The sequence below is a fragment of the Prosthecobacter debontii genome (genome assembly GCF_900167535.1).
Lineage (GTDB): Bacteria > Verrucomicrobiota > Verrucomicrobiia > Verrucomicrobiales > Verrucomicrobiaceae > Prosthecobacter > Prosthecobacter debontii.
In genome coordinates, this window is sequence record NZ_FUYE01000004.1 from 164,709 (window position 1) to 395,394 (window position 230,686).

The 230,686-nt window shown below is 55.5% G+C and carries 205 protein-coding genes, 2 tRNA genes, 3 pseudogenes and 1 riboswitch; of the genes and pseudogenes, 92 read left to right on the forward strand and 118 right to left on the reverse strand.

Annotated elements, in window-relative coordinates:
* Positions 1-329: 329 nt before the first annotated feature.
* The 15 genes from B5D61_RS07340 to B5D61_RS07410 form a co-directional block, all read right to left on the reverse strand.
* The gene (locus B5D61_RS07340; RefSeq protein WP_078812687.1) at positions 330-812 is read right to left on the reverse strand and encodes a M15 family metallopeptidase; all 483 of its coding nucleotides are present in this window, start codon (positions 810-812) and stop codon (positions 330-332) included.
* Positions 809-1,231 (reverse strand): DUF3307 domain-containing protein, encoded by a 423-nt coding sequence (locus B5D61_RS07345; RefSeq protein ID WP_078812688.1) that lies wholly within the window; start codon positions 1,229-1,231, stop codon positions 809-811. The genes B5D61_RS07340 and B5D61_RS07345 overlap by 4 nt, the downstream gene beginning before the upstream one ends.
* A 15-nt stretch (positions 1,232-1,246) precedes the next feature.
* Entirely contained in the window at positions 1,247-1,519 is a 273-nt protein-coding gene (locus B5D61_RS07350) for a hypothetical protein (RefSeq protein WP_078812689.1), read from the reverse strand.
* A 21-nt stretch (positions 1,520-1,540) separates the two neighbouring features.
* Positions 1,541-1,852, reverse strand: coding sequence for a hypothetical protein (locus B5D61_RS07355; RefSeq protein ID WP_078812690.1), 312 nt, complete (start codon positions 1,850-1,852; stop codon positions 1,541-1,543).
* Entirely contained in the window at positions 1,849-2,247 is a 399-nt protein-coding gene (locus B5D61_RS07360; RefSeq protein WP_078812691.1) for a hypothetical protein, read from the reverse strand. The genes B5D61_RS07355 and B5D61_RS07360 overlap by 4 nt, the downstream gene beginning before the upstream one ends.
* Positions 2,244-3,299, reverse strand: a complete 1,056-nt coding sequence (locus tag B5D61_RS07365) for a collagen-like triple helix repeat-containing protein (RefSeq protein ID WP_078812692.1) — start codon at positions 3,297-3,299, stop codon at positions 2,244-2,246. The genes B5D61_RS07360 and B5D61_RS07365 overlap by 4 nt, the downstream gene beginning before the upstream one ends.
* Positions 3,299-4,039: a fibronectin type III domain-containing protein gene (locus B5D61_RS07370; protein ID WP_078812693.1), complete on the reverse strand. Its 741-nt coding sequence runs from the start codon at positions 4,037-4,039 to the stop codon at positions 3,299-3,301. Before B5D61_RS07370 ends, B5D61_RS07365 begins: the two co-directional genes overlap by 1 nt.
* Positions 4,039-4,962: a hypothetical protein gene (locus B5D61_RS07375; RefSeq protein ID WP_078812694.1), complete on the reverse strand. Its 924-nt coding sequence runs from the start codon at positions 4,960-4,962 to the stop codon at positions 4,039-4,041. Before B5D61_RS07375 ends, B5D61_RS07370 begins: the two co-directional genes overlap by 1 nt.
* Positions 4,962-5,417 carry a hypothetical protein gene (locus B5D61_RS07380; RefSeq protein WP_078812695.1) on the reverse strand — a complete coding sequence of 152 codons (456 nt, stop codon included), beginning with the start codon at positions 5,415-5,417 and terminating at the stop codon, positions 4,962-4,964. Before B5D61_RS07380 ends, B5D61_RS07375 begins: the two co-directional genes overlap by 1 nt.
* A complete protein-coding gene (locus tag B5D61_RS07385) occupies positions 5,414-5,656 on the reverse strand; it encodes a Bbp19 family protein (protein ID WP_078812696.1) in 243 nt (80 codons plus the stop codon). Before B5D61_RS07385 ends, B5D61_RS07380 begins: the two co-directional genes overlap by 4 nt.
* Complete coding sequence (locus tag B5D61_RS07390) at positions 5,656-7,347, reverse strand: portal protein (protein WP_078812697.1); 1,692 nt, start codon at positions 7,345-7,347, stop codon at positions 5,656-5,658. The genes B5D61_RS07385 and B5D61_RS07390 overlap by 1 nt, the downstream gene beginning before the upstream one ends.
* Positions 7,344-7,646, reverse strand: a complete 303-nt coding sequence (locus tag B5D61_RS07395; protein WP_078812698.1) for a hypothetical protein — start codon at positions 7,644-7,646, stop codon at positions 7,344-7,346. Before B5D61_RS07395 ends, B5D61_RS07390 begins: the two co-directional genes overlap by 4 nt.
* A 1-nt stretch (position 7,647) precedes the next feature.
* Positions 7,648-7,827 carry a hypothetical protein gene (locus B5D61_RS07400; RefSeq protein WP_176159278.1) on the reverse strand — a complete coding sequence of 60 codons (180 nt, stop codon included), beginning with the start codon at positions 7,825-7,827 and terminating at the stop codon, positions 7,648-7,650.
* 120 nt (positions 7,828-7,947) lie between these two features.
* Entirely contained in the window at positions 7,948-8,295 is a 348-nt protein-coding gene (locus B5D61_RS07405) for a hypothetical protein (RefSeq protein ID WP_078812700.1), read from the reverse strand.
* Positions 8,296-8,337: 42 nt separating this feature from the next.
* Positions 8,338-9,258: a hypothetical protein gene (locus B5D61_RS07410; RefSeq protein WP_078812701.1), complete on the reverse strand. Its 921-nt coding sequence runs from the start codon at positions 9,256-9,258 to the stop codon at positions 8,338-8,340.
* 321 nt (positions 9,259-9,579) lie between these two features.
* Here B5D61_RS07410 and B5D61_RS26170 point away from each other — a divergent pair, with 321 nt between their 5' ends.
* Positions 9,580-9,879, forward strand: coding sequence for a glycoside hydrolase family protein (locus B5D61_RS26170; RefSeq protein ID WP_078812702.1), 300 nt, complete (start codon positions 9,580-9,582; stop codon positions 9,877-9,879).
* On the opposite strand, the gene B5D61_RS07420 is transcribed toward B5D61_RS26170, so the two are convergent.
* The 18 genes from B5D61_RS07420 to B5D61_RS07505 form a co-directional block, all read right to left on the reverse strand.
* Complete coding sequence (locus B5D61_RS07420; protein ID WP_078812703.1) at positions 9,876-18,098, reverse strand: hypothetical protein; 8,223 nt, start codon at positions 18,096-18,098, stop codon at positions 9,876-9,878. The genes B5D61_RS26170 and B5D61_RS07420 overlap by 4 nt on opposite strands.
* A complete protein-coding gene (locus B5D61_RS07425) occupies positions 18,088-19,935 on the reverse strand; it encodes a hypothetical protein (protein WP_078812704.1) in 1,848 nt (615 codons plus the stop codon). Before B5D61_RS07425 ends, B5D61_RS07420 begins: the two co-directional genes overlap by 11 nt.
* Before the next feature lies 1 nt (position 19,936).
* Entirely contained in the window at positions 19,937-20,659 is a 723-nt protein-coding gene (locus B5D61_RS07430; protein ID WP_078812705.1) for a hypothetical protein, read from the reverse strand.
* A gap of 1 nt (position 20,660) precedes the next feature.
* On the reverse strand, positions 20,661-21,656 hold the full coding sequence (locus tag B5D61_RS07435) for a sulfotransferase family protein (protein WP_078812706.1): 996 nt from the start codon (positions 21,654-21,656) through the stop codon (positions 20,661-20,663).
* On the reverse strand, positions 21,646-25,020 hold the full coding sequence (locus tag B5D61_RS07440; RefSeq protein WP_078812707.1) for a phage tail protein: 3,375 nt from the start codon (positions 25,018-25,020) through the stop codon (positions 21,646-21,648). The genes B5D61_RS07435 and B5D61_RS07440 overlap by 11 nt, the downstream gene beginning before the upstream one ends.
* A gap of 2 nt (positions 25,021-25,022) precedes the next feature.
* On the reverse strand, positions 25,023-25,850 hold the full coding sequence (locus tag B5D61_RS07445) for a phage connector family protein (RefSeq protein ID WP_078812708.1): 828 nt from the start codon (positions 25,848-25,850) through the stop codon (positions 25,023-25,025).
* A gap of 76 nt (positions 25,851-25,926) precedes the next feature.
* Positions 25,927-26,415 carry a hypothetical protein gene (locus B5D61_RS07450; RefSeq protein WP_078812709.1) on the reverse strand — a complete coding sequence of 163 codons (489 nt, stop codon included), beginning with the start codon at positions 26,413-26,415 and terminating at the stop codon, positions 25,927-25,929.
* A 43-nt stretch (positions 26,416-26,458) separates the two neighbouring features.
* Complete coding sequence (locus B5D61_RS07455; RefSeq protein WP_078812710.1) at positions 26,459-27,319, reverse strand: phage capsid protein; 861 nt, start codon at positions 27,317-27,319, stop codon at positions 26,459-26,461.
* 146 nt (positions 27,320-27,465) lie between these two features.
* Positions 27,466-29,061: a hypothetical protein gene (locus B5D61_RS07460; RefSeq protein WP_078812711.1), complete on the reverse strand. Its 1,596-nt coding sequence runs from the start codon at positions 29,059-29,061 to the stop codon at positions 27,466-27,468.
* Positions 29,058-29,360: a hypothetical protein gene (locus B5D61_RS25620; protein ID WP_139373121.1), complete on the reverse strand. Its 303-nt coding sequence runs from the start codon at positions 29,358-29,360 to the stop codon at positions 29,058-29,060. Before B5D61_RS25620 ends, B5D61_RS07460 begins: the two co-directional genes overlap by 4 nt.
* 828 nt (positions 29,361-30,188) lie before the next feature.
* Positions 30,189-31,058: a hypothetical protein gene (locus B5D61_RS07470; protein WP_078812713.1), complete on the reverse strand. Its 870-nt coding sequence runs from the start codon at positions 31,056-31,058 to the stop codon at positions 30,189-30,191.
* A gap of 29 nt (positions 31,059-31,087) precedes the next feature.
* Entirely contained in the window at positions 31,088-32,557 is a 1,470-nt protein-coding gene (locus B5D61_RS07475) for a DnaB-like helicase C-terminal domain-containing protein (protein WP_078812714.1), read from the reverse strand.
* Positions 32,554-33,381: a hypothetical protein gene (locus tag B5D61_RS07480; RefSeq protein WP_078812715.1), complete on the reverse strand. Its 828-nt coding sequence runs from the start codon at positions 33,379-33,381 to the stop codon at positions 32,554-32,556. The genes B5D61_RS07475 and B5D61_RS07480 overlap by 4 nt, the downstream gene beginning before the upstream one ends.
* Positions 33,382-33,422: 41 nt before the next feature.
* Complete coding sequence (locus B5D61_RS07485; RefSeq protein WP_078812716.1) at positions 33,423-33,776, reverse strand: hypothetical protein; 354 nt, start codon at positions 33,774-33,776, stop codon at positions 33,423-33,425.
* Positions 33,773-34,237, reverse strand: coding sequence for a hypothetical protein (locus tag B5D61_RS07490; protein WP_078812717.1), 465 nt, complete (start codon positions 34,235-34,237; stop codon positions 33,773-33,775). The genes B5D61_RS07485 and B5D61_RS07490 overlap by 4 nt, the downstream gene beginning before the upstream one ends.
* Positions 34,234-34,851 carry a hypothetical protein gene (locus tag B5D61_RS07495; protein ID WP_139373122.1) on the reverse strand — a complete coding sequence of 206 codons (618 nt, stop codon included), beginning with the start codon at positions 34,849-34,851 and terminating at the stop codon, positions 34,234-34,236. The genes B5D61_RS07490 and B5D61_RS07495 overlap by 4 nt, the downstream gene beginning before the upstream one ends.
* Positions 34,852-35,017: 166 nt before the next feature.
* Positions 35,018-35,305 (reverse strand): hypothetical protein, encoded by a 288-nt coding sequence (locus B5D61_RS07500; RefSeq protein WP_078812719.1) that lies wholly within the window; start codon positions 35,303-35,305, stop codon positions 35,018-35,020.
* On the reverse strand, positions 35,302-35,487 hold the full coding sequence (locus B5D61_RS07505) for a hypothetical protein (protein WP_078812720.1): 186 nt from the start codon (positions 35,485-35,487) through the stop codon (positions 35,302-35,304). The genes B5D61_RS07500 and B5D61_RS07505 overlap by 4 nt, the downstream gene beginning before the upstream one ends.
* A gap of 130 nt (positions 35,488-35,617) precedes the next feature.
* Here B5D61_RS07505 and B5D61_RS07510 point away from each other — a divergent pair, with 130 nt between their 5' ends.
* Positions 35,618-35,950 carry a hypothetical protein gene (locus tag B5D61_RS07510; RefSeq protein ID WP_078812721.1) on the forward strand — a complete coding sequence of 111 codons (333 nt, stop codon included), beginning with the start codon at positions 35,618-35,620 and terminating at the stop codon, positions 35,948-35,950.
* 515 nt (positions 35,951-36,465) lie between these two features.
* On the opposite strand, the gene B5D61_RS07515 is transcribed toward B5D61_RS07510, so the two are convergent.
* A complete protein-coding gene (locus tag B5D61_RS07515; RefSeq protein ID WP_078812722.1) occupies positions 36,466-37,671 on the reverse strand; it encodes a tyrosine-type recombinase/integrase in 1,206 nt (401 codons plus the stop codon).
* Between the two features lie 712 nt (positions 37,672-38,383).
* Here B5D61_RS07515 and B5D61_RS07520 point away from each other — a divergent pair.
* From B5D61_RS07520 to B5D61_RS07545, 7 genes are all read left to right on the forward strand, one after another.
* On the forward strand, positions 38,384-38,785 hold the full coding sequence (locus B5D61_RS07520; protein WP_078812723.1) for a hypothetical protein: 402 nt from the start codon (positions 38,384-38,386) through the stop codon (positions 38,783-38,785).
* Positions 38,786-38,933: 148 nt separating this feature from the next.
* Positions 38,934-39,290, forward strand: coding sequence for a hypothetical protein (locus B5D61_RS07525; RefSeq protein ID WP_078812724.1), 357 nt, complete (start codon positions 38,934-38,936; stop codon positions 39,288-39,290).
* Between the two features lie 792 nt (positions 39,291-40,082).
* Positions 40,083-40,262, forward strand: coding sequence for a hypothetical protein (locus tag B5D61_RS26175; protein ID WP_176159279.1), 180 nt, complete (start codon positions 40,083-40,085; stop codon positions 40,260-40,262).
* 293 nt (positions 40,263-40,555) lie between these two features.
* Positions 40,556-40,690 carry a hypothetical protein gene (locus tag B5D61_RS26975; protein ID WP_281251753.1) on the forward strand — a complete coding sequence of 45 codons (135 nt, stop codon included), beginning with the start codon at positions 40,556-40,558 and terminating at the stop codon, positions 40,688-40,690.
* A gap of 351 nt (positions 40,691-41,041) precedes the next feature.
* Positions 41,042-41,686, forward strand: coding sequence for a carbonate dehydratase (gene can / locus B5D61_RS07535; RefSeq protein WP_078812725.1), 645 nt, complete (start codon positions 41,042-41,044; stop codon positions 41,684-41,686).
* A gap of 186 nt (positions 41,687-41,872) precedes the next feature.
* Positions 41,873-43,594, forward strand: a complete 1,722-nt coding sequence (locus B5D61_RS07540) for an SGNH/GDSL hydrolase family protein (protein WP_217698937.1) — start codon at positions 41,873-41,875, stop codon at positions 43,592-43,594.
* Positions 43,595-43,645: 51 nt separating this feature from the next.
* Positions 43,646-44,632, forward strand: a complete 987-nt coding sequence (locus tag B5D61_RS07545; protein ID WP_078812727.1) for a phytoene/squalene synthase family protein — start codon at positions 43,646-43,648, stop codon at positions 44,630-44,632.
* A 19-nt stretch (positions 44,633-44,651) separates the two neighbouring features.
* Here B5D61_RS07545 and panD read toward each other — a convergent pair whose 3' ends face one another.
* On the reverse strand, positions 44,652-45,002 hold the full coding sequence (gene panD, locus B5D61_RS07550) for an aspartate 1-decarboxylase (RefSeq protein ID WP_078812728.1): 351 nt from the start codon (positions 45,000-45,002) through the stop codon (positions 44,652-44,654).
* Between the two features lie 70 nt (positions 45,003-45,072).
* Between panD and B5D61_RS07555 the strand changes: the two genes are divergently transcribed.
* The 3 genes from B5D61_RS07555 to B5D61_RS07565 all read left to right on the forward strand — a co-directional run bounded on the left by B5D61_RS07555 (position 45,073) and on the right by B5D61_RS07565 (position 47,707).
* The gene (locus B5D61_RS07555) at positions 45,073-46,383 is read left to right on the forward strand and encodes a polysaccharide deacetylase family protein (RefSeq protein ID WP_078812729.1); all 1,311 of its coding nucleotides are present in this window, start codon (positions 45,073-45,075) and stop codon (positions 46,381-46,383) included.
* Positions 46,384-46,473: 90 nt separating this feature from the next.
* Positions 46,474-46,719, forward strand: a complete 246-nt coding sequence (locus tag B5D61_RS07560) for a hypothetical protein (protein WP_078812730.1) — start codon at positions 46,474-46,476, stop codon at positions 46,717-46,719.
* Positions 46,720-46,789: 70 nt separating this feature from the next.
* Positions 46,790-47,707, forward strand: coding sequence for a LysR family transcriptional regulator (locus tag B5D61_RS07565; RefSeq protein ID WP_078812731.1), 918 nt, complete (start codon positions 46,790-46,792; stop codon positions 47,705-47,707).
* Positions 47,708-47,770: 63 nt separating this feature from the next.
* Here the strand turns inward: B5D61_RS07565 and B5D61_RS07570 are convergent, their stop codons facing one another.
* Positions 47,771-54,736 carry an autotransporter-associated beta strand repeat-containing protein gene (locus tag B5D61_RS07570; RefSeq protein WP_176159281.1) on the reverse strand — a complete coding sequence of 2,322 codons (6,966 nt, stop codon included), beginning with the start codon at positions 54,734-54,736 and terminating at the stop codon, positions 47,771-47,773.
* 243 nt (positions 54,737-54,979) lie between these two features.
* Here B5D61_RS07570 and B5D61_RS07575 point away from each other — a divergent pair, with 243 nt between their 5' ends.
* Positions 54,980-55,939, forward strand: coding sequence for an endonuclease/exonuclease/phosphatase family protein (locus B5D61_RS07575; RefSeq protein WP_176159282.1), 960 nt, complete (start codon positions 54,980-54,982; stop codon positions 55,937-55,939).
* A gap of 13 nt (positions 55,940-55,952) precedes the next feature.
* On the opposite strand, the gene B5D61_RS07580 is transcribed toward B5D61_RS07575, so the two are convergent.
* Positions 55,953-56,648 (reverse strand): SdpI family protein, encoded by a 696-nt coding sequence (locus B5D61_RS07580; RefSeq protein ID WP_078812734.1) that lies wholly within the window; start codon positions 56,646-56,648, stop codon positions 55,953-55,955.
* Positions 56,645-56,965 (reverse strand): autorepressor SdpR family transcription factor, encoded by a 321-nt coding sequence (locus B5D61_RS07585; protein WP_078812735.1) that lies wholly within the window; start codon positions 56,963-56,965, stop codon positions 56,645-56,647. The genes B5D61_RS07580 and B5D61_RS07585 overlap by 4 nt, the downstream gene beginning before the upstream one ends.
* Positions 56,966-57,063: 98 nt before the next feature.
* Between B5D61_RS07585 and B5D61_RS25625 the strand changes: the two genes are divergently transcribed.
* Positions 57,064-58,227, forward strand: coding sequence for a tetratricopeptide repeat protein (locus B5D61_RS25625; RefSeq protein ID WP_139373123.1), 1,164 nt, complete (start codon positions 57,064-57,066; stop codon positions 58,225-58,227).
* Positions 58,228-58,261: 34 nt separating this feature from the next.
* On the opposite strand, the gene B5D61_RS07590 is transcribed toward B5D61_RS25625, so the two are convergent.
* On the reverse strand, positions 58,262-59,035 hold the full coding sequence (locus tag B5D61_RS07590) for an ABC transporter permease (protein ID WP_078812736.1): 774 nt from the start codon (positions 59,033-59,035) through the stop codon (positions 58,262-58,264).
* Between the two features lie 122 nt (positions 59,036-59,157).
* Between B5D61_RS07590 and B5D61_RS07595 the strand changes: the two genes are divergently transcribed.
* Complete coding sequence (locus tag B5D61_RS07595; protein ID WP_078812737.1) at positions 59,158-60,162, forward strand: hypothetical protein; 1,005 nt, start codon at positions 59,158-59,160, stop codon at positions 60,160-60,162.
* Between the two features lie 5 nt (positions 60,163-60,167).
* Here the strand turns inward: B5D61_RS07595 and B5D61_RS07600 are convergent, their stop codons facing one another.
* The 3 genes from B5D61_RS07600 to tmk form a co-directional block, all read right to left on the reverse strand.
* On the reverse strand, positions 60,168-61,193 hold the full coding sequence (locus B5D61_RS07600; RefSeq protein ID WP_176159283.1) for a substrate-binding domain-containing protein: 1,026 nt from the start codon (positions 61,191-61,193) through the stop codon (positions 60,168-60,170).
* 110 nt (positions 61,194-61,303) lie between these two features.
* Positions 61,304-62,299, reverse strand: a complete 996-nt coding sequence (locus B5D61_RS07605) for a hypothetical protein (RefSeq protein WP_078812739.1) — start codon at positions 62,297-62,299, stop codon at positions 61,304-61,306.
* On the reverse strand, positions 62,289-62,933 hold the full coding sequence (gene tmk / locus B5D61_RS07610) for a dTMP kinase (protein ID WP_078812740.1): 645 nt from the start codon (positions 62,931-62,933) through the stop codon (positions 62,289-62,291). Before tmk ends, B5D61_RS07605 begins: the two co-directional genes overlap by 11 nt.
* 122 nt (positions 62,934-63,055) lie before the next feature.
* Here tmk and hisI point away from each other — a divergent pair, with 122 nt between their 5' ends.
* Complete coding sequence (gene hisI, locus B5D61_RS07615) at positions 63,056-63,478, forward strand: phosphoribosyl-AMP cyclohydrolase (RefSeq protein WP_078812741.1); 423 nt, start codon at positions 63,056-63,058, stop codon at positions 63,476-63,478.
* Between the two features lie 15 nt (positions 63,479-63,493).
* On the opposite strand, the gene B5D61_RS07620 is transcribed toward hisI, so the two are convergent.
* Entirely contained in the window at positions 63,494-64,288 is a 795-nt protein-coding gene (locus B5D61_RS07620; protein WP_139373124.1) for an energy transducer TonB, read from the reverse strand.
* A 38-nt stretch (positions 64,289-64,326) separates the two neighbouring features.
* Positions 64,327-64,770: an energy transducer TonB gene (locus B5D61_RS07625; RefSeq protein WP_078812743.1), complete on the reverse strand. Its 444-nt coding sequence runs from the start codon at positions 64,768-64,770 to the stop codon at positions 64,327-64,329.
* A gap of 144 nt (positions 64,771-64,914) precedes the next feature.
* Between B5D61_RS07625 and sucD the strand changes: the two genes are divergently transcribed.
* Entirely contained in the window at positions 64,915-65,820 is a 906-nt protein-coding gene (gene sucD, locus B5D61_RS07630) for a succinate--CoA ligase subunit alpha (protein ID WP_078812942.1), read from the forward strand.
* Between the two features lie 181 nt (positions 65,821-66,001).
* On the opposite strand, the gene B5D61_RS07635 is transcribed toward sucD, so the two are convergent.
* Positions 66,002-66,078 (reverse strand) — tRNA-Pro (locus B5D61_RS07635).
* 238 nt (positions 66,079-66,316) lie between these two features.
* Between B5D61_RS07635 and B5D61_RS07640 the strand changes: the two genes are divergently transcribed.
* Positions 66,317-67,438 carry an AI-2E family transporter gene (locus B5D61_RS07640; protein WP_217698938.1) on the forward strand — a complete coding sequence of 374 codons (1,122 nt, stop codon included), beginning with the start codon at positions 66,317-66,319 and terminating at the stop codon, positions 67,436-67,438.
* A 31-nt stretch (positions 67,439-67,469) separates the two neighbouring features.
* Here B5D61_RS07640 and B5D61_RS07645 read toward each other — a convergent pair whose 3' ends face one another.
* From B5D61_RS07645 to B5D61_RS07655, 3 genes are all read right to left on the reverse strand, one after another.
* Complete coding sequence (locus B5D61_RS07645; RefSeq protein ID WP_176159284.1) at positions 67,470-68,048, reverse strand: sulfocyanin-like copper-binding protein; 579 nt, start codon at positions 68,046-68,048, stop codon at positions 67,470-67,472.
* Between the two features lie 91 nt (positions 68,049-68,139).
* Positions 68,140-69,510: a PQQ-dependent sugar dehydrogenase gene (locus tag B5D61_RS07650; protein WP_078812746.1), complete on the reverse strand. Its 1,371-nt coding sequence runs from the start codon at positions 69,508-69,510 to the stop codon at positions 68,140-68,142.
* A gap of 153 nt (positions 69,511-69,663) precedes the next feature.
* Positions 69,664-71,301 (reverse strand): UxaA family hydrolase, encoded by a 1,638-nt coding sequence (locus tag B5D61_RS07655; protein ID WP_078812747.1) that lies wholly within the window; start codon positions 71,299-71,301, stop codon positions 69,664-69,666.
* 102 nt (positions 71,302-71,403) lie between these two features.
* On the opposite strand from B5D61_RS07655, the gene B5D61_RS07660 reads away from it, so the two are divergent.
* Positions 71,404-72,375, forward strand: a complete 972-nt coding sequence (locus tag B5D61_RS07660; protein ID WP_217698939.1) for a rhomboid family intramembrane serine protease — start codon at positions 71,404-71,406, stop codon at positions 72,373-72,375.
* A 44-nt stretch (positions 72,376-72,419) separates the two neighbouring features.
* On the opposite strand, the gene menB is transcribed toward B5D61_RS07660, so the two are convergent.
* Both menB and B5D61_RS07670 read right to left on the reverse strand, forming a co-directional pair.
* Positions 72,420-73,232 carry a 1,4-dihydroxy-2-naphthoyl-CoA synthase gene (menB, locus tag B5D61_RS07665; protein ID WP_078812749.1) on the reverse strand — a complete coding sequence of 271 codons (813 nt, stop codon included), beginning with the start codon at positions 73,230-73,232 and terminating at the stop codon, positions 72,420-72,422.
* A 47-nt stretch (positions 73,233-73,279) separates the two neighbouring features.
* Positions 73,280-74,200, reverse strand: a complete 921-nt coding sequence (locus B5D61_RS07670; protein ID WP_078812750.1) for a PfkB family carbohydrate kinase — start codon at positions 74,198-74,200, stop codon at positions 73,280-73,282.
* A gap of 133 nt (positions 74,201-74,333) precedes the next feature.
* Here B5D61_RS07670 and B5D61_RS07675 point away from each other — a divergent pair, with 133 nt between their 5' ends.
* Together B5D61_RS07675 and B5D61_RS07680 are read left to right on the forward strand one after the other, a co-directional pair.
* Complete coding sequence (locus B5D61_RS07675; RefSeq protein WP_078812751.1) at positions 74,334-75,584, forward strand: OmpA family protein; 1,251 nt, start codon at positions 74,334-74,336, stop codon at positions 75,582-75,584.
* Between the two features lie 14 nt (positions 75,585-75,598).
* Positions 75,599-76,657, forward strand: a complete 1,059-nt coding sequence (locus B5D61_RS07680) for a hypothetical protein (RefSeq protein WP_139373125.1) — start codon at positions 75,599-75,601, stop codon at positions 76,655-76,657.
* An 18-nt stretch (positions 76,658-76,675) separates the two neighbouring features.
* Here the strand turns inward: B5D61_RS07680 and B5D61_RS26180 are convergent, their stop codons facing one another.
* Positions 76,676-76,852: a hypothetical protein gene (locus B5D61_RS26180; RefSeq protein WP_176159286.1), complete on the reverse strand. Its 177-nt coding sequence runs from the start codon at positions 76,850-76,852 to the stop codon at positions 76,676-76,678.
* Between the two features lie 416 nt (positions 76,853-77,268).
* On the reverse strand, positions 77,269-78,699 hold the full coding sequence (locus B5D61_RS07690; RefSeq protein ID WP_078812754.1) for an ATP-binding protein: 1,431 nt from the start codon (positions 78,697-78,699) through the stop codon (positions 77,269-77,271).
* A gap of 183 nt (positions 78,700-78,882) precedes the next feature.
* On the opposite strand from B5D61_RS07690, the gene menA reads away from it, so the two are divergent.
* From menA to B5D61_RS07705, 3 genes are all read left to right on the forward strand, one after another.
* Positions 78,883-79,950, forward strand: coding sequence for a 1,4-dihydroxy-2-naphthoate octaprenyltransferase (gene menA / locus B5D61_RS07695; protein WP_078812755.1), 1,068 nt, complete (start codon positions 78,883-78,885; stop codon positions 79,948-79,950).
* Positions 79,951-80,046: 96 nt separating this feature from the next.
* The gene (locus B5D61_RS07700) at positions 80,047-81,018 is read left to right on the forward strand and encodes a hypothetical protein (protein ID WP_078812756.1); all 972 of its coding nucleotides are present in this window, start codon (positions 80,047-80,049) and stop codon (positions 81,016-81,018) included.
* On the forward strand, positions 81,015-82,151 hold the full coding sequence (locus B5D61_RS07705) for an AMP-binding protein (RefSeq protein WP_078812757.1): 1,137 nt from the start codon (positions 81,015-81,017) through the stop codon (positions 82,149-82,151). The genes B5D61_RS07700 and B5D61_RS07705 overlap by 4 nt, the downstream gene beginning before the upstream one ends.
* Positions 82,152-82,157: 6 nt before the next feature.
* On the opposite strand, the gene B5D61_RS07710 is transcribed toward B5D61_RS07705, so the two are convergent.
* The 5 genes from B5D61_RS07710 to B5D61_RS07730 form a co-directional block, all read right to left on the reverse strand.
* Positions 82,158-83,282 (reverse strand): hypothetical protein, encoded by a 1,125-nt coding sequence (locus B5D61_RS07710; RefSeq protein WP_139373126.1) that lies wholly within the window; start codon positions 83,280-83,282, stop codon positions 82,158-82,160.
* A 158-nt stretch (positions 83,283-83,440) separates the two neighbouring features.
* Positions 83,441-84,169: a hypothetical protein gene (locus B5D61_RS07715; RefSeq protein WP_078812759.1), complete on the reverse strand. Its 729-nt coding sequence runs from the start codon at positions 84,167-84,169 to the stop codon at positions 83,441-83,443.
* Positions 84,170-84,439: 270 nt separating this feature from the next.
* Positions 84,440-85,420 (reverse strand): AAA family ATPase, encoded by a 981-nt coding sequence (locus tag B5D61_RS07720; RefSeq protein WP_139373127.1) that lies wholly within the window; start codon positions 85,418-85,420, stop codon positions 84,440-84,442.
* 40 nt (positions 85,421-85,460) lie between these two features.
* The gene (locus B5D61_RS07725) at positions 85,461-87,365 is read right to left on the reverse strand and encodes a hypothetical protein (protein ID WP_078812761.1); all 1,905 of its coding nucleotides are present in this window, start codon (positions 87,363-87,365) and stop codon (positions 85,461-85,463) included.
* 86 nt (positions 87,366-87,451) lie between these two features.
* On the reverse strand, positions 87,452-87,904 hold the full coding sequence (locus B5D61_RS07730; protein ID WP_078812762.1) for a DUF5069 domain-containing protein: 453 nt from the start codon (positions 87,902-87,904) through the stop codon (positions 87,452-87,454).
* A gap of 110 nt (positions 87,905-88,014) precedes the next feature.
* On the opposite strand from B5D61_RS07730, the gene B5D61_RS07735 reads away from it, so the two are divergent.
* The gene (locus tag B5D61_RS07735) at positions 88,015-89,067 is read left to right on the forward strand and encodes a sodium:calcium antiporter (protein WP_078812763.1); all 1,053 of its coding nucleotides are present in this window, start codon (positions 88,015-88,017) and stop codon (positions 89,065-89,067) included.
* A gap of 77 nt (positions 89,068-89,144) precedes the next feature.
* Here B5D61_RS07735 and B5D61_RS07740 read toward each other — a convergent pair whose 3' ends face one another.
* The 5 genes from B5D61_RS07740 to B5D61_RS07755 form a co-directional block, all read right to left on the reverse strand.
* Entirely contained in the window at positions 89,145-90,008 is an 864-nt protein-coding gene (locus tag B5D61_RS07740; RefSeq protein ID WP_078812764.1) for an arylamine N-acetyltransferase, read from the reverse strand.
* A gap of 118 nt (positions 90,009-90,126) precedes the next feature.
* Positions 90,127-90,369: a hypothetical protein gene (locus tag B5D61_RS07745; protein ID WP_078812765.1), complete on the reverse strand. Its 243-nt coding sequence runs from the start codon at positions 90,367-90,369 to the stop codon at positions 90,127-90,129.
* Between the two features lie 124 nt (positions 90,370-90,493).
* A complete protein-coding gene (locus B5D61_RS26980; protein ID WP_281251754.1) occupies positions 90,494-90,625 on the reverse strand; it encodes a hypothetical protein in 132 nt (43 codons plus the stop codon).
* Between the two features lie 79 nt (positions 90,626-90,704).
* On the reverse strand, positions 90,705-91,601 hold the full coding sequence (locus B5D61_RS07750; protein WP_078812766.1) for a hypothetical protein: 897 nt from the start codon (positions 91,599-91,601) through the stop codon (positions 90,705-90,707).
* Positions 91,602-91,637: 36 nt separating this feature from the next.
* Positions 91,638-92,453, reverse strand: coding sequence for a M15 family metallopeptidase (locus tag B5D61_RS07755; protein WP_078812767.1), 816 nt, complete (start codon positions 92,451-92,453; stop codon positions 91,638-91,640).
* Between the two features lie 797 nt (positions 92,454-93,250).
* Between B5D61_RS07755 and B5D61_RS07760 the strand changes: the two genes are divergently transcribed.
* Both B5D61_RS07760 and B5D61_RS07765 read left to right on the forward strand, forming a co-directional pair.
* Complete coding sequence (locus B5D61_RS07760) at positions 93,251-93,709, forward strand: 2'-5' RNA ligase family protein (protein ID WP_078812768.1); 459 nt, start codon at positions 93,251-93,253, stop codon at positions 93,707-93,709.
* A 758-nt stretch (positions 93,710-94,467) separates the two neighbouring features.
* On the forward strand, positions 94,468-96,636 hold the full coding sequence (locus B5D61_RS07765) for a WG repeat-containing protein (RefSeq protein ID WP_078812769.1): 2,169 nt from the start codon (positions 94,468-94,470) through the stop codon (positions 96,634-96,636).
* Between the two features lie 379 nt (positions 96,637-97,015).
* Here B5D61_RS07765 and B5D61_RS07770 read toward each other — a convergent pair whose 3' ends face one another.
* The 7 genes and pseudogenes from B5D61_RS07770 to thiC all read right to left on the reverse strand — a co-directional run bounded on the left by B5D61_RS07770 (position 97,016) and on the right by thiC (position 101,408).
* Positions 97,016-97,222, reverse strand: a complete 207-nt coding sequence (locus B5D61_RS07770; protein WP_078812770.1) for a type II toxin-antitoxin system HicB family antitoxin — start codon at positions 97,220-97,222, stop codon at positions 97,016-97,018.
* Positions 97,223-97,571: 349 nt separating this feature from the next.
* Positions 97,572-97,778: a hypothetical protein gene (locus tag B5D61_RS07775; protein ID WP_078812771.1), complete on the reverse strand. Its 207-nt coding sequence runs from the start codon at positions 97,776-97,778 to the stop codon at positions 97,572-97,574.
* Positions 97,779-98,203: 425 nt separating this feature from the next.
* Positions 98,204-98,368 carry a hypothetical protein gene (locus B5D61_RS26190; protein ID WP_176159288.1) on the reverse strand — a complete coding sequence of 55 codons (165 nt, stop codon included), beginning with the start codon at positions 98,366-98,368 and terminating at the stop codon, positions 98,204-98,206.
* A 63-nt stretch (positions 98,369-98,431) separates the two neighbouring features.
* Positions 98,432-98,636 (reverse strand): annotated as a pseudogene (locus B5D61_RS07785) (type II toxin-antitoxin system HicB family antitoxin).
* 20 nt (positions 98,637-98,656) lie between these two features.
* Complete coding sequence (locus B5D61_RS07790) at positions 98,657-98,887, reverse strand: hypothetical protein (RefSeq protein WP_078812773.1); 231 nt, start codon at positions 98,885-98,887, stop codon at positions 98,657-98,659.
* Positions 98,884-99,423 carry a C2 domain-containing protein gene (locus B5D61_RS07795; protein WP_078812774.1) on the reverse strand — a complete coding sequence of 180 codons (540 nt, stop codon included), beginning with the start codon at positions 99,421-99,423 and terminating at the stop codon, positions 98,884-98,886. The genes B5D61_RS07790 and B5D61_RS07795 overlap by 4 nt, the downstream gene beginning before the upstream one ends.
* Positions 99,424-99,440: 17 nt before the next feature.
* Positions 99,441-101,408: a phosphomethylpyrimidine synthase ThiC gene (thiC, locus tag B5D61_RS07800; RefSeq protein WP_078812775.1), complete on the reverse strand. Its 1,968-nt coding sequence runs from the start codon at positions 101,406-101,408 to the stop codon at positions 99,441-99,443.
* A 221-nt stretch (positions 101,409-101,629) separates the two neighbouring features.
* Positions 101,630-101,739, reverse strand: a riboswitch (TPP riboswitch).
* A gap of 126 nt (positions 101,740-101,865) precedes the next feature.
* On the opposite strand from thiC, the gene B5D61_RS07805 reads away from it, so the two are divergent.
* On the forward strand, positions 101,866-103,248 hold the full coding sequence (locus tag B5D61_RS07805; protein WP_078812776.1) for a vanadium-dependent haloperoxidase: 1,383 nt from the start codon (positions 101,866-101,868) through the stop codon (positions 103,246-103,248).
* 35 nt (positions 103,249-103,283) lie between these two features.
* Here B5D61_RS07805 and B5D61_RS07810 read toward each other — a convergent pair whose 3' ends face one another.
* Positions 103,284-104,147, reverse strand: coding sequence for a DMT family transporter (locus B5D61_RS07810; protein WP_078812777.1), 864 nt, complete (start codon positions 104,145-104,147; stop codon positions 103,284-103,286).
* Between the two features lie 9 nt (positions 104,148-104,156).
* The gene (gene rpe / locus B5D61_RS07815) at positions 104,157-104,831 is read right to left on the reverse strand and encodes a ribulose-phosphate 3-epimerase (RefSeq protein WP_078812778.1); all 675 of its coding nucleotides are present in this window, start codon (positions 104,829-104,831) and stop codon (positions 104,157-104,159) included.
* A gap of 130 nt (positions 104,832-104,961) precedes the next feature.
* Between rpe and B5D61_RS07820 the strand changes: the two genes are divergently transcribed.
* The 6 genes from B5D61_RS07820 to B5D61_RS07850 all read left to right on the forward strand — a co-directional run bounded on the left by B5D61_RS07820 (position 104,962) and on the right by B5D61_RS07850 (position 111,590).
* A complete protein-coding gene (locus B5D61_RS07820; RefSeq protein WP_176159289.1) occupies positions 104,962-105,897 on the forward strand; it encodes a TraB/GumN family protein in 936 nt (311 codons plus the stop codon).
* A gap of 94 nt (positions 105,898-105,991) precedes the next feature.
* The gene (locus tag B5D61_RS07825) at positions 105,992-106,963 is read left to right on the forward strand and encodes an SDR family NAD(P)-dependent oxidoreductase (protein ID WP_078812780.1); all 972 of its coding nucleotides are present in this window, start codon (positions 105,992-105,994) and stop codon (positions 106,961-106,963) included.
* Positions 106,964-106,976: 13 nt separating this feature from the next.
* A complete protein-coding gene (gene purN, locus B5D61_RS26800) occupies positions 106,977-108,059 on the forward strand; it encodes a phosphoribosylglycinamide formyltransferase (protein ID WP_245846504.1) in 1,083 nt (360 codons plus the stop codon).
* 120 nt (positions 108,060-108,179) lie between these two features.
* Positions 108,180-109,643, forward strand: a complete 1,464-nt coding sequence (locus B5D61_RS07840; RefSeq protein ID WP_078812781.1) for a sulfatase family protein — start codon at positions 108,180-108,182, stop codon at positions 109,641-109,643.
* Positions 109,644-109,683: 40 nt separating this feature from the next.
* Complete coding sequence (gene rsmD, locus B5D61_RS07845; RefSeq protein WP_078812782.1) at positions 109,684-110,244, forward strand: 16S rRNA (guanine(966)-N(2))-methyltransferase RsmD; 561 nt, start codon at positions 109,684-109,686, stop codon at positions 110,242-110,244.
* 38 nt (positions 110,245-110,282) lie between these two features.
* Positions 110,283-111,590, forward strand: coding sequence for a 3-deoxy-D-manno-octulosonic acid transferase (locus B5D61_RS07850; protein ID WP_217698941.1), 1,308 nt, complete (start codon positions 110,283-110,285; stop codon positions 111,588-111,590).
* Between the two features lie 23 nt (positions 111,591-111,613).
* Here the strand turns inward: B5D61_RS07850 and trmD are convergent, their stop codons facing one another.
* The 4 genes from trmD to B5D61_RS07870 form a co-directional block, all read right to left on the reverse strand.
* Positions 111,614-112,291 carry a tRNA (guanosine(37)-N1)-methyltransferase TrmD gene (trmD, locus tag B5D61_RS07855; protein WP_078812944.1) on the reverse strand — a complete coding sequence of 226 codons (678 nt, stop codon included), beginning with the start codon at positions 112,289-112,291 and terminating at the stop codon, positions 111,614-111,616.
* Between the two features lie 199 nt (positions 112,292-112,490).
* The gene (locus B5D61_RS07860) at positions 112,491-113,192 is read right to left on the reverse strand and encodes a response regulator (RefSeq protein ID WP_078812784.1); all 702 of its coding nucleotides are present in this window, start codon (positions 113,190-113,192) and stop codon (positions 112,491-112,493) included.
* Positions 113,193-113,203: 11 nt separating this feature from the next.
* Positions 113,204-114,958: a PAS domain-containing sensor histidine kinase gene (locus B5D61_RS07865; protein WP_078812785.1), complete on the reverse strand. Its 1,755-nt coding sequence runs from the start codon at positions 114,956-114,958 to the stop codon at positions 113,204-113,206.
* A complete protein-coding gene (locus tag B5D61_RS07870) occupies positions 114,955-115,947 on the reverse strand; it encodes an ABC transporter substrate-binding protein (RefSeq protein ID WP_078812786.1) in 993 nt (330 codons plus the stop codon). Before B5D61_RS07870 ends, B5D61_RS07865 begins: the two co-directional genes overlap by 4 nt.
* Before the next feature lie 145 nt (positions 115,948-116,092).
* Here B5D61_RS07870 and mutM point away from each other — a divergent pair, with 145 nt between their 5' ends.
* Entirely contained in the window at positions 116,093-116,905 is an 813-nt protein-coding gene (gene mutM, locus B5D61_RS07875) for a bifunctional DNA-formamidopyrimidine glycosylase/DNA-(apurinic or apyrimidinic site) lyase (protein WP_078812787.1), read from the forward strand.
* Positions 116,906-116,914: 9 nt separating this feature from the next.
* Here mutM and B5D61_RS07880 read toward each other — a convergent pair whose 3' ends face one another.
* The 4 genes from B5D61_RS07880 to B5D61_RS07895 all read right to left on the reverse strand — a co-directional run bounded on the left by B5D61_RS07880 (position 116,915) and on the right by B5D61_RS07895 (position 120,260).
* Positions 116,915-117,646, reverse strand: coding sequence for a segregation and condensation protein A (locus tag B5D61_RS07880; protein ID WP_078812788.1), 732 nt, complete (start codon positions 117,644-117,646; stop codon positions 116,915-116,917).
* Positions 117,647-117,691: 45 nt separating this feature from the next.
* On the reverse strand, positions 117,692-118,003 hold the full coding sequence (locus B5D61_RS25630) for a hypothetical protein (protein ID WP_139373128.1): 312 nt from the start codon (positions 118,001-118,003) through the stop codon (positions 117,692-117,694).
* A 313-nt stretch (positions 118,004-118,316) separates the two neighbouring features.
* The gene (locus B5D61_RS07890; protein ID WP_176159290.1) at positions 118,317-119,165 is read right to left on the reverse strand and encodes a L,D-transpeptidase family protein; all 849 of its coding nucleotides are present in this window, start codon (positions 119,163-119,165) and stop codon (positions 118,317-118,319) included.
* A 72-nt stretch (positions 119,166-119,237) separates the two neighbouring features.
* Positions 119,238-120,260 carry a LacI family DNA-binding transcriptional regulator gene (locus B5D61_RS07895; RefSeq protein ID WP_281251756.1) on the reverse strand — a complete coding sequence of 341 codons (1,023 nt, stop codon included), beginning with the start codon at positions 120,258-120,260 and terminating at the stop codon, positions 119,238-119,240.
* A gap of 133 nt (positions 120,261-120,393) precedes the next feature.
* Between B5D61_RS07895 and lspA the strand changes: the two genes are divergently transcribed.
* Both lspA and B5D61_RS07905 read left to right on the forward strand, forming a co-directional pair.
* Positions 120,394-120,888, forward strand: coding sequence for a signal peptidase II (gene lspA, locus B5D61_RS07900; RefSeq protein ID WP_078812792.1), 495 nt, complete (start codon positions 120,394-120,396; stop codon positions 120,886-120,888).
* A 616-nt stretch (positions 120,889-121,504) separates the two neighbouring features.
* Positions 121,505-122,206, forward strand: coding sequence for a hypothetical protein (locus tag B5D61_RS07905; RefSeq protein WP_078812793.1), 702 nt, complete (start codon positions 121,505-121,507; stop codon positions 122,204-122,206).
* Positions 122,207-123,035: 829 nt separating this feature from the next.
* On the opposite strand, the gene B5D61_RS07910 is transcribed toward B5D61_RS07905, so the two are convergent.
* The 7 genes from B5D61_RS07910 to B5D61_RS07940 all read right to left on the reverse strand — a co-directional run bounded on the left by B5D61_RS07910 (position 123,036) and on the right by B5D61_RS07940 (position 130,637).
* Positions 123,036-125,909 (reverse strand): hybrid sensor histidine kinase/response regulator, encoded by a 2,874-nt coding sequence (locus tag B5D61_RS07910; protein WP_078812794.1) that lies wholly within the window; start codon positions 125,907-125,909, stop codon positions 123,036-123,038.
* Complete coding sequence (locus B5D61_RS07915) at positions 125,906-126,340, reverse strand: response regulator (protein WP_078812795.1); 435 nt, start codon at positions 126,338-126,340, stop codon at positions 125,906-125,908. The genes B5D61_RS07910 and B5D61_RS07915 overlap by 4 nt, the downstream gene beginning before the upstream one ends.
* Before the next feature lie 42 nt (positions 126,341-126,382).
* Positions 126,383-128,551, reverse strand: coding sequence for a GspE/PulE family protein (locus B5D61_RS07920; RefSeq protein WP_078812796.1), 2,169 nt, complete (start codon positions 128,549-128,551; stop codon positions 126,383-126,385).
* Positions 128,552-128,566: 15 nt separating this feature from the next.
* Entirely contained in the window at positions 128,567-129,100 is a 534-nt protein-coding gene (locus B5D61_RS07925) for a prepilin-type N-terminal cleavage/methylation domain-containing protein (RefSeq protein WP_078812797.1), read from the reverse strand.
* A 19-nt stretch (positions 129,101-129,119) separates the two neighbouring features.
* Positions 129,120-129,551: a type IV pilin protein gene (locus tag B5D61_RS07930; RefSeq protein ID WP_078812798.1), complete on the reverse strand. Its 432-nt coding sequence runs from the start codon at positions 129,549-129,551 to the stop codon at positions 129,120-129,122.
* Positions 129,552-129,577: 26 nt separating this feature from the next.
* Positions 129,578-130,084 (reverse strand): type II secretion system protein, encoded by a 507-nt coding sequence (locus B5D61_RS07935; RefSeq protein ID WP_139373130.1) that lies wholly within the window; start codon positions 130,082-130,084, stop codon positions 129,578-129,580.
* A 145-nt stretch (positions 130,085-130,229) separates the two neighbouring features.
* The gene (locus tag B5D61_RS07940) at positions 130,230-130,637 is read right to left on the reverse strand and encodes a type II secretion system protein (RefSeq protein ID WP_078812800.1); all 408 of its coding nucleotides are present in this window, start codon (positions 130,635-130,637) and stop codon (positions 130,230-130,232) included.
* A 289-nt stretch (positions 130,638-130,926) separates the two neighbouring features.
* On the opposite strand from B5D61_RS07940, the gene B5D61_RS07945 reads away from it, so the two are divergent.
* From B5D61_RS07945 to B5D61_RS07970, 6 genes are all read left to right on the forward strand, one after another.
* Entirely contained in the window at positions 130,927-132,210 is a 1,284-nt protein-coding gene (locus tag B5D61_RS07945) for a Gfo/Idh/MocA family protein (protein ID WP_078812801.1), read from the forward strand.
* A 120-nt stretch (positions 132,211-132,330) separates the two neighbouring features.
* Positions 132,331-134,505: a TonB-dependent receptor gene (locus B5D61_RS07950; protein WP_176159292.1), complete on the forward strand. Its 2,175-nt coding sequence runs from the start codon at positions 132,331-132,333 to the stop codon at positions 134,503-134,505.
* Between the two features lie 178 nt (positions 134,506-134,683).
* Positions 134,684-135,043, forward strand: a complete 360-nt coding sequence (locus B5D61_RS07955) for a PDZ domain-containing protein (RefSeq protein ID WP_078812803.1) — start codon at positions 134,684-134,686, stop codon at positions 135,041-135,043.
* A 37-nt stretch (positions 135,044-135,080) separates the two neighbouring features.
* Entirely contained in the window at positions 135,081-135,956 is an 876-nt protein-coding gene (locus tag B5D61_RS07960) for a Fe-S cluster protein (RefSeq protein ID WP_078812804.1), read from the forward strand.
* Positions 135,957-136,017: 61 nt separating this feature from the next.
* Positions 136,018-136,629: an SET domain-containing protein gene (locus B5D61_RS07965; RefSeq protein WP_078812805.1), complete on the forward strand. Its 612-nt coding sequence runs from the start codon at positions 136,018-136,020 to the stop codon at positions 136,627-136,629.
* Between the two features lie 83 nt (positions 136,630-136,712).
* Positions 136,713-136,802 (forward strand) — tRNA-Ser (locus B5D61_RS07970).
* A 112-nt stretch (positions 136,803-136,914) separates the two neighbouring features.
* On the opposite strand, the gene B5D61_RS26620 is transcribed toward B5D61_RS07970, so the two are convergent.
* From B5D61_RS26620 to B5D61_RS07995, 4 genes are all read right to left on the reverse strand, one after another.
* Positions 136,915-137,913, reverse strand: coding sequence for an SRPBCC domain-containing protein (locus B5D61_RS26620; protein ID WP_217698942.1), 999 nt, complete (start codon positions 137,911-137,913; stop codon positions 136,915-136,917).
* A 10-nt stretch (positions 137,914-137,923) separates the two neighbouring features.
* A complete protein-coding gene (locus B5D61_RS07985) occupies positions 137,924-138,289 on the reverse strand; it encodes an ArsR/SmtB family transcription factor (protein ID WP_078812806.1) in 366 nt (121 codons plus the stop codon).
* A gap of 82 nt (positions 138,290-138,371) precedes the next feature.
* On the reverse strand, positions 138,372-141,026 hold the full coding sequence (locus B5D61_RS07990; protein WP_078812807.1) for a DUF1588 domain-containing protein: 2,655 nt from the start codon (positions 141,024-141,026) through the stop codon (positions 138,372-138,374).
* A complete protein-coding gene (locus B5D61_RS07995; protein ID WP_078812808.1) occupies positions 141,026-142,351 on the reverse strand; it encodes a DUF1552 domain-containing protein in 1,326 nt (441 codons plus the stop codon). The genes B5D61_RS07990 and B5D61_RS07995 overlap by 1 nt, the downstream gene beginning before the upstream one ends.
* Before the next feature lie 422 nt (positions 142,352-142,773).
* Here B5D61_RS07995 and B5D61_RS08000 point away from each other — a divergent pair, with 422 nt between their 5' ends.
* The 6 genes from B5D61_RS08000 (at position 142,774) to B5D61_RS08025 (ending at position 149,189) form a co-directional block, all read left to right on the forward strand.
* Entirely contained in the window at positions 142,774-143,256 is a 483-nt protein-coding gene (locus B5D61_RS08000; RefSeq protein WP_078812809.1) for a hypothetical protein, read from the forward strand.
* A gap of 120 nt (positions 143,257-143,376) precedes the next feature.
* Positions 143,377-144,048 carry a TetR/AcrR family transcriptional regulator gene (locus tag B5D61_RS08005; protein ID WP_176159293.1) on the forward strand — a complete coding sequence of 224 codons (672 nt, stop codon included), beginning with the start codon at positions 143,377-143,379 and terminating at the stop codon, positions 144,046-144,048.
* 88 nt (positions 144,049-144,136) lie between these two features.
* Entirely contained in the window at positions 144,137-145,051 is a 915-nt protein-coding gene (locus tag B5D61_RS08010) for a dihydrodipicolinate synthase family protein (protein ID WP_078812811.1), read from the forward strand.
* A 48-nt stretch (positions 145,052-145,099) separates the two neighbouring features.
* Positions 145,100-146,248 carry a sialidase family protein gene (locus tag B5D61_RS08015; protein ID WP_078812812.1) on the forward strand — a complete coding sequence of 383 codons (1,149 nt, stop codon included), beginning with the start codon at positions 145,100-145,102 and terminating at the stop codon, positions 146,246-146,248.
* Positions 146,249-146,473: 225 nt separating this feature from the next.
* On the forward strand, positions 146,474-147,355 hold the full coding sequence (locus B5D61_RS08020; RefSeq protein WP_176159294.1) for a polysaccharide deacetylase family protein: 882 nt from the start codon (positions 146,474-146,476) through the stop codon (positions 147,353-147,355).
* A gap of 106 nt (positions 147,356-147,461) precedes the next feature.
* The gene (locus B5D61_RS08025; RefSeq protein ID WP_078812814.1) at positions 147,462-149,189 is read left to right on the forward strand and encodes a dynamin family protein; all 1,728 of its coding nucleotides are present in this window, start codon (positions 147,462-147,464) and stop codon (positions 149,187-149,189) included.
* Positions 149,190-149,236: 47 nt separating this feature from the next.
* On the opposite strand, the gene B5D61_RS08030 is transcribed toward B5D61_RS08025, so the two are convergent.
* The 4 genes and pseudogenes from B5D61_RS08030 to B5D61_RS08040 form a co-directional block, all read right to left on the reverse strand.
* Positions 149,237-150,619 (reverse strand): metallophosphoesterase family protein, encoded by a 1,383-nt coding sequence (locus B5D61_RS08030; RefSeq protein WP_078812815.1) that lies wholly within the window; start codon positions 150,617-150,619, stop codon positions 149,237-149,239.
* Positions 150,620-150,625: 6 nt separating this feature from the next.
* The gene (locus B5D61_RS08035; protein WP_078812816.1) at positions 150,626-152,053 is read right to left on the reverse strand and encodes a sulfatase-like hydrolase/transferase; all 1,428 of its coding nucleotides are present in this window, start codon (positions 152,051-152,053) and stop codon (positions 150,626-150,628) included.
* A gap of 38 nt (positions 152,054-152,091) precedes the next feature.
* On the reverse strand, positions 152,092-152,802 hold the full coding sequence (locus tag B5D61_RS27065) for a hypothetical protein (RefSeq protein WP_342753361.1): 711 nt from the start codon (positions 152,800-152,802) through the stop codon (positions 152,092-152,094).
* Positions 152,803-152,814: 12 nt separating this feature from the next.
* Positions 152,815-154,779, reverse strand: a pseudogene (locus B5D61_RS08040) (YHYH protein); the annotation flags it as partial.
* A gap of 116 nt (positions 154,780-154,895) precedes the next feature.
* Between B5D61_RS08040 and B5D61_RS08045 the strand changes: the two are divergent.
* From B5D61_RS08045 to B5D61_RS08065, 5 genes are all read left to right on the forward strand, one after another.
* Positions 154,896-155,594: a response regulator transcription factor gene (locus B5D61_RS08045; RefSeq protein WP_078812818.1), complete on the forward strand. Its 699-nt coding sequence runs from the start codon at positions 154,896-154,898 to the stop codon at positions 155,592-155,594.
* The gene (locus B5D61_RS08050; RefSeq protein WP_078812819.1) at positions 155,591-157,015 is read left to right on the forward strand and encodes a sensor histidine kinase; all 1,425 of its coding nucleotides are present in this window, start codon (positions 155,591-155,593) and stop codon (positions 157,013-157,015) included. Before B5D61_RS08045 ends, B5D61_RS08050 begins: the two co-directional genes overlap by 4 nt.
* A 154-nt stretch (positions 157,016-157,169) precedes the next feature.
* Complete coding sequence (locus B5D61_RS08055) at positions 157,170-157,838, forward strand: hypothetical protein (protein ID WP_139373132.1); 669 nt, start codon at positions 157,170-157,172, stop codon at positions 157,836-157,838.
* Between the two features lie 63 nt (positions 157,839-157,901).
* On the forward strand, positions 157,902-158,693 hold the full coding sequence (locus B5D61_RS08060; protein WP_078812821.1) for a hypothetical protein: 792 nt from the start codon (positions 157,902-157,904) through the stop codon (positions 158,691-158,693).
* A 132-nt stretch (positions 158,694-158,825) separates the two neighbouring features.
* The gene (locus B5D61_RS08065; protein ID WP_078812822.1) at positions 158,826-160,112 is read left to right on the forward strand and encodes an O-acetylhomoserine aminocarboxypropyltransferase/cysteine synthase family protein; all 1,287 of its coding nucleotides are present in this window, start codon (positions 158,826-158,828) and stop codon (positions 160,110-160,112) included.
* A 70-nt stretch (positions 160,113-160,182) separates the two neighbouring features.
* Here the strand turns inward: B5D61_RS08065 and bamJ are convergent, their stop codons facing one another.
* Positions 160,183-160,704: a BamJ family beta-barrel-assembly machinery protein gene (bamJ, locus tag B5D61_RS08070; protein WP_078812823.1), complete on the reverse strand. Its 522-nt coding sequence runs from the start codon at positions 160,702-160,704 to the stop codon at positions 160,183-160,185.
* A gap of 248 nt (positions 160,705-160,952) precedes the next feature.
* Here bamJ and katG point away from each other — a divergent pair, with 248 nt between their 5' ends.
* Positions 160,953-163,244 (forward strand): catalase/peroxidase HPI, encoded by a 2,292-nt coding sequence (gene katG, locus B5D61_RS08075; RefSeq protein ID WP_078812824.1) that lies wholly within the window; start codon positions 160,953-160,955, stop codon positions 163,242-163,244.
* A 139-nt stretch (positions 163,245-163,383) separates the two neighbouring features.
* Here katG and B5D61_RS08080 read toward each other — a convergent pair whose 3' ends face one another.
* The 3 genes from B5D61_RS08080 to B5D61_RS08090 all read right to left on the reverse strand — a co-directional run bounded on the left by B5D61_RS08080 (position 163,384) and on the right by B5D61_RS08090 (position 167,450).
* On the reverse strand, positions 163,384-163,959 hold the full coding sequence (locus B5D61_RS08080) for a hypothetical protein (protein WP_078812825.1): 576 nt from the start codon (positions 163,957-163,959) through the stop codon (positions 163,384-163,386).
* A 245-nt stretch (positions 163,960-164,204) separates the two neighbouring features.
* Positions 164,205-165,587, reverse strand: a complete 1,383-nt coding sequence (locus B5D61_RS08085) for a DUF1552 domain-containing protein (protein ID WP_078812826.1) — start codon at positions 165,585-165,587, stop codon at positions 164,205-164,207.
* Positions 165,588-165,602: 15 nt separating this feature from the next.
* Positions 165,603-167,450: a DUF1592 domain-containing protein gene (locus B5D61_RS08090; RefSeq protein ID WP_245846505.1), complete on the reverse strand. Its 1,848-nt coding sequence runs from the start codon at positions 167,448-167,450 to the stop codon at positions 165,603-165,605.
* Between the two features lie 229 nt (positions 167,451-167,679).
* Here B5D61_RS08090 and B5D61_RS08095 point away from each other — a divergent pair, with 229 nt between their 5' ends.
* Complete coding sequence (locus tag B5D61_RS08095) at positions 167,680-168,135, forward strand: hypothetical protein (protein WP_078812828.1); 456 nt, start codon at positions 167,680-167,682, stop codon at positions 168,133-168,135.
* A 93-nt stretch (positions 168,136-168,228) separates the two neighbouring features.
* On the opposite strand, the gene B5D61_RS08100 is transcribed toward B5D61_RS08095, so the two are convergent.
* Both B5D61_RS08100 and B5D61_RS08105 read right to left on the reverse strand, forming a co-directional pair.
* The gene (locus B5D61_RS08100) at positions 168,229-168,612 is read right to left on the reverse strand and encodes a YciI family protein (protein ID WP_078812829.1); all 384 of its coding nucleotides are present in this window, start codon (positions 168,610-168,612) and stop codon (positions 168,229-168,231) included.
* Between the two features lie 123 nt (positions 168,613-168,735).
* The gene (locus tag B5D61_RS08105; protein ID WP_139373134.1) at positions 168,736-169,995 is read right to left on the reverse strand and encodes an RNA polymerase sigma factor; all 1,260 of its coding nucleotides are present in this window, start codon (positions 169,993-169,995) and stop codon (positions 168,736-168,738) included.
* 91 nt (positions 169,996-170,086) lie between these two features.
* Here B5D61_RS08105 and B5D61_RS08110 point away from each other — a divergent pair, with 91 nt between their 5' ends.
* Positions 170,087-170,545, forward strand: a complete 459-nt coding sequence (locus B5D61_RS08110; RefSeq protein ID WP_078812830.1) for an SRPBCC family protein — start codon at positions 170,087-170,089, stop codon at positions 170,543-170,545.
* Between the two features lie 114 nt (positions 170,546-170,659).
* Here B5D61_RS08110 and B5D61_RS08115 read toward each other — a convergent pair whose 3' ends face one another.
* Positions 170,660-171,397, reverse strand: a complete 738-nt coding sequence (locus B5D61_RS08115) for a hypothetical protein (protein WP_078812831.1) — start codon at positions 171,395-171,397, stop codon at positions 170,660-170,662.
* Between the two features lie 189 nt (positions 171,398-171,586).
* Between B5D61_RS08115 and B5D61_RS08120 the strand changes: the two genes are divergently transcribed.
* The gene (locus tag B5D61_RS08120) at positions 171,587-171,991 is read left to right on the forward strand and encodes a P-loop NTPase family protein (RefSeq protein ID WP_139373135.1); all 405 of its coding nucleotides are present in this window, start codon (positions 171,587-171,589) and stop codon (positions 171,989-171,991) included.
* A gap of 23 nt (positions 171,992-172,014) precedes the next feature.
* On the opposite strand, the gene B5D61_RS08125 is transcribed toward B5D61_RS08120, so the two are convergent.
* The 6 genes from B5D61_RS08125 to B5D61_RS08150 all read right to left on the reverse strand — a co-directional run bounded on the left by B5D61_RS08125 (position 172,015) and on the right by B5D61_RS08150 (position 180,542).
* The gene (locus B5D61_RS08125) at positions 172,015-173,541 is read right to left on the reverse strand and encodes an efflux transporter outer membrane subunit (RefSeq protein WP_078812833.1); all 1,527 of its coding nucleotides are present in this window, start codon (positions 173,539-173,541) and stop codon (positions 172,015-172,017) included.
* A gap of 45 nt (positions 173,542-173,586) precedes the next feature.
* Positions 173,587-176,796: an efflux RND transporter permease subunit gene (locus tag B5D61_RS08130; protein WP_078812834.1), complete on the reverse strand. Its 3,210-nt coding sequence runs from the start codon at positions 176,794-176,796 to the stop codon at positions 173,587-173,589.
* A gap of 124 nt (positions 176,797-176,920) precedes the next feature.
* Entirely contained in the window at positions 176,921-178,066 is a 1,146-nt protein-coding gene (locus tag B5D61_RS08135; protein ID WP_078812835.1) for an efflux RND transporter periplasmic adaptor subunit, read from the reverse strand.
* A gap of 38 nt (positions 178,067-178,104) precedes the next feature.
* Positions 178,105-178,761 carry a TetR/AcrR family transcriptional regulator gene (locus B5D61_RS08140; protein WP_078812836.1) on the reverse strand — a complete coding sequence of 219 codons (657 nt, stop codon included), beginning with the start codon at positions 178,759-178,761 and terminating at the stop codon, positions 178,105-178,107.
* 31 nt (positions 178,762-178,792) lie between these two features.
* Positions 178,793-180,076: an MFS transporter gene (locus B5D61_RS08145; RefSeq protein WP_078812837.1), complete on the reverse strand. Its 1,284-nt coding sequence runs from the start codon at positions 180,074-180,076 to the stop codon at positions 178,793-178,795.
* Between the two features lie 52 nt (positions 180,077-180,128).
* Positions 180,129-180,542 carry a ketosteroid isomerase-related protein gene (locus B5D61_RS08150; protein WP_078812947.1) on the reverse strand — a complete coding sequence of 138 codons (414 nt, stop codon included), beginning with the start codon at positions 180,540-180,542 and terminating at the stop codon, positions 180,129-180,131.
* 98 nt (positions 180,543-180,640) lie between these two features.
* Between B5D61_RS08150 and B5D61_RS08155 the strand changes: the two genes are divergently transcribed.
* The 6 genes from B5D61_RS08155 (at position 180,641) to B5D61_RS08180 (ending at position 185,324) form a co-directional block, all read left to right on the forward strand.
* Positions 180,641-180,946: a DUF3817 domain-containing protein gene (locus B5D61_RS08155; RefSeq protein ID WP_078812838.1), complete on the forward strand. Its 306-nt coding sequence runs from the start codon at positions 180,641-180,643 to the stop codon at positions 180,944-180,946.
* 61 nt (positions 180,947-181,007) lie between these two features.
* On the forward strand, positions 181,008-181,667 hold the full coding sequence (locus B5D61_RS08160) for a hypothetical protein (RefSeq protein WP_139373136.1): 660 nt from the start codon (positions 181,008-181,010) through the stop codon (positions 181,665-181,667).
* Positions 181,664-181,966, forward strand: a complete 303-nt coding sequence (locus tag B5D61_RS08165; RefSeq protein WP_078812840.1) for a transcriptional regulator — start codon at positions 181,664-181,666, stop codon at positions 181,964-181,966. The genes B5D61_RS08160 and B5D61_RS08165 overlap by 4 nt, the downstream gene beginning before the upstream one ends.
* 93 nt (positions 181,967-182,059) lie before the next feature.
* Positions 182,060-182,902, forward strand: coding sequence for a 4-hydroxy-3-methylbut-2-enyl diphosphate reductase (gene ispH, locus B5D61_RS08170; RefSeq protein ID WP_078812841.1), 843 nt, complete (start codon positions 182,060-182,062; stop codon positions 182,900-182,902).
* A gap of 51 nt (positions 182,903-182,953) precedes the next feature.
* Positions 182,954-183,760, forward strand: coding sequence for a ferritin-like domain-containing protein (locus tag B5D61_RS08175; protein ID WP_078812842.1), 807 nt, complete (start codon positions 182,954-182,956; stop codon positions 183,758-183,760).
* Positions 183,761-183,902: 142 nt separating this feature from the next.
* Positions 183,903-185,324 (forward strand): carbohydrate porin, encoded by a 1,422-nt coding sequence (locus B5D61_RS08180; RefSeq protein WP_078812843.1) that lies wholly within the window; start codon positions 183,903-183,905, stop codon positions 185,322-185,324.
* A 135-nt stretch (positions 185,325-185,459) separates the two neighbouring features.
* Here the strand turns inward: B5D61_RS08180 and B5D61_RS08185 are convergent, their stop codons facing one another.
* The 4 genes from B5D61_RS08185 to B5D61_RS08200 form a co-directional block, all read right to left on the reverse strand.
* Positions 185,460-186,572, reverse strand: a complete 1,113-nt coding sequence (locus B5D61_RS08185; protein WP_078812844.1) for a DUF2156 domain-containing protein — start codon at positions 186,570-186,572, stop codon at positions 185,460-185,462.
* A gap of 42 nt (positions 186,573-186,614) precedes the next feature.
* The gene (locus B5D61_RS08190; protein ID WP_176159295.1) at positions 186,615-187,439 is read right to left on the reverse strand and encodes an alpha/beta hydrolase; all 825 of its coding nucleotides are present in this window, start codon (positions 187,437-187,439) and stop codon (positions 186,615-186,617) included.
* A 224-nt stretch (positions 187,440-187,663) separates the two neighbouring features.
* Entirely contained in the window at positions 187,664-188,014 is a 351-nt protein-coding gene (locus B5D61_RS08195) for a diacylglycerol kinase family protein (RefSeq protein WP_078812846.1), read from the reverse strand.
* 8 nt (positions 188,015-188,022) lie between these two features.
* Complete coding sequence (locus B5D61_RS08200) at positions 188,023-189,030, reverse strand: hypothetical protein (protein WP_078812847.1); 1,008 nt, start codon at positions 189,028-189,030, stop codon at positions 188,023-188,025.
* Between the two features lie 186 nt (positions 189,031-189,216).
* Between B5D61_RS08200 and B5D61_RS08205 the strand changes: the two genes are divergently transcribed.
* The 5 genes from B5D61_RS08205 (at position 189,217) to B5D61_RS08225 (ending at position 195,579) form a co-directional block, all read left to right on the forward strand.
* Complete coding sequence (locus B5D61_RS08205; RefSeq protein WP_078812848.1) at positions 189,217-190,182, forward strand: type I phosphomannose isomerase catalytic subunit; 966 nt, start codon at positions 189,217-189,219, stop codon at positions 190,180-190,182.
* Between the two features lie 77 nt (positions 190,183-190,259).
* Positions 190,260-191,582, forward strand: a complete 1,323-nt coding sequence (locus tag B5D61_RS08210) for a tetratricopeptide repeat protein (protein ID WP_176159296.1) — start codon at positions 190,260-190,262, stop codon at positions 191,580-191,582.
* A 41-nt stretch (positions 191,583-191,623) separates the two neighbouring features.
* The gene (gene lptE / locus B5D61_RS08215) at positions 191,624-192,136 is read left to right on the forward strand and encodes an LPS assembly lipoprotein LptE (protein ID WP_139373137.1); all 513 of its coding nucleotides are present in this window, start codon (positions 191,624-191,626) and stop codon (positions 192,134-192,136) included.
* Complete coding sequence (gene rsmI, locus B5D61_RS08220; RefSeq protein ID WP_078812851.1) at positions 192,136-192,951, forward strand: 16S rRNA (cytidine(1402)-2'-O)-methyltransferase; 816 nt, start codon at positions 192,136-192,138, stop codon at positions 192,949-192,951. Before lptE ends, rsmI begins: the two co-directional genes overlap by 1 nt.
* Positions 192,952-193,113: 162 nt before the next feature.
* A complete protein-coding gene (locus B5D61_RS08225) occupies positions 193,114-195,579 on the forward strand; it encodes a glycogen/starch/alpha-glucan phosphorylase (RefSeq protein ID WP_078812852.1) in 2,466 nt (821 codons plus the stop codon).
* Positions 195,580-195,692: 113 nt separating this feature from the next.
* On the opposite strand, the gene B5D61_RS08230 is transcribed toward B5D61_RS08225, so the two are convergent.
* Positions 195,693-199,232 (reverse strand): pyruvate carboxylase, encoded by a 3,540-nt coding sequence (locus B5D61_RS08230; protein WP_176159297.1) that lies wholly within the window; start codon positions 199,230-199,232, stop codon positions 195,693-195,695.
* 279 nt (positions 199,233-199,511) lie between these two features.
* Between B5D61_RS08230 and B5D61_RS08235 the strand changes: the two genes are divergently transcribed.
* The 3 genes from B5D61_RS08235 (at position 199,512) to B5D61_RS08245 (ending at position 202,413) form a co-directional block, all read left to right on the forward strand.
* Positions 199,512-200,303 carry a PIG-L deacetylase family protein gene (locus tag B5D61_RS08235; protein ID WP_078812853.1) on the forward strand — a complete coding sequence of 264 codons (792 nt, stop codon included), beginning with the start codon at positions 199,512-199,514 and terminating at the stop codon, positions 200,301-200,303.
* Positions 200,304-200,424: 121 nt separating this feature from the next.
* A complete protein-coding gene (locus B5D61_RS08240) occupies positions 200,425-201,399 on the forward strand; it encodes a hypothetical protein (protein WP_078812854.1) in 975 nt (324 codons plus the stop codon).
* A gap of 219 nt (positions 201,400-201,618) precedes the next feature.
* A complete protein-coding gene (locus B5D61_RS08245; RefSeq protein ID WP_078812855.1) occupies positions 201,619-202,413 on the forward strand; it encodes a sugar isomerase domain-containing protein in 795 nt (264 codons plus the stop codon).
* Between the two features lie 67 nt (positions 202,414-202,480).
* On the opposite strand, the gene B5D61_RS08250 is transcribed toward B5D61_RS08245, so the two are convergent.
* The gene (locus B5D61_RS08250) at positions 202,481-203,797 is read right to left on the reverse strand and encodes an MFS transporter (RefSeq protein ID WP_078812856.1); all 1,317 of its coding nucleotides are present in this window, start codon (positions 203,795-203,797) and stop codon (positions 202,481-202,483) included.
* Between the two features lie 190 nt (positions 203,798-203,987).
* On the opposite strand from B5D61_RS08250, the gene B5D61_RS08255 reads away from it, so the two are divergent.
* On the forward strand, positions 203,988-205,253 hold the full coding sequence (locus B5D61_RS08255; protein ID WP_078812857.1) for an MFS transporter: 1,266 nt from the start codon (positions 203,988-203,990) through the stop codon (positions 205,251-205,253).
* A 332-nt stretch (positions 205,254-205,585) separates the two neighbouring features.
* Complete coding sequence (locus tag B5D61_RS08260) at positions 205,586-207,070, forward strand: SulP family inorganic anion transporter (RefSeq protein ID WP_078812949.1); 1,485 nt, start codon at positions 205,586-205,588, stop codon at positions 207,068-207,070.
* An 89-nt stretch (positions 207,071-207,159) separates the two neighbouring features.
* Here B5D61_RS08260 and B5D61_RS08265 read toward each other — a convergent pair whose 3' ends face one another.
* Positions 207,160-208,506 carry a sodium:proton antiporter gene (locus B5D61_RS08265; protein ID WP_078812858.1) on the reverse strand — a complete coding sequence of 449 codons (1,347 nt, stop codon included), beginning with the start codon at positions 208,504-208,506 and terminating at the stop codon, positions 207,160-207,162.
* 155 nt (positions 208,507-208,661) lie between these two features.
* Here B5D61_RS08265 and B5D61_RS08270 point away from each other — a divergent pair, with 155 nt between their 5' ends.
* Together B5D61_RS08270 and B5D61_RS08275 are read left to right on the forward strand one after the other, a co-directional pair.
* On the forward strand, positions 208,662-209,345 hold the full coding sequence (locus B5D61_RS08270; RefSeq protein WP_078812859.1) for an ABC transporter ATP-binding protein: 684 nt from the start codon (positions 208,662-208,664) through the stop codon (positions 209,343-209,345).
* 4 nt (positions 209,346-209,349) lie between these two features.
* Positions 209,350-210,282, forward strand: a complete 933-nt coding sequence (locus tag B5D61_RS08275) for an alpha/beta hydrolase (RefSeq protein ID WP_078812860.1) — start codon at positions 209,350-209,352, stop codon at positions 210,280-210,282.
* Positions 210,283-210,921: 639 nt separating this feature from the next.
* Here the strand turns inward: B5D61_RS08275 and B5D61_RS26200 are convergent.
* A complete protein-coding gene (locus tag B5D61_RS26200; RefSeq protein ID WP_176159298.1) occupies positions 210,922-211,149 on the reverse strand; it encodes a fibronectin type III domain-containing protein in 228 nt (75 codons plus the stop codon).
* A 233-nt stretch (positions 211,150-211,382) separates the two neighbouring features.
* Here B5D61_RS26200 and B5D61_RS08280 point away from each other — a divergent pair, with 233 nt between their 5' ends.
* The 10 genes from B5D61_RS08280 (at position 211,383) to B5D61_RS08325 (ending at position 221,487) form a co-directional block, all read left to right on the forward strand.
* Complete coding sequence (locus tag B5D61_RS08280; protein ID WP_078812861.1) at positions 211,383-211,856, forward strand: N-6 DNA methylase; 474 nt, start codon at positions 211,383-211,385, stop codon at positions 211,854-211,856.
* Positions 211,853-212,671 (forward strand): 5'-methylthioadenosine/S-adenosylhomocysteine nucleosidase family protein, encoded by an 819-nt coding sequence (locus B5D61_RS08285; RefSeq protein WP_078812862.1) that lies wholly within the window; start codon positions 211,853-211,855, stop codon positions 212,669-212,671. Before B5D61_RS08280 ends, B5D61_RS08285 begins: the two co-directional genes overlap by 4 nt.
* A gap of 5 nt (positions 212,672-212,676) precedes the next feature.
* Positions 212,677-214,296 (forward strand): hypothetical protein, encoded by a 1,620-nt coding sequence (locus B5D61_RS08290; RefSeq protein WP_078812863.1) that lies wholly within the window; start codon positions 212,677-212,679, stop codon positions 214,294-214,296.
* Complete coding sequence (locus tag B5D61_RS08295) at positions 214,293-215,498, forward strand: restriction endonuclease subunit S (protein ID WP_078812864.1); 1,206 nt, start codon at positions 214,293-214,295, stop codon at positions 215,496-215,498. Before B5D61_RS08290 ends, B5D61_RS08295 begins: the two co-directional genes overlap by 4 nt.
* Positions 215,499-215,532: 34 nt before the next feature.
* The gene (locus tag B5D61_RS08300) at positions 215,533-216,444 is read left to right on the forward strand and encodes a coiled-coil domain-containing protein (RefSeq protein ID WP_078812865.1); all 912 of its coding nucleotides are present in this window, start codon (positions 215,533-215,535) and stop codon (positions 216,442-216,444) included.
* A gap of 39 nt (positions 216,445-216,483) precedes the next feature.
* Positions 216,484-217,494 (forward strand): hypothetical protein, encoded by a 1,011-nt coding sequence (locus tag B5D61_RS08310; protein ID WP_139373139.1) that lies wholly within the window; start codon positions 216,484-216,486, stop codon positions 217,492-217,494.
* A gap of 11 nt (positions 217,495-217,505) precedes the next feature.
* Positions 217,506-217,649, forward strand: coding sequence for a hypothetical protein (locus B5D61_RS26205; RefSeq protein ID WP_176159299.1), 144 nt, complete (start codon positions 217,506-217,508; stop codon positions 217,647-217,649).
* 12 nt (positions 217,650-217,661) lie between these two features.
* The gene (locus B5D61_RS08315) at positions 217,662-219,530 is read left to right on the forward strand and encodes an HD domain-containing protein (protein WP_078812868.1); all 1,869 of its coding nucleotides are present in this window, start codon (positions 217,662-217,664) and stop codon (positions 219,528-219,530) included.
* A gap of 116 nt (positions 219,531-219,646) precedes the next feature.
* Positions 219,647-221,206, forward strand: coding sequence for a TIR domain-containing protein (locus tag B5D61_RS08320; protein ID WP_078812869.1), 1,560 nt, complete (start codon positions 219,647-219,649; stop codon positions 221,204-221,206).
* Positions 221,207-221,208: 2 nt separating this feature from the next.
* On the forward strand, positions 221,209-221,487 hold the full coding sequence (locus B5D61_RS08325) for a hypothetical protein (protein ID WP_078812870.1): 279 nt from the start codon (positions 221,209-221,211) through the stop codon (positions 221,485-221,487).
* A gap of 210 nt (positions 221,488-221,697) precedes the next feature.
* On the opposite strand, the pseudogene B5D61_RS08330 reads toward B5D61_RS08325, so the two are convergent.
* Positions 221,698-222,521, reverse strand: a pseudogene (locus B5D61_RS08330) (DDE-type integrase/transposase/recombinase); the annotation flags it as partial.
* Between the two features lie 79 nt (positions 222,522-222,600).
* Between B5D61_RS08330 and B5D61_RS26985 the strand changes: the two are divergent.
* Positions 222,601-222,735 carry a hypothetical protein gene (locus B5D61_RS26985; RefSeq protein WP_281251760.1) on the forward strand — a complete coding sequence of 45 codons (135 nt, stop codon included), beginning with the start codon at positions 222,601-222,603 and terminating at the stop codon, positions 222,733-222,735.
* 181 nt (positions 222,736-222,916) lie between these two features.
* On the opposite strand, the gene B5D61_RS08340 is transcribed toward B5D61_RS26985, so the two are convergent.
* Positions 222,917-223,708: an SDR family oxidoreductase gene (locus B5D61_RS08340; RefSeq protein ID WP_078812872.1), complete on the reverse strand. Its 792-nt coding sequence runs from the start codon at positions 223,706-223,708 to the stop codon at positions 222,917-222,919.
* A 73-nt stretch (positions 223,709-223,781) separates the two neighbouring features.
* Here B5D61_RS08340 and B5D61_RS08345 point away from each other — a divergent pair, with 73 nt between their 5' ends.
* The 4 genes from B5D61_RS08345 to B5D61_RS08365 all read left to right on the forward strand — a co-directional run bounded on the left by B5D61_RS08345 (position 223,782) and on the right by B5D61_RS08365 (position 228,823).
* On the forward strand, positions 223,782-224,717 hold the full coding sequence (locus B5D61_RS08345; RefSeq protein ID WP_078812873.1) for a LysR family transcriptional regulator: 936 nt from the start codon (positions 223,782-223,784) through the stop codon (positions 224,715-224,717).
* 491 nt (positions 224,718-225,208) lie between these two features.
* Complete coding sequence (thrS, locus tag B5D61_RS08355) at positions 225,209-227,167, forward strand: threonine--tRNA ligase (protein ID WP_078812875.1); 1,959 nt, start codon at positions 225,209-225,211, stop codon at positions 227,165-227,167.
* A 74-nt stretch (positions 227,168-227,241) separates the two neighbouring features.
* Positions 227,242-227,736, forward strand: coding sequence for a low molecular weight protein-tyrosine-phosphatase (locus B5D61_RS08360; RefSeq protein WP_078812876.1), 495 nt, complete (start codon positions 227,242-227,244; stop codon positions 227,734-227,736).
* Between the two features lie 46 nt (positions 227,737-227,782).
* Positions 227,783-228,823: a sugar ABC transporter substrate-binding protein gene (locus B5D61_RS08365; RefSeq protein ID WP_078812877.1), complete on the forward strand. Its 1,041-nt coding sequence runs from the start codon at positions 227,783-227,785 to the stop codon at positions 228,821-228,823.
* A 36-nt stretch (positions 228,824-228,859) separates the two neighbouring features.
* Here B5D61_RS08365 and B5D61_RS08370 read toward each other — a convergent pair whose 3' ends face one another.
* Positions 228,860-229,669: a cysteine peptidase family C39 domain-containing protein gene (locus tag B5D61_RS08370; RefSeq protein WP_078812878.1), complete on the reverse strand. Its 810-nt coding sequence runs from the start codon at positions 229,667-229,669 to the stop codon at positions 228,860-228,862.
* 208 nt (positions 229,670-229,877) lie between these two features.
* On the opposite strand from B5D61_RS08370, the gene B5D61_RS08375 reads away from it, so the two are divergent.
* The gene (locus tag B5D61_RS08375) at positions 229,878-230,552 is read left to right on the forward strand and encodes a response regulator (RefSeq protein ID WP_078812879.1); all 675 of its coding nucleotides are present in this window, start codon (positions 229,878-229,880) and stop codon (positions 230,550-230,552) included.
* The last annotated feature ends 134 nt before the right edge of the window (positions 230,553-230,686 follow it).

Below are 230,686 nucleotides of genomic sequence, written 5' to 3' on the forward strand. Positions count from 1 at the left end.
TACCGGAGTGAGGGAGGATTGGAGGCCATCGTAATCCGTTGATTTACAACGATACCGGAATTGCGGTATCGTTGCATCAAAGGCCAGGATGGCCTAGAGGATACGTTGATTGTCAATGCGTTATGAGAGCTTTTATGAAAGACACACGTTAGACACACTGCTCATTCATTGAATCACGCAAAAAGGAACTTGTCGGTATTTATCGGTATGTTCTTGGGACGATCTACTGAATTGTCACGAGTTAGTAGATCACAAGTTTTCACGGTGAGATGCCGTAAATCACAGGAATCTGGAGATCGTCACAAATCTTCAGCAGTGGAGGCCGATTATCAAAACAGCAGCTTCTGCACGTCCTGGCCGTTCCGTTCCATCTGCGACCGAGCTTGAGCCAGGGTGAGACCGAAGGTGATTTGGAAGTGCGGCCCTTCAGGAAAGCTCTTCCACGTGCCAGCCCAATCAATGCCTTGAGCAGCCGCCAGCTTGCCGAGTTCTTGATACAGCTTATCTGCGAGGCGGGGGTTCTCTGAATCTATGTATTGACCGTCTTTGAAAAGACCCAGGTCAATGGCGAGACCGTAGTTGTGCCATGAGCTTCCTGGCTTCGCTTTTGTGACGATGTTGCCGGGCCGCGTGCGGCCTTGTGCGTAGAGCTCAGCTTGCTTGGCCCAGCTTCGCAGGCCAGAGATGACTTCCACTTTAACGCCATGAGCGGCCATCGCTTCTTGAGCGGCAGTAACGAAGGGTTCCAGCTTCGCCCGCGCTTTTGCATTCAGTCCGGCGAGGTTTTCGAGAGTGCGTTTGGTGAAGTTCATAGCCAGCGGATGGACGCGTAGTTGATTGCCAAATGCAGAGTATTATCTGCTGCGATAAGCAGCCAGACTGCGAGCCAGGGAGGTGCGTCTTTGTGGTAGCCCGTGCCAGAGCAATCACACCAATGGAGCTTATCCATGGCCGTGCGCCTAACCTCAGTGCTATACCACCACAGACAGCCAGCTGGACTGAAGATGATATTTTTCAAATAGACCACGAACCGGGCCACATGGTAGCGGTCTATCAGCAGATGCGTTGAAAAGATCACAAGCCAAGCAGGCAGTGAAGCAATGAGGGCGAAAGGCAGTGAATAGACCAACGCGTGACAAAAGGCAGCCCAAGTGGACTTCGTTTTGTTCTGCGCCATCCAGTCTGACTGAGTGACGTAATCGCCAAAGAGGTGAAGAATTAACTGTATCATAAGATAGGGTGGTTATCAGAATCCCAAGAGTGAGAGGCCGACATCCAGCCAAGATGTTTCCTTGGCAGGCTCAACAGACTCAGCCTCTTTGGCCGATGTCACAGGCTCGCGTTTGTATCGCTGGTCAAGGTAGGCGCTGGAAGCATCGAGCGAGACTTGGCCCCATTGACCCGCAGAAAGGCCTGCGAAAGTCTTGGTGCCGTCGGCCCGTGTCGCGCAGGACATGAGAGCACAGGACAGAGTGAAGATGAGGAGGAGACGAGCTAGGATTGTGATCGTGATTTTCATGCTGTTGTTTGGGTTCGTTGTTTATCTGGAAAGGCGGTGAGCCGATGCCGCATCACGGCGAAGCTCATCAATGCTTTGAGAGAGGCGATGCAGAGTCACGGTCATCTCGGAGTCCACCCGTGCCCGTTGCTCAAGGATCGTCATGAGCTGGCGTGTCTGGGTGGCGTGATCGTCATAGACCCGCATCAATGCCCAGGAGCAGGCAGCGGCCAGCAGGATACCAGAGCCAAAGCGCCCAACCGCCCAGATGAGCAGACCGCGCCAGGATTTGGGCACATAGACGGCATTCGGTGTGTCCTGTTGCGCGAAGTTGTGGATTTGAGTCGTGCTCATAGTTGGGAGGCTTCGATGAAGGCTTGGTCGATTTGTTCCGGCTCTGTGAGTCCGATGATGGCAGCCATTTGTATGGTTAGAGGATGATGTCGTTCCGTGGTTTCGGAGTCATTGAAATGCACTAAGGCAGAGTGCTTTTCAGTCGGATCCGTAATGTTGGCGTTGATCCAGGATTTGATGGCCAGAACACGTGCCGCGCCTAACCAGAGATTCCGCTGGCGACGTGTGATGGATTGAGGGACAAGAACCGCTGACAACCTGAAAATCTCCTGCGCACGTTTGTCCAAAACGTCGATCCTCTCTTCTTCTGTGAGAGTGTAGAGAATACCGCTTCGCAGCTCCTGTAGCTCAGGATGCTGTTGAGCTAAGTCAGCTCTGATTTCTTCCAGCGTCATGATTTTTTAAGTCCGTATAGACGGATGATGATGTTGGCTATGTTCCCCGTGGAGAACGCAAACTTGATACCACTCATGTCCGTGGTGTTATTGAGCGATCCGCTGATGTGGCCGTGCAACAATTGAGCGACCGCAGAGTCAGGGTAGGAGAAGTGACCTTTGAACGTCTTCTGGCCCGCTGAATGGGGGTAGATGTCCAGACTGTATAAAGCATAGCCAGCATTTGCGAACTGTGATGCCACGTTCAGCGGAGAGCCGCTTGTGGAGTTTGCGCCTCCGGCACCATACCCCGTCGTGCCATACGAATAGAGCAGACCCGTGTAGTAGGCCGTTCCTGTGACATCGACTCCAGCGTTTCTCCAGATCAGCCTTAGCTGGGTGCCATTCGAAGCAGCTTGCAACTCTTCAATCTCAACTCTGTAGCGCGAATAAATGGAGCTGTTGAAATATCCATCCAAAGCAACCGATGCCACTGAGGAAGCACTCTGAGATGTGATCAGCTCCCATGCTCCGCCGCCACCCCCACCGCCGCCATCGGCTCCAGCTTGACCGCGGATATCTACGCCGTCTGCGATGTCACCCGACAGTCCGCTGGACGTAATGTAGCCAGTCGCGGGCTTATCACCGCTACCACCTACCCAATCGTAAAGATTTAAGACTCGGCGCTCCCCATCGCTAGCGATAGAAATTCGGGGGGACCAACCGTTTAAACCGTCGGCTCCTGGAGCTCCAGGCGATCCATTCTCACCATTTTCTCCGTTAGCTCCGGGCGCTCCAGGTTCTCCATCTATACCATCCACGCCGTTGGTGCCTTTCGCGACAAGCTGGAGCCAATCGGCACCTGCGCCTGGCTCTTCAGTGGTAGCTGACACACACAGCCACAGTGAGCCTGCATGCGTCACAACCGCATTGAGTTCATAGGATCCCGCAGTCCACGCTGAAGGAATGCCCGCGGTGGACCACATACCCAAGTCCATGGCACTACGCATCTCCTCTTTCGTGGCGGAAGCCATGAAAGCATCAATGTCGGTGGATGTAATTAAGTCTGACATTAGGCTGCAAATCTCAAATAGGTGCTCGTTCCGTCAGGTCTTAGATAGCGGCTGACGCCATCAGGACGGCGGTAGGTGTCACCCTCGCCGCTTTCAGACTCCCCCGGCAAAGTCACCCCGGCAGGATCACTCCACGGCCCCTCCCCAAATCCGTTGGTTCCTCTCACCCGGAACTCATAGAACCCACCGCTTAGCCCAGCATCATATTCATAGTAGTTGACTGTGAGGCCAGACGCCAAGCTTGACCAGCCGCCTCCATCCGACTGTGCCTCGATATCATACGCAGTCGCTCCAATGACTGATGTCCAAGTAATGAGGGCTACGTAGCTCAGGTATTCAGATTCTATCGAGACCCCTGGAGCCGCCATTGGCACTGGCAGCGTAACCGCTTCAGGCTCTGACCCAGGGCCTTGTCCGGCATCATTGGCAGGCACCACACGGATGAGGTATTCGCCATCAGAGAACGAGCCGAGCGACATCTCGCTACTCAAGCCTGTTGTTTCACCGAAGTAATCCCAGGTATCCCCTGCGTCGTCAGAGGTCTCAATCACATAAATAAAGCCAGGACTACCAGCCTTGTTGCTGGCGGACCATGTGACAAAAAGCTCCTTGGACAGTTCATTCCCAGTGACGCTTTGGATAACAGGCTGCACAGTCGGCGGCGTAAGAATCCCAGGCGCAACCGCCACCGCCCACTTGCGTGAGATCGGCAGCTTAGGGATGGATGGCGACAGGAGCATTACTGCGCGGATTGAAGAGCCTGCAAGAGTTGGTGATACTGCTGCTGAGCAGCGGCTTGGCGCTCTGGCCCAAATTCACCGCGATACTCACGCGAGATCACGGACGTGGATTTGGGATCCACGATGTCATTGGCGCGCGCGCGGGCCGATGTGGAGAGCGAAGGTTGCTCACCTGTCACCAGCTTGTCTTCACTGACCAGCTTAGCCATCTTGGCGAAGGCCTCGACAGCCCGGGCATTGGTGAAGATCGGATCTGTGTGGGGATCTAAGCCCACCATCTTAGCCATCTGTGCAGCCACGGTGATGTTGGCTTGATAGTCCTTACCCCAGGTTTGTTGGAGCTTCAGACCTTCAGCTTTCAGCATCTCGGCTTCATCGCCCTTGCTAGCCTGAAGGGTATCCATCAGAGAGGTGCCGTAGAAACTCAGGATCTCTTTCACCGCAGCGGGCGGCAGGTGATGCTTATGCGCGAGCGCCAGGAACTTAGCCTCGGCATCCGCATTCCACATCTCATCAGGCAGGCCTTCAGGCTTGAGGTTCTTGGCTTCACCACGGTAGCCCTCTGGTTTCTCAGGAGCGCCCACAACCTTACGCCAGTTGGCGATGTCTTCAGGCTTTGCACCTTCCCCCGGCATCTCCAGCTTTTTGCCAACAAGAGCCTTGGTTGACACATACGCATTGGCGAGGTCCGGCAGGCTTTGGATGGTCGCGAGGCTGCTGTTGCCTTTGAGTCCATCGCCAAGCTTATCCTGCCAGCCTTGATTCAGTGTGCCGTCTTCCTTGGCCCATGACCAGGACTCGCCACCACCAGCGGGAGGTTGCTGCTGCTGTTGCTGACCTTCGCCGAGGAGAGTAGCGGCACCCGCGCCACCACCCGCGCCATCACCTTCAGGAGCGAAAAGAAAAGGAAGTCGGGATTTCATTACGCTTCACCCTCCTTCTTCCCGAGTTTCACCCAACCAGCGTGGGCAATATGGAAATCCTGAGAGGTGCCATCCAGAGCCTTGATCTCATCGACGGTTACGCCCAGGCGTTCAGCCAACTTACCCGCTTGGATGTTGCCTTCAGCCAGCACGTTCAGCACGCGCTCAAGCAGAGTGGGCGAGCCGTTATCGCCTTTATCTTCACCCTCCTTCTTCCCGAGTTCATCGCCATCAGGCTTGGTGAATGTGACAGGCGGGGTGGATGTCTGGCCATCCCGTGCATCCGCGATAGCTCGCAGCAGATCCGATGGAATCTCACGCGGAATGATACAGTTTTCAGCAGGCACGAAATGGCCCACATCCGCAACGAAGAAGGGCTTGGGGTTGTGGCCTGTGATCACAAGGTAACCTGGTGCAGGTTCCTCGATCTTGATGGTGGGATGATCGTAGTTCATGGATATTGGATTCCAGCGAGTTTTGCGCCGAGCCGGACGGCGGTTTGGAGTTCAGTTGTCACTGACCTTTGGCCGTCTTTGATGGCTGCCTTGAGTGAATCAGGACTGGCGAAATCGAAGCGCATGCCATCCGGTGGGAACTTCGCGAGTAGATCCTCCAGCACGCGCTTACCGTCCTCATCGCCGAGGAAGACACGTGCATAGCACTTGGCCAGCTCATCTTGTTTTTGATCACTCATCAGGCGACAGTCATGACTTGTTCGAGTTGCTTACCCACGGGAGAGTCTGAGGGGATTTTCCCCACCTTGGCGGCAGCATCGGCAGCGGCTGCAGCTTGCATCATCTGCTGTTGTTGCGCGGCCTGATCAGCGCGTTCTTGCCGTGTCTTTTTCACGTCGGCTTCAGGCACTAGGCAATCCGCATCCATGCCATCGGCGAGCGCGGCTTGGCGCTCAGCCCTGTCCAGGTCGAAGTTATCCAGAACATGGGGAGCCACTTGAACCAATGCCGTCAAACGCTCCACTGTTCGGGCATAACCAATGGATGGGAGCGAGGCAAGAGCCAGAGCGATTCGTGAGGAATACCGCACCTTGGGCGGTGAGATGAACGCTTGAGTCTCATTGACGGGGATCAGCAGAGACTGTGGTGGCGTCCCAAGTTGACCACCCCGCAGGATGATTCCAAAGATGCGCTCAAGCAGAGGGTTAAAAAGCTCGGTGGTTAGGCGGCTGAAGGTGGGGCTGAACTGAATCAGCTTCTCCTGACTCCGCTCAGCCACCTCACGCGCCGTCATCTGCTTGGTGAGCTGGGCAAACATTTGAAAGAGGTCCACATGGAAGGCCTCCTTGATGGCCCGCTGGCGCTCTTGGATGCGCTGTAGGCCGATGTCATAGCGCCCCTGGGTCATCCACTCCTTGGGTAGATGTGATACCAAATCCTTGGAGAAGTAAGTCACGCCCATGGCGTTACCGTCGATCTCACCTTCTAACTCCTCGGGAGCCAGCACCGGGGGGAAAGCCATCTTCTCCGCCAAGGCATCCATCATCTGCTGAAGGAAGTTGAGCTGGCGTGCTTCAGGTAATGCTGAAAAGCCAGGAGCCCAACCATACAGCCAGCCCGTGGCGCTGCCCCACTCCAGATAGCGAGACACAAAGACAGGCATCTCTTCATAACCGGATACCTTGCACACATGGTAGCCGTCTTTTTCGAAATAGACAGAAGCGATAGGCATGTTCTTATCGTCGATCTTTGCCTTGTCACGCTCAGCGTCTGCACGCGGGTAGATGGCATGGATGTATTCATGCCGCTCGTGAGCTTTTGCCCCGCCCTTTTCAGCCAGCTCTCGCACCTTCTTGCTCACCTTATCCTCACCAAACTTTTGAATGGCTTGCCGTGCAGTCAGCTTAAAGCAGCGCATCACCGTATCCACAGTGCCCTCGTCATCTTCATCGAGGACAAAGGAGCCCACGGGCCACACTTGGGCGTTCAGCGTCTTCTTCTTCCCCGGCTCGACATACAGGCAAGCCGTGCCAAAGCCGCCACGATCTAAGTAGAACTCGTGAACAGCGGTGTAGAAGTTGGAGTTGGCTAACTCCTCGCGGGCCGCCGAGGTGGACTTTGCAAGCCAACGCTTGGCCTCATCATCAGAGGCGCGAGGCTCAAAGGCAAACCATGGCGTTTCCATGGGAGACATCCACGCAAGCTGCCCATTCGCCAAGGTCATATTGGACTGCACCGCCGTGATATCGAAGAGCACGTCATTGCTCGAAGTGCTTGGGCTTGAGACATTGCCATTCAAGCCGGGCGAGCGGCGCGGCATGATGTATTTCGCGATCTCATCCCACAGGGTTTCCCAAGGGGCACGTAAAGCCTTGAGCGCCTCATAACGCTCAAGAAGCTTCTTTCCAAGCTCTGGTTGTTCGCCTGTCATCCGAGCAGTGTTTTAGCCCCTCCAATCTTGGCCCCTGTTTCTCCGGCAAAGATGGTGGATCGTGCTGGCGCTGTGCGTTTCAGGGATTGCCTTCGTGCTTCAATGGAAGCCTGTTCTTGATCCTGTGAGGATTGAGTGATTGCTGGGTTCAACTTTGGTAAAGGCTTAGGCGCTTCTGGAGTCGGCATCAGGCGCTGGCGTTCCATGTCAGCGAGTTGTTGATTCACCAGATTGAGCTGAGCCTTTTCCAGCTTGATTTGCGTCGGGGACGGCCCCTTAGGTTCAGGAGGGCTTCCCATATCATTCGGCCTCCGCGTGAAGAGTTACTTGCGTGTTGGATTCATCAACCCGGCGCACTTGGATCTCTTGAGCATTGGTCACCTTGCACATCCAGGCCTGCCCATCCTTGAGCAGTAGCACACGGCTTGCTGTATCCTCGCCAGCACGTTTCAGATGCACATCTGCACCTGAGTTATTCAAGATCGAAAGGCTGCCGCATCGGTAAGATGGGAACGCGGTCCACTGCGAGCCATCGGCGGCTGTCTGGACAGATAGAAAGTTAGGGCCGATCTCCATATAAGCCCCTCTGTTGACCTCGCTTTAAAAACTCAAGCGCTTTTTCACAGCCTCCATGGAATAGAACTTCACTGAGGGGCGGCCCTTCCAGTAGCGCTGCCATCCAATCAGGGGCAGCTCATATGGAAACAGGTGCATGAGCGATCCCAAATCCCCAGCCGCCAGCCAGATCCACCACGCATCACACTCCTCACGCGGGAAGACATGCCAGGGATCAATGATCTCAGCAGGCGCGGTGGAACATACTGGCCGTGCCATTACAAAACCTGCGGGGGTGGAATGCACGTAGCCGTGCAGCAGATGCGCCTCCAGATGTCGCCGGAAATCAGCCACATCATCGTAGAGTTGTGCGGCGAGTTCGACGGGTGTCATTGGACTAAATATCGCCCTTCAGCCATCAATGGCCAAGCCTAACTATTCCGGCTGGTTTTCTTTATGGAGAACTTTCCTCAGATGATAACGAATTGGCACAATATCGCCAGACTTGAGCTTCTTCTCTTCGACTTCGATCTGTGCCCAGAATAGTTTCCCCCAAGGGACTTCCGTGGCCTGAACTGTTTCATCCAAGATGAGAGGAAACCTCTTTTCATTGATCTCTGGAACGATGGCTGCCCATCCGTTTTTCGTACTGTCTAAATCCGTCGCACGAACAATGATCTGGCGTTTCTGAAGCTTTCTTTCCTGCTCTGGCTCCTGAACTTTCTCATACTTTGTCGGAACAACAGCGAGCACTTCTTTTGGAATCACAATAGCTTCCTCATCGCCAATTTGGATTGAACCAGTGGATTCATTACCATCTGGATGCAGCACCTTGATGATGTCCTTCTTGAGTTCCTCTTTGTTTTTCGTCGCTCTAATAATGACTTCCTTAAGCTCTTCAGGCTTCATGTTCACCTGCGGAGCCCAATTGTTAAAGCTGTTTTCAAAATGAATGTGAATAGTGTCTTTTGTTTCGTCCTTCGGCTTGAACAACTCATAGGCTCCCCACAGGACGGTGGCCCCAATGAAGATTCCCAAATATGTTTTCAGATTAGCCATATCTTTCAGACCTAAAGCTTTACGAAACGCTTCAATATTCTTCTCCATTTCCCGCCCTTTGCCAAAAAACAGTCGGACGACATAACAGTCCTTATAACTCCCAAGCTCAATGTTCTCGATAATCAGCTCAGCATCTTTTAGTGTGATGTTCGCGCTTGCTGCCAAGGCCTTTGCCGCATTTCGAACAATACCGTCTAGGCCTAAAAGGGAATCAGCGAGCATTGTGGCTGTGACTGGTCCTTCAGCTGCATAATAGAAATATTGCTTGGCATCGATGTAATTGGCGGGAGCGGTCATCGCCCTATTTAGGGCGAACCTTTTCTTCATGCATAGTAAAATATGCAATTAAGATGGTGTTCCTAAGAGTAGTGGTATGACTGTTGTTTGTTCATGCGAACATGATGGTGATTGACGCGTGAAGTTTCAACTTCGTTTTGCAAGGGAATCTCTCTGCATTGCAGAACTACCGTTGTGCCAAGCGGAAGTCTAAATTGAGCCGAATCCGGCAGACTTGCACAAGCCGTTGATCCTGAACGATTCTTTAATTGACTGGAATCGGCGGTTTATAACACAACCCCTGCCAAATACTCCCATTGACACCCGTGCTACACTTCCGGCATGAAATTGCTGGCACCTCTGCTAGGCGCTCTTCTTGGCGCGATTGTTACGCAACTCCTTGTCGATCTTTTCGGTATAAGAGTTGATGCAATCCTTGATCACAATGTTGAAGTCATTGCTGGAGATCGGTATTATCTTTTCTCTCTAGGGATGTTGGCTGGTGCGATACTCGCAAGTTGCTGGTGGAGAGCCCGACACAAGAAAGCTGAAGCCAAACTGCCATGGAATCAGAAGCGCCAAGGAGGGCCGATCCTCCCAGGCGCTTCACCTGAATTCCTAAAGCGGCACGGTGGGGCTTAATCCCGATCTTTCCCGCCAAGGTTGTCAGCCCAATCTAGAACTTGGTCCACAACGTTTGCCGCGCCCCCAAGCCAGCCCAATGACTGGCCTGTTGGATGGAGAGCGGATACAGCAGCCACGACATTGAGGGCGGCCTTCGTCGCATTGATTCCCTTCTCGATAGGCTCCTGTTCATTCTCTTTGAACGCGCTTCGGGTTGTGCTGATCGTCTTTGAAATCAGTTCACCGATAGGATTCGATGGATCACTGTCCCATGATGGTTGTCCCGTGGCTGCAGAGAGTATCCCATTGACCGCGCCGGACAGCAGAGGCACGCCGGACAAAGGCCCCATCAGCATGGCCTTGACGTAACGAGCAGGCCCCCAACTCTCCGCATCAAACAGCTCGTCATCATCATCATTCCGCCAATCCGCGATCATGTTGGTGATTGTCTGAAGCATCAAGGGAGCGACCACATGAGAAATCAACATGACTCGCCAATCAGCCTTCGTGCCCTTGCCCTTCACGATCCTGCCAAGAGATAGGCCATAGATGGCAGCCTTCTGGCGTGCTTCACTGGCAAACATGAAAAGCCAGCGCTGATTCGGATTGGCAGCAGCCTTCGCTTCGTAAAGGCTTCGGTCCATCAGTTCAACTGGCTGGGCTGTGCGTGCTACCATGGCCTCAGTCTTCTTCATGGCCTCAGATCGTGCCATGGTTTCATTTAAGCCTGACTTCCGTGCTTCGTTCAAAACGTAGTCGTGATAGATAGCCGCCGAAGCCGCAGTGAAGAAAGCATCTGTACTGCCCAGTTTATCCATGCCCTGCTGAAGAGCCCAACGCGGCCACCGTGTCAGCTTCCCGGGGTGTTCACCCATCATGCCGGCCATTACCTGCCGCAACTCCGGAGAGGCCCCGGCCTCCACCCGCCTGCGGATGATGTCACTTCGAAGCATGTCGCCGAACTCCAGCTTGCCGGACATGAGGCGCTTGAACCCTTTGGCATAGGCCAGAGCTGGCATTTCATACGAGGCTCCGAGGACGGCGAGGCTCTGCTTTGCCATGGTGCCGACGTTCCAGGCCAGGGCTCCAATAGAGACGACATTCTGAAGGCGAGAACTGAACTTCTCCAGATTGCCCAGGGCTGCACTCCGGCGAATACCATCATTCTCGAATACTGTGATCCAGGTTTGCAAGGCAGTTAAAGCCGCCTCGCCACCCTTCTCTTTAACCGATGCTCTTACCTCAGGCGAGAGCGTCACATTCCGAGCCTCCCGCACAAACTCAGCGAAGGCCTTGAAGTGCTCCATGGTGCCCTCATGCTGCCAATAGGTAACCAATGCATCAGCTAGGCGTGGTGGCGCACGGTGAACCCGCCGCGTCTTGATAGCTGATGGGGATAGCCCACCGATACCCATGGAACCAAAGCCACCTTCAGGCGTCATATCCATCCCGGGTAGCATTCCCTCGAAGGTGCCGGGGGAATAACGATCAATCTGCGGCAGAGGGGCGCCAAACATCCGCTGAAACACAGCATTGATGGAAGCATAACCGTCGCGGTATTGCACCGCCAGCCAATCACGGATGGCCTTGGCTTCATTGGTCAGCTTGCCTTCAATCTCATCAATGACTTCAGGTGTCCAGCCGTGATAAGTCAGAGTCTCCTGGTAGTTCCGTTGGCGTGCCAGCATGGTCAAATTGACCGCTTGGAGCTGTGACAGCGGAACCGCCGTTGGAGTGCCTGGAGACAGCCGAGTGATTTCCAAGCTCTCGACCTGGTTCTTATCCGGCTTGGCGTCGTTTTCCTCAATCAGTATTTCCAGCTCCATCGCCTCGATGTCCGAGAATCCGAGAGCCTTCGCTTGATCTGGATCTGCCACCACTCGCAAGGCGATTTCCATTGGCACCTTCACCTTTGATTCCTTTCGGCCCGCCATATGGCTAACCGTCATGGCCGCCGATGAATCCACCTGGGAGTGATCCCATAGCGCTTCCTGGATCTCGCCCCATGATTTGCCTTTCCAAATGTCCATCATTGCGGACTGCCATGCCTGCCGCTTCGCTCGAATGGCATCCGTGCGCTGATAGGTGGATGCACGCGCCCAAGCAACTAAGCGGTTTCCTACTTCGGAATCAGGGCCGAAAAGGCTGTGAACCAACTGCTCGAAGCTGATAAGCTCATACCCCCAGCCGCCCGCCTCGCGGTTCAGCGTTTTCTCGTCGGCAATACCCTTCTGCAATTCTGCAATTCCACCACCTTTACCAGTATCGGATTTCAAGGAGATGGATGAAGCCTGCCAGTCGAGACGCCGCGTTTCATTGAGGAGTCGCCAAGCATTTTTGCCGTCTTTTACAACACTGGAAAGCCACTCTGCCGCAGAGTTGAGAGCCGCTGCATTCTGCTTATCCATGCCGCCAAACAACTCCAGCACCTGCGAACGTTCGGCGAGGTCTGCAAGATTGGCGGTCGGCTCTAAAGCGGCATCGCCGATCTTCTTCCGCTCCCCGTCCATCTCGGCCTCTGGCACCTTGGAGTAAGCTTCTGCCATGGCAGCCAGCCTATGAGCTTCGGGCGTCATGTTGCCCTTTGGCTTCTTACCTGCCTTCATGTCAGGCCGCGCTCTTTCGAAGAGTCCTTTGATTTGCTCCCTCAGTTCCTTTTGCAGGTGCTTTTCAAGAAGGATATCCAAACGTTCCACACGCCGCTGAATCTCTTCCAGCCTGCTTTTCTCAGAGCCGAGTTGAGCCAGCCGCACAAAACCCCCAACCTTCCCGCGAACTTCAGGTGGAAGCACAGAAAGCATGGCATCCAGGGTTTGCATGTCCCGCACAAGTGAAGCCCGCGGGCTCCAATCCTTGGCCTGCATGGCTCCCTGTTCGTCACGCCAAGCCTGTGCTTCTTCCCGAGCCTGTTCAATGGCTCGCGCTTCGACTGCGCGCACATCAGCCGCGGCCTTTTCGAAATCAGCGACATTGCTGCGGTGGGCTTTAATGACACCATCCAAGGCCCTCCAAAGAGCATCGGTGGAAGGCTCTGTAATCAATCCCTGCTCATAGAGATTTTGAGCCATCACATCTGGCATGATGCCAGCGCCGGAGACATACCATGAAGGCGGGACCCACACAGCGCCATCGTAGTCGCCGCCGATGTCCTTACCTTTCTGAAGAGCAGTCGATTTGGACATGAGGCGCCCGTGATCGTGCAGCATGGCAAACACGAGCGGATGCTTCTCAAGGGTATCTAGTCCCGCATGGTAAAGCGCTAAAGCTTCAGGTGATAGCGTCAGCATCCCGGCGTCTGTCAGTTCAACCCGGCGCAAGGCCTGCCTGACTGCCTGCTCATCGTCCAAGCTTTTGGGGCTGCGCTTCTCCACGATTGGCCGGATGCGATCACCCTTCCATGTCCATCTCTCTGTTTCCCAGCGTTCGCGCAAAGCCTGAAGACGTTGCTTGGCTTCCAGTCCAATCTTACGCCGGGCATCGGGATCTTTGGCAAGGTGCTTATCAATGCGGTCCTGCACCTCTGCGAGACGAGCGCCGGAGGAAAGGCTGAAAGCACTCTTCCGGCCCTGACCGCTGGCCTCTTGGACTTTGGCAAGGTCGGCAGGTGATGTGACTTCTAAGATCCAGTCGATGGGATGAAGTTCACCTTGCGTATCCACCAGAGCGTTACCTTCGGTGTTCACGTCCCGAATTGTCACCCCAAGAATGGGATGCACCCAGGAACCTTCATATTCGAAGTAGCCCTTTGATTTCAGGTAACCCGCAGCCACGCCCGGCCCTGGTTCATCGCCAATAATAAACGGCTGGGAAATAACTGTCCGGTATTCGTCATCGCCAGGGAGTTTCACAACGCCCTCAATGGTGACCTCATCACCAAGACGACGGTTAGAGAGTGCCCACCGCTGGATGTAACGCCCGGCATCATCGGCGTAGAAGCCGTGCATTCCTGGCTTGGTCAGCTTCACCATGCGCTGACTGTCCTCATTAAGGTAAGCGATGTGTTCACCGCCTGCCTTCACATCCACTTGCTCTGCTGTCAGGCCTGAGAAACTGGCTGGGTCAATTTCCCGCCCATTTTCACGTGCCCACGCCACGAATCGGGAATGACTGATGACGCCTCTCCCAGACTTCCCACGTTGTTTCTCATCTGTGCTCGAGCGCGACTCAACTGCTCCGGCGTCCACTTCGGAGAGTTTGAGGAAGATGCTGGCTGGATTTCTGACTTCATCGCTCGTTAGGCTATCATTTAGGTTACCGCTGTCAAGCAAGCGGAGGCTGGGGGGCATGGGCGACAAACTGAAGCTCGCCCCCTTTAAGGCATCTTCCAACATCACCCGCTCCATGAGAGCCTTGGCAAAGTCAGATCTTGAGAAGTCGTAATCCTCGGCTACCTCGCCCTCATCCACGCCACCTCCACGGGCTTTCATCTGCTGAATATAGGCCTGATACTCATCTTCAGCCCCCGGCATCGCGAACAGCTTTTCGGTCGCAGCTTTGGCGCGGAGCTTCTCTGCCTTCTTCCCGGCTTTCATGGGGTTCTTTTCAATCTCCTCTTGTGGAATGCCGTGCTGCCAGACCTTCATATCCGCCACGAGCTGACGGCCCATCTCTGTAGCGCGGAGAGAGAATGACATCCCACTGTCCACACGACGCCCATTCTCTTCGAGGATCTTCACCAAAGATTCGTCAAAAATGACGTAGTTGGAAGTGCCGTCTTTTTCCCCTCGGCTCATGCCGTCGAGGTAGCGGATACCGGGAATGCCCGCCGTTAAGAGACGCTGTGAAACTTCTTGGGCGGTCTCGCCTGGGAAGAAATTGTAAGCGTCCAGCCAGCGCTTAGCCATGATGTCTGGCAGCAACCGTGTCAGTCGTTTGGAGGCCAGATGCGGTTCAATAACCGAAAGTAGAGCGGCTTGAACCTGTGGAGATTGTTTGTTCAGCGGCTTACCGAAATCCAGAAACTCGGATGCATCCGGGAGGAGTTCGACGGTGTAGATATTTGGAGGAACGCCTGTTTGCCGAGTAAATTGTTGATCGTAAAAGCCGCCGCGGCCCGATACGGCTGGGTTCTCAGCAAAATACAATCCCCATCCGTAAACTTGAGCGCCTTCCCCAGAGCCGATTTTGGCCATTGAAAAACGATCAACTTTATTGGGAGAAGCGTGAAAAGCACGAATGCTGAACGACATCGGGCCGATCATCTGCGCGCCGTCTGGCATCACAGTAACCTTGCCCTCGCCCATTGGCTCTGCCCGGCCAAAGACGCTCTCGCGCACTTGGAGATATGAGGCGTCGCGAAGAGAAAAAGCCATTCCGCTCTCAATCTCCTCAGCAGTCGGCATCCTGGCTGTCATGCTGTCCTGGTCTGCGATGGCCTCAAGCTCTGCGGCCAACTCACGATCATATTTCACCTGTTCCTCAATGCCGAGCAGCTTGTTGACATAGCTTTCCCAATCTTCACCCAGCTTTCCGGCATCCTTCGCCTGCTTCAGTGTGCGCACTGTGCCCATGACGCCGCGCAGCCAAGCCCCAACCGCGCGCAAGAATGCACGAATCTTGGAAAAGGCGCGCGCGTCTTGAGCGTTGGCAGCATTGAGAATCGCCGCATCCAGAGCACGGGTAATACTCCCAGCTCGTAGGCCTGTGCGGCGTCCATTGCGATCACGTTCCAGAACATCGCGGACGGCCAATTCAACCAGCGTTTCCCGCACCTCCACAGCGTCCCCGTTCCCGCTGGCGATCTTGTGAACACGCTCATACAGTGCCTTCTCATCCGCTCCTTTTGCCCGGCGTGGGTCGAGAACTGGAACCAAAGCGCGCGCGGCTCTCTGGCTCATGTCCATATCCAACACACCTGTCTGCATACCCGTCCGCCATGTGGCTTCAAGCTGCTCATGCAGGAAGGTCATCACCTGCGGTGCCGCGCTCTGGTTGATTTGTAGGCGCTGGACAACGCCTTGAACCGCTTCCCCAACTCGATCCACGAACACTTCATTGATTCCGTTCACCAGGACATCGATCTCAGCGTTCCCGCTGGCAGCAGCTTCCAGAGCCGCTTCAGCTCGCAGGTTCGCCAAGCTGGCAGCATCGGTGATTTCACGGGTGATTTGTCCACCTCGCTGGAACCGAATGCTATTCCCATCCGATAACGCCACTTCACCAGTGAAGGTTGTGCTTCGGTCGGTATTGATAGGCGCAGATGCATGCCAGTCATCCACCACCGACACGAGCGCTTCAGCCTCCTCTTGTGTGGCCACTTGCTTTAACCCTTCGCGGATTCGGCGAGCGGCTTCGGCACTGTCCACATTGATTGTGGTGCCATCACCCTGGCGCACTTGCCAGCCTTGCCCGGTGCGGAAAACGTCAATGGTATATGCCGAGGCTTCAGCTTGTGCGGCTGCTTCCTGTTGCTGTTGCAACGCCTGGATTTCGCCTTGAAGTTGGAGCCTCTGCAGTCGCTCTTCTTTCGTCTGGCTGTCCCAGGTTTCACGCATCATGGAAATGCGGCGTTGCCCGTCAGGTTCGGCGGCAATCTGCACAGCGGCATCTTCACCAAACACACGCGCCAGTTCTGCTTTATCGCGGGTTAGTGCATCCACTTTGGCTTGTCCAATCTCACGACGTGAGGAGATGCCCGCCCCCAGCAAGGCCAACGGCAGAGAAATCAAAGCCACTTCAGGCAGCGCCTCTTTTTTCCAAGTCTGCCACTCTTCAGAAAAGGACTGTGAACGTGCTGGCACGGCATCAAAAGCCGAGAGTATTGATTGCACCGCTGGAGCCGCCATGTCTTGCAATGCTTCCTCGCCGATCTCGATAGGAGCGCGGCCAAGCGATTGCATGAGCCACTGCGTAACCCATTTGCTCCCCGGCTTCGCGCCAACAGACGCCAAAGCATGAGAGACGCCAGGGACTTTACCCAGGAACTCACTGGCAGATTCAACAGCGGCGGAGAAAACGCCAATGGACAAAGCCGCCGATTCAGCGCCGACACCTGTCCAGCCGTTATCATCAAAATCCCCCACAGCGTCAGCTCCATAGCTGGACGCCAAGAGCACGCGTCCCGCTGGATGGACAGAAGCCACCATAGTAGGGCTCGACTCCATAAGTCCGAATAGAGTCGTATCAATGAAGTCTCTTGGCTCAGCTGGATCAATGATACCTCTGGCAATTGCTCGCAGATCCCTTTCGACTCGAACCCTGGCGCGGATGTAATTTGCATCCTCGGTATTACCCACCACATCAGCAATGGTTGCACCTGCGCTTTGGGTGCCTTCAAAAGCACCATCCACGACATTTGAAATCCCTCTTCCAGCGCTTTCCCCCGCCTTCTGCAACCATCCAAGAATGCCGCTCTTGTCGTCTTTGGGTGCTCGCTTTGCCAACTCGATAATGAGGTGTTTCGCATGGCGGTAGGCTTTAGGATCATTGGCGGCGAGCCCGGCCAAATACCGCTCAGGATGCAACCATGTCGCGGCATTCGTTTCCTGTGTGTCGGCAGTGCCCATTTGCTGCTGCAACATCTTCACAGCGTTCCTGATGGTTGGGCCGTTGTCCCCCATCTCAGACTCTACCTTTTCACGCGTTTTATTCCAGGCTTCCCAATAATCACCCTCCCGGCTGGAGTCATAACCCGGATGCTTGCGAGCGGCTTCTAACCACCTTTGGAAACTGTTCTTGTCTTCAGTCTTGCCTCTGGAGCTGCGACGTTCTCCCATGAGTGCGGCCGTATAGGCTGTGCCAATCAGCCCGTCACTTTCCCCCGCGCCAAAAACAAGCTCATGTGCAGACTTTTCCTTCGCCACTTCCACCTTGGCTTTTTCAAAGAACAGCTTGTTGTCCAGGTGCACGGCTTCATTCCAGTGCCGATAGCCATAATCAAGCGAGTAGCGGTCATATCCATCGCGGATCTCTTGCACTGGTCGCTGATAACGACGCGCCAGAAATGCAACATTCGCCTCTCGAAGGCGCATTGCTTCCGATGAACCGGGCACTGCACGTTCAGCCATCTCAAAGAGTCCATTTTCCTTATTAAGAACCGTCGGATCTTCAAAGATAGACCACAACCGCGTGCGTTCTTGCTTCTCGCGTTCGACAACCGATGGCCATAGCGGTTTTCCGGCGTTCGCTTGTTGATCCCGGTAGCCCGCTAGGAACTTGGCAAGTCGAGGCTTGAGCGTTTCGTCTGCCTCGTCAAATCGGTCGAACACTTCGCGCGCGTCTCCTTCTTTAATAACCATATGACTTAATTTTGTCTTCAAGGTTTACTGCCTTTTCTCTAGCTCCTGGCGCTGGCAACAGGGGGTTAGTCGGTTGAGAGTCGATGTCTTGAGGGGAGATGGTAGCCCCGTTTTCTAACATGATTTGAAACATGCGTTGCCGGGCATCCTCAGGCGTCCACTCCTTGTTCTTCGGCATCTTGGCTTCCTTTTCGAGCTGCTTGATGGCGGCTTCCAGCTTGTCTTTGCTCGCGGCTTTGGCGAGAGGGTCCACCTCTTTCACCACCACCGGGTTGCCATCGTTTTCCTTCACTTCGGCACCGCCTTTATCTGGCCAGAGTAGATCGATGCCGAACAGGCTTTGCGTCTCGGTTTCTGTTTTACCGATCTTCTGCGGATCTCTCACCACGTTCACGCCATCAACTTGGACAGGCTTGTTCACTTCCGCGAAAGCGTTCCCCTCAAAAGCAAGGCGAGTCGCCTCAGCGATGGCCGGGCCAGTAATAGCCGCTTCACCCGTGCCGCCCTGCGCATCCTTCAGGCGTTGCATCACCTTGTCGCGGTAGGCGGTGGGTAAGCTCTCTGCTGCCAGTTCAATGCGTGCAGCCGCGATCATATCCTTATCCATATCGCCCGATGACTGAAAGCCACCAGCGGCAGCCGAAAGCACAAGGAAGCGCTCTTCATAGTTCACCTTACCTTGCTTGGCCTTGATGCTGTCTTCGATCATTGCACGATGCCATGGCGTTGCCTGCTTGAGGTTGATTCCCAGACCGTCCACAGTGGCGCTCCCGATCTTATCGGCGGGCAGCAGGTCAATCGCGCGCTTGGCCGCGATCACTTCGTCTTGCGCGGCAGCTTCGCGGGCGACGCGCATCTTGGAAAGCTCATTGGCTCGCTGAGCTGGGTTGAGATTGGGAAACTTCCACGGATCCTCAAGGTCAGTAACTCCCTTGGTAGGGTCAGTATCAGCAAGGAACGATACAGCTCGAAGATCCTCACCCACGGCATGCCGATACTGGATATCAGTGAGAGCATTCTTGCGAGCTGCCTCGAACTTGGGCTGTGTGATGTCGGTGGGGACTTGCGCGTTCTGCCAAAGCTTCCTCGCCCCGTTGACATCCTGCATAGCCAGGAGCCTGTCAGACTCGGCTCGAAGCTGCTCAAGCTGCACGGATGTTGCCTGCACCTGCCCATCCATCCGGTGAGCTTCGGCTTCCGGCAGGGCCAGATAACCACCTGAGACAGCCTCGTTTAGTGTGGCATCACCTTCGCCGCGATTGCCTTTGATGTAGGCTGTATTGGCGCGGTTTAGATAGGACTGCTTAGCGAGCCCGAATGTCTGTTTTGTCGCGGCTAAATCCGTGCCGCTGACAAACTGCTTCTGCCACACATCACCGATCAGCTTCAGGTCTGCTTTGGCGGCCTCACTCATCTCCTTCATGCCAAGGTAAGGCTTGAGCGTCTCCTGGGCCCGGCGCTGAGCTTCAGAGGTCCATGATTCCGGAGCATTGGGATTCTGAGCCTGCCAGGCTTTGAAGTCGATGGCGGCCTGATCCATGGCTGATTGAGCCGTGTTGATCAGCCGTTTATCGGTGGCCTCTTGCTTCTTGATAGCCAGCGTCATTCCCAGGCTGCCCGTCTGTGTCAAAGCCCGCCCCACGCTGCCAAGTGCTTCATAAGGTGCAGCCATGGCTTGCGGGTCCATCAGCGGCATCTTGGACGCCTCATTGAAGCGCAACATCGCTTGCTGCACGTTGCGGCTGTCCATGGTCGGTCTGCGCTCCCGATCAAAGATCGTAGCAGGAGCATCCGCCAAGGGAGCTGTGGACGGTGGGAGAATGGGAACGAGGGGCATATTAGCTTGAAGCGACGGTCATTCCTGTCGAGCCAAGGCTGGAAATCAGAGTGCTCGCGGCTTGATAGTTTGCGGCTTGCTTGGCTGCACGGCCTGTTAGGCGGGTAATCTCAGCTCGGCGCATGCCGGAGTTGTATTCAGCTTGTCCAGTGAAGGCAGTAAGCGCGGCCTGTGTCAGTCCTAGATTGCGGTCCATCGTGGCACCCTGCAAAGCCAGTTCACCGCCAAGACGCTCCATATCAGCCTCACTGAATAAAGTCCGGCGCTTCTGCTCATTGGCAAGGTGCTGCTCATCGCGATCCTGTTGGATCTTCGTCGCGGTTTCTGCGAGCAGGTCCAAGGGCGTGCCGCTGGCCTCAAGAACGCCGCTGTCAGCCAAGGCAACTCGCTGTTCGGCCTGCATGGCCGCAAACTCCTGCCGTCGCTTGTCCAAATTCGCCCGGTTGATTGCGTCTTGCTGGAGATTTTGTTGTTCGAGCTGTTCAGCGTTGCGCTTGCGAGCGTTCGCCTCGCTTTGCCTGAGCTTGAAATTCACATCAGCTTCTGCAGCCTGCATCTGCGACTGTGCATTGAGCACATTCAGATTGTTGGCCGCCTGCCGCTCCTGCTCTTTGGCGTTAGCGTTGGCAATGGCTGCTTGAGTCTTACCAGATTGATAAGAGCCGTAGGCGGAGACAGCCGCGCCGACAACGGCAACAATTGCAGAAACAACGAGTGAAGCCATATCAGAGAGTGAGGATCATAGGTTTCCGTTCTGTCAGCATTGGCTTGAACCCCATGCGAACAAGGAAGCGAGCTAGCCCCTGCGGAGCCAAAACCTTGAAAGTGGTGAAAGTCGCCTCCGGTTCGTGGCCCTTCCCGGCGACAGCCACGAGGCAGGAAACCGCATAAATGAGCGCCCGGCGGGCATCCTTCACCGATAAGCCAGGACGTGTCACAGGGAAAGTCAGCTCAGCCACAGACACACCAAAGCTCTCGTAGCACCACAGAGCAGCAGCGGGTTCTCCATTGAGCTTCACTATCACTCCAAGCGGGGGGAGCGATGCCTCATGGAATGCAGACCCTGAATGCATACGCCACCAGTAGGACACCATTTCAAAGTCCTGGCGATCATACATCACAGCTTCAAGGCCCGTCACATCGCAGATGTCAGCGGCCCTAACCCTCTGACTTGGAGGGGCAAGCGCCCGAGGAGAATCCATCATCCCCTCAATGGCAATGTGCGATGTCACCCGCATTCGCTGCCAGTGGGATAGAGCGGACGGTGAAGGAATCGCGCCGCCACAATGCGCCACCAACTCAGAAATCAGAGCATTGTCGGTTAGATCGGCGAACTCCAAGAACATAGCGTTTGGATTTCCTCTCAACAGATCCCGGGTCATGGAGAAGGCCAACATGCAAGACGCCCACCCCTCCTTTAGGCTTTGCTCCAGTTCAGGGGGCGAGGCCGCAATAAGATCTCGTAGCGCGTCTTCACCGTTTCGGGATACCACCACGAACCGCGCATCCGGCCATTGCTCCAGCAGTCGGGCCGTCCAATAGATCAAGGTTGGGTCAGCATCTCCCGGCACCTCGCGATTCTGGGCATAGTCCTCAAATGAGGCAAAGCCACGCATGCCCTCGTGATAACATGGACGACCACACATGCTCAGCACGGTGGAAAGCCATGCGGTGCGGGTGCGGGGGAGTCCAAGGATAAAGAAGGGCTGTTCAGTCTCCATAAAGGTCGAGTTTGAGAAGCATGCTGCCAATGGTTAGCGGCAAGAGTGTGGAGGTTTTCACCAAGGCGTCTGTCCCAGGACGGGCAGAGGATTCAACCGGGGCGTCCAAGTCCCCGGTATAAAGCGAGCTATCGGAGTAAGGTAGATCTTCGAAGGTGCTGGATGGATGCTCGGCCACCTTACCGCCCTGGCTCTGATGCACATAGAGGCCGATGCGCGACACGCGCCAGAGCATGCCTTGAGCTGAGCCCTTTTGTGACTGCAACTCGAAGCGGCAAGGCTGCAAGGTGCTGGTGAATGGCAGGCCCACCACCACCACAGATGCTGGAGAAGACAGCGTCAAAGCGCCGCCAGATACCACCTGATCACTCAACTGGATGCCATCGGCCAAGATACTTACCGTCTTGCCGTTCAAATGGTCCAGGCCAGTGATAGATGTTGTTGGCTCGCCGTCATACCGCACGGCGGAGTCTGCAAAGATCATGCGTTGATGGTCGGTGAAGTCGCGAGCAAAGACGCGAGGGTCTAGCCGCTCGATGGTGCGGATGCTGCCGCGTTTCACCGCCAGCCAGACTTCATCGGCCACGGTGCCATAGATCACCGCGACGGATTCCACCTCGCCATCCGTCTCATGCACGTGCCAGCCAAAGACATTTTGCTCAACTTCCAAAGTCATCCCCAGGAGCTTACCGCTATTGGTCACCGCCCAGAGGATGGAGTTAGGGTTGCTACCAAAGGCCAGTTGTTTGATCCCATCCAAGGAGATGTGTTCTGCCAGCACCGTCATATCCGCTGTCGTCCACGGCTCGTTGTTGGAGCGTTGGGAAATGCGCCGGACCTTGCGGCCTCCGCGCTGCACAAACACCACCACCTCATTAGCCATGATGGCCGCCACTGAAGAGCTGCCAAATCGGCTCTGGCGCTGGAAGTCAAAGTTGGTTGGCGTGATGGCCTTGCCCTGGCCCGATACTGTCCATTCATCCCCGCCGGTGCCGATGACCATATCGGCCCCCTGGGAGATCATCCACTGGATAGGGTTCAACTCATCGGCCAGCGGAGTCCAGGAGGCAGAACCATCATCCAGAGATGTCCGGCGAAAGTTCTCAATGTCGCCGCTCACACTGCCCCAGATGCGCATTGGAGCCTTAGCCGTGCCTGCAAACCACAGGCGGTTCTGGTGCATGGCAACTGCACTTGGAAATCCTTGATACTGACTCCATGCGCCCTCAGTCCACACGTAAGTTGGGCCTGTCGAAAGCAATGGCGTGATGACATCACATGCGGCATTCACACTCAGCCCTTCCGGTGTCAGGGTGCCGATGCCAGTAATCTTTACCAGCCCATTCATGCGTGCATCCGATGCCTCAAGCAGGAAGCGAGGAGCGGCAGCCGTCGAAGTCTCTGAGGATGTTCCGGCAATGATCCGCAACCGCAAGGTTTCGTCTCCGTCAGTCTGGCCTGAGGCTGAGATATTGCGGTCCATCTTGGAACGCCAGGAGCGCACGAAGTCCCAGCCTCCGGCAGCATTCAGACGTTCAAGATAGAGAGTGCTGTCCCACGAGCCATAGGTGAACACTTCCCAGCCACCATTGATGCGCAATCCCGAGGTATTGGCCCCCGAGATCGTGGTGTTAGCATCCACGCCATCATGAAGGAACACATCATCCCATGAGCCACCCACCACAGTCATGGTAAGATTGACCGCATGCGCACCGGTGCCTGGCTTGCGAGCGGTCACGGTTACATCGGTGCCTGAAACGGTCGCGGTAACATCGGCATGAGCCGCAGTGCTGCCAAAGTAAGCCGTGCCCGCTCCTGCGCCTGCATTGATCGCGGCGGCGAGGTTGGAAGCACTGACCCCCGCATTGGCTCCAATGTCCACGTGACCAGCCAGCGTAGGCGTTGCCACAAAGGTGTAGGTGCGGCTGCCAATCGTGACAGTTGCATTGGCTGTGGGATTGGTGGGGATACTCAGCACACCCGTAGCCGCCACCGGGGCAGAAGTGGACACGATCTCGACAAAGGCATTCTCGCGGCGGTGAGTCAGCTGCCAGTAAGATCCTACATGACCCGGACGGAAAAGAGGTCGATTTGCCGTGAGCTCCCGACCTGAGCCAGCAGTTTCGTTGTCGATCTGAATTGAGGTCTGGAAAGGACTGGGGTTATTGAGAGCCTCAATGCGAGCGATGTCTTGCCCCGCTGGCAATGTGTAATCAAAGCTGTTTGTCACCCACCGGAATTCTGTTTCCACAGCCAGCACATCCGTGACTTGGATGTTATGACTGATGGTCGGGTCAAATGTCGCATACTCTGACCATGCGCCAGACCCTGGCGTTTCCCGGTATTCAAGGGCCATGCGTGTAGCTCCAGGTGCGTTCAGTTGCAATGAATCCAGCCCAGGAGCTTGATAGTTGAGAGTATATCGAAACGATCCGGCAGGGATAGTGACAGGCTCGGGAGCCGCACCTGTAGCAATCGGATAATCCGACAAATACATACGGGCAGGATTATTGCCCATACGAAACGAGCCCTCAAAGTAAGGCCCTTGGTAGTGGAAAGCGAAAGTTTGCGTAGCGCTCTCCCCTGGCGGAGATGGGGTAACGACCGGGATGGGGTGAATGGTAGGCAATGATCCATACCAAGTCACATCAACGATAGGCCTCCATCGATATGGACCAGGAGGCACGCCACCTCCATTAACGATGAACAACCGAGTAACCACCAAGCGTTTCATTTCCCCGTCGTTAGGGGGCGGCGTGCCCACGATTGTGACTGTGGGATCAATACCACTACTGGGGATGAAAGTCTTCTGCCTCCAAGCGTAGGGCCGCCAGTCATAATCGCTGACGATATCGAAGTTATCTGGCAATGCTTGATCCCCTGGATTCTCGTCCAACAACGGAGGAAATCGCCAGTCGATCACCTGGATGCGCCAGTCATTATCCGAATACCGGATCAGCTTGCGAGGCTCATAACCTGGATGCGTGAGATAGACCACATCGTTGACTTGGCACATCTGCACATCAGGAAGGTCATCCGCCCCGTAAGGCAAGAATACAGGCTGAAGCAGAGATACCAGCGCCCCATTCTGCCACACTCGCAAACCGAACTCGGAAAGCTCCAGCATGGCAACTGTCGAAGAGCTGAACTGGAAGGAACGCAGATTGGATGGCGTGTCATTGCTGGCAGCCATGCCAATGAACTCCATGCCAGGGCGTCGGAAGGTTGGGCCGTGGGCATGGATCACAAAGTTGCGAAGCTGCCGACAGCCAGAGGCAACTTTCTCCACACCGAAGCGGGAGCCCATAAGCTGGCTGATTTCGCCCGCATTAAAGCTGGGGATATGAATGTGCGCGGTGGACATGATTAGGGACGGAACGGCCCACCATGACGGCGAGCACGCAGGGCTAAGGAGTTGAAGGGGAGCAGGCCTTTGCGGCGACGGCCTTCATTGGCATCCACACGACGGGCCAGTGGTGCCGTTACATTTTGGTAGGCTGTCAGCAGGTCGCTCGTCTTGTTCGTAGTGCCTCGAATGGTTTCAGAAAGAGCCACCGCCAGCTTGAGGGCGAAGGCTTGAGCAAAGAGAGAATCAGTCAGTGCCTCGTCAGATTCGAGATCACGGATGTAAACAAGCCGAAGCGTCGAAGCATTCGTGAGCAGCTTGCGACCCTCGACAACCCACTCTTCAGAGATCCAGTCGCCAGCCTCGGAATCATTCACCTCCAGCACGCGCAGGCAGTCCTCAGGCAAATCAAATTGATAGGACCAACCGAATTTCGGAACCTTCACAAATTCCCCATCTTCAGTCAAACCTGTCTCGGTAAAAACCGCCTCATCCAGGATAAAGGCGGTGCTGTCCGCCACCGTGACCGACCACGATCCATTCAGACCTTTTTGGGACGTGTTGTTACGAATGTGGATGCGATCTCCTGTGGCTAAGCCATGAGGTGAGCCTTGATCCACTTGGATGCCGCCACTGTCATCACTGAAGCCATCCAAGTCCATCCACACGAGGCTGGCATTGTGGCGTTTCACCGCAAAGTTCCAACGGTGAGAACGAAGCACCTCTTTAAGCACAGGCTCATAATGCAGATCACAAGCCCGAGCTGATGCGTTGGCATCCCCGATAGCTGCAATCCTTGCCTGCCCTAGATGGGCAAGTGCCACATTGCAGAGTTCGAGCTGTGTCATGGCCTGGAAAGAAAAAGCGCGGCCCCTTTGGCGGGAGAGCCGCAAAACCCGTTTTCCACACTCCGACCAAGGAGCGTTAGCGACCGCGCTTGTAAGCGAGGACGAAGATCACGTTCACGCCCGCCGTGGGGGATGTGGAGGTCACCACGGTGGCGAACACCTCGGCATTGCCACTGCCCGAGTCAGGGACCAGCGGCGTTTGAGCCAACCACGCGGGCATGGTATGAGCGGCGGCACAGAACTCCACCTTACCCGCGGTCGTCAGCGCCACGCCGTCGCCCCAGCCATCGGGATTGTCTGCTGTGCCCACATCAACCGTAAAGGCGGTGCCAGGATCGGCGTCACAGATGATGCTGGAGAGGTGAGGCAGCGGGATCACATCCTTGGGCAGGACACACAGTTTGATGATATCAGCAGCCGCTTCGTCCGTGCCACCCGTGAGAGTGTAAGGGATGATTGCAAACTCGACATCACCGCTGGCGATGTTTGGGGGAGCCAGACGGGAGGTATTGGCGCGGTCCTTTTTCTGGAGCGCGAAAATGGGGGTTTCGAAGGTGACAGGCATAATCTTGGATGCTTAAAGGGTTCAGGAACTCAGGGGTTCAGGGTTATTCCGTGCACTCGATCACCACCACACCCTCGTCATAGACGCGAGTAGCGCCGAGATCGTATTTGGAGCGGATCTGGACCGACTCAGAGAGGTCATGGCGGATAGCCATATTGGAAGACATCGCGCCCTTGGTTCGCTTGATGGAGCCTTTCACCCAGGCAACGCAAGTGCGAGTCGTGCTTACCTTACGCAGCTTGGTGGACTTGATGAACTTGAAGCCCATGAAGGTGTCAATCTGACCAGACACCAGAGCTTTCACGCTGTTGTAGTCCGCCGACTTCACCTCAGTGGTGTTCAGCAGGTTGGTAAGCTGCTTGGGAGACACCACCATCACACGAGGAGCACCGTCTTCCAGCTCGCCGTCTTCAATGATCTCGTTGGCTTGGATCAACTTGGCCAGGGTAAGGCCAGTGCTGCCGTGCACAATCACCTGAGAGGAAGGCAGGCTGAATGGAGTTGTGCCCAGTTCACCCGTCATCACCGGATCAATCGCCGCCGTCCATGCAATGATGTCCTTATCGCGGTTGTAGGCGTTGCCGTGGCTGATGACATAATCACTGGTGGGAAGAACCAGCTTGCCAAGGTTTTTGGCGTCGGTGTCGTCCACGAGGTTAGTCACAGAGAAGTTCCGGCGTTGTGCCCAACGGTTGTCAGAGTTCGGATTCGAGATCTGCGTGGGCTGGTTACGCTCTGTGCGCTCGGAGCTTTCTTGGGCACCGAGGCGGTCGTAGCGTTTACGTTCGCCAGAGAAGTCTTCATCGATCACGAAGTCATCGAGTCGGGCTTTGGTCTGCTGGCACCGATGAATCCAGTTCGTGCTGAACTCAGTGGTAAAATGTGCGGGAATATGATCAGGCATAAAGGAGAGAATTGAAGTGAATCAAGGTTCTCGGGCGGCTCGGTAGTCAGCGTGAGCTGGCCTCGCTTAACGAGTAGTCCGCCGCTTGCGGTAGTCCTTTCGGGCCTCTGCGACTTAAGACCCTCTGTTGATCTCGCTGAAAAAGTTCAAGCGGAAATTCTGCGCGGCTTCATTCCCTTGCGCTGGCGTCTCTCACCATACTCCCCTGGCCTTGGCTCAGCGGCTGAAGAGAACTTGAACAGTCCCGCCCGGTGAGCTTCGGCCATGTGTCGGAGTGCATCGGCTGGGTGGCTTGCCCAGTCATGCACAGGCTCTGCCTTCGTGAGAGCTCCCGCGCCCTCCTTGTGCTGGCGATAGGCGGCGAGTGCTTCTAGTCCCTTCTCGACGGCGGGAGTGTTCCGCCAGGAGATGCTCGGCATCATCTCAATCGCGTGATTGATCCCGATCCACACCGATGCCGTTCGTGGCACACACACAAGGTTAGACAGTCCAGCCGTCCGCAGCTCCGAGGCAAAGTTAGAGCCGCTTCGTTCTGTCTGAAGTGCATCGTGTGGCAGGTAGTGCTTACCAAGGTTGTAGCCCTTAGCCAGGAGCATGGCGACAAGCTCAGTTAGCGTTCCTTCGAAGCCCGCGACATAATCAATGATGCGGATCTCACGCCCGACCACCTGCCAAAACCAAATGGCTGTATGACGTGGGGAGCCAAGATCCCAAGACGTATTCACCAAGGCATCTCCAGCCACAGGCATGGAGCAGATACGGCCCTCAGTCCGAGCCCGATCCAGAGAGGGTGCGTAGATGGCACCTTCAATCGGCGCTCTCCAGCACTCATCAAGAAAGGTGGGGTTCTCGCGCATCATAAAGATGCCCTGCGTCCGTCTCTCCTGTGCCCACCACCGCCGCTGCTCGTCGCTCAGGTGGATTCCATCACGTTCCAGCCGCTCTTGAATGTCATGGAAATACTTGAGGCTTTGCGCGTCATGGGAGGCATGAGGGGCCACGTTGCGCGGATCTTGCCACCAGGGGGAGAAATCAACCTGCCAGTCATCGGCAGTGCCTTTCAACGTCGGCTCAATGAGCTCGTAAACCTTGCCACCCTTACCACCCTTCCAGGTCGTCTCTCCAACTATCACACCGTGGCGAGCCGATGGCAGCGCTCCTGTTACGATTTCCTCGGCCCGCTTCGGATCATCGAACTGAATAACCGCCACCTCAGACAGCCAGAGGAAATCATTGGAGCCACCACGGGCCTTTGTGCCAGCATAGAAGGTGGATGGTGCGCTCTGTTCTGGATCTTCCGCATCAATTGTGAGCTCGGAGTCGTTATCCTTCAGCTTTCGCAAAGGCATGATCTCCAGCGCGGCGTTGACCGCCACCTTCACAATGCCAGTCATCTTCTTGGTGGCATCCTCACCTGTCTGATCGATCAGCGTCGCGGTGAAGCTTTGGCGGAAACAGAGACAGTCAGCAATGAAGACACCAATGGTGGTGGACCAGCCCAAGCGCCGAGCCTTGAGCTTCATCTTCTTCTGAACCTTCTGCCAGCCCGGTGACTTCGCTTTCACGGCGTCCACTGCGTCGATAAGCTCACGCAGGAGAACCTGTTGTTCGGGCCGTGGTTCAAAAGGGATTACACCCCGACCATCCGCAGTCTTGATCTTGTAGAGCTTGCCTGATGTGAGCCGCCAGAAAGGATCTTCCAGCAGAGCCAATTCACCCACGGTTAATGCGTCGGCTGTCATTTTCGTAGGCGCTTGAGCAGTTCAGCCATGGCATCATTGCCCTTCGCCTCACTGCCCTCTCCGGCGAGATCGTTGTCAATCTTAATCATCGCAGCCTTAGATGGGAACAAAGCAACAGGCCCCATCTTCGTCATCACCAGCTCACAGTCTGGATTGTCCATCCTGGCATCAGATGGCTTAGCTCGACATATACGGGCAGCCATAAGCCTCTTCTCAAGGATCGAGAGCACCGTTCCCTCTGCTCTCTCCTTGGCTTTCTCGTCAACCTGAGACTTAATCCAGGCAATCCTGAGGGCCACCTGAGGAGATCGAGCGAGCGCAGGCCCTTCCGTCTCAATGGTCGCTGCAGAAGCTTTGTTACTCGCGATGCACTGCCGATAAGCCTCAGCAGCGGACACTTCTCCTTGGGCTAAGAGCAGCGCAAACCGCTCATGCTTGGGATTGGATAGAGGCTGGCTTCCGTCGGTCACACATCACGAGGCTAACCACCTGAGGGAAAGTCAAGGCTTACCTAGCAAAGGTCGTCTAGTCCTAAATCTGTCACCATCTATCCTCTTTCCTCCAGCTAGCCACATGCTTGGGATCGATATCTTTTCCCATCGTTTACCGTTCCAAGCTTGATCTCCAGCGAGAGGAAGTTCATCTTTTTCCAGCTCTCGCCACGGCGATGGATGAGCAGGCATGTCGTTAGAGTTGTCAGTATTTTGCATGTGCATTTCTGTCTCGCAGCAACACGGGGTTATAGGGGTATCCGCAAACCCTGAGTCAAGCTGAATCCTTCGCTAGCTCAGGGAATCCGAGTTTCTTTGCCGCCCCCTTGCACCGTGTGCATCGTCTCGTCTCTTCGGCTGGGTGCCACATGGAGCCAAGCGGAATGCGGGCGCTGCAAAGGGCGACGCCGTCAGGTCCGACCAAGTGAGCCCAGTCATGGTGCAGACTGCGCATCCATTGGGGCGGGGTAGGTTTAGCCTCTTCAACTGCAACACTTTTTGCAACGCCCTTAGCTGCCCGAAACCTCCATGATCTAAGGGTTGCGGGCTTAATTCCGAAGCGAGTAGCAACCTTAGAAAGCGCAACGCTCGGATTGCGTTTAATGTATCGCAAGCAGCGGGTTTTGAGGGGTAAGCTCATGCCGCCATCTTCTCTTGAGGTTTCACTGAAGGGGTGATGAATGCGACGGCATCCCGGTCCTTTGGCTCTTTCGGCTCGTCAAAGTCAGAGAGTCCAAGGTGATCAAGAACCCCGTCTGTGAGCTTGTGAATCAAACGCTGCTGTGATTCGTCCAGATCGGACACGGTTTTCCTTGTGAGGCAACGCGCGAAGTATTCAGCGAGGTTGCAGCGTGACACGGTATTGCATCGAAAGCTCAAATCATGGGCAATGGCACGCCGGACAGCAGACACGGCCAAAAGCTCAGCTTGGGGAAGCGAGTGGCCAAGTAACCGGGAAAGGTCATAAGCCTGTCGGTGAATAGCCAATATGTCACTGTCCTCAAGACGAGGAGCGCGGGTGACTTCAGGGATTGCCGCCTGCCAAGCTGCCCGGGCCGCTCTAGCGGCGTCTGTAGTGTATCGGCCTGCGGAGTCCTGATAAAGCAGCCCGCGGCCCTCAGAACGCCACCAGCACTCAAATGCTTGGCGGTGATTAGCGGTCACAGGCGTTCCAGACTTTGGCTTTATCTGCATCGGAGCGTCTTGCTTCTGGCGGAGGGCACGTTTGGGGGAGAAGAGAGGCTGCCCCTTCCGGCGTCCCCAGCGGACAAATAGGGCAACGGTCCCTTCATCCATGTGAACCACCAGGGGCGCAGTGTCGCCAGGGCCTCCAGGGTTTTCCTTGGCCCATGCTTGCGCGAACTCATAGAGGATCTGGCAGAGTTCGGCATTCGTGGAATCCATGCATTCAGAAAGCTGGGTCATGTTGCGCTCTTTAGCGTAGCTGTGGGGCTCGCCCGCCTGCATCCAGGCTTTCACTGTCTTGTTGATCGTGCTCGTTTTCATTGGTCGCGTGTGGGTGTGGGAAATTGATTTTATGATTCTTCAGTTCGGTGGTTATCCAACTCGGCTATGAAGAAGCGTGCCCCGTCAAAGGCGCAGTCGATCACATCTCCAGCCGCAAAGCCGCGAGCCAGTTGCACGATGAGCTTTCGTCGATTCCTGATGATCTCATCTTGGGTGTCCATTTCTGAGGAACTGGATCCGAATTTGACTGTGCCTCTCCTTTTCTCAGCTCGGACATGGACAAGCTTCAGCCACGCTTCGCAATCCATCCCCAGAGCCTTCGATTCTCGCACTGCTCCATCTTCGTTTTCCTGGGCAACTACAAGGCAGGCAATGCCAAGTGTTTTGGTTGCATCACTAAGGCATCCTGAGATGTGAGCGAGCTCACGCTCCCGGTTCCCATGGCTGGCGCGAGTTCGAAGTTTGCCGATCAAATCCACAACAAACAGAACTGTTCCAGACCTTGCCTCTAGGCGCATGTCGGCTACCACATCCTCAACATACTTTCCCGCTGCGTTGTCAATGATGATGAAATCTCCAATGCTATTCTTCAAAGCCGTGATCGCGCGGGAATACTCGTTTTGTTGCTTCCTGTTCACGAATCCATGACGCTCCACCGTGCCGTCAAACTCGGAACTCTCAGAGGCCAGGAAGCGCCCAGCATAGGACACACGCTGAACCTCGTTTGTGTAGATCTTGGCCTTGAAGCCACGTCGGGCGGCATGCTTCACAATTTGGCCAGCCAGCACTGATTTGCCGGATTTGGTAGGTCCAGTTACGAGCCAGTATTCATTCAACCCAATACCACCAGCACGGCGGTCAAGTGTTGGGAAGCCTGTAGGAATGAGCGTTTCTATCCCGGCATCCTTCTTTTGCTGAAGCTCCATCATGTGATCAATATGCTCACTGAGGCATTCTCGAAGAGTTGCCGAGCTCCCCGTATCGAACTTCACCCCATCAAGGGACATCTGCACAATGTTCTGGCAGTCGGTTAACGTTCCTGCTACTTCGCTCTCCATCCTGTCCGTCAGATGCCGGAACATAAGCCGGACCGCGAGAAGGTGACCATGAATCCCTTTACGGAGTGTCCACCGGTCGTGGATCATTTTCAAATACCGGTCGAAGTAGGCAGGGATGACCAAACTACATGCAATTATCGTCGCTTGGCCTTGCCTCACTAGCCCCCTTTCGATCTTCCCTTGATCATTAAGGCGGATATTCAGAGCTACCGATTCCAACGGGATACCCTCTTGATCCATCGTCAGGAGTTCTTCAAAGATCGTGCGTGTCTCGCAATGATAGAAAGCCTCTGGCTGAAGCTTTGCCCTCGCCTCCATGATGCGGTCAGGATCTTGGAAGATGCAGGACAAAAGGCCTTCTTCAGCTTCCTGGCTATTCGGCATGCTCTCGGCAGCGTTTGAAAAGCTAGCAAGAAGTTCCTCAGCGGTAGGGGTTTCATCACGGCGACGGCCGTAACGGCTGCTCTGTTCAGTGATCACTGCCTTGGCCTCCTGTTTTGAGCGCTGCGATGTTCAGAGACGATGCCTGAGTAATTGGCGCAAAAACCCCTGAGAGTTGCAGCCTGCTTAACAGCCCAGGCGGCACGCTGATTGTTGTCAATCTCGCTCCAGCACCACTGTATTCCCGCCATCAGTTCATCAACCGTGAGAGTTGTGGTTTTGAGCAATGTGGCCACTGCTACTCCATCGGCAACCTTGAACGGGTATTTGTCCTGAAAGTGTAGTTCCCATGCTTCAGTGAATGCCCGGATGAACTCATGGTGACGAGCATCTTTAGGCGATCCCGGTTTCCCTTTGGGTTCCTTGCCCCCACCCGACGAGCCTCCTTTTGGAGCCGTCGGTATGTTATCCGAAGATGAAGATGAAGATGAAGATGAAGGGGTTAGGATTTGCTTATCCTGGGTGGTTTGCTTTTGCTTAACCAAAAGCGGGTTTCCGCCCTTCTTTCCTGCATTTTGCCTCACTTTTCGCAGTTCCTCGTCATTGACCATTCTCTTGTTAAAAATGGCTCCATCGCTTTCCCTGCGCTTTGCTACACCATAGGTTACCAGTTTGGTTAAATGGTTGGTTAGGATTTGCTTATCCAAACCGAGTAGACGCGCCAAGGCATCTTCAGGCATAACTTGCCCATTGAGCAGGAGCACGCCGCGTTCTTCTGACTCATGCATGAGGCAGAGAATTTCAAACCACACGCCCCTAGTTTCATAATCGAGAGACTGAACAGCGGGATCTTTCCGCCAGTCTGCTGGATAGAACTGTAGAGATGGTAACTTACCAGAGTTCTTTTTTGGGCGCTCTTTCATTATGCATTCCAGTGTCCGCGCTTTCGAATTGCGGTTTTACATCAACCCTCTCTTGATTCCTCGCTGGGCTTAGAATCCCCTTCAGCGATCATTCGCTTTAGGTTGGCCAATGCTCCATCATCTAAAGGCCTCTCTGCATATCCAGGCTCCTTTCCTTCTGGAGAGGGCAGGAAGAGCTCCTGTTTGATTCCTTGCTGGATTGCTGCGCTTAACTGGATTGCCTCTGAAAGCGTAAAGGTCATTTCAGAGCGTCGATTACTCCCACCCTTGCGGATCGTGAGAACTCCACCCTTACAAAGCACCAACATGCCCGGGATTGCTTGAACGGGCGGAACTTCAGGTATATTGAGAAGGATGCTTGATTCTGGCTCAAGGTCTATAATAGGGTTTTTCATGCGGCCTCCTTGGTGAGAGTTTCAAGGTCTTTGATGATGATTTGCATGACGACTTCGGCGGGATCTTTCAGGCTGTTATCAGCAGCCATTTTCATCAATTTCTCATGCATTCGTTTATTCACGAAAATGATGATCCCCTCGGCGTCTTGAGAGACACTGAAGCCAATTCCGCTCTTACCCTTGAACCGAGGCCAGAGAACCACTCTGATAAACCGCTCAGTGGTTAATGGGTGATACTGATCTAACCTCTGCTGGCCGTGTTCAGTCAGGACAAAGTTTAGATCCTTGGCAACGGTGTCATAGATGAACCTGTCGGCATATACACAGCTCATGCGAGCTTCTTCACTAAGCTCCTTGAATCGTTTCTTGGAGACCGTCACATGGATGTGACCGCTTTTTTCGGCCCGGATGGTAGCGACACCTGATTTAACCTGAATGAACAGGCTTTGAATACGGATCATGCTGCCACCTCCTCAGTCTGGTTGAGGGCTTCATCTTCAGCTTTCCATTCGGCAACGATTTGCTTCAGAGCTTCAACGCTGGCTTCTTCATCGTCCAAGTCCCAGCCTTCAGTTAGATAACCGAAATCGCCAGACATGAAGTCCTCGATAATCTTTTCAACGGCTACCTCGGCTAAGCCATGACCTGGAAGCAAATCCAGAACGGTATCAAGCTGGAGAGCTCGCGCCTCGATGAAAGGGTTCAGAAATAAAGGCCGCTTTCCGAACGACTCGATGAACTGACGCCACGGTTTTGCGGCGTGGACAATGTAAGGATCTGAGGATGAACCCTCGAGCATGTCGAGAGTCTTCAAAAAGTGATCGCGAATCTTGTCGTGACCTTTGCGGATATCCTTGGCGGGTGGTGTGGTGTTGTTACTCATGGTGGTGTATGGGAAAGGGCCCGCCGACGGACCTCCTGACTTGTTTCGAGCCGTGCCTGTTTCCAGCAGTGCAGCCCGTGGCGGGTTGTGTTTCAGAGCCAGCGCGTTGAAGCAGCGAACGGGCAGGCGAGCCGGATCAATGGCCATTGCCACCACCGGAAAGTTGAAGCTGAACAATGGGCGTATTCCCACGTCAGACGTTTGGTTTGGTGCTGGCAAAGCCAGACCTCAGATTGACCCATTCGGCAACAGATGCGGAATGAGTGGAAAGCATTGCTATCAAGAAAGGCAATGAAGGCCGCAGCTTGCCAGATGGTGAAGGTCAGGAGGACACAGGTGAGGAGAAAAAGAACCGTGCTCATAGTGATACTTTTTGTTTGGCCTTCTGGCGTTTGATTTTGTCCTGTGCTTTGAGGGTGGACTGGCAGCGAGTGAGCTCGGCCTCCAGTTGCTCTGCCGTCATTGGGGTTTTGGCGGACTTATTGACCCAGTCCAAGAGTTGCGTGAAATAGACCTTCGTGACTGGCCCCTTGTCTGCATTGACCTGCACCGTGGGAAGGCCATCCTTGATGACGGTGGGCATTGCATCCTCAGTCTTGCCCAAGAAGCGAGCCACAAGCCGAAGTGACAGAGGGCCGGAGATCATGCCGCTTCCTCCGCAGGTTTTGAGGTTGGACTCTTGTTAGGCTCATCATCACTTGTGAGCGGTTCATCATCGCCTAGAGCGATAGCAATCAACTGCTGTCCGGCAGTGCGATGGCGCTTCTTAGCTCGAAATTTAAGACGAGTATGAATGTTGGGTGGCAGTTTGATGACGACTTGTTTCATATGCTCTCGGGTGGACTCCCACCACGCTTGGTTTATCCGGTGGGAGTCCACCCATGTCAATTCTTTTTCATCTTTTTTCACCTTTTTTAATTTGCAAGGTGGGTGTCCACCCGCGACGCTACGGCCAGTTATGCCTAACCAACGAAGCAAGGATAAAGTGAAAGTGAACGTCTGGATGACAGACACACAGAAGAAGCAGCTTGAACAAAAGGCTGCTGATTTAGGCTTTCCCAGTTTGACTGAGTTTCTTCAAGCCGTGGCAAACGGCACTGTGAAAGTCAGCCTCAAGATCGCGCTCCTGTGCTGCCTGATCGCGAAGCTCACACAAAGCCCCACGAGCTGGAGCAGCGCGGAAGTCTATGCTGAGGCTGTCGGCACTGGCCTAACGTGGTTCGGCACGGGAGCCGCTTACGTTTTGTCTGGCCTTTTTGAAGTGGGCAGCACAATTCTTGCCTCCCTGTGATATGAAAACCGAGGATGTGCTTCCGCCCGAATTGATCGATCAACTCAGAGACTTTGGGTTCATCGCGTTCATGTGAACAGCATTGACATTTTTTAATGGAGGTCAAGTTGCAGGCGGTTATGCCGATAATCAGGCCTGAGAACAGAATAGGGAGGGTCATGATTATGTTTCATCGTTGGCGTGGCGTCATTTTCATACCACAGGGACAATAAAAAGCCCGGCCAGTGGTGGAGCACTTGGCCGGGCTTCATGCAGCGGGAACTGAGAGAGCCAGATGACTCAGGCTCCACCCAAAGTTCTTCTGCGGTGAGTAGATACTGACTCCCCAAACCTTATTCCACAAGGATAAAACGATGCTTACCCCTAACTGGTTACACTCGTATATGTGACCAGAAATCGAACAGGTAACGAACAGGAAATAAAGCGGAAATAGTCGGCATTAATCGGCATAAACCGAACATTTTCTGAAACTGGAATGATACCAAAGTGATATGTAAACACTTTTTTTGTGACGGCTAAGCGGCCACCGCAAACCACGCCTTGCCGTCTTCTCTCCGCAGCGGGCGGCGGTAGTGCTTCTTGATGATCGTCTCAGAGTTACCTGTCCATTCGGCCACTTGCCCCTTGCTGACGCCGTTCGCGATCTGATAGGAGATGTAACTGTGCCGCATCACATCGACTTCCCACTTGGTGATGATCTTCGCAGCCCTCGCCAGCTTGCTGATTTTATGTTGTGGATTAGGCGGGCAGCATAGACCCTTCGCATCTTTCCAGGGTTCAAGAAGCTTTCTCGCCAGTGGGCACATAGGGACGAACCTTTGATCCGGCGTCTTCTCTGCTACAGTATCATCGATGTGCAGATAGCCCCGCTTCCAATCAAACAGCTCCCAGCGAACACGCTCAATCTCGGTCGGGCGGGGACCAAACCAACAGCCGATAATCAGATACGGCCGTAGCGTCTCAGGTAGGATAGCTAGGATTGCCCGTGCTACCTCAGAAGTCCAGATCTTGGGATTGGTCCGCACCTCCAGCCTCTCGATAGATGCCGCTGCATGAGGCTCCCCGGGGGCCAGCATCTTCTGTTCGGGTTCCTGGCACCAGTTCAGGAAAGCTTTCCACGTTTTCACGCGGTTATTGAAGGTGTTTCGAGATGGCGACTCATCTCCTTTCACCGGTCTAGCGATCCATTGCTGAAGCACTGGCTTGGTGATTTCCTCCAGCATTACACCGGTGTGAGAAGCATCAAAGGCGGCGAGCTCCTGCCGGGGAGCTTTGGAACTGAACTTCGACATCCCTGGTGTATTGAAGGTTTGGAGATATGAGTCCTTAGCGGTCGCAAATGTCACCTGCACCAAGTCTGCGGCACCACTGGCAAGGAAGTGCTGAACCGCCCTTGGGATACTCGCTCCCTTGAGGCGTGTTTGGCAATCCTCCATCTCACGCAGCCATGCGAAAGCCGGACGATTTCCCGCCAGCTTTCGGACCAGCTCAAGCACCTGAGAATCCTCGATCGTGACAACCCGCCCGCCCTGTTTGCCGGAGATTTCACGCGCCTTTTCTTTCGCCACTTCTACAGCTTCCTTTTCCGTCTGTGCGGTGGTCTGGCGTGGCCTCCTTGCCTCTCTCCAATAGATCACCCATCGGCCATCATTACGGGGGCGGACGAGCACCGTGACACCGCCGTATTTAACCTTCTGCGTTCTGCTTTGTCCCTTTGCCATGACACAACATGACACACGGAATTCATGCACAAAAGAACATATTTATCGGTATTACCGGAGTGAGGGAGGATTGGAGGCCATCGTAATCCGTTGATTTACAACGATACCGGAATTGCGGTATCGTTGCATCAAAGGCCAGGATGGCCTCACACCTTGTCACCCACCCATTCTATCAAAAGACAGCGCAGGCCGAGCGACCGGAGCGCGAGTATGGCGGAGCCTACTTGCCCAGCTTTCCCAGGACGACGAAGTCCAGGAAAAGGTGGGGTAGTCTTGGCTCTCGCAGAGGCCTTGGCCGTCCGACATCGAAGACGAAACAAGTACAGTGCCTCGTCACCTCGCTTCGTTCAGCCTACACCCGCTCCGGTCGGGCGACTGCTCGGGCCGTGGGGAAGAGGGCGAGAGTCGAAGACTTCTTTTTCGCTAGCATCACGGCGTGTTGGGACAACGTCCTACCGCCACGGACAGACTTGAGTTTTATTTTTAGCCTTGCCTCCGTGAATCCCTGTGAGGTGTAATGCCTCCATGAATGAGTCCCCCCCTCAGACACGAACTGGCTGGTGTTGGTGGCATTGGCTTGTGTCAGGCACTGTGCTGATTTTGCTGATCGTTACTCTGATAGGAGGCCACCTCCAATGAGGCCTTCCGTCGTTTGTTTCAGGAAGGCTTGGTTCGAGATGAAACCATCTTTGGCTGTCCGAGATCAGGTTTCATGCCGGACAAAAATCTCGGCACAGCGCCCGACTATGATCAGGCACTGCTTCCTGGAGAAAATCACTGGATGATGGTTGCTGGCCTAAGCTCGACCTCGCCATCCTACTACCCCGTCGTCCTGGAAAATTCAGCTCAAGCCAGTTGGCCTCCTACTTGGACTGATTCAACGTGGTGGGGAAACCTCCTTGGGACAAAACGGGAGAGAGGAATGGCTTGGAAAGATCAAACGGTGATCATTGCCTACAATGACGCTTCCGTGGGGACGGTGAAGCTGGAACAAAAAGGGGAGTATTTGCATCTGCCTGCCGACATCCTCGCGCCCGAGGGTAAGGAGCCCTTACCACCCATGAAAATACTCGATATCGAAGTGGAGCGAAATAAGGCACCCCATGCGCAGTGACGGATGAGTGAACGCACTCTTTAGACTCCTTGAGACCGATGAAAAAAATCAAAAGACCCGGCTGCTTGATCGCCGTGGCCATCGTCGGCGGGATTTCCCTATGGCTAGGGGTGGCATATTCAATCTGTTATACCTGGCCTATGGGAATATGAACTTGGAACCCGCCATTGTCTCTTACATGAAAGCCAATCAAGATCGCTGGCCTTCGTCCTGGGAGGATCTGCACCGCTACTATCGAGATATGCACTTCCAAATTCACACCACATGGTTCATTCGCAGGTACTTCACCGTGGCTTGGGATATCGACCCTTTTGCCGTGGCGGAGCAGACTCCAGAGGCGCGTAGCAACCACCTGCTGTTAAATGTTAAGGATGACCTCTGCACGGTCGTTTACAGGCACCATCTGGAAGGCCCCGGTGGCGGTCAGCGGCGTTGGGTCCTTCCTTCCATGATCGAGGACTACGTCCGAGAACGGAAAGGTCTGCCACCTCGCAAGCGGTGGTGAATTTACAAAGAGACGGTCCTTGGTAGGGACGAGCTGCGTCTCGTCCGTGACTTCGGGGGCGAAGGAGGCGCGGAGCTAAAGCGGTGTGAATCGGCCTAACAAAATCCATCACCGTCCCGCCATCTCCGCTTTCAGAAAAGTCGGACCCGGCGCAGCGGTTCCCCACCAACCCAATCAAAAGACAGCGCAGGCCGAGCGACTGGAGCGCGAGTATGGCGGAGCCTACTCGCCTGACCTTCCCAGGACGGAGGCGACCTTGAAAGGTGGAGTGCTCTAGACGGTCGCAGAGGCCTTGGCCATCCGACATCGAAGGCCGGCAAGTGGCGAGTAGCGTCCGCTTCGCTCAGCATACACGCGCTCCGGTCGGGCGACTGTGAGTGCCGATGGATAGGAGCGAGAGTCATAGACCTCTTTGCACCTACCTCGGCGGTGCGTTGGGACAACGCTCTCTACCTAAGGATGGCCTTACGCCTTGAAGACACGCGGCAGCGACGTGGTCCGCACACGCCGTGTGCGGGATACCGCGTCGAAGTCTGAACGAGGCGTGATCCCCCTCTGATCCTGGAAGTCTCCCAGACTCGACGGCATCCTCCCTGACCATCCCTCTGCACGACCTCTTCGGTTTACAGTCTCGTCTGGCCTGCCGAACGGCTTTCCGCACGCCAACGCGAAGAAAGATCCGACTTACTTATTGGCTCCGGTCGAACTCGTCGGAAGCTTCAAGCTCGCGAATATCAACCCAACCCTGCTGGAAGCCTTGCTGCATAAGTTTTTTCAGCCGCCAGATTGGACATGGAACTGAAAGATCGTTTCGGCGGTCAGGTGGAACCCCGGAAATGGTATCTGGTGCCGCTGAACGGGATTGAGGAAACCATTGAGAAAATCCGTGCAGGGACCTTGGCTGATTATTACTATGATCCCTGGCAGTGCCCAAATCGTCCGAATGAGACCGAAAGGCTCGAAAGCGCGTGACTGGTGGCCAATCAATGAAGAAGCCGGACTGGTAAAAGAATGTGCGTTGCGCTTTGGCGGCGGGAAGTTGGAGAAAGAACTGACTCCTGCCGGGGAACAGGTGCAGGCTTATCCGAAACTTGGAGAGCTGAGAAAACGCTCTATGACCGATCCTTTCACATCGTGGACGATGTGAAGCAGAATATGGGTATATCTTCTTTGCCCTCCAGCGAGCAGGGAAATGGCTGGAGTGGCTAGAGCCGCAAGATGAGCTGCTGTATGTCTGCCTCTTTATCCATCTGCATGATGTGGAGGTGCCGCGCGGCTATGAGAAGCCCGAATACGTGCGAGCCTATGAGGCGAATCGAGAGCGTGCCGCCGCCCTGGCGCGCCGCCTGCGCCCGCGGGTGGAGAAGGAGATCCAGGCCTGGGAGCGGCGAAAGTCATAGGTCCAACGAGAGCCGGACAAAGCGGATGCTTCCATAAATGAACAAGGGGAGGCCCAGGAGCATGCCGAATATTCCAAAAAAGCAAAAACTAATCCCAAATACAAGGCAAACCAATGATGTCGTCCTAGCCATAATTTTTATCGCACAATGTAATTCGTCTGTAATGCGCCGCAATCTGGATTCAAAATGATCTGGTCGGCTGGCTTCCAGTCTTGAAAGAAATCGACTCAAGAGTCTTCTTTTAGAGTAGGACAACCTTCCTATTTCCTCGGCCTTGGGTTTCAACTTGTCGAAGAGGAAGGCTTCGTGGATAAGGTGTGGCGTTTTACCCTTCTTCCTTCATTCATCCCCATGCCCGAAATCCAAGAACTCTTCGAAAACAATCGCAACTGGTCCAAGCGCATCCGTGAGCAAGATCCGGAGTTTTTTAAGAAGCTGTCGCTGCAGCAGACGCCGGAGTTTTTGTGGATCGGCTGCTCGGACAGTCGGGTGCCGGCCAATGAGATCGTGGATCTGCTGCCGGGGGAGCTGTTTGTGCATCGGAACGTGGCGAATGTGGTGGTGCACACGGATCTGAATTGCCTGTCGGTGCTGCAATTCGCGGTGGACATCCTGAAGGTGAAGCATGTGATGGTGGTGGGTCACTATGGCTGCGGCGGGGTGCGGGCGGCGCTGCGCGGGGATCGCGTGGGGCTGGCGGATAACTGGCTGCGGCATGTGCAGGATGTGCGGGACAAGCATCGCACGCGTCTGAGCGGTCTGCCGAACGAAGAAGAAACGGTGAATCGCCTGTGCGAGCTGAACGTGATCGAGCAGGTGGTGAATCTGGGCCAGACGACAGTGGTGCAGGATGCGTGGGAGCGGGGGCAGCCGCTGTCCATCCATAGCTGGGTTTACGGTCTGAAAGACGGTCTGGTGAAGGACCTGGGCGCGACGGTGAAGGCGGCCGATGAGATGGCGGAGATCCCGTATCAAGCGATGGAGCGTCTGGGCTGAGTCCAGGCGGGCTTGAAAGGAGCGCAGGCACTCTTGCCCGCCATCCTCTCGGGCGAATGATCTCCAGCAGATTCAGGGAGGCCAGCGGATTGGAATCAATCGGTCATCGGTGGGCTTTCTTGAATCTGCGGGAAGTTGCCCTCATGATGACGATGGGTGTGTTTTCGTGATGGGTTGAGGCAACTCATGTCGTATTGGCTTGTCTCCATGCGTGCCTTTCTTCTCTCTCTTTTTTGTCTTTGCTGGCTGCCGCTGACTGCGGCCTTACCTCAGGCGGAACGGATTCTTTTCCTGGGCGATAGCATCACCTATGGGGGCACCTATGTGCAGATCATCGAGGCGGCGCTGGTGGCGCAGCATCCGGAGAAGAAATACGAGGTCTTCAATCTCGGGCTATCCAGCGAGACGGTGTCGGGTCTATCCGAAGAAGGTCATGCGAACGGGCAGTTTCCACGGCCAGATCTGCATGAGCGGTTAGACCGAATTTTGAGCCAGGTGAAACCGCAACTCGTGATTGCCTGCTACGGCATGAACGATGGCATTTACTACCCACTGAGCCCGGAGCGGATGGAGGCGTATCAGAAGGGGATGCTGAAGCTGCGGGAAAAGGTGGCGGCTATCGGTGCGCCGATCCTTCACCTGACACCCGCGGTGTTTGATCCGGTGCCGATTCATGAAAAGGTGTTGCCTGCGGGTCTGAAGGACTATCCGAAACCCTATGCGGGTTATGATGAGGTGCTGACGGCCTATTCCCAATGGTTGCTGGATCAGCGGGCGCAGGGCTGGACGGTGCTGGATGTGCACGGGGCGATGACGGCGGCGCTGGCGGAAGCCCGCAAGGCGGACGCGCAGTTTACTTTTTCCAAAGACGGCATTCACCCGAATGCGGCGGGTCATGCGGTGATGGCGGGGCCTTTGCTGAAAGAGTGGGGGTTGAAAGTGACCACCGATGGCATGCCGGATCATCCGCAAGGGGCGGCCATCTTTGCCCTCGTCCAGAAGAAGCAGAATCTGCTGCGCGATGCTTGGCTGAGCCAAACGGGCCACAAGCGCCCCGGCGTGAAACCCGGCTTGCCGTTAGAGGAGGCCGAAAAACAAGCGGCTGAGCTGGACGCGCAGACGCGGCAACTGGCGATTTCTGAGAAGCCTGTTGCGACGCAACAAGCCAACTTTGCTGGCACGACCTCGGATTGGAATGGCTATGTGAAATACGACTTCGAGGTGGATGGGAAAGCGGTGCTCGTGGTCACCCCGAAACAAGCGGCCCCCGGCAAGCCTTGGGTCTGGCATGGGGAGTTCTTTGGTCACAAACCGGCCCCGGATATCGCACTGCTGGGGAAGGGCTATCACATCGCCTACATGAAGGTGCAAGACATGCTGGGTTCACCCGGAGCGGTAAAGCATTGGAATGCTTTTTATCAGGAACTGACGACGAAGTATGGCTTGTCCGAAAAGCCTTCCTTGGTGGGGCTGAGTCGAGGTGGTTTGTATTGCTACAACTGGGCGGAAGCGAATGCGGATCAGGTCTCCTGCATCTATGCCGATGCACCGGTGTGTGATTTCAAAAGCTGGCCCGGAGGCAAGGGGAAGGGTAAGGGAGACCCCAAGAACTGGGAGCGTGTCTTGAAGCTCTGGAACTTCAAAGACGACGCCGAAGCGCTCGCGGCGAAGGTGAACCCGATCGATCATCTGGAGCCACTGGCCAAGCAGGGGGTGCCTTTGCTGCATGTCTATGGCGATGCGGATGATGTGGTGCCCTGGGATGAAAACACCGGGGTGGTCGCCGAGCGTTACAAGGCTCTGGGTGGCAGCATCACCCTGATTGCCAAACCCGGCGTGGGGCATCACCCCCATGGCTTAGACGATAGCTCGCCGATTGTTGATTTCATTGTGAAGCACACACGCTGACCTGAGTTTGTGCTGGAGAGAGTGGGCGCCTGCACGTATCGGAGAGATCTCATGTCGGATGAATCGCATCATGAGCGAGAGCTGGGAGGCCAGTTGCTGGCTTCGGTTTCTCGCTCCTTCTATCTTACGCTCAAGGCCCTCCCAAAAGAACTGCGGGAGCCGATCTCCTTGGCCTATCTGTTGGCAAGAACCGCCGATACCATTGCCGATACAGCGGCTGTTCCTGCCGAGGTGCGACTGCAATGTCTCGAAGACTATCAGGGCCTCGTTGAAGGCGATACCGCCAAGCAACGCGATCTCACGGAAAGCTTGCAGCAGAAGTTTGCTCCGCTCCAGGAAGATGAGTCCGAAAAGCGACTGATGGAACGCTTTGCCGATGGGCTGGCCTGGCTCAGCACCATGCAAGGGGCCGCGCTCGTGGCGATCCGGCAGGTCCTGCACCACATCATTCGGGGGCAAATGCTGGATATCCGGCGTTTCCCGGGAGATGGCCAGGTGCGTGCGCTGAACAATGCGGAAGAGCTGGATGAATACACCTGGCTGGTCGCCGGTTGTGTGGGTGAGTTTTGGACCGAGATGTGTGCGACCGAGAAGCCGGGATCACTAGCTCCCCAGGTCTCGGTGGAGCAGATGAAAGCCTGGGGCGCCGGTTTTGGCAAAGGCCTTCAGTTGATCAATATCCTGCGAGACGTGGGCGAGGATCTGGAAGATGGCCGCTGCTACCTCCCTGGTGGTTTACAAGGGGATGCGGTCTTGGAAGCGGAATGGTCGCAGTGGTCGGTGGTCTGTCAGGATCACCTGGAATCGGGCCTGAGCTATGTGCAGCACGTGGCCGATGGTAAACTGCGGTATGCGACGGCGCTCCCGCTTCTGCTGGGGATTCGCACTGTGGCCAAGATGAAGCAGGCCACCTGGGCCGAGATCAAAGCGGGCATCAAGATTAGCCGACTGGATGTGGCCAAGATCCTGGCTGAAGCCGCCATCGCCTGCCGGAATCCCGCCAGCCTGGAGAAGCTCTATCGACGGTTAGGGAAGTAAGAGGGGCTTACCCACGACCTCAGACCACCGTGGTATTGACGATCTCGTTGCGCTCGTTCATGAGCAAGCGCTTCGGGGTAATGGGCTGGTCGGACAGACCAAAAGCCATGATGGTGACGATTTGGCCCTGATTGATCAGGTGGGCGGCGGCTCCATTGACGATGATTTGCCCAGAACCGCGTGGGGCAGGGATCACATAGGTTTCCAAGCGGTTACCGCTCGTGACACTGGTCACGAGCACCTTTTCGCCATTCCAAATGTCGGCGGCCTCCATCAAGTCCTCAGGTATGGTGATGCTCCCCTCGTAATGAATGTTGGAGTCAGTGACGGTGGCGCGGTGGATCTTGGATTTGAGCTGAATACGAAGCACGGTGTTAGTGTGCTTACGGGATGCGTTGCGTCAAGGTTGCATTCCCGTTCTCCTGTATGTAACTCTGGGTATGCGTCTCTTTACGCTCACCCTTTCTCTTTTAGTTTTTTTGGGACTCCCGGCCTGCAAGCGGATCGAGTCCAAGCTGGATCGCCTAGCTCGGGCGGCCGGCATCACTCAAGCGCCTGCTGAATCTGCGCCTAAAGCGACAGAACAGCCTCTGACGCCGGAGCAGGTGGCGATGGAAAAACGCCTGCAGGACAACTCGGTTTATGAGGTCCCCAAGGAAGAAGACATAACGCCCAAGTCCGAGGCCTTTGAACTGAATAAGTCCGCAGTCGTTTCTATTCTCGGCTATCATGACTTTCGTGATCGAGGCGGCAGCCCCATGATCATTGCCGCCGGGAAGTTTCGGGACCAAATGAAGGCCATCAAGGAGTCAGGGATTCCTGTTATCCCCCTGAGTGATGTGTTAGCTTGGCGGAAAGGTTTAAAAAATATTCCCGAAGAATCCATTGTGATCACCATGGATGATGGTTGGCAGGGGGTCTATACCTATGCGTATCCGGTCTTGAAAGAGTATGGTTTTCCATTTACTGTTTATGTCTATAAGAAGTATGTTAATATAGGCGGACGTAGTCTAAGTTGGAGCCAGATTAAGGAGATGATGCAAAATGGCTGCGAGATAGGTAGCCACAGTGTCTCTCATGAAAGCTTCCGTGCGAAGAAAGGAAGAAGCGATGCCGAGCATGCGCAATGGGTGCTTGCTGAACTGAAAGACTCCAAGGATTTCATTGAAAAGAACCTTGGGGTTCCATGCACCAGCTTCGCCTATCCCTTCGGCGTTTTTGATGATGCTCTGGCTGAAACGGGACTTCAGGTAGGCTATGAAACGCTGGTGACGGTCAACAGTCAGAAAGTCAATTGGGATACTCCTTTGAGTAAGATGGGCCGTTTTATCATTCATGGGGAAAGCGATACGAACTTCAAGCTGGCCACCAGTTTTCGAGGGCGAGGTGATGTCACTTCCAATCACTTCCTGAAGGCAGACGCCAAAGATGAAGCTGGAAGGAAGCTTTTGGAGATGAGTCCTGCCCCAAATGAAGTCATCACCGAAAGACGCCCGACCATTCGTGTGAACCTGCAACATGTAGGCACCGTGGAGGCGGACAGTGTGAGGTTACGTGTCTCCGGGTTAGGGAGCGTGTCAGCGCAATATGATCCTACCACGATGCAGGTGACTTACCAATTACCGTATCGACTGCGTCGTGAAGACTGCTCGGTGACCCTTAGTTTTAAACGTGCTGCAGGGCAGCCGGATGAGGTGGTAACTTGGAGATTCAAAGTCAATTTAGAAGCTAGCTATCTGCCTCAATCATAATTTGAAGGTTGCGGTATAACCTTTGATTGACAAGAAAGATGAATAGCCAGAGTATTGGCAGAGTTCCCTAACTCAACCAACAACCTAATCATGCCAAAATCTCTTCCTTCTGTTGATCAGCTCACACGAGCTCTTGAAGTCACACGTCAGATTGAAAAACTTCAGGCCGAACTCAACAGCATCCTCGGTGGTAATTACAAGTCAGTCGGCAAGTTGCCCAAAGCTGAAAAGCAGGGCCGCAAAAAGCGTGAAATGTCTCCTGAAGCTAAGGAGAAGATTGCTGCCGCTCAACGCCTTCGCTGGGCTCGCCAGAAGAAAGCCGAGAAGAAGGGCTAATTTCAGCCGGATGGTTTAAAGCCATTCATTTGCCTCGTGCAGGCTTTCAGCTTATGCCGTAGATCCTTATATGGATCTACGGCATTTGCGCTATTTTCAGGCAGTTGCGGAGGAACTCAGTTTCTCCCGCGCTTCCAGACGGCTCTATATTGCGCAGCCTGCCTTGTCGCGTGCCGTCCAGGAATTAGAGCATGAGTTAGGCATCAGGTTGATCGAACGCGATCGAAGAACCGTCGCTTTGACCCCCGCCGGGACTGTTCTCCTGCATGAAACGGCGCTTTTGCTGGAAAGGTTCGAGGAGTCCATTCGTCGGGTCCGGCGCACCGCATTAGGTGAAGAGGGGGAATTGCGTCTGGGTTATATTGGGCCTCCGACTCAACGGTTCCTGGGGCGATTGCTTCACGATTTCCGCCATCGTTATCCCAACGTTTCCGTCCATTTAGAAGAGCGCACCCCTGAGCGAGTCTGGGAAATGGTGGCGAAAGGAAGGCTGTCTGTCGCACTCACTCGACCCCTACCGGGGCAAGGAGGGAGAGCGCTGGAGACGCTGTTACTGCGAAATGAGCCTTTAGGTATTGTGGTGCCAAAGCATCATCGCTTGATGCAGGAAGAAGCGGTGACCTGGGAAATGCTGGCTCAAGAATCACTCATTGTTCTGGCTCGCCGAGAAGGCGTCGGGTTGCACGATGAAATTCTCGCGGCCTGTCGTGCGGCGGGCTTCACGCCGAAGATTGCTTACAGTCCCAGTTTGATGGGCACCGTGCTCAGTTATGTCGAGGCAGGGGCTGGGGTGGGAATTGCGACTGATAGCGTAGCTGCATCGTCAATGCCTTCGGCTTTGCGGTTCCTCCCCGTTACGCCTGAGAAGACAGTGCCTCTGGTCTTAGTGTGGAATCCGGAAGACGATTCACCTACCGTTCAGGCATTTCGAGGACTTGTTTCGGAGTGGTTGAGTGGCGGCAAGCTTTGGCAGACGATGTCTGATTGAGTCAATCTTTGATGAAGCGGCTCCAGATGCAGGAGCCGCTTCACCCAATCCTCACTGATGAAGTCATTTCTTACTGCGGCGGCGGCGCACCACCATCGCCGTCAAAGCTGCCAACAGGAATAAACAGCGACTCGGCTCCGGCACGACGACGACGGTTACAGAAATCGTGCCGTTGGTGAGGAACTGACTGACATCCCAGATGCGGGACAGACTGCTCAGATCAGGCAAGTCAAACTGGGCACTGTTATCGCCACTTCCATCGCGGAAATTTGCGCCCACATCGAAACTCCCACTGAGGGCTCCCATCCAATCCAGTAGATCAAACGTTGCGCCATCGGCGAAGGTGGTATTGAAAGCCTCCCCCGTGAGTGAAGTGCTCACCACCAGTCGCCCGTCAAGAGTCAAGCCGTTAAGACCGCTCACCACAATTTGATCGTAGCTGGATGTCCCTTGGATTTGAAGCTGGCCAGTGCCGTTGGTTGTCAGATTGAGGCTGTTGAGAGTCAGGGTTCCTGTGCTCAATCCACCTGAATCTCCTGGGCGAATGAAGCCTTGTGTGATGGTCGTCGAGCCATTGACAATGCCCGTGCCTGCGAGAGCCGCAGTGGCACCGTTAACGCTCACAGCGCTACTGCCAGAGGTGCTGCCGACTCCAGCTAGGCCCACCTGTAGCGTGCCTGCGGTGATGCTGGTGCTGCCGGTATAGGTATTCGTCGAAGCGAGAGTTTGAACCCCTGAGCCCACCTTCACCAGAGAGAGTGCTCCACCGCCAGATCCGTCTTGAATTCGTCCGCTAAAAATCGTGGAGGTGCTGTCGCCACCCACCGTTAAGATAGCTGCTGTCGCGCTGGCATTCTCAACGACCCCAGACTCCGAACCGGCTAGAGAGCCAAGCGCAATGTTGCGGCCTGAAGTGCGTAACGTCGCATTAACCGTGGTCGCGGAATTCACACCGAAAGCACTCGTGCTGCCCGCGATCAAAGTGCCAGCCTGAACAATCGTCGGGCCCGTGTAGCTGTTGGCACCGCTCAGCGTCAAATTCCCTGTGCCGACTTTCGTGATACCGCCGGATGTGTTGGTGCCGAGCGTTACGGTTCCAAAGGTAACGCCAGAACCACCTCCTCCGATCAACGAAACCGTGGGTGTGCCCGTGTAGTCGGTGCCTGCATTGGTGATGGTGATGCTGGCGATCTTATAGGTTCCGTTGCCGGTGCCGTCATCGACCATATTGGCCACAGCGGTTGCGCCACTGCCATTGCCGCTGATGGAAATGTAAGGGGCACCAACATAGCCACTGCCACCGTTTGTTACTTCAACGGTCACTACGCCATTTCCAGTTGGTGCGGCCAAGTTCTGCCCAATCGTGAGGTTTTGATTGCTGGTGTCGAAGGTTGCACCGCCAGCATAGATGTTGGCTTGGCTCAGGCCCGTCAGGAAGGTGCTACCGCTGGCACTGGTTGCGGCTTTGAGGGTGCCTCCGTTGAAATTAAGGATACTCAATCCGGTAGAGCTGCCTTTTTGAATTTGGCGGGTTGAGTAAATGCCACCGTTAAGATTCAAGATGCCTGTGTCGTCCACGCCTTGTGCCAAAATGGTGTTGCCATTGATCGTCACTTGTGATGTGCCCGCGACAGTTTGCTCTCCTCGCAGTCCTCCCGAGTTGGTCGTGCGGTTGTTATAACCGATTCGATGACTGAGGGCTGTGATGCTTCCCCCTGTGAAATAGGCGACGCCTCGTGCAGAGGATATTCCATCCGAACCATTGCCGCCGACTTCAAGTCCGTTGCCGATGCTGATGGTGATGGAACCTCCTGACTGATAAAACACACCCGTCGATCCCGTGGCTCCACCGCCCATTCGGAAGCGAAATGATGTCGTGCCGGTATCGGTGAGCGACCCTCCGTTCATTTGATAGAAGCCATAGGATGGGGAGGTCGTGCTATTGCCCAAATTGATCGGGCCAACGAGGGTGAGGTTACCGCCGTTTTGATAGAAGGCCCCAGAGCTTCCACTTGCTGTGCCGATCAAAAGTCCTGACGTCGAAGAGGCGTTGATGGTGGAATCTGGTCCCATCACGAGAATGCCTTTTGAATTGGTCGCATTGGCGACGCTGATGGAGGTTGCTCCCGTGGCACTGCCGGAAACATTCAACGTGCCGCTTGTTACGATCAAGGAACCGATAAAGGTGTTTGCTCCAGATAGATTGAGTTGACCCGTGCCGCTTTTGGTTAGGCCGAAAGAGCCGCTGATATTTCCGCCCACGGTAAGAGCATTGGCACTGTTATTCGTCCATGTTTGGGAGGCTCCCAGGATGATGTTAGCATTCAATGTGACTGCTCCTGCACCTGAGTTAACGACAATCCCCGTAGCGTCTGCGATGGTAAGCGCGTTACCATCCGCATTCAGGGTGATTCCAGCCGAGTCGTTCACGACAAGGTTTCTGACTGACATAGGAGCTCCTAGAATCATTGAGCTTTGTTGAGTCGCTCCTGTGCTGGAGAAGGTCACTGTAGCCCCGGCTCCTGGAGTCAACGCGGTGGCTCCTGTGCCGTTGGAATTGGTGACCCAATTACTGGCTGTGCCGTTGGAGAGCGCCCAAACATTGTTGCCAACGTCGAGTCCCCCCTTCCAGAACACGCTCGTCAGTGCAGTTGCACTCGCCACGTTGACACTGATCGTTGTATCGGTGGCGTTAAAGTTGCTAACGGTGAAGTTGGTCGCGTTGTAGAGCTTGCCCAGGCTGTAGGTAGCACCTCCCGAGGTGAGGCCTCCAGCAGCGGTCAGGAGATTATGGGTGCCTGCACTAACGGAGCCCCCTCGAATGCCGAAGATATCGACGGTAATCGCGCCACTCGCCGTAGCTGGGCTTGAACTCTGAATGACTGATTGACTGAGGGTGCCTGCGACAGCGGTGCCTAAGGTACTGCCGCCATTCAAAGTTAGGCTTCCAGTGCCCAGATTCAAGGAACCTGCCGCCGTAGGCTGATAAGCAAAAATGGCCCCCGAAGCGATGTTCAGTCCGCTATTGGAACCTAAAGCTGAGGTCGAAGTCGCAATTAGCGTGCCCCCATTCACCTGGGTGCCGCCTGTGAAGCTGTTCGTTCCGGATAGAGTCACAACACCTGATGTGGATTTAACAATACCCGCCGAGCCTCCCAGTCGGCCGGAGACGGTGCCTGCCTGGAGATTGAACGTTGAGGTGCTAGTCAGGACTCCGGTGCTGCTGGTGATGCTGCCACCGGTGAGGGTGACTCCAGCGACGGTTTGATTGAAGCCTTGTAGAGACAACACGCCGCTGCTGACGCTGATCTGACTGGCTGTATTGACCTGATTGGCTTGAAGCCAAGTTGCTGTGCCACCTGCCACAATGAGATTACCTGCGATAGATGGCGCGCCAGTTGCATTCAACTGGAGGACGCCTTCGGCTACGGTGGTGCTACCGGTGTAACTGTTGCTACCTGAGTAGATCAGAATGCCTGTGCCTGTTTTGGTGAGGCTGCCCGCTCCGCTGAGAATGACGGTGTCCTGAATCGTGGCCGTTTGAGAGCCACTCACATTCCAGGTGTGAGTGCCTGAGGTGTTGCCCGTGTTATTGAGCACGATATTCAAACCACCGGTTAGGCCATTGATAGCGCTGACTCCACTGACCGTTTGATTGGCTCCGGCAATGTTACTGATGGTTCCATCCACCCAATTGAAGTTGATCGTTGCCGCATTGGCGCCCGCGCCTGAGCCGACGGCACCACGCTGGATGGTGGTGGCATTCAGCGTGCCGCTGTAGAGATTGAACGTGCTATTGATGGTCTGTGCCGTCGTTGTGGCCGCCTTATCCGCCAAGGTCAGCGTGCCGACCGTGATGGTGCCGCCATGGAGGCTCAAAGTCGCGATGGAATTACCGGATGAGTTGGCTCCTGTCACGGCTGCCTGTCGGCCGAGAATGATCGTGGTGGCGTCCAAAAGACCGCCTCCCATGATGAAGCTGGCGGTGGTGATTTTTCCGGTCGTTCCGTCCCGGGAATTGACGCCAATGCTGAGAGTGCTGACCAAGGCATCCAGTGTGCTGTTGACAGTGCCACCCGAAGTCAGATCCACGGTGCCCATGGAATCGGTGACGCCACTATTCACTGGAGCCACGGAGATCGATGCGCGACCCACGCCATCCGTAGCGCGGATTTTCAGTGTTGGGTTAAGGGTCGTTGTGTCGAAGTCCAGAACACCCGTGGTCTTGCTGACACCCACCACAATCGTCGAGGCATTGATCGTGTTGGTTTGCCCCAAATGAAGGGTTCCGCGGTTGAGCGAGTTAACCCCTGTGCTGAAACCACCGATATTGACACTGGATGCCGTGATGGTGTTGTTTTGTGCGAGCGTGAGCGTGGCGGCGCCAATCGTGCTGGCTTGAGTGAAATCGGTCAGACCACCGACGTTAAAGGTGCCCGTGCTGCGGTTGTAAACGAAGTTCGTCAACCCACTCATCGTGACCGTTTGAGTATTGGATGCGGATGTCGCATTGCCGCCACCCACCTGGAAATTACTGCCGTTGACCGTCAGTGTTCCACCTGCCCCCGTGATGGTATTGACGCTGGTGGTGCCAGTGGTTTGGAAATTCAGCGCGGACAGCGTCTGGCTGGTGTTGCCGATATCGAGCGTGGAGTTGTTTGTGCCGCTGAATGAGACGGCTCCGGTTGATAACAGTCGGTTGTCTCCGCCACGCAATGCCAGCGTGCCGCCCGTAACAAGGGTGTTTCCTGCGTAGGTGTTGGCTCCAGAAAGCTCGAGTGTGCCAGTGCCCAACTTCACCAATCCCAGTGGGTTCTGCTGATTGTTGGTATCTCTGATCTCCGAACCGTAACTGAAAACACCCCCTGTGGCGTTGGTGGTATCAAAGCCCAAGAAGGAACCTGCCTGGAAGCCGCCCGTGGCACTGCCTAGTGATTTAATGATATCGATGTGCGAGGCTTCGAATTCACCTGCACCACCGACGTTGAAGGCTGCGGTGGCTCCGGCTTGAACAGTGATGTTGTCGCTCGTCCAAGCCGAGGTCGCACCGGCATACAGAGAACTGACTTGGCCGAAAAGAACGGTGCCAGCACTAATGGTTGTGCTGCCAGAATAAGAATTGGCTCCTAGCAATGCCAATGTTCCTGTGCCTGTTTTGGTGAGGCTTCCCGCACCACTCAGAGTCACGGTGTTTCTTACCGTTGCAGTTTGGGTGTCACTGACGTTCCATGTGTGAGTGCCCGAGGTATTCCCCGTTGTATTGAGCACAATGTTCAAGCCGCCCGTTAGGCCGTTGACAGCGGTGCCTCCATCGACGGTTTGATTCGAGCCTGTGATGTTGCTGATCGTGCCATCCACCCAGTTGAAATTGATTGTGGCCACATCGGCGCCAACACCCGTGCCAGCCGTTCCACGTTGAATGGTGGTCGCATTAAGTCGGCCGCTGTAGAGGTTGAAAGTGCTGTTGATGGCCTGAGCCGTCGCCGAAGCTCTCTTGTCAGCGAGCGTAAAGGTGCCTGCCGTGATGGTGCCGCCATGCAAGCTCAGAGTGGCATTGGCGACACCGGAAGAATTGCCCGCTGTTATAGAACTCTGCTGGCCTAGGATGATCGTGGTCGCGTCCAAGGTGCCGCCCCCCATGATGAAGATGCCCGTTGATGTTTTGCCAGGGGCACTATTACGGACGTTCAGTCCGATCGTGAGTGTGCTGACCAGAGCATCCAGTGTACTATTCACGGTGCCACCTGAAGTTAAATCCATGGTTCCAAAAGAATCCGTGATGCCGCTATCCACCGTGGAAACCAAAATGGAAGCGCGCCCGGTGCCATCGGTACCACGGATTTTCAGGGTTGGGTCCACCAGATTTTGGAAATCGACGATCCCGGTCGTTTTATTCACCCCGACAACAATGGTCGAGGCATTGATCGTATTGGTTTGGCCCAGATGAACCGTGCCGGTATTGAGTGAACTGAGTCCGGTGCTCACCCCACCGACGTTAAAGCTTGCTGCGGTGATCGTGCTAGTTTGGGCGAGTGAGAGGACTCCGTTGCCCGTGGTGCTCGCTTGTCCGAAGTTTGTGGCACCGCCTACGGTGAAGCTGCCACCACTGCGATTATAAACAAACGCGCCAAGGCCGCTCATATCCACGGTTTGAGCATTGGATGTCGCTGTCGAGTCACCTCCGCCCACCTGAATGTTGCCGCCAGTGACAGTGAGTGTTCCACTGCCTACAATCGTGTTAACACTGGTTAGACCCGTGGTTGCAAAGGTGAGCCCGGCCAAGCTCTGATTGGTGGATCCAATGTCAAAGCGGCTGCTAGCGTTCCCCGCGAATGTCACACTACTCGTTGTTGCTAGACGATTGTCACCACCGCTTAAGGTCAGGGTTCCCTCAGTGATGCTGGTTCCACCCGTATAGGTATTGGTGCCGGTGAGAGTCCACCTGCCAGCACCACTTTTGACCAAAGCTAAAGCGGAGGCTCCACCATTGCTGATGCTCTGGCTGATCGTGTTGGCTCCCGCATTGCCGCCAGCCAGATTCAGCGTCATTGTTCCAGAGGTCGTGCCACTTGAGATGCCGCCTGCGATCTCGAGTGTCGTTGTGAGGGCTGGACTGTCGTTTTGAATCGTGAAACTACCTGCCGTGGAAGCTGACTCGGGAGACAGTACGAGCGGAGCCTGAATGATAAACGCCTGCCCAGTGGTCGATAAAGTGGATGACAGCGAGATTGATCCCGCATGACCCATCGTTAGGGTATTGCCGCCCAGGGCTCCCAGTGTGAAGCTAGTCGCACCTGTATCCAAGAGGACACTCCCTACCGTGGCATTGGCAGATAGGCTGACATTACCAGCCATTCCGATGTTAAAGACAGCCGTATCGAGAATACCCGGCACCGAACTCGGATTCCAATTCGCTCCAGCATTGAAGTCACCGCCAGCCGGATTTTGCCAGAGCAACGAATCCGCTACTGCATTTGATATTGCCGTTAGGCAAAGGTATAAGGGCAGCGCTCTGAACAAGAAGCGCATTTGCGAAGAAAACGCAAATTTGTGCAGCTGGATATGTTGCATGTAAAAGGGGGGGAATGATACAGGCTGCGGCACTGCGATCTCTCAGCAAATACCGCAATTAAAATCAAAGTTTCTCACATAGTCAGTATTAGGGGCGACTCCAGCTAAAAAACACCTGGATTTGCTCGATTATCGGCGCACGGTTCAATGAAAAGTGTCTGCAGACTTCACAATACGGGTGAAATAGGTTTGACTAAATGTATGGCTAAACCGCGCTCTTTCCTGGCCGCTTCGGTTCGTTTCGAAGGTGTGTTCGATGTCGTGCTTTTGTTAGGCCTCAGTGGTGCTTGGTTGGGACTGTTGGGTCGTTTTCATTGGGCGTTGGATTTGCTCAGCCACTTTCGCTGGCAGTATTTGTGCTTGTGCTTGGGGCTCGTCGCTTGGGCTCTTTTTCGGAGGCGTCAGGTGCTGCTGGTGGTGGCTATGAGCACACTGCTGCTGAACGGATGGCTTATCGGGAGCCTTGCTTTGCAGACAAGTCAGTATCGTGTCCCCCAAGGGGATAGATTGCGAGTGGTGAGCCTCAATGTTCTGACCTCGAATTCCAACAAGGAAGATGTTCTTGAATACTTACGCCAAAAGAAGCCTGATGTGATCTTTCTCATGGAGGTGGATGCGGGTTGGACTCAGGCGCTACAAGCGTTGAGGTCTGATTATCCCCATGGTTTAGTGAGAGATCAGACCGACAACTTTGGCGTGGCGCTTTTGAGCCGTGTACCTCTCAGGGATGTTCAGCTTTTCATCACTCATGGGTCAGACATGCCTTCGATTCATGCTTCGTTGAATTATGAGGGGCGTGATCTCATCATCCTGGGCACACATCCGCTACCACCGATGAATGGGGGAATGGCACGCAGTCGGGATGCGCAGCTGCGCGGGGTCGCTGACTGGGTCAGACAATCTCCGGTGCCCGTGCTGGTGATGGGAGATCTGAATGCCACCCCGTGGTCGCACGGGATGAGAGTTCTACGAGCGGGTAACTCTCTGGCTTACCGTTGCCCTGACCCGGCATGGCAACCGACGTGGAATCCCAACACGCCATTCGCTGTGCCCATTGATCATGCTCTCTGCACACCGCCTTTGATCATCGCAAGTCGGAAGATCGGGCCCGATGTGGGGTCTGATCATCGGCCTCAAGAGCTGGAGATCACCTGGGAGTGAATGTGGTGAAGGGTCAAGTCAGCGATAACCTCTTCTTTTCCTGATGGGCTTCATACCCCGCAAAGGCGATGGGGACGACCACGAGAAAAAACATCCAGATATAAGTGAGCTCCTGGTGGAGAGTGGCTGTGGGTAGAATCCAGCCCAAGGCCGCGACGATCAGGCTGCTGCTGGTCCAGACCCATCCTGCGAGGCGATGCGTCTGCCGCCAGACATGCTCGGACTTCAGCGTCCAAGGAATGCGGATGCCAACGTATTTGTTAGGCTTGAGTTTACCGAAGAAATTCCCCATGAAGGCCAATAGCAAGGCGGTGAGGGTCACGACCCACCTGCCCACATCGGGGCGATGGCCGAGGGCTGCGGTGATTTGAATGATGGTGATCGCAGCCAACATCAGACTGATGCCGAGACGAATGAGGCGTGTGGCTTTGCCATGGGATGAAAGTTCTCCATCGGAAGAACGGTGGCGCTGGCGGTCACGGCTCTCGAGCCAGAAAATGAGAGCAAAGGTGATGAGCATGGCTCCGGGCATTACCAGGAGTCCCCAAGTTTTAGACGCATGCCAATTGACTTGGCCTTGTAGATTCCACTGCATGGGCACGCGATCCGTCGCATAGGGCATGGCTATGAAGGCCGCCGCGATGGGGATGATGAGCAGCAAAAGCTGAAGCCATTCTTCGCGGAGGAAATGATGAAGCTTGGTTTTCATGAGTTGGATGTGCGGGGTGAGAGTCTTTTGATCGCAGCGGCTTTCTTGGCTGCGACTCGAGGCGTTTCGACAAGCGTGCGCAGCCAGACCATCACATCTTCCACCACGCTGGTATTGAGATGGTAACGGCGGAATTGGCCTTGGCGCTCTTCTTCGATCAGTTCGGCCTGACGAAGTAGATCCAAGTGATGCGAAACCGTTGGCTTGCCCACTTCGCAGGCCTCGGCGATTTCGCCCGCTGTCAGCGAGCCTCGTTTGAGCAACTCAAGAATCTGACGCCGCGTGGGGTCGTTCAGGGCTTTGAAAAGCTGGTTCATGGTTTGATAATTCGATAATTATCGAAATAATGCAAGCCGATTTTTACCTTAAAAAGATGTTGGTTGATTCGATGAAAATGAAGACACTTTAGCTTCACATGTCGGATTCCAACTCTACAAACCCATTTAAAGACTCAAGGATTCCGTCTGTCACAATTTTAGAGCATTTAATCACTGCAAGGCAGTGGGAACAGCTTTTGGCAAAGGCTTCAGAAAGACTTGCATACGATGGATTTGATCTGCCGGGACATCGAGCGTCAGCTTTGGCCTTGCTGAATCTTTATCGAGCTGGGGATGCATACAATCATGTTTGTCTCCTATTGAGTTTAAATCCAGATTATGATTATCATCATTTGTTAGCTGCTCAAGTTGCTAGTCAGCAAATGAAATGGAGTGTCGCTAGAAGACATCTTGCCGAGGCACTTGCTTTAAATGTCGAAAATATAGATGCGCACCGCCTCATGGCAGGAGTCTTGGTGTTGTTGGGAGAAACACAGCAGGCATTAATTCATGCGGATATAGCCCTCCAGTTAGATGCGGGCAATGTTCACTCATGGAGCACTCGTGAAATGGTTATCGAGTCTCAGACAGCCCATTTAAAACATTGGCAAGAGAGGTTCCATGTTCTTGGATGTGGTTTGGCAATTAATCCGATTGATCCGTTTTTACAATGGCGGGTAGGCAGGATCTTGTTATCACTTGAAAAGAATGCCGCTGCCGAAAAATGGTTTGGGCGTGCATTATCGCAAGATCCCTGCAACCCTCTATTTATAAGCGATTGGAGAGACTCGGTTGAAAGAAGGAATTTTATCTGCCGATGTCTGTCTTATCCATGGCGGCAGGGACGAGTCTTTTGTGGCCTGTTTGAGAGATTTAAATCACAACCCGATACCTTAGGACCTCAAATACTGGCTTTCCAGTCTTGGTTTATTGTCCTCATTTGGTGGGTTTTCTCTTGGTTTTTGATTGCTCCTATTGGTTGGTTCTGGCGTTATTTTATGTTAATTCATCCATCGTTCGATGTGAGCTGGCAACCACGTCGATGGTTGCGCCAACAAGCGACATTCGTTCGCGTGCTTTTGATGACTATCACATTGGCCATCTTGGGGGGAGGTCTATACTACTCAACACCTGTTGAGTGCTTCAATGCCTGGATTACCTTGAGTTTGATTCATTTAGGCAGCACAGCCTTTGTGACGATGCTTTTTGTCGGAGCAAGATGGCTGACATCTCCGAGTCCTCCGAAAAGTTGGTTAGAATAGGTGTGAAGGATTTGCTTTGAATGGTGTTACGTCGTTAAATCCTCTCGCCTGTCGCACGGACGATGACGAGAACGATGATGGCCATGAGGATCATCAGGAGGCTGATGGTGACGGCAGTTTCCAAATTGCCGGCACTGAGTTCCAGCCAGATGGTCGTGGGAAGGACTTCGGTTTTAAAGCGAGTGGTGCCGGCAAAGACCAAGATGGGGCCAAACTCCCCCAAGCTACGTGCCCAGGCAATGCAGAAGGCGGCGATGAGGCCGCGTCTTGCGCTGGGAAGGCCGATCTGCCAAAAGGCTTGAAAGCGCGTGGCCCCCAGGGTGAGGGCCACCTCTTCCGGCCTGGGAGAAAGATGATCGAAGGTGCTGCGCACGGTGCGGATGGCAAAGGCTGCCGCGACGACGAATTGCGCCAGGATGACGCCTGCGATGGTATAGGTGAATGGGAGTACGGTTTCGATGGCTTTCCCGAGTTGCGTCTGAAAAAAGATCAGCAGGCACAAGCCGACCACCATGGGCGGGAGGACGATGGGGATATCCAGAGCCGCATCCACCCAGGTCTTGGCTGGGAAGGTGCGGCGAGACATCAGATAGCCGATGGGAATGGCGACGAACGAGGCCATGACGGCCGCCGTGGTGGAGGTGACCAAACTCAGCCCGATGGAATAGCGGATCTCTGGTTTCGCCAATGTGGTAATCCATGTCTGCGAGTCGCTGTAGCTGGCACTGGCCCCGATGAGCAGGAGCCAGAAAAGGAGGTAAGCTGCGGCCATGAAAGTTAAGCAGAACCAGAAGGTGCGAGAAGACATGAGAAGGGGGCTGGAGACTGTAATGGCCTCCGGTTCCGGGCACAATGTCCGAGAATCTCTGGATGGGGAATTGAATGTCCCTTGCCCGCTCTGGCATCTGATTCTAGTTTATCTAGTAACTGATGATCCTTTGCCTCGAATCCTCCCTCCTTGGGGGCCATCTCTCCAATGAAGTGCCCGGTCTAGTCACGGGCATGCTGCATGTGGCGGGATGCAGTCAACCTTTGAGGATCGAACTCGTGGGCAATTTTTTGCGAGATATCGCGGGATGCCGGGTGGATCTGCACAACCCTTTGCCCCACGGCAACCTGGAAGATGTTTCGTGGCTGGCTCCTCTACAGCATGGGTTCTGTGGAGTCATGACAGCATCTTATCGAGTGGCCAAAATGCCGCGCAGACGTGTGGCGGGCGAGACTCTTCTGCCTGAGCCTGCCGGGCTCAAGAATCTGCTGTTCATGGAATGGTTCAATCAGCAGGGGCAGCGTATTTTGATCCAGTCCTGGCATCTCCAAATGCGGGTGAGTGCTCCGGCATGGAAGATGAGTGAGCAGGAGGAAGCGACCCTGTTACGGCAGTCTCGTGCACGTCGGAAGCACTTCTTGCTCAATCAGCGGAATGAGGCGGATCGAGCCAATGCTCTGCATGCTCCAGGCATGGCCGACCCGTTTGAGCCGCATGATCTCAGTTCAGTCAATCCGTTCACGACTCTGGAGAATGCTCAGCCGAATGCGGAGATGCAGTCTGGGGAAAAATCGAGTTCATCCAGTCCGGCTAAGCGCTCGACAGCATTGGCTCAGGAACTGCGTCGGTTTGAACAGTTGCTCGTCTTCAATGAAGATGTGAGGACGCGTCCAGCCGTGATGCATCTGCTCTCGACCGTCGCTGACTTGACGGCGCATCTCGTGCACGTTCTGAAGCAGTTTTCTGACGAAAAGAATGCGCAGTGGCAGTTCTTGGTGGTGGATTTGGAGCAGTCGCTTCCCCTGTTTGCAGCCGCCTTGAACGCCACGGATAAAATGGTGCTGCACGCGACCCCTGGAACGGATTTGGAATGGCTGGCGATGGTTCAGGCCAGTCTGCTGAACATTGAATTGCGCATGCGCGAGCTTCTGAGCCTGCTGCGTTGAGAGGATTAAGCGGGAGGTGCTTTTCCCAGAGTAGCGCCACGGATAAAGTCAGGCATTAGTCGCGGTGTTTCATGAGTCAGAGGCCCATTTTTGCCGCCAGAAATGATCAGGCGATGCAGCTTGCGTGCAAAGGCCTCCGCACTGCGGCGGTAGCGAGTTGGTTCGGGGTAAAGATGCTGGAGGAAGGGTTCATCATCGCGGCTGACCAAGGAGATTTGAGCGGGAAGACGCACCCCATGCTGGAGCAGCCAAGTCTGGGCTGTGGCGAAGTGGTCTGCTCTGAGGATGAACCAACCCGTTGGGAGAGGTCGGGCTTCCAGGCTTTGGCGTAAGACGGCCACCACACCATCTGGCGTTTCGTTATGATAAGCGAGGCTGACGGTGGCGGGCCCGGCACCCTCCTGAAATCCGGTGATGCTTTCTTCATCGCCTGCCAGAGCTGTTCGAGACCCCACGACGAGCAGATGCCGGTGTCCCAAGGCCACAAACCTGGATGCGGCATGGCGGGAGACGGCGCGATAGTCCGTATCCACTTGGGGCAGGGAAACTCCGGCATAGCGGGACCCGGCTAAAATGGTGGGCAAGCGGCGTGTTTCAAACCAGCGCTGCATGGCCAGAGTGGAGCGGTGGAGGACCCAGACGACTCCAGGGTGTTTGGCCGCCAGGGCCTCTAGAGCCGTGCTTGGAGAGCGGCGGTAGGCTGCTGATTCCACTTCTGTCAAAAGCTGCCAGCCGATGCCCTCAAGGCTGCGACGTAAGGCCTCCATCCAGAGGAGTGTTGTGGATGAGAGGGCATGAAATGGAACGGCCAAGAGTAGCACTGCCGTTTGCCGAGCAGCCTCGGTGGGGGCGATTTTTCCTGTGACTTCGCGCCTTTTGCCCGCACGTGTGGTGAGCCATCCTTCAAGCTCAAGCAGGGCCAGTGCTGAGCGGATGGTGTTACGCCCTACTTGCAATTGCTTGGCCAATTCCAGTTCTCCAGGGAGAGTCTGGGGCCAGGTGCCGAGCTGGATTTGCTCTCTCAGGAACATGGCGGCCTCCAGAGCTCTAGGCGATCTGGGAGGTAATGCATGGGAGGCGCTGGGTGGCATAATACGGCTGCGAAATTGACCCCCGACTTCCCCTGGAAGACGGCAGGGAACTATCGGCCAAAAGCCTGAATGAAACCGACCTCGAGAGCCAGGCTTTCATTCACATTGGTGTGGAGGTAGGACTCCAGTTTGCGCAGGGTCTGGAGTCTGCGCATCGTCTCTCCAGGTTCCCACCGCTGGGCAAGCACGGCTGTAGCTCGGGCCTGTTCGGGCAGATCCAAATTTTCTGCTCCTACCTGGTGGCGGGCGACGTCCCCCATCCAAGCCAGAAGAAGATCCATCAGGGCATCACGTTCCTGGAGGTAGCTGGCTTCGATTTGTGCGGTGATCTGCTCCTCACGCTGTTTCAGCCACGTGCCATCCGTGGTCTGTTTATAGTGGTCCTGTTCTTTTTCGAATTCCTCTTCCTGCTCGTCTTTGATGTCGTCGTGCAGTTCTTCCAGGATGGCTTGGAAATCCGCTTTCAAAGCAAAAGCGGCGGAGATGCTGCCACTGTTTCCTGCGGTAAGCTTTTCCAAGACGGCCAAGAGTTTTTCCTCGTGATCGCTGAACTGCCGAACCCCTGAAGGCGGCATGAGAGAGATCTGAATGACCCGGGACCGAATCGTGGGTAGGAGCTGTCCTGGCTGGGGGGTCAGTAGCAGCAGAAGTGTTCGTGGTGGAGGTTCCTCCAGCGTCTTGAGGAAGGCATTCTGCGCCTGCTCGTTCATGCGGTCAGCATCCACAATGACACCCAGCTTATAGCCGCCAGGGCCCGTGGTGCGATGAATCATCCTCTCCAGATAGCGGACCGTGCCGACTTCATCTCCGGCCTTGCCGATGGTGATGCGGCGGGATTTGCTCTCCGGGCGCAGAATGATGGCACCCTCCTGAGACCAATCGTCCAGATTGTCATGATGGGCCGCAGTGACCAGGCTCATCATTTGCGCCGCAAATCCTTCGCAATTGGCAGCGCGCGGCCCTGTGATCAGATAGGCATGGGCAAGGCGCCCGAGCTTCTGCGCACGAGTGATCAGGGAGAGAGCGTGGTCAGACTTAAAGGGCATGGCGGCTACGGGATTGGACCTGAGTCCAGACCTCTTCGTGAATCATTTCCGGTGAGCGTGCGGCGTCCACTAAAAGGATGCGCTGAGGATCTTCTGCGGCCAGTTTGAGATAGCCCGCACGGACCTTTTCAAAGAATGCTAAGGGCTGGCTTTCCATCCGATCCAGGGGACGGCCTGAGGCTTGAATACGCTGCCGGGCCAACGCGGGGTCCATATCCAAAACGAGGGTCAAATGGGGCAGGGTGCCTCCGGTGGCAAAGGCATTGATGGCCCGCACACTCTCCAGCGGGAGCCCCCGAGCCATGCCCTGATAGACCGTTGTGGAGTCCAAAAAGCGATCCAGAATCACGACCGCGCCCGCCTCGAGTAAGGGCCTGATTTTTTCCCTGACAATCTGCGCACGGCTGGCGGCAAAGAGGAGAAGCTCCGCCTCAGATGACATGCCTTCTCCAGCCTTCGCATGCTGGAGGAGGTGGCGAATCTCCTCACCCACTGCCGTGCCACCGGGCTCACGAAGCACTTCCACTTGGCTTCCTGCCCGCTCCAGCCGCTCTCTGAGCAGTCGGATCTGAGTGGACTTACCGCAGCCTTCAGAGCCCTCAAAGGAGAGAAAAAAACCGGCGGAAGAAGTCATGTGTGTTGGAGGAAAGAACGGAGAAAGGAAGGTGGTGAGGTTTTTTTAGCGTGGGGAAACCTGATGTCGAACAAAAGCGTTTCGATTTTCGGATTGTATCGTATTTCTCCCACCCCAATCTAATGATACCCACTCCACCTTTTGAATTCGCGGCTCGTGATTCGAAGCAGACCATCGAAGAAGGTCTGGCCTTCGCTCCTAAATTTGATGAGAACGGTCTCATCGTGGCCATGGCGGTGGATGCTCATACCGACGAGGCCCTGATGCTGGCTTACATGAATGAGGAATCCCTGCGTTTGACTTTGGAGAAAGGACAAGCTGTGTATTGGAGCCGCAGCCGTAAGGAGATTTGGCACAAAGGAGCGACCAGCGGAGAATTCCAGGAAGTCGTCGAGATCCGCACCGACTGCGATCAGGATGCCCTGGTTCTGCGCGTCATCCAACACGGTGGGGGATGCTGCCACACCAAGCGCAACAACTGCTTCTATCGCAAGCTCGTGGTACCTAAAAACGGTGGCCTCGTGAAACTGGCGATGGTGGAGTAAACACAACGCAATCGGCTATTCATCCGAATAGCCGTGAGTGATAAATTTGAACGGCATACCTGTTGGGCATGCGTGCGGTTTCCCGTTCAGCGTCGCGGGTTTATATTCGCCGCTGAGGATGGCGTTGGAAATCGTTTCGCGAAACTCTGCGGGTACGTCACCGAAAATGTGAATGTTTTCGGGACGTCCTTTAGCATTAATAATGAAAGTTGTGAATACTATTCCCGTCTTTGTCGGATCAGGGTGTTTGATATTGCTGGGCGCTTTAGCCAATTTAGGCCGCACTAGCTTTTCTCCCCTGCGTTCCTTCATCTCGATTTCATCAATGAGTTCCGGAAAGCTGCTTCGAATAAGCCAGTGACGGAAATCGAAAATAAGACCTTGTTGGCTTTTAGCCGCATTGACTGCCTCGGGATTGGCAGATTCGGCAAAAGAGATTTTCACCTGCATCGGAAATTCCGTTGGGCACCCCGCGATACTGCCAGGCTTGAATTTCCACTGACTGAGCGCCCGCTCAATGGATGCTACATAGGTTTTTGGAGCAGTTCCAATCACCTTTATCTCACTGACTTGGCCAGAACGATCCACCCGCATGACGGCCCAAACGCTGCCCGAAGCTGGGAGGACGGGATACTCAGGTTTGGGTGAATAAACAAGCTGGGGGTAAAGGACTTGGTCTCCCGCTTTGACGTGAGCCTGAACTGTTCGGTCGAGGAGAGGAAATGCTTGGCGTTTAGGTGTTGGAGCGGAGCAACTGGCGATTCCCAAAAATACGGTTAAAAAGCTACAGAACTGAAGAGATGGGTGCATGAGCGGGAGTTGGCTGGGCGAGGGCCTCTAATGGAACCTCAGCGTATGACAAAACGAATCGGAAATTTGATGCACGAGGTGTGTGGTTTTCCCCGAAGGAGGGCCGGTTTGAAAACCCAGTGACGTAGGGCCTTCTCAATAGCGGGACGAAACTCTTCTGAGCCTTCGCCATAAATAGCAATCCCCTCTGCTGTTCCTTGCTCATTAATAATAGCCAAGACATTCACTGTCACAGAGGTGTGCTTGTTCTTTGCGTGGGGTCTTTTCAAAAACGACTCAGGCATGCGTGGGGTCACCGTTTTTATAATTCTGGGATCTTGAGTCGGTATTCCCTGTTTCTGGTAACTCTGCCACTCAGCGTAGGCGCGAGTATATGTGTTGTCGACGCCTTGAGGCATCTTGAGCGCAGAATTGGTTGTGCACCCTACGAGCATCGAAAGAATGATAAAAGCTGGGAAAAGCAATGTGATGGAGGTCGTCATAAGGGTGACGTTGCCTAAAACAGAAACGGAGCCTGTCAAAACCACAGCCTATTTTATTCAGGACCTCTCCTTGACGCTGCGGCTCGTGTTTCTATGATGATGCGCCCAAGCCTGGGCTCTTCTGTTTTACGCCCCCTCTACATCATGGCCATTCTCGTTGATACTGACACCCGCATCCTTGTTCAAGGCATCACGGGGGACTTCGGTTCCCGCCACGCCAAGGCTTCTCTCGACTACGGAACCCAGTTGGTGGCCGGTGTGACCCCAGGGAAGGGGGGACAATCCTTCGACCATGGCAGCCATAAGGTGCCCGTGTTCGATACGGTGTCTCAGGCTGCTAAAGAAACCGGTGCAACGGTCAGTGTGATTTTCGTGCCTCCTCCCTTCGCCGCAGACGCCATCCTCGAAGGGGTGGACGCTGGTCTGGATCTGGTGGTCGCCATTACCGAAGGCATTCCCGTCAATGACATGATCAAGGTCAAGGCTGCGATGAAAGGCAGCAAGACCCGTCTCATCGGTCCGAACTGCCCAGGTTTGGTCACTCCAGGCCTCGGCGAAAAATCCCACGGTGGCTGCCGTATCGGCATTGCTCCAGGCTACATCCACAAGCGTGGCAATGTAGGCGTGGTGAGCCGTTCCGGCACCCTCACCTATGAGGCCGTGTGGCAGTTGACCACTCGCGGCTACGGCCAGAGCACCTGCGTCGGCATCGGTGGTGACCCTGTGAATGGCACCAACCATCTGGACATTCTGAAGATGTTCAATGAAGACCCCGAAACTGAAGCGATCATCATGATCGGGGAGATCGGTGGTAACGCCGAAGTGGAAGCCGGGCGTTGGGCCAAAGACAACTGCAAGAAACCTATCGCTGCCTTCATTGCGGGTGCTACAGCCCCTCCTGGACGCCGCATGGGCCACGCTGGTGCGATCATCGGCGGTGCCGAAGACACCGCTGAGGCTAAGAAACGTATCCTCAGTGAGTGTGGTATTTCTGTGGCCGATTCTCCTGCTGATATGGCTGCAGCGCTGCTTAAGGTCTGGGGCAAATAAGAGCCTCCATTTTCAGACGATGTAAATAAAAGCCGCCTCATAACAGAGGCGGCTTTTTTGTGACTGCGGATTTGCGCACTTTGAATTATTGTTGGTTAATCCGCGCGTGTAAGGCAAAAAACTGGTAGTTTCAGACAACTTAGTCATGTCTGAAAACATTCAAGACTTAGGAGTCTTGAAGTGGTCGGGCCGGCGAGATTCGAACTCACGACCTCTTGCACCCCATGCAAGCGTTCTACCAGGCTGAACTACGGCCCGACCTTTTAGCGGAGCCTCTGCGGCTCGGCTGGGGACGTGGATACTGGAGTTGAGCGATGGATTTTGCAACTGAGATGTTTGAGATCAGTGAAGAATCTTCACTTTTTTTTCAAAGCTGCTGGTGTTGTTTTAGGGGGTGTTTCTCCTTGAGAAAGTGGTGGTCTTCAGGAATACGTTTAGCATGACGATACTGCCGGAGCCGGATAGGCGTGTTGATTGGGGGCCTAAAGGCTCGCAGATGATTCTCACGTTGGCGTGTGTCGTGGTCGTTCTGACCGGGATGAAGGCGGCAGCAGGGGTTCTAGTGCCGATGGTCTATGCCTTTTTCCTGGCAGTGCTCAGTTTTCCTTTATTGCGTTGGCTCACGCGGCACAAGGTGCCAGGGCCGATTGCCTTGGGCATTACTTTGCTGATGAACTTGGGCGTGTTGGCAGGGCTGATCACGCTGGCCGTTCGCTTGCTCATCAGCTTCAATTCAGATCTGCCTCGTTACCTGAGAGGTGTTCAGCGAAATCTGACGGATTTCGGCGTCTGGTTAGATGAAAATGGGATCGTGGGCGCGAAGGACACCATCAATAGTCTTTTTGATTGGAACACGATCATTGGTTACGCAACACAGCAGGATGTGATGTCTCGCATCGGTTCCATGCTGGGCAGCACCTTTGGCACACTAGCGACCGTGTTTGCAGGACTGGTGATGATTTTAATCCTGATGATGTTCATCCTCATAGAAGCCACGGGCACACAGAGGCGGTTGGCTGCTGTCAGAACGTCAGGAGGGCCTGATTTCAGTGGTCTATTGCGCAGTGTGTCGGACATCCAGAAATACTTGGGTATCAAGACTCTCATCAGTGCTCTCACTGGCCTGTTGGCAGGGGCATGGTGCTGGTTTTTCGATCTTCAGTATCCGCTTTTGTGGGCCATTCTGGCGTTTGTTTTCAACTACATTCCCGCCGTTGGAAGCACGGCTGCCAGTATTCCAGCCATCGTGGAAGCCCTGGTTCAGCACGGCGGCGGTGCGGCCATCGGTATCGCCATCGGTTATGGAGGCATCAACTTCGCTCTCGATAACTTTGTGCAACCGACTTTGCTGGGGAACCGCTTCGGCATTTCGGCCTTGGTCGTGGTGTTATCCGTGATCTTTTGGGGGTGGCTTTGGGGGCCACTTGGGATGTTCTTGGCGGTGCCTCTGACGATGGTGATGAAGGTGCTCCTGGATAACAGTGAGGAGTTTCGCTGGATCTCGGTCGCGATGTCGCAGAAAAAAATGCGCCGCGGAGAGGTGGAGATGGTGGGTTACGATCTCGATGAGAATGAGATCGTCGGCGGGGGAGCCAGCACGGAAAAACCCGGACACTGAAGCGTGTGCCCGGGTTAAATCGGCACCGGTGCTATTTTACCTCTTTGGCGGGTTGATCTCCCAATTGTAAGGTGGGCACTTGAGCTTCTTCACTGACCATGAAGCTAATCCAATGGCCAGCTACCGCGTGGGCAGGAAACCCGCAAGCCAAGGCAAACTCCCCAGCTTCATCGGGCGTGAAACTGAAGTCAGCTTTGCCCATGGTCATTCCAGTCAGATGCTTCGGAGTCGCTCCTCCTTCAAAGTAGGGTTCAGCGATTTGAAGTTTCTTGGTATCGGCCTGCTCGATGATGATGGCGCTATGCGGGATCGGGCTAGGGTTAATGAAGGTCACGTCCACCTTCCAACCGACAGGTACCGTGAGGACAGCTTTGCCGTGGGAGTAGCCATTGAAATTCATGCCGTAGTTGGCGGCGTTGAAAGTGGCGACCAAGGTGACTTTGACACTTTTGGGGGTGTCTCCGGACTTCAGAAGATCCTCGGCGGTGATGCCCGCAAAGAGTTCTTTTTTTAATCCCGGAATCTCCGTGCTGTGTTCGTGGCCGGGCGGAGTCTGAGACCAACCGCATGAGATGACGCTCAGAAGGAAGAGGAGGGTAAGGCGAAGCATGATAAGAATGACAACCGCTGCCTGAATGCGGCGGTTGCCAAGGGGTTGAGGCTTGGGTCGAATCGAAGACGTGAGTTGAATCAAAGGTGGACTATTTACCTGCGACAGGAGCCGTGACGGCATCCTGAGCCACCTTGCTGGTCGGAACGATTTTCCAGACGGCTCCACGCTCGCTCGTGTAAGGGTCCACGGGGCCACCATAATTGGCAGTGGCATGAGTAAGGTAGATGCTGCCATCCGGTCCGATGCCGCTCCCGGTGGGGCGAAGGCCATCGGCGAGGTCGAGCAGTTCCTGCATCTGCCAAGCACCATTCACCTGTTTCATGCCCCAGACCTTGCCACTGCCCCAGTCAGCCGCGAAGTAAACGCCGTCCAGCTCTGGATATTCGGTGCCGCGATAAACACCCAGGTTGATGACACAGATCCCTTGATCCACGTGGCTGTATTCCGCAATCGGTAGTACTCCCACTTGGGGATACTTTTCAGGATCCACGGCGGTTTCAGAGCCATCGGGGTTCTTCTTTAGGATCATGGGGAAGGGGTGACTCCCGCACATGAATTTCCAGCCGTAGTTTTCGCCCCCCTTACTGCTGGCGGGCTGCATGTTGATTTCTTCCCAGTGATTTTGGCCGATGTCCGCAATGTAAAGGTCCCCAGTTTTAGAGTCGAAGCTGAAGGTCCATGGATTGCGCAGGCCGTAAGACCAGATTTCGGGTTTGGCTCGCGGATGCACTTTGGAGAAGGCTTCCTCGCTGACTCCGAAGAGGGTCATTTGCTGCAGAGGCGTGATGAATGGGTTGTCCTTCGGGATGCCATAGGCGCGGTCGGCGCTGCTTTGATTCACGTCGATGCGCAGCATCTTGCCTAACCACGTATGTAAATCCTGGCCGGCATTGATCACATCACCCTCCCAGCCGCCATCGCCCACACCGATGTAAAGATACCCGTCTGGGCCGAAGGCGATCTGGCCTCCATGATGATTGCAGTAGGGGAAATCGATCTGCATGAGCACCTTCGCGCTTTCGGGATCGAGGCGGTCCGGGTTGCTTTTAGAGACCGTGTATTCGGTGATCATGGTGGCCCCGTTGAACCACAGGTCTGCATAGGCGACATAGACTTTTCCGTTCGTCTTGAAGTCTGGATGGAAGGCCATGCTGAACATGCCTAACTCCAGGAACGAAGAGATGGTCTTGTCTTTCAGGTCGAGAAAAGGACGCTTCAGCTTCTTGCCATCTTTGATGACTTGAATGAGGCCGGGCCGTTCAATCACAAACACCCGGCCACTGCCATCGTTCGGGGCGGCGACGCTGACAGGATCCACCAGATCATCGGCGACTTTGACAAGGCTGATGGCAATCTCACCCGGTAGCTTTCCTCCGGGCTGGACGGGTTGGGTTTCAGCAGCGGAGGAAACTCCAGTCGTCAGGGCGAGCAGAGCCAGCAAGGTAGGTTTCAGTTTCATGGTTGGTTGCGTTGAAAAAACCGATCAAATCAACGCCTCAAGGCTAAGGAAGTGCCCCGGCTGAAACAAGCCTGAAATGGCTTTGCTTGGATGCTCCATGCAAGCGAGCGGAAAGTGATTTAAGAGTGGATGCGGGACAGGGATTTGGTGAGCCTATAGAGACACACCGCGTTTCCAGGGCAGAAAATCATCTTGGCCGAGCCGGATGGCTTGGGGCACATAGTCACCACTGGCGGTTGCGAGACAAAGATCCAGGAGGGATTCTCCCATGGACGCGACACTTTGAGTTCCAGTGATCACGGCGCCGGTATCGAAGTCGAGAATGTCCGCCATCCGCTGCATGAGAGCCGTGTGGGTGGCCACCTTCAGTGTGGGGCAGATGGGGTTGCCGGTAGGGGTGCCTAGTCCGGTGGAAAAAAGCATGAGTGTGCAGCCCCCACCCGCCAGGGCAGTGGTGGATTCCACATCGTTCCCCGGAGTGCAATACAGAGTTAGGCCACCGTGACGACGAATAGGTTCTCCATAATCGAGCACATCCACAATCGGGGCCGTGCCGCCTTTTTTGGCCGCACCAGCCGACTTCATGGCATCGGTGATCAGGCCATCCCGGATGTTGCCTGGAGAGGGATTGGCATCGAAGCCCGAACCACAGGCCCGCGCAGCGTCTTCATAACGCCGCATGAGATCTAAAAAACGGTCCGCCAACTCTGGAGAGAGACAGCGGTCGCAGAGATTTTGCTCCACGCCAGAGAGTTCAGGAAATTCAGACAAAACCGGGGCTCCTCCCAAGGCCGCCAGTAGATCCGCGGTATGACCGATGACAGGATTCGCTGAGATGCCGGAAAACCCGTCGGACCCACCACACTCCACACCCAGGATCAAGTCAGAGATCGGACATGTAGTGCGACCGCCTTGTTCATGCGCCTGGGCGATGCCGTGAAAAGTGGCCCGAATGGCCTCGGTCAGCATCGCCTGCTCAGAGGCCCATTTTTGCTGTTCAAAGATGAGCAATGGCTTGGAGTGCTGGGGATAGAGACGGCTGAGTTCAGCTTCTAGAAGACTCACTTGAGCGTGCTGGCATCCCAGGCTGAGCACCGTAGCGCCGGCAACATTGGGATGAGCGATGTAACCGGCCAGCAAACGGCAGAGGGCGATGGCATCCTGTCGGGTGCCGCCACAGCCCAGCCCATGCTCCAGAAACTTGATGCCGGAGATGTTAGAAAAAAGCGGGGTGGGAACAGGGAGTGCTTCGAGAGGGAGGCCCGTGTTTTCGGCAAGCCGACCACACTGATGGGCCTGCACGAGTTCCTGCGCATAGCGCTCGTAGGCAGATGTTTGCGCATAACCGAGCGCCCGAGTCAGCGCCTCTCGCATGAACGCCACGTTGCGGTTTTCACAAAACACCAAAGGAATCACCAGCCAGTGATTCGCCGTGCCAGCAGGTCCATGCGCACGCCGAAATCCTTGAAAAGTGCGACCTTGCCACCGGCTGACGTCTGGGGGTGTCCAGAGGAGATCGGCTTGCTTGCCTGTGCAGGGGGCCGCGTGATGTTGAAGATTGCCTGTGCGGATGAGACCTCCTGCAGGGATCGCCTGGGTGGCCCGGCCTACGGTTACCCCATACATCGTGGCCAAGTGCCCTGAGGGGAAGTCCTGCGAGGCAAACTTGTGCTTTGCCGGAATCGCCTCCGGTAAGGTCCAGGTCCGGCCCTCCAAATGCACAATTTGCCCCGCTGATAGATCCTGAAGGGCGACGATGAGGTCATCAGCGGGATGGACGCGGAGGATCATATGGAATATTGTGGGTGGGTTGTCAGTTATGAGTTTGGCGCACGTATGTGTGCTGTTCCAGATTTTCTGTTCGCTCAGTTCACCGCCTCGTTTCTTTACCTCATGTCCATCTACGACCGCGACTACATGCGCTCTGGACCTCCACCTTTTGGGGAGTGGATCCGTGAGAGAACCGCATTCCAGTGGTTGTTTGCCCTGAATGTGATGGTCTTCGTTCTCCAATGGGGATTTGATTTCGCCTGGGTGCGCGATGCCCTCACTCAAGCCCCCCTGCGCCCAGCCGGGGGCATCAGCGTGGATGAATTGGCCGATGGACATTTTTGGACTCCCTTCACCCACCTGTTCGTGCATGCCGGTTGGTGGCCGTTTTTGGGCAACATGCTGCTGCTGTGGTTTGCCGGGCGGCGAGTGCAGGCCCTATACAGTGGCCGCAGCCTCGTCTTCCTCTACTGCATTGCCGGGTTGCTGGGTGCGGCCGTTCAGCTTGCCGTCTCCGCCTACGCGTTGAAAAATACCGGCTCACTGTTGATGGGGGCTTCCGCTTCTGTCTTGGGGCTGGTCCTGGCTTATGCCGTGGCGATGCCGGAGGAGGAAGTACCTCTGCTGGTGATCAGCCAGCGTGCCTTTGCCCGTCTGCTCATGGCCGTCAATGCGGGTGTGGCCGTGCTTCTCCTTACCGGGCACTTGCCCGAATGGGCTCAACTGACGGACTCCAACTGCTTTGCTCATCTAGGTGGTGGCTTGGCCGGTTGGTACTATGCCCGTTCATTGGGTTATGGCCGCGCGCAGAGACCGCGTCCGTATCTGGAATTCCGCGAGCGTGAAACCGTCACCGGCTCATCTCTCCGCCGTCGCCCACAGATGGCCCGCACCCGTCCGGCGGCTCGCCGCCCCGATGTGGATGTCGATCTGGAAGCCGTGCGCCGAGAGAACCCGCAGAACGATCCGCTGGTGGACCTGATGAAGGATGAAGTCGATCCCATCCTCGACAAGATCAACGACCACGGCATGGGCAGCCTCACCGAAGACGAACGCCGCACCTTAGAGAGGGCGAGTCGGCGGTTTACCAAATAAAACACCCCAGGTTTTTTAAACCTGGGGTGTTTGATGTCTTGGTCTTAAGGCAGGCGTGGGAACTTGCTGAAGTCGGGTTTCCGCTTCTCGACGAAGGCGTTTTTACCTTCTTTGGCTTCCTCACTCATGTAGTAGAGCAGGGTCGCATTGCCCGCGAGGTCAAGCAGACCCATCTGGCCATCGCAATCGGCATTGAGGGAGGCCTTGAGGCAGCGCAGCGCCAACGGGCTGTGCTGGAGCATCTCACGGCACCATTGGAGAGTTTCTTCCTCCAGTTTTTCCAGCGGGACGACGGTATTCACCAAGCCCATTTCCAGGGCCTGCTGGGCATCGTATTGACGGCAGAGATACCAGATCTCCCGGGCTTTTTTCTGCCCCACGATGCGGGCTAGATAACTGGAGCCGAGGCCGCCATCGAAGCTGCCGACCTTGGGGCCGGTCTGACCGAAACGAGCGTTTTCGGCGGCGATGGTGAGATCGCAGACGACATGCAGCACGTGACCACCCCCGATGGCGTAACCCGCGACCATGGCGACGACGGGCTTGGGCAGGGTGCGGATTTTGCGCTGCACATCCAGGATGTTCAGGCGCGGCACACCATCATCACCGACGTATCCGGCATTGCCACGGACCTTTTGGTCACCCCCGGAGCAGAAAGCCAAAGGCCCTTCGCCACAGAGAATGATGACGCCGACCTCAGGATCTTCATGCAGGATGTCCAGGGCGATGAGCATCTCCTTCACCGTCTGCGGTCGGAAGGCATTGCGCACTTCCGGGCGATTGATGGTGAGCTTGCCGATGCCGTCGGCGGTCTTTTCAAGCTTGATGTCTTGGAAGGTCTGAATGGTGGTCCACATGGTCGGTGAGCGATGGTTTGGGCAAAAGCAAACGACTGCCAGCTTCGTTAGGCGACGAAGCTGGTGTAGCGCTGAAGCTCGCTGAGACGGCTGGCCACATCATCTTTCGTGACTTTCTGCAGCTTGTGAGTGCTGAAGGCTTCACAGGTGTAGCTGGCGGTCACGCTGCCATGGACCACGGCCTGACGCAGGTCTTCAAAGGAGGGGGTGGTTTTTCCTTGGGAGGAAAGCCAGCCAGCCATGCCGCCGAGGAAGCTGTCGCCAGCGCCTGTCGGGTCGAAGACGGAATCCAGGGGATAAGCGGAGCAGGAGAAGAACTGGTCAGGTGTTTCGCCGAAGAGATAGCTGCCGTGCTCGCCGCGTTTCACGACGACGAAGCGGGGGCCTTTGGCCTGGAGCTTACGTCCGGCTTCGACGAGGTTGGTGGTGCGGGCAAATTCCTTGGCTTCGCCGTCATTGATCACCAGGAGATCGATCTTTTTCAGCACATCGTGCAGGCGCTCATTGGCGATGCTGATCCATAGATCCATCGTGTCTGCCACCACGAAGCTAGCGCCAGTGCATTGCTCCAGCGTCTGGAGTTGGTTGTCCGGGCTCATGTTGGCCAGGACGGCGATTTTGGCTTCAGCGGCGGACGCTGGCACTTTAGGAGCCCAGCTTTCCAGGACGTTGATCCCCACCGCATGGGTGGTTCGGTTGTTCATGTCTTCGTGGTATTCCCCTGTCCAGGTGAAGGAGGCACCGCTGCTACGTTCCAGACCATCCAGCTGAATGCCTTTGCTGCCGAGGAGATTCAAGTGGGCCTCAGGGAAGTCATGTCCGATGACACCCACGATGTGCACGGGCTGGGTGAAAATGCTGGCGGCCAGGGCAGCGTAGGAGGCGGAACCACCGAGCAGATTATCCTGAGAATCCTGAGGCGTTTTGACGTTATCCAGGGCGACGGTTCCGGCGATGATGACTGACATGGGATAATTGAGCGTGTGGAATAGTTCTTGCAGCAGGAGCCCGGATTTTCATAGGTGATCCAGGTCCCAGGGCGGCGGAGTATCCGTTGGCCCTCTCTGGTGTCAATCGTTCATCCCGTTGCTTTCCTCTTCCATGCGTTTTTCGATCTGTCTCATCGCGTTGGCCTTGCTGCCGATGATGATCATCGCTCACGGATGGTTTTATGCGGAAAAGCAGCAGCCAGGCTTGCAAGCTGCCGCACTGGAGGTGTTGCAGACGCATGGCATCAAGGCCGCCGTCGCGGATCTTCGTTATCTGGATCTGCGCATCGCAGGCAATGCTCCCGATGCCACCTCTCTGGAAGCGGCTGAGCAGGCCTTGGCGGTCTTCGGGCCGCTGCGTCTCACGCGAAGCGATTTGGTCATTCCCGCTGCTTTACATACGCAGCTGCAGGGAGCCACCCTGACGATTTCGGGTTGGCTTCCCAAGGACGCACGTATCCAGCATGTCACCCAATTGTTGAACAAGCTTCGGCCGGACCTCACCATCCAGACGGAGGAGGTGAAGTCGCATCCTCGAGTGTTCTGGCCCGAAGGGGAAAAAGCTCCGCTGACCGTGGAGAGCCGCTTACTCGCCCCGCTCGTGGGAAATCTTCGGGTCACTCCGTGGCTTGATCTTCGCCGCGATGCTCAAGGGCTGCATGCGGCAGGGGGGCTACCCGCCACGGGCCTGCGAGGTCAGTTGATGAAGCTGTTGGAGCCTCTCCAGGCTGAGCAACTCCTGGAGAGCACCCACACGATGCCCGCCACCTTCACACAGGATCAGGATGTGATCCCGTTACTTGAGGCTTTTTTTGCGGAACCTGGGCCTCGACACATTCGCTTTGAAGAGGGTGACGGCCCGTTGTTGGAAGGCTCGGCGACACGCCAGTTGGAGGCTCAATGGCTCGCGCTCTTGCGTCCGGTCACCGGTGGCAAACGGGTTCGCTCCCACCTGACATTTTATCCCTCCGTTTTTCATTTGCCGGGGCGCAAGCTGATCTCACCTCTCCCGGCTAAAGTAGCTTCTGAGTTGGCTGAAACACTCCAAGAGACGCCGATATCCTTTTCTACAGGTAGCGCGACCCTGAGCGCCACGGAGCAAGCCCGCCTCGCGGCCCTCACTCCCGCGCTCCTGGCCGCCGGACCTGCGGTGAAGTTGGTCATCGGCGGTCACCTTGACCCAGGCTCCGCTTCTGCTCGGGATCAATCTCTGGCTCTCGCCCGTGCTCGGCAGGTGCTGTCCTTCCTGGTCGAACAAGGCCTGCCAACCAGTGACGTTCTGACCGTCGCCTTTGACTCCGTTCCTCCGGGCTCACCTGGCGCTCTGGCGGCCCCCCACACCGTGGAGATTTTGCTTCGTTGACCTACGCTTTCCTCATGAAATTTGAGATTACATCCCTGGAGACTGAGCCGCTGGTCTATTTTCTCCTTCACAGCGCCATCTTTGTCACAGCGGTGTCATTTATCTTCTTTTTGTTAGGCCTATGGTTCGGGGCCCTGACCTGGGGACGGTATAAGAAAAAGAACCGGATGCAGCAGGAGGAGATGCGTGGTCTGCGTGAAGAAGTGGCAGGATTGAAGCGCAAACTCACGGAGCAAGTCATCCGTCCAGCCACCGGGCCCCTGGGAGAATCGCCGCCAGCTTTGCTCACCGAAGTCCTGCCCAAACCTTCGGAGATTTTTCCGGAGAGGGCGGCCAACTCCACACCCGAACTCACGCCCAAGACAGCATCTGCGCCAGCGCTGACTCTGCCTCCTAGCGCGGGCTCTGCCAAAGCGCCGACTGCCCCCCCACCCGAGGCGACGAAGCCCGCACCTGCAGGGGCTGAGCCGGAGAGTGAAACGACACCTCTACCCTTACCTCTGATCCCTGAGTTGGCCCCGATTCCTGGCATTACCCACCACACGCCGGAGCAGGTGGCGGAACTCCTCAGCCCGCGTGAACCAAAGTCCCCAGATCCTGCGCCTCCACGTGTCACGCGTGAGCTGCCTGAGCCTAATGACGTGGAGCCTTTTTCCTTCCTTTTATCAGATAGCCAGGAAGGGGATTTTCTAGGCTCATCGATGGAACCCGAAGAGCCCCTTGAGGCGGAGGTCGCTCCGCTTTCACCTCTCCACGCCATCGCTCACGCCGAGCCCCCGGCGGAGTCTGTCGAGGCCGTGGCTCCGCCTTCCGTCACCATCCTTCCCGAGGTCGATGCTTCGCTCGGCTTGGTTTATCGTCAGAGCCCTGCCGTGGTGGAGGATCTCACGCGTGTGCGGGGGATTTCACCGGCTCTGCAAAAGCGACTGCAAGAACTGGGCATCTACCGGCTCCAGCAAATCGCGGGATGGAGCCCAGCGCACATCCGAGAGTTCTCACGCCGTCTTGCTTTTAAAGATCGCATCGAGCGTGAACGTTGGGTCGAACAGGCCCGGCGGTTGATGGATGGGTGAGAATTGGATGGGGTATCGTTACCCAATAACCATTCGAAGGAGGCCCAAGAACGAAGCACCATAGGCTGCGACGAGAACCCAGAAGAGAAAGGGATGCTCATGCTGATGCACAAAGCCCTGGATGAATAAGACCGTGCCTTCACGAATCGCATGAATGATCAACCATCCAATGATGGCCAGGAAGGGAATGGCCAAACAATGCGCCGGACTCGACGGAGGACTTTCCGATAATTGCAGACTAGTGACAACCAGGATGGCTCCAATGATACCAATGATCCACGATACACAAAGACTGGCTTTTGATCGTGGAGGCTCGACTACACTATAAATTGAAACTTTCATCCAAAGGCGATCCCCGTGGTGAGATGCAAAAGCCGCTACAATGAAGCTGATTCCAACCACAGCGGAGACCAGGCCTCCGTCAGCAAACAAGCCTGCTCGGGATAAACGTGAAGCCAGCAACCATCCAACGGCGAAACCCACGATGACACCAAAGATCAAATGCAATCCCCAAGCTATCCAATCGGCCTTGAGTGCTGGTGGATGCTTGTCACGCTGCTTGTTAGACATGAGCGTGACCTCGTATCGATTGAGGGTGCCTCGACTCCTTCTTACCGCTCGCGTGATGAAGGTGCGTTGAGGAATTTTTTCACCTCATTGAAGATCCCATCGGGAGCGACCTGTTGAGCATGATCGCGCACGCCTTCGAACCAACTGTTCATGGTCGGTGCGTGACTGCGGGCGACGTTCAGCAGCAGTTCCATGGTGATGGGCACGGGCTGGCCGGTGTGAATGGCGGCCGACAGGGCCAACTCGGCGGCCCGATCAAACACCCATTTCAGATCTGCGCCGGAGAAGCCGCCTGTGGCATCCACCAGGGTCGGGACGTCGAGGTTGGAAATCGGTTTATCCTTGGCGAGGAGACTGATGATCTGGGTGCGCGCGAGGGCATCGGGCGGCTGCACGAAGATGGCTTGATCGAACCGACCTGGACGACGAAACGCCGGGTCTAGAGCCCAAGGCTGATTGGTGGCACCAATGACCAGCACGCGCTGATTTTCCCGCAGACCATCCAGTTCATGGAGAAACTGATTCACCAGATTGCGGAGCTGGCTCTCGCGCACATTGCGGCGATCCTGAGCCAGGGAGTCCAGATCATCGAACACCAATACGCAGGGAGCATTGGCCCGCGCGGTTTCGAAGATCTGATGCAGGTTACGCTCGGTGCTGCCGAAGTAGGGGTCGAAGATCTCATGCAGGCCGACAGAGAGGTAGTTGCAAGGAACTTCTCCCGCGACAGCGCGCAGCACGAGGGTCTTGCCGCAGCCTGGAGGGCCATAGATGAGGATACCGCCACCGGTGCGGCGGCCATAGGCCTTGTAGAGATCGGGATACTGAAGAGGGTAGATGATCTTCAGGCGAATCTCTTCCTTCAGCTCATCCATGCCGCCAACGTCGGCAAACGTGGTTTCAAAGCGATTCGGGTCACCTGGGGTAAAGAAGGTCTCAGGCCGCCAATCGTAGGGAGGCTCTTCCAGGGCGTCGTCGTAAAACTCCTGGGAAGCTTCACCCTCATCCAGGCCGTCATTGGGCATGCTCGGCTCTGCCTGGGTCGGGGTGGCCGGGGAGGTCCGGCGGGCATCCCTGGCGGTGCGGCCGAGTTCACGCTCGAGAGCAGGATCGCTCATGGTGCCGTCGATTTGCGCGGCGAGGTCGAAGTGTTCGATCGCTCGTGCCCGGTCATTTTCACTGAGATAAACACGGCTCAGCAGTAGGTGTGCGGAGGCATCGTCGGGCTCCTGGAGTAAGACACGCTCCGCCCGCACGGCGGCACCGGAGGTATCTCCCTCCATGAATAGGACGCGAGCGATGCCGAGCTGGGCGTCGGTATGATCAGGATCCAGCGCCAACACGCGCTCAAAAGCGATGCGTGCATCCTCGAGTTGCAGCATCTCCAAGCTGGCACGGCCGTAGAGCAGGAGAAGGGAAAGGTTATCGGGCGACTGCTCAAGAGCGTCACGGATGGCCTGAAGAGAAGACATAGCCTATGGGGGAAAGTGGAAGGGCCGGGGCCGCACTCACACCCCATGAAATAAAACCGGCTGGCGTGGGATGCGAGAGATTTCTTTCAGATAGACACGACTTCCACGTTCAGGGTTGAAAACCCGTCTCATCTGGCCCTTCATGCACGCTTACCCCGAATCCTCCGTTCCTCCCGCATCACCATGATTTTTGACTGGATCGCCGCCGCCCGCCCCAAGACTCTCGGTGCCGCTATCGCGCCGGTGGTGGTTGGCTCCGTTTTGGGCTGGAAAATCGGCGGGCAGTGGAGTGGGTGGCTGCTTTTTTGCACCCTGGGCAGCACCATCGCCCTCCAGGTGGCCACGAATTGGTTCAACGATGCCCTGGATTTCAAGAAGGGGGCCGATACCCAGGCGCGCATCGGTCCGCGTCGAGTCACGGCCTCGGGTGCGATCTCAGGTGGTCGGGTCATGGGGGCCGCCTGGTTCATGCTGGTTGTGGCGGCCCTCCTTTCGATCCCGCTCATTCAGGCTCGTGGCATGGCCATTGTGGCGATTGGGATTCCTTCCCTTTACTTCTGCTACGGCTACACCGGGGGCCCCATGCCTCTGGCTTATCGGGGGCTCGGCGAGCTGTTCGTGATTTTGTTTTTTGGTTTCGTGGCCGTGTTAGGTTCAGCCTTTGTGCAGTCGGGCGAGTGGCTGGAGGGCGGTCTTGTGGCGGGTTTTCAGATCGGGTGTCTCTCCACGGTTTTGATCGCCATCAATAACCTGCGGGATCAGGCGGAGGATCGCACCACGGGGAAACGAACCCTGGCCGTGCGTTTCGGCGTCACCTTTGCCCGACTGGAGATCACCTTTCTCATCCTGGCGGCGCATGCGGCAGGGGTGTATTGGTGGCAGCACGACTTCCCCAGCGCCTTCACCACGCCCCTGGCGGTCGTGCCGGTGGGGCTCTTTTTGATCCTGCGTATCTGGACTCACGCGCCCGGGCCGAGCTACAATCGCCTTCTGGCACTCAGCGGCATGCAACTGCTCTTGTTCGCCGGATTGTTTTGCTGGGGCGTATCTAGGGTGAGTTTTAATACTGGGGAAGGGCTCGTTGAGTCAGAACGGAGGTCAGGGCAAGGCGCGAGCGCCGTGCCTATATCCTCTGCGATCTTGGCCCAGCGAAGCAACGCCGCCATGGCCTTCGTTCTGACTCAACCCGGAGGGCCCGTGAGTAAGGTGCCGAATAGCTGTGTTGAACGCCTTGGAGCTATGTCACCATAGCCCCATCGGCGTTCGCCTTGCTCTTCAACACCTTCTCACGGGCGAGCCTCTCCCCAGTATTAAAACTCACCCAAGGACAGACCTGACCTCACTTTGATGGCCGACCAGACCATTTACATCTACGAGTATCTGCTGCGCAGTGGTGTGGCGCTGAATTCAGCCTCGCATCGTCGGGTTTTCCCGGGGGCCTTGATCCGGGTTGGGGCAGGGTATGGCTGTGTGCATCCCTGGCCGGAGTTTGGGGATGCGCCGATTGAGGAGCAACTGCGTCTGCTGGCTCAGGGAGAAACGACACCCGTCACGGAGATGGCGCTGCGCTGTGCCGCCGTGGATGGCGCGGCCCGCGAAGCTGGAGTCAGCCTCTTTGCCGGGCTGGAGATTCCCCGCAGCCATTACTCCTGGAGCTTTGCTCGGGATACACAGCCGCAGTTTGAAAAGCTTCTCGAGGAGGGGTGGCCTGCGCTTAAAGCCAAGGGCTATGCGAACTACGGGGAAACCACGCGCTTTTTGGAAAACTGCGCGCGCCTGTCCGATAATCCCGATCTCCGCTTCCGAGTGGATTTTAACGGCTGTCTCGATGCCCAGGCCTTCCAGAGTTTCATCGAGTTCATGCCCGTGCGTGTGTATCGGCAGTTGGATCTCGTGGAGGACCCCTTTCCGTATGAGGCTCAGGCCTGGGTGCACTGTCGCCAGCGTTGGGGCGTGAAGCTGGCTTTGGATAAAGGCTGGCGCGCTGGCACTGCGGGCTTTGACGCCGTCGTGGTCAAGCCTGCTCGGCGAGATTGGCGCATCGTGGCTGAGACGCACCCGACCAGCCCTCTCATCCTGACCTCGGCCATGGATCATGCCCTCGGCCAGATGTTTGCAGCTTATGAAGCGGCCGTCGCACGCCGAGAGCTCGGAGATCGTATCGGCCTCTGTGGCCTTAGCACGCAGCATCTGTTTGAGCCGGATGCTTTCTTCGAACGCATCCGAGTGCGAGGTGGCTGGATGACTCCGGATCTATCGGGAGGCGGCCTCGGCTTTGGCGAGGTGTTGGAAAAACTCCCCTGGAGGCCTTTGGCATGACTCCGCTCCAGATCGATTGGCACAGCGCTGAGAATCACCTCGCGGTGAATCCTCTCCAGCCCGACGGAACCGCAGGCTTGGCCGACTTTCTTACGGCCCAGGGCCTCAGCCATCTGTGTCTTTTTCAAACCTCCGGCAGTGAAGGCTTACCGAAGTGGGTGGCCTTACCGAAAGAGGCCTTTCTCATCTCAGGCCGTGCCGTGAATGAGCACTTTGAGGTCACCGCCCAGGATCATTGGCTGATCGCTTTGCCCCTGCATCATGTGGGTGGTTTCTCCATTCTCGCACGGGCTCACCTCAGTGGCAGCCGTTATACCCAGGCGCAGGGGCGCTGGCAGCCGGCAGAGTTCACGGCCATGTGTTGGGAAAACGGCATCACCCTCGCCTCACTCGTGCCGACTCAGGTGCATGATCTCGTGCAGGCACGCCTGACCTGTCCTGACCCTCTCCGTGCCGTCATTGTCGGCGGTGGCGGCATGAGCCAGGCCCTGGCCGATGCGGCGGTGGAGCTCGGCTGGCGGGTGTTTCAAAGCTACGGCATGACCGAAGCCGCCTCTCAGATCGCCACACAGCCCTACAACCCCTTCGGTGCGGTCTTCGATGTCAAATCACTCCAGGTGCTGCCTCATTGGCGGCTCCACACCGATGCCGAGGGCGTGCTCACCGTCAGCGGACCTGCCTTAGCCCGAGGCTATGTAACCCGTGCCACCTCTGGCTCCTGGACCTGGCGGCCCATGCCCGAGGAGGGGCTGAAGACCCGCGACCACGTCCGCCTCTGGACTCACGGCACACGCTCCTTTCTTCAGTTCGTGGGCCGTGAATCGGGCTTCCTCAAGATCCTCGGTGAATTGATCCACCTCGCCCCCCTCCAGGAGCAGATGGAAAACCTCGCCCGCCAGCTCGGCTGGAGTCGTTTACCCGTTCTGCTCGCGCAGCCCGATCCCCGGGCCGAGACTCGCCTCGTTCTCGTTTGCGAGGCAGGCAGCGGAGACCCCGCACCCCTCCTGGCACGCTTCCACGAGGCCTCGCCTCCCTGGCTACGCGTTAGCGAAGCCATTCGCCTCGACCACATCCCCCGCAGTGATCTGGGGAAGGTCCAGATGGAAGAGCTGCGGGAGCTTGTTCTTCGATAAAACCCATTACGAAGTGCTGGTTTCGGCACGCTTCTCGTGTTCGGCTGCCATCGCGGCTTTCTCCGCAGCGAGTGTGGCGATCGCCGCAGCACGGCGGGCACGTTCTTTGGTTTCCTGTTCAGCTCGGGCTTGTGCAGCCGCGGCTTCACGTCGGGCTTTGGCGGCTTCTTCCGCTTGGCGGGCAGCCTCTTTCTCGGCGTCCTGGCGGGCCTTCAGTGCTGCGGCGGCCGCTTTGACCGCTTCCAATTCCAGTCGAGCCTGTTCCTTCGCGGCTTCTTTAGCGGCCTCTCGTTCAGCAGCCGCTTGAGCTTTTTCTGCGGCGAGACGGGCTTTCTCGGCGGCCTTCTCGGCAGCGGCTTGTTCGCGAGCGAGTTTCGCAGCTTCCTTCTCAGCCGCGAGTCGGGCTTTCTCCGCTGCTTTTTCAGCGGCCTCTTGCTCACGGGCAACCTTAGCCGCTTCTTTTTCGGCAGCGATTCGTGCCTTTTCAGCGGCTTTTTGAGCGGCTTCTTGTTCTCTAGCTTCCTTTTCAGCCTCCCTGGCGGCAGTCTTTTCTGCGAGTGCTTGTTCGCGAGCAAGCTTGGCGGCTTCTTTCTCGGCCGCGAGACGTGCCTTCGCAGCTTCTTTTTCGGCTAGGGCTTGGGCATGCGCCGCGATAGCGGCTTCCTTGGCGGCGGCCTTCTCGGCGAGAGCCTGTTCACGAGCAAGCTTAGCGGCTTCTTTTTCCGCGGCAATACGGGCCTTTTCAGCTTCCTTTTGAGCAAGGGCCTGCTCACGAGCGGCGATGGCGGCTTGCTTGGCGGCAGCCTTCTCCGCGAGAGCCTGTTCGCGAGCGAGCTTCGCGGCTTCTTTTTCTGCGGCGATGCGTGCTTTTTCAGCCTCTTTTTCCGCCAGGGCTTGTTCCCGAGCGAGGATGGCAGCTTCCTTGACGGCCACTTCAGCCGCAAACTTGGCCTCTTGAGCTGCAGAGAGTGCGGTGGCCAACTCGTTGAGCTGCCGGGCCAGATCTGCCGCTGTCTCCGTTAGAGCTGGGACGGCCTCGGCGAGCACGCGGGGCTGGATGTCGAGCGATTCCAGCTTCGCAGCGGTGTCGCGGAGTAGGGAAGTGAATTTGAGGTCGAGTTTCGTGGTCATCAGGGTTGGCTGAAACAGGACAACCATGAATGGAGATGCTTCGTCATCTGTAAAGTCCCTTTGCTGGTCAAATGAACTTCGCGTCATCCCACAGCTAGGGAGATGACGCGAAGTTGCAGGGAAAAGCTGGGATGAATTCTCCCGTCGGGGAATGAAAGCTATTTCACCGGCTCTGCGCTCCAGACCTTGAGGTCATCGAAGAAACCGTCCTTGCCCATGCAGCCGAATTCCACCTTGGACTTTGTCGGGTGGGCGAGGCCGGGAGATTGCATGAAAGCCACCGCCTTGCCATCTACCGAGGCGCGCATGCTGTCTCCTACCGTTTCCAGCATGAAGGTGTGCCAAGTGTTGGGATCGAGGCTCAGCGGGAAGGCCACGTTTTTCCGGCCTTTGGGCGTGGGCGGTTCACCGGTGGCCCCTTCGGGGCGCGCCTCGGCCAGCCCTTTCTGGTCCACCAGCGTGATCTTATCCGCCGCGATCCGTGCCATGCAGATGTGCCCGTAGTGCGAGCCGTTGAACTTCCGGTCGTCATATTCCGCTGTGACGGACTGGGCGTCGCCGAGCTTGAAGCGAAACTCGATTACGCTGTCCTTCGTCGGGATGTCGTTACCGATCACCGCTTGATGGCCTTTTACTGCGGGTTTGCCGTCCTTTGCGGGGGTATCGTAGCGCATCTGCGTGCCTTTCAGCGCGCCGTTCTCCAGGGAAAAAGTCGGCACCACGATGACCCAGGGCTTGCCCAACGCCGTCCGCTCAAAGTCATCGGAGAAAAGTAGGTCCTTCTTCTGGGCGATCGGGTTGGCGGGAATGGCTGGAAGCTTGGGGGCATCGGCAGCGAAAGCGGAAGCCACCGCAAGGACAAAGGAGGCGAGTAAGCGCAGGTTCATGGCAGGGCAGGAACGCCCCACCTTTTCTCATCCTTCAGCCAACCTCGACAAAGTTCGAGCAGGGATAAAAAGTGACGCTGGAGGTTTGATTGCTGTCATTTTTCAGCATGCATTGCTCATCATCGGCCTTTTTGGAGACCTCGGCAGTATTGGGTGACGGTGCTCGGACGTTTTCTTTAATGAACACTACAGCGCTGCCCTTTGAAGAGGCGGAGCGGTAGTCTCTACGGATCCTCGTTGAATCTTGGTTTGAATGCGCCTGCAATCGCTTCACGCCGCCATCTGCGCGGGAGTCTTCACCTGATCGAGCACTTTGGTGATGAGGTCGTCCACCTTGATCTGTTGGGCTTCGCCTTCGAAGTTGAGGATGATGCGGTGACGCAGGGCGACATGGGCGATGGCGCGGATGTCATCGGTGGAGACGGCGGTGGCTCCATGGACGGCGGCCCAGATGCGGGCTCCGCGGATGAGGCTCTGCAGGCCGCGCGGGCTGGCTCCGTAGGAGACGAAGCGCTGGATCTCAGGCAAGACGCCAGGAGTCTCGGGATGGGTGCCGAGGATGAGTTGAGAGGCGTAGCGGGCCACGGGATCCGCCACGGGCAGCTCGGCCAGATCACGTTGGAGCTTCATGAGCTCAGGACCATGCAGGAGGGTTTTCAGTTCTGGTTCCTTAAAGCCGGTGGTGCGGCGGGAGATCTCCACCAGGGAATCCAGGTCGGGGAAGGGGACCTTGATTTTGAACATGAAGCGGTCGAGCTGAGCTTCGGGGAGCGGATAGGTGCCTTCCATCTCCATGGGGTTTTGGGTGGCGAGCACATAGAAGGGCTCCGGCAGGGAATGGCGTTCGCCGCCGGTGGTGACGGAGCGCTCCTGCATCACCTCCAGCAGCGCCGCTTGGGTCTTGGGCGTAGCGCGGTTGATCTCATCGACAAGGAGCAGGTTTTTGAAGACGGGGCCTTTTTCAAAGAACATCATGCGACGCCCCTGATCGTTTTCATTGACGATGTGGGTGCCGAGGATATCGGCGGGCATCAGGTCGGGAGTGCATTGCACGCGTCCAGGCTCCAGACCGATGACCTGCGACAGGGTGCGGACGAGGAAGGTTTTACCCAACCCGGGCACGCCCTCCAGCAGGACGTGACCTCCTGAAAAGATCGCCACAAGCACATCGGTCAGCAGGGCATCATAACCGACGATGGACTTTTGCAGTTCGGTCTTGAGGTCTTGGAAGAGCTTGGGGAAATCAGACATGGTGGGAGAGGCGAGGAAAGGACGAAGGAAAGAGAGGGTGTCAGGGCTGCTGCGGGGAAGTGGGCGCCTGCTCGAAGCGACGGCGGAGTTCGTTGAAGTAGCGGCGGACCTGGGCACGGCGGCTCGGTGGCAGGGCGGCGTCATCCAGGGCTTCTTCTTCGGCTTGGATGAATTCGACAGCGGTTTGGGTGGCACTGCGATTGGCGTTCTCATGGCGAGCGGCACCCTCGATGGCCCGAACGCTGGATTGTCCGTCCGTGTTGGATTGAGCATTCACCACGCTGCTATTGCCTGTGTCCTGCTTGGCGGTGGGATCGGCGTTCAGCTCGGCTTTGCCCATACCGGGGTCGCGACCGCCGGGCATGCTGATGGCAAACTGCGGTGCATCCGGGGAAGACTCGCCAGGAGGTGCCCCCACGATGATGGACTCCGGTGGTTGATCGCCGGGCTTCTGACCAGGGATGGGTGCCAGTAGCATGGGCGGACCTTGGGGTTGACCCTGTCCGCTCTGCCCAGGTTGGGGCTGACCCATTTGGCCCATCTGCATCTGCTGCATTTGTCCCTGACCCTGGCTGGGGTTTTGCCCCGGTTGCATGGACTGCATGTTCTGGTTTTGGCCGGGGTTCATCTGGCCTAGCCCGGGTGGTTGCAGGGCCTGCTGCCCCTGACCTGTCTGGTTTTGCCCCACCTGCGGGATGTTTTGGCCCGCTGTTCCGCCGTTTTGTTCGGCGGCAGCGTTCATTTCCTGCATGCCTCCGGCGTCGTTTTGTCCGGCGATCTTGCTGCCGGCATCACGGAGTTGCTGGGCCAGTTTCTCCAGTTCTTCGCGGGCTTTTTCCCGCAGGGCCATGTCCCGCAGTTTGTCGGCCAGCTTTTGAAACTCCTGCCCGGCTTCGGCGGCATGACCACTCTTCATCTGACTGCCTGCCCGCAAAACATGTTGGCCGACCAGACGCTGGTTATCTTCCTTCTCCGCTGCCTTTTCGATCTCTTGGAGGGTTTCATCCAGTCTCTCACGCGTGTTGTCGGTGAGCTGCGGAGACTGGATTTGCTCAGCGAGCTTATCCGCAGCGCGGGCTGATTGCGCGGCATTCTTCGAGGCCACGGCGTCGCCCAGATCGGCCGTATCGGCATGGCTGCGTAGGCTCTGGATCATCTTGTCAGAGGCCCAGGCGTCTTTATTGAGCCCCAGTCGCTCGGCGAGTTTTTCGGCTTCACGAGCCCGCTTTTCCAGGTCCGACATCACCTCGCGTGCATCCTGGCCTTGGCTGTTCTCCAGACTGGCGGCGGTGGTCTTGAGGTTCTCTTTCAGCTTCTCCAGCTCGGCCTTTTCGCTCTCCTCCAGTCCGGCGAGGTTTTTCTTTTCCCAGTCGGTCTTGGCTAGCTTTTCAGCCTCGGCTTTCGCGGCAGCTTGCATGGTCTCATCCAGCGGCATGGCGTCATCGGTTGGATGAAGGCCGCCGAGGCTGACGAGGATCATCAAAAGCACGAGGGGCAGCTCCAGCCAGCGTTTGAAAACGATCACGGGCAGGTCTTGAGCCAGTGTTTTCAGGGCTTCAGGCAAACGGTCGCGCTGCTGTTGGAGGTGGGCGTCCTCCAGCGTCGTGCGGGCATCGCGATGCTCAAACCACCACGCGGTAGCAAAGGCTTCGCGGCGCCCTGCCTGCGCATCCCAAAAAGCCAAAGCACTGTAGGCACCTGGCAGCTTCCAGGCGGCCCAGCCTGCCGAGCCGAGGAGCCAAGCGATGAAAAAGAAGATGCCCCAAGAAACGCCGCTGCTGGAGCCGGAAATTAAGACCGCGAGAATCAACAAGCCCAGCGCCACACTGACAGCCATGACTCCTTGAGCGAGAGCTCGGAGCCAACGTCGCAGCCACACCCGCCGCCGGACCTGCAAGGCCACGGGCGCAAAGCTGAGAGGTGAGGTCGGAGAATCCACAGGCATGGCAGCAGTCCCTAGATAACGGTGCAGACCCCACAACCTCCAGCAGGAATTGTGGCAGGTGATGAGAAAGTGTGGGAATCAATGACTCAGAGAGTCAGACGCCCCTCATCCACATCGATGAACTCGAACATGGTCTGGACTGCCCCTGCCGGTAGCCCGATCTCGGCCAAGCGGTCGTTGAGACGTTGCGTGCCAGCATCCCGCCAGCCGCGTTTCATCATGAAGGCATTCCAGATTTCGATCTCGTCTTCGGAAGGTCGGCGCCCATGGGTGTAGGCCCATTCCAGCAGCTCTTCATCCGTTTTGCCTCCTCGCAGTGTTTCAGCCTCCAGCGCTGCGTAGTCGAGGTTTAAAAAGCGGCAGCAGCGCCAGTCAAAGCTGCCTGGGTCCATACCGCGCCGGGCGCACCATTCCTCGGGCAAGGTGCCTGCGGCTGCGAGGCGAACCTTATCCAGCATCCGTCCGAAATAAACGAGGCCAGAGACGGTATGCGAGGGACTGCGGAGGCCAGGAATGAGCGTGGGGTAGAGCGCTGACATGGGAGAAACAAGGGAACCAATGAAAGAACGCTTTCGACTCCTTCTAAGATCCAAGTTTTAGCCAGTCCTTCTTGCTCATTGGAAACTTTCACGCTTGGATTCCGAGGGTCATGTTTGAGTCACTTGCTCTCCCTTGGTTGGTCTCGATGTTCGCCGCGTCGGCGGTTTGCGTGTGGGTGGCGGGGATCCATTTGTCCCGAGCCACAGATGTCTTGTCGGTTCGTTGGGGGATGGGAGAAGCCCTAGGGGGAATGATCTTGCTGGCGATCGTGACGAATCTCCCCGAGATTGCCATCGTCGCCAGCGGCGCTGCGCGTGGTGAGATCTCGGTGGCTGTGGGCAATATCCTCGGCGGGATTGCGATTCAAACGGTGGTCTTGGTCATCCTCGATATCGCGTTAGGGAAAAGCGGTCCCTTGACCCACCGGGCGGCTTCCTTGTCGCTGGTGCTCGAAGCCGCTCTGGTGATTGCGGTGCTGTCCGTCACCGTGATTGGCAGTCAGTTACCTGACACATTGATTGGGTGTCGGGTGACGCCGCAGGGACTCCTCATCGCCGTCCTCTGGATGGTCGGTCTCGGGATCATCGGGCGTTCGCGGGGCAGCTTGCCCTGGCAGTTAAAACTGGGGCCGGAAGACCTTAAGGCAGCGGCGGATTCGCGAGCCGAGGGCTCTGCGGAAAAGCTCAGCACAGCCTCCATCTCGCGCAGTGTGGCGATCTTTGTCGTGGGAGCGGTAATCACCTTGATCTGTGGCGTGCTTTTGGAAAGCACGGGCGATGCCATTGCCACCCATATCGGCATGGATGGCATCCTCTTTGGCGCGACGGTCTTGGCTGCGGCCACGTCGCTTCCTGAGGTTTCGACAGGGCTGGCCTCCATCAAGCTGAAGGACGATGAAATGGCCGTGAGTGATATCTTCGGCGGCAATGCTTTTTTGCCGGTGCTCTTTTTGTTAGGCACTCTCATCTCTGGCCAAGCCATCCTTCCTCATGCCGATAAGTTTGACCTCTACCTCACAGGTCTGGGCATGCTGCTGACCACAGTGTATCTTGTGGGCCTGATTTTCCGATCTCCCAAGCGCATCGCCGGGATGGGGCGGGATTCGTTGCTGGTGCTCGTGCTCTATGTGATCGGGATGGTGGGCCTGCTCTGCATGGCCTGAGGTCTGATAATGGGAAGGATTCGGTGTTAGGGCACCAAGAATCCATCTCGGTGCCTCTATTCATCGAGTACACGTCTTCAGGACTCAGCCGCTGCGGCGGTATGGCTGCCTGGAGGGGGAGGTGTCGGACGGTCGGCGGGCATTTGATTCACCAGTTCTTCGCTCATGCCAAAGTCCTCCAGCAGGATGCGGCGGCGTTCGGCATCATCCACCTCACGGATTTCGATGCTGCCATCTCCATGCAGGGTGACCGCGTTGCCAAAAGCGAGGCCAATGACCTCATCCCCTCGATTGGTCCGCGCATTGACCTGATAATTGAAAGGACTCCATCCCCGTGTGTCCTCATACCGATCACGATATTCCTCATGCTCGGCGCCAAAACGATCAAAGCGGCATTCAAACCCTGTGGGTTGATGCAAGGGCCGCCAGTTGACATACCAATAGCCATCTTGGGTCTGCGCCTGGATGCCCCACGCAGGATGCGAGACCTCACTGGCCCCACTTTCCGTCAGGAGAATCGGTTCACCGCAGAGGATGGCCGTATCGACGAGGTAGTAGGCCTCTCCGACACGCACCCGCACCGACCCGTGATTCGGTGGCAAATGCGGGGCTGCGAGCATGGTGGCGATGCAGCGCTCCGCCTCGAAACCTAGGTCGCGGAGCAAACAATACAGCGCGTTCGATCCCGCCCAGCAGGTGCCCCCAGCGCGATGCTTCAGCCAACCTTCCAGATAGTCTTCCCCGCCGGACCCGGGTAGGGGACCTCGCTTGGGCTGCTGCAGATTCACCAGCTTCCGCACATTATCGAACGGCACCCGCTGGCACCACACCTGATAAAGGCGCGTCAGCCCTTCCAGCGAAACGGCCGGAGGTGAAGAAAAGCCCAGAGCCGCCAGAACACGTTCCTTGAGATTTTCGGGTAAAAGAGAGGTTGAGGACATTCACATTCTTTGGATGGAACCGAATCCGAATTCAAGGGGCGACCGCGCCGCCTTCGGGGATGGCCTAGAGCGTGTAGGGTGCTTAACAACGATATAGCTCCTCTGCGGATTGTCGGACCTAGCGCGAGAGGAGTGCGGCCACTTTGTCCGCCGTCTTCAACGGGCGGCGCAGATGTTCGAAGAGATTTTCCTCGCCAGCGGGTCCGGCGAAACGCTCCAGCCAGACCTCCCGGCGTGGTACGTCCACGAGCGCGTGGAAGTGATTGTCCATGACGCAGTCGGTGACCAGCCTCACGCCGGAGAAATTCGCCAACCGCCACAGCAGACGCTTGAGGCTTCCTTTGGATGAACGCCTCCGCATTCCCCCTTCGGGTCATGCTGCGCATGATCGATCTCGCTCCGCTCGGTTCGACGTCATCAAAGAAAGAAGACCTCCCCACCGCAGGTGCGCGACATAACATGGTAGGTGTCGCTTTCGAAAGCCCCTAGCCGCCGACGCGCCGCCGCCCACCGGACCAGGACCGCGCGGCAGGATAAGGCGCTGTCCTGGCATTGATGCCGAGAAGCTGTTGCTCAAGCGGATCGGCTTGAGGATCAAGAGTTCGGGCGGTTTTCATGAGACCTGATTACGGTGTGAAAGGCAGGGGTGCACCATTGTATGCCTGGCATCTTTTTCTGATCCAGCGGTGTAATTTGCTAATTTGAGGGTGGGTAACCGGTCCGAGTCAGCAGATCCTCATCATCGACATCTTTTTGAGATTCCGAGTAGACGCTGTGAAACCAACTGACGTCATGCCCGAGACGTCTTGCGAGTTCGTAGCCTGACTGGAGCTTTTGCTCACTACGCAGTAGGGCATAGGCAGCACCTTTCTTGCCCCGCACGGTAGCGATATTGGACTTCTTCGCCCGAACATCTGCAAGCACCAGAGCACGCCATTGCAGCCACCGTTCACTTTCGGGAGTCTGAGCTAAGGTCTCTACATAAGGCAGAAGAGTCTTGGAAAACTGGCCCTCGCCGCGTGAAAACGCGGTGAATGACCAAAGCACGCTCCAATTGCTGTCGAGTGTTGCCGGCTGCACAGCGGCCAGCAAGGTCTTCGCCGTTGCCTGATCATAGCCAGACGACTTTAACTTTGATAGCAGAGCTGCATTCATTTTGTCCCGATGCAAACGCAGATTGGCAATCCCCACGGCGATCTGGTCCTTCAGTTCATGCTTCCATGCCCCAGTCTCCATGGTCGCTGGGCGACCCAGCATCGAACGCACAAGGTCGCCATTGGCAAGAACGACCCAGTTGTTGTTGTCGGCCTCAGGATCGGGGTTGGGGGCAGGTTTATTTGAAGGGCCAGCTTCTACTTGATACAGACCGATCTCATGGAAGCTATTTCCTGCATCCGCCGTGTCCTCATCAACGCGCATCGTGAACGCGGTAAAGCCGTGGAAGGCTTCGGGAGGAACACCCGGATAAGCAATCGAACCGAAGGCTTCGGTTGCTGAACCGATGACAGCATCCTCAAGACGATTTTTGATCATCTTGAATTTTTCATCGGCGTAGAGACGCGGTTTTGCGTCGGGATAGGTGCGGCTGGACATGGTTGGAAGGTGGCTTTGAAGATTGCCACATAGGAGTCAAACCCATTTACCCCACTCAAAGTGCATACCATCAGGCCTATTTTGGAAATGCCCGCCCCAGAAGAAACCATACTGGTTGGCAATTTGCACCAGCTCCCGGACGGAGCCTTTTTTCCCCACGCGGGCAGGGATTTGCCCCAGTTTGTTCCACTCGTAGTTGATATCGAACGCTGTGCCCCAGGCGTGGTTGCTGAGGGCATCGCGGTTCTTGTCTTTGACATTTTGAGGAGTCGCCTTGTTGCGAATAAAACGGGAATTAAAAGCCCCCTCCCAGGTCAACACGCGGTCCAGCAAAGAGGCTTCGCCCCACGCCTTCCACAGGGCAAGAAATGGATCTTTGATCTTGCGATGAATTCTAGCTCGCGCCTTGGTCTTCTTCAGCGCAGTGGCAAGTTCCGGCACCTCCACGACGATGAGGTTGTCACTTTCCCAACTGCCGAGGATCTCGATATGTTCGTAGTCTTTCGGCTCCGGCTTGTGTTTGAAGTCAAACCACCCGAACTCTGCGTCACGCTTTTCGGCGTTGGTCGGACCAAAGTCCGTGGGGCGCGGCGGCCAATTGACGGAGGTCTGTGCGGTCGACAAGTCCGTGCTGATCTTGAATCCCAGCACCGCAGCCACCGCATAGGTATCGTTATCTACCACTCCAGTGTCGTTCAATTTGTTCTTCTTCTGGAAGGCAATCGTAGCTGCCTCTGTGTCCTTGCCGAACTTGCCATCGGCACCCTTGGGGTCAAACCCCTGGCCCACAAGGAAGTTCTGCCAAACTTCAACGGCATCGCTCTTATCCCCTCTGCGCAATACGGGTAACATAGTAGAAAGTAGTTAAGTGTTGATCTGTTGTTTATCGATTGTCTACAGCTTTTTTGCAAACATGTTAGTGGTGAAAATTTCTCAGATGGACCAAGCAGGGTTCATGCCTTGACCTAAATAATAATTAGGCCCCCTTATCGGATCAGAGAGAGAGGAAGAATTGGCGCAAAGTGAATTTGATGCGCATATCACAGTCCCGTTTACCAACCGATCCCATTCAGCTGTAATACTAACAGCAGTTCTCCAAAGAAAAGAAAAAGAGAAGTCTGTCTGAGTCTTCCTATTTACAAGCCGGGATTGAAACGTGACTACCCACACGCCTGTCCTATGATTTCAGCAGCTGACGTATCGCTCTGAAGAAGGTGTCCACACTCTGTCCACCGGAATGGCAAATTCGCGGTTCTCCCCGGTTTTGCGGTAAATGCCATGGCCATGCGAGACATTTTGCCATTTTCCTTCCCATGCCAATCCTCCAGATTGATGAACTCGGGCACTCGCGTCCGACTTCGAAGGAGCGAAGCGACGCCTCCACCTCGCAGACTATCGACGTCCATTCCCGATCCCGCCGCCTCTGCCCACAGACAAATCGGACCCGGCGCAGTAGGTCCTACCAGTTGGATTCGCGTCCTCGTTGGTGTTGCATGGCCAAAGGATATTTAGCTGGAAGCGGCAGCGATGCTCCGATTTTGAAGGCCCAACGACAACCAATCCTCGTCCCACTACCTCGTTTACAAAGTGAAGCCTCAAGGGGCGTCGAAGAAGACTTGTCCAAAATTCTGATGTGAGTATCTCCAGTTATGAGTCGCTCAAATCTCGACTATGCCTACTTCATCGCTTTGCTGCCAGATGCTGCGGCGAAACAACAAATCCACGAACACTATGAGAAACTGGGGCTTAATCTTCGATTGCGCCCCGATGACGTGTTTCATATCACCTTGAATGATCTGGGGGACAGGCAGCCTTTCGAACTGCCTTTGCACATCACAGAAACTGTGGATCGTGCCTGTCGTCATGCGGCCGCAGCTACAGCGCCTTTCCATGTCGCTCTCGACCGAGTTTTGAGTTTCAAACACAACCGGGCTCTTGCTCTTATGCCTAAGCTGGCACCGAACTCAGAGTTGAAGGCATTTCGTCGCACCTTGCGTTTGAAACTGCTCGATCACGGCGTGTCCACTCCCTCGAGTTTCAATCCTCATCTGACCCTGCTCTATGGCGACCATAGGCTGGACAAGTCAATCTCACCCTCCATCTCTTAGCAGGTCGAGGAATTTGTCCTCGTTCGCTCTCATCAGGGTAAGACGCACCACGATCACCTTCAGCGCTGGAAACTCCAAGGCTCCCCAGGTTCCCCACTCGTCCAATCTGAACTTTTTTAGCTTGCCTTGATGTTTTGTGCCAAACCCAAAGGTTTCGGGTTTCCTCCCTCGGGAACCTTTTCCAGGCCTGGATGTTTTCGGGAAAACTCTAAAGGATTTTTTGAAAACCCGAAGGTTTCATTTCCGATCTCGAGGGTTTTTCTCGGACTCCTTCAGGATTCGGCCAGATCCTCATGAAATTCAGACCACTCCAGCGAGTTTGGAGTCCAGGTCTTCAAGCTCTGGAAAAAGCCTTCCAGAGCTAGCTAAAACTTGCCGTGTGACGTGGAATCTCTGGATGCGTTGGTAGGCACCCGCTGCGCCGCATCCGACTTCCAAGGACCGACAGCGACGCCTCAGGATTCTGTAGGCCTAACGACGCTCTTCACTGTCCACCAGACCAAGAACGCGTGGCAGGGTAAGGAGCCGTTTTGGCTTTGATGCCGAGGAGCTATAGCTCAAGCGGATCGGCTTGGGGATCAAGGGTTCGGGAGATTTTCATGGGACGAGACTATGGCAGAGAACGTGCGGATGGGATGCAAGCACTGTTTGCCTGGCATCTTTTCTTTTTTTAACATGGATAATCCAAGCTAAAGCATTGCATTGCTGTTTTGTCTTAATACTATTCAAAAATCTCACCTGTCTTTTCGGCCCAAATTATGAAGCTCATCTTTGGACTCGCGTTCATCTGCACTACAATATTTGCAGTTTCGACTGAAACTCCGGTTGTCGTCCGTGACGAGTATCAACAACTTTACGGAGCTTTGACTCCAAACGGATTCATTGGGAATCGGTCTTGGAATTCAATGGGTCGTTTTAGTGAGGGAGTCTGTGCGGTGGCGGAGGAGTTCGGCGGTCCTTGGGGTATCATCGACCAAACTGGAAAATTGGTTATACAGCTCGTGTTTGACAAGATTGGCGAGTGTAAAGAGGGACTGATCCCGGTCGAGAAAGGAAACCTTCGGAGCTATCTAAAAGCAGACGGCAGTGTGGGTATCGAATTCAAAGACGAAGTGGAGGAGATTCGTTCATTCAGCGCTGGGCGTGCGGCAGTTAAGAAATCCGGCCTTTTTGGCTACATAGGTCGCGATGGAAATTTTGTAATTCCACCATCGTACGAGGAGGCTCGGCCCTTCTCGGTAGATAATAATCTCGCTGCCGTCAAAATTAATGGCCGCTGGGGGTGGGTGGATTCGAAAGGAGAGCTTATCATCTTGCCGCAGTGGTCCAACGTCGGTGACTTTAATGGTGGCTGTGCGCCGGCTCAGAAGGAAAAAGATGGCGCTTGGGGATATATAGACGTTAAGGGAAACCCTGTGATCGAGGCAAGATACGCTGAAGCAGCTAACTTTAAAGATGGATATGCGGATGTGAATTTTCAAGGAAAGTGGTGCCTCATTAACACCAGAGGGGAACTCGAATCCGGTATTCAAGCAGACGAGGTTTGGGGGCCTGTGCAAGGATTGTCGAAATTTCGAATTGAGAATTCTCGTATCGGTGATCACTATGGCCTAGCGCACCCTGATGGAACGGTGATTTTGGCCGCTAGGTGGAGACAGATATTACTCGATCGGTCATCATATGTAGCCATCCAATCCGACACAGGGCACGAAGGGTTTGCGAACGGCATGTTCGCTATTGTGACTAAAAACGGCGATGCTTCACGGTTTTACAGCATGCCTGAGGAGATCTATCCATCCACGAATCCACCGATGAAAAGCAATCGATCGGGTCCGATAATTGGAATCGCAACAGGTCTGAAAAGTAATTTTGTGTTGACAGCCCACAAGGGCGGCGTCGGAGACTTATGGAAGTGGGAATCTGGCGGACTGAAGGCAATTCGCACATTTGAACGTGCCGGGCGAGATATCATTGGTCATCTCGGGGGAGTCGATGATGGCGTGACAAGCTGCATATTGAGCCCAAACGGTGATATTGCTGTCTTTGGCAGACGTGACGGATATGTGCTCTATGATACCGCTACAGGTCACAAGATAAATCAGACCCGAGGAGGAGGGGAAAGCTTTTCGTTCTCCCCATCTGGAAAGATGTTCTTAATGGACGACGAGCTGTATGAAACAAATTCCGGGCAACGGGTGGCAACCCTCAAGCTGATGGGGGAGGCGCAGGATGTTCAGTGGGTGAAAGACGATGAACTTTGGGTGGTAACTTGGACGACAGTTGACGAAATGGTTCTGAATGCTGCAGGCATAGAAAAGATGGAGAGGTTACCATCACACCTTGCTCACTATGATCTAAGAGCGTTAAACACTGAAGATCCTAATAACCTGTTCCCTGAGATTGAACCTGATCGATATCGTGAACTAAAACCAGGTGCTTGTTCGATCAGGATATCGCCGGGGAAAACACGAATTGGAGTCGCTTATCACAACCCTGCAATGATAACGATACATTCATGTGTAGATCTCAGTCGAGGCTCGAAGCTCGATATGAGCGATGCTGTGAATAGTGAGAAGTGGAAGACGCGGAGCGACATCTTTGAAGACTATTCTACAGAGGACGGGGCCTATCTAGGAAAGCCCACATTGGCTTGGATGAACGATAGCACCATTGCGTGTTCTGGTTTATGGGAGGTCAAAGACGGTAGCGTCTGGACATCTCTCATTCGGCTTTGGCATGATGCGGAGCTGGAAGGTTCCGGTGAAGGGGGGTGGTTTCTACGGGACCTGCCAATTGCTGACGGACCCATAGCACGCATTTCTTCCCTTGGGGAAGGTTTGCTGATATACTCCAATAGCAATGGTAAAGTGGGTTGTGTGGGGAAAGGGATCGACGGTCGGTTCTACTCCAAACTCCTCGGCGATTAGCGTCTTTATTTACTTTTGGAACTGATGAGCAATCTACCAGTGGCGTGAAATCCATGCAAAGATGCCAGACATGAATTGTAATGCTCCCCTCAAAGTTGGACAAGAGCCAGTGTTGATCAGGCGGCTTGTTGGTGGGGCGGGTTGCATAGGGTTAGGTAGGTTTGGCGTGGGGTGTTGTATTTGATGGCGGAATGGGTGCGCTGGGTGTTGTAGTGTTCGATTTATCTGGCGATGACCGCCTTTGCGGAGGCAGGTGCTGGCGAAGGATGGCGAGGGCCTCCTCGGTGAGCTCTTGTTCGGTCTCGACAGCGGCGCTCAGGGGATTTGCGCTACTCCCTCGCTGGGATCAGGAAGCCCGTTGGGTTTCGACTCAGCTCCGTCAGGCATAGGCGAGTTTGCCTTTGGGCTCTGGGATGGGACGGCCTAGAGAGCGGGCGGTTTCGATCCATTCTTGAATGACCGTCTGCGCATTGGCGACTGCTTCCTCATAAGTTGCACCATCGGCCATGCAGCCGGGGAGTTCAGGAACTTCAACGACAAAGGATTCGTCCGCCTTACTCCAATCGATGATGAGTTCGTAGCGCATGTCAGTCGATCTCGATTTGGTATTTGAGGATCAGGTCAGCTGCGTGAGTTGATAACACGAAGCTGGCGAATGACAAAAAATCATTCGTTAGGCGTAGTTGCCCAAGCTCCTCACCCCAGCCCTTTCGCTTCGCGGCTACGCAGCCTCAGGGAGGAGAGGGAGGAGAGGGAGGATATTGTTTGGCTCGCCACATTCAGACGACGGGTTCAGTTCGCCGTCGTATAAACCTCCGCCCCGCTCTCCACAAATTCCTTCGATTTCTCATCCATGCCGGCTTTGAGGACTTCGTCTTCGGTCATGCCGTTTTTGGCGGTCCCGCAGTGTGGGACGGACAGTGTGAAGCACTTCATCACTTGCTCGGATACTTCGCCGCCTCTTCGAACAAGGAGTTGACTGAGTCGCCAGTGAAAAGTCGATCCCGGTCCTGGGTGTAATCGCCTTTGCCGATCTGCCAGACGGAGAGAAGGCGGGCCACCTTATGCGGAGGCAGGTGCTGGCGGAGGATGGCGAGGGCCTCCTCGGTGAGCTCTTGTTCGGTCTCGACAGTGGCGCTCATTGGATTTGCTTGAAGTAGGATACCACGAAGTCGGCCGGGTTCAATAGAGTGATTGGGCCCCGGTAACGTTTCTGAAAACGGTCGTCACACGTCAAAAGAAAGTCGCAGCCGGAAGCCTCGGCTGCTGCGGCGTGCGGGAATCCATGGGACCAACATGCAAGGCCTCCAGCGCCAGGGCACGCGATTTGACATCTTGACTGAGCGGCACATGAACCTTCGCCAAATCCAGGCATTGTTGCACCCACAACCGCCTGGACTCCCACGGATTGCGGGCCGTTTCAAGGTCGTGAAAGGGGGAGCGAACCATTTCCACCTGACCGGTTTCAACTAGCTGGAGAATCACACAAAGCGCATGAGTCTCCAGCCAAATGCGGGGCTGGCCCTGATCGGCAGAGGGTGCAGACGTCCGCGTAGATCCGCATGGATTAGGCAGGTTGATACACCTCAGCCCCGCTCTCCACAAACTCCTTGGATTTCTCATCCATCCCAGCTTTGAGAGCTTCGTCGTCGGTCATGCCGTTTTCGGCGGTCCCGCAGCGTGGGACGGACGTGTCGGTGATTTTGATGGAGCAGGAGTGAGGGCTGCACATGGATCGAGGAATAGCCTTTTGTTTTAAGAAAGGCAATTCCTACATTCATAAAAACCCATGCCCTCAAGCATAGGCGAGTTTGCCGCTGGTCTCGGGGATGGAGCGTCCGAGTGACCGAGCAGTCCATTCACTCCTGAATGACGATCAGCGCATTGGCGACTGCTTCCTCATACGTTGCGCCATCAGCCATGCAGCCGGGAAGTTCGGGGACTTCAACGACAAAGGATTCGTCCGCCTTACTCCAATCGATGATGAGTTCGTAGCGCATGTCAGTTCTATCAAGTGGGCTTAGACGGATTGTGTCATAAGCTTCGGCTGTGCAAGGGTGGCGTCACCATAAAACCTCTGGTATAGAAGACGGCGCTGATCGGCAGTGCTGGTGCCTGCTGGAAATGAGGCCATTACCATACGGCGAGCGGCTTCGTGCATGCGGACGCCAATGAGGAAACGCTCGGTCCCGCTTTTGGCCATGAGACGGGCGTGAACGAGGGCGGTGATCTCGGGTGAGGTGTCGGTCATGACTGCATCTCTTGCCAGAGGTCGGTGAGGCCGAGGGCGTCAGTCCAGTACTGAATGTAAGTCATGTCGCAACCGGTGGAGAGGAGATTGCGGACGTCGCCCAACTGCTGGTTGGAAAGGGAATCGCGTGCCCAGTCGAGCTTGGAGATAATCAGGTCCTCCTTGCTGACGATCCATGTGGCAAAATCTTCGATGGTGATGCGGTGGCGACGCTCGAATTCGGCGAGGCGATACGCGCTGTCTTTGCGGACGATGAAGTCCACTTTGATCACGCTGTCCTCATGAAGGAGGTTGAACATGAACCGACGGGCGATGGCATCGCGGACGGACTCCAAGGAAACGTGATAGTCCGGGGCAAAGCTGTGCTCGATGAGCGCGGCATCGGTGGGTGCAAGAGCAACCACGATGTCGATGTCGCGGGTCATGCGCGGCAAGGCATAGTAGTTCATCGCCATGGACCCGGTCAGCATGAACTCGATGCCCGCCGACTCCAGACGCCGGGAGACATCGCGGACAATATCGAGTTCGTTCCACATGGTGACTCAATGTGGGTTTAGACGGCGGTCGTGTACACCTCCGCCCCGCTCTCCACAAACTCCTTCGATTTCTCATCCATCCCGGCTTTGAGGGCTTCGTCTTCGGTCAGGTTGTTTTCGGCGGCGTATTTGCGGACGTCCTCGGTGATCTTCATGGAGCAGAAGTGAGGGCCGCACATGGAGCAGAAGTGGGCGGACTTGGCGCCGTCCTGAGGGAGGGTTTCATCGTGGAACTCGCGGGCCGTGACGGGGTCGAGGGAGAGATTGAACTGGTCTTCCCAGCGGAATTCGAAGCGGGCCTTGGACAGGGCGTTGTCGCGGTATTGGGCGCCGGGGTGGCCTTTGGCGAGGTCGGCGGCGTGGGCGGCGAGCTTGTAGGTGATGACGCCGGCTTTGACGTCGTCTTTGTTCGGCAGGCCGAGGTGCTCCTTGGGCGTGACGTAGCAGAGCATGGCGCAGCCATACCAGCCGATCATGGCGGCTCCGATGCCGGAGGTGATGTGGTCGTAACCGGGGGCGATGTCGGTGGTGAGGGGGCCAAGGGTGTAGAAGGGGGCCTCGTGGCACCACTCGAGCTGCTTGGCCATGTTTTCCTCGATCATGTGCATGGGGACGTGGCCGGGGCCTTCGTTCATGACCTGGACGCCTTTGGCCCAGGCGCGCTGGGTGAGCTCGCCCTGGACTTCGAGTTCTCCGAACTGGGCCTTGTCGTTGGCATCAGCAATGGAGCCGGGGCGGAGGCCGTCGCCGATGGAGAAGGAGACGTCATAGGCGGCCATGATGTCGCAGATGTCGTCCCAGTGGGTGTAGAGGAAGTTTTCCTTGTGATGGGCGAGGCACCACTTGGCCATGATGGAGCCGCCGCGGGAGACGATGCCGGTCATGCGGGAGGCGGTGAGGGGAACGAAGCGGAGGAGGACACCGGCGTGGATGGTGAAGTAGTCCACCCCCTGCTCGGCCTGCTCGATGAGGGTGTCGCGGAAGAGCTCCCAGGTGAGGTCCTCGGCCTTGCCGTTCACTTTTTCCAGGGCCTGGTAGATGGGCACGGTGCCGATGGGCACGGGGGAGTTCCGCAGGATCCACTCGCGGGTGGCGTGGATGTTTTTGCCGGTGGAGAGATCCATGACGGTGTCGCCGCCCCACTTGGTGGCCCAGCGCATTTTTTCGACTTCTTCCTCAATGGAGGAGGCGACGGCGCTGTTGCCGATGTTGGCATTGATTTTCACCAGGAAATTACGCCCGATGATCATGGGCTCGAGCTCGGGGTGATTGATATTGGCCGGGATGATGGCGCGGCCGGCGGCGACTTCCTCGCGGACGAATTCGGCGGTGATTTCATTCGGGATGCGCTGCGGGAAGCGGCCGAAGATGCCGGGGGTGTAGGCGGTCTGGGCCTGGGCGGAGCCGACGTGCTGTTTGTCCAGGCGGTTGCGCAGGATGTCGTCCTTGAGATCGGCGATCTGGGCGCGGCGCATGTTTTCGCGGATGGCGATGAACTCCATCTCCGGAGTGATGATGCCCTGGCGTGCGTAGTGGAGCTGGGTGACGGGGGTGCCTTTACTGGCCTTCAGAGGGCGGCGCTGAGCATTGATGGGAGCCTTCAATGGGCTGAGCAGGCCTTCGCGCTTCAGGGCGGCATATTCGGCGTGCTGGTCGGAGAGGTAGCCGTTGTCGCGGGCCTGGACGGTGCGGCCATCGTATTCCTCGACATCGCCACGGCCTTCGATCCAGGTTTTACGCAGAGCCGGCAGGCCGGTCTCGACGGTGCCGGTGTAGTCGGGGTCACCCCAAGGGCCGGAGGTGTCATAGACACGGACGGGGGCGTTTTCCTCCATCTGACCGTTGAAGCTCTTCGTGGGGCTCAGCTTGATCTCACGCATGGGGACGCGGATGTCTTTGTGGATCTGCCCCTCGACATAGACGCGGGTGGAGGCAGGGAGCTGGTCGCTGGAGTGGGCTTCGAAGGAGTCTTTAGAGGCGATCATGAGGGGGAAGGGGAAGTTGAGGGCTCGCAAGCGAGCGTTGAGCGGTGGCTGAGCTGTTGTTAAGCGGTGGTTTTGAGATAGGAAGACCGAGTCAACGGTCAAGGTCGGTCAAGGAGGTGGGCCGAGGGGTAGGCAGGACTTTGTCGCCGATGAATGGAGAATTAAGGAGAGTGAAGATGATCATGCTGTGCGGTGCGGACTTCCTTGGGCAGGCACTGATTTTCCCCCTCCGAGCGACTCCCTTCGACGGCATGACCCGCAATCAGGTTCGGAGGGTTCCCCGCGCTAGCGAGATCTCAGCCCCTGCGGTGGGACGCCCCTGTCGTAACAAGGGCTGATATACGGGAAGGGGGGCGGTTTCGTCAAAACGTTTCATCAACTTGTCGGAGGATAGGTTATGGTAATTCTAATTAGTGCTTGAAATAAAATCATTTTGAGAGCAAAATTATTTATCTTTATGAACAAGCTGTCTCGCCGCTTTCTGCGTTCCTGCCTCTGGGCGGGTCTGGCGGCGGTGTGGACGGGCAGCCCGACTGTCAAAGCGGATGTCATCAGCGAGTGGAACGCCATCACCCTGGACGCCATCAAGTCGGAATCCCTGACGGCCCCGGAGGCGAGCCGAGTCCTGGCCATGCTGAATACCGCGATGTACAATGCGGTGGAGGGGATCGCAGGCGATCACTACGTCTTCACGAGTGCCGGCTACTCGGGGCCCTCGGCGACGGCGGCTGATGGCGCGATGATGGAGGCGGCAGCGGCAGCGGCGGCGCACACGTTTTTGCAGTCGTTGTATGATGGCAACATGGGGCTGCAGATGCAGTTTGCGTCCTTATACTCCTCGCAGATTTCCGGTATGGCCAACAATCAGGCCCGCAGTGACGGCATCAGTTTTGGCAATGTGGTGGGTACGGACATCGTGAACTGGCGCACGGGTGATGGGTCTGGTAGTGCCTCTGACAGCGGGCTTTACACACCGGTCGGCACGGTGGGGCACTGGATGCCGACACCTCCTGAGACGGGCTCTCTGCCGGGCTGGGGCAATGTGAATACCTTTGGCATCAGCGGCACGGCGGGGTTTACCAGCACGTTGCCGACTGGAACGGTCGAGAGCTACATTCAATCGGCCCAATACACGGCGGATTACAATCAGGTGAAGGACCTCGGATCCAGCAGCAGTGGCTCGCGCACGGTGGATCAACTGGAGGCGGCTTACTTTTGGTCAGGCCGCGCGGGCACGACGACGACGGCGGGACTCTGGAATACCGTGGCCCAAACGGTGGCGGCGAGTGAGGGGCTGAGCCTCCAGGACTCGGCACGGCTGTTCGCCGCCCTGAATGTGGCGATGGCGGATGCCTCCATTGTCACGTGGCAAACCAAGTACGATACCGACTTTTGGAGCCCGCTCCAGGCGATCGTGAATGGCGAATTTGACGGCAACGCCTCCACCCTGGGTGATGATGTGTGGGCTGCGCTGCTGGCGGAACTGAATGCCCCGGCTTATTTCTCCGATGTGAGCGCGATCAGTGCGGCGGCTGCGCAGGTGCTGGCGGCGTTCTTGGGGGATAACGTTGCCTTCAGTCTGGACAGTGACTATGACGGCGACGGGATCGTGGATGACACCCGTTTCTACAATTCCTTTAGCGAAGCGGCAGATGAGGCGGGCTTGAGCCAGATCTGGGGTGGGGTGAGCTACGGCTTCAGCCATACCGATGGAGCGACGGCAGGTGCGGCGGTGGCGGATGAGGTGATGCTGAATAACTTCGCTCCGGTGCCAGAGCCCTCGGGCATGCTGCTGGTGCTTCTAGGCGGGACTTTGCTTTTGGTTAGGCGGAAGCGGTGAGAGGGAGAAGAGGCAATTGGGGGAATGCTCTCAGATTAGCGTTTTTCCACCCAGCGCTTCAGCCAAGGCACGATCAAGACGCTGCCGATGATGATTCCGGCACCGAGATAAAATCCGCCACTCATGTGCTCCTGGGTGCCGAAGATGATCACCGCCAGGATGATGCCATAGACGGGTTCCAGATTATAGACGACATTGATGGTGAAGATGGACATGGATTTGAGCACCTCCATGTAACCTGCATACGCTCCGACGGTGCAGGCTGAGGAAAGTAGGAGGAGCCAAAGCCAGTCGGAAGGAGACGGTGAGGTCAACCCGGCAGATGAGGTCAGCAGCCATGCCAAAGTGGTGACCGCCAGAGCACCGAGCATCTGGTGACAGCCCATGACGGACCAGTGCCAGCGGGTGACGAGTTGCTTGTTGGAAACGGCAAAGAGTGCGGCGAGCAAAGCGGAGGTGATGCCGACGGTGAAGCCTAACCAATAACGCAGTTCCACCTCGTAGATCATCCAGACGGCCCCCATGATGATGAGGCCGACGAGGAGTTCCAACGGACGCCAACGGCGGGTGCCATCCACAAAGGGCTCGATGAGGCTACACCACAGCATGGCGGTGGGGAGGGCGGCGAGACTGACGCTGGCCGTGGCCAGCCTTGCGGAGGCAAAAAAGAGAACCCAGTGCAAGCCGAGAATGGCCCCCACAGCTTGCATTTTCAGCATGTCTGCGCGGGGGACGTGAAGCGTGCGCTGAAGCCAGCGGGCCATCACTGCGAACCCGGCGGCAGATAGAGCCGTCCGCCATAAGACCACCTCCACAGGCGGGAGTGTGATCAATTTGCCCAGGATGGCGGTGAACCCCCAGGCAAGGATAACAAGGTGAAGGATGAAGTAGGCGCGCAAGCAGTGTGGTCAGCTAACGCACTGTGTCAGTCCAGCCATGGCGGCGGCTGTATCTTCTCGCCCGTAAAAGGACGTGCCGCAGACGAAGGCGTTGGCTCCATGGGCTTTGGCGATAGGGGCGGTGTGTATGTAGATACCGCCATCCACCTCCAGATTGTACTTCAGGCCATGGGCATCACGGTAGTCGCGAGCGGCGGCCAGTTTCGGCATGGTTTCTTTTTCCATGAAAGGCTGGCCGCCAAAACCTGGAACCACGGTCATGATCAGCAAGAGATCAATCTCCTGGGCATAGGGAATTGCGGCTTCAAAAGGGGTGTCTGGATGCAAGGCAAGACCGGCATGCTTACCTGCAGCACGGATGCGGCGCAGGGTCTCCACCACGGAGGTGTCGTAGCGAGCTTCGACATGGATGGTGATGTTATCGGCACCGGCTTGTAGAAAGCGCTCCAGATAATGATCTGGGCGGTGGATCATAAGGTGCACATCCAGATACATGGACGTGCACTTGCGTACGGTCTGCACCATTTGTGGGCCGAAGGAGATGTTGTCCACGAAGGCACCATCCATCACATCCAGATGCAGAACCTCCACACCCACGTCTTCCGCCCGTTTAACCTCGGCAGCGACTTTAGACCAATCGGCAGCGAGGAGGGAGGGGAGGATGTAAGGCGTGGTATGTGTCATGGTTTCGATGAGGTGACTGGTTAGGAGTTTATCGCTCCTGAGCAACCGGGAAGTGCATGAAAAGACGGATCGGAATCAGGAATCGCACATCGGAGTTGCCAGGGAGTGTTCCACAGTGTTTGAATCCGGCGTGCCCACCTTTTGCCGGTTCCTAGCCTCTCTGCTTCTGATTGTACTCACTGCCTGTGGGGAGCATTCGCAACCCCGGACGCCGGATACGCCGGTGTCGTCGGCAGAGCAGGCTGGCAGCGTCTGGGTGGTGGATGATCCGAAGACCGGAGGGCGGCTTTTCCTGTGTGGAACCATTCACATTTTGCGTGAGGAAGACTACCCCCTCTCACCGGCCTATGAAGCGGCCTATGCCAATTCGGATCGGGTGATCTTTGAGCTGCCGCCAGGAGCCGGGGAGGGGAATTCATTGACCCGTCGGATGCGTGAACTGGGGATGCTGCCATCGGATTCCTCGTTGGAGGCATCCATCCCACAGGAGACTTGGGAACGGATCAAAACGTGGGCTAAGACCCGTGGTGTCGATGTCTCCGCGTTAAATCGTTTCCGGCCCTGGTTTGTCTCTCTCATCATCACCTCCACGGAATATGCCGCGCTTGGGGCCAAGCCACAGATGGGGGTGGATCACTACTTTGAAGCGAGAGCCCGGGAAGACAAAAAACCTGGGGAGGGTTTGGAGAGCGTGGAGTTTCAGTTGCAACTTTTTGCCAAACTGACGCCCGATCAGCAGCGAGAAATGCTGGACCAGACATTGGGTGAAATTAGCACGTTGCCTCAGGAGTATGACGAGATGATTGTTGCCTGGAAACGGGGGGAACTCGAGCCTTTGCGTGAGATGCTTTTTCGTGAAGCGGCGAAGTTTCCAGATCTGATGGATATGTTCCTCTTCGACCGAAATCTCGCCTGGATGCCTCGGCTGGAGCAAATGCTTCAGAAAGGCGAAAAAGTCATGGTCCTGGTCGGGACAGGGCACTTTGCGGCGGAAAAGGGACTGCTGAAGCTCTTTGAAGAGCGCGGTTACACCGTGCGGCACTATCGGGATGTGGAAAACCTGTGATGGGAGAGTTACCTTCAGGGGCGAAAAACAAGCCAGAGGTTGCAAAGAGAGCGGCTCTGTCAGACTGTGACGTTCTCGTTTTTCCCAACCCTGCATGAAGATCCTCGTTACCGGCGGTGCCGGATTCATTGGTTCCCACACTGTTGAGCGTCTGCTTCAAGATGGTCAGCATGAGGTGTCCATCTTGGATAGTTTTAATGACTATTACAATCCCGCCATCAAACGAGCCAACGTGCGTCATTTTGGGGATCGGGTGAAAGTCTGGGAAGGGGAGCTGACGGACAAGGTCCTGATCCAGCGTGCCTTTGAGGAAGGGCAATTCGATGCGGTGATCCACCTCGCGGCTCGAGCCGGAGTGCGGCCTTCCATCGAACAACCTGAACTCTACATCTCCACGAACATCAACGGCACGTTCAATCTGCTCGAAGCGGCGCGCCGCATTGGCTGCCGTCACTTCGTTTCAGCCTCCAGTTCCTCCGTGTATGGGGTGAATAAAAAGGTGCCTTTCAGTGAGGAAGATCCGATTCTGCAGACGATCAGCCCCTACGCCATGACGAAGATGGCGGGTGAGCAGATGTGCTCGAATTTCAGTCACCTCTACGGCATTAAGACCGTGTCTCTGCGGTTCTTCACGGTCTATGGTCCGCGTCAGCGTCCTGACTTGGCCATTTCCAAATTCACTCGCTTGATCGAGGAAGGGAAGCCGATTGATAAATTCGGTGAGGGACACACCGCACGCGATTACACCTTCATCAGCGACATCGTGGATGGGATCATCGGAGCCTTGAATTACCGGTCGGGTCCGATCTGTGATATCTTCAATCTTGGCGGCTCGCAAACGGTGACGCTGAATGATCTGATCGCGACCATCGAGCAAGCCTTGGGTAAAAAAGCCGTGATCAATCAATTGCCGGAGCAGCCCGGGGATGTGCCTCTGACCTCGGCGGATGTGAGCAAGGCCAAGGAACTGCTGAATTTCCGTCCGACCACCACCATCGCTCAAGGGGTGCCGACCTACGTTGAGTGGTTCCGCCAGATGCGTGCAGAAGGAGTCGTTGTTTCCTAAAATATTGTTAGGCATGACGGCCGATCCTTACACCCCCATGACACCGGAGCAGGTCCGCCTGCTGCGGGATCGACTCCACACCCAGGGGAAGAAACTCGTCTTCACCAATGGTGTCTTTGATATCCTGCATGCCGGGCATGTGCGTTATCTCAATGAGGCGCGTGCTCTTGGAGATGCGATGGTGATTGCACTGAATTCAGATGCATCCGTGCGGGAGTTGAAAGGGCCGACGCGGCCCGTCAATCACGAAAACGACCGTGCCGAGGTCCTGGCCGCCTTGCGAGCTGTCGATGCTGTCGTGGTCTTTGGAGATAAGCGTGCCACGGCTTTGATTGAGACCATTCAGCCTCATATCTACGCCAAAGGTGGAGATTACACCGTGGACTCTCTGAATCCCGAGGAGCGCGCAGCTCTCGACTCTGTGGGGGCTGAAATTCATATTCTGCCACTGGTGCCAGGCCGCTCCACCACCAGCACCATTCAGCGAATGACGTCGGATGCATCAAAAGGCCGTTTGCGCCTCGGTGTCCTCGGTTCAGGCGAAGGCTCTAATTTTCGCGCTATCCTGGCGGCGATCACTTCCGGCCAACTCGAAGCCGATGTGGCGGTGGCCATTTCCGATGTGGCGGATTCTAAGTTTTTACAGACCGCTAGGTCGGCTGGTATTCCCGCGATTCATGTCGATCCTGGTTCGCATCCTAAACGCTTCGGTGAAGCTGCGCAGAAAGAGGTCGCTGATCACCTCCAACGTGCTCGGGTGGATGTGGTGGTGTTGATCGGTTTCATGCGTATTCTCAAGGAGCCGACCTTAAGCCAGTATTCAGGGCGCATCGTTAACGTGCATCCATCTCTACTACCGAAGCATAAAGGCGCAAATGCCCCACAACTCGCCATCGAGGCCGAAGATTGTGAATCGGGTTGCACCGTTCATCTCGTCACCGCCGAGATCGATGCTGGGCGAATTCTAGCGCAAGCCTCTGTGCCGATTCTGCCGGGAGATACTCCCGAGATCCTTCATTCCCGAATCAAAGAGCAAGAACATCGGCTGCTCCCGCGCGTGCTATCGGAGTGGAAGAAGCATGTTTCGGCCATTTGATAATGTGGTCGAAGGTGGACGATTTTAGCTAATCTTAGGGCCTCTCAGCGACTGCTATCCCGCAGAGATGTGAAAGTCGGATGTAACAAGCCCACCTCAGCATCGTTTCCAGCGGCACATATGATGAGGTGCGTTTTACTCTTGGTGTTGGGGCTCGTGTGTCAGTTAGGGCAGGCTGCAGGGCCTAACTTGGTTTGGATCATTGCCGATGACATGTCGCCGGACACTGGGGCTTACGGTGCCGTGGGGGTGAAGACGCCGAACCTGGACCGTCTCGCCCACGAGGGGCGGCGTTATACCCGAGCCTATGCCTCGGCTCCGGTGTGCAGTTCTTCGCGGTCCGCCTTCATCCTGGGTTGTTATCAGACCACGACCGGACTCCAGGCCCATGATGTGGAGAATCCGCAACCCTTAGCAACTCCCTACAAGCCCATCCCGACCCTGCTGCGTGAGGCGGGCTGGTTTGTCACCAATGCCGTGGCACCCGGCAGTAAGAAGAAGGTGCCCAAGACCCATTACAACTTCGCTCACGATCCCAAGGTGCTCTTCGATGGCAATGACTGGACGCAGCGTAAGCCGGAGCAGCCCTTCTTTGCTCAATTCCAAATCTCCGAGCCTCACCGGCCATTCCCCATCCCCGAGAGCTACGATGAAGAGGCTCTGCGTAAGATTCAGCTGCCACCCAACTACCCAGATCACCCCCTGACACGCCGTGACTGGTATGCCTATCAACGCAGCGTGGAGGTGGTGGACCAGCGGGTGGGAGCTATCCTCGATCAACTGGAGAAAGCGGGCGAACTGGAAAACACCATCGTCATGTTCTTCGCCGATCATGGTCGCCCGATGCCCTGGGGCAAGCAATGGCTCAGTGTCGAAGGTCTTCAGGTGCCCTTGCTCATTCGCGGTCCCGGACTCGGGGCTGGAGAGGTGGAGGAGCGGCTCGTCAGTCTCATTGACCTTGCTCCCTCCATGCTGGAACTCGCTGGCCTGCCCATTCCTGAATGGATGCAGGGCCGCCCTCTGCTGAAGAACAGCTTTCCGGATCGCACCGTCATCTTCGCGGCGAGAGATCGCTGTGGTGATGCGGAGGACCGCATCCGCGCGGTCATTACTCCTGGCCAACTCTTCGTCAAAAACTTCCATCCCGAGCTGCCTTACCTGAATTGGTCTGGCTACAAAGAGGCCAGCTATCCCGGCATGCCCCTCATCCGCGAGCTGAAGAAGATCGGTGCTCTCTCTCCGATGCAGGCCCGCTACACGCGGGAGAGGCGCGAGCCCCTGGAGCTCTACGATCTGGAGGCCGATCCTACCGGTCTGGTCAATGTGGTCAAAGACCCCCAGCAGAGCCAGCGCCTCGCCCATCTCCAGGCGGACCTGGACGCGTGGGTCACCACGAGCGGAGATCGCGGTGCGCTGCCCGACCCACCGACCGAGCCTTCTCTGGAGCAGATCAAGCACGATAAAAAGCAGGACTACCTGCGCACCTGGGCCAAGCGCGGATTCAAGGACGAGCCTAGCGATGCCCAGCGCCTCACCTGGTGGCTGCACCAGTATGGGCTCCCAGAAAAGGAGCCTCTGAACTGACCTAGCTCGACAAACCCATGGTGCCTGTCTAGCTTGGCCCATGCGGCTCATCTCAGGCAGTGCCGGGGGCATTCCCCTGGAAGTTCCGAAAAGCGTCACCCGTCCCACTCAGGACCGGGTAAAGCAGGCTATCTTCAACATGCTGGGTGAGCTCGTCCCAGAGGCCACCGTATTGGATGTCTTCGCCGGGTCTGGAGCTCTGGGACTGGAGTGTCTCAGCCGTGGAGCTGCCAGTGCCACCTTCATTGAGCAGGATCGCGGTGCCTGTGAGGTCATCCGCAAGAACATCGCCAAGACAAGACTGGAAGGTGCCACCCTTCGCCAGGGGGACGTCTTCAAGCTTCTCCCTCAGCTCGTTACCCAAGGGGCCACGTTCGATCTCATCCTGGCCGATCCTCCCTATGCTCATCGTCCGGGTGAGGAGGACATCGCTCGCAAGCTTGCCCTGGAGCCCGCTTTGCAAACTCTCCTCGTCCCTGGCGGCAGTCTGGTGCTGGAGTGCATGGTCACACGCCAGCCTGCCACGGATTGGGGCTGCTGGGAACTCGTGCGCGACCGTGAATATGGCAGCACGCGCATCCTCTGGCTGAGAAAGCGGTAGCTTCCCGGCAGAGTGATGGCATGGAAACCCGCTCCCGAATGTCCCTGACCCTCAGTCTCCTCATCTACAATCTGCTCCTCCCCGTGGGTCTGCTTTTCATGCTGCCCGGGGCCATCCGTAAAATGCGCCAGCGCGGGGGGCGCTGGAGTGATCTCTGGCAGCGCTTCGGTTTCCTCTCGGCGGAGCATCAGCGTCTTATCGCCATCCTGCCGCCGGGAACCTCCCGCCTCTGGATGCACGCGGTCAGCGTCGGGGAGGTCGGCATCGCGACCAAGCTCATCACCGCCATGCTCCGCCAGCAGCCTGGGCTGGGCATCGTCCTCACCACCACCACCCCGACTGGCTACGCTCTAGCGACTGAGTTTGCGCAACGTCAATCGGGCCGTCTCGTCGTTCTTTACTCCCCGCTGGATCTTCCAGGCGTCGGACGTCGTTTCATTCAGGCCCTCGCCCCCTCTCAGATCGTCCTCGTGGAGGCGGAGGTTTGGCCGAATCTCGTCGCCACCGCCCGCCGCCAGAGCATCCCGGTTTCCCTCGTCAATGCCCGCCTCTCGGCGCGCTCCGAGCGTCGCTTCCAGCAGCTCGGCTTTTTGATCAAACCTGTCTTCTCTATGCTCCATCAGGTGCTCGTCCAGGAGCCGGAGGATGTCGCCCGTTGGACCGCTCTGGCCGTGCCTGCCGAGCGCATCCACCACACCGGCAGCATCAAGTTCGATCCCCAGGGCGCTGCCGCTGATCCCGCCCAGGTGCAGACCCTCCAGGGCATTCTTCAAACCGCAGGCATCCGGGCCGATCAACCGGTGCTCCTCCTGGCCAGCACCCATCCAGGCGAGGAAGCCCTGCTCGCCCAGATGACCCAACGCCTGCGCCAGAGTCACCCTTGCCTCGCCCTCCTCATCGTGCCTCGCCATGTCGAGCGTGCCGCCGCTTTGGTGGAGGAACTGGCCAGTCTTGGCATCCCCGTCCAGCGCCGCAGCCAGATTACCGGTCCCTGCTCCACCCTCCTTATCGACACCACCGGCGAGCTTCGTGCTTGGCAGGAACTCGCCACTCTCGTGGTCGTCGGCAAAAGCTTCCTCGCCACGGGCGGGCAAAACCCCGCCGAGGCTGTCATGGCACGTAAACCCGTGCTCTTCGGCCCTCACATGGAGAACTTTCAGGCCCTTATCGAGCTTCTGCTCGCCCAGGAAGGAGCCGTCCAGGTGCCCGACATCAGCATGCTGGAGCAATCCCTGGATCACCTCCTCCTCACCCCTGCCGAGTGCGCTCGCCTCGGAGTCAACGGCCACGCTGCCCTAGCCCGGCACGAGGGTGCCACCCTGAAGACTGTGCAGCATCTGCTGTGACTGATCTTGGGAGTATTTTCCTTTCAGGAGCCTCCAAATAGATCTGGGCGTATTTTCTTCGTTCGTTCGATTGCTTGGTGGTGACGCCACTCGGCGATCTTGGCGTGATTACCGCTCAGAAGGACATCCGGCACACGTAAGCCTTGGAATTCAGCGGGTTTTGTATAATGGGGTGCTTCAAGAAGACCGACAGAGCCGAAAGACTCTTCCACTGCACTCAGGTCATCGCCCAGGACTCCGGGCAGCAAGCGCACGATCGCATCCATCACCACGACTGCAGCGATGGCTCCATTCGTCAGCACATAGTCGCCCAGGCTCAACTCCTCATCCACCCAATGATCGACAACCCTCTGGTCGATCCCCTCGTAGTGGCCCGAAAGAAATATCAGATGCTTTTCGCCTGCTAATCGTTGTGCATCGGATTGTTTGAACGGCTTGCCGGCAGGAGACATTAAGATCACGCGGCTGGTCTCGGTATGTACTTTTTCCAAAGCAGCAAATAGCGGTTCCGGTCTCAAAAGCATGCCTTGCCCACCTCCGTAAGGAGTGTCATCGACCTGTTTATGCCTACCCAGTCCATGATCACGCAGATCATAAACACCCAACGAGATCGCCCCCTTTTCTTGGGCTCGCCCCATGATGCTGGTGCTCATTGGCACGGTGATAAGTTCTGGGAAAAGAGTGATGATGTCTAAACGCACCCTGAAGCTATGGCTTGGAGCCAAGGGGTGCGCAAGTTGGGAGCCGCACATCAACCCAGCCTGAGGCCCGTAGAGCGCATTCTCCCGATGCCAGGCCTTTTCCTCTCGGAACATTAAGAAAGCTCGGTTCTTGGCGTGGTCTTCTAACTCCTCTTCCAATCGCTCTATTCAGAGTATTGTCTAAAAATTCAGTTGGAGGTCACGCTTGAGCCACCGCACGGCGAGATTCGATCCATCGAATGGCGAATCGAACCACAGCAGAACCATCTTCCATCTTCAACTTTGTTCGGATATTGGAACGATGCACGTCCACGGTCTTTGTACTGATATGAAGAGCGTCAGCGACTTGATGAGTGCTTTTGCCTTCACCAATCAGTTGGAAGACTTCAAACTCACGATCCGTGAGGACTTCCAAGCCGTCGTCACTATCGCGGCGAGGGCCATTGGTATAAACCTTGATCATCTGTTCTGACATCGCTTCACTGAGCCAAGTGCCGCCGTCTGCGATCCGGTGGAGGGCTCGCTCATAGATGTCGTGAGAGACATTTTTCATGACATAGCCTTTTGCACCTGCCTTCAGAGCTCGAAGAGCATAATAAGTCTCGTCATGCATTGACATCATCAGGATGGGCAATTCGGGATACAAGGCATGAATATCTTTGACCACTTCAATGCCGTTTCGATCCGGGAGTGTGATATCCATGATGAGAATATCGGGTCGCTCGTTCTCAAGCTGCAGCATGGCATCTCGTGCATCTTCGGATGTCCAGCAGCAATCGAAGTCGGGAAGGCTATCGATGAAGACTTTCATGCCTCCACGCATCATGGTGTGGTCGTCCACAATCGCAACGCGTCGGGGTTTATGAAGCGGGGCATCGGAGGGAGATTGAGCGTAAGCCATAAATGGTTAGGTTAGCTTGGGATATTCTCTTGAAGAGGGATTTCACAGATGGCCAAGGTGCCATGGGCCTGAGGGAGCGGGCGAAAGATCAACGTAGCCTCAAGGGCATCCACTCTCTGCTGTACTAAGTATAGACCCATTCCGGGCGATTTTGGTTCAGATCGAGGTTCGAAGCTGATACCATCATGTGAGATCTCCAAGTGCAGGCTATCTTCCATTTGAGCCAAACTGATCTCAATCCACGTTCCATGAGAATGTTTAGCCGCATTGGTGGAGAGTTCTTGAGCGATGCGATAGATCTGTGCAGCCGTCTCAGGAGCGATCAGACCTTCGACGGGATCACAAGAAGCCGTGCAGCGCAGTCCGAAAGCTCGCGCAAGGAACGCAGCCAACTCATTCAAGGCTTGCGGTAAGGCTTCTGAACCGACGGCAACGGGGGCAAGGCCTTTGGCAAAACGACGAGCGATATCTGTGGCTTCCGCCAGTTCATGTTCCAGGTCTCCAGCCAGCTTGGCTTGAGGTAATGAGGCGCGCGTTAAAATGCTTTGTAATACTCCGGTCTTCAGGTGAGCCGCAGCGAGGCGTTGACAGACATCATCATGAAGGTCTTGGCCAATGCGGCGGCGTTCTTGTTCGGCAATTTCAATCAATTGGCGTTCCAGTCGTTTGCGTTCAGTGATGTCGATCATGACTCCCATGACTTGGAGATCTCCATACGGCTCATTGGGTTTGCGGATTGAGAAACAACGACAATTCATCCATCGCACTGTTTCTGAATATTCGATGCGGATTTCCAGGTCCACCTCACCCGCTTGATGTCTGAGCCTCCGAAGCGTGTTGAGCACCTTGCGACGATCTTCTTTTATGACTCCATGCAGCCATTCCCAACGCTGATGAGCGAGTCTGGCCGAGCTTCGGCCCCAAAGCCGTTCATAGGATGGATTGACATAAATGGCTTCTCCTTTTCGCGCAGGAGCCACCCAAAAGACGTCACGCATGCTCGCTGCAATGTGGCGGAATCGTTGCTCTGTAGCACGCAGCCTCTTGACTGCTTCCATAAAGCTCTGAGACACTTTGGTCAGTTCGTCTGAACCTTTGATCGTATCCTCATCGTCTTGATCCCAGCCGATTTTCTGAGCTTGTTCGATAATGTGCGAAACACGATCTGTGACTGTAATATGAAGGATGGACCACAATAACAGGCATCCCCCAAAGAGGGCGCAGGCCTCTGCAACCGAGTCGTAAAAAACCTGTTCGCGAGCGGCTTCCATGGCACTCCCAAGGTCGTACTCGAGGATGACAGTTCCTTTCGTCATACCGCCATCCACATCCCAAAAAGGGTAAGCAGCGATCATGCGGCGACCCTCTTCGATCTCTTCAATGCGCCCCTCCATTTTCTTGCGAATTTTTTCAAGCATGGATGCCGCTGCCGCAACGGGGGTTTGGCTTAAATGCAAGCCTCTCCATTGTTGTTCAGCGGCATGTCGAACGATGTCATTGCCATCACAGATCACCGCGTGGAGGAGGTTAGGATCGACCGAGGTATAACCAATCACAAGATCGGCCGATTGAGGGAGGTGACGTCGTAAAAAATGTTGAGCGAGGCCTGACAGGCGAGAGCCCTCGCTGTAAGCATTCAAACGCATCTGTGAGCGCTTGGTTGAAACATCCCGAAAGTATTGGCGGGTAACACTGATGGTGATGATGAAGATGCCAAACGCAAACACCAGTGCGGATAGGCGGAACTGGAGCGTGCTGAATCTCATGGTTCCGAACCTCCTTTCACAAAGTTTGCGTCCAGCAATCCCTGAAGCGGAACATCTTCATCCAGGAGACCCTGAGCTTTCATAAACGTGGCCGTCTTGCTAAGTGCAGATTCCAGGCTTTCCGAACCTGGCGTCAGGAGGCGTATGTTTGCTTCTCGGCTGATATCGACGATGCGGTTGACGACCCGTTGAAATTCAATCCTGTTAAGACGCTCCCGCCGTAACACTGCGGCCATGGCAGTTTCGGGCTTGCCTGAGCGTAGCACAGGCAAGGTGGCAAAATGTATTTTAATCAGGCTTCGAAGTTCTGCCTGCCGATCCGTGGTGAGGTCCTGTCTGACAACGAGTACCCGATAGAGATCCGCAGGGATTTGCTCGGAATCGGTTAAAACATGAGCACCTTTTTTCAGTAAGCGTTCCCGAATAGGATCATTGGTAACTAGGGCATCGAGCTCTTTTTGCTCGAAGGCATTTTCTGCTTCAGCCAAGTTCAGTGGAACAAGTGTGACGTCTGATGTGGTTAGGCCGACACTGTGCAATGCTTTGGCTAAAAAATATTCCCCTGAGGCACGCAGTTCCACTCCCACACGTTTTCCACGGATATCGGTCAGCTTGGTCAAGTCGGGGAGTGAGACAATGGCATCGCCTCCTTGTGGGAGGCCTAAAACGAGGATGGCTTTGATGGCATGGCCGCCGGATCGGAGCCGCAGCATTTCATCCAACGTCATCACCGCACCGTCCACCACGCGGTTTTCAAAGGCCATCATCGTGGCGGATGTCCAAGAGAGTTCGACAAAGTTGAAGCGTGAGTCGAGGAAGCCGCCTTGTTCCCGTGCTAAGGTCAGTGTTTCCATGCCTGGCCACACACCGACAGCCAAAGTAAAGGGTCGATTTTCCTTAGGTTCTGGCCAGAGTAAGGCCAGCATGCAAAGCAACAAGCCCATTCCAGCGACACTCAGAGCGGTGGCACGTGGTCCCAGTTTGATCATCAGCGTCGAATTATACCTGAAAATCCATTCGAATGCCGCATTCTTCTGCTTTAGCCCAGCCTAAAGCAATCTTTTGCTATTCGCAGAGACTGAACCGTGGCCCCCAGGTTGGGGGCATGCGTATGTTTTATTCCGACCATCCATCATGCCTGAGCTACCCGAAGTCGAGACGACCCTGAGAGGAGTATCCCCGTATTTGGTGGGGAGGACCATGCGCGAAGTGATTGTGCGGGATCGACGCTTACGCTGGCCTGTGCCAGATTCGATTCACGAAGTGGAGGGGCAGCGAATCCTATCCGGCAGACGCCGTGGCAAATACATGCTCTTTGAGTCAGCCAAGGGCACGCTCATGCTGCATTTGGGGATGTCAGGTAGCTTGCGAGTGACCAGTCCAGATACCCCTTGGCGTAAGCATGATCATTTGGCGCTAACCACCGATCATCAGCAGCAGATCCGCCTTCACGATCCACGAAGATTTGGCGCGGCGTTATGGATCTCTGGAGATGTAACCAGGCATCCTCTTTTGGCAGAGTTAGGACCAGAGCCGCTATCGGAGGATTTCACGGTGGGGTATCTTCGTCAGCAATGTGAAGCTCGCACGGCTCCGATCAAAGCCGTCATCATGGACAGCCATGTGGTGGTGGGAGTGGGGAACATTTACGCTTGTGAGGCCTTATTCATGGCAGGGATCTCACCTCACCAACAGGCCGGTAAAGTCAGCCAACTCAAGTTATCCAAACTCGTTCTCGCTATTCAGGAAGTGCTGAGCGCCTCCATTGAGATGGGCGGCACTACCTTGCGTGATTTTCTCAATGAGAAGGGAGAGCCAGGTTACTTCAAACAGACGCTGCGTGTGTATGATCGAGAAGGACAGACTTGCCACACCTGTGAGACACCCGTGAAGAGGAAGGTCATGAGCAACCGTTCGACCTTTTACTGCCCGCATTGCCAGAAGTGAAAAAACTGATTAAAGCGCAGGGCGGATCACCACGATATCTCCCAGCATCTTTTCCTGTTCCACCATCAGATGATTCAGCTTCATCAGCTCCAGCATCGCTAGGAAAGTGACAATGACTTCCACCCGGCTCGCAGCAGAACTGAAGAGACTGTCAAACCTTACGCGGCTGCCGATGACAATCGTCTCCAGTAGATGCTCGATCTTGTCCGCGACGGTGAAGCGATCACTGACGATCTCACGAATGTCGGTGCTGTTTTCAAAACGCTTCAAGACTTTTTGAAAAGCTTGGATGAGGTCAAAGATACCAACCTGCCCCACCACATCCGGAGGCGGTGCACTCAGATCTGGGAGTTCCGGGGTTGTGGCGAAAAACTCGTCCGCCTTAACTTCCTGCGTGCCAAGGAACATGGCGGCGTCTTTGAATTTCTTGTACTCGACGAGCTGCCGAATGAGTTCCCAGCGTGGATCTTCTTCATCTGCATCGTCCTCAGGGGGCTGCTGAGTTTGGGGCAGCAGTTCACGACTTTTGATGTACATCAGGTTGGCGGCCATCACGATGAACTCACTCGCCACCTCGATGTTCAGCATCTTGAAAGTATCGATATAGTCCAGGTACTGCTTGGTGATGCGCCCGATTGAGACGTCATAGATGTCGATCTCATCTTTTTTGATGAGATAGAGCAACAGATCGAGGGGCCCCTCGAAAATCTCCAGTTTGACCTTGTAATCCTTGTCTTCCACTTGGGGAGCTATGAGCGGGAAGTGGACAGACGCGAGGAGAAATATTTACTTCAATACAGGCGGCTCAATTCCAAGTTCGGCGGTCAGTTTACGCGCAGCATCGAGTTGATCGGGCTTGACGAAGAGCATGCTGTAGAAATTTCCTTCGAGGACGACAAAAAGAGGTTCAAAGCCTTTACTTTTGTAATCATTCACTTGGTTCTCCATCTCACGCTCTCCAGAGATCGTGATGCGCCACCAGCCGTTGAATTGAATGGCTTTCGAGAAAATGGCTCGGTAGGCCATTTTTCCCTCATGGTATTCATAGTATATCATTTGTTCGCCACTGGCTCGCTTGCTCTCAGAGAGCTTATTCATGGCCTCAAACGCCAACCAGTCCGTGAATTGCTTTTCCCGAAACCTGGATTTGGCTGAACTGACTTTGGATGGCTTGACGCGCACTGGCTTATCGGTTGCCTGCGCAGTCGATAAGCTCATCAAGCTAAAAACAATCAACAGGAGACTGAGGGAATAATGGCCACTCTTCATAAGGATGAAAATGGTAACAGGTGAGCACCAATTTACGAAGCCTGATTATTTAATATTCTACTTAGGTGTCAATCGTGCTGCGATGGAGGCATTGATTTTTAAAATCATCGATGGCAGACAGAGGGTTCATCTTTCCCATTTTTCACGGTGAGATCAGTGAGTAACGACCTGCCAGTGAATCGACTTTTGGCGGAACCAAATGGGTCTCAAAATGGGCATAGATCGGCTGGAGTTCCTGCCAAAAGGCTCCCCAAGGATGGGTCGTTGTTAGCTGGCTTGCGCATTTTTCCTCGGTGAAGCGGAAGGGAAAAGCATGGACTTGAATGAGGGACTGTCCTTGGTTTAAGGCGGCTTCCACGATCAAGTAGATCTCCTCAATCACGGGATCGGTCATGGCAAAGCAGCCAATGCTTACTTCAGCGCCATGGATCATGATGTAGCTACCCGAGCGCGCGTGATGCTGATCGTAAGCGTTTGGGTAACCAATATTGAAAGACAGGTGGTAGCTGCTGGCGGGATTCAGGGAGCGGTGGGTGACCGAGTAGATGCCTTCCGGGGCTTGGCCATCGCCTTCCTTGAGTTTGGGCCCCAGTTCACCGGACATCGCAGCAATGGGATAAGTTCGGAACCGTTTCCAGCCGGAGGCGCTTTGCAGCCAAAGTTCCAGCTCACGGCTTTCTTTGAAAAGACGGATGAAGGCTGGCTGGCCCAGGCTCAGGCCGTGTTTGTCGAGTTCTTCGGCCAACATGGGCATCAAGCGAGCTCTTACGTTGTGCAGACGTTTTTCAGCCGAGAGCTTCCGCCATTCTTCGTCGACAGGTGGAGTGGGGTAGGGGAGCGACATTTGCACGGGAGGTGAAAAAATGCTTTCCAGGTGGGGTTGGATGGCCTGCGCACAGCGGCTACAGGATTCCGGAGCAAGATTAGACCTTGCTGTTAATAGCCCTAACCCAATGGCCAAAGCGATGACGAGCCAATGAGAGTGACGCATGACAGAATCTGAGTTGGAACAGGGGCCTCTCTCTATAGTGGGAGAAAAGGTGGCTTTGATCAAAAATACCCGTCACACTCGGAGGCGGCGGAGGGTTTCTCCTGCACGCCAAATCCCTTCGGTCATGACGATTTTGGGATGTTCAGGGATTCCCCGCTCATTTTGCTGTTCTTGGGCGACCAGTAGGTCGACTGCCGTCGCCCCCAGAACATCCACCTGCTGATCGATGCCGGCCCAATGTGACCGGTCGGGCCTCCAGCCAAGGGTGACTAGCCCAAGTTTTTCTGGAATGGGGATATCCTCCAGCCAGTTTTCCAGACTTTGGCCGCTTTCGATCACCACCTCAGGTTGACGAAGCTCCAACCAGCGGCGGAAGTCTTCTCGTTTGGGTTCCCTTTTCAGGTTCAGCAATTCGGCTGCCTGTTTCAAAGGCAGGGGATGATGGGATAAAAAACTGGCCGACCAGGCACCGAACATCCGGTCATCGACCACACTGCCGCCATAGTAGCCGATTCGTCGGTAGCCGAGCTTTTTCAGCTGGCGCATCGCGGTCATCATTCCGAGGTAATGATGGTGGTGAACCCGGTGCATCGGCGGGCGGGCGTAGCCCAGACCGACCACCACGCTGCTGAATTTCTCCCACTGCATGGAGACATGACCGCGACTTCGAGAGATGAGTGGAGACAGGATAAAACCGGAAATGCCTCGGGCTTCGAGGATTTCAGATAGCCGTCTTCCTGACATACCCTTAGCGGCCAAATAAAAGTCATCGAGATGAAATCCCAGATGGCTGGCTCTTTCCCGGGCACCCGCAATAAGCTGACGAGACCAAGGGGATAATTCGGTATCGGGTGAAACTTTATCCGACCAGATAAAGGCCAGAGTCCGTGGTGCCTGAGTGAGGCGCTTTCGCCGCATGTGCGTCATCAGTTTGGCAATGTCCGGGTCAGGGCGATACCCCAGATCAGAGGCGGTCTGAAGAATCCGCTCACGCAACGTGGATGCCACATAACGCTCTCCACGCAGTGCCCGTGAGACGGTCATTTTTGAGATTCCGAGTGTGTCGGCAATGATTTGAAGACTTGGATGGCTCACCTTTCACAGCATGCGCTCGAGAGAGCAGGAGGCAAGAACAGGACTTCGAAAGGATGAAGGGCCGTAGTTGGTCGGCTTGAGCGCTTGAGAAGTTCTTAAGGCCGCTTATGGAAAGGAAGATTTCCAACCCGCCATGATCCGCCTTTTGCTGCTTTTATCCCTGCCTCTGTACATCCTAGATCAGTGGTCGAAGCTCTGGATTGTCAGACATTTTGAATTGCACGTCACGGAGCAGGAAGTCATTCCTGGGGTCTTCTGGCTCCATCACACTGCCAACACGGGGGTCGCCTTTGGCCTGTTCAACGGCACTGAATATGCCAATTACGCCTTCGGCGCCATTTCGCTCACAGCGTTGACCTTCATTACGATTCTTTACAGGAAGGGCGCTTTCCCTGGGGTATTCAGTCGCACGGCGGTGGGACTGCTTGTCGCAGGCATTTTGGGAAATCTGACGGATCGCTTCCTGCATGGCTATGTGGTGGATTTTCTCCGGTTTGATTTTGGTTTTCCACCTTTCAATCCCTGGCCGTCATTCAACGTCGCGGACTCATGCGTGGTGGTTGCTGCCATCCTACTAGCGATTGCATCCTTCGTCGAGGCATCGCCAGCCTCTCAAAAGAAAGCGTGATTGAGGAGTCCTCGGATTCCGGATCTTTAGTCTCGTCAATTTAACAGATTTTGAGGCCCGTCCTACTGGACGGGCCTTTTTTATTTTTGAGAACGTCCAGGATCGGAGCGTGAACCCTGGACCTGGAGGACTCTCAGCCAAGTGTTTTTGGAGCTCTTCCTCAATGGGTAGCAAAATCGAGAATTGTTTTGCCTCGCGTACGGCCCTGTGGAGTTGCTGTGGACGTGGGAGAGTGAGGCTTCTCTCATTCGAAAGAGATCTCTTTTCCCGAAACCGGGGCAAAAACAGTAACGGCCGCTCAAAAGAAGGCAGGTTGTAGGAGGCATAATTCCAAAATAAAGAGGCGTTTTATCATAAAATGGAATCCATACGAGCTTAATATTAAAATTATGTTAAACATAAAGAGTTGATTTCGCAGAACTGATTAGAGCGATCTCATGATGTAATATGTTTAAAATCAATAAATAACGCGTTTTACGTTGGAAAAGCGGTTCAATTTCAAAAGTTCTGACGAATTCAAAAAATCTCAAATTACAGAAATTCTACAAATTTAGAAATTGGTTATTGCAGTGATTCTAGTTTTTGATATAATTGCCATATCAAACAGAATAACTGCATGAAGACTTTTTCTCGCATCGCTGTCCTTTTTCTCTTGGTCGTTATCTGCGCCGCTCCGAAGGCGGCTTCCGCCCAGTATGGATATGCTGCGAGCCATTATGCGGCCCAACAGGCTGCCTACGCCCAGCAACAGCAGGCTGCTTATTATGCGCAGATGCAGCAGCAAGCCGCCGCCGCCGCTTATTATGCTCAGCAGCAAGCTGCAGCCGCTTATCAGGCTCGCATGCAACAGCAGCAGATGATGGCTGCCCGGGCAGTGCCTGTGGCTCGCACGGCTCCTGTGGCTGGTTCACTGATTCGTTTCGACGGTCGCTACGCTTCTTGCTCAGCGAGCCTGCCAACTCAGGTGCAGTATCTCATCAACGCTGCGAATCATTTGCAGAGCAGTCCATATGTCCGCGGGGCAGGCCATGGCCGCGTGGAAGATCGTGCTTATGATTGCTCGAGCTCCACATCCTACACTTTGATCAAAGCAGGCTTATTGAAGAGCCCTTTAACATCTGCTGGTTTTGCGAACTATGGCCAAGCGGGTGAGGGGCGCTTCATCACGATTTGGGTGAAGCCTGGGGATCATGTTTTCATGACTGTGTGCGGCCTTCGTCTGGACACCTCCGGTGGCATGGCTGGTGAAGGCCCACGCTGGCGCACCAAAGGCCGTAGCTACGCTGGTTTCAGCCCCCGTCATCCTTTTGGATTGTGATTCTTAAAACTGCGACTCTTTTGCTAGTCGCAAATCATTTTGGCGATGCAGGTAAAAGAATCAGGCTTTTCAAACTCGATAAAATTGCCATAGTGTCTCGTGGCTCTCACTTTTATGAAAAGCTCTTTTCTCACTGTTTCTCACGATAGCAGCCGTCTCAGCGAGATCGTTGTAGGTTGGAATTCGATGCCGGCCTATGGACAACGGTCGCAAGCGCCTGTAGGCGCCGAAGGAGTCCAGCAGTTTATCGACGAGGCGCGCGGGCAATCTCCTGAGGGAACTGAAGCGAGTGGTTCTTTCTGGAATACCTTCTCGACGTCTGCGACAGAGATCCGATTGGCTGCTTAAAAAGCAGCGGCCAACCCATGAACGATAGTTTGAGGCCAGGGAGTTCCCTTGGCCTTTTTCATTTGTGATAAAGCGGGTTTTCGAGTGGTCCCTGATTTACCCCCAATCCTGCAAGGCGCTGATTTGGATGGGAAGCTTTGCTAAAAAGCATAGACCCGATGGCCTTGGGCCACTTGTCGCCCAGATTCCCTAATCTGATTGATCGTTAACGTGCCACGTTTCGATTCCGGCCGGAGCTCAAGTCGAGTAAACGGGCCTTGATCTTCTATTTGGGTTTCCTTTGGAGAAACGCCAGGGGATGAGCTGATAAAGACCTCCTGGAGAGGAATCGGCGTCAGACACGTGCTTGCTTTCCAGGTTCTAACTTTGTCCTCTCGATCGCTGAGAAGCGGATGGTTTTTTGAGGCACCTCAGTCTCTGCGGCGAAGAAAAATAGACATCCTCCAAATGCAGCGCGATTGCTGCTCTGGGGAAGTTTTTGCTATAAAACCATCGGCCTCAAAGCCGCTTCTTTTTCCAAGCAAGGAGGGATGGTCTTGCGGAAATCATCGAGACTGACGGGCTTCGTTAGGAAGGCGTTCATACCCACTTCTTTACATTCTTCCCGGACGCCGGTGAGTGCGTGTCCAGTCATGGCAATGATGGCGGGCTGGTTTTTGAGATGAAAGTTACTGCGGATGGCACGTGCGGCATCAATGCCGCCCATGACGGGCATTTGCAGATCCATGAAGACGAGGTCGTAACTTCCAGTGCTCACTTTCTCCACAGCTTCTTCGCCATTATTCGCCACATCGACTTGAGCGTAACCCAGCCTCTGGAGAAGCATGGTAGCGATCTTTTGGTTGAGCGGCTGATCTTCGACCAGCAAGATCAGGGCAGGGTTTTGCTTGGCAAAACTTTCACCACTGGCGGATGCTGCTGCGGCAATGGCCCGGCTCGTATCCTTAGAGATCTGGGCATCATGCACCGCCTCTCCTGCACGACTGTAGTGGGCCTGCGGAGGGGATTCCGTATTGGATTGGAAAAAGCCGTTGAGAGAGGGAGGGGTCGGTGGCGCGGGTGGTGGCGGTTGAAGCCACGCTGGATTGGGATCAGGGGCATTCATGGGAGGCAGAGAGGCGGGAGGTTCTTGGGTGGGCGGGTGAGGCGGATGATAACCCCACGCCTGTGCAGCGTTAGGGATCGGGGCTGCCTTTCCAGACGGCATTGACGAGTGATCAGAGATTTGCGGCGCGATGAATGCGGGGGCTGCCATCGCAGCCATAGGCGGGATAAATAAACCGGGAGGAGTCGGCGGTGCCGCAGGCTGCTGAGGGAGCAAGGGAACGCGAGGCTGACGCGTGAGTTCGGCGAGGCAGCGTAGTAATTCACGACGTTTAGCGGGTTTGCTGATTTTGCCGTAGCGTGCGTACCCTGCGGGCGTGAATTGATCTCGAAGCTTCCAGAGGGTGAGGGGGAGCAAGACCAAAATACCAGTCCCCTGGGTGGCGGCAATGCTCATGATTGGAGCCGCCGTCTCCGGAGTGAAGGCGCTCACGTCAAAGATAAACACGGTGCTTTCCGCCAGATCCCGAGCCAGGGTGGCAGGCTCGATTTTTGGAAGTGCAATGGCGGATGTGGCCCATTGCCGGAGTGTCTGTTGCAGAATCTGCTGTGTCGTCGTGTGAGGGCTGTGATAGATGATCCGTTGATCTTTGATGATGTCCTGCCAGCCGATTTCCTCTTCACGGCCAGCGTCATCCTGGGCCACACGAAGGGGAAGCTCAAAGAAGAAGTCTGAGCCCTGCCCCTGCTCACTGATCACACTAATCTCTCCACCCATCATTCGGCAGAGCTTACGGCAAATGGCCAGGCCGAGCCCCGTACCACCATATTTGCGAGTGGTGGAAGTGTCGGCCTGGGTAAAGGCTTGGAATAGGCTGCCAATCTTGTCCGACGGAATACCGATGCCGGTATCGCGGACGGAGAAATGAAGATGTGCAAGATCGCCTTGAGGCGTCTTGCGGCTCACCTGCCGAGCGAGAATGAGGATCTCGCCTTTTTCTGTGAACTTGATGGAGTTGCCGACGAGATTGACCAAGACCTGCTTGATGCGCTGAAAGTCTCCTTTGAACATCCGCGGTAAAGCAGGATCCATGTGGAAATTCAATTCGATCGCCTTCTCGGCGGCTCGATAAGAGAAGACGTCGGCCACCTCCGCCAAAAGCTTCTCCATATCGACAGGCATATCCTCGATTTCCATCTTACCAGATTCGATTTTGGAGAAGTCCAAGATGTCATTGATCAGATGCAGCAGCGACTCACCGGAGGAACGGATCATACGAACCAATTCCTCCTGCTCGTGGTCCAATCCCATCTCTAGAAGCAGGGAGGTCGTGCCGATGATGCCGTTCATCGGAGTGCGGATCTCATGGCTCATGTTGGCCAGGAAATCTCCTTTAGCCGCAGTAGCTACCTCGGCTTGTTTGCGCGCCTTTTGGAATTCCCCCAGCATCTGCTGACGTCGTGATTCTTCCTGTTGGAAGCCGGTGATGGCATGATTGAACTGATCCTGAAGCGAATCCAAATCATCAAGGCCGGAGGCGGGCAGGCGATGATTGAGATTGCCTTGTTTGAGAGCCTCGAAACCCGCCTTGAGCGCTTCGGTTTTGCGGGTGATGGCACAACCTACCAGATAAAAACCGAGAATAGCCGGGAGTAACCCGATGGCGGTGCCGAGTGCAGGCACCATGAGGCGAGGAAGATTCAAAAGATGCCGAATGTGTACCCGCGGCTGGCGGGCGATGATGACCCCGGCGATCCGTCCATCGGCATTCATCAGCGGTGCACCTGCCAGCAACCATTCATAAGGACGCTTGAGGCTGGCTTCGAGGGGATTGTTGGCATCGCCAATGACCACGGAGGAACCCGCCATCACACGATACACGATGTCCTGGAGTTGCTGGGTGTCTGGCTCCATCGGCTGGAGATTGAGCGCCGTATCATGTACGATAATAAACGGCGTCTTCGTCATGGGGGGCAGCCCGGGATTGGCATTGGGGCCGACGATTTCCACGCGTAATCCAAGGTCTTGGATCAAGGTGGGAACGTCCACAATTTGCAGACGCATCTTCAGGTGAACGATCGACTCACTGGTTAGGTTGCGAGAGCCCACCAAGGTCTCAGGAGTCAAGTTTTGGGCGCGGAGTTCCGCTTGAGCCGCTTGTACAATGCTGCCCATGTAGGCGCGTTGAGAGAGGCGGAGGATCTGGAAATCCTGCCATAAAAACGCAGCTGCTGTGACTGTGGCTCCCATGAGGACGGCCAGCACTCCCAGCAGCATGAAACGGCTAGCGATGGAAAAGCGAAGCTTCATGCCAACGTATCATGAGCAGCCCGGTCACGTGCAATGCCACGGCGAACCGTGGCGACGAGATGCTCCAAGGTATAAGGTTTTTGCAAGACGTCTGTGAAACCGATGGCCATGCAAAGGTCGCGGGCGTCTTCTTGAAAGAACCCACTGCAGGCGATCACAGGGAGTTCGGCATCAATTTTTTTTAACCCGTCGAGTGTTTCGAACCCGGAGATATCTCCTGGCATGGTGAGATCTAAAACCACGGTCGCAAATCGATTATGGGTCTGGATGGAATGAGCCACCATCTGAAGTGCTTGCGAACCTGTGTCAGATACTTCGACTTCCATGCCATGTGCATTCAGGATGGCTTTGGCAACGGCGAGCATCTGTGGTTCGTCATCCACGACGAGGATGCGCCCATGAGAACGACTGGATGGAGCTGGATAAGACATAGCCGGGAGAAGAAGGCGGTGATTTTGAGGGGAAAAAGAAAATTAGGCTGCTGTATACGCAAGGCATTTGATCTCATCGAGAGTGGTATGCCCTCCGATGACTTGCATGAGCCCTTCTTGATAGAGCGAGAAGAATCCGTGTTTGAAAGCGCAGGCACGCATGGCCGACATCGGTGCCGCTTCTTCGATGAGGTCGCGCAATTCTGTACTAATTTCGCAGAGCTCCATGAGGGCGACACGACCGGAATAACCTGTGCCATGACACTCTGGGCAGCCAACAGCTGTGTAGATGGGCTGGGTCAACGGTTGTGAAATGACACTTTGTTTGGCCATCAGTTCCTGGACATCTTGAGGCACTTGCATCGGACGCTTGCAGTAACCGCAGAGACGGCGGACCAGACGCTGGGCTTGTGACAGGGCAAGTGAATCGGAAAGCAGGTACTTTTCGACACCCATGCTCATGAGGCGAGACACGGCTCTAAGGCTGTCGTTGGCGTGGAGGGTGGTCAACACCAAGTGACCGGTGAGGGCAGCATTGACAGCCGCATTGGCCGTCTCCGCATCACGTGATTCACCAATCAGAATGATGTCGGGGTCGGCACGTAGAAGGGCTCTCAATCCATTGGCGAAATCCAGGCCCACGTGGTGATTCGTTTGCGTCTGGTTGATACCTTCGACTTCGTATTCGATCGGGTCCTCAATCGTCTGAATGTTGACCCCATCGTCATTCACACTGTTCAGCAAGGCATACAGCGTGGTGGTTTTACCTGAACCTGTCGGCCCCGTTACCAAGACCAGTCCTTGGTCACGAGTCATCGTACGGGTCAGGATATCGAGCTGACGTTGCCCCAAGTTAAAGTCAGACAGGCGGCGCACTCCATCCTGCTTATCCAAAAAGCGCATGATCACTTTTTGAAATTCGCGCCGGGTCGGCACAGCCGCCACACGAACATCCACCCGGCGGCGCCCGATGCTGAGGCCAAAACGGCCGTCTTGGCATTCCTGGCGATTTTGGTTCATCCCGGCGTAGTTTTTGAGGAGCGCTACGAAGCGGTTGAGCTGCTCTTCAGGAGCCGTCAGAATGGTCTTCATATTGCCATCCATGCGGGCGCGGAAACGCGCGAGATTGTAGTATTTCTCCAAATGAAGGTCAGAGGCGCGGCAGCGAACGGCGGTGAAAAGTGCCCATTGCACAAGTTCCTCCGCGCTGTGGTTGGGATTGGCCGGATTGATCCGCGCCATATCCTCAGCCATGATATCCACCACATTTTCATTGCCGGAGACGGAGGCCGTGAGATTGGCCTTATCCATCTTGACCACCCCACTGGGATCAAAGGTGGCACCAGCGCGATTGATCGCATCGCGAATGCCCGCAGGGTCTGCTAAAACGGGCACGATCTTCACCGCCGAATTGCCCATGGAGAGCCATTCGTCTTCGAAGGCATAACAATCGGCGTGTTCGGTTAGCAGGAAGACGGCGTTTTTGCCGATGTAGAGCGGATAGACGGTGTGGCGCTCCAGAAGAGGGAGGGGAAAGAAAGATTGCCGCTGCGCTTCATTGGCTGAAAAGCACAAGGCACGTCCGCCGCTGACCATGTACTGCAAAGCCGGTCCTAGATTTCGCTGAATCGAATTGAAGTGAGAGGATTCGAGGGTGGGATGTTTTTCCTTCTGACTTTCGAAGAAGCCTTGCATCTTCGTCACCTCGGATGGTTCGAAGGGGTAATTCTCCATCAACCAGCGGAAAGTTCCCTCCAGCCCTAACTCAGCAAAGTTAGGATGATGAGCATTTTCCATCGCATTTTGTTGAGCGATGGGAAGCTGTCCAAAACGTTGAACGAGGTCCTTGCGCGTCTTTTGATACTGATCTTGAGAGATCAAGACCCGAATGGTGAGAAACGAGGGTACCCCCCAGGTGTCTCCTGCCCTGGGATTGTGATGTGCCATCACCAGCAGAGGGCCGATCATGGTCACTGGAAGCCATGGATCAGCGACATAGGGCACACGGCCCAGCTTCCTCACGATACGCTCAGCTTCGGGGGAGCAACTTTCCCGAACCAGCGTCACTGGCAGCATATTGAATTGCAGAGCTAAACCTTCAATTGAGATGATCGCTGCCTGCTTCGCGTCGATAGTCGCGCCTGGTGAATTACTTGCTTGTCCGAACGATTGCGGAGCAAGCGAGGGTTGGGAAATAACGTGAGCAGACATGGGAAGCGCAGTGGTTCACCGACCACTGGATTGATAGTTCTCAGGAAACGGAAACGGTTCCGTAAAGTCAGAGCCGTCAAAGACCATGAGTAGCCCTGTTCCTGCCTCGCCTGGACGCACAAGTTCAAAAGTGCGCCCATTCCAACGAATACGAAAATCTTTGTCCGAAGATGAATTGCCTGGGTTGTACTCAGGCGGTACATATGGCGAGCCTACTGAGGCTAAGGCTTGATTCGGATTACGGTATTGCAGGTCTCGAAGGACGACTAGCTCATCGGAGGTGGTTTCATCCCGACGCATGAAACTCATTTCACGGTTCGCTGAAGACCATGAATGGAGGGCGGAATTCAGCATCTCGACTCGGGATGTGGCAAGCGTTTCCTGGCTTGCTCCAAAGGCTCCCCACATGCGGACGATGACGATGCCAGCTAAGATTCCCAAAATCGATATCGCGATGATCAATTCGGACATGGAAAAACCTGCTCTCAACGGGCGGTTAGACCGTGAGGCAAGGCAGCTAGAAACAAAACTGTTTCGGGGCTTATCCATGAGGGGCGATGAGGGATTTTTAATAAGGGATGATTTCTTGTCCGCTGGTACCAGACGGCCCTCGGAGCTGCATCTTGGTCATCGTGGTGATGGTCGGATTGAACGTGACGGTATAACCAGCCGGCATGTAGAGTAGGAGCGTCAATTCCGCATAACTCATGTAGGGCCGCAGCAATTGATAGCGGGCTTCATCACTCGTGGCAGCGGCCCAGTCGATCGCTGCCTGGGTGCGCCCCCGGACCTGGATGAAAGATGCTTGGGCCAAATTTAGAGCTTCAGCTCGTGTGATGGCTAGATTCTTCTCGCTGTCCGCCCGCATACGTGTAATGGAGGGGATAGCGAGGAAAGCAATGATCCCAATGATGGAAACGCAAGCCATCATTTCAACCAACGAAAATCCCAAATGACGGACACGCTGATTGGGATTGGAGGATGATGGCAAAAGGCTCATGGTCTGTAGATCAGAGGTTTTCGTGTTTACTCATCCATGAGAACGACTCGCGGCATATCTCCGTCTTCCCATGCTGGGAGAGTGAGGTATTGTTTGGCCCCATAAAGAGCCGAAGAGATCAGCTTATCAGATCCCGCTTTGCTTTTGTACTCGTCAAAATGTGCCACGGTGGTGGCATCGAGAAATCCAGCCCGCTTATTGGGGTCTGTGTTGGTGGGGTCTGGGCGGAGCTTCTCAAACTTGGCCGAGGTCGTCGGCAAAGCATTGTAGATGGCCCGAATCGCACTGAGTGTCTGAACTTGAGCGGTCTCCTGTCCATTGACGCTGGAGCGCACACGGGTCTGGGACATGACCCACGCGTTCACAGCTTCCTGCACGGCGGACTGTTGTTGGCGGGCAACGATCCGGTTCGCATCGCGTGCTCCGTTCGAAATAGCACTGACGGCTAGCGCGGCCATGATGCCAATGATGGCGATGGTGAAAATGGCCTCCACGAAAGTGAAGGCAGAACGAATGGGTTTCCTTGGGGGCATGGAGCTTTGCATTCGATGGAGAGGTTAAAAAAAATCCGCCGGGGAACATGTCCCCGGCGGATCAGAGTCTGCCCGGACTTCGTCAGCTCATGATGGTAAAATCAGGAGATGGCGTCCAGAGCCTGGAGCCGGGTATGGTCACGAATCAAGGGGCGGTGTCGTTCTTCGCCTTGTACTTGACCTGCTTGTTGGTGTCGTCCCACTCAAGGTAGGTCTTCACAGCAGCTTCTTCTTCGTCATCAATGTCACCCACGGTGAACACTTTGCCGTTGAATGGGCCCGAGGTAGGCTTGACGGTGTCACCCTGAGCAGAGGTCAGCACATCGTCGATGGTAGACCAAGCTGGCTCATAGCCGGCAGCGATAGCGGCATTCATGACGGAAGCCACGGACTGGGCGTTACGCTGGGCGGTCGCCTGCTTGGCGCTGTCGTTGATGTTACCGATGTTTGGGATGGCGATCGCAGCGATGATGCCGATGATCGCGATCACCACGAGCATTTCCACCAGGGAGAAACCAGCTTTCAGGGAGCTGTTAAGATTAACTTTTTTCATAGTGTGTTGTTTGTTGGGCTGTTGGTTTGTTGTCTTCCACACCCGGGTCCTATGAGGATTCGTGTTTGGAATATGGAAATTATAAACGCATGCTGAATATGGGCAATATTTTTTTCATATATATCATAAAAAAGTGAATTTATTAATCCTGGTCGCCATTGCGATGTTTTCTCAAATTACTGCGAATTCAGATAATTGTCGATGTCCATCACCTCAGAGCCGATCTTCGTCATTTCGATACTGAGGTCCCGTGTTGCACCGGAGGCCGTCTGGATTTTCAGTCGGACCCATGCAACCAACCCTTCAGATTGCCCTCGTCGGAGCCGGTATGTTCGGCGGAGATGTCCACCTACGTGCCTATGCAGATCTTCAGCGATTTGGAATCGCTGGGCAGTTAGCTCGGGTCGGGTTAGACAAGTATTCGCGTGAGCTCGCGCCCGTCCAAATTGACCTCGTTGCGGTGGCTACCCGCTCGGAGAAGTCGGCGTTGAAGTCAGCCGCAGCATTCAAAGAATGGACCGGGCACGAGCCGAAGGCTTATCATGGGGATACCCCGTGGGACGATATCCTGCGCGATTTCCCAGATCTCGATATCTTAGCCGTCGCAACACCAGATCATCTTCATACGCAGCCCATCCTCGCTGCTTTGGCGCGTGGTGTACATGTCCTGACAGAGAAGCCCATGTGCCTAAGCATCCAGGAGTCAGATGAAATCATCGCTGCGGCTAAAGCCAAGAACTGCATCGTCGCTGTGGATATGCATAAGCGCTACGATCCTGATCACCTGCGCATTCGTGATGATATCCAGAACCGCATTGGGCCGCCACTTTATGGTACAGCCTATTTGGAAGAGCCGCTGGAAGTCAGCACCAGCACTTTCAAATGGGTGGAGTCTTCTGATCCATTTAGCTATGTGGGCCCGCACTGGACGGATCTGATTTGGTCCTATTATAAATCCAAACCTGTTAGCTTGACCGCCGTTGGGCAGAAGAAGCGCCTCATCCGCGACGGCATCAATGCCTATGACGCGGTCCAAGTCCGTGTGGACTTTGACAACGGAATGAGCATCAATTTCCATAACAACTGGGTGACTCCAGCCGACTTTGAAGGGCCTGTGAATCAGGGACACGAGATTGTGGGGGCAGATGGCAAAGTGGAGAGTGATCAGCAGTATCGAGGCTTCCGTTGGTGGAATCAGGGCGGAGGCTCACGCACGAGCAATAACCACTTTACCCGTGATGTGATGCGCCCCGATGGCACCAAAGGGTATATCGGTTACGGGGTGGATAGTCTGACCGTGGGGATTGTGGCCATCAGCCGGGTCAAGTTTGCGGGAGAAAGCCGAGATGCCGTGGCGGATCTTTACCCAACTGCTGAGGAGGCACGCATCACCAGTGCCCTGGTGGATGCCGCTGCCAAAGTGAGGGACCTTAATTTCAAGTACATGCAGGAAGGCAAGGGCGCGACCGTGACGGCGCGCTTCGGTGAAGACGGTATCACGATCATTGATCCCAATCGCATCGCGGAAGGAGCCGAGGCCGTGTTTGAAAAAATCTACGACAAGCCTTTGTGAGCTAATTTTATCCGGTTCCGAGGAATGGCTGGTGATTGTTATTCATGCAAGCCATTCCTGATCGCATTCGACCCTCGGCAAGTGACAAGCGGGCGACAATTTTATTTTTCTGCGTCTCCCATGATGCAGAAAAAATACATCCTGACGCCCTTGTTTGCTCTGGCTGGTCTCTTGCCTGGGCAAACGGTCGAGCTGCCTGCGGCTACCGATAAGCCTAAAAAGGAAGAGTCCGCTTCGGCAGTCCTCCCTGAGATTGTCGTTACAGCGACTCGCACAGAGGAAGAGTCCATCAAGGTACCTGCACAGGTTCGTCAGCTTTCGGCGAAACAATTGCAGGAACGACAAGTCCGCAGCTTGCCTGAAGCCTTGAAAGAGCTGCCTGGCGTGAATGTGCAAAAGACGGCCAATGCGCAGGGATCCCCCTACATTCGAGGATTCACGGGCTTTCGTAACTTGGCCTTGATTGACGGAATCCGATTCAATAACTCGACCTTCCGTGACGGGCCTAACCAGTATTGGAATACCATCGATTCCTATGCAATTGACCATCTGGAATTGGTGCCAGGGCAGGGTTCCGTGCTCTATGGCAGTGATGCCATTGGCGGCACCTTGAACCTATTCACCAAAAGCTCGAATTTCCGTGAGGAATCTCCAGGCTACTTCTTCCATGGACTAACCTCATGGCGCGGTTCAACGGCAGAAGAGAGTAATGTCGGACGTCAGGAGTTCCAGTTTGGTGAAGGTGGCAAATGGGGATTGCACCTCGGCGCCAGCTTGAAGTCTTTTGGCAATGTGCATGCCGCAGGGATTGGAGATCAACCCGAGACGGGTTATGATGAGTGGGCTTATGATCTGCGTTTGGACGTTGCTCTAGACGACCATTGGACGCTTACAGCCGTTCATCAGCAATTGCGGCAAAATGATGCTTGGCGCACCCATCAGACCCGGGAGGGAATATCCTGGCATGGAACGACCATCGGCAACGACACCAAACGTGCCTATGATCAAGAGCGTTCACTGTCTTACCTACGACTGGATGGGCATGATTTAGACAATTCCCTCGGTTTCATCGACGCGGCCAGCTTCACGGTGTCTTTGCAAAGTGCCAATGAGTATGAGCACCGGGTGAGATATGATCAGCCAGGCACCCCACCTCCGGCGGACCGTGTGGACTACAGCCAGGTCGAATTACGGACCTTGGGACTCGACCTTCAATTGCAAAGCGATACTTCCTTGGGCCGGTTCATTTACGGCGTGGATTATTATCGGGATTGGGTCAGCAGTGGCAGCCAGCGCTACCGCCGGAATGGCACGCTGCACTCCATGGGCGTGCAGGGACCAGTCGGGGATGATGCGACTTATGATTTGTTAGGCGCATTCCTGAATTATGAGGTGGATCTCGGCTCGCGTGTGCATCTGTTCCTGGGAGCTCGTGAGACCTACGCACGTGCAGACATTGGCCGCTTTAATAACCCGGCGACAGCAGCTGCGGTGGATTCCTTCACCGACGATTGGACGAACTTTTCTGCTAGTGGTCGCATGGTTGTGGACCTTGATGAACAGGACCATTTTAAACTCTTTGTAGGCATTTCACAGGGGTTTCGAGCCCCCAATCTTTCCGACCTCTCTCGCCTGGATACTGCGCTCAGTGGGGAGACGGAATTGCCTTCGCCTGAGTTGGATCCTGAGCAATTCATCAATTATGAGATCGGTCTGAAAGCGGAAACTGAGCACTTCAGCGGTAGCCTGAGCTATTTCTACACTCAGATGGAGGATGTCATCATTCGTCGTCCAATCGGAGGAAATGCGGCTATCAAGGACAATGCTGGAGAAGGCTACATTCAGGGAGTCGAGTTCACGGGCGAAGTTCGCTTCAATTCCAGCTGGTCCATCTTTGGACATGTAACGTGGACTGAAGGCCGCCTCGATCAGTATCCGCGTGCGAATGATCCCACCATTCGTCAAGAAAATGCCAGCCGAGTCGTGCCGTGGATGGGGCGAGCTGGCATTCGCTGGCAGACCGCGGATCGGCGCATCTGGACTGAACTGGTCAGTCTCTCCCATTCACAATATGACCATTTGACCTCTGGAGACCTGCGCGACACCCAACGCATGCCGCGTGATGGCAATCCGAGCTTCAATCTCGTTTCTCTGCGGGGTGGTTGGCAAATCACGCCAAATCTCGGGGTGACATTGGCTGTCGAGAACCTGTTGGATGAGGAATATCGCTACACGGGGTCCGGTTCCAATGAACCTGGGTTAGGTGTGGTCGGTGGCGTAACGCTGACTTTTTAACGCCTTCAAACTGCGCTTGAAACGTCTTGATGAGATAAAGCCCGTCCCGCCAGTGATGACTGGCGGGTTTTTTTATGGGATGGATGAAAGGGGCCTTGCGATGCAGAGATGTGCCTTCTCTGCACGATTTGCGTGACATTGTGCTGCTTTTGTCCGTTATCTTAAATTCAGTCTTCGAATGTCCGAAATCCCCCCGACTCTTCTTTATTGCCGTTGCGCTTATGCGCAGGTCGTGCCGTCCGGTGTTAAAAACGCGGTGTTGGAGAAACTTTGTGCTTCGGGAGCCAGTTTTGAAACCGTTGCCGACTTGTGTGAAATGGCCGCGCATCGTGATCCACGCCTGCAAGAATTGGCTGCCTGTGGGAAGCTTAAAATCGCAGCCTGCTATCCCCGAGCCGTGACTGGTTTATTTCATCAAGCGGGTGCTCCCTTACCCGAGGGCACGGAGATCCTCAACATGCGCACCCTGACCGCCGAAGAGGTCGCTACAGACATGCTAACCTCTGCCGAGACCGTGACTGCTTCCGAAGCAGTTTGACTGTTATTTTACCACTTAAATATCGCCAGCCATTGTCATGATCACTCACACCGCACGTCCGCTTAAAGTTGTGCTTTATGAAGGGCAGGGGGCCTTACCCCTACCCGCAGAATCGCGAGCAAAGGTGATGGCTGCATTGCTGGATAAAGGCTACGCGGTGGCGCGTGTGACGCAGACCGCTGGCGCGAGTGCAAGAGCCTCCCGGGATGATCACACACTTCTGTTACTCGGCGCGTTTCCTGATCGCCTAGCTCCAGCTCTGGAAGACGTGGCTGGGCAGGTTAACATTGAAGCTCGAGATATTACCGATCTCGATACCGACGGTGTCCTGGCTTTGGTGGATAAAGCTCGCGGGACCAAACCGATGAATGAGCCTGGGAAATGGAAACCCTGGTTTCCAGTGATCGACTACAGTCGCTGCACCAACTGCATGCAGTGTCTGAGCTTCTGCCTCTTTGATGTTTACGGCGTCAGCACAGACAACAAGATCCAGGTGCAGAACAATGACAACTGCAAGACCAACTGCCCAGCTTGCTCACGTGTCTGCCCTGAGGTGGCCATCATGTTCCCCAAATACCAAGCAGGGCCGATTAATGGGGACGAAGTCAGTGCTCTGGATCACAGTCGCGAGAAAATGAAGGTGGATATTTCATCTCTGCTGGGAGGAGATATTTACGCCGCTCTCAAAGATCGTAGCGCCGCCGCTAAAAGCCGTTTCGGCAAAGAACGCAGCCCTGATAAGGCCCTGGATGAGCGGAAAAAATGCCTCACGAAGCTGGTCAGCGACGGCTTCATTCCCATGGATGTGCTGGCCTCTTTACCCAGCCCCGATGAGATTTTACGCAAGGCGGAGGTGGCTAAAGCTCGAGCTGCGGCCGCACTCGCTGCCCAGCCCAACACAGAGCAGGCCTAAAAACGCGCCAAGCTTGACTTTTTCTTAGCGGACAGGCATCACATCCGCTGCATATCTCCGCATGCCTGACTCAGACTCTCAAAAATGGTGGATCGTTCGTCGCTCAGCTATTCATCAGCGGGGCATCTTTGCCCGCACCGACATCCCCAAAGGCACCCCTGTCATCGAATACATCGGGGAGAAAATCACCAAGGCCGAAAGTGAACGTCGTGGTAATGCTCTGGCAGAAAAGGCAGCGAAGACGGGGGGAGCAGCCGTTTATATTTTCACGCTGAACAAGCGGTATGATCTGGATGGCGGGAAGCCCTACAACACAGCTCGCCTCATCAATCACTCGTGTGAACCGAATTGCGAAGCCTTCATCTCACGCGGCAAAATCTGGATCTATTCCAAACGCGACATCGCGGAAGGTGAAGAGCTTTCCTTCAACTACGGCTTTGGCTTGGAAACCTGGGAAGATCACCCCTGCCGCTGTGGCAAGCCTCGCTGCATTGGCTACATTTTAGGTGAGGAATTCTGGCCGAAGTTGCGCCGCATTTTAAAGACCAAAGAAGCTCGGAAAGAAAAGCTCGCCGCGTTGGAAGCACGGGCTGAACAACTGAAGCAGGAACTCAAAGAACTGGAGACACCGGTGGCGAAAAAGCGCAAATCGTCCAAGAAGAAAGCGGCCTGAAAGAATCACGATCTTCCAGGCAAGTTCTGCTTTTCAAGTGGGGCAGATGCTCTAATATGACGGTCCGCAACGCACGGACACTTGGAGAGGTGGTCGAGTGGTTTATGGCTCCAGTCTTGAAAACTGGCGTGGGTTAATCCCCACCGTGGGTTCGAATCCCACCCTCTCCGCCAGCATCCTTTTTCGTGGTCAATGGTCCATATTCTCAATAGAACGAGATGGTTTCTCCCGTGCGTGTCCGCCGCATCGAGAAAATGAGCCGACGATGGGCAATTTTCGACAGCTTTAAGAAACGAGGTGCAAACGCTTTCGATACTCCGCGTCCAGCTTTTCACAGGCCGCCCAGAGCGGTGGGGGCGTGTTGCCACTGAGACGTGCATGAAGGAAGGCGGTGTGGATATGCCAGCCGGAGCTGACATCGGCGCGTTCATGCTCGCTGCCCAGGCAACGGTGAGTTAAAATTAGGCGTACCTCGTTGCCTTCTGGGAAGAGTTCAAAAACGACTGCGGACTCTTGCTCGGCTGTTTCGCCTTCCCAGGTGAAGCCGAGCCGATGAGGAGGCTCGCATTGAGTGATGCGGCCTTTCATGGGGACTCCGGGTTCATGGACCTCTCGGTATTTCTCAGGAGGATTTTCATCGGGCGATAGCAGACCGTGTCGGAAAAGCAGTTGGAGAGTTGCGCCCTCACGTAATTCCATAGGGCCGCCTGCGAACCATTGGCTGCGTTTGTCTGGATCCGTGAGGTAATCCCAGACGCGCTCAATAGGTCCCGGCATCAGGCGGATAAAACGCACCTCACCAGGCTGGGACGCATCACCGGGTTGACGATTGAGAGCGGCTTGTGGATCGCCTAGGCATGCGGCCAGCCCTTCCAGAATAGTGATCCAGCCGAGCTGTGAACGATGTTTGAAGGCTGCCCATTGTGGGGCCACCGTCTGGGTCAGTGTCACGGTGCAACCTTCACCCCGGGGCTGAATCTCCACCGTGACCTGACTGACATCGGCTGAATACTTGGGCACACCGAAGGTAAAGACCAAGCGAGAAGGACGTGAGATCTCGAGATATTCACCCGTGTGCTCAACGTCTTCGCCACCGCGTCGCTCCGTAAAGGTGAAGTGGCCTCCGACACGTGGATCCGTCTCGGCACGGATCATCTCGCCCTCGGGTGTCGCGAACAACCATTTCGCGGCAAAGGTCGGATCCAGCCAAGCATCGAACACACGTTCTGGCGAGAAGGGGAGGTTTCGGGTGATGCACACCGAGGGGGCGGATGAAGAGTTCATGAGAATTGAATCAAGAGTTAGGCCTGCGGGTGGATTTCTTCTTGGGATTCGTTTTCGTCGGGTGTTGGTCGGCTGCGTCCTCGGCTCGGAGGGCTTGCTCCAGCGCATCCAGACGCTGACTCCAAAACTGCCGCGTGCGCTCCAGCCAGATGGAGATTTCGTCCAGCCCTGCCGGATTGAGTGTCTGAATGCGCGATTGGCCCTCCACTCGAGATTGGACGAGGCCCGCCTCTCGCAAGACCTTCAAATGCTGGGAAATGGCGGGTGCCGTCATTTGAAACTCCGCCACGATCTCACCCACGGTGTGTTCACCCTGCGCCAACATCTCGACAATGCGACGGCGGGTGGGATCAGCAATGGCCTCGAGACTGAGCATGCTTCAGTATTTAAGTAAAAACTTAAATAAGCAAGCGCTAAAGTGAGGTGCCGGTGATGGCTGACTGCTGAAGAGAGCTAGCTTAGCGAGTCCTGAAGGTCTTGCTCTCCATCAGAGCGAGCAGCAGATCGCGGAAGCCACCTTTGTCCTGTTCGATTTGGGTGACGATCTGTTTGAGCTCTTGTCGTTCCGCATAGCTGGGGAGGCGGCCTGTGGCATAGATCATCAGCTTCTCGGCGAGGCACTGACCAAAGACGGTGATGTTCTGAGCAATCCAGCGTTTCAGGTCAGGATATCCAGTGATGCGGGTGCCATCTGGCAACACCCCCGAGGGATCAATTTTGACCTTGATGGCGGGCCATTGATCACGCCAACCGCCAACGGGGTTGAAGTTCTCGAGCACGAAACCAATGGGGTCAATCTGCTGATGGCAGGCGCGGCAACTCGCAGATTTCGTATGAGCTGCCAAAAGCTCGCGAGGTGTTTTGGCACCTTGGGTATCCGGAGTGAGGGCTGGGACATTGTTTGGCACGGGGGGAAGGGGCGTGCCAAGGATGTTCTTTAGAACCCAGACACCGCGCAGCACGGGCTGGGTATCCACGCCATTTGCAGTGGCCATGAGAATGGCCGATTGGCCTAACAAACCACCTCGGACGCCGCCCCGCTCGATGGGTAAACGCTCAATCTTCCGCTGCTCCGTCGTGTAGTTGCTTCGAGGATTGGCCCGCTTCTCATCGGTGAGTTTGTAGCCATAGTTTTCCATGGCAAAGCGCTTGGAGGTGGTGATGAAATCGGGATCGATGAAATCCCGTAGAGGTCGGTTCTCTGTCAGAAGAGTAAAGAAGAAATGCTCCACTTCCGCTTTGGCCAGTTCCACCTCCTCGGCGCTGAAACCAAAGACCTCGTCCGGCATGATCTCTGGCAGGAGTCGGGTGTCCAGCCACTGCTCGGTGAAGTCTCGGATCATGGGCGAGCCGGGGGAACGCGGCAGGAGAGACTCTAAAGTGGCTCGATAGACGGCGGGGTCCTTCAGCTTGCCGCTGCGGGCTTGATGGACGATGACGCTGGTGGGGGGATCGCGGGTGAGGAAATACGCCACTCGGCTCGCGAGGTCGTAGATGTCCAGTTCACCAGCATTGGTTTCACGATATAAGAAGCGTGGAGAGACCAGAGTGCTGCGCAGCATGAGGTGCATGCCTTCATCGAAGCGATGACCCGCAGCCCAATGCTGTTTGGCAATGTCCAGATAACTGTGGCGAATCTCATCGGAAACAGGACGGCGGAACAGCCGAGGGAGGAAGAGTCGAAGACCGCGATCTGCAAACTCTTCATCCGTTTCGCCTTTTTTCCGAACGCCAAAGTTCCACTCACGCCAGTTGCGGCGTTGCAGATCCTGAGGGCCGTCCACCAGCTTGAAGGGCCCTTCCACCGTGACTTGATGAAGCTGTAGGGAGGGTCCGTTGTTGTGATAATAATACGTTAGGGCATCTCCCAGTTGGCGCGAAGTACCAGGATCTTTGGCCATGGTCAAGGCCGCTTGGGTGTAGCGGTTATCCAGCGTCGCATCCGCCAGATTCAGGTTAGGGTCTTGATAGTGCCGTTGAAAGATGTCCCAGCCATTGCGACCACGCAGCGGTGTGATGGAGACACGCTTTCTGGGTTTGCCAGGGAATAGCATCTCTTGCCACGCAGCCAGGAAGCGGGGTTCTTGAAATCGTTCTTCGAGCAGGGCTGCAAAGGCGTCGGCTTCGTGATCCAGCTCGGCATTCACCCAGCGGAATAAGGGGGTTTGGCCCTCATACAATTCCACATCAAAGGTCACCGTCTCAGGTGTTTCCTGAGTGACTTGGATTTCCTTCAGGAGGCGAAAGCTTGTGGCACGGGAGCGGTCACTGGCGGCGATATCTCGGGCACGCACTTCGAGGATCATGGGTTTGTCACCCTTTTTCGGACGAAAGGCAGAGGTCTTCACGCTCATGCGATAGGTGCCAGAAGATGTGATCTCGATCTTACTCGGCCAGGTGCAACTCCGCATGATGTCTGGACTGCGTGATGCCAGACGCAAAGCATCCCCATGCAGGGTGGCGGCGGAAAAGCTCAGCACTAGATCATGGATGCCCGCTTTCCAGGTCTTCACAGGGGGCTTCTCTTTCGCGGGAGGAAACAACTCATCGGCAATTTGCCAAGCCACCTGTTGATAGGCCTCCAGCAGCGGAGGTGAAAGCACCAGGGCCTCGCTTACGGTATCGAATCCCTGCTCGCGGGTATCCCGTGGGAAGCCCGGTGACAGATCAAAGTCCGGCATCTGAAACACCGTGCGGATGGAGTTGCGATACTCGAGGCGGTTCAGGCGGCGCGGTAGCGTGCCTCCGAAGCGAGTATGCTGGGTGAGCTGGGTGTTGAGAAAACCTAACAGGGTTTGCTTTTCTTCGGGAGTGAGTTGCACACGATTCACCGGGGGCATTTGTTGATAGGCCACCACGTTGAAGGTTTTTTCCCACATCTTGGCGGCAGCGCCCGTGTGCCAGTCGATCTCCTCGCGTGCGAGATTGATGTCTCCCTTAGTGGTATCCGCATCGTGGCAGTCATAGCAATGCTGATTCAGCACCGCTATCACCGCTTCAGGAATGGGGGATGATGTCTTCTTTGCCTCGGCAGCCAGAGTTGTTCCTATCCAAGCTGAGGAGAAGCCTAACCAGAGCGATGTTTTAACAACGACAACCAAACGAGACGACATCAGGAGAAGAGATGGTTGAGATTCCGTGAGGCGTTGGAGAAGGTGTCTGACTCCAGGCCGAGCCGCTGTTTCAGCGTGATGTAGAGATCGCCCAGCAGCGGCGCATCCTTGGCTTTGGCATCGATGGCGAGATGCTGCCCGTGTTTGAAACCGCCGCCAGCCACCAGGATGGGCAGGTTCGCATTGCTGTGGCGGCTGGCATCGCCCATGCCAGTGCCCACCAGGATGACCGTATCATCCAGGAGAGACTTACCTTCGGGGTTCTTCTTCTCTGAGAGCTGGCGCAGGAAGCCTGCGAAACACTCCATGTGAGCCCGCTCGATAGAGATCAAATCACGGATCATTTCGGGATCGTTGCCGTGATGAGAAAGGGCATGGTAACCCGCCTTCAGCACCTCCCCATGGATGGCGAAGACTTGGCCCAGGCCATCGAGGAAAAGCGACATCACACGCGTGGAGCCCGTCTCTAGAGCCAGCGTCATCAGGTCATACATGATCGTGCCCGCCTCCATCTGGAGATTCGGCGTAATAGGATCGTAGCTAGGCAGCTTGTAGTCCGGCTCCGGCACTGGTTCATCCAGCACGGCCAGCTGACGCCCCATCTTCTTTTCCACCGTGCGGAAGGAATCGAAAAACTCGTCCAATTTATCTTTGTCCCGTTGCGGGAGGCTGGCCTGGAGTCGTTTCGCGTCCTCACGCACACTGTCCAAGGCACTCTGGCCGCTTTTTAGCAGATACTCCGTGCGCTCGCGGGAGGCTTGAGAGGCGAACAACTGCCGGTAGAGCACGCTCGGGCGGATGATGGTCGGGAGGCCTACCCCTTGCTGGGTAAAGCTCATCGACTTGGCTCCCTCACCCATGCCTGTGGCGAGTTCCAGAGAGGCAAATCGCGATTTGCCGCCGAGCTGATCGGCGATTTGTTGATCCAGAGAATAGGCTCCCGGGGTGTTGCCCGAGAGGAAATTTGGCCAAGCCTTATGACCGTTCGCGGCCCGGTGATCCAGGCCTGAGAAAACCGTGAAGGCCTCCCGAAACGGTGTCAGGGGTTTCAGCGTCTCCGGCATCGTGTAATCCCGCCCCACGTCCTTGGGAAAAAACGCCGGCTGATGCCAACCCAGATAAGAACCGATGGCCACAAAGTTCTTCGCTCCATGGGCGACGGCGGAGGTTGTCCCCGCTCGGGCCGAGGCTTTCGTCGCTTCGCTTGCCAACGATTGTGTTCCCCCGAGAGCCTCCAGGGCAGGCAATGCAATCAGGGCCGAAGCACTGCGCAGAAAATGACGACGTCCAAGACCGGACGCCGATGACAAAGAAGATCGGGACATAGGCGGGGGGATTTTGACTTCAGGCGGAACCCCGAGCCAAGCTGGGCACCATCCAGAAGAGAAACTTACGTGCAAAACATGCGCCAGCTTTCTGGAATCCTGGTGGGACGCGGCCCAGCTGTTTAGATCGGCATTTGGGGAGTTCGGGTTTAGGCGACGAGAAATTCGGTGACGTGGGGTAGGTTTGTCCGGCTATGGACTCTTTTTCGATCCGTCACTTCGGTGCCTGAATAAGCTGGGTCGTTCGTGAGCTGGCTGCTTTTCCGTGTCCATTACTTTATTGTTCTGAGTTTATTCATCACCGCGTCAGCTTCCGAGGCGTTTCTTTGAAGAACAACCGAGTTAGGCCACGGAATCCCCAAGCTGAAGGAGAGATTTCCTCACGCCATGGTTAGGCTGTCTTTTCGGTATTCCCTGTGCTCATGACTACTGAACGAAAAGTAATTCTCGACAAAGCCTCCAGCCAAGAGCTCTGGCGTCTATTGGCTGAGCCACCGGCGGATGCTGTGGAGGCCGCCTACATTTGTGATTGTCTGGAGCGTCAAGCCCAGGCAGAGACGCTGAAAAAGCTAGATGATATCGCTCGACGCCTCCACGCCGTGGAGACTTCTCAGAGCCGCTCCAGCCTCATCACACCTACTTTTTGGTTGGCGTTGTTGGCGGCTGGATTTGCCTCCTTTTCGGTGCCCTGGGATAAAGTGAAAGTCGAGTTGCAACGATGGGAAAGGCAATTCCAGCAGTCGGGGCAGCAAGCCCGTCGCTCACCCCAAACCTCCACTCGTGTCGAGCGGAGTTCGTATGCTGAGCCCATTCTGCCGCAGGAAGATCCGTCATCGCCCCTGGCAGATGCGCTGCTCTTGCTGCCGAGAACGGATGTTCATCCTGAGCGTTTCCCCGAACTGTGAGAGGATATCCAGGGGTGATTTCAAAATAGAGACAGGTCTGTCTTGTTTTTTGAAATGGTAAGACAGGTCTGTTCAAACCTTTCCTCAGATGCTAGGCTGTGCTTGAACTGGTCACCCGTCATGAAAACACCTCGTTCCGCGCAGCCCCGGACTTCGCCTCGACGTTCGACAAAACTTAAGCCTCGTGAACGGCTGGTGACCGTGGCCTCCAAGCTCTTTTACCAGCACGGTCTGCGGGCCACCGGGATTGATTGGATCATCGCCGATGCTGAGGTCGCGAAGATGTCGTTTTACCGGCATTTTCCTTCGAAGAGCCATCTCATTGCTGAGTATTTGCGGCTTCAGCATGAGCGTTGGATGAAACGTCTGACTATGAGGATGTCGCTCCGTCAGGAGCAGACTGCTGGGGCAGGGGGGATTGAGCAGTTGGCTGAAGTTCTCACGGCATGGTTTGAGGAGCCGGACTTCCGAGGCTGTCCGTTTATCAAAGCTCAGGCGGAAGCCAGCGCTGAGGATGAACGGGTGAGAGAGATGATCCGACTTCATCAGAGGGAACTTGAAAGCTACCTCACCGATTTATTGATTCAGATGGGGTATGCCAGCCCCCGAAGCACTGCTATTTCTGTGCTGGTGATTCTTCAGGGCAGTATTGTGCAGGCGCAGATTTCGGGAGATGCCCTCTCGGCGGGAGAAGCTTGCGGGGCTGTGCTGCGCAGACTGAGCCGCATGGCTCGTCGTATCGAGGAGGGGGAGGATGATGTGGCGGAGCATCAGTTGCTTTTGGCACTGTAGGTAAGTTGAGTCTGCCTGTTCTCTAAAAGAACAGGTGGTGGAGTGACGCATTCGTGGGCAAGATCACGTTATATCCCTCATCACCTGCATGCTCTCCCACCCTATCCATGGTCTTGTCGCGGCGACTCATACGCCCTTTCATACGGACGGTTCGTTGAATCTCGCTGTTGTCGAGCAGCAAGCCGCGCATCTACAGCGCACGGGCATTTCGGCAGCTTTCATTGGCGGAACGACAGGCGAGAGTCACTCTCTGAGCTTGGCGGAGCGGCAAGCCCTAACCGAACGTTGGATGGAGGTGACTCGTGGTAGCTCGCTCAAGGTCGTGGTGCATGTCGGTGCCAATTGTCTGGGAGATGTGGCTGATCTCGCCGCACAAGCCCAGGAACTGGGGGCGGATGCCATCAGTGCCTTGGCGCCGAGTTATTTTAAGCCACGTTCGGTTTCGGCCTTGGTGGAGTGCTGCGCGCAAATCACCTCAGCGGCACCTGAATTGCCCTTTTTCTTGTATGACATCCCGTCCTTTACCGGGATATCACTCTCCATGCCCGAGTTTCTCACTCTGGGTAAAGAAGCACTGCCGACGCTGGCGGGCATTAAGTTTACCAACCCTGATGGGATGATGTTTCAGCAGTGCCTGCATCATAGCGAGGGCGCGTTTTCGATCTTGTGGGGCACGGATGAGTGCTTGTTAGCCGGGTTGGCTCTGGGAGCTACGGGTGCTGTCGGAAGCACCTACAATTTTGCCGCACCGATCTACCAACGGATCACCGCAGCCTTTGAGAGGCATGATTTCGCCACCGCCCGTGCTGAACAAAAACGCTCGGTCGAGCTCGTGGCTCGGCTAGCCTCCATCGGTTACATGAGTGCGGCCAAGGCGGTGATGAAAATGCTTGGCGTCGATGTCGGCCCAGCCCGCTTACCTCATGGTAGGCTGGACGCTGCTCAGGAGAAAGCTTTGCAAACTGACCTGGAAGCCATGGGCTTTTTCGAGTGGGTGAAGTGATCACCTGCTATTCCCTGCTTTACCATTCAATCCTCCAACCCAACCCTGATGAAGTCTTTTAGCCTTCGGGCCTGCTTTATTGTCGTAGCCTCCGCTTCCGCCTCGCTCCTTCAAGGCGAGGGGGACCCGGTGCTTCACGTCCAGACACTGGATCTTGCCGCTCAAACCCAGAGACAGGTGCAGGTGGATCGGGAGGCGGGTCAATATCTGGGGCACCCCACGACGGTGTTGTTGGAGGATGGCCGGACGATGCTGTGTGTCTATCCGAAGGGACATGGCAAAGGCGGCATCGTTTACAAACGCAGCCTTGATGCAGGTCTCACCTGGAGTGAGCGTCTGCCCACTCCAGAAAATTGGTCCACCTCCAAGGAAGTGCCGACGCTGCATCGGGTGGTGGATGCGGCAGGGAAAAAGCGCCTCATCATGTGGAGCGGACTCTACCCTGCACGACTCGCGGTCTCTGAAGATGATGGCAGCACCTGGAGTGACCTCAAGCCCGTGGGAGACTGGGGAGGCATCGTGGTCATGGGCTTCACCGAACCCCTGAAGACCCCTGGGCGCTATCTGGCCATGTTTCATGATGACGGACGCTATTTCAGCACTGAGAACACGCATCGTAAGCCGCCTCTGTTCACGCTCTACAAGGTTTTCTCTGACGATGGCGGTTTGACCTGGGGTAAACCGGAAGCCGTGTATGAAAACGATGCGGTCAACCTCTGCGAGCCTGGTTTCATCCGCTCACCGGATGGTCAAGAAATCGCAGTATTGCTGCGGGAAAATGCACGTGCAAAAAACGCACACATCATTTTCAGTCGGGATGAAGGCCAGACTTGGACGACGCCTCGTGAACTGCCGGACAGCCTGAATGGGGACCGTCACACAGGTAAATACACAGCTGACGGTCGCCTCTGGATCTCCTTCCGTAGCGTCGCCCCGAAAGGCAAAAACACGCCTTATCAGGGAGACTGGGTGGCCTGGGTCGGCCGGTATGAAGATCTGGCTCAGGGCAAGCCCGGCCAGTATCAGGTGCGGCTCATGGACAATACCAAGGGGGCGGATTGCGCCTATCCGGGAGTCGAGGTGCTGCCAGATGACACCATTGTCACGACGACCTACGGCCACTGGACCGAGGGAGAGATGCCTTACATCATGAGCGTGCGCCTGAAACTCAGCGAGCTGGATGCCATGGCGAAGTGAGAGGCCGGAGCCTGTGAGTGTCTTCGCGCATTCCCAGAGCAGATGCCAGAGATTGAGGAGCGTCTGAAATGAGGCGGGCTCCGTAGGTTGCTTCGACCTTGTGGAGAGTGTCAGCATCCATCCACTCAGCGGCGTGTTTGGATGGGTTTCGTCAGCTTGAGATAATATTCATTTTCCACAAACTTCATGCTTTCCTAAACCCTTCTCTGAACTAATCTCGCCCTCGTGACTTTCAAACGCATGTATCTCAGTATTTGGCTTGGTGTTCTCATGGGCAGCGCGAGCTGCAGTTCCACGGATAAAAAGCCAGATGATCTCGCCGAAGTCAGAAAGGCCACACCGATGGTGGATCCGGTGCTTCAAGACAACCCCCTCGCTCGCCGCCTGAATAACCCCTCCTCCATGCCTACCGTGCCGCCGGCTGGAGCCAAGATCAGTTATTCGCAGGTCAATATCACCGAGAAGGTGCTGGCCATGACCTTTGATGACGGCCCGCATCCGACCCTGACCCCGAAGCTGCTGGACATCCTGAAGGCCCGTAACATCAAGTGCACCTTCTTTGTGATCGGTAAAAGCGCCAAAGCCTACCCCAATATCATCAAGCGCATGATCGCTGAAGGGCATGAGGTGGCTAACCACACCTGGACCCATGCCAGCCTGACCAGCCGCTCAGATGCCCAGATCCGCAATGAGCTGCAGATGAGCGAAGACGCTCTCGTGGCGGTGGCCAATTACCGCCCGCACCTCATCCGCCCGCCGTATGGTGCCATCAATACCCGCATCAAGCAGCTTATGTTCTCGGAGTTCGGTTACTCCACCATTCTCTGGTCGGTTGATCCGCAAGATTGGCGTCGCCCAGGTGTCTCTGTCGTGACCAGCCGCCTCGTCAATGGCGCGCATCCTGGGGCCATTATGCTGGCTCACGATATCCATCCGCCCACGATTGAGGCGATGCCTTCGATGTTCGACCAATTGCTGGCCAAGGGATATCAGTTCGTCACGGTTAGCCAACTTCTCAATATGGAGAAGGCTAACATGCCCGTAGGTGTGGTCATCCGCCCTGCTGTGCCAGTGGATTCCAAGGATCCAACTCCCTTGCCTCAGTAAGAGACGTGTTTCAGGCTTGAGGGTTCGGGTTCCAGTTGAGACAGTGCCCTCATTGGTACATGTCTCTTGTCAATCCCGTCCGAATTCCCCATCCTGAACCCTGCTGATGATCGGCGACGAGTATTTCCAGCTTCGCACACGCCTCAGTTCGGAGCTACATGCTCTGGCTGAGGCCATTCGTGATGCCGGTGGGGATACGGAAGCCATCGCCATCACGGAAAATCTCATTGCCAGTCTGAAGGACCCCTTCGTCTTTGTCGTGGTGGGGGAGGTCAATGTGGGCAAGTCCACGTTTTTGAATGCCCTTTTTGGGCAGGATTTTTCTCGGACAGGCGTCATGCCCACCACGGATAAGATCTACTTTTTCAAACACGGTCCCCGTCATGAGATCGTGCCCATCACGCCGACTCTGGACGAGGTGCACGTTCCGTTGGACCTGCTGAAGGATTTCCACATCGTCGATACCCCGGGGACCAACTCCATTGAAGATGAGCATCAGGAAATCACCGAGCGGTTTGTTCCCATCGCAGATTTAGTCATCTTCGTTTTCAGCGCCATGAATCCCTGGGGCGCTTCGGCTTGGCAATTCCTGGACAAAGTTCACCGCCACTGGATGCGCCATGTCATCTTCGTCCTTCAGCAGTGTGATTTGCGCACCCAGGAGGAAATTTCAGTCATTACGGACTACATGGGGCAGCTCTCCAGGCAGCGTTACGGACAGGATTTTCCACTGTTCGCCGTGTCGGGCCGAGATGCCAGCCTCGCACGTCGAGCGCCTGAAGGAGGAGAGCGGCAGCGCCTCCTCGAAGAGAGCGGTTTCTTGGCCTTGGAACAGCACGTGTCCACGCTGGTGGGAAAAAACGCCGCCCGACTTAACAAGCTTTCGAGCACTGTGCGTATGGCGCGACAATTGCTCAACCATCTACGGGAGAACCTCGAACAACAGATCCAACTGGTGCAGCAGACTGCGGGACTGATTCAGGAGTTCCTCACGGAACGGGAAATGCAGGTCGATCGCACCCTGAAGAAAATTCTTCCTGCCCTGGACGCAACCGAACGAGACTATCATGAATCTTGTGTGCGCGTGGCCGACATGGCGGATGACGTCCTCTCCACCAGTCAGGCCTTCAAGAAAGGGCCGGGCGAGGAGGAGGAAATCAAGCCCGAGAGTCTGGACCATCGTCTCTTTCAGGATCTCCAGCATCGCAGTGGAGACAGGTGGCGCCAGGTTGGCATCATCCTGGAGGAAGACTACCTGCAATACGATCGCTTCCTGCATGTGCAGGGGCGCGGCAGTCTGTTCCCATCAGACGCTCCATTACCCGCCGAGACAGACCCAGATATCCGTCGTCTCTTCGCTGTGCACATCGATAGCACCATCCGCCGCTTCGTGCTTGGGCTGAAGCTCGATGAAGCCATCGAACCCGGTCTGCTGCGGGCGCGCAAACGCGCTCGTTGGGTGCCTTGGCTAATTCTTCCCGTCATTACCGCCGTCGCCATCGCGTGGTATTTTGATGGGCCCATCGGTGCCGCCATCACGGGGGCCGGAGGGCTGCTCTTGCTGGGATTTGCTCTTCTCATCACTCAGACCACGCTGAACTCCACCCGTGCTCAGTTAGCAGATCGTCTGGAGACCTCGACGGTCAAGCTACGCGAGATGCTTCAGACCCAGGTGCATCATGATGTCTCCACCCTCTTTGGCAGGTTTCTACCTTTGCTAGAACCTGCCAAGGAAGATGCTCAAGCTCGCGAGCAATACCTGCTCGCTCAAAGAGATCGCCTCCAGACCCTCTCTGAATCCCTCCATGCCTTCCAGCATGAGTTGGTCAGGTGATCGATGTTTCATTTTGAGTGCCATTGAGGTGCAGGGGGATGCCATTCTCAAAAGCTGTAGCTGGACTCAATGGTACCATTGGCGGTATCGTTCCGGGTGACTCCGGAAACTTGGCTTCTGACGTAGTCCACTTGACCGCCATCGAGACGCACGGTGACGCGCAGGTGGCCGCTGCTGCCGTGGATAATGCCAGAGTAACCATATTCTTCGGCACTGCGGGTGCCTCCGCTGGGGTGTCCAGGTTGCGGCACTTCCTGGTAAATGATGCCGTCCCGTTCCTCTTTCACGTAGAGGTGATCATGACCGTGAAAGACGATTTTGACACCATATTTAACCAGCAGCGCATGGATCGGTAGAGACCAATCAGGACGATTCTGGGAAAAACCGTTGCTGCCGTTGGCATCGAGTCCCCCCCATTCCATATAGGCGGCTGTTTTGGCACCGCCGCGAACATCTCGGCCAAGGCCGCCCACGAGGTGATGGATGAACACCAACTTTTGCTTGGCACGGCTGTTGGCTAAGGTTTGGTCTAACCACTGATATTGTCTTTTGCCCAAGGTCATGCTCCAGGGATCATCACTCCGGCGCTGTGTCGTCTCCCAGAAGGGATCCAAAACGATGAAAAGGGCATCTCCCCACTCCCAGGCATACCAGTTTTCCTTCGGCTCAGGGTTGCCTGTGTAGATGCTTCCAGGCTGAGGATTCGGGAACCACTTTTTGCGCTGGGTTAATGACCATTCAGCCATCTCAGGTCGATCTCCTCGCTCGCCGTCGTGGTTTCCCAGCACCATAAAAAGCGGCACACTATGGGCCACCTGTCCCAGGTAATAACGTTGGGCTTTGTATTGAGATTCGGCGCGGGTGTAAAAGCTGCCAAACTTGTCCACCATGGTCGTATCTCCCAAATCGATCATGAAGTCTGGCTGATCTTGACGAATATTGGCCAAGGTCTGGCGATAAACACGCACATCCGTGCTCACGTCCAGATGTGAATCGGCCTGGATCGCAAAAGTAAAGCTGTGTCCAGGTTGACGCTGAGTGCGGAATTGACGCTCCTCATCGGAGACGGCGACTCCATCGGCCGCACGATAGACAAGATGATAGGAGTAGAGAGAATCGGGCTTGAGTTGATCCAAAACAAAGCCGTGAGGCTGGCCCGGCTCGAGTTTGAGTGCCGCAGTTTGTCGTGCAGGGGAATCGTATTCGATGAACGCTTCCAAGGGTTGCCAAGCAACGACACTGACCGTGATTTGATCCGCGCCAGGGCGGCAGAGCCAAAGGTTAAACAGATAGGAAGGGACTACGGCGGGTTCGACCTGCCCTCCCGGGCCTGCTCCTCGACCACCACGCTCTTGGCCACCACCTTCTTGACCATGGGTGAGGATCACAATCAAGCCTAACAAAATGAATGTTGGTAGTATCGTTTTCATGGCGGCTCATTGAGCTTTTGGATTGCCTTTCTTGCCTGGCCCTTGGCCCCCGCGTCGATCTCCACTGCGTGCGCCCTCAGGATCATAGTTGGGATTGGGGCGCGGCAGATCCGCGTGCACCTGATTCAGGTAAGTGGTGAGGCGATGATCGAGTTGGGCTGCGATTTGCGGCTGCTCCTTGGCTTGATCTTTTCGCTCCTCGATGTCTCCAGAGAGGTCAAACAGCAGACGCTGATCGGTTTCATAAAAGCGGATGAGCTTCCAGTGCTGCCAGTAGAGGGCAGATGCCGGGCCGAGAGGATCTTTGTCGTAATGAGGAAAATGGATAACTAGGCTGTCCTGAGACCGCCGCAGTTCTTGAGCACCTCGCAGAAGCGGCACGAGGCTGCTGCCTTCAAGACCAGGCACAGGGAGCGAACATCGGGCAAGTTCCAGGATAGTCGGCAGCACATCCATCGTGCTGGCAGGTGCATGACAAAATAGACGTGGGGGGATGTGCGGGCCTGAGATGAGCAGAGGCACGCGCAGACCACCTTCCCAAACGCTGCCTTTACCCTGATTGAGCACGCCGTTCGCCTTGTTTCCCTGGGCACCATGATCGGCCGTGTAAATGATATAGGTGTTTTCCAGCGCACCGAGTGCGCGTAGTTTCTCCACCACTAAACCCAGGCTTTTATCGATCTCTTCATTGCCTGCGGCCAAACCAATGCGCTGAAAGTCCATGCGCGTGCCCAGGCGACGACGCACCGCCTCCAAGGTGTCCTCCCGCGCCGTCACCGGCCCACGCCCCGGATACTGCGAGAGCTGTAGCAGGAAGGGGCGGCGCGCTTTGACTTGGCGATCCATGAACGCCATACCTTGCTCGGCAATGGCATAACATTGTTTAGGATTGGGATCTTCCACCTCATCCGGTCCTCCGTTGCTGTTGGCTCCGTCATTTTCATCGTAACCATGCTCGCGCGGATTGGCCCGACCCAGATGCCATTTTCCAAAGTGGGCCGTAGCATATCCTTGCTGTTTCAAAAGTGTGGCGAGTGTGGCGATACCGGCGGGCAGCTCTGTGATGCAGGTGGGCTGGATCACCCGATCTCCTGGCTGGACGAGACCGTCTTTCTTCCCCTCATTGACAAAGGTCATCTTTAAAGCGGCCGGGTTTCTGCCTGTTACCAAGGCCGCTCGTGTGGGCGTGCAGCGTGGTGAAGCCGCATAGAAGTCTGAAAAGCGTGCTCCTCGTTCGGCCAGAGCATCCAAGGTCGGCGTGCGAATGAAATCACTGCGGGAGGCCTCTGGATGACGGTCGTCCTGCGGTGCAGACATGGAGGCCCATCCCTGCGCCTCCGCGAGTATCACCACGAAATTGGGCGGCGTCTCAGCCGCGGGAAGCCGAGTAACGAAGCTTAACCCTACGAGACTGAGGATGAAAAATCGGTTCATGGTTGTGGCAATTGAGTTGGTTAGGTTTTCTAGCGTGCTCAGCGCATCGGGGCTTCGGTCACATCCAGGTCAGGTCGAGTATTCCAACGGGGCTGCCAGCCGGGTTTCTCCACTCGGGTGCGGAAGATGACGGTGTTATCCAGTGCCAGATCCTCAGTCCAAATGAACTTGGCACCTTCGAAGTCATGATCGTAATAAGGCTGTTTCGGGTCCACCGCTTCGAGGCTGTATTCCTGTGCTGACTTCCAAGCACTGTCGTCAAAGTCCACTTGCCACCAATGGTCGGGTAAAGGCTCCTGGATGACTTGAGGATGGTTGGCATCCCTCTTCAAGGGGCCGTGGAAAAAGCTTTTGGCTTTCCAGGTGGCATTGGTCACGGTGCCATCACCGAACTTGAGGATGAAACCGCCGTCACCGATACTGCTGCCGTATTCGAGCCCGGTCTTTGGATCCGCATTATCTTTGGCCAGCACGGCAATCGTCATCGGATATTCAGGCAGGACATCCACGCTGACCACATTGTGAGGCGTGAAGGGGATGCTATCCACAGCAGTTAAGCGGCCATTGATATAAAGCATGAACCAGTTATCGGCATAGACATTGAGCTTCATCGTATCCGTCAATGTGGGTTTGATAAGACCAGAAAAGCCACCGCGTGGGGAGGGTTTATCTCCACGATCAGAGGTGGGAGGCTGAGATGGGCGGTCTCTCCGACTTGTTTCTCCACCAGCACCCAGGCTGGTATGCACGACGTGTAGGGACGAGGAAGCCAATATCTTCCCCTGCATGGCGTTCAGCAGTTCTACCCGTCCGGGTGTGCCCGAGATGACGAGCGGGCTGTCCAGGGCATAAAGCGTGATGACATAGGTGTGCGCACCGGCACCTTTGGAGTGTGGGGGTTCATAGCCGACAGCCCCTTTGAAGCCGGTGCCTGTGCTGCCGATCTCCCGGTTATCCTTGGGCAGTGAGCGTGCTGAGGCAGGGATGTTATAGACTGTCCAATACCACTTCATGTTTCCATCGCGATCCTGATGATCCATGATTAATGCATAACTTTGAGTGTGTTCAGGCGGATTTTCCCAGGTGAGGGCTGGGCTGATACCGGCACCATCTCCGGTGTGTTCAGCCGGGAGTTCTGCGGCATCGGCCACCGCTGGGCTGCTGAGCAGAAAGCGGCCATCACTGCTGCGGGTGGCCGGAGAGGGGCTCTCGTTTGCCACCTGACTGCGAGTAGGTCGGCGTTTTTCCTTCGATTCTGTCTCCAACGTTGGGCTAGGTTCGCTCTGCCACTCAGCGGATTCTAGCTGCCCATTTTGATTGGTGTCCTGATCTGCGAAGACTTGCCTAGCCGCCTGGAGGGCTGAATCTACAGATAGACCTTTTTGACTGGCAGCACGCCTGACATGTGCGGCATATTCTGCAGCGCTGATGAGACCATCCCCATTGGCATCGGCCTGAGATTCGATGCGGTTTAGGATGGCTCTTGGAGAGGTTGCCGAGGGCTGGGAATCCTTGCGTGGGGGCTCATCGTTTTTCGGCTCCGACCGTCGGCGTCCTTCTTCCGGCATCCGTTTGCGGTCAGCGTCTCGTTTGGGTTCGCGCCCTCCGCTTCCTGTCGTTAGTGCGCTGTAGGTCTCTTCGACCATGCCTTCCCGCCCGTTGTTAAAACGAAAGGGATAGGTCCCGTCGGCATTGATTTGGTAGGTGATGCTGCGTGGATCTCCATTCACCTCATAGCGGAGCTGGTAACCTTGAGGGCCTTGTTTTTCAAAACCGGTGATTTTGGCCCCACGTAGGGCTTGCAGTGCTGGCCGCACCGGGTGAGCGCGCGGTTGTGGGTCCACCTGCCCCTCCGCTTCGGTGACTTCGCCATGGAAACCGCCAATGACATAGGGATACTTCAGACTGGCATGGTAATGGTAACCGAGCGTGATGCTTTCATGCCCATGGCATTCATCCAAGCCGGAGACCGAGCTGCCATCAGGCTCTGTGAGTCCATAGATAGGATACCCGTCCAAGGCATAAGCGACGGGCAGGCCCTTGCCCACCCGCGCTTGCAAGTGCAGCGGCACCACGTGGTAATGGTAATCATCCGCCCGCCCGCAATGACCACCCCATTGATCGAGTTCGCCGATTTCTTGGCTGATCTCACCGCGATTGTTCTGCGGGTTGAAAATCGGGATGCCATTGGCGGCCAGAGCAATGGCACCCCGCAGAAAGCGGTCTTTGACTAGGGCAGGTTGTGCGGCAGGTCTGGGATGAAGCGGGAGACGCCAGGTATTATCACCCCAGTAGCTTTGGGGTAAGGGCACCTGCTGCTGCCAAGCAGTGATGCCTACCATCATGCCATGCTCCGGCAGTCCATCAGAGCCGATGTAGAGGAACCCACCCTCTTCTCGGAGGTCCAACTTTTTGAAGGGCAAGAAGGCTTTGGCCGTCTCGGGGATCATCGCTTCAGCTGCGATGGCTTGGGCCGCTAAAGCTAAGACGTGGCTTGAGGAAGCTACCTGCAGCGTATGATGAGGTGAACGTGAAAAGGTGGGAGCCGAGGCCGTCGCTGATTTGGCCAAACGCTGGGCCTGATACTGGTGCCAATCGCTTAAAATGTGAGCGCGTAAGGCTTCTCGATCTGGATCGTCATCGAGAGGAACGGTGAGGTCATGTGCCACGCCGAGCAGAGGAAGGAGGCTGAGGATGCCGAGGAAGATGGCTTTCATAAAACCCATGCTGGCAGGTCAATGTCAGCGCTTGATCAAGACCCAGGAACTGTTTTGTCAGGATCTCGTAAAGATGCTGGAGTCCGAGATCTATTCTGGCTAGTTTCTCTTCGAAGTGCCGTGCCATGCGCCTTTTGATCATTGATGACGATGCCGAGCTCTGCCAGTTGGTGGCCGATTACCTTAGCCCGATGGGGTTCGAGGTCGAAGCTGTGCATGAAGGGCCAAGCGGTGCCGAGCGGGCAGTTTCTGAAGTTTGGTCAGCCGTCATTTTGGATGTGATGATTCCGGGCTGTGATGGCTTTGAAGTTCTTCGGCGTATCAGGGCTCATTCGAAGGTGCCGGTGCTCATGCTAACCGGGCGTGGAGAAGAGGTGGATCGAGTGGTGGGGCTGGAGTTAGGTGCCGATGATTACCTACCCAAGACCTTTTCCTCACGAGAGCTTCTCGCACGACTGAGGGCGGTATTACGCCGCTCAGGTTGGGTGGCCGAAGCCACACCGCTATCATCGGTCAAAGAGATCGTGGTGGGAAGTCTGCGCATCAATCCTGAAACGCATGCAGTGGTGCTGGATGACCAATCGCTCCAACTCACACCCGCGGAGTATGGTCTGCTGCTGAGCCTGGCGAAGGCCCATGGACGGGTCAAAACACGCGAGCAACTCATCGAGGAAGTGGCGGATCGCGAATGGGATGTGTTTGACCGGGCGATTGACATGCACATCTCCGGACTGCGGCGTAAGCTGGGCGATGATCCCAAGGAACCGCGTTTCATTAAAACCGTGCGTGGCTACGGTTACCAACTCGTGACCCCAGGCCGATGAAACGAATACGTAGGCCCCTTTACAGCCAGATTCTCGTCTGGCTGTTGGTGAATCTTTTGATTCTGGGTTTGTTAGGCTTTGCCTTTCTCTCCGCTCAATTTCGCTTAGGGATGGACTGGATGCTTTCCGGTGAGCCGGGGGAGCGCCTCTCCGCGCTTGGGGATAAGGTGAGCTACGAATTGTCTCGCCTACCTGAACCCGAGTGGGATGCCTGGTTGAACGAACTGGCCCAGGCCCATGGAGTCACCCTGGCTCTTTTTTCCGGAGAAGCGCAGCAACTTCATGGCCCGAACGTGCCTGTGCCCGAGGCCGTCAAACCGAAGCTGGTGGACCGACGTCCCCCTCAAGAGCGCCCTCCTCGCCCCATGCAACGCCGACCAGCAGATGCGCCAGCCAAACCCCGCTTCATCCTGCGGGCCGGGGATCCTGCTTATTACTGGGCAGGGGTTCAATTGGATTTGATTTCCGCTCAGACGAAGCGCTCCCAGACCCTGGTGATCCGTTCCAGTGGGCTAGCAGCAGGTGGATTGCTCCTGGATCCATGGCCTTGGGTTTGGATGCTGGCCGCCGCCGTTGTGGTTTCGGTTGTGATCTGGCTCCCCTTCGTGCATCGCCTGACGCGCTTCATTCAGCGGTTGAATGGTGTCGCGGGTCGCATTGCCGAAGGCCGCTTCCATGAGCGTCTGGAGCCCGGGAGCACGCGTCCCGATGAATTGGGCGAGCTCTCCGTCTCCATCCATGCGATGGCGGATCAGTTAGGCGACTATGTGAGTCAGCAAAAGCGCATCACTGCAGATGTGGCGCATGAACTTTGCAGCCCTATCGCCCGCATGCAGATGGCCATCGGTGTGCTCGGCCAGCGGAGCACGTCCGATCAGGCACCTTATCTGGAGAAACTGGATCGCGAGCTCCAGCACATGGCTCGTCTCGTCGAGGAAGTGCTGGTGTTTTCCAAAGCGGAGACGCTACCGGAACGGGAGAAACCGGAATCCTTTGAATTGGGGGATCTGTTGAAGCAGGTGATCGCACGCGAGGCCGCCGAAGCTACCGTGAATCTGTCGGTGCCCTTGATCCAGCTCCACACTCTGCGACAGGCTCTGGACCGGGCGCTGGGGAACATTCTGCGGAATGCGGTGCGCTATGCGCCGGGTAGCGCTATTGACATCACTGCCGAGCAGGACGCGACCTATCTCACCCTCACCCTCGCCATCGAAGATCGTGGCCCAGGGGTGCCTGAAGTCGCCCTCACCCGCTTGTTTGAGCCCTTTTACAGGCCCGAGTCGGCGCGGAATCGCAATACGGGAGGAAGCGGGCTCGGCTTGGCCATTGCGAAACGTTGCATCGTCGCCTGTGGCGGTGGTATTGACGCTTCTCTGAGGGCAGGGGGAGGCTTGCGGATACGTATCAATTTACCTTCGTGACTTGTCTGGCTCAGGGCCTTCTCCGTAGAGGCCTTGATTTAAAGCCTTGGAGCTAGAGCGGCGTTTCACTTTAATTAAACGAGTGGTGCGTTTGATTCATCCGCAAGACAAATGAAGGGTCTACGTTTTCGGGAGTTCTAGTTGTGGATTATTTATGAAAAAAGTTACCCGATTCTTATTGGCATGGGCTTCGTTCGCCGCTCTTCCCGCCGCAATGGCGATAGACCACATACCCTTCAAGTCCGAGCTGTTTCAGAAACTTCGTCTTGTTTATGAAGATGACTTTTCCAAGGGGGTGTTAAATACAGATTTTTGGGAGGTGCGCCAAAGCACGACTTGGGAAATCAAGGATGGCGTGCTGACAGGCAGTCAATCCTCCAAGGAATTTCAGACGAAGATGTTGGCCAAAGGTGATAAAGGACATGCGGGCTTTAAGCCGGTGATTTGGCTCAAGAAGGTGCCTGAAAATTTCGTCTATTCGATGCGGGTGCGTTACGATGGAAAAGGGTATACCAAAGGTTTTCCGCTGCTTGATCTCGGGCATCACATTCACACCCTGATCTTCAGCGAAAAAGCCACGACACTGACCATCAAGAAAAACGTCGAGACCCTTCCTACCGAGAAGCCGTTGTTTTCGCTCAATGAATGGCACGATGTGGTGATTGAGCTCAAGAAGGGTAAAATACTCTTTCAAGTCGATGGCAAGAAACACGTCTTTGAAAGTGCGAACATCGACATGGCAGGCCAAGCTCAGATTGACTTCAAGGGGATAGATCTAGGCATCTGCCAGATTGATGATGTGAAACTCTGGGCTGGCGAGTGACCTTAAGTCGGTGGGTGTTAGTTAAGCTCTTGCTTTTTTAACTTTTTAGTCCACTCCTCGCCCATGATGAAAGTGCTTCTCGGGTGGATCTCCTTTGCCGTTTTAGTCGCCACACTCCAATTTGGATCTGTGGCTTATGCCCAGGAAGAGACGGCGCATCATCGCAAGATCTATGCAGCCATCAATGCCGCGCAGACCAAGATGCGTCAGGTCAATGCGACCTACCGGGATGAGCCTGTGGAATTTGCCCTCACGGGTTGGTTCGAGGGGGGCGAGTTGAAAAAGATTGTGGCGCGGTCCAATGGCGACGGGGATGGTGTGACTGAGTATTATCTCGAAGGGCAGCAGCCACTCTTCGTCTTCAATACGTATCACTTAGGCTCTGTCAGCCAGAAGGGAGCCAAGGTCGAAGAGCGCCTCTATTTCCAAGATGGGGCGATCTTCCGTTGGCTTACCACGGAAAAGCCTACTCCAGTCCTGCATAGCGAGGATTATCAAGCCACCACGGAGCTTTACGAAACGAACTGCAAAGCCTTTGTCGAGGCTTTGAACAAGGCCAAATCTGGCAAAGCTGGGAAGGGGGCAGCGGCGAAAACGCAGCAGCAAGAAGGCGTCTTCATCGGTATTGAGGAAGGCGATTATTTTCATTGGCAACTGCGCACTGCTCAAGGTGAGGAAGTCTCGTATTTCATTCTGCAGCCTGACGCCAGCGTCGATCAAGTGGTGGAAGATCCTGGTTCTTATCTCGGTCGTCGTTGTGTCATTACCTGGCAGAAAAGCATGGAAGACATCCCAGAGGCCGGAGGCAAGATGGAGATTGAGCAGATTATGTCGGTCAAGTGGCTGACGAAGTGACGACGGAGTTTCTGTTCAGTCGAGATCAATCCCCTTGCATTGACTTGGGGCGTCCCCTCAGGTCTAGTCCGTTGAGCTGGGAGCCAACCTTCCTGGCTTTTTCCAACCCAACCAACCTAATCCAATCCTCTGATGAATTTCGAGACGCTTCAGCTCCATGCCGGTCAGGAAATCGATCCGGCCACTCAGTCCCGTGCGGTGCCGATCTATCAGACCACCGCTTATCAATTCAAAGACTCGGCCCATGGTGCCCGCCTGTTTGCACTACAGGAGTTTGGGAACATCTACACACGGCTGATGAATCCCACGAATGACGTGTTCGAAAAAAGGATCGCTGCTTTGGAAGGTGGTGTCGCAGCCTTGGCCACGTCTTCAGGGCACTCTGCCCAGTTCATTGCCATCAATAACATCACATCGGTGGGGGATAACTTCGTTACCACCTCCCATCTTTATGGGGGCTCTTACAATCAGTTTAAAAACGCGTTCAAGAACATCGGTGTCGAGGCTCGTTTTGCCGATGGAGTCAAAGTCGAAAGCTTCGAGCCGCTCATTGATGGGAAGACCAAGGCCATCTATCTGGAAACCATCGGTAATCCTGGGCTGACGGTGCCTGACTTCGATGCGTTTGTGGCTCTGGCTAAAAAGCACGATCTGCCCTTGATCGTGGATAACACCTTTGGCGCTGGAGGTGCGATCTGTCAGCCTTTGAAATGGGGTGCCAATATCTTGGTCGAGTCGGCGACGAAATGGATCGGCGGTCATGGCACCAGCATGGGGGGGGTCATCGTCGATGCTGGCACCTATGACTGGGGCAATGGCAAGTTCCCGCAGTTCACCAGCCCTTCACCGAGTTATCACGGTTTCGTCTTAAATGACGTTTTCGGTGTCGGTGGGCCGATGGGAAACATTCAGTTCATCATCCGTTGCCGTATCGAAGGTCTGCGTGATTGGGGCCCTTGCCAGAGCCCATTCAATTCTTTCATGCTTCTTCAGGGGCTGGAGACTCTGTCTCTGCGTGTCGAACGCACCTGTGAAAATGCTCTGGCTTTGGCTCACTGGCTTGCCGCACATCCTGAGGTGGCTTCTGTCAACTATCCAGGTTTGGACAATCACCCCACGCATGCCAACGCCAAAAAATACCTTCAGCGTGGCTTCGGTGGTGTCTTGTCTTTTGAACTGAAGGGGGATCGTGCCCGCGCCGAGAATTTTGTGAACCATCTGAAACTCATCTCGCATCTGGCGAATGTGGGGGATGCCAAGACCCTGATCATTCATCCGGCCTCCACCACACACTCTCAGCTTTCCGCTGAAGAGCAGATCCGTGCAGGGGTTCAGCCTGGTATGCTCCGTATTTCCGCGGGCATTGAACACATCAATGACCTCAAGGCAGACATCGAGCAGGCTCTGCAAGGAGCATAAACCAAAGGTTCAAGGTAAAGGGCAGGCCAGCTTTGGCCTGCCCTAACCAAGAAGACTGTGGCGTGTGTGCTTATAACACCTGAATCAAAGCGACCTGGAAGATGAGATCGCTATTCGGTGGAATCTTGCCTCCGACAGCCCGGCTGCCATAGGCCAGATTAGATGGGATGTAGAGCACCCATTGATCGCCGGGCTTCATCATCCTCAAGGCTTCGGTCCAGCCAGGGATGACCTGACCGACGCCAAAGGTAGCAGGCGTTCCGCGCTCAATGGAGCTATCAAACACCGTGCCATCTGTAAGCGTGCCGCGGTAGTGAACCATGACGGAATCAAACATCGTCGGTGACCGCCCTTCTGCGGGGCCGGAGCTCAGCACCTTGTATCGCAGGCCACTGGCTGTGGACACCCAGCCAGAAGCGTCGGGTGTGGTGGAAGCAGGTGGCACGGGGGCGGAAATAGTGGGGGAAGCAATGGCTGTTGGTGTTTCTGTCTCGGGGACGCTCCCGGTTTTATCGGTGGTTTGGCAACTGGCTAAAACCAGGGCGGCGCTAAGTGATCCGAAGCGAATGAGAGAAAAGGAACAAGACTTCATGGAGTGAGGATCGAGAGTTGAAGTGAGGGAAGCAATGGTTGCAAACCCAACCAGACATAGCTTAGGGAGGGCTTAAACGGCGAGGACTTTCTTTCATCAAAAGAGTCCGGGTGATGAAATGATAAAACAGGCTTCCCTCCAGCTAGGCGAAGCGTGTAAAAGAAAGATTCTAGTGTTCTTCGAGCCTGTCGAGGAACGTAATAGCTGGAGCCTCGCGTCACCTTCTTTCAACTCAAAAAAGAACCTCTATGTCAGACGAAGCCTCATCCTGTCCTGTGACCTCCGCCGCCGCGCCCAAAGGTCAGTGCCCTTTCCACCACGCTCCCAGCACAGGGACGACGAATCGCGATTGGTGGCCGAAGCTGCTGCGTGTGGATCTGCTGCATCAGCATTCCTCCAAGTCGAACCCGATGGGGCAAGGTTTCAATTATGCTGAGGAATTCAAGAGCCTGGATCTGGCGGCCTTGAAGAAGGATCTGGCAGCTCTGATGACGGACTCTCAGGACTGGTGGCCTGCGGACTTTGGTCATTACGGACCTCTTTTTATCCGAATGGCCTGGCATAGTGCAGGCACTTATCGCACGGGTGATGGTCGTGGCGGTGGTGGCCGAGGGCAGCAGCGATTTGCTCCGCTGAATAGCTGGCCGGACAATGTCAGTCTGGATAAAGCGCGCCGTCTGCTGTGGCCGATCAAACAAAAGTATGGCCGTAAGATCTCGTGGGCGGACCTCATGATTCTTACCGGGAATGTCGCTCTGGAAACGATGGGCTTTAAGACGTTCGGTTTTGCCGGTGGTCGCGAGGATACTTGGGAACCTGATCTGGACGTTTATTGGGGCCGCGAGACCACGTGGTTAGGCGGAGACAAACGTTATGCCCACGGTTCTGAAGGTGTGGAAAAAGGCCGAGGTGTGGTCGTGTCCGATGATGATGCCGATGGTGATATCCATAGTCGAAAGCTAGAGAATCCCCTGGCAGCGGTGCAAATGGGGCTCATCTATGTGAACCCCGAAGGACCCGATGGGAATCCTGATCCGATCAAGGCTGCGTATGATATCCGCGATACGTTTGGCCGTATGGCCATGAATGACGAGGAAACGGTGGCTCTCATCGCTGGGGGGCACACTTTTGGTAAGACTCATGGTGCGGCTCCCGCCAGCCATGTGGGGGATGATGTGGAGGCCGCAGGACTGGCCGAGCAAGGATTCGGCTGGAAAAATAGCTTTGGCTCGGGCAAAGGCGGCGACACCATCACCAGTGGTCTGGAAGTGACCTGGACCACCACGCCGACTCAGTGGAGCAATAACTTCTTTGAGAACCTGTTCGGTTATGAATGGGAACTGACCAAGAGCCCTGCTGGAGCACATCAGTGGAAACCCAAGAATGGCGGTGGGGAGGGGGCGGTACCTCATGCTCATGATGCCTCGAAACGCATTGCTCCAAGCATGCTGACCACCGACTTGGCGCTGCGTTTCGATCCCGAGTATGAAAAGATCTCCCGTCGTTTCCTGGAGAATCCGGATCAGTTCGCCGCTGCCTTTGCTCGTGCCTGGTTCAAACTGACTCACCGTGATATGGGGCCACGTGCCCGATATCTAGGCTCTGAGGTGCCTCAAGAAGAACTTATCTGGCAAGACCCGATCCCTGCGGTGGATCATCCGTTGATCAATGATCAGGATATGGCTTCCTTGAAGACTAAGATCCTAGCTTCCGGTCTAAGCCGATCCGAATGGGTGAGCGTGGCTTGGGCTTCGGCTTCGACATTCCGGGGCTCGGATAAGCGTGGTGGAGCCAACGGTGCTCGCATCCGTCTTGCGCCGCAGAAGGATTGGGATGTCAATCAGCCTGAGCAGCTCGCTCATGTGCTGGCTAAGCTAGAAGCCATCCAAACGGCGTTCAACAGCAGCGCAGCTCACGGCAAAAAGATCTCCATGGCAGATCTCATTGTTCTGGCTGGTAACGCGGCTGTGGAACAGGCTGCCAAGGCAGCTGGATATGAAATCAGCGTCCCTTTCAGCCCTGGTCGAATGGATGCGCTTCAGGAGCAGACTGACGTGGAATCCTTTGATGTGATGGAACCCTACGCAGATGGTTTCCGTAATTACCTCAAAGGGCAGTATTCCATTCCCGCTGAAGAATTGCTCATCGATAAGGCTCAGTTGCTGACCTTGACCGCTCCGGAGATGACGGTGCTTATTGGCGGTTTGCGTGTGCTGGGTGCCAATGTCGGTGGAAGTAAAGCTGGAGTCTTCACGGATAAGGTAGGAACGCTTACCAACGACTTCTTCGTCAATCTCCTCGACATGAGCACCGCTTGGGCGCCTGTTTCCCGAGATGAACAAGCCTTTGAAGGTCGTGATCGTAAGACAGGGCAAGTCAAATGGACTGGCTCTCGCGTGGATCTTATTTTTGGCTCTAACTCGGTATTACGCGCGGTGGCTGAAGTTTACGCGACGGCGGATTCCCAGGCCAAGTTCGTCCACGACTTTGTCTCGGCATGGAGCAAGGTGATGAATCTGGATCGTTTTGATCTTCAATGATCGGATGTCTTGGTCCGATGGAGCGGTGCTAGAGTGATCGGTAAAGATCACTCAGACGTCGCTTATCGGACAGTCGGGAGCAAAACGGGTAAGCTGGCCGTGTTGAATTCGCGACTTCACGCGCACCGGATCGATTTTCTCAGGAGGGTGAGGGGGCTTCCCCCAGCACCTTTTCCTGGGGAATGTCGCCGTAGTGTTTGGCGACACACTTGGGACAAACGCTGTGGCTGAATTGCGCTTCAGTGCGTGAGGTGACATAGTCTTCGATTTCGTGCCAGCACCCGTTCTCATCACGAATGTCTTTGCAAAACCCGCAGGTGGGCAAGATACCTTCGAGAGTGCGCACGCGTGCTCGAAGAGCTTTGGTCTGCTGAGAGAGCTTGCCGATCAAGAAGGTAATGAAGAAGAGAATCCCAACCCGCAAAACGGCGTTGATCACAGCCACATGCACTTCATACGGAATGCCCCATGCATACTGAATGCAGAAGCGAATGATGCAGAGAACTGCCCCCATTTTAAGGGCTGTGCGGAGTCCGCAATTCCAGGCTAACAAAGCCACAGGAATCACAAAAAAGACAGGGAACATGATCACAGGGCCCGCCAGAAAATCGAAACAGGACATGGCCAAGGCAAGCCCAAACAGCACCCAATGATTATTCCAGGGCGGATGCTCAAAAAAGTATTCAGTTTGGGGTGGAGGCAGGCGCTCACTCATGGAGGTCGCCGAATCTAACGCCTAAGATAACACCGCCGACAAGTCTTTAATCCAAGTTAGAATAAAATGTGAAATGCTACCTGTTAGGCCGCATGATTGGTTGTTTTGATTAGCTCATGTCGGATAATTGGCGGTCGCAATCAATCAGAACCAAATGTCAGCGAGCATTTTTCAGCACGCTCTCGTGAACGAGCAAAGGCACAGAAGAGGGGCACAACTCAAACCATATAGGACACAGTGACTTGTTAGGCCTTCATCATCTCTTGAATCTGTTTGGTAGCGATGCCGATCGGTCGATCCAGCGGCACCCCCGCACAGGTCAGGATAGTCGTGAGAAGATCGCCTTGGTTGCCTTTAGTCTCTGCAAGAAAACGTCCGGTGTTGAGGGAGCCGCCACCTTTGCCCGCCAGGATGAAGGGGAGGTTTTCGCGACTGTGTTTGTTTCCATCTTCCAAACCAGAACCCCACATCATGATGCAGTTATCCAGCAGAGTTCCGTCCCCTTCACGAAGCGTGGCCATCTTTTTCACCATGTAGGCAAACTGGGAAATGTTGAACGCCGTGATGGCAGCCACTTTGGCCACTTGCTCGGCTCGATTGTTGTGGTGCGTCTGAGAGTGGTGTGTGTCGGTGAAGCCAAGTTCAGGATAGGAGACGCCGTTGGGTGTCGAGCCGATGTAGGTGCTCACTCGGGTGGTATCCGTCTGGAAAGCCAAGACGTTCAGGTCACACATCACCTGCATGTATTCGCTACGCTTGTCACCGTCTGGAATACGGATGTCGATGGGTGGAGAGTCCGTTGCACTCCGCTTGCTGGGAGCCATTCCAGCTTTTTCGAGAGCGGCTTCTTTCTGGCGCATTTCAATGGCAGCGATGCGTCGTTCGACGGAGCGCACGCTATCCAGATATTCATCCAGTTTTTGTTGATCTCCGTGAGGTAGTGTTTTGCGCAAGTTGCGGGCACCCCCGATCACCAGATCCAGCATCTGGCGTTCCAGGGGATCTGCTTGACGCTGGCTGTTGTCTGGGTCGGACTTGCCGAACAAGCGATTCAATGCGCTGCGCGGATTGATCTCAGCGGGCATCGCTTGAGTTGGTGAGCGGTAGCTGCAGTGAGAATAATACCCCTCGTTCAACCCCTCTTGATTCTCCTTGTGCGTCTGTGGCATCGTAGCCAGTTCCAACGAGGGTAGGGATGTCATCGCGCCGATGTAGTTGGCGGCGATCTGGTCGGCTGAGATGGCGATGTGGATTTGATTTCGCTTGCTCGGGTCAGGCAGGGTTGCCGTAAGCCAGGTGGAGAGCTCCAGGGCATGCGGAGCACCGTTGAAAGGTGAAATCGGCACTCCTGAGATGCCTTTCATCAGGAGGCACTGATCCAACACGGGCTTCAGAGACTCCAAGGCCGGTGGTGGTGACTTGAGGAAAGACTCAGGCGATGCTGGCCAAAATTGATCCATGATGACCCCATGGGGCATGTACATGAAACCGATGCGCACCGGAGGTTTGTAAGAGGTCTTGCCTTTCACCGCATCCGCCCAGCCCATGGTTTCGAGCAACGGCAGGCCTAGGGTGGCTCCGAGACCTTTGAGGCAGGTGCGGCGGTTGATGAGGTGTTTGTGAGTCATGGGGTATTATAACAGTTAATCTTCGATCCGCCGATTCAAAAACGGGTAGCTGGCCACCACTTCACTGATGAGCGTTTGCATCCGATAACCATCCTTGGCGATGGTTTTTAGAAGCTGATCCACGACGATTTTGTCATAGCCTTCCAGCTGTCGGCACAGGGCATAGGCCAGAAGTTTTTCGGTGAGGTTTCGGGCCAAGTCATCCTTTCGTGCGGCGATGATGCTCTTCAGTTCTTTGGGAGAGGTGAAGTGTTTTCCTCCCGGCAGTTCACCTGCCGCATCAATGGCACCTCCTGCATCATCGGTATCACGCCAACGACCAATCGCATCAAAGTTCTCGAGACCGAATCCAATGGGGTCGAGGATCTTGTGGCAGTTCGCACACACAGCATTCGTGCGGTGGAGTTCGGTGCGTTGGCGTAGCGTCAGGTTCTCCACCTGCTTCTGATTCTGCTTTTCCAGGGCCGGGACATTCGGTGGTGCAGGAGGCACATGCTCACCCAGCACCTGTTCCAGCACCCAGACACCGCGGTTGACGGCACTGGTCCGGTTTGGGAAGGAGGTGGTGGCCAGGATGCCGGGCATACCGAGGATACCACCGCGGTTGGCGTTGGTCAGCTTGACCTTGCGCATCTTGGTGCCCGTCACTTCTTTCTCCAATCCGTAGATGGCAGCAAGCGGCTCATTGAGGAAGGTGTAGTCGCTTTGAATGAAGGCGACCACACTGCGATTCTCTCGTACGATGCTGCCGAAAAAGAGCCGCGCTTCCTCATACATGGCGGTGCGTAGAGCGGGGGTCATCTGGGGGAATTTCTTGGCATCGAAGGTCTTACTATCTAGCCCTCCCAAGCCTAGCCACTGCGCCCCAAAGCCATCAAATAAGGCGCGTGATCTGGCATCGGTCAGCAGGCGTTTGACTTGGGCTTTCAAGACGCCGGGCTCATGCAGTGTGCCTGCATCGGCCAGGGCACTCAGTTCCGAGTCGGGCATGGTGGCCCATAGCAGATAGGAGAGGCGGGAGGCCAGTTGATAGTCATCCAATGGCACGATCTTCTGGCCTGCGGCGGTGGCCTGTGCGGGGGTGATGAAGAGAAACTGCGGAGAGACTAGAACCGCTTTCAACATCAGCCTGAGAGAGGCAGAGTGATCCAGTTTGTTCTGCTGACCGAGTGCATAAACCTTTGTGAGCAGGGTCACTTCTTCTTCGGAAGCTGGGCGTCGAAACGCCTGTCTGGCCCAGGAACTTGCCAGTTGAGTGGCCGTGCTTGTGGAGGATTGGTCTAACCAATGTTTTTGAAAGTGTGCCGAGGGTTGACCTGCTTCGGGCCAGATTTGATCCAGCACCGCATTGGCAATCTCCAAATACTGCTCCGTTTGCATCGGGGAGAGCGAGTTGAGATAGCCTTGCCCGGCCACTTCATCGGGTAGCTCCTTCGCGACCGCTGCATCCACACCAAACAGATCATGCAGCGTATTGCCATACTCCACTTTGGTCAGACGTCGGATGACAAACGGCCCCGGGTCTTTATGGCTCAGGTATTTGATCTGATTCAGAGCATCCAGAAACTGCTGCCGCTCTTTCGCTGCCGGTTGATCCGAGTCATCGGGCGGCATGTCATGGGCGTTGACGTTGGCAAATGCCTGCATCCATTTCCGGCTGGCGGAAGACTCGCCGGGATTTTTCAGAGCGGGTTCGAGATTCAGGCCTCCCTTGGTGCGCCGATTGCCGTGACAGTCCAGGCAGAAGTCTTTGACGAAAGGGGCCACATGCTCCTTGAACGCTTTTTTGGCCTCGGCTTGTAAACCTGTCAGTTCTTTGTCAGCGATGGTCTCTGCTTGGATCAGACATGGGACCACCAGCATGAGCCTCAGGCCCCATCTCAAAAATCGAGAGACGAGAGGTCGATGGCTGGGGAATTCGTGGTTACTCATTCGGAACGTCAAGGGGGGTGCCCTGACTACGCCTGTTGTTGGACAAGCTTTTCACGAGAAAAGCTGGTTCAAAGTTAAAACCAGTGATGGAGAGACACCAAATTGTCTTGTCGAATAATAAGAATCTATGCGATGATTCAATTGATGGGTTTTTGATTCTATGAAACGCCCTCGTGCCCTAACTTTTTTGGCTTGGGTGTTTATTTTGTTTGGATGCTCAGCCGGATGGCGGATCACAGAAGCTTTGTTGTCCCACAAGACATCGATTAACTTGTCCATCCTCATGATCCCTGTGGGCATCGGCCTATTGAAAGGACGGCTTAGCTCCCTTGGCTGGGCCAAGCTCTGGATCGGATTGTTCTTTCTCTTGGTGTTGGCAATCACCTGCGCTTATCCCTTCGATCCCGGGTCGTATTCGGTCACTTGGTTTGGGGCAGAAATCCAAGGTCCCTTGCGTCACCTTGCTGTCGTGGGCATATCCGCCACCTTGATGGGATTACTCTTGTGGGGCTGGCGGATTTTAGTTTCCGCCCCTGTCTGTGCCTATTTTGAGGAGCGTGATCGAACGCATTTCGAGAGCTTTGATACCTCTGAAACGCCTACGCTGCCGCAATGATTATCCAACGCTCAGCAGTCACCCAGAGTGAAAACAAGTTTATCTCCAGGTGATTGCATTGGTCATTCAGTCAGTTCATGACTCTAGCCATCATTAGGCTCGACGCTTCTCGCTGGCCTCAATCATTTCATTTAGATCCGCGGCAGGGCGAATCTCAAACGGTCCCGCTTTCACACCGGGGTGCTTGGACATGAGTTCGATGGCGTGATTGAGGTCACGAGCTTCCAGGATCAGAATGCCGCCGAGTTGCTCTTTTGTTTCTGCATAGGGGCCATCCGTGACCGTCACTTGGCCATCCTGCCAGCGTAGGGTCATGGCCGTATTCGGGCCTTGCAGCGCATGGCCTCCTGCAAAGTGGCCATGGCTTCTCAGTTCATCATCATAGCGGAAGCAGTCGTCCATCATTGCATGGCATTCGTTTTCCGGCAGAGACTCCAGTTTGTTGGGTTCGATGTAACCTAGGCAGATGTATTTCATGATCGGTTTTGTGTTTGGTTTGAGTCTGGCGACGATCCTCAAACGGGGATCGTTTCATAGGCTGGTCGGATGGAGGAGTCTGAATTCGACAGCGCTGAATCTTTTTTGAAAAGATTTATGGGATCACACTGAGGCCAATTCCCTCAGGCGTCGCTCGATGAATCGGCGTTCAGGTTCCAACTGGGAATGCACGAGAGCGCATTCGTAGGCCGCCCGGGCTTCTTCATGCTGACCGAGACGTCGGTGTAAATCCGCCCGCGCCGAATGGCTCAGCGCGTAGCGTGACAGTTCACCCGATTTCATCAGGGCGTCCATGAGCTTCAGACCTGCTTCAGGGCCGTCTCGCATCGCTACAGCCGCCGCTCGATTCAGTTCGACGATGGGGGACGGGGCGACTTCAGCCAGTTTGGTATAAAGCGCGACGATCTGAGGCCAATCGGTGGCGGTCGCATTCGGAGACTCTGCATGCACCGCCGCAATGGCTGCTTGGAGAGTGTAGGGACCAAAGCGGCGGGAGATCAGGGCTTGCTCGACCAGGGCGATCCCTTCCTCGATCAAGGAGCGATTCCACAAGGAACGATCCTGATCTTCCAGCAGGATGAGTTCTCCCGAGGCCGCGCTCCGGGCCGACCGGCGAGACTCTTGCAGGAGCATCAGAGCGAGCAGGCCCTGCACTTCAGGTTCCGGCAAAAGCTCCATCACAAGCCGCCCCAGCCGAATCGCTTCGGCAGAAAGGTCCAAGCGGGTGAGAGACGCGCCGGAGGAGGCAAAATAACCTTCATTGAAGACCAGATAGATCACTTGCAGCACGGGGGGCAGCCGCTCGGGCAAGGCCTCACGATCAGGCACTTCATAAGGAAGACGGGCTTCGCGGATCTTGGCCTTCGCTCGAACAATCCGCTGAGCCAAAGTGGGGGCGGGAATGAGGAAGGCGCGCGCGACTTCTTCTGTGGTTAGGCCGCAAATTTCACGCAGCGTCAGGGCGATGCGGCCCTCCGGAGCCAGGGCCGGATGACAGCAGGTGAAGATCAATCGCAAACGGTCATCTCCGATGTGCTCTTCCTGGGAGTCTAACGGCTCACAGATGGCTGCGGATTCCAGCTGTGCAGCGATCTTTTCCAGCTTGGCATCAAAGCGCGCGCGACGTCGCAATGTATCAATGGCCTTGAAACGTCCTGTGGAGATCAACCAAGCGGTGGGGTTGGCTGGCTCTCCCTCACGCGGCCAATGCTCCAGAGCTGCGGTAAAGGCATCGTGCAGAGCATCCTCCGCCAGATCAAATTGACCCAGCAGCCGAATCAGGGTCGCTCGGATACGCCCCGATTCCGCCCGATAAAGCGATTCCAGTTTGGCTCGAATCTGTTCCGGAGCTGTGTCTTGCATGGGGATCTGGATATAGACGAAAATAAATCGCAGAAAAGTGTCCTCAATCGCTTCCTCGGTTCGTCATCACATTGCCCCCGTTACACTTCCCATGACTACTGATACCCAAACCATCCGTCTGCATCGCGTCCTGCGTGCTAAACCTGAACGAGTCTATCGAGCCTTTATTGATGCTGATGCCAAAGCCAAATGGCTGCCGCCGTTTGGTTTCACAGGCAAGGTGCATCACTCCGAAGGCCGCGTGGGTGGCACCTATCGCATGTCCTTCACCAACTTCACCACGGGCTCCAGTCATTCCTTTGGCGGCACCTATACCGAACTCACGCCCAATGAACGCATCCGCTACACCGATCAGTTTGAAGATCCCAATCTGCCGGGGGAGATGCACGTCACCATCGAACTCAAGGAAGTCTTCTGCGGCACGGAGTTGAACATCACCCAGGCCGGAGTGCCTGCCGTCATTCCTGCGCCTGCGTGTTATCAGGGATGGCAGGAGTCCCTGATCCAACTGGCTCAACTGGTCGAGCCGGAAATCCCTGATGAAGGTTAATCGCTTCGCATGCTCACCCCCTTTCTCACGGAGAGGACGGGGGATGATATCTAAGGGGACAATTTCCCACCCGCTACTTCGATGAGGGTGAGCACCCCGGATCGCCTGTGGCGTTCATTTCTTCAGGCTCGCTGTGATCTTTTGAAGGTTCTCCTGGTCTTGAGATGATTGAAAGCGATCCGCGAGCTTGCCAAATTTGTCGGCCATTTCCTTCTTGGTCTCTTCTCCGAGGACCGTGGCAAATTGAGGAACGGTCAAAGAAACTGCCTCCAGGATGGCAGAGCGCTGAGCGTCCGTGTAGATCTCATCTTCTGCGATGGAGGTATAAGCCCCGGCAAAGACCGTCGCCAAGCCTGACTTCATTTTCACCAGACCTGCCATTCGGGTTTCGTAGGAACTGTCATCTTTAGGAAGGGTGGGTAAAAACTCATCGACCAAATCGATACCCAAGGCTGAGGTGTGGAGCATGAAACTCAAAAGCAGGCTCATTTCAGCTTCGCCCTTTCTGCCTTCTGCGACCTCGCCGACGTAGAGGGTCACCATCTGGGCCGTTCCCTGATGCAGGGTTAAAAAGTCTTGCAGCCGAGTCTCCAACGGTAGGCCTCGATTTCGGCCAAAGGACAGATTTTCTAGAGCACAAAATCTCCGGAGAATCTTTTGTCCGTCTGGATCGGATAAATAGGGCAGGGGCACCTTTTTTTCACGGATCAGTTTCAGTAGCACTCGGTAGTCCGAGGCTCGCCACTCCCGGTCCGAAGCCGATGCTCCTGCAGCCAGATAGCGATCCTCTCCATGGGATAAACCACAGCCGAGAAGGAAAGTGACACTCAGAAGGCAAAATAGGCGCATCATGGGATGAGAGAATCGAGATTCGTTCAAAGCCCCCTTTAAGAGAAACAATCCCTCTCAAGCAAGGTGAAAATCACAAGGCATCTATCTCGCTTTGTCGGGGTGCCAGATGATGTTCCCCGACCTGCAGGTCAAGACAGGTAATTGCTTCGTCCTGGATCGTATCCGCTAGAACGGTTTCCCGCGAGACGCGTGAAACAGCAGGCGTCTCGCCTGCGCTCCAGGTCCTGCGGCATGTTGGGCAATGGCACGGCGGGGAAGACGCAGATCTGTCGGCAACTGCGGGGCTTGGGATTTGATCCGCAGGTGCCCAGCACGCATGCGGTGCAGCTTGTGTCTCTGCATCACCATTCACTCACCTATTGGCTGGACTATGTGAGGTCGCTGGCGGGGGAGAAGGCAGCGATCATCGTGGTGCAGGCCCCGTGTGACAAGGAGAGCGACCGGACCACCCCACCTCTGCCTGAGATGCACGGTTTCACGCGGCCCCCGGCGGTGGTGACGTGCAGTGCCAAGACCGGTGAGATGGATGAACTCAGAGCGGCTCTGCGCTCGGCCACGCGTTATCTGCTGGAGGCGCTGGGGAAAGGGATGTAAGGCCCTGGCGCGGTGGTTTCAACTCAAGGCTGGACGGTCTTTTTCCCGCCGAAGAGGCCCTTGACCTTGGTGAAGAAGCCGCGCTTGGACTCGGGCACGGTGCGGGCGGCGGGGTCGGGGATGACGGCAGGGAGGGCACCGGGCTGGGCGGGGTCCCATCCACCGCCGAGGGCCTTGATCAGGGAGACGGTGGCGATGAGACGCTGGCTGGCGACTTGAACTGTGGCGCGCTGGGTGGCGAGGGTGGTGCGGTTGGCCTCGATGACGTCTAGGTAGGGGCTGGTGCCGGACTCGTAGCGAGTGTGGGCGAGGCTGGAGGCGCGGCCTGCACTGGTGCTGGCGCGCTGCTGGGCCTCAGCGGCGACGGCGAGGTGACGGATGGAGGAGAGGCTGGTCTCGACATCGGCCACGGCGGCGAGAAAGGCCTGACGGTAGCCGGCGAGGGCTTCGTCGTGGGTGGCCTTGGCTTTGTTCAGGTTGAAAATGTTCTTACCACCGCTGAAGAGGGGGAGGCTGATGCTGGGGCCGTAGCTCCAGATGAGGGACTCGGGCTGCATGAGGAGATCGATGTCCGTGCTCTGGAATCCGGCGCGGCCGATGAGCTTGATGCTGGGGAAGAACTGGGCTTTGGCGACGCCGATGCGGGCAGTGGCGGCGGCGAGGGTGCGCTCGGCCTGGGCGACATCGGGGCGGCGCTCCAGGAGATCGCTGGGCACGCCGGTGGGGATGGCCGGGGGGCTACGCAGGGGGGCACCGGTGGGGGCGATGCGGAAGCTGGCGGCATTGGTTCCGAGGAGGATGGCGATGGCGTTCTCCAATTGGTCGCGCTGGGCCTGGAGGGTGGAGATTTCCGCTTCGGCGGAGGCGACTTCGGTTTCGGACTGCGCCTGCTCCAACTCGCTACCGGCACCAGCATCGACGCGGGCTTTGGCGATCTTGTACGCCTCCCCACGGAGTCCGACGGCCTCCTTGACGTAGCGGATCTCTTGATCGAGAGAGCGCAGCTTAAAGTAGTTGGTGGCGACATCGGCCTGGATGCCTAACAGGACGTTGTGCACGGTGTCGGCGGCGGCTTCGGCCTCAGCGCGGCCGGCCTCGGCCCCACGACGGATTTTCCCAAACAAGTCGAGCTCCCAACTGAGGTCGGTGAGGGCATTGTAGGAGGGGCCTTCATAGTAGAGGCCGTTCAGGGGGATGGGGCTGATGGCATTCTCCGAGGTGCGCTGGCGGTCGGCAGTGAGCGGCACGCTGAGCACGGGGAAGAGATCGGCACGAGCGAGACGAGCGGCGGCACGGGCCTGATCAAAGCGGGCGATGGAGGCCTTGAGGTTCTGGTTGTTGGCGGTGGCCTCGGCCATGAGCTCATTGAGCTTGGCGTCCTTAAAGACACTCCACCAGTTGCCTTTGGGCTGATCTGCGGCGGGGCGGGCTTCACGCCAGGTGACGCCTTTAAAGTTAGGCGGGGTGACGGTGGCGGGGCGCTCGTAGTTTGGCCCCACCTGGGCCATGGCGGCTGTGGTGGTGAGGAGGAGGGGAAGAAGGTAGCGCATGGGAGGTGCGGGAGTGAGCGAGTGGAAGATGGCGCGAGAGGGGGATCAATGCTCAGCGATCAAGGCTGGGGCTGGGCTAGGGGCGGCCTCGTGGAGGGAGGTGGGCTTCTTCTGGCGGCCGAGTTTCATGACGAGCACATAAAACACCGGGGTGAGGAAGAGTCCAAGGAAGGTGACGCCGATCATGCCGGCAAACACGGCGGTGCCCATGGCGCGGCGCATCTCTGAACCTGCGCCGGTGGAGACCACCAGAGGATACACCCCGGCGATGAAGGCGATGGAGGTCATGAGGATGGGGCGCAGACGCAGGCGGCAGGCTTCCAGGGCGGCCTCCAGCGGGGAGAGGCCGTGCTCGAACTTCTCCTTGGCGAACTCGACGATGAGGATGGCGTTTTTACAGGCCAAGCCGATCAACACGATGAAGCCAATCTGAGTGAAGATGTTGTTATCCCCCCCGACAATCATCACGCCTGTGAGGGCGAAGAGAAGGCAGACGGGCACGATCAGGATGATGGCCAGGGGCAGGCGCAGGCTCTCATACTGAGCGGCCAGCACCATGAACACGAGGAGGATGCACAGCGGGTAGATGTACACGGCGGTGTTGCCCGCGATGATCTTCTGATAGACGAGGTCGGTCCACTGATACTCAAAGCCGGGGGGGAGGGCCTTGGCCAGATCGGCCATAACCTGTTCACCTTGCCCGGAACTCAGCGCCTGCTGGGTGGCGGGGTCCATACCTGCGGCACCGTTGATGTCTGCCGCGAGATAGCCGTTGTAGTGCGTCACGCGGTCGGGCCCGTTGGTTTCCTTCACCTTGATGAGGGAACCGATGGGTACCATCGCCCCAGAGGCATTGCGAGTCTTCAGTCGGGTGATGTCGCTGACATCATCCCGGAACTGCGGTTCAGCCTGAGCGATGACCTGATAGGTGCGGCCAAATCGGTTCATGTCATTCACATAAAGACTGCCGAGATTGATCTGAAGCGTCTCGAACAGATTGGCCAAAGGCACGCCCTGGACCTTGGCCTTTTCACGATCCACTTCGGCTTCGAGCTGGGGCACGTTGACGGTGTAGCCGGAATAGACCTGCTGGAGCTTACCTCCGGTGCCATAGGCCGAGCCAATGAGATCCTGCGTAGCTTTGTAGAGGGCGTCATAGCCTTGGTCACTGCGGTCTTGGACCATGAGCTTGAAGCCCCCGGTGGTGCCGATGCCGTTCACGGGTGGCGGGGAGAGCACCATGACCATGGCGTCTTGGATGGCCATGAACTTGCCATTGAGCTCCTGAGAGATGGCGTCCGCAGAAAGCTCAGGCGTGGTGCGCTTCTCGAAGTCTTCAAGACCCACGAAGACGATGCCGCTGTTCGGGCTAATGCTGAAGCCATGGATGGACAAGCCCGGGAAGGCGATGGCATCTTTTACGCCGGGATGGTCCAGAACGATGTCTGACATGCGGCGCATGACATCTTCCGTGCGGTCGAGCGAAGAGCCGTCGGGAAGCTGGGCAAAGCCAACCAGGTATTGTTTATCCTGCCCAGGCACGAAGCCCGAAGGCACGCGGTCAAAGACTCGCACCGTGAGCCAAACGAAGCCGCCATAGAACACCAGGGCGATGAGGCTGAACCGAATGATCCGCTTCACAATGCCGACATAGAAGTTAGACGACCACTCAAAGAAGCGATTGAAGGGACGGAAGAACCAACCCAGCAGGGCTTCCATCAGGCGAGTGAGAATGTCTTTCTTCGCATGGTGATCCTGCAACAACAGGGCGGAGAGAGCCGGACTGAGGGTGAGGGAATTGATCGCAGAGATGACTGTGGAGATGGCGATGGTCACCGCGAACTGTTTGTAGAACTGACCGCTGAGGCCGCTGATGAAGGCGGTGGGAATGAACACGGCACAGAGCACGAGTGCGGTGGCCACGATCGGGCCTGTCACTTCACTCATGGCCTGCTTCGTCGCATCGACCGGTTTCAAACCATTGCGGATGTTACGCTCGACGTTCTCCACCACCACGATGGCATCATCCACCACGATCCCGATGGCGAGCACGAGGCCGAAGAGGGACAGGTTGTTGATGGAGAACCCGAGCGCATGCATCACGGCAAAGGTACCGACCAAGGAGACAGGCACGGCGGCCAAAGGAATGATGGAGGCACGCCAGGTCTGAAGGAAGATGACCACCACGAGCACCACGAGAAGCACAGCTTCAATGAGGGTGTGAATCACCGCGTCGATGGATTTATCCACGAAAACGGTGGGGTCGTAGGCGATGGCGTAATCAAGATCTTGGGGGAACTTTTTCTTCAGTTCCTCCATCTTCTCACGCACCCCTTGAGAGAGCGCGAGGGCGTTGGCTCCGGGGAGCTGAAAGATGGGGATACCTACGGCACTCTTGTTGTTCAGCAAGCTACGCAGAGCGTATTCACTGGAGCCCAGCTCGATGCGGGCCAAGTCCTTGAGGCGCAGCTTTTCACCATGTTCGCCGACTTTGACGATGATGTTGCCGAACTCTTCTTCGGTGATGAGACGTCCCTTGGTATTGACCGTCAGTTCGAAAGGCACCGCACTCTTCACGGGTTGCTGTCCGATCACCCCGGCGGCCACCTGCACGTTTTGTTCGCGGATGGCATTGACGATGTCGGAGGAGGTTAAGCTACGAGCTGCGGCTTTATCGGGGTCGATCCAGACGCGCATGGCGTAATCACCACCTCCGAAGATTTGGACTTGGCCCACTCCGGGAAGGCGCGCCAGTTCGTCCTTCACGTTCAGAGTCGCGTAGTTACGCAGGTAGAGCTCGTCATACCTCCCGTTAGGTGAGAGCAAGTGAACCACCAAGGTCAAGTCGGGCGATGACTTCACGGTGGTCACCCCGAAGCGGCGCACTTCCTCAGGCAATTTGGGGAGCACCTGCGAGACGCGGTTTTGCACCTGCACCTGGGCGAGGTCCACATCCGTGCCCAGCTTGAAGGTGATGGTGAGGGTCATCACGCCATTGGCCGTGCTCTGCGAGGACATGTAGAGCATGTTCTCAATACCGTTGATCGTTTGCTCCAAGGGAGATGCGACAGTCTCGGCAATCGTCTTCGGGTTAGCACCTGGGTAGGTGGCCGTCACGATTACGGTGGGTGGGGCTACTTCCGGGTATTCGGAGATGGGCAACTGAAAGAGTGAAATGCCCCCCAAGATGAAGATCAGGAGAGAAAGAACACCGGCAAAGATGGGACGTGTGATGAAGAACCGGGAGATGTTCATGACGATGGCTTGAGGTCGGGGACCTACAGGTGATCTCTAGCGCCGACGATCTGGAGCGATGGCTCGCCGATCAAAAGCCAGGAGACTCTGAGGCTGATGGGAAAAGGAGGGAGGATGCGCGAACTCAATTTGCCGACGCCGTTGTTTTAGCCGGTGGGGTATCCACGGGAGCAACAGGCATGCCGGGCTGAGGTAAACGGGCTTGGCCGTTGATGATGATCTTGTCACCAGCGTTCAGACCGCTGCGAATGATGCGCTTGCCATTGATGCTCGGACCGATGACGACAGGCTTGTAAGTGCTCATGTTCTTGTCATCTACCCCCAGAACAAACTTATTGGCCTGATCAGTGAGAATGCTTTTTTCATCCACCAGCAGCGCTGGGTATTCCGAAGTCATCGGGAGACGAATGCGAGCAAACAAACCCGGGGTCAATGTGCCATCGCTGTTGGGAAATTCAGCGCGGATGATCATGCTGCCCGTGCTGGCGTCCAGACGGTTATCGAAAGACTCGATATGACCCTTATGAGGAAATCCGGTTTCATTGGAAAGCTGGAGTTCAACGGGGACACGACCTTTACCATTGGTGTAAAGTTTGTTCTCCCGTTTCAAGGCTTCCAGCTTCAGCAGGCTGTTCTCATCGATGTCCGCATAGACATATACGGGATCTACCGTCACGATGGTGGTGAGGAGGGTAGAGCCAGCGGTCACATAGTTGCCTTCCGTGGTGATGGCGCGGCTGATCCGGCCCGAAATGGGCGCTTTCACCTCGGTATGTTCGAACTCGATCTCGGCACTGTGTTGGCTCGCGCGAGCTGACTCCAGAGCGGCGAGGCTTTGCTTATACGTGGACTCACGGGTCTCGGCCTGTTCGGGTGCGATGGCCTTAGCGGCCAGCAGGGCAGAAACACGGTCGTATTCACGTTTAGCCGCCTCGGTGCTCGCTTCGGCACGTTGCACTTCAGCTGTGGCGATCCGCAGTTTCGTCTGGAAGGGGCGTTGGTCGATGATGAACAGCACGTCGCCTTTTTTAACCAAGGCCCCGGCCTGGAACTTAACGTCGGTGATGTAGCCGGCGACGCGAGGACGCAACTCCACGGTTTCGGCAGGTTCCACACGCCCAGTGAACTCCTCCCACTCGACAAGCTTCCGTTGCTCAACGGGTTGTATCGTCACCGGAGCGGGTGGCATCTGTCCACCATGGCTTACCTGTGAATGCTTTCCACAGGCAGCGAGCAGCAAGACGAGCGGGAGGAGGGTTTGGGGTTTCATGGGGTTCGGGGGGGGAGGGGAGAAAGTTGACTGGTTGGTTAATTTGAAATCGCAGAAAAGGCTTTCGCCTTCTTTTTGGCAGGCTTCGCTTTTGAATTTGGTCGGGATACACCCAGGATGATCATGGCTCCTGATTCAAACTCATCCAAATAACTCAGGTCATTCCACATGCGTGCATGCAGTAGAAGCCCCTCGCTATAGGCGAATATGATCCTGGCTAAGGCCGTGGGATCATCCGCTTTGATGAGTCCCTGCGCGGAGGCATCCCGGATGGCGCATTCATAGTAGAGGATGAACTGGCTGAGGATCTCCTGTAACTTGTTACGCAGTCGATCATCCACGGTGCTGACTTCGGCTCCTAGAGAATGAATGGGGCAGCCAAGCACGCGGCCATGTTTTTTTTGCAGGTCCTCCTGCTCCTGGCGGAAGTTTCTGAAACAATTCAAAATGCGCTCCAAGGGAGGCACCACGGGTGAAAAGGTCTGGTCCAGTTCACGCCGATGCTCTTTCCAACTGTGATCGATACCCGTCAGTGCGAGATCAGTTTTAGATTCGAAGAAGTGATAAAAACTGCCTTTCTTCACGCCAGCGCGTTCACAGATTTGATCTACGGAGGTGCTGCCATAGCTACCCGTCCAAATCAGTTCGATGACTGCTTCGATGAGTCGTATTTTGGCGTCGCTTGTGCGTCCCATAAGACGGACATTGGCGAAACTAGACGAACAGTCAACTATTTTTCTGAACGGCAGCCATTCGGGGTTCTGGAATCCAGTTTAAAATGAGCATCGAGATCACCGAAAAGACCGCGGCTGCTCCGGCGACAACTCCAAAAGAATGAGTCCAAGCATACAGCCTGCCGCTGATAAACGTGGCCAGCAGCAAGGAGAAGACGTTACAAAAGCCCAAGATGGCTTGAAGGGTTGATCGCCGTTCAGCCGGACAGAGTTCGGCGGCCAGTGTGAGGTCACCAACACGGTCAAGAAATAGGCCAAAACCCAGGACAAAGTAGGCCAGCATGAACCCAGAAAACGATCCGGTGTAGGATACCCAGAGGCAGAGTGCCAAGCAGACAATGCGCGAGGCCTGAAGTAGAACCTTGCCTCCGCTTCTGTATCCTACCCAGCCAGCCAGAAGACTGCCGAGCACAACCCCCACGGCTTGGCAGGTCACAAAACGTCCTTCATCCGCTTCCGGCCGTTCTGTCAGCTTCAAGGCATGGATGGTGAGAAAAGAAACCACCATGAGATAGCCCGTGCCTGTGAAGCGGGCGATCGCGAGCTTGATCAAATTTGGCTGACCTCGCAAAAGGCGGGGTAGCTCTCGAAGGTACTGTAGATAAGGACCATAAGGTGATGAGGGATGCCGATGTCGAGTATGCTCATCCTCATGCATAAAGAGTTGTGAAACCCACGAGATGGAGAGGAGGGCGAATGCCGTGAGATGCAGCCATCCATAGGCCTCATGGTTGGGATAATGGGTCAGCACATGATGAATGACGGTGCCTGCCACGACGCCAATAATCGCCTGAATGATATAACGAACAGCCCAGCCTGCTGCCCGGACTTTTTCAGGCACCATCCGAGTGACCATTTCCATCCATGCGACTACGGTCATGCCTCCGATCATCCCTGAGATCACTGGAGTGAGGACAACGATGGGTAACAGAATTCCTTCAATCTTATCAGAGCATAGCAAGATAAGGCCTGTGATCAGGTAGGGAAGGCGCTGGAGAAAGCCAAAAAACAGAACCCACGGCTTAAACCGCGCCAATCGTTCGACGATAGGAGCGATGAAAATGCCCATGCTGGCAGACGCCGCAGGGAGAAGCACGGGCATCATGGCGATGATCCAAGCCTTGCCGCCTAAGGTGTCCACCATCTTAGGAAGCACGCTTTCCGGCGCTAGGAAAGCCGTGCCACCCATATAGAGCCCTCCTTCCAGGCAATGGCAGATGAAATTACGCCTTACCGCATGATTGTGATGATGCTGGGAGGCGGGGGCGGCCGACATGTGGTGGGTCACCAAGATGCTTCACTTCTGACAAGAAGAAAGCACTTTGAGCTCAAGCACCGACTTGGCGTAGCCAATCTTCCAGATTGTAGTAGTTGGTAACCCGAGCCACTTTTCCGTCTCGAATGTCAAAAAAAGCTCCCACGCGTAAGCGATAGGTCTGCCCCGTCGCTGGTGGTAAACCTTCATCGGTGTGAAGGTAAGTTCCTAAAATGTAAAACTCGGCTGCCGCACGAGTTCCTTCTTCGTGTGCCATCACGACGAGTTCAGTCACTTCTTCGCGATAACTCCGGTCCATCCGCTGAAGGAATGCCTGGAAGGCGTCTCTGCCGACTTCGCTCGTGCCCTGATTGATATCATGGATGACGTCTTCCGTCAGCAGGGCCAGCATGGCGTCGCGATCCCCAGAATTGAAGGTGGCGTAATAGGTCTCAATGAGGCGAACGGTGTCTTTTACAGCGGACATGATTTGCAACAGAATGCAGCCCGGAGACCGGGTCAAGAAGCTGTCCATCAAGAGTTCTTTTGACAGTGTCGTCGTTCGCATGTCGGTGCGAGGACTTCATGCCTGCCTCTCCTCTAGCCTCACTCCTTCGCCGTCTCACCCTTGTGGAAGGTGTGTCGTTTCTCCTTTTGCTGGGAGTGGCGATGCCGCTCAAATACTTCGCTGAGCTGCCGATAGCGGTCAAGATCGTCGGATGGGCTCATGGTCTCTTGTTTGTCGTCGTTTGCGCGTTGCTGTTGCAGGTCATGATCAAGGCGCAATGGCCAGTCCTGCGTTGCGTGCTGGTGCTCATTTCGGCGCTGGTTCCGTTTGGGCCTTTTCTGTTGGATAGCCGACTGAAAGCTTGGGTTAACGAGGGCAAGTGAGTTTTACTTTGTTTCACAAAGTTTCTCTTGCGTGAGTCACTTTATGGCACAAAGTGAATTCATGAGTCCACAACAAGACGCCCTCGAACATCTTCGGGTGATTCGCTCCCTCATGGAAAAGGCGCATATCTACCGCGCGATTTCAGCCCCTGCGGCTGCTTTGGGGGGGATTTTATCCGTGCTCTGCGCCGGCTTTGCGGGGTGGAGTATTGTTCAGGGTCAGGGTTTGGCTGAAGAACGAGGCAGTTGGTTTTTGGTGGAGTGGCTGCTCATCCTGGGGGTGACTGGCACGGTCAATGTCCTCCTCCTGGCGGGAGAGGCTAGGCGGCGTGGTCAGCCGCTTGTCTCGGACGGCATGCGTATGGCTCTAAGGGCGTTGGTCCCGCCTCTTTTAGTCGGAGGGGTTTTAGGCGTGGGGCTCATCGTTTACCTGCACAATCATGTGATGGCCGTTCTTATCTGGGTAGTCTGCTACGGTCTGGCTCTTCTGGCGACGTCCAGTTTTTCGCCGAAGTCCTTGATTAGGCTAGGATGGGTGTTTGTGATTCTCGGACTCCTGTCATTTGTTGCCTGGGCAAGCTCAGGTGAGATCCGCAATCTGCCTCATGACCAGGGGCTGGCGGCCTTGCTCATGGGTGTTTCTTTCGGCCTGTGCCATATCATCTACGCTCTGTGCGTGTTTTTAAGTCCCAAACAGGAGGCGTTGGTGGTACCGAGATGATTGATTTCGATCAGCTCGATAAAACGATTCATGAAAAGAGTCGCCTTTCCATCATGACCTTGCTGGCAAGCCGTGGTGAGTGGGCATTTCAAGAGATGAAATCGGAGTTAGGGATGAGTGATGGCAATTTGATCACCCATCTGCGCACCCTCGGGACGGCTGGTTACGTGCGGGAGCAGCGGGATGAGTCGGGCACGCGTCCGCGCACCACCTATCACCTGACCTCAGAAGGCAGGGTCGCATTCAAGCGCTATGTGGATGTGCTTGAGGCCATCGTGAAGACGATCAATCCCAGCTAGCCAAATCGAGAGACCGATCTCGTTACCTACTTTTAAGCTTTGTGTCACAAAGTTAATAGACACCGATCCAAACTGAATACCCACATCCTCACCATGACCATCCATCTCGCTCAACATTACGGCATGTGCTTTGGCGTCCGAGACGCGCTACGTGCCACTCACACAGCGGCTCAGTTGGAGCCTCTGACGGTCCTCGGACAACTGGTCCATAATCCCGTTGTCGATGCTCAAATGAGCCGGTTAGGCGTGAAACGGGGGGAACTTGACGATTTGAGCTCAGCCACCACTCAGCGGGTGGTGATCACCGCGCATGGATCTGCGCAAAGCCAACGTCTCCGCTGGGAGCGGGCTGGCTATCAGATCACAGATACGTCCTGCCCATTGGTTAGAAAAGCACATCAAGCCTTAGCGGTGCTGGTGGAAGAGGGATATCATCCCGTGATCGTTGGCCAACGCCTGCATGCGGAAGTAAAAGGTCTGTTAGGGGACTGGCCTCATGCCTCGGTCATATTGACAAAAGCAGAAGCTGAAAGCCTGCCTCCTCATTTAAAGTTAGGCATCATTTCCCAGACGACCCAACCCCTGGATCACGTGCTGAACCTCGTGGCTATGGTCAAGCGTCAACAGCCTTGCTCTGAAGTGCGTTTTGTGGATACGGTGTGTCATCCTACCAAGCAAAGACAAACTGCGGTGGAGCAATTGGCTCAAGTATGCGGGCTCATTCTGGTGATTGGTGGCCGCAATAGTAACAACACGCGTCAGCTTGTGGAGAAGGCAAGCTCTCTTGGGGTTCGGGCCCGCCAGATTGAAACTCCCGAAGAACTCCGGCCGGAGTGGTTTTCCCAGGTGACCGACGTGGGAGTCACCGCTGGCACTTCGACATTGGACGAAACCGTCCGGGCTGTTCTGGACCGCCTCCAGACCTTCAACGCCTGATTTCTGCACTGCCTCGTCATCATCATACGCTTTCACCCAACACCCATTTTTATGAACACATCGTTCTGGATCCATCACTATCAAACCAACGCTCTCGTCCATGATCGTATCCAATTGGAAGAATTGTCCTGTGATTTGCCTGACGCCATCCGAATCCCTCTGGCGGAGTCTTTAGCCATTTTCCAGCTTGGCGAATCAGGCACAGGTTCGCGTCTTCGACGTTACGCTCGCGAAGTGGCCCCTCTGGAAAATTTCCGCGGTTACCAACGCGCGATCGACCTTTTTGTTTGTGAGGAGCAAGCACACTCGCGTTTGTTGGGCCGGTTAGTCCGTCATCTCAATGGGACGCTTCTTGAAAAGCAGTGGACGAATTCGGTGTTCCGTCGGCTCCGTTTTCTGGTCAATTTGGAATTTGCCATTCAAGTGCTGCTGACGGCGGAACTGGTCGCAGAGGTCTATTATGGCACCCTATACATCAAAGTGCCTGATCCGGCGGTGCATTCGGCCTGCCGTCAGATCCTGCGTGATGAAATGAAGCATTTGGAGTTTCAAAGGCAGTTTCTTGCGGAGAGGGTGGCGTCATTCAGCCCGGTCGGCAGGTATGCTTGGGCGACACAGTTTCGTTGGATTCATGCGATTACCGTCCGTGTGGTGGCGTGGGACCATCGAGATTGTCTTCGGAGTCTCGGTGTCACACAGCAGGCGTTTGTAAAACGTTGTCATCAGGCTCACGAAAGCTTCCAGAACCGTTTGGACAACCTTATCGCGAATCTGGAGCAACGTGGTTCCGAACGGCAAGTCGAGGGGGCAGATGAGCCAGTTCGCTTGGCGTTTTCTCGGACGCCTCCTAAAGAATAATTGGCCTGTGGCTGGACAAGAGTGAAGGAAAGGTCTTGAAGATCTTAAATGAGCAGGACATGCTGACATTTTAACCAGATAAAGTGCTGGCCAAGTTTATAGATATATAATATTTATAAATAGTATCGAAATTCACCTCCCGATGAAGACCCGACTCACAACAGCCGCCGTAGCCTCTCTCTTTTCGAGCTGGGCTTTTTCCCCCGCGAACGCGGGAGAGCCCTTACCTCCCACGCTGGAGCCGACACCCTCGGCTCTGGAACGTTACTTTATGCAAGATTACATGCTGGGTGACTGGGGTGGTCTGCGAACCAAACTCGCCGAAAATGGTGTGGAATTCGAGTTTTTCTATGTAGGGTCGATGCCGACCAATCTCGGTGGAGGAATCCGAGCGGGCACAGCTTATCAGCACGGATTCTTAGCCGCATTGGACCTAGATACCGAAAAACTCGGTCTATGGGGTGGTGGGCATTTTCATGTGTCTGGTGTCTCTCTGGAAGGCCGCCCTTTTGCTGATACCTATGTCGGCGATCTGAACAAGACCAACCTCGTGGATTTCCCTGCGGACACGCGTCTCTGGCAGGCCTACTATGAGCAGAGCTTGTTCAATAAAAAGCTGACAGTGAAAGCGGGTCTCATGTCGGTAGATCGGGACTTCATCACGCCAGAATTGTACAATTCTTTGGCTTCGATCAACTTCCTGAACCAGACCTTCTTTTACCCGACGATGGCATTCAATCTGTATGACATCCCGGCTTTCCCAACAGGCAATCATTCCTTGCCATCCACTCCTTATGCGGCGCTTGGGGCTCTCATTCGCTGGCAACCCGTGGATAGCTTTTACATCCAGGCTGCCATTTATGATGGCAATCCAGACCAGAGTTCGTCAGGCACCCGTCTTGCTCTTCGCGGCGAGGAAGGTGCTCTCATGTACTACGAGGCCGGTTTTCGTCTAAACCAAGGCAAAGATGATCGTGGTCTCCCTGGGAACTACAAGATTGGCGGCTACTACCACACGGACGAGTTTTATGACATTAAGTCCACGGCTCTCTCTCTGGTGCCTTCACCGATTCCTCTGGACACCGCTAAAACACATGACGGTAACTACGGTTTGTATTTCTTAGCAGAGCAGATGCTGTGGCGCGAGGTGGGGTGGGACGATCCAGCCCAGCAGGGCATTGTTGGTTTCTTCCGAGTCGCTACAGCCCCAGAAGATCGTAACTTAGCCGAGTTTGGCATCGACGGGGGACTCGTTTTCAAAGGCCTCATCCCTGGTCGCGACTATGACACTCTGGGCATCGCTGGTTCCTACCTGAAGATCAGCGATGAAGTCAGCCGGGCTCAGCGTCAGATCAATGAAACCTTCGCTGGTTTTGCTCCTCCAGTTGTTGAAGCTGATTACGAAGCCGTTGTCGAAGTGAACTATAAGCTGCAGTTGGCGGCTTGGTGGACGCTTCAGGCGAGCCTTCAATATGTCATGCATCCAGGTGGACGTGCCTCTTTTGCTTCCGATACGATCGCCAATGCATGGGTTCTGGGACTCCAGACCACGTTACGGTTTTGATTTTGTTCGGCTAAACGGCTGAGTAAACGGCGGTAAAGCATGATGCTTTACCGCCTTTTTGTTGGGCTTTGGATATAAAATTGTTGGGAAGGGAATGACCGAAAGATGTATCTATCTGTCCCTGCTCGACGGTTCCTATTCTTTCTTTCCGCCTTTTTTAAACAGCTCTTTATAAATGCCAACGCCCAGCAGCTTCATGGTGGTGAAGTAGCTATTGGCGATATCCGCCGTTAAGAAGGCGAGATACACATCATTGGACGGGAAGAGACTGTTGGAGGCATAATAAATCAGTTTCTCGTTGCCACGGTACTTCGACTTGTGGAATGCCAGGCCTTTGAAATTGTAGATTTCACCGCCAAAACGCTCACTCAGTTGGAAAAACCACTTGGTCATCAGATCATCCGCATAGATCCCGCCCTCGATTTTGGTGAAAGGGCACATGAGGAGATTGAGCACTTCGACACCTTCGGTGCGGAAGATCTCCATCGCTGTCATATGCACTGCGGTGGCTAGGCGACCGTAGCGAGCTTCATCACAACGGACAGTATTGGCGCTATAACCAAAAATCTTTCCATCCTGATACATGGGATCGTAGAACACGTAGCCGATCGCCACGCCGTTCTTATCGAATGCGACAAACTTACGCACCTCAGGTTCGGGTTGGTAAACGGGCCGACGTGCATAGACCCAGATTTCGCGATCATTGACCTTCTTGCCGAGCAGCCATTTCGACGAAAGTGCTTGGAGCTGATCGACGGGGACCGTGCTGATATCCACCTCCCGAATGGTGATACCCTCGCGCTTAGTTTCATTACGAGCGCGTTTGATCATGTCTAACTCTTTCCAATTACCTTGTGTGTTATAGGTTTGGACGGGGAGCTCAGGCTCGTAGCCCACGCAGTTGACCTTGAATCCCATCTCCCGCAGCACCGTGGCGCAATATTCGGATACCACTGGAAACACCGCTGCTGGATGCTCCTGAATAAATGCATTCAGCAGCGGCCGGAGATCTTGGCGATCACAGATGGGGTCTGCCAGAACGATGCGTTTGGGTTTCCGAGCAAAGACGGGATGCAGGGCCGTGGTGAAAGCGATGTAGCCCAAATCATGCACAAAGTACTCCATGCCCTGCTGGAGTGTCGCATAGGAAAGAGACTCTCGGCCATGGCGGCGGATATGAGGCGACAATAGCAACCATTTGGTTTCCGGATCGAGATTTGCTGCCTCATTGCCTAAGATCGAACGCATACGATGATGAAGACCGCACCTTGGAGCCGCTTTGACAAAATGCTAGGCGAGATGTTGCTTGAGCCATTCGATCATAACTTCGAAGACCTTCACTCGGTTTCGATCCATGTGTCCCGCATGTCCGTTTCCAGGAATAATTTCGAGCCGTTTAGGACAGGTCAGTGCGTTGTGGAGAGCATGTGCTGTGCTGACTGGATCCAGTTGATCGTCTTCACCCCAAATGACCAACGTTGGGGCCTTGATCTGGGGAACACGTCGAATCGTATCGACGAAAAAGGATTGGGTGGCACCGGGCAGGGGAAAGTTTTGGAAAGCGCGGATTTTGCCGGGGTCCACCTGAAGACGTGCGTTCACTTCAGGATCAGAAGCCAGTTCAACATCGTCTAGCATCTTGGCGATGGAGATACGCAGATCAGATCCAGTCAGCGCCTTTTTGATGTGCCCAATCAAGATCAGTAGGCCCATCGTGACGGTGAGCGACCAAGGCAAAGTGTTCATCACCGTGGCATCCATCGCAATCAAGGCCTTGAGCCGCGGATCGGTCAAAGCTGCTTCCAGAATAGCAGTTCCGCCCGATGAGATGCCAAAGGCACCGACCCGTCCAATATCAACATCCGGGCGGGTTTGAAGGTAATCTAAGGCTGCTTTGAGGTCAGCCTCCCACTCATCCATGCGCACATGGTAAGCTATTCCCCCGCTGGCGCCATGGCCATGCATATCCATAAGCAAGCAAGCGATACCATGCTTAGACAAATAGGCTGCCATCTCCAGATAGTTCTCTTTGCAGTCACCGGCACCGTGGGAAACAATTAACACGGGCGCTACTCCGGGCTGTGTTGCTGGCACGAAATAGGTATTAAGATCCACGCCTAGTGACTTAAAAGTCACCGATTGCTTGGTTGGGACATCCACTTTGGGACTCGCAAAGGCGGTTGTGGGAGATGATCCGCTCATTTTTTTTATACGCAGTAACAAACACCATAATTAATTTTCATCAAAGACAGAATTCTTGCAGAATGCCATTTTTTGAAATTTCGAAGATTATAAACCCCTTCATTCTCAAAGGATTACAATCGATTATGAATTTAGTCTTAAGTGAAAATGAGTATTCCAATAGCCAAGGCTGCAATGGATGCCGCGACAACGGCCGCTGCAGAGACATCCTTAGCTCGGCGGATCATCTCGTCGGGTTCACGAGTGATGCGGTCACAGACTGTTTCAACCGCTGTATTGAGTAACTCGGCTGCCCAGACGAGACCGATGGCCAATGCCAGCACGCACCATTCCCAATTTTCCAAGGGGTGGAGCCAGCCGAGCGACAAGGCTAAGCAAGTCGCTAGCAAATGAATCTTCAGATTTCGCTGCGTGCGGAGTGCCCAGACAAGACCTGAGATAGCGGCTTGAAAGGCCCGCAAAACGTGGGAAATCCAGGTCCAGACCATAGTGCTGGTTAAGAAGCTGAGCCTGCAACTGGCTCAGCATTGGGGCTGGCCTCAGCAGGAGCGGATTGATTGATCAGTTGCCGCAGTTCTTTGACCCACTTGGGGGCATCGGCATGGCTGGGATTCTCTTTGATCAGCTTGAGCATATCCGCCATGGCGTTGATGGCTGAAGGTCCCTTTTCATAAAGGAATTTGGCACGCTGCCACCGTAAAGTGGGCAACTCATTGCGGGTCCAGAGTTCGAATTCTGGAGCAAACATGTGCTCTTTACGGAAGGTGCCTTCAGCATTGATTCGGGCATCCCAGAGTGCAGGGAGGTCTTCCTTGTTATCTGCCAGAGCAGTCGGCAAGATCGTTTGCATATACATGCCGCCGATATTTGTCGGGCTGTTACTCCAGTTTTTGGGAGCGATATATGGAGCCAGACTGAAGGCTGAAACGATGGCATTGCGCTCAGACGTCGCGCCACTGAGGTAACCGTACGTCTTTCCTTTGAGTTTTGGGGCGGCAGCCAGAAGGGTTTGGATGTATTCTTGCAGTTTAGGAACCAGTTTTTTCAGTTCATCTTCTTTGGCTTCATTGGCTTCCAGAGTCAGCACCAAATACTGCAGGCCTAAGCGGACGCCATATCCGAAATCTCCTTCTTCATCATTGCCGCCGCCACCCTTGCCTCGGCGCTCCATACTTTTTTCGACCATTTCCTGACGTTTGCGAGCTTCGGATTTGTCAGCCTCACGACGTTCGCTGTTCACGATTGCATCGCATTCCAGGTAGAGCTTCATGGCGGCTTGATCGCTAGCCATGGCTTCCCTCAGCTTCGTCATGACAGAGGCCAGCGTGTTGCCCCGCATCTGGGAGATCTGAGTTTCCAGCTCCTTCAGTTGATTCAGCACGGAAGTGACCTGCGCTTCGGTCAATGTCGGCTTGGCCTCGGCTGGGGCGGCAGGTGTTTGAGCGTGGCTTAGATGGATAAGCGAGGAAGCCAGAAGCAGAGAAGGGAGGAGAAGCGACTTCATGAGAGGCGACGAGGTTGGAGCAAAACGAAGGGTTGCGGCAAGAACCATCTTAAGGATGGATGATTTATATCCGATGGCTCCAACAACGAACGAGACGACAAGTTTCCTTGGTTAAAAAAAGCAGTTCGACGAATTCGCGGGATTCTGGCCTTGCGAAAGTCGAAAAATCTAGGCACTACAATAACCATGAAATGGAGCCAGCCTCTGCGATTTGTGCCGGTCTATCAAACCCGTGTCTGGGGCGGAAGAAATTTGGAAAGCCAATTCGGCAGACAGCTTCCCGATAGCACTCAGCCCTATGGTGAGTCCTGGGAAATGAGTGATCGACCCGAAGCTCTCAGTTTGGTTAGGGAAGGGGAGGCCCATGGAATGTCCCTGCATGACCTGTGGATAAATCACCGGCAAGCCGTCTTCGGCCGAGGCTTACTGGATCACCCCGCAGAACGGTATCCGCTGCTGATCAAAATTTTGGACGCCTGTGACGATCTTTCGATCCAAGTGCATCCGCCGGCTGAGGTCGCAGAGGAGTTGAAAGGTGAGCCCAAGACGGAAATGTGGTACATCATTCAGGCCCAACCTTCAGCGAGGCTCTATGCAGGATTACGTGCTGGCGTGAGTCGTGAAGACTTTCAACAGGCGCTTCATGATGGCACGACGGCTGATCTGATGCATTACATCGAGCCTCAAGGCGGCGATTGCCTGTTTTTGCCAAGTGGACGAGTTCATGCCATCGGGGCGGGGCTTGTAATTTTCGAGATCCAACAAAACAGTGACACGACGTATCGGGTTTTTGACTGGAACCGCACCGGCTTGGATGGAAAACCGCGAGCGCTTCACATTGAAGAATCTCTGAAGAGCATCGATTTCGATGATCATGAGCCCGGTCTGCAAGACCCCTCCCTGGATGGCACGCTGGTTTCTTGCGAGTATTTTAAAGTCCGTCACCAAGACGGAGGGAACGGTTTCTCGCTTGGAGAAGAGGGGGAAAACCTGACGGTTGCGGTCATTCGGGGAAGTTTAGTCGTGAATAATTGCACGCTTGCAGCCGGAGACTTTGCAGTGATTCCGGCAGCCATGACCGCTACAGAACGCACCATTTTTCAGGCTTCGGCCGACAGTCAATGGCTCGAGATCTCGATTCCGGTGCCATAAATGAATCTGAGAAGTCAAACAAACGCCCTTTCGGGCAACTTGACGTTCGATTTAGACTCTCTTACTATCACGCTCCGATGAGAGAACTTGCCTTACCCCGACTGTCCGCGTGTGCCCTTGCGGCAGCTTCGTTGTGCCTTCTGCCTGTCAGTTCTTCCCACGCCTTCTTGGGCTTGTTTGAAAAGAAGGATAAGCAGGCTCCCTCTGGCGACGAGCGGCAGGCACAAGAAGCTGAGGCCACCGCCATGCTGATGAGTGCCCGCGAGGCCCAGAATGCAGGTAAAACGGGCCGCGCTCAGGGAGAATACAACGCTATCGTGAAGCGTTTCCCATTCACAGTGGCAGCTTCAGAAGCGGCTTACGCCAGCGCTTTGATCACGCGTGCGAACAGCGATGTCACCACCGCATTCGATGCCTTCCAGAAGTTCATCGATGACTATCGCTCTAGCGCACGATTCAATGATGCACTTCAACAGCAATATGAACTGGCGGAAGAAGCTCGTGGCGGTCGTAAGCAGCGGGCTCTGCTCATCCTTCCAGTGAAAATGGGGGGTGAAGATGTGATCAAGCTGTATCAGCAGATCATTAAAAATGCCCCGTTTGGCAAGTTGGCCCCTTTGAGTCAGTTCAGCATCGCTGAAGTGTATCAGGACCTTGGGGAGAAAGACCGCTCAGTGCTGGCTTATCAGGCTGTTGTTGATAACTATCCCAATACGAAACAGGCCAGTGAAGCGCAGTTCCGTATCGGCTCCATCAGCAATGTGGCAGCCAGCCGCAGTGAAGATAAGTCAAACTTGGTGGCCACCCGTGACGCTCTGACCACCTACATGACGACCAACCCCAAAGGCGAGCGTGCGAGTGAAGCGGAAATGATCCTGCAGCAGGTCAATGCTGCAGAAGCCAGCCAGTCTTTGAATGTGGGCAAGTTCTACCAGCGAATTGGGAAGACCAAAGCCGCCGCGATCTATTTTAATGAAGCTTTGAAATACGGCTCTCCAGAAGCCTCCAACGAAGCTCGTGAGCGGTTGGCTGAACTGGCGGCTATCGATCCGGAAGCTGTTGCTGATGCCAAAAAAGGTCAGCCTGATCAAGATTATACCGTTCCTGGAGCTCGAAATCTCAAGAGCCGTGATGATTATGTCGGGCCGCTTTCCCCCGAATTGACCCGCCTCGGCCAGAAGCCCAAGATGCGTGCTGGCGATGATAATTTCCTGCCAATTCCTATTCAGGAGCCTACTCTGCCGATGGTCCCAGGTGCAACGCCTGCCGGTGGCAGCCTTCTGCCTCCCGTGCCGGAAGAGAAGCCTGCTCTGTTGAGTGTTCCTCCAGGCATTCCTCAGCAGCCTGCACCTGCGGGTGATCTACCGGTTCCTCCGAAACCGACGACTCCTGCGCCTTGATTCATCTCATCACCAGCTTGAACGTTCTCGCTTTCTCCCGGATGAAAACCTCTCTCTTTGCCTGTGCTCTCGGGCTGATCCTCACTCTGACTGGTTGTGCTGGCTACCAATTGGGCGGACAAAAGCCTGCTCATCTATCCAAGATAACCAAACTGGCGGTCCCAACGTTTGAGAACCGGACGTTGGAGCCACGTTTGAATTCCCTGGTGACGAACGCCATTATTAAACAACTCCAAAATAGCGGCGGTTATGAAATTGTCTCCATCGACAATGCCGAAGCTGTGATGGAAGGACAGGTCGTTAATGTGGATCGTTCCCAGTTCCGTTCGGATCGCCGTAACGTCCTACGCACCTCCCAATTGCTTCTGAAACTCCGTGCCGACTATACGATTAAAGAAACGGGCAGCAATACCGTGATTCATCGAGGTCGCGCATCTGCCGATTCTTACACCATTCTCGACAGTAATATCCAGAACTCTGAGGCTCAGGCTCTCGAAGATGCCGCTCAGCGGATGGCTTTGAACGTCGCCGCAGACCTTACTGAAGGCTGGTGATGGCTTTTGAAGAGACAGCCTCGGCACCCGAGGATGCTATTAAATCACTGGCTTCTGAAGCTGCGTCAGAGCCTCAACCTGAGGTTGATGAGGCGTCCTTGGAGGAACTTCCAAGTTCGCTTCAGTCAGCTCTTTATCTGGTGGGCACCCCTATCGGTAACCTTGCGGATATTACTCTGCGGGCCCTGCATATTTTAAAAAACGTCAGTGCCATTGCCTGTGAGGATACTCGTCACTCAGGCCGTTTGCTATCCCACCATGGTATACGGTCGAAGTTGATCAGCCTAAATGAGCACAATGAAGCGCGGCGTATTCCCGAATTGATCGGGCTTTTGCAGCGTGGAGGGAGCGTGGCTTTAATCTCGGATGCGGGTATGCCCACGGTCTCAGACCCTGGACAGCGTCTTGTGCAAAGTGTGGTCGCTGCGGGCCTACGTGTGGAAGGTATTCCGGGTCCCAGTGCGGTTTTGACAGCCCTTGCGGCTTCGGGCTTACCCACAACGCCCTTCTATTTCGGTGGATTCTTGCCTCACAAAAAAGGCCAGCGAAATACGGAGATCGCGGCTGCCCTCCAACGGGAATGCACCAGTGTCTATTTCGAGAGCCCATACCGGCTTGTCGATACGCTGGAGATGTTGGCCAATCAGGCGGCAGAGCACCGGGTCGTGGTGGCACGCGAGTTGACAAAGAAGTTTGAGGAATTCCAGCGCGGTCCGGCCCGGAACGTGCTTTCTCATTACCAAGCCAAGCCGCCTAAGGGGGAAATCACGCTCGTCATTGCACCACGTGAGCTCCCCAAATGGGTGACGTGGTGACCCAACCGCTCTCCATGACGAATGCCGACATCCGAATGACGAAGGAAAGACGAAACGAACTTACCGACCTCATTTCGAGTGCGGAAGGTCCTTTCTCTCCTCGCTTATTCCATTTTGGAATCTTCATGTAAGGCCCGCCCTCTTTTTCAGCCCCTACTACCCATGATACCCGCTCCCTGTGACCTCGGCAACTCCACGGAAAGCCTCAAAAACTCCATCATCAATCACGTCCGCTTTACGCTGGGCGCTTATGTGGAGTCTGCTAGCCAGAACGACTGGTGGGTGGCGACCTGCTTAGCCATCCGCGACCGGGTGATGGATCATGCCACCAAGTCTCGCACCATTCACCGCCAGTCAGGGGTGCGTCGTGTGCACTACCTCTCTTTGGAATATCTCATGGGGCGTTTGTTGGAAAACAATCTGCGCAATTCCGGCCTCTATGATGTGACCAAACAAGCGCTTTCAGAGATGGGCAAAGATCTCGACGAGTTGCTCGAGAGCGAGCCTGACATGGGCCTCGGTAATGGCGGCCTCGGTCGTCTGGCCGCCTGCTTTATGGACAGCCTGAGCACCGTGAACCTTCCTGCCATCGGTTACGGTATCCATTACGAGTTCGGCCTTTTCCGACAGGAGTTTATCAATGGTCGTCAAGTTGAGCATCCCGATGCCTGGATGCGTGATGGTAGCCCCTGGAAGATTGCCCGTCCGAGCTATCGCCAGAGCATTCAGCTTTACGGTCGAGTCGTTCAGAAGTTCGATGACTACGGTCGTCCTCATTATGAATGGGTGGAGACGAAGCAGCTGCTTGGTTTGCCGTGGGATATCCCGATTGTCGGTTATGATAGCCACACGGTGAATGTTTTGCGTCTGTGGCAGGCTCAGGCGGATGAAGACTTCAATTTCCAGGTTTTCAATGAGGGCAGTTATGTGGAGGCTCTACGTGACAAAGCCATCGCTGAAACGGTTTCCAAGGTCTTGTATCCGAACGATTCGACCGAAAACGGCAAGGAGTTGCGGTTGGTTCAGCAATATTTCTTCGTCGCTTGCTCGCTGGCGGATATCGTTCGTCGTTTTAAAGTTGGTTATACTCTCCCCTGGAGTGAGTTTCCCTCCAAGGCGGCTATTCAGCTCAATGACACGCACCCTGCGGTGGCCATTCCTGAACTGATGCGCATCTTGGTTGATCTCGAAGGGCTGGAATGGGAAGAAGCGTGGGACATCTGCCAAAAGACCTTCTCCTACACCAATCATACTCTCCTGCCAGAAGCGTTGGAGATGTGGTCAGTCTCGCTGTTCGAGCGCGTTCTGCCGCGTCATCTCCAGATCATTTACGAGATCAATCAGCGCTTCTTGGAGCAAGATGTGGAAGGGAAGTGGCCTGGAGACAATGAGAAGAAGCGCAGTCTATCTCTCATCGAAGAGCGCGGTGGGCGGTATGTCCGGATGGCCAATCTTTCCGTGCTGGGCAGCCATGCTACCAATGGGGTGGCCGCACTGCATACTCGTCTGCTCTGTGAGCGCTTGTTTGCTGATTTTTATGCCCTTTATCCCGATCGTTTCCTCAACCTCACCAATGGCATTACATTCCGCCGTTGGCTGGATGTGTGTAACCCGGAACTCTCCGCGCTGATTACCGAGGCTATCGGCAAGGACTGGAAAAAGGATGCCGCATTGCTGCGTAATCTGGACCCTTATGCTGACGATCCAGCTTTCCGTGCTCGGTATGCTCAGATTAAACGCGGGCATAAAGCAAAGTTAGCGGAAGTGATTCAGGCTGAGTGTGGGGTCACCGTTAGCCCTGATGCCCTCTTTGATGTGCAGATCAAGCGTTTGCATGAATACAAGCGCCAGCACTTAAACCTGCTGAATATCGTCACCATGTATCGCGAGATTCTGGATAATCCGGATGCGGATTTCCATCCTCGTGTCTTCATCTTTGGTGCTAAGGCTGCCCCCGGTTATTTCTTGGCCAAAAACATCATTCACGCCATCAATGCCGTGGCGGCAAAGGTCAATAACGACCCACGCGTGGGCGATAAGCTCAAGGTGGTTTTCCTTCCAAACTATCGTGTGAGTTTGGCTGAGAAGATCATTCCTGCGGCGGATCTTTCCGAGCAGATCTCGACAGCTGGTAAGGAGGCTTCGGGGACGGGTAACATGAAGCTGGCCTTGAACGGTTCTTTGACCATCGGGACACTGGATGGTGCCAATGTGGAAATTGAGGAAGAAGTGGGCTCAGAAAACATCTTCATCTTCGGTCTTACCGTCGAGGAAGTGACCGCCTTGAAAGCCAAGGGTTACAACCCATGGGACTACTACTGGGCCAACAAAAAGCTTCGTGACACCATCGACTGGATCAGCAGCGATTATTTCACGGGCAACGCTGAGGAATTCCTGCCTCTTCGTCGCAGCTTGCTGGACCACGGTGATCCATATCTCTGCTTGGCCGATTACCAGCCTTACGTGGACGCCCAGGCCAAGGTGGATGCCGCTTACAAAGACAAGGATCACTGGATGAAGATGGCCATTCTGAATACAGCGCGGGTGGGTAAATTCAGCAGTGATCGCACCATTCTCGAATACGCCGAGAAGGTTTGGCATCTCCCTCAAGTCGTCGTTAACGACTAAACAGCCGAGGTGGCATTCGTTGATGGCTGTCTCTGGAAATGAGATGGCCATCGGCAAAAAAAGAGCACTTCCCAAATAGGAAGTGCTCTTTTTGATTCGACTTAAAGCATCCTTTACTTGGCCAGCTTCACCAAGAGATCCTTGCTCTCCAGGCTGTCGCCAATCTTCACGAAGACCTCTTGAACGGTGCCTGCCGATGGGGCTGAGATGGCTGCGAACATCTTCATGGCTTCAAGAGTCACGAGAGTTTCACCTTCTTTTACCTTCTGACCGACAGTCACTGCGATGCTGGCCACCATGCCGGGCATCGGGGCACCGACTTGCAGAGCGTCCGCAGGATCCGCTTTCGGACGAGTCACCGCATTTTTGGCCAAGGCTTTATTGGTGACCGTGGTATGACGTGGGTAACCGTTCAATTCGAAGATGGCCGTCTGTTGACCGTTGGCATCTGCTTCGGTCATGTTCAGAAGACGCACGAAGAGAGTTTTGCCTTCTTCAATATGGACGTTGATTTCCTCATCTTGAAGCAGCCCATAGTAGTAGGCTGGAGTTGGCAGCACGGAGACGTCCCCATAGACCTTGCGGAAATCCGCAAACTTGAGGAAGACATCGGGATACATCAGGTAGCTCCAGACATCGTCCTCGGTCGGCTTCTTCTTGAATTTCAGTTCCAATTCTTGGCGCACTTCATCCAGCTTGATCTTGGCCGCATGGGTACCTGGGCGGCCTTTGATACGCTTGCCAGTTTTGCCCACGATGGCATCGGCCAAAGCATTCCACTTCTTCCGGCTGTCGGCCGCTTTGGCGGACTCCATGCCATAGAAGGGTTCCCCCAACCAGCCTTCAAACATGCTGGTGACGTCCTTACTCCACTTCGTTCCGGTGAGTTGGAAGACATCGCTAGGTTTGACGCCGCGCGCCACACATTCAATGGCGAGATCACCGACAACTTTGGACGAAGGAGTGACTTTAACGATGTCTCCGCAGAGTTGATTGACCTCTGCATACGCATGGGCAATCTCAGGCCAGCGTGGTCCCAGTCCCATGCCAATGGCCTGTTCTTTGAGGTTAGTGTACTGGCCACCGGGCATCTCGTGAAGATAGACTTCAGCCGTGCCGTAAGGCTCACTGGTATCAAAAGGTTTATAGAAGGAACGGACGGCTGCCCAGTAGTCGCTAAACTCTTGAAGAGCATCCGAATCCAAACCAGTATCTCTCGGCGTGTGTTGGAGAGCCGCGACGATGGAGTTAAGGTTGGGCTGGCTGGTGCCACCTGAAAGTGAAGCGATGGCAGCATCCGCGATGTCCACACCCGCGCCTGCGGCCTCGATGATGCTCGCGGCATTGAGGCCGCTTGTATCGTGGGTGTGGAAGTGGATCGGGATGCCCACTTCATCTTTGAGCGCCTTGACCAATTTTTTGGCGGCATAGGGGCGCACGAGACCAGCCATGTCTTTGATGCAAAGCATGTGGGCCCCCATTTTTTCCAATTCCTTGGCCAGGCGGACGTAATACTTCAGATCGTACTTGTCGCGTTTCGGATCAAGAATGTCTCCGGTATAACAAAGAGTGCCTTCACAGATGGAGTTGGTGTCTTCTCTCACGGCCTGCATCGCAGCCGTGAGGTTGGGAAGATAGTTCAGACTGTCGAAGATGCGGAAGATATCCATGCCGTTTTCGGCGGCATGCTTGATGAAGCCCTTCACCACATTATCTGGATAATTGGTGTAACCCACCGCGTTGCTGCCGCGGAAAAGCATTTGCAGCAGAATGTTGGGCACCTTCTCGCGGATGTTGCGCAGGCGTTCCCACGGATCTTCACGCAGGAAGCGCATACTCACGTCAAAGGTGGCACCACCCCACATTTCCAGAGAGAAAAGATCTGGGGTGCGGCGCGCCACGGCATCAGCAATGCCGAGCATGTCATAGGTGCGCATGCGTGTCGCCAGCAGTGACTGATGAGCATCACGCATTGTCGTGTCTGTGATGAGCAAGCGCTTCTGTTTCGCCACCCAGTCTTTGCAGAACTTTTCAGGTCCCATTTGGGTGAGCAATTGCTTGGTGCCATTGGGTGGGGTGATGCGATGATCCCACTTTGGCACAGGAGCGGCAGGGAAGGTCTTTGCGGGTTTATGGCCTTTGGCGAAGGGATTGCCGTTAACTATGGTGTCGGCCAGATAGTTTAACAGCTTCGATGCCCGGTCTTTACGCGGCGTGAACTTGAGAAGGTCAGGGTTGTTGTCGATGAAACGTGTCGTCGCCTGTCCGGTGCGGAAGTCTTCGTGATGCACCACGTTCATCAGGAACGGGATGTTCGTCTTTACTCCGCGGATACGGAACTCACGCAGCCCTCGATCCATACGATCCAGTGCCTGCTGATAAGTGCGGCCATAGACGGTCATCTTGACCAGCATGGAGTCGTAATAGGGGGTGATGACCGCGTTGGTGGCACCCAAAGCGCCGTCCAAGCGCACACCGAAGCCCCCGGGGCTACGGTAGTTGAGAATCTTGCCAAAATCTGGCGTGAAGCTGTTTTCGGGATCTTCCGTGGTGATACGGCACTGAATGGCGAATCCAGTCTTTTCGATCTTATCTTGGGCAGGCAGACCCAGCGGCTCTTCATCAAGGCGGTAACCTTGTGCGATCAGAATCTGGCTGCGCACGATGTCGATGCTGGTGATCTCCTCGGTCACCGTGTGCTCCACCTGGATGCGGGGATTCATCTCGATGAAGTACCACTCACCACTTTCGTGATCGACGAGGAACTCCACCGTTCCTGCGTGCGTGTAGTTCACGGCTTCTGCCAGTTTTACGGCGGCATCGCACAGACCGTCGATGATCTCCTGCTTGACGCCATAACTGGGCGCTTGCTCAATCACTTTCTGGTGGCGGCGTTGCACCGAGCAATCGCGCTCATGGAGGTGCAGCACATTGCCATGTTTATCGGCCAAGATTTGCACTTCGATATGCTTGGCCTTGCCCACAAATTTTTCCAGGAAGACAGCTCCATTGCCGAAGGCGCGCAACGCTTCGGTTTGTGCTTCATCCAGAAGTTTTTCCAGATCTTTAGCCTCACGAACGACACGCATGCCGCGTCCACCGCCTCCAAAAGCTGCTTTGATGATGAGGGGAAAGCCGATTTTTTTGGCGACTGCCAAGGCTTCTTTACGGTCACTGACCGGCTCATCGGTGCCTTCTAAGATCGGCACGTTCAGCTTACGCGCAATGTTTCGAGCGGCGGTCTTGTCACCCATCATGTCCAGAATCTTCGACTCCGGCCCGATGAAGATGATGCCTGCATTTGCGCAGGCTTGAGCAAACTGGGGGTTCTCACTGAGGAATCCATAACCGGGGTGGATGGCATCCACGCCTTTCTCCTTGGCCAATGTGACGATACCTTCAATGTCCAGATAGGCCCCCAGAGGTCCTTTGTCCTTGTTCAATTCATAGGCCTCGTCCGCTTTGAAGCGATGCGGGCAGAAGCGGTCTTCCTGGGCATAGATGCCTACGGTTTTCAATCCCAGTTCCGTGGCTGCACGCATGACGCGGATGGCAATCTCAGAGCGATTGGCCACCATCAACTTTTTGATGGGACGAATGCTTGATGCGGGAGGCTCGGCTTTACTGGGCTTGGCTGCGGCTTTTTTGGGCATGGCTGTGGGGTTGGGAAAAACAAATAAGACAGGGGATTTTCAATGTCCGGTCCTGTTTTGCAAGACTGCTGAAACGAATGACTCGATGAAAATGCGCCTAGAGTCGTTCGATTTGATCCAAAACTTTCCGATTTTACCAATCCATGGCTAAAGAATCCTAGATTCAGATCATGCGGCCTGAAATGGAGAACTCATTTGGGGTGAATCATCCGCATGTGAATCGGTGACAAGAGCATTGGAAAGCACGCGTAGAATAAGGTCATCATCTGACTTTCCATCATGCCTTCAGTTCTCGCTATTTTTGCCCATCCGGACGATATTGAATTTGTTGCTGCCGGGACCATGCTGCTCCTTCAAGAGCGCGGCTGGGATCTCCATTATATCAATCTTTGCACGGGCAACGGAGGCTCCGTTCAGATGGATGGCCCCACCACAGTGCGGACACGGCTTGCTGAAGGCCAAGAAGCTGCCCGGATTTTAGGGGCTGCATTTTACCCGCCGATCGCCGATGACCTGGAATTGACCTACAGCGTGCCGCTTCTGCGTAAAGTGGCGGCCGTGGTGCGTGAGGCGAAGCCGAGCATCGTGCTCACGCATTCACCTTCCGACTACATGGAAGATCATCAAAATGCGCAACGGCTTGCTTGTACAGCTGCTTTTGCTCATCCTATCCAGAACTTTGTCACAGATCCTCCTCGTGAGTCCTTCCTCCATGATGTCACTGTGTATCATGCGATGCCTCATGGCCTCTGCGATCCACTCCGCAAGCGCATCCATGCTGGAGCTTACGTGAACACAAGCCGTGTGCATGCTAAAAAGCGTGAGGCTCTAGCCGCCCATGTCAGTCAAAAGCACTGGCTGGATGTGACGCAAGGAATGGACTCCTATCTGGTCAGCATGGATGAAGCCTCTCGCAAGGTCGGAGCCTTATCTGGGTGCTTTGAATACGCTGAAGGATGGCGCCGACATTTACATCTTGGCTTCAGTGCCAGTGCCATTGATCCGCTGGCGGAAGCACTTGGTGACGACTGTTTCATCAATGAAGATTACGAGAAGTGGCTGACAGAATAGTCTCCCGCGTCGGGGACTATAGGGTTTTAGACCCTCTCATGCCGTGAACTCAATTGAGTGTCGCCATTTTGAAATGTGATGGATCCACGCTTCGTTGAGTCCTAACAGCATTCCGACTGATATGAGCACTCATCTATGCCGCCGAGAGTTTGCTTGGCAGACTTCGTTAGGACTCTGTGGCGTGATGGCCGAGAGGCTTCTCGGTGCGGAGGGCGCTGAGCCTCTGAAGCCTGACCCAGCAGCGAAACGTCTCGTTGAACTCGGTCTCAATGGATTGGCCCGAGCACATCAAATGAGCTATTTCGCTGATGGGCATCGGGCTGCGGCCCTAGTTGCAGCGCACCTGATGTGCGAGGAAAATCAATTGCCCGATGCCGCGCGGGCTCGAATTGAGCAGTTGTTCGATCTCAACTGGGCACACAGTCCTTTGTGCGCCGCTTTTCCAGAGGAGGCGGCGGACCCGTCGCTGGTTAACAAAATTGGGGAGACGCTTATGGATGCCCATGGCTCACTCCGCGAGGTGGGGCACAACGCCATCTTTGCGATGCATGCCATGCGCGGTTTCCGTCTGCTACCTGAACTAGCCACACCACGTCGAATTGATGGCGTGTGCAGATTGATTCGAGCCATCAAGCCTTGGCGTGATGACGTTCAGCCGGATGAAAGCATCAACCTGCCGCCGTTTGCAGATCTCGCTGCAACGTCAGCTTTTGTGCTGAATGAGGCGGGCCGTGCGATGGATCGTTGGCAAGGATATGGTCAGGGATTTTCCGGTCACATGCTCACCTTTGGCCAAGCGTTGGTAGAACTCGCCGAAATGGGAGATATCGAATGCGCGGAAAGCTGCCGCGAAGCCTTCCTGAAATACGTGACGATCACGCGCCAAGGACCGGGGCCGACTGACAAACCTCGTCAAGATCATAAGCCAAGCCAAGTGCGGCCCAACAGCACCGAATACTGGAGAGAGCGCGGTGACAAGCAGGTGGATATTGGCCATGCCTTCAAGTACCCATACAGTTATTACAATCTGCTTCGTCGAGTGAATGACGATACCCTTGAGCAAGAGCTCGAAGCCAAAGCCTGGCGGGTTTTCTGAATAACCTTTCAACATCCGCGAGGCATGAACAGTGATGCCGTCTTGTGAGGCACGATAAGAAATCGTAAACGCAATCTTTTTAGAGGCTTCCCAAGGAGAATGCCGTGGACAGTGCCTTCTCCTGATTAGAGAGCTGCTCATGTCCCCAACAACTCTCCGACCGATGAGAAAACGACTTTTTACAAGCGGCGTGAGGGTTTCTCGACAGGGTGATGAGCCATGACTCCTGCTGAAGCTTATCTCGATCTCTCCGTCTCTTTGCTCGAACGTGTGCGGGGGCAACTGCCTGCGATCCGCCAAGCGGCGGATTGGTTTGCAGAGACGATCCTGGCCGGGCAGATGGTACATGTGTTTGGCTCCGGTCACAGCCGGATTCTGGTGGAGGAGATGTGGCCACGTTATGGGTCATTTCCTGGGTTCAATCCCATCGTCGAACTGAGCCTGACGTTTCATAATCTGGTGGTGGGAGCCAATGGCCAACGGCAGGCGATGTTTCTGGAAAACGTCAGCGGTTTGGCGTCGCGAATTCTGCGCAATTTTGACCTGAAAGCGGGGGACAGTGCGCTGGTGGTGTCATCGAGCGGATGCAATGTGGTGCCTGTGGAGATGGCAGAGGAGTTTCAGCGTCGTGGTGTGCGGGTGGTGGCGCTGATTTCCGAGTTGCATGCGGATGCCAGCACGACTCGGCATCCAGGAGGGAAGAAGCTGCAGGACTGTGCGGACCTGGTGCTGGATACAGGCGCCCCCGTGGGGGATGCCATGGTGAAGATCGAGGGGTTGGAAACGCCCGTGGCACCGGGGAGCACCGTAGGCGGCTGCTTGGTAGTGAACGCCATCAAGGCTGAGGTGGCGCAGCGTCTCACGGCTGCGGGGCAACCGCCGAAGGTGTTGACGGCAGGCGTACTGGTAGGGCCGGAGCGAGCGACGGCTTTGTTCGAAGCCGCCTACGATGAGCATGCACGACGGATCGCGCCGTATTATCAGGGCTTGGGGGCTGCAATGCCGAAGGCCTAACGACACCCTCCCTCGCCCCGTTGGGGAAAGGGCCGGGGTGAGGGAAAGCGCGAAACGACTGTATCCGTTATTTCGCCAGATCCGTTTGCGAACGCCCCTCACTCGGACGAGTGCCGAAGATCACCAAGAACCCAGCGATGGCTAAGGCAGCACCGACGCCATTGAGGGCGGCCTGGAGGGAGTAATGCGTCTTGAGCCAGCCGATCATCTCGGGGCTGAGGTAACCGGCGAGGTTACCCACCGAGTTAATCCAAGCGATGCCTGCGGCGGCGGCGGTGCCGGAGAGGATGGAGGTGGGCAGAGCCCAGAAGCAGGAGATGGTGCTCATGACGCCGGTGATGGCGACGGCCAGGATGGCGAGCACGAGATAGGGATGCAGACCGGGAATGCCACTGGCGGCAAAGGCGGCTGCGGCGGTGAAGGCCGAAAGCCCAATGTGCCAGCGACGCTCGCCGGTGCGGTCACTGTGACGACCCACGATGACCATGCCGATGGCGGCACAGGCCCAGGGGATGGCGGAATAAAGACCGACCTGCCAATCCACCTGCGTGAGTTTATCTTTGATGATCTGCGGCAGCCAAAAGGAGGTGCCATACAGGCCGACGATGGCGCCGAAGTAGATGGCGCAGCATAACCAGACCTTGCGTGAGAGGAAGGCATCACGCACCCGATGAGCGCGATGACCTTCCGCAGCTTTGGCTTGCTCATCCTGGGCCATTTGTCCCTCCAAGAAGGCTTTTTCAGCCTCGGTGAGCCAGCGGGCTTGGGCAGGACGATCGGCGAGAAGGAAGGGGACGGCGGCACCCAGTAAGACGGTGGGGATGGCTTCCAAAATGAAGAGCCATTGCCAAGCCGCTAAGCCATGCCAGCCTTCGGAGATGGATAAGAGCCAACCCGAGAGTGGACCACCGATGACACCCGAGACGGCGATGGCGGTCATGAACAGCGCAACGATACGGGCGCGGTGATGGCGCGGATACCAGTAGGTCAAATAAAGGATGATGCCCGGGAAGAAGCCTGCCTCGGCCACCCCTAACAAAAAGCGCAGGGTGTAAAAGGAGGTGGCGCTCGAGCTCACGGCCATCAGGGCAGACATGATGCCCCAGCCGATCATGATGCGGGCGATCCAGAGCCGGGCACCGACTTTGTGCAGAATGATGTTACCCGGCACTTCAAAGAAGAAATACCCGAGGAAGAAAATGCCTGCGCCCGTGGCAAAGACAGCATCGCTAAACCAAGGCTCGGCTTGCAGAGACAACTTGGCAAAGCCGACATTCACACGGTCAATGTAGGCCAGGATGTAGCAGATGAAGAGCAGGGGAATGAGGCGCCAAGTCACCTTGCGATAGACGGCGGCTTCATGGGGTGAGGTGGAAGCAGGCATGGAAAACAGCCCCGTATAAGCGTCCGCAAGAGGGTGTTTCCTTCACTGGTTCTCAAAAAGGACCGGCACTTTCTTCTGGTGGAGACCGGTGGCGGTGGGCAAGAAGCTATAGGTAGAGGTCAAGCATCGGCATCCCTTTACGCTTTGCCCCGCCTGCGATTTGTGATTTATGGCTGCGTTACCCAACCCTATGACATCTTCCCCACCGACAGCGTCCACTGCTGGCACGGTGAGCCGCACGGCGTGGCTCATTGTCGGCCTCTTGTTCCCTGTAGCTCTGTTGAACTACCTGGATCGCCAGATGATCGCTTCCATGAAGGTCTCGGTGATGGGAGATCTGAAGGATATCGGCAGTGAAGAGAATTGGGGCCACATGCTGGCTTCGTTCAAGTGGGTGTATGCCATCTTCAGCCCCATCGGAGGTTACATCGCGGATCGTTTCAGCCGTAAGCTAACCATCTGTGGCAGTTTGTTTATTTGGTCGCTGATCACCTATCTCACAGGTCATGTGACTTCCTTTGAGCACTTGTATTGGGCCCGCACGGCGATGGGCATCAGCGAGGCCTTTTACATTCCGGCAGCGCTTGCTTTGATTGCAGACTTCCACACCGGCGGCACCCGGTCACGAGCTGTGGGCATCCATCAGGTGGGGATCTACTGCGGAGTGATGGTCGGTGGCTTTGCAGGGTATGCTGCGGATTGGGAACACATGGGCTGGCGCGGTGCCTTTGATCTCACGGGCTTGATCGGTATCCTCTATGCGATTCCGCTCCTGTTCTTGCTCAAGGATGCTCCAAGAGCTTTACCTGCTCATTCGGCAGAGATCGATCAGAAGCCTTCCGCCTTGGCAACGTTGCGTGAGCTTCTAACCAACGTGTCCTTCCTCCTCTTGGTGCTTTATTTCACCTTACCCGCCATTGCTGGTTGGGTCGTGCGCGATTGGGGTCCAGCCATCCTCCAGCAGGAGTTCAACATCAGCCAAGGGAAGGCCGGGGTTTCTGCCGCGCTGTATTGGCAATTCGCAGCCTTGGTGTCGGCGATCTTTGGCGGCTGGCTCGCCGATCGTTGGATGCGGCACAATCCGCGTGGCCGCATTTATACCAGTGCCCTCGGCATGTTCTTATTCATCCCGGCCTTGTTCGGGGTGGGGAATGCTCCAGCGCTGGGCTCCTTCTCGCTCGCCATTGCGGCGCTCATTCTATTTGGCATTGGCTGGGGATTCTTTGATTGCAATAACATGCCCATCCTGTCGCAGATCACTCGTCCCGAAGTGCGGGCCACTGGCTATGGGGTGATGAACTTCGTCAGCATGATGTTCGGGGGAGCTGCCGATTGGGGCTTCGGTTACATGCGTGATCATGGCATCCCGCTGAATGTCATCTTCGGAGCCTTTGCCAGCCTATGTGTTGTCTCGGTCGTCCTTGTGCTGATGATCCGGCCGCGCGAAGTGAGGTAGAGTCGTTCGGTCTGAGGGCGGTTTTATAAAATCGCCTGTTGGGCATTTTCGGGTTGCCTCAATTCCCATCTGGGGCAATGACCAAAGCCGCATGTCTGTTTTCTCCGCCCAGTCTGTAACCTCCTGCGTCACAACGATGCAGGTCACTCCCCCCTAGTGGGCAGGATGGATCGGGCCCTGGGCTCAATCGAGATCCATGTTTACGGCCACTGAGCTGCTCGTGATTCACGCGCAGTCGGTCCGTCTGAGTTTTCAAACACCCGCATCAGGTTCACGGGCCTGATGACGGCTTTTTACCTTCCGTGTCACTCATTACCTCCCTCACCGCCTCAGTGTTCTCTACGCAAAATCTCTCCAAAGAATGGTTCTCAAACATCCGCGCGGATTTGCTCGCGGGTCTTGTCGTCGCTCTAGCCCTCATCCCTGAAGCCATCGCGTTCTCTAGCATCGCGGGTGTGGATCCCCAGGTTGGCCTCTATGCCTCGGTCTGCATCGCTGTCGTTTCGGCAATTTTCGGTGGCCGTCCCGGCATGATCTCCGCCGCCACCGGGGCCATGGCCTTACTCATGGTCACGCTGGTGAAGCAGCATGGCCTGCAATACCTGCTCGTCGCCACCCTGCTCACTGGGGTGATCCAGATCATCGCAGGCTGGGCACGGATCGGTGATGTCATGCGGTTCGTGTCCAAATCGGTGATGACAGGCTTCGTCAATGCCCTGGCGATCCTCATCTTCATGGCTCAGCTCCCCGAGTTTCATGGCGCTGGCCTAACGATGTATGCGATGGTGGCCGGTTCGCTGGCGATCATTTATCTGCTGCCGCGTCTGACCAAGGTGGTGCCCTCTCCCCTGGTGGCCATCATCGTCATGACGATTGTGGCGATCTATTTTCAGCTCGATGTGAGACGGGTCGGGGATTTGGGCGCTTTGCCGGAGTCTCTGCCGGTGTTTTTGTGGCCGCAGGTGTCCTGGACGCTGGAGACGCTGTGGATCGTGCTGCCTTACTCCGTCGGCTTGGCATCGGTGGGTCTGCTGGAGTCCCTCATGACGGCGCAGATCGTGGATGAGATGACCGATACACCCAGCAATAAAAACCGGGAGTGCACCGGGCAGGGATTGGCTAACATCGTGGCTGGACTCTTCGGCGGGATGGCCGGGTGTGCCATGATCGGTCAGTCTGTCATCAATGTGAAGTCAGGCGGTCGTGGTCGTCTCTCCACCTTTGTTGCGGGCGTGTTTCTCATGATCCTGCTGGTCTTGCTCGGTCCTTGGGTGCGTCAGATCCCCATGCCCGCGTTGGTCGCCGTGATGATCATGGTCTCCATTGGCACCTTTTCGTGGGCTTCGTTTAAGAACATGCGACTGCATCCGCGCAGCTCCAGCCTGGTCATGATTGCTACCGTCTCAGTGGTGGTGTGGACGCACAACTTGGCGCTCGGTGTCGGCGTCGGTGTCTTGCTCAGTGCCCTGTTCTTTGCCCGTAAGGTCGCCCGTTTCCTGCGGGTTACCTCATCCTTGGAGGCCGAGTCCGCCACACGCACGTATCAGGTCATTGGTCAGCTTTTCTTTGCGTCCGCCGGAGCCTTCACGCGGGAGTTTGACTTCAAAGAACCGCTGAAAAAGGTGATCATTGACGTCAGTCATGCTCACTTCTGGGACCTCACGGCGGTGTCAGCGCTGGATCAGGTAGTCCTCAAATTCCGCCGGGAAGGGGCTGAAGTGCAGGTGCTCGGCCTGAACGAAGCCAGCGCGACTTTGGTGGATCGTCTTGGCATCCATGACAAGGTGGATGCCGATGTGGATGTGCTCACGCACTGATGGAGTCAGCTCGTCGGGCCTAAACAAAAAATCAGCCCTAGAAACCTAGGGCTGATGGAAGCTTAAAACGTCAGAGTGGCCGGGCTGAATCAATGCCCGCCTTTGAGCAGGACAAACCCCACGATCACCAGGATCGGCAGCAGCACGGGGATGGAGAACTGCCACATGTAGCGCAGGAAGTCAGGCGTATGGACCTTGGCTTTATCGGCGATGGCTTTGACCATGAAGTTCGGGCCATTGCCGATGTAGCTGCCAGCTCCGAAGAACACCGCGCCGAGGGAAATCGCCATGAGCAGGTGCGGATGGGAACCCGCAAAGGCCAAGACATCCGTTGGACTCTCCACCGAGAGATGCTCCGTGCCCATGGCAGCGGCCAGGAAGCTCAGGTAGGTCGGCGCATTGTCCAGGAAGGCGGAGAGAGCACCTGTGGCAAAGTAATAGCCGAGAGGAGAGCTGATTTTCACCGCTTCACCGCTCTGCAGGATCTGCAGGGCAGGGATCATGGTGAGGAAGATACCGATGAAGAGGAAACCCACTTCCTTCACCGGACCGAAGTTGAAGTCATTGGCTTCATGCAGTTCGGGTTTGGTGGTGAAGTAGGAGGCCACGGCCGCACTGATCATGACAATGGCTGGCACGCTGAGCACCCCACCGATGACGGTTTCCTGCACGCTCTTGGGCAGGAACACGGCGCCCAGCACCACGCCCAGGAAGGCGAGATTCATCAAGCCACGAATAAAAAAGTGCTCCTCAGCCGTTTCTTTCTCACGCACGGCCTTGGGAGCCTTGCGGAAGTTGATGTTATCAATGGCAAAGAACACGGCAAGGAGCAGCGCCACAGCCATGGCCCAGCCATTCCAGCAATGCTCCAGCACCCAGCCGAAGGGAACGCCGCGCAGGAAGCCCAGGAACAGCGGTGGGTCACCGATGGGGGTCAGGCAGCCACCGACATTACTGACAATGAAGATGAAAAACACCACGTGAAAGCCGGTGATGCGATACTTGTTCATCTTGATCCAGGGGCGGATCATCAGCATCGAGGCACCGGTCGTGCCGATGAAGTTGGCCAAGACGGCCCCGATGGCCAGGAAGATGGTGTTTCTCAGCGGCGTAGCCTCACCCTTCACACGGATATTGATGCCGCCCGAGATGACGAACAACGACCCCACCAGGGCCATGAAACTCACATACTCGTGGCCCGCATGCAGCAGCGGATGCCAATCCCCCTGCACGGTCAGGTAGTAGATGGCGGTGACCAGACCAAGCCCGACCGCCACTTTTGGATAATGGTGTTCCCAAAAATGCGCGGCAAAGAGTGGCATCAGGGCAATGCACAGCAGGAGCAGGGCAAAGGGAGCGACAGTCCAATAGGGAGGGAGAGAGGCGTGGGCGTGAGCCTGGGCCTCAGCGGCGGCAGCGGCAAGGAGTGGGAGCATCGGGCGGGATATGTCGTGAGTTCGCCCGATTTGGCAAGTTTTCTGTCGAAGACTTTGCACAAGAAGGGCAGGACTTGCCCGGCCAACGCACAGACCATGCCAGTGCCGAAGAATCAGATGACAAATGACAGATCGGATGTCCCAATAGGCTACGCATGAATGCCCCCGCCAGCGCCGTCCCTCTCGTCGCCTCCGATCTCCACCGCACTTATACACTGGGGGGACACCAACTGCCTGTGCTCCAGGGGGTGGCTCTGGAAGTGAAGGCGGGGGAAAAAGTCTTCCTGTGTGGCCAGTCTGGAGCCGGGAAGACGACCCTCCTCTATGTCTTAGGCGGATTGGAAAAACCCACCTCGGGAGATGTACAGATCCACGGACAATCCCTCTACCATGGCTCCTCCAAGGTGCGGGCCAAGATGCGCAACCAGACCATGGGTTTCGTTTTCCAGCATTACTTCCTCCTGCCAGAACTCACGGCCCTGGAAAACGTCCTCCTTCCCTCGATGATTGGCGGACGCAAGGCGGAGGGGCGTGCGCGGGAACTGCTCGAAAAAGTCGGTCTCACGGCTCGTATCGATCACCTTCCGACGGAGCTCTCCGGCGGTGAGCAGCAGCGCGTCGCCATTGCCCGCGCGCTCATCAATGATCCCGGCATCCTTTATGCCGATGAGCCGACGGGAAACCTCGACGCCAGCACGGGCACAGGCGTGATGGACATGCTCCTGCAGGTGGTGGATGAATCCAAAAAGACCCTCGTCGTCGTCACGCACGACCAACAGATGGCCAAGCGTGGCGACCGCCGATTGATCCTGAAGCAGGGCAAGCTGGAGGAAGGCTAAGCCGATGAACCGTCTGCGCGGCTGCTTCGGTCTTCTGCTGAAGATCGCCCTGCTGATCCTTTTGCTCCTGCTCCCTGTTGGCGGAGCCGCGTGGTGGTTTTTCCATCCCGCGCACACCGAGTCCGAGCAGATCGTTTACACCCAGCGGCATGGTCACGATCTAACCTTGCGGGTCATTCGCCCAGAGATGGCCAAGGGCATCGGCGTACTCATGATCGTGAGCGGCGCATGGAAGTCCGGCCCGCAGAAGTTTGAGTCCTGGATGGCCGCTTCGTTCCTACGTCAGGGCATGACGGTGATCGCTGTCTCGCATTTATCCCAGCCCGAGGCCACCATTCAGGAGATCGTTCAGGACGTGCAGCGCTCCGTTCGCTTCGTCCGCCTGCATGCCCAGGACTACGGCATTGATCCCAAACGCCTCGGTGTGGTCGGGGGCAGCTCCGGCGGTCATCTCAGTCTCATGCTGGCCACCCGAGGCGGCGCTGGCGAGCCAGGCGCGGCCGATGCCGTCCTGCGGGAAGACGGTTCCGTTCAGGCCGCTGCCGTTTTCTACCCCGTGACCGATCTTATCAATCTGGGTTCCTCCACCGAAAACCTCCACGATGGCGGCCCTCCCAAAAGCTTCCGCAAATCTTTCGGCCCCGAGGCAGCGGATTTGGCCCAGTGGAAAGTCATCGGTCAGGAGCTCTCCCCCATTTTCCACATCAGCTCCGCCTTACCGCCCATTTACATCATCCATGGCAGTGCGGATACCCTGGTGCCTCTGGAACAATCCGAACGCTTCCAGAAACGCGCGGCTGAACTCGGCCATCACGTCATCCTTGATGTGCGTTCCGGCAAGAAACACGGCTGGCCCACCATGATGTGGGATGCCCACCTCATGGCCCAGTGGATGGTGCAGCAGTTGCAGGCGTCACCGGCCCCCGCTGCACCGTGAATGCACACGCCATCGCCCTCTCACAACCCGCCACAGGGAAGAGATGAGTTCATTGAGTTTGTTGATGACCGCCTGCATTTGGGCCTGATTGTAGGTCGTGCTGGCGGTGTTGAGGTTAGAGAGGAGTTCGGACGCTCTCGTCCGCTGTTTCCTGATAGGGACATCGCCCGTGTCCCGCGACTGCGGGATGCGTCTCGTCCGTAGCTTCGGGTTTGAGGGGAGGGCTCTCGGTCCACCCAAGAGCCGCCGATTTCTATCCTATCAAAAGACAGCGCAGGCCAGGGGACTGGAGCGCGAGTATGGCGGAGCCTACTCGCCTGACTTTCCCAGGACGGGGGAGTCCTTGAAAGATGATGTGGTCTAGACGGTCGCAGGGGCCTTGGCCGTGTGGAATCTCAAGAGGGACAAATGGCGAGTAGCCTCATGCCCTTGGGTAGGGACATCGCCCTTGTCCCGCGACTGCGGGATGCGTCTGGTCCGTGACTTCGTGGGGAAGGCAGTGCGGAGCCAAAGCGGCGTTGAAGACCGAACAACATCCATCGTCGTCTTACCACCTCCGCCTGCGGGGAATGCAGCGGGTTCCTCCCAACCCCGAATCTCCAAGGACCATCCATGGGGGCAGAGAAGACGAGGTTTCCCTTAACCCGCCACGCGTTCCACTTCCAGACTCCAGGGACTACGACCTTCGGTACCACCCACCGCCGCGACGCGGAAGGCATAACGCGTGCCCACCTCCAGACCCTCCAGCTTGGCATTGCTGCCGCCAACCTTGATCAGCACCCAGTCGAGCAACCATCCCGCAGCACCACACTCTTCTCCAGCAGATAACTGCGCGCCCCTATAATGCCTTTGATAAGAAATGCGCAAATGGTAAATATATAAATGTCTTACCTTATAGCGTGTAAAGAAAGATCGTTCCCGATTATTCAGTTAAGAAAAAATGCGCTGACGCCTTTCTGTTCACCGAGTCCTGCCCTCCGCATTCCCATCAGGCAAAAAGCCCTGCATCTTGCTTGTCACTGCCTGTGTTCATCGCTTAGATCAGGACTCATCTCGCATCAAAACATCTCAGACGATCTCCTCTTCGGCGCAGCGCCCTCATGAGCATCACTGCTTCTAACTTAAATCCTACTATCGAAGCAGGCCTCATCAAGTGTGTCGTCGGCCTCGGTCCGAACATCTTCTACAACTCGCCCATGGAAGCCTGCGTCGTCGTCTGCCGCTCGCAGAAGCCCAGGGCCCAGCGCGGCAAAATCCTCTTTATCAACGCGGTGAACGAAGTCGCCCGCGAACGCACCCAGAGCTTCCTCACCGACGAGCACCTCCAGCGCGTCGTCCGCGCTTATCAGGACTTCAAAGACGAGCCCGGCTTCACCCGCGCTGTGCCCATTGAGGAAATCCGGGCGAAGGAGGGCAATCTGAGCATCCCGCTTTACGTCGGAGGGGAAACACATGTGCAGACGGATGGAGCGGGAGAATCCGCCACCGCCGCGCTGCCAGATGTGATCAGCGCTTGGATAGAGAGCGCGGTTACAGCCAGACGAGCTCTAAATAACCTGGGTCCTCGCGTATGATCGTTATTCCTCAACTGACCCCGCAGCCAGCAGCAATACCTGCTGAGGACTTCCGATGTGACGTCCTGCTCTTCGTCGCGACTACGTCCGAAAAGGAAAAACTGAAAGAGGCAGCGAAGAACCTCGGGCTCTCGTTCCGCAGGTTGAAGGGAGCATATTTCCGGTACTATGACTTGGGACCGGTTGGCTCGTATCCGCGTGTTCTTGCCGTTCAAACGGAAATGGGGACGTTTTCACGCGGCGGTTCCGCTGCTCGAGCACTGATGGCAGTGGCCGAAACCAGAGCGACCGCGATGATCTCTGTTGGAATGGCTTTTGGGGTTGATAGAAGGCGACAACAACACGGCGACGTACTCGTTTCTAGATCTCTTCTGACCTATGATAATCGAAAGGTCTCTTCTGGATTCTGGTCAAGCCAGATAGACTACTCTGAGGCGAAGCCATTTCCGGCAAAAGAATCACTTCTCCGCTTATTTGGCATCTTGGCAGAGCGCGATGAGTGGAAGTCGCGAGTGAAATTCGGCCCGATATTGACCGGCGGCGCCAAAATACATTGCGCGAAGTATAGAGATCATCTTGTGAAACATCTTTCCCAAGATGCCGACCCTGTGATCGGCGGGGAAATGGAAGGTGCTGGTTTTTTGGCAGCAAGCGACCCTGCCGAACCAGCTTGGATCGTAGTGAAGGGAATCTCCGATTTTGCGGACAAGAAGCGTGATCGCGAGGTTCAACTATGGAGAAACTATGCCTGTGAGAACGCGGCGAAATTTGTCCTCACCGCACTGCGGGATTTTGAACCAGAATCCGAGTGCTAATCATTATGCCCAATCTTGATGAACTATTCGAACCACAGGGTTCCCATTTCACGCATCCCAAGCTTCGTGAGCTTGAGGCACTACTGGACGCCTCTGCAGAGAGCGAGTGCGAAATCGAACGACGCCGAGAGGGATTCACGTTCCGACCATCAATGATTTACGTCTTCACAAAGCCCGGAAATGGATCAACTCAGGTAGATGCGTTCGAGTGGCACGAGACGCTCAATTCATTTCTTCTGGGTCGTGGAGTGAGAGCTACCAGCCAAGAAAACGAAGGTCTCCGCTTCTCCATCATACTGCGTACCGACCTCCAACGAGTGGAAGTCCGTTACGGAGAGGGCTACTTTAATGCGCTCGTTCTCGAATTTGTCGAAAAGACTTTCAGCCACATCCACGACATCCGGTCGATACTTCAAAAGGTAGGTCCCGGTCGTCCTTATCATGGCCGGGTATATAGCGATGCGGCAAACGCGGTCCATAGCGTGTTTGCCAAGGTCGCTCAGATGCTTTCAACGCAACTGAAATACGATCCCACTTCCGGGAAACGGATCCTTGTTCAAGCAGCCAAATATTACTTGGACGAGCGGTTCTCCATTTTGCCCGGTGAATTCCTGAGAGCGTCTGGGGAAGCATCGAAAAGAAGAGAAGTGGATCAGCGAACGACCAGTGAAGTTGTGATTTTTGATACGAACGCGTATCGCCAACTCACTTATGGACTAGGTCTCGAAGAGTCGCGTGCAAAGGCTGTTCTCCTGCGGAACAAAGACAGGAATGCGGGCAGACTTGTGCTCGCTCACCCAATCGTAATCTGGGAGCTAATTTCGCACTTAATGGATGTCGGCGACCCCGGTTACCACCATTGTTTACATGCTCTGGTCGCTCTCGGTGAGCACGCGACGTCTAGCAGTCGTCCTGAAGGCGGTGTTAACATCATGGCAGATGCTCTTTTAACGGTCTGCCGAGAACTTTTCGGTCGTCTGCCTCCAGGCTATGAGCAAGGCCTTCAAAATCTAGGCAGCTTGGTAACGCATATTACCAGGCATGCTCCAGATCTCTCTGATTCCGTGGCGCAAGCCAACATTCAGAATCTTGGCCGCGGAATGCTCGCCAAGGAACAATCGTGGCTTAATGGCATGGCGGCGGTTGTTGAGAAGTTCGAGCCGGGCGCTGCGAAAGCCTTTTTCGGTGAAACGACAGATAATGAAGCACTTAGAAAAGTCCGCGCCTACTTTGAGACCCCCGAGTTTTTTGCTGCCTGGTCGCATTACATCGTTGCGAGTAACGCCGTGGAAGTCGGCATTACTTCGATTCCTCCAGACGAGTTTCAGGCCAAGGCGGAGCTTGTCCGAAAAATCTTCGCCACACCATTTCACCTCATGCGCGTCCTGCTTCAAAAACTTGCGACACCACAATCGGTAAATCTCGCGAGTCCGAAAAATAAGCGTTGGAACTTTGTTTGGGACAGCATGATTGCATTCTCAATCGGGCCCGGAACAATTGAGGATGGGTCGGTCCATTTGGTTACTGGCGACAAAGAGATTGTCGTAGCTGCATCGTCGGCTGGTTTCCAAAAACAGGTCATCTCCTTGGATGCGTATCTAAAAACAATCGGAATAGAGGAATGACCGCCACTCATCCTTCACCCGCCAAACTGAAGCCCAACCCCGCCTGGGCCTCGCTCTCGCTCTTTGAGCGCACGGGGTGGAAGCGCATGGCATTTGGAGAGTTTGCCGAGAACATCGGGGAGCGGGCGGAGCCGAAAGATGCGCAGGAGGAGATTTATGTCGGGCTGGAGCATCTGGACCCGCAGTGCCTGCACATCCGGCGCTGGGGGAAGGGCAGCGATGTCACGGGCACGAAGCTGCGGTTCCGGAAGGGCGACATCATCTTTGGCCGCCGCCGCGCCTATCAGCGGAAGCTGGCTGTGGCGGAATTTTGCGGGATCTGCTCCGCTCATGCCATGGTCATTCGGGCCAGGCCGGACAAGGTGCTGCCGGAGTTCCTGCCCTTCCTCATGATGAGCGACCGCTTCATGAACCGCGCCGTCGAGATTTCCGTCGGCTCGCTCTCGCCCACCATCAACTGGACCACGCTCAAGCTGGAGACCTTCGACCTCCCACCGCTCGACCAGCAGCGCCGCATCGCGGAAATCCTCTGGGCGGTGGATGAAAACGAACAGCAGGCAATCACACTTCGGTCTGCCCTTGAGAATGCAAAGGCTGCAACCGTGCATGCGTTCATCGAGCAAGCTCGCGAACACGGCCAGATTACTTCGCTGTTGAAAGGCTGCCAACGTGTCACCGATGGAACACATCAGCCACCAGGGGTTACTGATGAAGGCGTTCCCTTTTTCCTCGTGAAAACGATTTCTTCAGGATGGGTGGATTGGAGTCACATCAAGTTTGTCAGTGAGGAAACATACATGGAGTTGACACGTCGGGTTCGGCCGAAGCACGGCGATATTTTATACACTGCGGTTGGAGCGACCTATGGCGTGGCACTGCTGGTTGATTTCGATACCCCGTTCGTTTTTCAGCGCCATATTGCCCACATCATTCCGAATCCCGACGTCTTCGACAGTGAGTATCTCGCTCTTTTCCTGAACTCACCCTTTGGAAAACGGCAGTCAGACCGAGCGGCGACAGGAAGCGTTCAACCAACAGTCACTTTGAAGTCTCTGAGTTCGTTTAAGGTGCCCTGCCCGCCCGTTGAAAAACAGAGGGATCTGGCGACGAAGGCAAAGAGCTTTGATTCTGCTCTCAAAGCGCGTGCGTTAGCAGACTTACGCGCAATATCATCGGGCATTCTCAATTCCATTCTTCCATGAGCTTGACCAAATCCAATACCGTCGAGCAGATGCAATGAACAAGAAACTTTCGCTAGCATTCGTCGAATTGACCCAAAACGCTCTTTTCAAGGCGATTTGGTTCAAGGGCAGCTTGCGGATGTTTTTGATTCAGCACCAAATCTCCGAAACAGCACTTGCTCAATGGCAGGCGGACCAATCCAAACGCGAATTCATTGAGTGGCTGTGGCCGAGGCAAGTGAAAGACGAAAAGGGGCAGAACGCGATCTTGGGTATGGCGAGATCATTGGCGGAGATGAACCCCTTTCCCGACTTGGAACGGAAGGAGGACACCAAAGAACGAATCCCTGAGGCGGCTGAGGCCATCAATCGGTTGAGAAGGGCGGTTTCGGAGATCAACGAAACGATCCGCGAAACAAGAGCTTCTGAAGCAAGGCGAAAGGCCGCGATCGAGGAGGTCGCGAAAAGACAAGCGGCGCAACAGTCTCTTGAAAAGCTCCAGACAGCGTTAAATAACCTCACGAGCAAGATCGGAACCCAAGAAAGTGGATATGAGTTCGAGCGGTGGAGCTACGATCTGGCGATTTACTTCGAACTCGAAGCCCGTCCCGGCTACAAAGCGACAGGTCGGCAGATTGATGGAGCCATTACAATAGAAGGCACGACCTTCCTCATCGAAACCAAACTGGTAAACGAGCCCATCGGGTCTCCGAACATCGACATCTTCATGGCGAAGATTGAATCCAAGGCAGACAATACCATGGGCCTGTTTATCTCTCAATCTTGCTTCAACGAAGGAGCTAAGCTGGCTGCGTCAAAGCAGCGCACGCCGATGCTGCTTTTGGATTCAGGCCACGTCTTCAATCTGATCATGCGTGGTGAAATGACACCTCCGCAAGTGGTGTCCCGCATCAAACGCCACGCCCACCAAACCGGATCATCCTATCTCGATGCCAGCGACTTCTGATCATCATCGGCTCTGCACGATCCTCAACCCACCACGACCATGGCGACCAAAGCATCCAAAAAGAAGCCCCCCTCTCCGGCATCGAATCCCCAACGGGACATGTTCGTGATCATGCCCTTCTCCGGCAGCAAGTCCTGCACCGAGGAGCAATGGACGGACATCTTTGAAAACGTCTTCTCACCCGCCGCCGAAGCCGCAGGGCTTTCGTGCTCCAGAGCCAAAGTGAGCACCGGAAGCCTCATCAAATCCATCGTCGAGCGCCTCCGGACGTCCTACATCGTGCTGGCGGACATCACGGACGCCAACCCCAATGTCTTCTACGAACTCGGTGTTCGCCACTCCCTGAGCAAACGCACGATCATCGTCGCTCAAGGAGCCAGTCACATTCCTTCCGATCTGCGCGGATACTGGTCCCTGATCTATGGCACCGAGCCGAGACATGTGAAGAAGTTTGCGGAAGATCTAAAGGGCATCGTTGACCATATCAACGCGGAACCGGAGAGGCCTGATAACCCGGTGAGTGATTACCTGGAGCGTGAGTTTGTTCAGAGCACGAGAATCAAGACATTGGACGCCGCCCGCAGGTTCAGTGCGTTACACACAGAGTTGACCGGCATCCTTGGAGAACTGTCGGGCGGCAGATTTCGAAGGTATCCAAGTTCGGTCGGTCAACACTCGTGCTTATCGCTCCTTCTCGATGAACGCTACATTGATCCAGGTCCAGAACTGCTAAGACAGGCATACGAGGCTAGAAAGACATTGCGTGTGCTTATGGGGTGCGACGAACCCAGCAGTTCATTTGTGGCTGACGCTATCTCTATGGTTTCGGCGTTAATGAATGATGTCCGAGTGCTACGGGACAAGCTGGCAAAAGGAGATTACTCCGAACCTGAGCAGATCAGTGTTCTAAATTGGAGTTTCTCGGCTAGCACAAACCAACCCCAGTCGCCCCTCAAAACACGGGAACCCAGCCCATATAGGTGTGCCTTCTCCCCACGTCCGAGTGGCCCGACGGGATATGGTGATGAAGATAGCGACGACAGTTTATAGATTCTATCTCCATGAGCTTCCCCGAATCCGACACCGTCGAGCAGGTTCTCCTCGACGCAACGACGAGCCTCGGCAGCGGCGCGGGCAGTTCAGTGCTGGGCGAGACCGCGTTTTTTTTCCGCTTATTCTCAAGAAGCTCTCTCCATTACTTTTAACCAATATTCGCAATGGCAGATAACGCATCATATGACGTATTTTTGAGCCACAACAGCCGTGACAAGGCCTTGGTAAAAGAGCTGAAGACGTGGCTAAATGGTTTAGGTCTGCGTTCATGGCTGGATGAGGATGAACTGCAGCCAGGATTGCGCTGGCAGAAGCTGCTTGATAAGGCAATCAAGTGCAGCAAGAGCGTTGCTGTCTTGATCGGTCCAAGTGGCACGGGACCATGGGAAATAGAAGAACTGGAGAATGCTTTGATCTATGCGGTAAAAGATGATCGCCCAGTAATTCCCGTCTTCTTACCAGGGGCTCCAGAAAACATCGATCTACCACCATTCTTGAGCAATCGTGGCACGGTAGACTTGAGGCCAGCGTTTGCCGAAGAGAACATTGATCGTCTTCGTTGGGGGATTACCGGAGAGCGTTATCATATCCGCGAGGGGGCAGCGACACGAAATTCCAGTGAACCCGTGCGTGCCATCAGTGAAAAAGAACTATCAGCGGCTGAACATGTGCTTGAGGCTCTGCTCAAACAGGGACAGCAGGCAAGAGACGAGGATAGAAGCCAATACGTTGATCGTGTTGGTTTTACTGTCTTGATAAAGCAATTAATCAATGCTTCCCCACGCATGCAGATGGAGATGCTGGCTGCGATTCGGCGGATTTATCCTTCCCGCACAATTTGGGCTCGCGGTAAGCTTGCTTACATACTAGGGCGATTCACTGACTCTGCCGTTCGGAAAGAAGCGGTTGATGTCTTGAAGTCGTATCTCGCTGAACACACGCACGCGTTGCAAAATCTCCAAAGCGTCAACGCTGTGGACAATGGAAGTCTAAGAGACGAGTTGTTTCTGGAGAGGACTATTTATATAAGCTTGGCATACTTAGGAGACGATTACGCATCTATGGCGTATGTTCAGAAGCTAATTAGCGATCCCATTGTTGACGAGTTGAATCGGGGCTTTCACCTCGATTATTACGGTGATTCAATCGTGCCTGACTTGACTTCAAACCCCGGGACAAATACTTTCACGACATTGATTCTACGCCTTCGCACGGACCTCACTAATCAGTCTGCACGGCCAATGACAGAAATTGAGTTGCAGACTTTGATGTCTCTAGCTGTCCCTCGTCATTTAGCCGGGAGTCTTAGCGATTTAATCCGGAACTCGATTGTTGATCTCGTTAACGATTTCAGGCTATCCCGAATTATAAAACTACTACCGCCCTTCGCTTCATTCATTGACGCGAGTACATCGATTCTTCAGCGAGCAAAGGCAAGTCCTGGCTCCGTGGTTTCAGATTTTTATCAGTTGAAAGTCACACGACGCCAAGGCTGGCTGCAAAGGGGAATTTATGAACCTGAATCAGTGGCTGATCACACATGGGGCGCGATGATTCTTGCCCAAATCTTCCTGCCTGAGAATGCCGGAACTGAAGAATTATCTGACCCTAGTTACTCAAAGCATAGGGTTGTTGAGATGCTTTTAATTCACGATCTTTCAGAAGCATTCACCGGCGACAAACCACTATCCGACAAGTCAGAAGCAGATCTTTTTCAGGAACGTCAGGTGATGCGGCGAATCTCTGGATTTGGCGGCTTATCCATTTTCACAGGAATGGCTAACTTTTGGTCGCTAAACGAAGAGTTTGTTGCCCAAAAGTCGGTCAATGCGCGCTTAGCGATGGATTTTGACACACTCGATGGATATTTCCAACTTCAAAGATATTCGAGTGAGGGGCAGAATATCACGGACGGAAAGGAATTTGCCGAATCGCTCATTGCGAGACTGAAAACGGATTTCTGTCTGACCCTTTTTGGCCGATTGGCTCAGAGTGATGCACCGTTACTAAAGTGGTTTGCGCAATCCAAATGAGCTTCACCGAATCCAACACAGTCGAGCAGATGATCCTCGACGCCGCGACCAGCCTCGGCAGTTCCGTGCTGCGCGAGGACCAACACAGTACTATGAACTCTTGAGCGATACCAATTATGGCCACCACAAAGCGAACCAAGAGAATTTTTATCAGCCATGCTCATGCTGATAAGCCCCTCGTGGATGCATTGGTGGATTTGATCGAAACGGGAATGGGAATCCCTTCGACAAACATCTTTTGCACTGCACTCGAGGGGCTTGGAATCCCCTCAGGTGCAAGTTTCATTGACTACATCAAGCAGCAGATCCGGAGGCCTGATGTTGTGTTACTTTTGATCACTGAGAATTATCTCAAGCGTCCATTCTGTTTGGCGGAAATGGGAGCAGCATGGGCGATGTCGCACAGGGTCATACCGCTCCTTTCTGGTAGAATGAGTCCGGGCGACGTAGGGGGTGTTTTGGGAGCAACCCAAATCCTCAAGGTTGATCAGGACAGCGGGCTGAATCAGTTTTTTCAGGAACTGACGACAGCACTGCGCGTCTCAATATCTAACGTTCCTCGTTGGGAGGCAAAAAAACAGCAGTTCTTGGCTCTAGTCGGTAGTCTTCAGCCGAAGGCAACATTGCCAGCACCCGAAAAGACGACGGTGAGCGGCGAATCTGAGTTGCCGCTCGCGCATCATATTGAAGGTATTTGGAGAGCTGAATTTCATTACACTGATGGAAGCGAATACCGGGAGATAATTGAGATTCGCCGAGAAAGTAGGAATGAATTTACTGGTCGGATTGTGCCAAGCCTCGACAACTGCCCCCACACAGCCTCAATTGATCACAACCGCACGAAGCGTATCCACGCAAGCCTCAGCGGAACTGATATGCTGACTGGTGTATGGTATCAGCCTGCACGTCCTCTGACACATGGAGCATTCCAACTTAAAGTGTCTCAAGAGGACGACTCGCTTTTGGGAGGATGGTTGATGTTTAGCGATAACAAAGGTATTCCGGTTTCCGATCGGTGGAACTGGTATCGGCATGTGGTTGGCGCTAACTCAAGGTTTGGCGTGTATGGTGTCACGGGTGCCGGGAAAACGACGCTCTGTGAACACCTTCAACAACGGGTCATGAACTGCCGATTCTTTTCAGAGTCAGGAGTGATTGGCGACTATATGAAGCGGTTTCATGAAGAGTCCTTGGAGGAGTTTAAGCTTCGGTCAGAGGCAGGACGGATGGAAGGCCGCCAAAAAGCGTTTCGATTCCATGCAGAGCGAATCAAAAACTCCTGCGGGGTATTTGTGGGGGATGCCCACTATTCATTTCCAGCTGAGAGACTGGGGAGTCTCGTGCAACCCCACCCTGATTCTCGCAATGGCATCCAGCCTGTGATGCCGGATGCCGCGTGGGAGATATATCAAGCTATCATCTATCTCGATACGCCTGCCAGCATTGTTAAACAGAGGCTTCAAAAGCAGGCTCAACAGACAGGACGAAATGAATGGGCCTCGAAGCTAGGCGTCCATGAGATACAAGACTGGATCGACTACGAGAAAGAGATGCTGTCCAGGCAATGTGCTCTACGGGGGAAGCCGTTTTATGTTCTCTCCGGTGACGGGGCAGCCGCTGAAATAGCATCGCAAGCGTCCGTCTTCGTTGAGCAATTCAAACCCACCGCCTATTAGGCATGTCCACGGACTCCAACACTGTCGAAAATAAGGTCATCGACACCGCGACCAGTCTCGGCAGCGGCGAGGATATTTTGGATCAGGACGTTGCCGCTCGCCAGCAACTTTTTCTGGCACGGACTTTGTTGATTCAGACCATTTGTCTCAACAATGAACAGTCTGCACATAAATATTTGCTCTCGATTCTTACTGATCCACTAAACGATCAACTGAACCGAGGATTTCATTTGGTACATTATGCCTCTGGAGTGCCCCGAAGTTTGAGCCAGTTTTTATGAGAGTCTGAGTCTGGCGGGTGGGTTGGTTTGTTGGGGGATCTCTTGGGTACCGATGGGGAGAGGAGACTCCTAAGTTGTCTGTGAACTCGCAATGCCTTCAGGCTGACGGAGCGGAGCGCAGGCGGCCTGAAGGCATTGCTGCGCGAACTCCTCCGGGGTCCGTCAGCCTAACAAAGAGTGCAATCGTTGATGGTTGTAGGCCTCCCGCTACGCTTTGCCAAGCACCTTCGCTTCCAGCAATGTGCTAAAGCTCTCCACGTTGAGCAGTTCGTCCCTCATCCGGCTGTTGAAGCTTTCACTATATGCGTTCTGCCACGGGCTGCCTGGCTTGATGTAGAGCGTCTCAAAGCCTTTCTCGGCGATCCACTTCCTCACCACTTTGGCGACGAACTCCGGACCATTATCGCTGCGGATGTATTTCGGCGCGCACCCACGCCGGGCGACGGCGGCTTCAAGCACCCTCACCACATCCGCTGCCTCCATTTTACGCTCCACTTCCAACGCCACGTTTTCACGCGTGAACTCGTCGCAAATGGGCAGCCATTTGAGCCGCCTGCCGTCCTCGGTCTGGTCAAAGACAAAGTCATAACACCACACCTCGTTGATCTGCGGGGCACGCTGCCTCTGGCTGCCTGCTTCGATGCTGCCCAAGCGCAGGGTTGAGCGGGGCTGGACAAGGCTCTTGCAGGCCCGGCGCTGGGACACCTGGAACTTGCCTTCCAGGTGCACCACCGCCTCGCGTTTGCGCGCCGGGCTTACCATTTTCCCTCCGCTATCTCCTTGAGCATCGCGTTGTCCAAAGCCTGCTCGGCCACCAGCTTTTTAAGCCGGGCATTTTCCTTTTCCAGTTCCTTGAGCCGTTTGACGGTGCTCTTCTCCGCTCCTCCATGCTGCTCTTTCCAGCGATGATAGGTCGGCACGCTGACGCCGATCTGCAGAGCAGCCTCTTCAGCGGTTTTGCCTCCGGCGATGAGGCCCGCGGCCTCACGCAGCTTCTTGATGATTTCTTCAGGGGTATGTCTTTTGCGTTTCATGTTGTCTGTCGATGTTTACCACATCTCAGACTCTCATTAAACACGGCTCAGTTTTCGGGGAGAATTCCAACATCCTCTGGTGTGTTATCTCGCTGCCACAGGACGTGTATCGCGGCAGATCGTTGAAAAGCGTCTCGGTGCGATTGCCAAAGCCGAACGTCTCATCATCAGCTCCAGCCAAGCTCTCTATCAAGCCTTTGATTCGGTTGGATAGCTTTCGTGATGCAATCCCGTGAATATTCGGTTTAAACAAGCTTTCCATGACCATCCCCACCTTTGACCCATTGCTTTGAGAAGTCGGACGAGACACATTCATTCTGCGCCGGTGGCTACGGAGAACGGGGCTCGTCCTTCCCTGAACGTGGATTGGAGCCATCTGGAGATCGGCTGCATGATTATTTGATCTGCTCTAACCAGGTTTTAAAATCCGTTGCCCCGAGTTTAGCTTCACCGAGAGGCACGAGGCTTTGGTCATCGATGGGGGTGCCGAAGTAACCTGCGGCGGGGTCTGCCATGACGCGGCGGGGGTCCCCCTGAGCTTCGAGGTAGGTAGTCACGAAGTCGGTCATGGGCTGGGCCTGGGGACCGGCGATGTCGTAGAGGCCGTTGTAGGCGGCGGCGAGGGCGGCTTCGGTCACGGCTTGAGCGACGTCGTGGGCGGCGATGGGTTGGAATCGAGCGGGGGTCAGGCGTACGGTGTCATTCACGGTGGAGGCATGGGCAATGCTGCCGATGAACTCAAAGAACTGGGTGGCGCGGACGAGGGTGTAGGGGAGGCCGGAGGCGCGGATGAGGTTTTCCTGCACGAGCTTGGCGCGGAAGTATCCGGCGGCCTGGAGGCGATCTGTGCCGACCACCGAGAGGGCGATGAAGTGCTGCACGCCTGCGGCAGCGCTGGCGGCCAGGAGGTGGGTGGTGGAGGCTTGGAAAAAGTCCATGACGGCGCGATCTTCAAAGGAGGGGGAATTGGACACATCCACCACGGTGTGGGCACCGCGAAGGGCTTCGGCTAAACCTTCGCCAGTGACGGCATTGACGCCCTGAGAGGGGGAGGCGGCGAGGACCTGGTGACCTTGCTGACGCAGGGATTGCACGACTTGTTTGCCAATGAGGCCGGTGCCGCCGATGACGACGATTTTGCCGGGCTGGGTGGCGGTGGTGGTGGAGGAGGGGGATGTGGTTTGCATGGCAGGAGGATCTTTCTCCAGCCGGAGAAAATCGGTAGCCGTGTCGGGTCAATATCAGCTATAACCAAACTGCATGACCGCTTTTGAAGATCTGAATCTCCTGCGTGCCTTCATCGCCATCGTGGACTGTGGCAGCATCTCGGCGGGAGCGCGCAGTCTGGGGCTGTCTCAGCCGGCTTTAAGCCGTCAACTGCGCACGCTGGAGGAGCGCAGTGGCATGGCCCTGCTGCGGCGTGATACGCATCAAATGAGCCTGACCGAAGGCGGCATACGCCTGCTGGAGGATGCTCGGGTGCTGCTGACTCAGGCGGTGGCGGCGGACCTGCGCTTGCGAGAGCAACACACCACGCTGACCGGGCATCTGCGCTTGTTTGCTACGGTGGATTGCGGGCAGTTCGGAGTGACACGGCTGATCAGTCACTTTTTGCATGATCACCCACAGATGACGGCGTCTTTATCTCTGAGCAATCGCCCCCTGCACATGATCCAGGAAGGTGCGGATGTGGGGGTGCTGCCAGGGCGCATCACGGATGAAAGCGTAGTAGCTCGCAAGGCCGGGTCCATCGCGCTGCAACTGGTGGCCGCTCCGGCGCTGGTGAAAAAACGACCAGCCCTGAAGACCCCTGCCGATCTCGCCGCCTGGCCCTGGCTGGCGCTGGCGGGGTCGCAATTTTGGGGCGTGCGTGAGCTGACTCTCCAGGGGCCGAAGGGCAACTCTCACACGCACAGTTTTACCCCGGTCTTCACCTCGGAGGGCGTGACGAGCCTGCGCGAGGCCGCCCGCTGTGCTTTGGGTCTCACTTTGCTCCCCACCTGGTTGATCGAGGACGATCTGCGTGCGGGCACGCTGGTGCGGGTCCTTCCTCAGTGGAAGGTGGCGGATCTCCCTGTGCATGTCATCTACGCCGGGCATCGTCTGCTGCCGCTGCGGGTGAGCGCGTTCATTGATTATGCCGTGAAGCACCTGTCTCGGGTCGGGGACTGTGGTTGGGGGATCGGGCGGGAGTGATGTTCTGGGCCAATCTTATCGGAAGGGCAAGGGGGGCGAAGCCGTGGACCTGAGTCGAACACAGCACAGAAGCCCAAGTCGGATGAGGCTCACTCATCCTTCGCCGTTGGCTGCGGAGAATGGGGCTTGTTCCTACCAAGGAGGAGGGTTTGATGGATGAAAAGAGTGTAAGATGTGGATCATCAATGGATTGATGCGCCAATGAGGCGGGCGGGGCAGGTGACCAAGAGCATGGGGTCACCTGCGGAAGACTATCCATCAGCTGATGACTGGGGTTTGTCGGCTGAATGGAGAGAGAAGTCGGTTGAAGAGGAGGGAATGTCTGTGGACCGGGGGGTAGAGATGCTCCTGTGGGAGGCATGTCAGCACGCATGGGGGACAGGTAGGCGTGGGGGCGGCCTGCCCGAGGACGGAAGTGAAGGGTGGTGGAAAACGGAGAAATCTCATGTCGCAATTTCTGAGAGCTGCGCCAGAATGACGACCCCTTTCCCATGTCAACCGAACGCAAGACCCTAGAAGAACGCGCCCAGATGTCCGACATCGAGCGCCTGCGCCACTCCTGTGCTCACGTGATGGCCACAGCGATCCTGCGCCTCTGGCCCGATGCGCAGTTCGCCTACGGACCGCCGATCGAGAATGGCTTTTATTATGACTTCAAGATGGAGCACCGGATCACCCCCGATGATTTCGAGAAGATCGAGGCGGAGATGAAAAAGATCTCCAAGGAGAATCAGAAATTTGAATGGAAGGGGGTTTCCCGTGAAGAAGCGAAGGCTCTGGCGGAGAGCGGTCGTCTCGGGGGTCTCACGGAGCGTCCTGGCAATCCCAGTATCTTCAAGCTGGATCTCATCGACAAAATCCCCGAAGGCGAACAGATCTCCTGCTTCCAGAACGGTGACTTCATTGACCTCTGCGCAGGTCCTCACGTCGGTTACAGCGGCAAGTGCAAGTATGTGAAACTGACCTCGGTTTCCTCGTCTTTCTACATGGGCGATGAGTCGAAGGGGCAGCTGCAACGCCTCTATGGCACCGCTTTCCCGAGCAAGGAGGAACTGGACGCTTACTTTGTGCGTCTGGAGGAAGCGAAGAAGCGCGACCACCGCCGCCTGGGCAAGGAACTGAAGCTTTTCCACATCGATGAAGATGTGGGCCAGGGCCTGATTCTGTGGACACCGAATGGTGCGGTGCTGCGCCAGGAGCTGCAAAATTTCATCGGCGAGGAACTGCGCAAGCAGGGCTACAGCCAGGTCTTCACGCCGCACATTGGCAAGCTGGCGCTGTATAAAACCAGCGGTCACTTCCCCTATTATAAAGAGGCTCAGTTCCCGGCCATCATCGAGCAAGATCAGCTTGAGAAGATCGCACATGAGGGCTGCTCCTGCGCGGAGATGACCTCCCGCCTGGATGCAGTGTCGGCCCAATTTGCCCATCAGATCAATGAGCGCACGGGGCGTGAAGTGATCGGCCAAGATCGGGTGATGGATGCGGAGAAGCTGCTGGACGGCTTCCTGCTGAAGCCGATGAACTGCCCGCACCACATCAAAATCTTTGCCAGCCAGCCGCGCAGTTATCGGGATCTGCCCGTGCGCTTGGCCGAGTTCGGCACGGTGTATCGCTGGGAGCAGAGTGGTGAGCTGAATGGAATGACCCGCGTGCGTGGTTTTACCCAGGATGACGCGCACCTTTTCTGCACGGAAGATCAGGTGGCGGCCGAGGTGCTGGGCTGTCTGTCGCTGGTGAAGATCGTGCTCAATACACTGGGCATGACGGACTACCGCGTGCGTGTGGGTCTGCGTGATCCTGACAGCGGCAAATACACGGGTAACCCTGAGCAGTGGGATCGTGCAGAAACGGCCTGCCGTGAGGCGGCGAAGACGCTGGGGGTGCCCTTCACGGAAGAGCCCGGTGAAGCCGCCTTCTACGGACCGAAGATTGACTTCGTGGTGAAGGACGTGATCGGTCGTGAATGGCAGCTCGGCACCGTGCAGGTGGACTACCAGTTGCCGATCCGCTTTGACCTGAGCTACATCGGCCCTGATAACAAGCCGCACCGTCCGGTGATGATTCACCGTGCGCCGTTTGGCAGCATGGAGCGCTTCACGGGCGTGTTGATCGAGCACTTTGCCGGTCACTTCCCAGCCTGGCTGGCTCCTGAACAGGTGCGCGTGCTGACCATCAGCGAGAAGGTGGATGCCTTTGCGGCGGAAGTCTTTGCCAAGCTGAAGGACGCGGGCCTGCGGGTGACGCTGAACAATGACGCGGATAAGATCGGTGCGAAGATCCGTAACGCGCAGCTGGATAAGGTGCCTTACATGCTGGTGCTGGGTGAGAAAGAAGCCGCGGCCGCCAGCGTGGCCGTGCGCCACAGCAAGCGTGGTGACCTGGGCGTGAAGTCCGTGGATGACTTCCTGGCTGAGATCACGGCTGAAGTGAAAGAGCGGAAGCTGTAAGTCTTTGTCTCGAATGTGGACTCCTGGTTAGGCCCTGCGGTTTAACCAGGAGTTTGTTTTCAATCTTATCCGCCATGGCCTCGCCCACCTTTAAGCTCCTCTTTGTCTGTCTCGGTAACATCTGTCGTTCGCCAGCGGCGGAGGGGGTGATGAAGCAGGTGGTGAAGGACGCGGGGCTAGCCGATGCGGTCTTCATTGATTCCGCCGGCACAGCGGGCTGGCATACCGGAAAGCGGGCCGACCAGCGCATGCGTGCGGCTGCGGCGAATCGGGGTCTGGAGCTGACGAGCTTAGCTCGACAGGTGCAGGATCGTGATTTGGCTGACTTTGATCTGGTCCTGGTGATGGATCGCAGCAATCAGGCGGATATCCGTGCCTTTGATCGTCAGGGGCGTTATCAGGATAAGGTCCGGCTTTTTTGTGACTTCTGCACGGAGCATGAGGAGACGGAGGTGCCTGATCCCTACTACGGCGGTGCTGAGGGTTTTGAAAAGGTGCTCGACCTGCTTGAGGATGGCTGTGCCGGGGTGCTGCAGCGGGTGCAGCAAAGACTGGCCTCTTCCCATTGATTTTTACTCGCCAGCCAGGGCTACGGTGAATTAAACCGTGTGTGTCATGAATGCCCGTATTCTTCTCGTCCTCACCTCCTGCGCTTTGAGTCTGGCCACCGGCTGGGTTCTGTCTCGTGGCAAGGCGGGCGACACCGGGCCTCGGAGTTCCTTGGTCATCGGCCTGAGCATGGACACGCTCAAGGAGGAGCGTTGGATCGGAGACCGGGACCTGTTTGTGGCGAAGGCCAAAGAACTCGGTGCCGAGGTGATGGTGGAGTCTGCGAACAGTGACGACACACGCCAACTCCGTGATGTGGAGAGCCTCATCACACGGGGAGTGGATGCCTTGGTGATCATCCCTCACAACGGTGCCGCCATGGCGCGTGCGGTGGAGATGGCTCACGCGGAGGGCATTCCCGTGCTGTCGTATGATCGCCTGATCACGGGTGCGGATACGGATCTCTACATCACCTTTGACAATGTGAAGGTGGGAGAACTGCAGGCTCAATTCATTGCGGATCGTCTGCCTGCCAGTGGCAAACTGCGTCTGATCCGCATCTATGGGGCGAAGACCGACAACAATGCGGTGCTTTTCAAACAGGGACAGGATAACATCCTCAAGCCGCTGATCGAGGCAGGACGCATCGAAGTCGTGTTTGAAGATTGGGCGGAGGATTGGAAACCCGAAAACGCCAAGAAGATCACCAATGCAGCAATCACGAAAGCCGGGCAGGGGATTGACGCGATCTTGGCAAGCAACGACGGCACGGCCGGAGGTGCGATTCAGGCCCTGATTGAGGAAGGCTTGGCTGGCAAGGTTATCGTCACCGGGCAAGATGCGGACTTGGCTGGCTGTCAGCGCATCGTGGCAGGAACTCAGACGATGACCGTTTACAAGCCGCTCAAACAGCTTGCGACTCAAGCGGCAGCCTTGGCCGTTAAGTTAGCGTCAGGTCGTCCGATCATTGCCCAAGAAGCCAGTGACAACGGCAAGATCCAAGTGCCCTCGGTCTTTCTCCCCATCATTGCGGTGACTCAGGACAATCTCCGCGAGACGGTGATCCAGGATGGATTCCGTGCGGAGAAAGATGTGTATGTGAAGTGAGGGAATGCGGCTTCCTCGCAATGCCTCGACGGACCTCTATGTACGTGGCCTGGCCGTCATGTAGAAACCTGTGAATTGATAACGATGAATGAATTCTTCCCGTGAGAGGAGTTCACTGCCACGCAATGGGTCTCCAACGTGGAATTGATCGCCTTGCCTAGAAAGCACGGCGATGAAATGACCGGTCTGACCAAAACGAACTCCGACAATGGCTGGAAGCAGAGAGGGATTTTCCTGTTCTTGAAGGAAGTCGGGTAAACCTTCACGGGTATTCATGTGCGTGGTTAGGCCACGTTTGTTTAAAGATCGAGCCAAATACCAAATCTCGGTGCCACCCTGATAGGAGTGGGCTTCTTTTGCCAGGGTTTCTTCACGGACCGTTATGCCGTGATGTTGTAGGAGACTGGCGGCCGCCGCGGCCCCGCAGGTGGAGTAGGTGCTCTGCCGGCAGACGGCTCCGTCCCAGAGATCTTTGAAGGCTCCGTCATGAAAGGGAGCTAAAAAGGGTTTGATGAAAGGCGCTGTGCTCAACAGCACTGTGAGTAGCAAAGCAAGCATACGGATGACCGAATGCTTGAAGGTGGCTAAGAGGCCGAGAGCTCCTCCTGTGACGACTAACCAAAGTTCGGTCAAGGGCCACGAGCGAAACTCATAATACCAGCCGGGCACATGGATCCAATGGGTGTAATAAAGGGTGAAGCTCATGCCCGGGAGCATGAGTAGGAGCATTAGCCATACCCAGCGTTTGCGAGTCTCTAAGGGCCGCCTCCACGCAGTCAGGTAGGTGAGGAAAAAGGCAACCATTGCGCCGAGGCCACAGAAGATGCCGAACCAATTGGGATTCATGGGAAAGGAAGGTGAAAAGTCCAATGTTTTGCCTGCCCACGATGCTGGAAGCGTTCCCGTAAAACAAGACAACTTTCAGATCGAACACGAGTGGCTGGCGATGTTCGTGGTTATCTTTTTCGTTATCTTTTTAGTGATAAATTGCAGATGAGTAGCTAGCAGGGGGGATGCTTGACGGCGTCAAATTCGCCGGTCAATAGTCAGCTAGATGAAAAAAGCCAACCCGCTAGAGAGTCAGCATGTGCCAGGTCGGCGGCACAACGGACAGATTCGAACCATTCTGATCGAGGACAGCACTGCGATGCGAGTGATGCTCGCTGCTGCAGTGCAAGAGTCGCCGGCGCTAGACTTGTTGGATCAGTTTGGCAGTGCGGAAGATGCTCTGGCCAATGTTGCCAGGCTCATGCCAGATGTGGCCGTGGTGGATATTCTCCTGCCGGGCATGGATGGGATCAGTTGTATTTCCGCACTGAAAAAGGAGGTTCCCGGCTGCCAGATTCTCATGCTGACGGCTTTCGAAGATTCTGAAAAGGTGTTCAGCGCCTTGAAAGCTGGTGCGAGCGGATATTTGATCAAGAGTTCCAACCCGAACGACCTTGTGCAGAGCATTCAAGATGTCTGGGCGGGCGGAGCCCCCATGAGCGCCTCAGTCGCGCGGAGGGTCGTCGAATCCTTTCATGAGTCTGCTCAAAGTCCCCGCCTCTATCCACTGACTGCTCGCGAGGAAGAGATCTTGGGGTTTTTAGCACAGGGATATTTGACCAAAGAGATCGCTGGGCGAGTGGGGGTCAGCTATGCCACCGTTCGCTTCCACCTGCGGAATATCTACACCAAGCTGCATGTGAATAGCCGCACACAAGCGGTCCTAAAGTATATGTCTTGACGCAGCGAAGATAGGCGATGAGGAAAACTCCTCAGGAGTTCGTGGGGGTGCGATTCATTCCATCCTTATCTCGCACCAGAGAAGCCGCTGGGGATGAATAGAAACAATGGCCCTCGTGCGGACCTGTCCAATTG

Excerpts from the sequence above, each read along its gene's own strand:
- B5D61_RS07340 (WP_078812687.1), bottom strand. The coding sequence starts at position 812 with ATGAACTTCACCAAACGCACTCTCGAAAACCTCGCCGGACTGAATGCA.
- B5D61_RS07345 (WP_078812688.1), bottom strand. The coding sequence starts at position 1,231 with ATGATACAGTTAATTCTTCACCTCTTTGGCGATTACGTCACTCAGTCA.
- B5D61_RS07350 (WP_078812689.1), bottom strand. The coding sequence starts at position 1,519 with ATGAAAATCACGATCACAATCCTAGCTCGTCTCCTCCTCATCTTCACT.
- B5D61_RS07355 (WP_078812690.1), bottom strand. The coding sequence starts at position 1,852 with ATGAGCACGACTCAAATCCACAACTTCGCGCAACAGGACACACCGAAT.
- B5D61_RS07360 (WP_078812691.1), bottom strand. The coding sequence starts at position 2,247 with ATGACGCTGGAAGAAATCAGAGCTGACTTAGCTCAACAGCATCCTGAG.
- B5D61_RS07365 (WP_078812692.1), bottom strand. The coding sequence starts at position 3,299 with ATGTCAGACTTAATTACATCCACCGACATTGATGCTTTCATGGCTTCC.
- B5D61_RS07370 (WP_078812693.1), bottom strand. The coding sequence starts at position 4,039 with ATGCTCCTGTCGCCATCCATCCCTAAGCTGCCGATCTCACGCAAGTGG.
- B5D61_RS07375 (WP_078812694.1), bottom strand. The coding sequence starts at position 4,962 with ATGAAATCCCGACTTCCTTTTCTTTTCGCTCCTGAAGGTGATGGCGCG.
- B5D61_RS07380 (WP_078812695.1), bottom strand. The coding sequence starts at position 5,417 with ATGAACTACGATCATCCCACCATCAAGATCGAGGAACCTGCACCAGGT.
- B5D61_RS07385 (WP_078812696.1), bottom strand. The coding sequence starts at position 5,656 with ATGAGTGATCAAAAACAAGATGAGCTGGCCAAGTGCTATGCACGTGTC.
- B5D61_RS07390 (WP_078812697.1), bottom strand. The coding sequence starts at position 7,347 with ATGACAGGCGAACAACCAGAGCTTGGAAAGAAGCTTCTTGAGCGTTAT.
- B5D61_RS07395 (WP_078812698.1), bottom strand. The coding sequence starts at position 7,646 with ATGGGAAGCCCTCCTGAACCTAAGGGGCCGTCCCCGACGCAAATCAAG.
- B5D61_RS07405 (WP_078812700.1), bottom strand. The coding sequence starts at position 8,295 with ATGACACCCGTCGAACTCGCCGCACAACTCTACGATGATGTGGCTGAT.
- B5D61_RS07410 (WP_078812701.1), bottom strand. The coding sequence starts at position 9,258 with ATGACCGCTCCCGCCAATTACATCGATGCCAAGCAATATTTCTATTAT.
- B5D61_RS26170 (WP_078812702.1), top strand. The coding sequence starts at position 9,580 with ATGAAATTGCTGGCACCTCTGCTAGGCGCTCTTCTTGGCGCGATTGTT.
- B5D61_RS07420 (WP_078812703.1), bottom strand. The coding sequence starts at position 18,098 with ATGGTTATTAAAGAAGGAGACGCGCGCGAAGTGTTCGACCGATTTGAC.
- B5D61_RS07425 (WP_078812704.1), bottom strand. The coding sequence starts at position 19,935 with ATGCCCCTCGTTCCCATTCTCCCACCGTCCACAGCTCCCTTGGCGGAT.
- B5D61_RS07430 (WP_078812705.1), bottom strand. The coding sequence starts at position 20,659 with ATGGCTTCACTCGTTGTTTCTGCAATTGTTGCCGTTGTCGGCGCGGCT.
- B5D61_RS07435 (WP_078812706.1), bottom strand. The coding sequence starts at position 21,656 with ATGGAGACTGAACAGCCCTTCTTTATCCTTGGACTCCCCCGCACCCGC.
- B5D61_RS07440 (WP_078812707.1), bottom strand. The coding sequence starts at position 25,020 with ATGTCCACCGCGCACATTCATATCCCCAGCTTTAATGCGGGCGAAATC.
- B5D61_RS07445 (WP_078812708.1), bottom strand. The coding sequence starts at position 25,850 with ATGACACAGCTCGAACTCTGCAATGTGGCACTTGCCCATCTAGGGCAG.
- B5D61_RS07450 (WP_078812709.1), bottom strand. The coding sequence starts at position 26,415 with ATGCCTGTCACCTTCGAAACCCCCATTTTCGCGCTCCAGAAAAAGGAC.
- B5D61_RS07455 (WP_078812710.1), bottom strand. The coding sequence starts at position 27,319 with ATGCCTGATCATATTCCCGCACATTTTACCACTGAGTTCAGCACGAAC.
- B5D61_RS07460 (WP_078812711.1), bottom strand. The coding sequence starts at position 29,061 with ATGACAGCCGACGCATTAACCGTGGGTGAATTGGCTCTGCTGGAAGAT.
- B5D61_RS07470 (WP_078812713.1), bottom strand. The coding sequence starts at position 31,058 with ATGAAAACGAGCACGATCAACAAGACAGTGAAAGCCTGGATGCAGGCG.
- B5D61_RS07480 (WP_078812715.1), bottom strand. The coding sequence starts at position 33,381 with ATGAAAGAGCGCCCAAAAAAGAACTCTGGTAAGTTACCATCTCTACAG.
- B5D61_RS07485 (WP_078812716.1), bottom strand. The coding sequence starts at position 33,776 with ATGAAAAACCCTATTATAGACCTTGAGCCAGAATCAAGCATCCTTCTC.
- B5D61_RS07490 (WP_078812717.1), bottom strand. The coding sequence starts at position 34,237 with ATGATCCGTATTCAAAGCCTGTTCATTCAGGTTAAATCAGGTGTCGCT.
- B5D61_RS07500 (WP_078812719.1), bottom strand. The coding sequence starts at position 35,305 with ATGATCTCCGGCCCTCTGTCACTTCGGCTTGTGGCTCGCTTCTTGGGC.
- B5D61_RS07505 (WP_078812720.1), bottom strand. The coding sequence starts at position 35,487 with ATGAAACAAGTCGTCATCAAACTGCCACCCAACATTCATACTCGTCTT.
- B5D61_RS07510 (WP_078812721.1), top strand. The coding sequence starts at position 35,618 with ATGCCTAACCAACGAAGCAAGGATAAAGTGAAAGTGAACGTCTGGATG.
- B5D61_RS07515 (WP_078812722.1), bottom strand. The coding sequence starts at position 37,671 with ATGGCAAAGGGACAAAGCAGAACGCAGAAGGTTAAATACGGCGGTGTC.
- B5D61_RS07520 (WP_078812723.1), top strand. The coding sequence starts at position 38,384 with ATGCCGGACAAAAATCTCGGCACAGCGCCCGACTATGATCAGGCACTG.
- B5D61_RS07525 (WP_078812724.1), top strand. The coding sequence starts at position 38,934 with ATGAACTTGGAACCCGCCATTGTCTCTTACATGAAAGCCAATCAAGAT.
- B5D61_RS26175 (WP_176159279.1), top strand. The coding sequence starts at position 40,083 with ATGGAACTGAAAGATCGTTTCGGCGGTCAGGTGGAACCCCGGAAATGG.
- can (WP_078812725.1), top strand. The coding sequence starts at position 41,042 with ATGCCCGAAATCCAAGAACTCTTCGAAAACAATCGCAACTGGTCCAAG.
- B5D61_RS07540 (WP_217698937.1), top strand. The coding sequence starts at position 41,873 with ATGTCGTATTGGCTTGTCTCCATGCGTGCCTTTCTTCTCTCTCTTTTT.
- B5D61_RS07545 (WP_078812727.1), top strand. The coding sequence starts at position 43,646 with ATGTCGGATGAATCGCATCATGAGCGAGAGCTGGGAGGCCAGTTGCTG.
- B5D61_RS07555 (WP_078812729.1), top strand. The coding sequence starts at position 45,073 with ATGCGTCTCTTTACGCTCACCCTTTCTCTTTTAGTTTTTTTGGGACTC.
- B5D61_RS07560 (WP_078812730.1), top strand. The coding sequence starts at position 46,474 with ATGCCAAAATCTCTTCCTTCTGTTGATCAGCTCACACGAGCTCTTGAA.
- B5D61_RS07565 (WP_078812731.1), top strand. The coding sequence starts at position 46,790 with ATGGATCTACGGCATTTGCGCTATTTTCAGGCAGTTGCGGAGGAACTC.
- B5D61_RS07570 (WP_176159281.1), bottom strand. The coding sequence starts at position 54,736 with ATGCGCTTCTTGTTCAGAGCGCTGCCCTTATACCTTTGCCTAACGGCA.
- B5D61_RS07575 (WP_176159282.1), top strand. The coding sequence starts at position 54,980 with ATGGCTAAACCGCGCTCTTTCCTGGCCGCTTCGGTTCGTTTCGAAGGT.
- B5D61_RS07580 (WP_078812734.1), bottom strand. The coding sequence starts at position 56,648 with ATGAAAACCAAGCTTCATCATTTCCTCCGCGAAGAATGGCTTCAGCTT.
- B5D61_RS07585 (WP_078812735.1), bottom strand. The coding sequence starts at position 56,965 with ATGAACCAGCTTTTCAAAGCCCTGAACGACCCCACGCGGCGTCAGATT.
- B5D61_RS25625 (WP_139373123.1), top strand. The coding sequence starts at position 57,064 with ATGTCGGATTCCAACTCTACAAACCCATTTAAAGACTCAAGGATTCCG.
- B5D61_RS07590 (WP_078812736.1), bottom strand. The coding sequence starts at position 59,035 with ATGTCTTCTCGCACCTTCTGGTTCTGCTTAACTTTCATGGCCGCAGCT.
- B5D61_RS07595 (WP_078812737.1), top strand. The coding sequence starts at position 59,158 with ATGATCCTTTGCCTCGAATCCTCCCTCCTTGGGGGCCATCTCTCCAAT.
- B5D61_RS07600 (WP_176159283.1), bottom strand. The coding sequence starts at position 61,193 with ATGTTCCTGAGAGAGCAAATCCAGCTCGGCACCTGGCCCCAGACTCTC.
- B5D61_RS07605 (WP_078812739.1), bottom strand. The coding sequence starts at position 62,299 with ATGCCCTTTAAGTCTGACCACGCTCTCTCCCTGATCACTCGTGCGCAG.
- tmk (WP_078812740.1), bottom strand. The coding sequence starts at position 62,933 with ATGACTTCTTCCGCCGGTTTTTTTCTCTCCTTTGAGGGCTCTGAAGGC.
- hisI (WP_078812741.1), top strand. The coding sequence starts at position 63,056 with ATGATACCCACTCCACCTTTTGAATTCGCGGCTCGTGATTCGAAGCAG.
- B5D61_RS07620 (WP_139373124.1), bottom strand. The coding sequence starts at position 64,288 with ATGCACCCATCTCTTCAGTTCTGTAGCTTTTTAACCGTATTTTTGGGA.
- B5D61_RS07625 (WP_078812743.1), bottom strand. The coding sequence starts at position 64,770 with ATGACGACCTCCATCACATTGCTTTTCCCAGCTTTTATCATTCTTTCG.
- sucD (WP_078812942.1), top strand. The coding sequence starts at position 64,915 with ATGGCCATTCTCGTTGATACTGACACCCGCATCCTTGTTCAAGGCATC.
- B5D61_RS07640 (WP_217698938.1), top strand. The coding sequence starts at position 66,317 with ATGATTCTCACGTTGGCGTGTGTCGTGGTCGTTCTGACCGGGATGAAG.
- B5D61_RS07645 (WP_176159284.1), bottom strand. The coding sequence starts at position 68,048 with ATGCTTCGCCTTACCCTCCTCTTCCTTCTGAGCGTCATCTCATGCGGT.
- B5D61_RS07650 (WP_078812746.1), bottom strand. The coding sequence starts at position 69,510 with ATGAAACTGAAACCTACCTTGCTGGCTCTGCTCGCCCTGACGACTGGA.
- B5D61_RS07655 (WP_078812747.1), bottom strand. The coding sequence starts at position 71,301 with ATGATCCTCCGCGTCCATCCCGCTGATGACCTCATCGTCGCCCTTCAG.
- B5D61_RS07660 (WP_217698939.1), top strand. The coding sequence starts at position 71,404 with ATGTCCATCTACGACCGCGACTACATGCGCTCTGGACCTCCACCTTTT.
- menB (WP_078812749.1), bottom strand. The coding sequence starts at position 73,232 with ATGTGGACCACCATTCAGACCTTCCAAGACATCAAGCTTGAAAAGACC.
- B5D61_RS07670 (WP_078812750.1), bottom strand. The coding sequence starts at position 74,200 with ATGTCAGTCATCATCGCCGGAACCGTCGCCCTGGATAACGTCAAAACG.
- B5D61_RS07675 (WP_078812751.1), top strand. The coding sequence starts at position 74,334 with ATGCGTTTTTCGATCTGTCTCATCGCGTTGGCCTTGCTGCCGATGATG.
- B5D61_RS07680 (WP_139373125.1), top strand. The coding sequence starts at position 75,599 with ATGAAATTTGAGATTACATCCCTGGAGACTGAGCCGCTGGTCTATTTT.
- B5D61_RS07690 (WP_078812754.1), bottom strand. The coding sequence starts at position 78,699 with ATGTCTTCTCTTCAGGCCATCCGTGACGCTCTTGAGCAGTCGCCCGAT.
- menA (WP_078812755.1), top strand. The coding sequence starts at position 78,883 with ATGATTTTTGACTGGATCGCCGCCGCCCGCCCCAAGACTCTCGGTGCC.
- B5D61_RS07700 (WP_078812756.1), top strand. The coding sequence starts at position 80,047 with ATGGCCGACCAGACCATTTACATCTACGAGTATCTGCTGCGCAGTGGT.
- B5D61_RS07705 (WP_078812757.1), top strand. The coding sequence starts at position 81,015 with ATGACTCCGCTCCAGATCGATTGGCACAGCGCTGAGAATCACCTCGCG.
- B5D61_RS07710 (WP_139373126.1), bottom strand. The coding sequence starts at position 83,282 with ATGACCACGAAACTCGACCTCAAATTCACTTCCCTACTCCGCGACACC.
- B5D61_RS07715 (WP_078812759.1), bottom strand. The coding sequence starts at position 84,169 with ATGAACCTGCGCTTACTCGCCTCCTTTGTCCTTGCGGTGGCTTCCGCT.
- B5D61_RS07720 (WP_139373127.1), bottom strand. The coding sequence starts at position 85,420 with ATGTCTGATTTCCCCAAGCTCTTCCAAGACCTCAAGACCGAACTGCAA.
- B5D61_RS07725 (WP_078812761.1), bottom strand. The coding sequence starts at position 87,365 with ATGCCTGTGGATTCTCCGACCTCACCTCTCAGCTTTGCGCCCGTGGCC.
- B5D61_RS07730 (WP_078812762.1), bottom strand. The coding sequence starts at position 87,904 with ATGTCAGCGCTCTACCCCACGCTCATTCCTGGCCTCCGCAGTCCCTCG.
- B5D61_RS07735 (WP_078812763.1), top strand. The coding sequence starts at position 88,015 with ATGTTTGAGTCACTTGCTCTCCCTTGGTTGGTCTCGATGTTCGCCGCG.
- B5D61_RS07740 (WP_078812764.1), bottom strand. The coding sequence starts at position 90,008 with ATGTCCTCAACCTCTCTTTTACCCGAAAATCTCAAGGAACGTGTTCTG.
- B5D61_RS07745 (WP_078812765.1), bottom strand. The coding sequence starts at position 90,369 with ATGCGGAGGCGTTCATCCAAAGGAAGCCTCAAGCGTCTGCTGTGGCGG.
- B5D61_RS26980 (WP_281251754.1), bottom strand. The coding sequence starts at position 90,625 with ATGAAAACCGCCCGAACTCTTGATCCTCAAGCCGATCCGCTTGAGCAA.
- B5D61_RS07750 (WP_078812766.1), bottom strand. The coding sequence starts at position 91,601 with ATGTCCAGCCGCACCTATCCCGACGCAAAACCGCGTCTCTACGCCGAT.
- B5D61_RS07755 (WP_078812767.1), bottom strand. The coding sequence starts at position 92,453 with ATGTTACCCGTATTGCGCAGAGGGGATAAGAGCGATGCCGTTGAAGTT.
- B5D61_RS07760 (WP_078812768.1), top strand. The coding sequence starts at position 93,251 with ATGAGTCGCTCAAATCTCGACTATGCCTACTTCATCGCTTTGCTGCCA.
- B5D61_RS07765 (WP_078812769.1), top strand. The coding sequence starts at position 94,468 with ATGAAGCTCATCTTTGGACTCGCGTTCATCTGCACTACAATATTTGCA.
- B5D61_RS07770 (WP_078812770.1), bottom strand. The coding sequence starts at position 97,222 with ATGCGCTACGAACTCATCATCGATTGGAGTAAGGCGGACGAATCCTTT.
- B5D61_RS07775 (WP_078812771.1), bottom strand. The coding sequence starts at position 97,778 with ATGAGCGCCACTGTCGAGACCGAACAAGAGCTCACCGAGGAGGCCCTC.
- B5D61_RS26190 (WP_176159288.1), bottom strand. The coding sequence starts at position 98,368 with ATGTGCAGCCCTCACTCCTGCTCCATCAAAATCACCGACACGTCCGTC.
- B5D61_RS07790 (WP_078812773.1), bottom strand. The coding sequence starts at position 98,887 with ATGACCGACACCTCACCCGAGATCACCGCCCTCGTTCACGCCCGTCTC.
- B5D61_RS07795 (WP_078812774.1), bottom strand. The coding sequence starts at position 99,423 with ATGTGGAACGAACTCGATATTGTCCGCGATGTCTCCCGGCGTCTGGAG.
- thiC (WP_078812775.1), bottom strand. The coding sequence starts at position 101,408 with ATGATCGCCTCTAAAGACTCCTTCGAAGCCCACTCCAGCGACCAGCTC.
- B5D61_RS07805 (WP_078812776.1), top strand. The coding sequence starts at position 101,866 with ATGAACAAGCTGTCTCGCCGCTTTCTGCGTTCCTGCCTCTGGGCGGGT.
- rpe (WP_078812778.1), bottom strand. The coding sequence starts at position 104,831 with ATGACACATACCACGCCTTACATCCTCCCCTCCCTCCTCGCTGCCGAT.
- B5D61_RS07825 (WP_078812780.1), top strand. The coding sequence starts at position 105,992 with ATGAAGATCCTCGTTACCGGCGGTGCCGGATTCATTGGTTCCCACACT.
- purN (WP_245846504.1), top strand. The coding sequence starts at position 106,977 with ATGACGGCCGATCCTTACACCCCCATGACACCGGAGCAGGTCCGCCTG.
- B5D61_RS07840 (WP_078812781.1), top strand. The coding sequence starts at position 108,180 with ATGATGAGGTGCGTTTTACTCTTGGTGTTGGGGCTCGTGTGTCAGTTA.
- rsmD (WP_078812782.1), top strand. The coding sequence starts at position 109,684 with ATGCGGCTCATCTCAGGCAGTGCCGGGGGCATTCCCCTGGAAGTTCCG.
- B5D61_RS07850 (WP_217698941.1), top strand. The coding sequence starts at position 110,283 with ATGTCCCTGACCCTCAGTCTCCTCATCTACAATCTGCTCCTCCCCGTG.
- B5D61_RS07860 (WP_078812784.1), bottom strand. The coding sequence starts at position 113,192 with ATGGCTTACGCTCAATCTCCCTCCGATGCCCCGCTTCATAAACCCCGA.
- B5D61_RS07865 (WP_078812785.1), bottom strand. The coding sequence starts at position 114,958 with ATGAGATTCAGCACGCTCCAGTTCCGCCTATCCGCACTGGTGTTTGCG.
- B5D61_RS07870 (WP_078812786.1), bottom strand. The coding sequence starts at position 115,947 with ATGATCAAACTGGGACCACGTGCCACCGCTCTGAGTGTCGCTGGAATG.
- mutM (WP_078812787.1), top strand. The coding sequence starts at position 116,093 with ATGCCTGAGCTACCCGAAGTCGAGACGACCCTGAGAGGAGTATCCCCG.
- B5D61_RS25630 (WP_139373128.1), bottom strand. The coding sequence starts at position 118,003 with ATGAATAAGCTCTCTGAGAGCAAGCGAGCCAGTGGCGAACAAATGATA.
- B5D61_RS07890 (WP_176159290.1), bottom strand. The coding sequence starts at position 119,165 with ATGCGTCACTCTCATTGGCTCGTCATCGCTTTGGCCATTGGGTTAGGG.
- lspA (WP_078812792.1), top strand. The coding sequence starts at position 120,394 with ATGATCCGCCTTTTGCTGCTTTTATCCCTGCCTCTGTACATCCTAGAT.
- B5D61_RS07905 (WP_078812793.1), top strand. The coding sequence starts at position 121,505 with ATGAAGACTTTTTCTCGCATCGCTGTCCTTTTTCTCTTGGTCGTTATC.
- B5D61_RS07910 (WP_078812794.1), bottom strand. The coding sequence starts at position 125,909 with ATGAAGCTTCGCTTTTCCATCGCTAGCCGTTTCATGCTGCTGGGAGTG.
- B5D61_RS07915 (WP_078812795.1), bottom strand. The coding sequence starts at position 126,340 with ATGTCTTATCCAGCTCCATCCAGTCGTTCTCATGGGCGCATCCTCGTC.
- B5D61_RS07920 (WP_078812796.1), bottom strand. The coding sequence starts at position 128,551 with ATGTCTGCTCACGTTATTTCCCAACCCTCGCTTGCTCCGCAATCGTTC.
- B5D61_RS07925 (WP_078812797.1), bottom strand. The coding sequence starts at position 129,100 with ATGGATAAGCCCCGAAACAGTTTTGTTTCTAGCTGCCTTGCCTCACGG.
- B5D61_RS07930 (WP_078812798.1), bottom strand. The coding sequence starts at position 129,551 with ATGAGCCTTTTGCCATCATCCTCCAATCCCAATCAGCGTGTCCGTCAT.
- B5D61_RS07935 (WP_139373130.1), bottom strand. The coding sequence starts at position 130,084 with ATGCCCCCAAGGAAACCCATTCGTTCTGCCTTCACTTTCGTGGAGGCC.
- B5D61_RS07940 (WP_078812800.1), bottom strand. The coding sequence starts at position 130,637 with ATGAAAAAAGTTAATCTTAACAGCTCCCTGAAAGCTGGTTTCTCCCTG.
- B5D61_RS07945 (WP_078812801.1), top strand. The coding sequence starts at position 130,927 with ATGCAACCAACCCTTCAGATTGCCCTCGTCGGAGCCGGTATGTTCGGC.
- B5D61_RS07950 (WP_176159292.1), top strand. The coding sequence starts at position 132,331 with ATGATGCAGAAAAAATACATCCTGACGCCCTTGTTTGCTCTGGCTGGT.
- B5D61_RS07955 (WP_078812803.1), top strand. The coding sequence starts at position 134,684 with ATGTCCGAAATCCCCCCGACTCTTCTTTATTGCCGTTGCGCTTATGCG.
- B5D61_RS07960 (WP_078812804.1), top strand. The coding sequence starts at position 135,081 with ATGATCACTCACACCGCACGTCCGCTTAAAGTTGTGCTTTATGAAGGG.
- B5D61_RS07965 (WP_078812805.1), top strand. The coding sequence starts at position 136,018 with ATGCCTGACTCAGACTCTCAAAAATGGTGGATCGTTCGTCGCTCAGCT.
- B5D61_RS26620 (WP_217698942.1), bottom strand. The coding sequence starts at position 137,913 with ATGAACTCTTCATCCGCCCCCTCGGTGTGCATCACCCGAAACCTCCCC.
- B5D61_RS07985 (WP_078812806.1), bottom strand. The coding sequence starts at position 138,289 with ATGCTCAGTCTCGAGGCCATTGCTGATCCCACCCGCCGTCGCATTGTC.
- B5D61_RS07990 (WP_078812807.1), bottom strand. The coding sequence starts at position 141,026 with ATGTCGTCTCGTTTGGTTGTCGTTGTTAAAACATCGCTCTGGTTAGGC.
- B5D61_RS07995 (WP_078812808.1), bottom strand. The coding sequence starts at position 142,351 with ATGTCCCGATCTTCTTTGTCATCGGCGTCCGGTCTTGGACGTCGTCAT.
- B5D61_RS08000 (WP_078812809.1), top strand. The coding sequence starts at position 142,774 with ATGACTACTGAACGAAAAGTAATTCTCGACAAAGCCTCCAGCCAAGAG.
- B5D61_RS08005 (WP_176159293.1), top strand. The coding sequence starts at position 143,377 with ATGAAAACACCTCGTTCCGCGCAGCCCCGGACTTCGCCTCGACGTTCG.
- B5D61_RS08010 (WP_078812811.1), top strand. The coding sequence starts at position 144,137 with ATGCTCTCCCACCCTATCCATGGTCTTGTCGCGGCGACTCATACGCCC.
- B5D61_RS08015 (WP_078812812.1), top strand. The coding sequence starts at position 145,100 with ATGAAGTCTTTTAGCCTTCGGGCCTGCTTTATTGTCGTAGCCTCCGCT.
- B5D61_RS08025 (WP_078812814.1), top strand. The coding sequence starts at position 147,462 with ATGATCGGCGACGAGTATTTCCAGCTTCGCACACGCCTCAGTTCGGAG.
- B5D61_RS08030 (WP_078812815.1), bottom strand. The coding sequence starts at position 150,619 with ATGAAAACGATACTACCAACATTCATTTTGTTAGGCTTGATTGTGATC.
- B5D61_RS08035 (WP_078812816.1), bottom strand. The coding sequence starts at position 152,053 with ATGAACCGATTTTTCATCCTCAGTCTCGTAGGGTTAAGCTTCGTTACT.
- B5D61_RS08045 (WP_078812818.1), top strand. The coding sequence starts at position 154,896 with ATGCGCCTTTTGATCATTGATGACGATGCCGAGCTCTGCCAGTTGGTG.
- B5D61_RS08050 (WP_078812819.1), top strand. The coding sequence starts at position 155,591 with ATGAAACGAATACGTAGGCCCCTTTACAGCCAGATTCTCGTCTGGCTG.
- B5D61_RS08055 (WP_139373132.1), top strand. The coding sequence starts at position 157,170 with ATGAAAAAAGTTACCCGATTCTTATTGGCATGGGCTTCGTTCGCCGCT.
- B5D61_RS08060 (WP_078812821.1), top strand. The coding sequence starts at position 157,902 with ATGATGAAAGTGCTTCTCGGGTGGATCTCCTTTGCCGTTTTAGTCGCC.
- B5D61_RS08065 (WP_078812822.1), top strand. The coding sequence starts at position 158,826 with ATGAATTTCGAGACGCTTCAGCTCCATGCCGGTCAGGAAATCGATCCG.
- bamJ (WP_078812823.1), bottom strand. The coding sequence starts at position 160,704 with ATGAAGTCTTGTTCCTTTTCTCTCATTCGCTTCGGATCACTTAGCGCC.
- katG (WP_078812824.1), top strand. The coding sequence starts at position 160,953 with ATGTCAGACGAAGCCTCATCCTGTCCTGTGACCTCCGCCGCCGCGCCC.
- B5D61_RS08080 (WP_078812825.1), bottom strand. The coding sequence starts at position 163,959 with ATGAGTGAGCGCCTGCCTCCACCCCAAACTGAATACTTTTTTGAGCAT.
- B5D61_RS08085 (WP_078812826.1), bottom strand. The coding sequence starts at position 165,587 with ATGACTCACAAACACCTCATCAACCGCCGCACCTGCCTCAAAGGTCTC.
- B5D61_RS08090 (WP_245846505.1), bottom strand. The coding sequence starts at position 167,450 with ATGCTGGTGGTCCCATGTCTGATCCAAGCAGAGACCATCGCTGACAAA.
- B5D61_RS08095 (WP_078812828.1), top strand. The coding sequence starts at position 167,680 with ATGAAACGCCCTCGTGCCCTAACTTTTTTGGCTTGGGTGTTTATTTTG.
- B5D61_RS08100 (WP_078812829.1), bottom strand. The coding sequence starts at position 168,612 with ATGAAATACATCTGCCTAGGTTACATCGAACCCAACAAACTGGAGTCT.
- B5D61_RS08105 (WP_139373134.1), bottom strand. The coding sequence starts at position 169,995 with ATGCAAGACACAGCTCCGGAACAGATTCGAGCCAAACTGGAATCGCTT.
- B5D61_RS08110 (WP_078812830.1), top strand. The coding sequence starts at position 170,087 with ATGACTACTGATACCCAAACCATCCGTCTGCATCGCGTCCTGCGTGCT.
- B5D61_RS08115 (WP_078812831.1), bottom strand. The coding sequence starts at position 171,397 with ATGATGCGCCTATTTTGCCTTCTGAGTGTCACTTTCCTTCTCGGCTGT.
- B5D61_RS08125 (WP_078812833.1), bottom strand. The coding sequence starts at position 173,541 with ATGCGCTACCTTCTTCCCCTCCTCCTCACCACCACAGCCGCCATGGCC.
- B5D61_RS08130 (WP_078812834.1), bottom strand. The coding sequence starts at position 176,796 with ATGAACATCTCCCGGTTCTTCATCACACGTCCCATCTTTGCCGGTGTT.
- B5D61_RS08135 (WP_078812835.1), bottom strand. The coding sequence starts at position 178,066 with ATGAAACCCCAAACCCTCCTCCCGCTCGTCTTGCTGCTCGCTGCCTGT.
- B5D61_RS08140 (WP_078812836.1), bottom strand. The coding sequence starts at position 178,761 with ATGGGACGCACAAGCGACGCCAAAATACGACTCATCGAAGCAGTCATC.
- B5D61_RS08145 (WP_078812837.1), bottom strand. The coding sequence starts at position 180,076 with ATGTCGGCCGCCCCCGCCTCCCAGCATCATCACAATCATGCGGTAAGG.
- B5D61_RS08150 (WP_078812947.1), bottom strand. The coding sequence starts at position 180,542 with ATGTCCGCTGTAAAAGACACCGTTCGCCTCATTGAGACCTATTACGCC.
- B5D61_RS08155 (WP_078812838.1), top strand. The coding sequence starts at position 180,641 with ATGCCTGCCTCTCCTCTAGCCTCACTCCTTCGCCGTCTCACCCTTGTG.
- B5D61_RS08160 (WP_139373136.1), top strand. The coding sequence starts at position 181,008 with ATGAGTCCACAACAAGACGCCCTCGAACATCTTCGGGTGATTCGCTCC.
- B5D61_RS08165 (WP_078812840.1), top strand. The coding sequence starts at position 181,664 with ATGATTGATTTCGATCAGCTCGATAAAACGATTCATGAAAAGAGTCGC.
- ispH (WP_078812841.1), top strand. The coding sequence starts at position 182,060 with ATGACCATCCATCTCGCTCAACATTACGGCATGTGCTTTGGCGTCCGA.
- B5D61_RS08175 (WP_078812842.1), top strand. The coding sequence starts at position 182,954 with ATGAACACATCGTTCTGGATCCATCACTATCAAACCAACGCTCTCGTC.
- B5D61_RS08180 (WP_078812843.1), top strand. The coding sequence starts at position 183,903 with ATGAAGACCCGACTCACAACAGCCGCCGTAGCCTCTCTCTTTTCGAGC.
- B5D61_RS08185 (WP_078812844.1), bottom strand. The coding sequence starts at position 186,572 with ATGCGTTCGATCTTAGGCAATGAGGCAGCAAATCTCGATCCGGAAACC.
- B5D61_RS08195 (WP_078812846.1), bottom strand. The coding sequence starts at position 188,014 with ATGGTCTGGACCTGGATTTCCCACGTTTTGCGGGCCTTTCAAGCCGCT.
- B5D61_RS08200 (WP_078812847.1), bottom strand. The coding sequence starts at position 189,030 with ATGAAGTCGCTTCTCCTCCCTTCTCTGCTTCTGGCTTCCTCGCTTATC.
- B5D61_RS08205 (WP_078812848.1), top strand. The coding sequence starts at position 189,217 with ATGAAATGGAGCCAGCCTCTGCGATTTGTGCCGGTCTATCAAACCCGT.
- B5D61_RS08210 (WP_176159296.1), top strand. The coding sequence starts at position 190,260 with ATGAGAGAACTTGCCTTACCCCGACTGTCCGCGTGTGCCCTTGCGGCA.
- lptE (WP_139373137.1), top strand. The coding sequence starts at position 191,624 with ATGAAAACCTCTCTCTTTGCCTGTGCTCTCGGGCTGATCCTCACTCTG.
- rsmI (WP_078812851.1), top strand. The coding sequence starts at position 192,136 with ATGGCTTTTGAAGAGACAGCCTCGGCACCCGAGGATGCTATTAAATCA.
- B5D61_RS08225 (WP_078812852.1), top strand. The coding sequence starts at position 193,114 with ATGATACCCGCTCCCTGTGACCTCGGCAACTCCACGGAAAGCCTCAAA.
- B5D61_RS08230 (WP_176159297.1), bottom strand. The coding sequence starts at position 199,232 with ATGCCCAAAAAAGCCGCAGCCAAGCCCAGTAAAGCCGAGCCTCCCGCA.
- B5D61_RS08235 (WP_078812853.1), top strand. The coding sequence starts at position 199,512 with ATGCCTTCAGTTCTCGCTATTTTTGCCCATCCGGACGATATTGAATTT.
- B5D61_RS08240 (WP_078812854.1), top strand. The coding sequence starts at position 200,425 with ATGAGCACTCATCTATGCCGCCGAGAGTTTGCTTGGCAGACTTCGTTA.
- B5D61_RS08245 (WP_078812855.1), top strand. The coding sequence starts at position 201,619 with ATGACTCCTGCTGAAGCTTATCTCGATCTCTCCGTCTCTTTGCTCGAA.
- B5D61_RS08250 (WP_078812856.1), bottom strand. The coding sequence starts at position 203,797 with ATGCCTGCTTCCACCTCACCCCATGAAGCCGCCGTCTATCGCAAGGTG.
- B5D61_RS08255 (WP_078812857.1), top strand. The coding sequence starts at position 203,988 with ATGACATCTTCCCCACCGACAGCGTCCACTGCTGGCACGGTGAGCCGC.
- B5D61_RS08265 (WP_078812858.1), bottom strand. The coding sequence starts at position 208,506 with ATGCTCCCACTCCTTGCCGCTGCCGCCGCTGAGGCCCAGGCTCACGCC.
- B5D61_RS08270 (WP_078812859.1), top strand. The coding sequence starts at position 208,662 with ATGAATGCCCCCGCCAGCGCCGTCCCTCTCGTCGCCTCCGATCTCCAC.
- B5D61_RS08275 (WP_078812860.1), top strand. The coding sequence starts at position 209,350 with ATGAACCGTCTGCGCGGCTGCTTCGGTCTTCTGCTGAAGATCGCCCTG.
- B5D61_RS08280 (WP_078812861.1), top strand. The coding sequence starts at position 211,383 with ATGAGCATCACTGCTTCTAACTTAAATCCTACTATCGAAGCAGGCCTC.
- B5D61_RS08285 (WP_078812862.1), top strand. The coding sequence starts at position 211,853 with ATGATCGTTATTCCTCAACTGACCCCGCAGCCAGCAGCAATACCTGCT.
- B5D61_RS08290 (WP_078812863.1), top strand. The coding sequence starts at position 212,677 with ATGCCCAATCTTGATGAACTATTCGAACCACAGGGTTCCCATTTCACG.
- B5D61_RS08295 (WP_078812864.1), top strand. The coding sequence starts at position 214,293 with ATGACCGCCACTCATCCTTCACCCGCCAAACTGAAGCCCAACCCCGCC.
- B5D61_RS08300 (WP_078812865.1), top strand. The coding sequence starts at position 215,533 with ATGAACAAGAAACTTTCGCTAGCATTCGTCGAATTGACCCAAAACGCT.
- B5D61_RS08310 (WP_139373139.1), top strand. The coding sequence starts at position 216,484 with ATGGCGACCAAAGCATCCAAAAAGAAGCCCCCCTCTCCGGCATCGAAT.
- B5D61_RS26205 (WP_176159299.1), top strand. The coding sequence starts at position 217,506 with ATGAGCTTCCCCGAATCCGACACCGTCGAGCAGGTTCTCCTCGACGCA.
- B5D61_RS08315 (WP_078812868.1), top strand. The coding sequence starts at position 217,662 with ATGGCAGATAACGCATCATATGACGTATTTTTGAGCCACAACAGCCGT.
- B5D61_RS08320 (WP_078812869.1), top strand. The coding sequence starts at position 219,647 with ATGGCCACCACAAAGCGAACCAAGAGAATTTTTATCAGCCATGCTCAT.
- B5D61_RS08325 (WP_078812870.1), top strand. The coding sequence starts at position 221,209 with ATGTCCACGGACTCCAACACTGTCGAAAATAAGGTCATCGACACCGCG.
- B5D61_RS08340 (WP_078812872.1), bottom strand. The coding sequence starts at position 223,708 with ATGCAAACCACATCCCCCTCCTCCACCACCACCGCCACCCAGCCCGGC.
- B5D61_RS08345 (WP_078812873.1), top strand. The coding sequence starts at position 223,782 with ATGACCGCTTTTGAAGATCTGAATCTCCTGCGTGCCTTCATCGCCATC.
- thrS (WP_078812875.1), top strand. The coding sequence starts at position 225,209 with ATGTCAACCGAACGCAAGACCCTAGAAGAACGCGCCCAGATGTCCGAC.
- B5D61_RS08360 (WP_078812876.1), top strand. The coding sequence starts at position 227,242 with ATGGCCTCGCCCACCTTTAAGCTCCTCTTTGTCTGTCTCGGTAACATC.
- B5D61_RS08365 (WP_078812877.1), top strand. The coding sequence starts at position 227,783 with ATGAATGCCCGTATTCTTCTCGTCCTCACCTCCTGCGCTTTGAGTCTG.
- B5D61_RS08370 (WP_078812878.1), bottom strand. The coding sequence starts at position 229,669 with ATGAATCCCAATTGGTTCGGCATCTTCTGTGGCCTCGGCGCAATGGTT.
- B5D61_RS08375 (WP_078812879.1), top strand. The coding sequence starts at position 229,878 with ATGAAAAAAGCCAACCCGCTAGAGAGTCAGCATGTGCCAGGTCGGCGG.